The organism is Aquamicrobium terrae, assembly GCF_052978165.1.
Genome location: NZ_JBRKLZ010000001.1, coordinates 500,547 through 721,793, shown reverse-complemented (window position 1 = coordinate 721,793; position 221,247 = coordinate 500,547). Strand labels below are relative to the sequence as shown.

Genomic DNA, 221,247 nt, shown 5'->3' with positions numbered 1-221,247 from the left:
TCAGGGTCAGCAGCGGCACCAGATGCGGGCGGAACAGTTGCGGGCGGCGGCAATCATGGGCCAGCGTCACCAGCGCGTTGAGCGTCGGGAAATCGCCCTGCACGGCGCCGAAATCGGTTTCCAGCGCCCAGAAGGCGGTGATGACCGGCGCCGGCGCGCCGTATTCCTGCTCGGCCCGGTCGAAGACGGAGGCGTATTTGCGCATGTTGGCCGCGCCGTGCTTGAGGCGGTAGTCCGAGATCATGCGGCCGGAGAACTCGACGAAGGTCTGCGAGAACACGCCTTGCGAGCGGTCGCGGGCCAGAACGCGGGTGTCGATGTCGGCCCCCTGCAGCGCCCCCAGGCCGGCTTCGCCGACGCCGGCGGCGCGGGCTTCTTCGGCCACGCCCTGCTTCCAAGCCTCGAAATCGATGCCGCATTCCTGGGCGGCGGCAACTCCGGAAAATGCCGTCAGCAGCGTGGCGATGGCAAGAATAGGCGGTCGCATGGGTGTCCTTCCGGCTCGACGGTTTGGGGCAGTGCCTCTTTGGAGCATTTCCGCATTTCTCCGAATCGCAGAAACGCTCCAATCCTTTAATTTTGACGCAATTCCGAACGCAAAACCGCTTCGCACTTTTGCTGGAATTGCTCTCAAGGCGTGCTCTATGGCCGCCGCTTATGTCGAAAAGCGGGCATGGGCCATGGCCGGAACCATGAATGCGATTGGCTTTACGCTGTCAACGGGTGTTCTGCCGCAGCCATTTCTGCCAGGCGGCCTGGGTGCCGTTGAAGACGTTGATGTCGGCATTGCCCCTGATGCCTGGCACGATGCCGGTGCCCGTATATTGCCAGAAGGTGAAGGGGTGCGAGCCATAGCGCATGGAAGGGTGGCCGGCGACCGAACGCAGCCAGTAGGGATAGCCGTGGAAGGTCGAAAGCTTGTTGTCGTCGAAGAAGTCGATCGAGGTGTAGATGATAGGCTTCTTGCCGTAGTGCTTCTCGACGATGGACAGGAAGATGGACATTTCGCGGCGGACCGTTTCATGCGGCGGGCGCAGCCTGCAGGTCGGCGAATGCGGGTTCCACTCCATGTCGAGCACCGGCGGCAGCGCGGCGGGGTCCTTCGGCACATTGGCGATGAACCAGCGCGCCTGCTCGGCCGCCGGCCGGCAGAAATAGTAGAAATGATAGGCGCCGCGCGGCACGCCGGCCGCCTTGGCGTCGCGCCAGTGCTGCTTGAAATAGTCGTCCAGCCGGTCGCCGCCCTCCGTCGCCTTGATGAAGGCAAAGGAGATGCCGGCCGCCTTGGCCTGATTCCAGTCGACCGAGGTCTGGTATTTGGAGACGTCGGTTCCGTGCACGGCATAGTGCCAAGGTGCTGCGCCCTGCCAGTCGTGGGGGTCGCTGTCTCCGAAGCGGGGCGCCTTGCCGGCGGTGCCGGCCGGCGTCGATGCGGAGGGCGCGCCTGTCGGAGCCATGTCCTCCAGCGTGGCGGAACAGGCGCCGAGCAGAGCCAGTGCAAGAAGCGGTGCAAGTCGGCGCATCGTGTTCCCCAAACCCGTTGATGGCTGCGGTGGATGCCCGAGCCGCTTCGGAGCGCTTCCGTTTTCTGGAATTGCCCTGTCCCGGTGATTGCCGAACATGGTTGATATTCGGTTGATGGCCACCGGCAGAACCGCAAATATGAGGGGAAATGCGCGGCGAATCGAGGGGCGGGAAGCGATGCGGCTGATCTTCAGACTGTTGCGGACGCTGGTGCTGCTCCTTCTCGTCGCCATTGTCGGGCTGTTCGCGTGGCTTTATGCGGCGCCGCCGGAACTGATCCGCGTCGGTTCCGGCTATGCCGCCAAGATCGTCTGCTCCAATGTCTTCCTTGCCGGCCGCGACCCGCAACAGGTGCTGGAAGTGGATGTGCAGGCGCCGGGCCACCCGCTGCTGAAGCTGATGCGGGTTTCGGTGGACCGGGACGAAAAGGTCGTGCGCGCCGGGCTGCTCGGCTTTCTGGGCGAGAGCGTGGCTGTGGCGCGCGGCGGGCTCGGCTGCGCCAATGTGCCGGACGGCGACCTGGCGCGGGCCAGTGCTGCGCAATTGCCGGATATGCCGATGCCGTCGCCGCCGCCGGATGCGGCGTGGCCCGAGGGTGAACGGGTCGAGCCGGCCACGGCGGAGGTTGCCGCCGTTCTGGCCGACGACAACCTTGCGGGCGAGGGCCTGCGGGCCATCGTGGTGGTGCGTGACGGGCGCATCGCCGGCGAACGCTATGGCGAGGGTTTCTCAGCGGATACGCCCCTGCTCGGCTGGTCCATGTCCAAGACGGTGAATGCCGCGATCATCGGCACGCTGCTGCGCGACGGCAGGATGTCGCTAGAGAAGGGCCGCCTGCTTCCAGGCTGGGAGGCGGACGGGCGCGCGGCGATCACTCTTGCCGACCTGATGGCCATGTCGAGCGGCCTCGAGTTCAACGAGGATTATGGCGATGTCACCGATGTGACCCGCATGCTCTATCTGGAACCGGATATGGCGGGCTTCGCCGGCGCCAAGCCGCTGGCGGCGCCGGTGGGCGAGGTGTTTTCCTATTCGAGCGGAACCGCCGTGCTGCTTTCGCGGCTGTGGCAGGAGGCTCTGGGCGATGCCGGCGAGGCGCTGCAATGGCCGCGCCGGGCGCTGTTTTCGCCGCTCGGCATGGACAGCGCGGTGATCGAGGCAGATGAGAGCGGCACTTTCGTCGGTTCCTCCTACATTTATGCCACCGCCCGCGACTGGGCACGCCTTGGCCAGTTCCTGTTGCAGGGCGGCGTGTGGAGCGGCGAGCAGATATTGCCGCCGGGCTTCGTGTCCTGGATGCGCGAGCCGGCGCCGGCCTCGGATGGCGTCTATGGCCGGGGCCAGGTCTGGCTGGAGGTGCCGGGCGGCAATGGCAGCCGGATGGGCGTGCCGGCAGATACGTTCTGGCTGAAGGGCCATGACGGGCAGACGGTTGCCGTTATCCCTTCACAACGCATGGTGGTGGTGCGCATGGGGCTGACGCCGAAGAAGCTCGGCTACGGGCCGGAGCTTCTGGTGTCGGCCTTGGTGGCGGCGCTCAACCCGCCGGGCGGGCAAGAATAGAAGATCATTGCCGATAATAATGCAAAAGCAAAGGCTTGCGCCGTACTGCACAGATTTGGAGTCTGGAAGCTCATGCGATGATTCAAGGCAACTTCGAGGCGGATGAAATACGTTCCGTCGAATAGGCCGGAGTGGCCGCCGCAAGAAGCTGTTACAGGCCGAAACGCAACGTTATGAAACAGATAGCGTCTTTCGGCATTACATTTGCAACCGTCCATGAGGCGGGGGTGTGAATGTTTGTAAGGAGACATAAAATGAAGAAGCTCGTTCTTGCATCGGTTTCCGCTCTGGCACTGTTCGGCATCGCCGCGTGCAGCGACAGCGGTTCCGACGCCACTACGACGCAGAGCACCACGCCGCCGGCGGGCGAGCAGCCGATGACTCCCGATTCCACGGCTCCCGCCACGCCTCCGGCCACGGATGGCTCGACCACGCAGAGCATCACGCCGGCGCCGAGCGACGGCGGCTCGCAGCCCGATGCAACGCCTCAGCCTGCGGAATAAGCTCTGCTGCCATCCTCCCGAAGGGGCCGGCCTTGCCGGCCCTTTTTCATGCCGGCCTTTTTCGCGCCGGCTTTTTTTGTGGGAGTGATTCCCCTTTTCGATTCGATGCTCTAAACAGCCCCCATGTCCATCTGGAACCGCATTGGCGATTTCATCCAGCGTCTTTCCTCCTCTACGGCGGCCGGAGTGGCCGACATGGTGGAGGCGGTGCGCACCCTGTTTGCAGGCGACCCCGAACTGCGCCGGAAAGTGGCGTTTTCAGTCGCCATGATCGCGCTTTCCGCCAAGATGGCCAAGGCCGACGGCGTCGTCACGCAGGACGAGGTGCGGGCCTTCCAGGCGATTTTCGAGGTGCCGCCGCAGGAGGCGCACAATGTCGCCCGCCTCTATGACCTCGCCAAGCGCGATACGGCCGGTTTCGAAGCCTATGCGCGGCAGATGGCGGGGCTCTGCGGCAATGGCGGCCCTAATTGCATGATGCTGGAGGACATACTCGACGGGTTGTTCTACATCGCAACCGCCGACGGCGTCCTGCATGAACGCGAGGAAGGCTTCCTGCATCGGGTGGCCGAGATCTTCAGCATCGCGGAAGACCACTACCAGACGATACTTGCGCGCCATGTCCAGCTTGGCGTCGCCGATCCCTATGTCGTGCTCGGCATCGAACGCGGCCGGCCGCTGGCCGAAGTGAAGAAGCACTATCGCCGGCTGGTGGCGGAAAACCATCCTGACAAGCTGATGGGGCGCGGGCTGCCGCAGGAATTCATCGCCATCGCCACCACGCGGCTGGCGGCCATCAATGCCGCCTACGAGATCATCGAGCGGAGCCTGCAGGCGGCATGAGCGGCTTCGCCCCCGACCATCCAGGAGCGGAAGTCAGGGTTTCGCCCAATTTCGGGCCGAGGCGCGACGGGCAGCGCCCGGACATGATCATCCTGCACTACACCGGCATGGCGAGCGGCCATGCGGCCGAGGAGCGGCTGTGCGATCCCGAAAGCGAGGTCTCGTCGCACTACCTGGTGCATGAGGACGGGCGCATCGTGCAGATGGTGCGCGAGAGCGATCGCGCCTGGCATGCCGGCAAGAGCTCGTGGCGGGGCGTGAACGACATAAACTCCTGTTCGGTCGGCATCGAGATCGTCAATCCGGGCCATGAACTGGGCTATGCCCCTTTTCCGGAACGGCAGATCGAGGCCGTCATCGCGCTGTGCCGGGGCATCGTCGCGCGGCATCGGGTGCCGCCGGTGCAGGTGCTTGCCCATTCCGACGTCGCCCCGGGGCGCAAGGTCGACCCGGGCGAGAAGTTTCCCTGGCAGAGCCTGTTCGAGGCGGGTGTCGGCCATCTGGTCGAGCCGTCGCCGATCTCTTCGGGGCCGTGCCTTGGCGAGGGCGACAGCGGGCCGGACGTGGAAAAACTGCAGTCCATGCTGGCGCTCTACGGCTATGGAGTGGAGATCACCGGCGCCTACGATGCGCAGACGCGCATCGTCGTCGAGGCGTTCCAGCGCCATTTTCGGCCCCGCCTGGTGGATGGGATCGCCGACGGTTCCACATTTCGTACCCTCGAGCGACTTCTGGCTTCCGTCGCGCAAGATCTTGAATAAGCAGCACTATCGTTTTCGTTGTAATATAATTTAATTCAAATTGAACGGCGCTGCCATTTTTGGCCCGGCATCTCACTCCAGAGGAATGCCCGAGCCGGCCGGACATGCCCCAAGTAACTCCCGGTCGCGTCGAAGCCCCCGGCGCGCACTTTTCCTTGCGCGCCTGATACAGAACAGGACCAAATGAAGAAGTTGACCGTTTTTACGGCAGCTGTTGCTGCCGCTATGCTCACTGTTGCCTCAGGCTCTGCCATGGCAGACCGTTTCGACCCGCAACTCGGCGGGCGCGGCCTCGTCGTGAAGAAGGCGGCCGAAACCGAAAAGGCCGAGGCAAAGCCCGAGCAGGCAGTTGCGAAGAAGGCGGCACCCACGAAAAAGGCGGCATCCAGGAAGGTGGTTTCCAAAAAGGCGGTTTCCAAGAAGCCTGCGGTTTCCAAGAAGGCAGCGAAGTCGACGAAGGTCGTGAAGCGGTCTTCGCGCACGGCCAGCGTGGCAGTCGAAACCACCGGCACCACCTATTCCAAGATCATCGACCACTATGCCGTGGCCTATGGCGTTCCGGTTTCGCTCGCCCATGCCGTGGTCAAGGTGGAAAGCAATTATCGTCCGAACGTGGTCGGCAGTGCCGGCGAGATCGGCCTCATGCAGATCAAGCCGTCCACGGCCCGCATGATGGGCTACAGCGGTTCCGCGAAGGGCCTTTTCAACCCCGATACCAATATAAAGTACGGCATGAAGTACCTGGCGAAGGCTCACAATCTGGGCGGCGGCACGACCTGCGGCACGATTCTCAAATACAATGCCGGCCATGCCGCCAAACGGATGAACCCGGTTTCTTCCGCCTATTGCAGCAAGGTGAAGGTGCATATCGCCTCGCTCGCCCCTTCAAGCTGAGGGTGGCGGCAGCTTTTCTGTTGCCTTTTGGCTGCGGAATACCTTTATACGCATCTGCCAGCCGGCCGGGCGGCCGCACCCCATGATGCCGAAAGGCTGCGGGTGAGGAAAGTCCGGGCTCCATGGAAACACGGTGCCGGCTAACAGCCGGCGGGGGTAACCCTAGGGAAAGTGCCACAGAAAGCAAACCGCCGCGCATTTTGTGCGGCAAGGGTGAAAGGGTGGGGTAAGAGCCCACCGCGCGACCGGTAACGGAAGCGGCACGGTAAACCCCACCGGGAGCAAGACCGAATAGGGGCGGCGCGAGGGGCGACCCTCGGGGGCTGTTTCCAGCCCGCCGTCCGGGTAGGTTGCGTGAGGCGTCCGGCAACGGGCGCCCAAGATGAATGGCCGCCACGTTTCCGCGCCGCAAGGCGCGGAGGCCATACAGAACCCGGCTTACAGGCCGGCTGGCACCTTGTCTCCTTACCTGCGCATTGTGCATCGCTCCGGCCTTCGCGGCCGGGGCGCGCATGCGGGCGCGGCGGGAAAATCTAAACACTTCGTTAGGCTTAATGGAAGATAAAGGAGGATACCGCAGGTGTCCGCCGAGGTGGGGCCGGGCGGTGTGATCGTGCAAGTTGTTCCCGTTGACGCCCATAAACCCCCATGTTATCCCATTTGCAGTTTCAAGCTTTCGTTTCGTGTCAGGGTGAAGCGTATGCCGGATGGGCGGCCGCGGCGGCCGTTCGTGCGATGGCGCGCGCCTGCGCGACGGATGGCTGGAACGTGGACGAGGGACCGCACCGCGGCGGCGCGGGTGCGACGATGGAAAGGGGTGCGGCGGCAAAAGCGGCTGTAGCGCGTCATGGACCGTTTTCTGTCAAGCTCTGTGAACCGGATCGACGCCAAGGGACGGGTGTCGGTGCCGGCCCATTTCCGCGCCGTGGTGCTCAAGCGGGGCTATGCGGAACTCTATGCGCTGAGGTGCCTGGATCAGCCGGCCATGGATGTCGGCGGGCTCGACCTGCTCGACCGCTACGAGCAGCGCATCGCGCAGGAAGACCCTTTCCGGCAGGCGGCGGACGACATGTCCTTCTTCTGCCATGGCGACGGCGCCTTCCTGAAGCTGGATCAGGACGGGCGCATCACGGTGACGGACTTCATTCGCGAGCATACGGGTATCGGCCAGGAGGTGGCTTTCGTTGGGCGAGGCCGGTTCTTCCAGATCTGGGAGCCGGAGCGGCTGGCTGCGCATGGCGCGAAGGTGCGCGAGCGGCTTCTGAAACTCAGGCAGGCGGCAAGCGGAGGGCAGGCGTGATGACGACCGGTTCCGACGCCGAAGCGCCGCACCTTCCGGTCCTGCTCGACGAAGTCATCGCGGCGCTTGCGCCGAAGCCGGGCGAGGTGATCATCGACGGCACGTTCGGGGCCGGCGGCTACACGCGCGCCATCCTCGCCACCGGCGCATCCGTCGTCGCCATCGATCGCGATCCCGACGCCATCGCCGCGGGCAGGGCGCTGGAAGCCGGGCATGAGGGCCGGCTGCGGCTGGTGCAGGCGCCGTTCTCCTCGCTCGACGAACATGTGGAGCAGGTCGACGGCGTGGTGCTCGACATCGGCGTTTCGTCCATGCAACTCGATCAGGCCGAGCGCGGCTTTTCCTTCCGCGCCGACGGGCCGCTCGACATGCGCATGGCGCAGGCGGGGCCGACTGCCGCCGATATCGTCAACACCTACAAGGCTTCGGACCTCACCCGCATCTTCGGGCTGCTGGGCGAGGAGCGCCATGCCGGGCGCATCGCCCGCATGATCGAGGCGCGGCGGGAGAAGCGACCCTTCACCCGCACGCTGGAACTGGCCGACGCCATCGAGACGCTGGTCGGGCGCTCGCCCAAGGACAAGATCCATCCCGCCACGCGCGTGTTCCAGGCGCTGCGCATCTATGTCAACGACGAACTGGGCGAGCTGTCGCGCGCGCTGGTCGCGGCCGAAAGGGCGCTGAAGCCCGGCGGGCGGCTGGTGGTGGTGACCTTCCATTCGCTGGAGGACCGCATCGTCAAGCGCTTCCTTGCCGACCGCGACGAGACGGTCGCCGGCTCGCGCCATCTGCCGCAGGTCGTGGTGAAGGTGGCGACCTTCATGCGCAAGGGCGGCGGCATCGCGCCCGGCGAGGCGGAAGTCGAGCGCAATCCGCGCGCCCGCTCGGCAAGGCTGCGGGCGGCGGTGCGCACAGACGCATCGCCACGCGGCGACGATCCTTCGGTTTTCGGGCTTCCAAAGCTTCCCGCCATTTCGGGAGAGAGGTGAGATCATGTTCCGCACCAGCGATATCGTCCTGATAGGCGTCATGGTGGCCGCGGCAGCCATGACCTACACGATCAAGCGCGATGCCGGCGAGCAGCTTGCCACGGTGCGCAAGATTCAGGCGCAGATCCGCACCGAGGAAGAAACCATCGACTTGCTGAAGGCTGACTGGAGCCTGCTTACCCAGCCGGGGCGGCTGCAAAGGCTGGTCGAGCGCTATCAGGACCAGCTCGGGCTGGAACCGGCCACGCCGCATCAGTTCGCCCGCGTGGACAGCCTGCCGCAGCGGCCGCTGACCATCGAGGACATCACCGCCGCCGATGCCGCAGGCAAGCTTATCGATCCAACCCAGACCGGAGCCGTCGAATGATCGGCATGCTCAATCCCTTCCGGCGCACGCGCCAGCCGGCCGACGACACCTCCATCGTGATGGATTCGGCCCGCAAGTCGACCGGCGGGCGCACGCGCAACCGCGTGGTCATGACCATGGCGGTGTTCTTCGGCATCTATGCCATCATCGGCGGACGCCTCGTCTATCTCGGCTTCCAGGACCCGATGCCCTCCGGTGCGCCCGCAAGCCGGGTGACGGCGGCGCGCCCCGATATCGTCGATCGCAACGGCGAGGTGCTGGCGACCGACATCAAGACGTCTTCGCTATTCGCCGAGCCGCGCCACATCGTCGATGCCGACGAGGCGATCGAGAAGCTGTCCACGGTGCTGCCGGAGATCGACTACGAGCAGACCTACAACAAGCTGAAAAGCGGCGCCGGCTTCGTCTGGCTCCAGCGCCAGCTCACGCCGCGCCAGCAGAGCGAGATCATGCAGCTCGGCATTCCCGGCGTCGGTTTCCGCACAGAGACGCGGCGTTTCTACCCGGCCGGCCCGACCACCGCCTATATCGTCGGTCTCACCAATATCGACAACCAGGGCATTTCCGGCCTCGAGAAGTACATAGACGGGCAGGGGCTGGCCGACCTGCAGCAGAGCGGCCTTGCGCTGCCGAAGGACCTGGCCCCGGTGCGCCTGTCGATCGACCTGCGCGTGCAGCACATCGTGCATGACGAGATCACCGCCGCCATGGATCGCTACAAGGCGATCGCCGCCGGCGCCGTGGTGCTGAACGCCAAGACCGGCGAGGTCGTCGCCATGGCCTCGGTGCCGGATTTCGACCCCAACAATCCGATCCATGCGCAGGACAAGGACCGCCTCAACCGCATGTCGGCGGGCCTCTACGAGATGGGCTCGACGGTGAAGAGCTTCACCACCGCCATGGCGCTGGATTCCGGCAAGGCAACCCTGAACTCGACCTTCGACGCGACGCGGCCCATCACCATCGGCCGCCAGACCATCCGCGACTTCCACGGCAAGGGCCGGGTGCTGACGCTGCCGGAGGTGTTCATCTACTCCTCCAACATCGGCTCTGCCCGCGAGGCCGATATCGTCGGCATCGAGGGACACCGCGAATTCCTGCACCGCCTCGGAATCCTGGAGCGGATGCAGACCGAGCTGCCGGAAGTGGCGCGGCCGGTCGAGCCGAAGGTTTGGAAGAAGGTTCATTCGATAACCGCTTCTTTCGGCCATGGTTTTACCACCACGCCCTTGCAGACGGCGGTAGGCGCAGCGGCGCTGATGAACGGCGGCTACCTGATGAACCCGACCTTCCTGATGCGTAGCGCCGAGGAGGCGATGGCGAACGCCAAGCGCGTCATCAACGAGAAGACCAGCGCCGACATGCGCTATCTCTATCGCCTCAACGCCGAAAAGGGCTCCGGCAAGCGCGCCGAGGTGCCCGGCTACCGCGTCGGCGGCAAGACCGGCACGGCCGAGAAGGTGGTTAACGGACGCTATGTCAGCGGCAAGCGCTTCAACGCCTTCCTCGCCGCGTTCCCGATGGACGACCCGCAATATATCGTGCTGTCGGTCATCGACGAGCCGCAATCGGAGAAGCCGGGCATGGGCGCGACCGCCGGCCTCAACGCCGCTCCGATCGTCGCCAACATCATCCGCCGCTCGGCCGCGATGCTTGGCGTAGAGCCGGATTTCGGCCATGAAAATACGGCAACGCTTGCGTCCTATTAAGTGATTCTGCGGCGGATGCGCCGCTTTCAAGAGGTGACCAGAACCAGATGAAACTCGATGATCTGACCGGCATAGTGCCTCTCCACGAGGCGTTTCCCTCCGATACGGAGATTGCCGGCCTGTCGTCGGATTCGCGCACCGTCCAGCCGGGCATGCTGTTCTTCGCGCTCGCCGGCACCAAGGCGGACGGCGCCGACTATGCCGCCGATGCGGCTGCCCGGGGTGCGCTCGCGGTTGTTGCCGCGATGGGGCGCACGAACGGGGCGGTTTCCGTGCCGGTGATCGAGGTCGAGGACCCGCGCCGCGCGCTGGCGCTGGCCGCCGCCAAATTCTACGGCACCCAGCCCGATACGATGGTGGCGGTGACCGGCACCAGCGGCAAGACCTCGGTGGCCGCCTTCACCCGCCAGATCTGGGAACATGCCGGTTTTGCCGCCGCTTCCATCGGCACCACCGGCGTCGTCGCGCCGGGGCGCAATGAATATGGTTCGCTGACCACGCCCGATCCGGTCGCACTGCACAAGCTGCTGGCCGAACTGGCCGGGGCCGGCGTCACCCACGCCTCCATGGAAGCCTCCAGCCACGGGCTCGACCAGCACCGGCTGGACGGCGTGCGGCTCGCCGCCGGCGCCTTCACCAATCTCGGCCGCGACCACATGGATTATCATCCGACGGTCGAGGAATACCACGCCGCCAAGATGCGCCTGTTCCGCGATCTGCTGCCCAGGGGCATGCCGGCAATCGTCTTCGCCGACGATCCCTGGTCGCAGGCCACCATCGATGCGGCGAGCGTTGCCGGCATCGAGGTGCTGACCGTTGGCCGCAAGGGCACGTTCCTCAAGCTCAACCGCGTCGAGCACGAGCGAGCCAAGCAGCGCGCCGAAATCGTGCATGACGGGGAGATCTACGAGATCGACCTGCCGCTGGCCGGCGATTTCCAGATCGCCAATGCGCTGGTTTCCGCCGGCCTTGCCATCGCCACCGGCACTTCCGCCCCCACTGTCATGGCGGCGCTGGAGAAACTGAAAGGCGCGCCGGGGCGGCTCGATCTGGTCGGTGTCACGCCCGCCGGCGCGCCGGTCTATGTCGACTACGCCCACAAGCCCGATGCGCTGGAGAATGTGCTGGCCTCGGTCCGTCCATTCACCACAGGCCGCGTCGTGGTGGTGTTCGGCTGCGGCGGCGACCGCGACCGCGGCAAGCGTCCGATCATGGGTGAGATCGCCACGCGGCTCGCCGATGTCACCATCGTCACCGACGACAATCCGCGCACGGAAGTGCCGGCCGAAATCCGTGCCGCCATTCTTGCGGCGGCTCCGGGCGCCATCGAGATCGGCGACCGCCGCAAGGCGATCCACGAGGCGGTGGCCATGCTGCGCGCCGGCGACACGCTGATCGTGGCCGGCAAGGGCCATGAGGAAGGCCAGACCATCGGCGCCGAGACGTTCCCCTTCTCCGATCATGAGGAGGTGCGCGCGGCGCTGAAGGAGGTGGCCGGATGAGCTATCTCTGGACAATCGAGGCGCTGGTCGAGGCGATGGGCGGACGCCCGCTCGGCCAGATGCCGGACGGGGTGCACGGCATTTCCATCGATACCCGGACCCTTGAGCCGGGCGATGCCTTCTTCGCCATCAAGGGTGAGACCATGGACGGGCACGACTTCGCCACCGCTGCCGTCAAGGCGGGAGCGGCGGTGCTGGTTGTCGCCGAGGGCAAGCTGCCGGCGCTGGGGCGCCTGACGGCGCCGAAGATCGTCGTTCCGGACGTTCTGGCGGCCATGGAAAAGCTGGCCGTCGCCGCGCGGGCGCGGGCGAAGGGCCGGGTCATCGCGGTGACGGGCTCGGCCGGCAAGACGACCACCAAGGAGGCGCTGCGCCATGTCCTTGGCTCGGTCGGTTCCGTCCATGCTTCCGACAAGTCGTTCAACAACCACTGGGGCGTGCCGCTGACGCTTGCGCGCCTGCCGGAAGACACCGAATATGCCGTCTTCGAGATCGGCATGAACCATCCGGGCGAAATCCGCCCGCTGGTGAAGATGGTGCGCCCGCATGTCGCCATCGTCACGCTGGTGGCCGCCGCGCATCTCGGTTTCTTCCGCGACCTCGACGAGATCGCCGCCGCCAAGGCGGAGATTTTCGAGGGCATCGAGCCGGGCGGCACCGCGCTGCTCAACCGCGACGATCCGCGCGCCAACTTGTTGGGCAAGATGGCGCGGCAGGCGGGCGTCGAGCATGTGCTGGGCTTCGGCGAGCACCAGCGCTCGACCTACCGGCTGATCGATTGCGTGCTCAACGCCGATCATTCGACGATGACGGCCCGCATCGGCCGTCGCGAGCTGGTGGCGCGCATCGGCGCGCCCGGCCGCCACATGGTGCAGAATGCGCTGGCGGTCCTGGGCGCGGCCGATCTGGTCGGCGCCGACATCGACCGGGTGGCGATGGCGCTGGGCACCTTGCCCACACAGCAGGGGCGCGGCCGACGCCACGTGCTGTCCCATGCGGGCGGGCCTTTCACGCTGATCGACGAAAGCTACAACGCCAATCCGGCCTCGATGAAGGCGGCGCTCGACCTGCTCGACGCCACGCCCGTTGCCGGCGACGGCCGCCGCATCGCCGTGCTGGGCGACATGCTGGAGCTGGGCGAGCACTCCGAGAAGCTGCATGCGGACCTGTCCGAGCTGATCGTCGGCACGGGCATCAGCCATGTGCTGCTGGGCGGACCGCATATGAAGGCGCTGGCCGAGGTTCTGCCGAGCGATATCGCCGTCGTCCACCGCGATGCGGCCGACGATCTCAGCCGGCTGCTCCTCGATACGGTGCAGCCGGGCGACGTGATCATGGTGAAGTCATCGAAGGGGATCGGCTTTTCCGGGATCGTCGAGGCGCTGGTGAACAGGTTTCCGGCATACGCCGAGAGTTGATGAAGGGGCCAGGTCGGCCCAGGGGACGAAAAACGCATGCTGACGCTGCTCGTGGAATTCGCGGACCGGATCACGGTCTTCAACGTGTTCCGGTACATCACCTTCCGCACGGGCGGCGCGCTGATCACGGCGGCGCTGATCGTCTTCATCTTCGGCCCGGCCATCATCGATTCGCTGCGCCTGCGGCAGGGCAAGGGCCAGCCGATCCGCGCGGACGGCCCGCAGACCCACTTCAAGAAGGCCGGCACGCCGACCATGGGCGGGCTGATGATCATGACCGGCATCATCATCTCGTCGCTGCTGTGGGCCAATCTTTCCAGCGTCTACGTCTGGGTCGTGCTTCTGGTGACGCTGGGCTTCGGCGCCATCGGCTTCTACGACGATTATCTGAAGGTGACCAAGCAGTCGCATCTCGGCTTTTCCGGCAAGGCGCGGCTGGCCTTCGAGTTCCTGATTGCCGGCATCGCCGCCTGGGTCATCATGCATAACGGGCAGGAGCCGTTCTCCTCCTCGCTGACCTTCCCCTTCGCCAAGGAATTCATCATCAATCTCGGCTGGTTCTTCATCCCCTTCGCCGCCTTCGTGGTGGTGGGGGCGGGCAACGCCGTCAACATCACCGACGGGCTCGACGGGCTTGCCATCGTGCCAATCATGATCGCGGCCGCGTCCTTCGGCGTCATCGCCTATCTGTCTGGCAACGCCATCTTCGCCGACTACCTGCAAATCCACTTCGTGCCCGGCACGGGTGAACTGGCCGTCATCCTCGGCGCGGTGATCGGGGCGGGGCTCGGCTTCCTGTGGTTCAACGCGCCGCCGGCCGCCATCTTCATGGGCGACACCGGCTCGCTGGCGCTGGGCGGGCTGATCGGCACCATCGCGGTGGCCACCAAGCACGAGATCGTGCTGGCCATCATCGGCGGCCTGTTCGTGGTCGAAATCCTGTCGGTCATCATCCAGGTCGGCTATTTCAAGATGACCGGCAAGCGGGTCTTCCTGATGGCGCCGATCCATCACCATTTCGAGAAGCTCGGCTGGACCGAGAGCCAGGTGGTGATCCGCTTCTGGATCATCGCCGTCATCCTCGCCCTGATCGGGCTTTCCACCCTGAAGCTGCGGTAGGCGCCAGATGATCCCGGCAAGTTCCTTCGCAGGCAGGCAGGTGGCGCTCTTCGGGCTCGGCGGCTCGGGGCTGGCGACGGCGCATGCGCTGGTCGAAGGCGGTGCCGAGGTGCTGGCGTGGGACGACAATCCGCAAAGCGTGGAGAAGGCGGGTGCCGAGGGCATCGCCACCGGCGATTTGCGCGAGGCCGACTGGTCGCGCTTTGCCGCCTTCGTACTGTCCCCCGGCGTGCCGCTGACCCATCCCAAGCCGCACTGGACTGTGGAACTGGCGCGGGCCGCCGGCGTGGAGGTGATCGGCGATGTCGAACTGTTCGTTCGCGAGCGCAATGCCCGCGCTCCCGACGCCCCGTTCATCGCCATCACCGGCACCAACGGCAAGTCCACGACCACGGCGCTGATCGCGCATATCCTGCAAGCGGCGGGCCGCGACACGCAGATGGGCGGCAATATCGGCCGCGCGGTGATGACGCTCGATCCGCCTGCGCCGCAGCGCCACTATGTGGTGGAATGCTCGTCCTACCAGATCGACCTCGCCCCCTCGGTCAACCCGACGGCGGGCGTGCTGCTCAACCTTACGCCCGACCATCTCGACCGCCATGGCACCATGCAGCACTATGCCGAAATCAAGGAGCGGCTGGTGGCGGGCTCCGACACGGCCATCATCGGCGTGGACGACAGCTGGTGCGCGCAGATCGCCGAGCGGCTGGAGCGCGCCGGCCGCAAGGTGGTGCGCATCTCCAAGCGCCTGCCGCTCAAGGACGGCTATTTCGCCGAAGGAACCGATCTGGTCGAGGCGGTGGACGGCCGCCACACCCGCGTCGCCTCGCTGGACGGCATCGGCTCGCTGCGTGGCCAGCACAATGCCCAGAACGCGCTGGCCGCGCTTGCCGCCTGCCGCAGCGTGGGGCTGACGGTGGAGGAGATACAGGCCGGCCTCGAGAGCTTCCCCGGACTGGCGCACCGCATGGAGCAGGTGGGCCGCAAGGGGCATGTGCTGTTCGTCAACGATTCCAAGGCGACCAATGCCGATGCGGCCGCACCGGCCCTGTCGAGCTTCGAACGCATCTACTGGATCGCAGGGGGGCTGCCCAAGGAAGGCGGCATCGAGCCGCTGCGCGGGCTCTTCCCCCACATCGCCAAGGCCTATCTGATCGGCGAGGCGGCGCCCGCCTTTTCGGTGACGCTGGGCGAGGCGGTGCCTTACGAGATTTCCGGCACGCTGGCGGCCGCCGTGGAACATGCCGCCGCAGATGCCGGGCGCGAGGGCGGCAGCGAAGGCGTGGTGCTTCTGTCGCCGGCCTGCGCCAGCTTCGACCAGTTCAGGAATTTCGAGGTGCGCGGCGAAGCCTTCAGGCAAGCCGTCCATGCCATTGATGGGATCGAACCCATCGGAGGGACACGATAATGCAGAGCCGTCTCGACACCAGCCCCGTTTCCAATTGGTGGTGGACCATCGACCGATGGTTCCTGGCAGCGTTCCTGTCGCTGCTGGGCCTCGGCATCGTGCTGTCCTTCGCCGCGAGCCCGGCCGTGGCCGAGCGTATCGGGCTCGATTCCTTCCACTTCGCAACGAGGCAGATCATCTTCACCATTCCCGCGCTGTGCGTGATGCTGGCCGTGTCGTTCCTCAACACGCGCCAGATCCGGCGCCTGGCGCTCGGCATGCTGTGCGTGATGCTGGTGATGATGGTGGCCGTGCTCTATGTCGGCGTCGAGGTGAAGGGCGCGCGGCGGTGGCTGTCGCTGGCTGGGTTGTCGATCCAGCCTTCGGAATTCCTCAAGCCGGCCTTCGTCGTCATCTGCGCCTGGCTGTTCGCCGAGCACAAGCGGCAGCCCGAAATCCCGGGAAACCTCTTCGCCATGATCCTGCTCGGCCTCGTTCTTGCGCTGCTGCTGGCGCAGCCGGACATGGGCCAGACCCTTCTGGTGGTCGGCACCTGGGGCGTGATGTTCTTCATGGCCGGGCTGTCGTGGATATGGATCGTCGCGCTTGGCGGGCTGGGCGTCGTCGGGCTGTTCGCCGCCTATGAGATATTCCCGCACGTTGCCGGCCGCATCGACCGCTTCCTGACGGGCGAGGGCGACACCTTCCAGGTCGACATGGGCCATGAGGCGCTGGTCAATGGCGGCTGGTTCGGCCTGGGGCCGGGCGAGGGCAGCATCAAGCGCCTGATCCCCGACAGCCATGCCGACTTCGTGTTCGCCGTGGCCGGCGAGGAGTTCGGCCTGATCACCTGCATGGTCATCATGCTGATCTTTGCCTTCATCGTGCTGCGCGGCCTGTCCGTCTCGCTGAAGGAGCATGACGACTTCACCCGCTATGCCATCGGCGGGCTGGTCACCATCTTCGGCTTCCAGTCGGTCATCAACATGTGCGTGAACCTGCAACTCATGCCGGCCAAGGGCATGACGCTGCCGTTCATTTCCTATGGCGGCTCCTCGCAGATCGCCATCGCCATCTCCATGGGTATGGTGCTGGCGCTGACCCGCCGCAAGCCGCAGAAGCGCAAGCCGCTCGCCTACGGTTTTTCCAGTTCCATCCTTCCGGCGGAATAAATGGCGAAGGGCACCATTCTGTTGGCCGCCGGCGGTACCGGCGGCCATCTGTTTCCGGCCGAGGCGCTGGCGCATGAGCTGAAGGCGCGCGGCTGGAGCGTGCATCTGGCCACCGACGACCGGGCCGAGCGCTTTGCCGGGCAGTTTCCGGCCGATGCCATCCACCCGATCCCGTCCGCCACCATAGGCTCGAAGAACCCGCTGGCACTGGCGAGGACGTTCTGGAAACTGTGGAAGGGTGTGCGGCAGGCCTCGACGGTCATCGCGAGGATCAGGCCGGCGGCTGTCGTCGGCTTCGGCGGCTATCCGACCCTGCCGCCGCTCTATGCCGCGACGCGGCGTGGCCGCCCGACGCTGGTCCATGAGCAGAACGCGGTGATGGGCCGCGCCAACCGGGCGCTGGCGGCCCGGGTGACGGCGATCGCCGGCGGCTTCCTGCCGGAGGATGCGAGTGCCGCCGGGCGCAAGACGGTCACCACCGGCAATCCGGTGCGGCCGGCGGTGATCGAAGCCGCCGCGCAGCCTTATCAGGTTTCGCAGGAAGGCGAGCCCTTCCGGCTTCTGGTGTTCGGCGGCAGCCAGGGCGCGCAGTTCTTTTCCGATGCCGTGCCTGCGGCCGTGAGGCAGCTTCCCGACGCCTTGCGCAACCGGCTCGTCGTGACCCAGCAGGCGCGCAAGGAGGATGTGGACAGGGTGGCGGCCGCCTATGCGGAACTCGGGCTTCCCGCAGAAATATCGCCCTTCTTCACCGACATGGCGGAGCGCATGGCCAATGCCCAACTCGTCATTTCGCGCTCGGGCGCTTCGACCGTCTCCGAAATCGCGGTGATCGGCCGGCCGGCGCTGCTGGTTCCCTATCCGCATGCGCTGGATCACGACCAGGCTGCCAACGCCGCGGCGCTTGCTGCGGCCAGCGGGGCGGAGGTTCACGTTCAATCGTCGCTCGACGCGGCGAAGCTGGCTGGGCTGATCGGTGCGCTGATGGCCGCGCCCGAACGGTTGCGGACGATGGCCGGGGCGGCGCGCTCGGTCGGCCGTCCCAATGCCGCCGGCTTGCTCGCCGATCTGACAGAGGCTATTGCGTCGGGCCAATCGCTCGACCAGTTCAGGAAGGAACACAACGCATGAAGATGCCGCAGACGATAGGCCTCGTGCACTTCATCGGCATAGGCGGCATCGGCATGAGCGGCATTGCCGAGGCGCTGCACAATCTCGGCTACAAGGTGCAGGGTTCCGACCAGAACGACAGCGCCAATGTGCAGCGGCTGCGTGACAAGGGCATCGAATGCTTCGTCGGCCACCGGGCCGAAAACATCGGCGATTCCGAGGTGGTCGTGGTGTCGACCGCCATCCGCGGCAACAATCCCGAACTGGTGGCGGCGCGCGAGAAGCTGCTGCCGGTGGTGCGCCGGGCCGAGATGCTGGCCGAGCTGATGCGCTTCCGCAACGCCATCGCCATCGGCGGCACCCATGGCAAGACCACCACCACCTCGATGGTGGCGACGCTGCTGGAAGCGGGCGGGCTCGACCCGACCGTCATCAATGGCGGCATCATCAACGCCTATGGCACCAATGCGCGCATGGGCGACGGCGAATGGATGGTGGTCGAGGCGGACGAGAGCGACGGCACGTTCCTGAAGCTGCCGGCCGATATCGCCGTGGTCACCAATATCGACCCCGAGCATCTCGACCACTACGGCTCCTTCGACAAGGTGCGCGAGGCGTTCCGCCAATTCGTGGAGAACGTGCCGTTCTATGGCTTCGGCGTCATGTGCATCGACCATCCCGAGGTGCAGGCGCTGGTCAGCCGAATCGGCGACCGCCGCGTCATCACCTATGGCGAGAACGCGCAGGCCGACGTGCGCTTCGCCAACCATCGCATGGACGGCGCCGTCTCGGTGTTCGACGTGGTCATCCGCAACCGCAAGACCGGCGCGGAGAAATCGATCGCCGACCTGCGCCTGCCGATGCCGGGCCGCCACAACGTCTCCAACGCCACGGCGGCGATTGCCGTCGCCAGCGAGCTTGGCCTGACCGACGAGGCGATCCGCAAGGGCCTGTCCTCCTTCGGCGGCGTGAAGCGGCGCTTCACCCACACCGGCTCGTGGAACGGCGTCGAGATCTTCGACGACTACGGACACCACCCGGTCGAGATCAAGGCGGTGCTGAAGGCGGCGCGCGACGCCACCAAGGGCCGCGTCATCGCCGTTGCCCAGCCGCATCGCTTCACCCGGCTTCGCGACCTGTTCGACGACTTCGCCGTCTGCTTCAACGATGCCGACACGGTGATGGTGGCTCCGGTCTATGCGGCGGGCGAGGACCCCATCGACGGTATTTCCAGCGATACGCTGGTGGCGCGCATGCGTGCCGGCGGCCACCGCGATGCCCGCCATATCGCGGATGCGGCAGCCGTTGCGCCGCTGGTGCGCGAACTGGCGCAGCCGGGCGACTTCGTTGTGTTCCTGGGGGCCGGCAACATCACCCAATGGGCCTATGCCCTGCCGAAGGAACTGAACGGAGCGGTGAATTGACCCGGGGCCAGGCATTGCTCGACAGTCTGGGCGACAGGCTTTCCGGCCTGCGCGGCCGTGTCACGCCCGATGCGGAAATGGACAAGATCACCTGGTTCCGTGCCGGCGGCCTTGCCGCCGCGCTGTTCCAGCCGGCGGATGAGGACGACCTTTCGGCATTCCTCAAGGCGGTGCCGGAAGAAGTGCCGGTGATGGTCGTGGGCATCGGCTCCAACCTTCTGGTGCGCGACGGCGGCATTCCGGGCTTCGTGGTGCGGCTCTCGGCCAAGGGTTTCGGGGCGGTCGAGGCGATTTCGGAAACCCGGCTTCGCGCCGGAACGGCCGTGCCGGACAAGCGCGTGGCCGCCGCGGCGCTGGAGGCAGGCATCGGCGGCTTCCATTTCTATCACGGCATTCCCGGAGCCGTCGGCGGGGCGCTGCGCATGAATGCCGGCGCCAATGGCGTGGAGACCCGCGAGCGGGTCGTCGAGGTGAGGGCGCTCGACCGCAAGGGCGAACTGCATGTCCTCACCAATGCCGACATGGGCTATGCTTATCGCCATTGCTCGGCACCGAAAGACCTGATCTTCACGTCCGTTGTCATGGAAGGCTATGCCGAGGACAAGGATGTGATCCGCACGGCGATGGACGAGGTCCAGCACCATCGCGAGACGGTGCAGCCGATCAAGGAGAAGACCGGCGGCTCGACCTTCAAGAATCCCGAAGGCACGTCCGCCTGGAAGGAGATCGACAAGGCCGGCTGCCGTGGACTGATGATCGGCGGGGCGCAGATGTCGCCCATGCATTGCAACTTCATGATCAACACCGGCTCGGCCACCGGCTACGACCTTGAAACGCTGGGCGAGACGGTGCGCGCACGCGTGCTGGAGAATTCCGGCATCCGCCTGCATTGGGAGATCAGGCGCATCGGCGAATTCCGTCCCGGCCAGACGGTCCAGGAGTTCCTCGGACAGTTGCTTTGAGGACTCACGAAGCGCAAATTTTCATTCAAATTTGCAGAAAGTGAATCTCTCGGAATCCTAAGGGCTTGTCACGGAATCAACTCTCTGATTCTTTGGGTTCAAGCGTTTCCTGATTGAGTCGTTCGGCGCGTAGGTCGCGGTCCCCGACGGGGCTGTGGCCATGGACTCTGACTCGGGAAACTAGGATGAGTGCCCGCCAAGGGGATGACGGGATATGACCAAGAAGCACGTTGCTGTCCTGATGGGAGGGTTCTCGTCCGAAAGGCCGGTCTCCCTTTCCTCGGGCAATGCGTGCGCCGACACTCTCGAGGCCGAGGGTTTCAGGGTCACCCGCGTCGATGTGGATCGCAATGTCGGCGCCGTGCTTGCCGAGCTGAAGCCCGATGTGGCCTTCAATGCGCTGCACGGCCCGTTCGGCGAGGATGGCACTATCCAGGGCATCCTTGAGTATCTGGCCATCCCCTATACGCATTCGGGCGTGCTTTCTTCGGCGCTTGCCATGAACAAGGAGCAGGCCAAGAAGGTTGCGCGCGCGGCCGGCATTCCCGTGGCGGACTCGAAGATCGTCAACCGCTTTGCCGTCGAGGGCGAGCATCCGATGGCGCCGCCCTATGTGGTCAAGCCGATCGCCGAGGGGTCCAGTTTCGGCGTGGTCATCGTGAAGGAAGACCAGTCGCATCCGCCGCAGATCATCTCGTCGCCGGACTGGAGCTACGGCGAGCAGGTGATGGTGGAGCGCTACGTCCACGGGCGTGAGCTGACCTGCGCGGTGATGGGCGATGTGGCGCTTGGCGTGTGCGAGATCGTTCCGACCGGGCACGCCTTCTACGATTACGATTCGAAATATGTTCCGGGCGGCTCAAAACACGAAACCCCCGCGAAAGTTTCACCGAATATTTACCAAAAAATACAGACACTGGCGCTTAAGGCTCATCAAGCGATCGGCTGCCGGGGCGTGTCCCGGTCTGACTTCCGCTACGACGACCGCCATTCCGAAAATGGCGAGGTCGTGTGGCTGGAGGTCAATACCCAGCCGGGCATGACGCCGACGTCCCTGGTGCCTGAGATCGCCGCGCATGCAGGACATTCCTTCGGCGATCTGTTGAGTTGGATGGTGGAGGACGCTTCGTGTCTTCGTTGAGGTCGGGCCGAATGGGTGAAGGAGGGCTGGCAGGGCTGCTGCCTGCCATGCATCCTGTCATGCCGCGCTGGCTGCGCCGTCCCCTGCGCATGGTTTCCCGGCTGGGCGAGGGCGCCTATCGGGCGCCGCCCTTCGCTGCGACGATCCTGTCGGCTGCGCTCCTGTCTTCAAGCGCCACTTACGGCGCCTATCTCGGCGGTCAGCTCGAAGGCTTCGTGCAGGGCGTGACGGCGCGGACAGGCTTCGCCGTCGACCAGATCAAGGTGGTCGGCAACCAATACACGTCCGAGATCGATATTCTCGACAGGCTGGAGCTGAATGGATGGACTGCGCTGGTCGGCCTTGATGTGGGCGATGCGCGCGACCGGATCGCGTCGCTGCCCTGGGTCGAGCATGCGACGGTTCGCAAGATCTATCCCGACACGCTGGAAGTGCGCGTCGATGAGCGCGAGCCCTTTGCCATCTGGCAGCAGGGGCGGGTGCTGAGCGTCATCGAGAAATCGGGCCGGATCATTGCGCCGTACACTGGCGGCCGGCTGGCTTCCTTGCCGCTGATCGTGGGCAGTGGCGCGCCCGAAAACGCGCCCGTGCTGCTGGCCCGCATCGCGCAGGTTCCGGAACTGGCCGGGCGGGTCAAGGGCTATGTGCGCGTCGGCGACCGCCGCTGGGACCTGCATCTCGACAATGGCGTGACGGTCAAGCTTCCAGAGCATGGCATCGATGCCGCCCTCGAGCGGCTGGCCAGCATGGACCGCGAGCAGGATTTGCTGGGGCGCGACATCGTCGCGGTTGATCTGCGCATTCCGGACCGGGTGGCGGTGGCGTTGTCGCCGGATGCTTCCGAGGCACGAATGGCGGCGCTCAAGAAAGCAGCGCGCAAACCGGGGAGCCGCATATGAACTGGCTGCGTAGAAACGGCGACGCATCGGCCAGGCGCTCCGGCATCCTCACCGTGCTCGATGTCGGGTCGAGCAAGGTATGCTGCGTGGTTGCCAAGCTGAAGCCCTGCGAGGACGGCAATCTGCTGCGCGGGCGTACCCACCGCATCCAGGTGATCGGCATCGGCCACCAGAAGTCGCAGGGCATGAAGTCCGGCGTGGTCATCGACCTGGAGCGCGCCGAGCACGCGATCCGGCTGGCCGTGGACTCGGCCGAGCGCATGGCCGGGCTGACCGTCGATTCTCTGATCGTCAACATGACGGCGGGCCGCCTGAAGAGCGAGACCTTCTCCGCCACCGTCAACCTCGGCGGTCACGAGGTGGACGAAAGCGACATCAAGCGCGTCCTGGCGGCCGGCGCGCGGCAGGCGCTGAAGTCGGAGCGCGAGGTGATCCATTCGCTGCCCGTGGGCTTCTCGCTGGACGCCGAACGCGGGGTACGAGACCCGCGCGGCATGGTGGGCGACACGCTAGGCGTCGACATGCATGTGCTGACCGGCGATGCCGCGCCGCTGCGCAACATCGAACTGGCCATCAACCGTTCGCATCTGTCGGTCGAGCGCATGGTGGCCACCCCTTACGCCAGCGGTCTTGCGGCGCTGGTCGACGACGAGCTGGAGATGGGCGCGGCCTGCATCGACATGGGTGGCGGCACGACGACCATATCCATCTTCTCCGAAGGCAATTTCGTGCATGGCGACGCGATTCCGGTCGGCGGCAACCATGTGACGCTGGACCTCGCCAAGGGCCTGTCCACCACTATCGAGGCGGCGGAGAGGCTGAAGGTCATGCACGGTTCGGCGCTGCCCGGCAGCGCCGACGACCGCGACTTGGTCACCATCCATCCGATCGGCGACGACCATGGCGCGCCGATGCAGATTCCGCGTGCGGTGATGACGCGCATCATCCGCGCCCGCGTCGAGGAAACGCTGGAAATGCTGCGCGACCGGATCGGCAAATCAGGTTATGGCAGCGCGATCGGCAAGCGAATCGTGCTGACGGGCGGCGCCAGCCAGCTCGCCGGCCTTCCGGAAGCGGCGCGCCGCATTTTCGGACGTAACGTGCGCGCCGGGCGGCCGCTCGGCGTCGCAGGGCTGCCCGAGGCAGCCAAGGGGCCCGCGTTCTCGACGGTGGTCGGGCTCCTGATCTATCCGCAAGTGGCGAATTTCGAGAGTCGCCCTGCAAAAGGGGGTTCCGGGTTCAGGATGACCGGAACGGACGGGCGACTGTATCGCGTAAGTCAGTGGTTGAGAGACAGTTTCTAGAGTTAACGGGGACAGCCCCCAGGCGGCCGCTTTGGCGAAGCGGCGGGAAAGGCAAAGGACGAGGACAATGGCAATCAATCTGCAAAAGCCGGACATCACCGAGCTGAAGCCGCGCATCACCGTTTTCGGTGTCGGCGGCGGCGGCGGCAATGCCGTCAACAACATGATCACCGCCGGTCTGCGCGGCGTCGAGTTCGTGGTGGCGAACACCGACGCCCAGGCGCTGACCATGTCGAAGTCCGAGCGGCTCATCCAGCTCGGCGCGCACGTGACCGAGGGTCTGGGCGCCGGCTCGCAGCCTGAAGTCGGCCGCGCCGCCGCCGAGGAGTGCATCGACGAGATCAACGATCACCTGTCCAACACCCACATGTGCTTCGTCACCGCCGGCATGGGCGGCGGCACCGGCACGGGTGCTGCTCCGGTCGTCGCCCGCGCCGCCCGCGAGAAGGGCATCCTGACCGTCGGCGTCGTCACCAAGCCGTTCCACTTCGAGGGCCAGCGCCGCATGAAGACGGCGGACCTCGGCATCGAGGAACTGCAGAAGTGCGTCGATACGCTGATCGTCATTCCGAACCAGAACCTGTTCCGCCTGGCCAACGACAAGACGACCTTTGCCGACGCCTTCGCCATGGCCGATCAGGTGCTCTATTCGGGCGTTGCCTGCATCACCGACCTGATGGTCAAGGAAGGCCTCATCAACCTCGACTTCGCCGACGTGCGTTCGGTGATGCGGGAGATGGGCAAGGCCATGATGGGCACCGGCGAGGCTTCCGGCGAGGGCCGCGCGATGGCCGCCGCCGAGGCCGCGATCGCCAACCCGCTGCTCGACGAGACCTCGATGAAGGGGGCCAAGGGCCTGCTGATCTCGATCACCGGCGGCCGGGACCTCACCCTGTTCGAGGTGGACGAGGCGGCGACCCGCATTCGCGAGGAAGTCGACCAGGACGCCAACATCATCCTGGGCGCCACCTTCGACGAGGAACTGGAAGGCGTCATCCGCGTGTCGGTCGTAGCGACCGGTATCGACAAGTCGGCCGAGGACATCGCGGCCGCTCCGATCGCCATCCGTCCGGCCCAGACCAAGCCGGCCGTGCGCCCGGCGGCTCCCGCCGCCGAAGCCCGTCCGGTCCAGCCGGCGCCGCAGCCGGCCCCGGTGCAGGAGCCGCGCGCTGCCGATCCGGTTGCCGAAGCCTTCCAGATGGCAGAGCAGAACGCCGCCGCCATGGCCCATCGTCCGGCTCCCGCCGCAGACGGCTTCCACCCGCAGAGCAAGCTGTTCCAGCAGCCGCAGCCGCATCAGCCCGCCCAGCAGTTCCAGCAGCCGGTGGTGATGCAGCAGGCCGCCGTGCAGATGCAGCCGGCTCCGCAGCCCGCGCCGCAGCAGCGTGAAATGCACCAGCCGGCCGCGCCCCAGCGCATGCCGCGCGTGGAGGATTTCCCGCCAGTGGTGCGCGCCGAGGTCGAGGCCAAGAACAATCCAGCCAGCCACGAAGAGCGGGGCCCCATGGGCCTGCTCAAGCGCCTCACTAATGGCCTGACGCGCCGCGAGGAGGAGCCTGCCCGTCTCCAGCCGGCCCAGCCGCGCGAGCCGAAGCTTCGCCAGGCCGGTCCGGAAGTGCGCCGCATGCCGGCCCATGACTCGCAGCTCTACGCGCCGCGCCGCGGCCAGCTCGACGATCAGGGCCGTCTCGTCGCCCAGCCGCGCGCGACTCACGAGGACGACCAGCTCGAGATCCCGGCCTTCCTGCGCCGCCAGGCCAACTGATCGCCGCAGAAGCGTCACAAATCCGAAAAGGGCAGCCGGGAAACCGGCTGCCCTTTCTCGTTGAAAGCTTTGGAAAACAAGGATTTACCAGGCATTTTCCGGTGACGCGCGCAATTACATCGGGTAAGAAAGCGTGATTTGGAGGAAGTTGGGCGCGTCACTATCTTCGCCGGCAGCATTCTTGAAGCGGCCTGCAGGTTGGGGGAGATGCCTTCTTGCCGTAGCTGTACAAGCCGGGCGACCGGCGCGCATGAAGCCGACGGGCAGTCGGGCATATGGGCGGGCATACGGGGATCGTTTTGAACGATTATCAGACGACGATAAAATCGCGCGTGACGCTGGCCGGAACCGGCGTGCACAGCGGCAAGCCTGTGTCGGTTACCTTCGTCCCGTCCGACGTGGACACCGGCATCGTCTTTCATTTCATCGGCGGCAAGGAGCCGGGCAAGGAATTGCGCGCCCTTGTCTCGGAGGTTGGCGCGACCGACCTTTCGACGCTGCTGGGCGACCCGGCCGGCGTGCATGTCTCGACCGTCGAACATCTGATGGCGGCCGTTCTGGGCGTCGGCATCGACAATCTCGTCATCGAGATCGAGGGCAACGAAATCCCGATCCTGGACGGAAGCGCGGCCATGTTCGTCGAGGCGATCGACCAGGCCGGCCTCGACGTCCAGCCGCTCAAGCGCCGTTTCATCCGGGTTCTCAAGGACGTGCGCATCGAGAGCGGGGCTTCCTGGGCGGAGTTCCGTCCGTATTCCGGCACGAGGTTCGAGATCGAGATCGATTTCGAGAGCCGGGCCATCGGGCGCCAGCAATTCGCCATGGACCTGACCGGCGATTCGTTCCGCAACGAGGTGGCGCGGGCGCGCACCTTCGGCTTCCTCAAGGATGTGGAACGGTTGTGGGCGGCAGGCTACGCGCTGGGCTCGTCGCTGGAGAATTCCGTCGTCATCGGCCATGACAACCGCGTCATCAACATGGGTGGCCTGCGCTACCCGGATGAATTCGTGCGCCACAAGACGCTCGACGCCATGGGCGATCTGGCGCTGGCCGGCGCGCGCTTCATCGGCTGCTTCCGCTCCTATCGCGGCGGCCACCGGCTCAATGCGGCGGCCCTGCGCCGGCTGCTTTCGGACCGCAGCGCCTTCGAGATCGTCGAGACGACGCGCCGCGATCGTGGCCGGTCCGCCGAAATCAGCGCCGTGAGCGGGCCGGTGTTCGCGCCCTGGGCGATTTGAGCGCTTGATCTGCAAGGGTTTACAGTTTTTGCGGGGATGGATGCGCAAAGTCCACGCCTGCCACAAAAATGTGCGATTGCCGGACGATAGCGTTGCCGCGCGTGGCGGTTATGGTTTATGGCTGCACGCTGACCGAGGAAACGGTGCCGAAAGGGCGAATCCCAATCATGTTGTTCAAACGGGCTGATCGATCGATGGCACCAGTGAAGAGCCCGATGAGGGGCGTTGTCCTGGCCGTTTCGGTCGTCGCGGCGCCGCTGCTGCTGACAGGCTGCATGTCCTCGGAGAAGGACCTCGACCTGTCGACCTATGTCGACCAGACCGAGCCGGCCGACGTGCTCTACAACCAGGGCCTCGCCAACCTCAATGCCGGCCGCCTCGGCGAAGCGTCGAAGAAGTTCGCCGCCGTGGACCGCCAGCACCCCTATTCGGAATATGCCCGCAAGGCCATGGTGATGGGCGCCTTCACCAATTATCGGCAGGGCAATTACGAAGACGCCATCAGCATGTCCCAGCGCTATCTGAACCTCTATCCGTCTTCGGAAGACGCCGACTACGCGGTTTATATCGCCGGCCTCAGCTATTTCCGCCAGATCCGCGACGTGACGCAGGACCAGAAGGAAGCCCGCCAGACCATCCAGGCCATGCAGGAGCTGGTGAACCGCTGGCCGGACTCGCAATATGCCGAGGATGCGCGGACCAAGATCCGGTTCGCCAACGACCAGCTCGCCGGCAAGGAGATGCAGGTCGGCCGCTACTATCTGGAGCGGCGCGAATACCTGGCATCGATCAAGCGCTTCCGCACCGTGGTCGAGCAGTATTCCAACACCCGCCACATCGAGGAGGCGCTGGCGCGCCTGGTCGAAGCCTATTACGCGATGGGCCTGACCGACGAGGCGCAGACGGCTGCCGCGGTGCTGGGCCACAACTATCCCGACAGCCAGTGGTACAAGGATTCCTACAAGCTGCTGCAGAGCGGCGGGCTGACGCCGCGTGAGAATGCCGGCTCGTGGATATCGAAGGCCGGGAAGCTGATTACCGGCTGACGGCTGCCATGCTCGCCAGACTGTCGATCCGCGATATCGTACTGATCGAGAAGCTGGACATAGACTTTGCTCCGGGTCTCTCCGTGCTGACCGGCGAAACCGGGGCGGGCAAGTCGATCCTGCTCGATTCACTATCCCTTGCGCTCGGCGCGCGCGGCGATGCCTCGCTGGTGCGCCACGGCGCGGTCCAGGGGCAGGTGACGGCCGTGTTCGACGTGCCGCGCGGCCATCCGGCCCGGGATATCCTTGCCGAGAACGCCATAGACGACGATGGCGACATCATCCTGCGCCGCATCCAGACGGCGGACGGGCGCACGCGCGTCTTCGTCAACGACCAGCCGGCGAGCGTGGCCCTGATGCGCGCCATCGGCCATGCGCTGGTGGAGATCCACGGCCAGCACGACGAGCGGGCGCTTGTCGACGCCAGCGCCCATCGTGAAGTTCTGGATGCCTTCGGCGGCCATTCCGGCGCGGTGCGCGAGACGGCGGAGGCATGGCGGGGCTGGCGCACCGCCGAGCAGGAACTTTCCCGCCACAAGGCGCGGGTGGAAGCGGCGGCGCGCGAGGCCGATTATCTCAGGGCCGCGGTGGCCGAACTCGTGCAGCTCGATCCGCAGCCGGGCGAGGAAAGCGAGCTTGCCGAACTGCGCGCCACCATGATGCGCGCCGAAAAGATCGCCTCCGAGATCAGCGACGCGCAGGACGTGCTGTCCGGCCCGTCCTCGCCCCTGCCGCAACTGGCGAGCCTGCTCAGGCGCCTGCAACGCAAGGCGGCGGAAGTGCCCGGCCTGCTCGACGAGGTGGTTACATCGCTGGACGAGGCGATGCTGTCGCTCGATGCAGCGCAATCCGGCGTCGAGGCGGCCCTGCGCGCCACCGAATACGACCCACAGCGGCTGGAGCAGGCCGAGGAGCGGCTGTTTGCGCTGCGCGCCGCCGGCCGCAAGCACAATGTGCAGGTCGACGACCTTGCCCGTTTGCGCGACACCATGGCGGCCGACCTGGCCGATCTCGATGCCGGCGAGGAGCGGCTCGGAGTGCTGGAGCAACAGGCGCGGCAGGCGCGCGACCTCTACGACCAGCTTGCCGGGCATCTTTCCGCGCTGCGCCTGTCCGCTGCCCGGGGCCTGCGCGATGCGGTGATGGCCGAACTGCCGGAACTGAAGCTGGAACGCGCCGAATTCATCGTGGAAATGTCGAGCGAGCCCGACAGCCGCATGGAGGAGGGCATCGATCAGGTCGAGTTCTGGGTGCGCACCAATCCCGGCACCCGTCCCGGCCCGATGATGAAGGTGGCTTCCGGCGGCGAGCTGTCGCGTTTCCTGCTGGCGCTGAAAGTGGCGCTGGCCGATCGCGGCTCGGCCCCGACGCTGGTTTTCGACGAAATTGACACGGGCGTCGGCGGCGCGGTGGCGGACGCCATCGGCCAGCGGCTTGCCCGGCTGGCGCGGCGCGTGCAGGTGCTGTCCGTCACCCATGCGCCGCAGGTGGCGGCGCGCGCCTCGATGCATTTCCTGATCTCGAAATCCGGTGGTGCGGATCGCGTGGCCACCGGCATCGTGGCCATGGACAGCGATGCCCGCCAGGAAGAGATCGCCCGCATGCTGGCCGGCGCCACCATCACCGACGAGGCGCGGGCGGCGGCCGAACGGCTGCTGCGGGAAAACACCGTTCCGGCTTCCTGATCCCAAAAGTCCGCGACTTGCGGGACCATGCTCTATCCACAACTGACAAGATGATTCAGGAGCCGGGCATAGGCACGTGTTTCCCAATGGCTTTGCGCGCGCTACATACTTCTCTCCAGTTCCGGCCCGTGTGCCGAGGTGAGAGATTTCATCATGTCCGAGAAACCCGTTGACGCCCTGACCCAGAGCGAGGCCGCCGCAGAACTGGAGCGGCTGGCAAAGGAAATCGCGGACCATGACCGGCGCTACTATGCAGAAGATGCGCCGACCGTCTCGGATGCCGACTATGATGCGCTGCGCATCCGCAATGCCGAGATCGAGGCGCGCTTTCCCGAACTGGTGCGCGAGGATTCGCCGTCGCTGAAGGTGGGTACCGCGCCGTCCGGCGCCTTCGGCAAGGTGGTCCATGCCGTGCCGATGCTGTCGCTGGACAACACCTTCTCCGACGGGGACGTGCGCGATTTCGTGGCTAGCGTGCGGCGCTTCCTGGCCCTGCCGGCGGACCGGTCGCTGGTGTTCACCGCCGAGCCGAAGATCGACGGGCTTTCCATGTCGCTGCGCTACGAGAACCGGCGGCTGGTGACGGCGGCGACGCGTGGCGACGGCACCACCGGTGAGAACGTGACGGCCAATATCCGCACCATCGGCGAGATACCCGAGACCCTGCCAAAGGACGCGCCGGACGTGGTGGAGGTGCGCGGCGAGGTCTATATGCGCCGCGACGACTTCTTCGAGCTGAACCAGCGCATGGCCGAAACCGGCCGCGTCTTCGCCAATCCGCGCAATTCGGCGGCCGGCAGCCTGCGCCAGCTCGACCCGGAAGTGACGCGCCAGCGCCCGTTGCGCTTCTTCGCCTATGCATGGGGGGACACGTCCGCGCGGCTGGGCGAGACGCAATATGAGGTGGTGAGGCGGTTCGGCGACTGGGGGTTCCGGGTCAACGACCTCATGGCGCGCTGCGACACGGTTGAGGCGATGCTGGAGCATTATCACCGCATCGAGGCGGAACGTGCCGAAATTCCCTATGACATAGACGGCGTCGTCTACAAGGTGGACCGACTCGACCTTCAGGAGCGGCTGGGTTTCCGCTCGCGCAGCCCGCGCTGGGCGACGGCGCACAAATTCGCCGCCGAGAAGGCGATGACGGTGCTGAACGGCATCGACATCCAGGTCGGCCGCACCGGTGCGATGACGCCGGTGGCGCGGCTGGAGCCGGTGACGGTGGGCGGCGTGGTCGTCACCAACGCCACGTTGCATAATGAGGATTACATCAAGGGCATCGGCAACAGCGGCCAGCCGATCCGCGAGGGGCGCGATATCCGCATCGGCGATACGGTGGTTATCCAGCGCGCCGGCGACGTCATTCCGCAAATCCTCGATGTGGTGCTGGAGAAGCGCCCCGAACATGCCGTGCCTTACGAGTTCCCGCATACCTGTCCTGCCTGCGGCAGCCATGCCGTGCGCGAGGAGGGCGAGGCGGTGCGCCGCTGCACCGGCGGGCTGATCTGCCCGGCGCAGGCGGTGGAGCGGCTGCGCCATTTCGTGTCGCGCAATGCCTTCGACATCGAGGGGCTCGGCGAAAAGCAGATCGAATTCTTCTTCCAGTCGGACGATCGGGCCCTTCAGGTGCGCTCGCCGGCCGATATTTTCACGCTGAAGGAGCGCCAGCGCGATTCGCTGACCAAGCTGGAGAATGTCGAAGGGTTCGGCGCTGTCTCGGTGAAGAAGCTGTTTGCGGCCATCGACGAGCGCCGTGAGGTCGAATTCTCGCGCTTTCTGTTCGCGCTCGGCATCCGCCATGTCGGCGAAACCAACGCCAAGCGCTTCGCCCGCCATTTCCTGTCGTTCGAGGCGTTCCGCAAGGTGGCCGAAGAAGCGGATATGCCCGAGGGCAAGGGCGATCCCGGCAATGCCGCATGGCAGGAGCTGAACAACATCAACGGCATCGGCTCCATCGTCGCCGGCGCGGTGGTGGAGTTCTTCGAGGAGGATCACAACCGGCAGGTGCTCGACGCGCTGCTGGCGCAGGTGACGCCGCTCGACGAGGAGCCGGTCGGTGCCACCGATTCGCCGGTGGCCGGCAAGACGGTGGTGTTCACCGGGGCGCTGGAGAAGATGTCGCGCGACGAGGCCAAGGCCATGGCCGAGAAGCTGGGCGCCAAGGTTTCCGGTTCCGTGTCGAAGAAGACCGATCTGGTGGTGGCCGGGCCGGGCGCCGGCTCGAAGCTCAAGCAGGCGACGGAACTCGGCATCGAGGTGATCGACGAGGACGCCTGGTTCGCACGCGTGGGCAAGGGTTAGAGCATTTGTGCAACGCCAGACGGAATCGCCTGGCGTTGCACAAATGTGGCTGGAAGAAACAAGTTGAAGCAGCGAGGCCGTTCAGAACACCTGCTGCTCCCGCATCTCGCCGGCGCATAGATCACTAGTTCTGATCGCTTGGTTCAATCGATTTCGTATGACAGGCCGCAGCGCAATGCCTACATACGGGCGCTTGAAAGGGATTTCCGTGAGCGCACAGGCCATCACCGCATCGCCGACGAGGAGTGAATTCCTGGACGGGGTGCGCGTCAGCGTGCCCGTTTTCGTGGCTTCCGCTCCCTTCGCCATGCTGTTCGGGGCGCTGGCGGTCGACAACGGCTTTTCTGTCTTCGAAGCCGTGCTGATGAGCGCCATGGTGTTCGGCGGCGCCAGCCAGCTCGTCGGCATCGAGCTGTTCGGCCATCATGCGGCCGGCTGGCTGATCGTGCTGTCGATCTTCGCCGTCAACTTCCGCCACGTGCTCTATTCGGCCGCCGTCGGCAGGTATCTGGCGCCATGGACGAAGCCGCAGCAGGGGGTCGCCTATTTCCTGCTGACCGATCCACAATATGCGCTCACCGAGACGCGGGCCCTTCGCCACCAGCCGAGCTTCGCCTGGTATATGGGACTGGCCCTGCCGATGTATGCGCTGTGGGTGGTCAATACGGGGATCGGCGCGTGGTTCGGCACGCTCATTCCGGATATGACGGCGCTCGGCATCGACTTCCTGCTGCCGATCTATTTCCTCGGGCTGGTCATGGATTTCCGCCAGCGGCCGCTGTGGTTGCCCATCGTGGCGATCAGCGCCGTGGCGTCGGTGGTGGCCTACAGGACGGTGGGCTCGCCTTGGCATGTCACCATCGGCGGGCTGGCCGGAGTGGCGCTGGCCGTCATCATGCCGCCGCGCTTCAGCGGGGTCGGCGTGGCGGAGGCCAAGGCGTGAGCAGCACCGTCTGGATCATAATCGCGGCTGCCGTCGCGACCTATTTCACGCGCATCGGCGGCTATCTGGTGCTGTCGCGCTTCGACCGTATCCATCCCCGCGTCGAAGCGGGCCTCAATGCCGTACCGGCGGCGGTGCTGACCACCCTGGTGGCCCCCGCCGTCATGCAGGGCGGGCCGGCCGAATGGGCGGCCATCATCGTGGCCGGCGTCGTGGCCCTGCGCGGCGGGCTGATGTCGATGTTCCTGGCGGGCGCCGCCGTGCTCGTCATCGCCCGGCATTTCATGGCCTGACCCTTACGCCTCTTGCATAAGCGGTGCGCAGGCCTTTTCCAGCCATTTCAGCACTTCGCCGTCGACCATCGGGCCGATTTCGGCAAGAACGCGCGCGTGGTAGGCGTCGAGCCAGTCCCGTTCTTCGGGCGAGAGCAGCTCCGGCACGATCATGCGCCGGTCGAAAGGGGCCAGCGTCAGCGTCTCGAAGCCGTGCATGGCGATGTCGCCGCCGTCGATCGGCTCGGCAGGGGTGACGACGATGAGGTTCTCGACCCTGATGCCGTAGTGGCCTTCCTTGTAGTAGCCCGGCTCGTTGGAAAGGATCATGCCTTCGCGCAGCCGTTCCATGCCGGTCTTGGCGATGCGCTGGGGGCCCTCGTGCACGGCGAGATAGGAACCCACGCCGTGCCCGGTGCCGTGGGCATAGTCGAGCCCGTGCCGCCACAGGGCCACGCGGGCGAGGGCGTCGATGTCGCTGCCGCGCGTGCCGGCGGGGAAGCGCAGGATGGAGATGTCGATCAGGCCCTTGAGAACCAGCGTGTAGCGCTGGCGCATTTCCCCGCTCGGCTTGCCGATGGGGATGGTGCGGGTGATGTCGGTGGTGCCGTCCTGATACTGCGCGCCGGAATCGAGCAGGAACAGCTCGCCGTCGCCCAGCTTGCGGTTGGTAGCGCGCGAGACGCGATAATGGATGACGGCGCCATTCGGTCCCGATCCGGAAATGGTCTCGAAGGAGACGTCGCGCAGCGGCATCTGGGTCTCCTCGCCGGCGCGGCGGCGGAAATCCTCCAGGGCCTCGACCGCGCGGATCTCGTCGGTGCCGCCCGGCCGCTGCCGGTCGAGCCAGCACAGCATGGCGGCCACCGCGGCCCCGTCACGGCGATGCGCAGCGCGGCTGCCGTCAAGCTCGGCCTTGTTCTTGGCGGCGCGCGGGATGCGGGCGGGGTCGGGTGCGGAAACCACGGTGCCGCCATTGTCCTCGACCAGCATGCGCAGCTTTTCCGCCGCCAGGACAGGATCCAGCGCAATGCGCGCGCCTTTCCTGGCCAGTGCGGCCACTGCCGCCTCGAATTCATCCGGCTGATGCGGCTCGGCAAGCTGGGTGAGATAGGCCTCGACCTCGCGCGAGAACTTGGCCTTGTCCATGAACAGGAGGTGCGGGCCGTCGGCGGCGAGGATGGCGAAGCCGAGCGCCAGCGGCGTGTGCGGCACGTCGTTGCCGCGGATGTTGAAGGCCCAGGCGATGGAGGAGGGGTCGGTCAGCACCGCATGGGTGGCGCCGTCCGCCTCGATCGCCGCCGCCAGCCTGGCCAGCTTATCCCTGGCCAGTTCGCCGGCAAAGGCGAGGGGATGGAGTTCCACCGGGGTGACGGGCGGGGCGGGCTGGTCCTCCCAGACGGCATCCACCGGGTTCCTGTCCAGCGGCACAAGGTCGACACCGGCCTTCTTTGCGGCTTTCTTCAGCGTGTCGATCTCGCCTGTCGTGTGCAGCCATGGATCGAAGCCGAGGCGCGTGCCGGATTCGAGATTGTCGCCGATCCAGACCGACGGCGGGTTCTCGACAAGGTTGTCATAGGTGAAAATGGCGGGGTCGGTTTCCTGGCGCACCTGCAAGGTGTAGCGGCCATCGACGAAGATGACGGCACGGTCGGCCAATACCAGCGCCACGCCGGCCGAGCCGGAAAAGCCGGTCAGCCACTTCAGCCGGGCGGCGCGCGCCGGCACATATTCGCCCTGATGCTCGTCGGCGCGCGGCACGAAAAAGCCGTCGAGGCCGTTTGCGGCCAGCCACGCGCGCAGGGCAGCGATGCGCGGCGAGGCAAGCGAGGGATCGCTGGTCGAATCGAACGACTGGAACATGTCAGGATTTTCCCGGAATGAATCTCGCGGAAACCTAGCCTTCCGGCGCGGGCCTGACAATTGAATTACGGCCGGTGAATTGCGGCTGGAAGCCGGTTTCAGGCGGCCGGCTTGAAATGGATGGTGACCCAGCCTTCGCGGTGCAGCGTGGCGATGTGCGAGAAGCCCTGCGCGACATAGGCTTCCACCACGGCGTCGTGCTGGCGGTCCAGAATGCCGGACAGGACGAGCGACCCGCCGGGCCTGACATGTGCGGCCATCTGCGGCGCGATCTCGATCAGCGGCCCCGCCAATATGTTGGCGACGATCAGCGCGAAGGGGCCGCGCTCGGCAAAGACGGGATGGTCGAAGCCGGTGGCCGTGACGGCCTCGACATGGCCGGCGACGCCGTTCAACCGGACATTGCCGGCGGCGACTTCCGTGGCAACCGGGTCGATGTCGGTGGCCAGAACCGGGATGCCGGAAAGTTTCGCGAGCGCGATGGCGAGCACCGCGCTTCCCGTTCCGAGGTCGAGGGCGTTGGCCGGGTGCTCGGCCTCCACCACCTGCTCCAGCATTTCGAGGCAGCCGGCGGTGGTGCCGTGATGGCCGGTGCCGAAGGCCAGCCCCGCCTCGATCTCGATGGCGATGTCGCCGTCCCTGCGCTGGTCGCGGTCATGCGAGCCATGGACGAAGAAACGGCCGGCGCGCACCGGCTGCAATCCCTCCAGCGAGCGGGCAACCCAGTCGATGTCCGGCAGTTCTTCCCGCTCCACCGGGCGATCCACGGACAGGGAGCGCAGGACCTCGCGCAACCGGCCTTCCGCCTCGTCGATATCGCCGTCGGCGTAAAGCGAGACTTCGTGGATATCGCGATCCTCGTCGACTTCCAGCACGGCAATCGGCCAGCCGTCGTCCTCGAAGGCCGCTTCAAGGCCCGCGAAGATGCGCTCGGCCTCTTCCTTCGAGGTGATGAAGTGGAGGCGCGTCTGGGTCATGGGGTGAGAGCCTGTTGGTGTCAGCTTCCCGCAGCCAGCCGCTTCAGCTTGGCCTTGGCGGCATCGGGGCTCTCGCCATAGGCGATGGTGCCGAAAAAGTCACCTTGCGAATTGAGCAGCAGCACGGAGGCCGTGTGGTCGAGCGTGTAGTCGCCGTCGTCGGTCGGCACCTTTTTCCAGAAGATGCCGAAGGACTTGGCCATGGCGAAGACCTTTTCGGGGTCGCCGGTGATGCCGGTGATACGGTCGGAGAAATTGCTGATGTAGGTGTCCATGATCTCCGGCGTGTCGCGCTCGGGGTCCACCGAAACGAAATAGGCGCGGATATTCTTGCCTTCGTCGCCAAGCTCGTTCAGCCAGCCCGCCAGTTCGTAGAGCGTGGTCGGGCACACTTCCGGACAATGGGTGAAGCCGAAGAACACGGCGCTCGGCTGTCCGCGCAGGGCCTGTTCGGTGATCGGCTCGCCTTTCTGGTCGGTGAGCGCGAAGGCGGCGCCGAAGGGTTCGCCGCCATAGTGCTGGCCGTACCAGTTGTAGGTGAGCCAGCCGATGCCGGCCGCGATGAGGACGAGAATGCCGACGAGGATCTTACGCATGGCAGGACATTCCGGTTTTCAGGCGGCATCGGCCGCAAGGATGAACAGATGCGCCAGTTCTAGTGGCCCGGCGGGGGCAGGCAAAGAGGTCCCTTTGCCGCAATGCGGGTGCTTCACATTATTGTGCTTGCAATGCGCGCAGGCTCAACCCACTTGCTTGGCGACGAATGCAAAGCATGGAGATCCTCTTGCGCAAGACGATTGCCAGCCTGATGGCCGCTGCGGCCGTCGCCGGAACCCTCGCTCCGGCTCATGCGGAACAAGTGGGCAAGATCGGCGTCGACTGGTTCGGCAACGACATCAAGATCGAGGCCGTGACCGATCCCAAGGTGGAGGGCGTGACCTGCCATCTCGCCTATTTCGACCGCGGCGTCATCGACCGGCTCCAGAAAGGCAACTGGTTCGAGGACCCGTCCAATGCGGCGCTTTCCTGCCAGCAGACGGGGCCGATCAGGATCGGCGACATCGATCTCGGGCAGAGCGGCGAGGAGGTGTTCCGGCAGTCGATCAGCCTGATCTGGAAGAAGCAGGTGGTGCGGCGCATCTACGACAAGGCCAATGACACGCTGGTCTATGTCGCCCATTCGCAGCAGGTGCAGGACGGATCGGCCAAGATGGCGATCACCACCGTTCCGCTTTATGGCCAACAGGTGGAGTGGGCCAAGGGCAAGCCCCAATAGGCTTGGACCTCGCGAGGCTTGCCGAAGGGCAGGGCACGTCGTACAGCCGCCTGATGGACGAGCCGCAACAGCCAGAACCGCGCGAGCCACAACCGCGCATCCATCCGACGGCGGAGCTGAAGGGCTGCCGGCTGGAGCCTTACGTGGCGATCGGCGAGCGGGTTGTGCTGCGCGAGGTGGCGGTCGGCGCCTTCACCTATTTCGAGCGCCACGCCGAAGCCATCTACGCCACGCTCGGCAAGTTCTGCTCGGTGGCGGCCAATGTCCGCATCAATGCGCTGGAGCATCCCATCGAGCGCATCACGCAGCACAAGGTCAGCTACCGGGCGAACGAGTATTTCCGCTATCTCGGCGTCGATGCCGGCTTTCGCGAGCGCAGGCAGGCAAAGCGCGTGACCATCGGCCACGATGTCTGGATCGGCCACGGAGCCGTCGTGCTTCCGGGCGTAAGCGTGGGCAACGGTGCGGTGATCGGCGCCAATGCCGTGGTGACGCGCGACGTGGAACCCTATGCGATCGTGGCGGGATCCCCGGCGCGCCTGCTGCGCCGGCGCTTTGCGCCGGAAACAGCCGCGCGCATCGAGAAACTGGCCTGGTGGGACTGGCCGGTGGAGAAGATCGGCCGCGCCATCGGCGACATGCAGAACCTGTCCATCGAAGATTTCCTGGACCGGTGGGAAGTCGAGCGCGGCTGATTTCAGGTCAGCACTGCTAACCATATCCCTTAACGTAAAACATTAGCGTTAAAATTCTGTTTATGGGTTGAAGAACCAAAGTATAGCAATCTTTAGTTGCAACCAGATCGGGATTCCGTATCCTGACATCGGAGGCATTTATCTGAAGCGCAAGGACAAACGGAAGCAACAGAGGAGAGTGTCATGAACAAGTTCACCGTTATTCTTGCAGGCGCAGCTATTTCTTTTGCAACTTTCAGTGCACATGCCGGCGGTTGGGGCACCAATGGCAACAGCAACAATTCCAGTGGCGGCCTGCTCAATATTGCACCTGCCATAGCGCTGGGCGACGTCAAGCTGCTCAACGGCCTTTCGATCCTGAACAAGTCGCCGATCCTGAACAAGTCGCCGATCCTGTCCGGCAACAACACCGTGCTCGGCAACGGCATCCTGAGCGGCATCGGGCTCGGCGTTCTTGGCATCGGCAACGGTTCGGCCAAGTCGTCGGTGGGCATTGGCGGCGGCGGCAACAGCTACACCGACAACAGCGGCAACACCTACGACAGCGGGAACTCCTACTCGACCTATTCGGTCAAGTCCTACGCGGTGAAGAAGCGCCGCTAAGCCGATAAGTCGGATGTCCGGGTCCGGCTGCGGGCAGGAAGGTTCGCGTCCTTGCTGCCCGCACTCGTGAGCAGGTACAGTTCAAATCCGGGCGCGAAGGCCGATGAAGGCGTCGGTGGTGCGTTCCCGGATGTCGAGGATGGTCTTGAACGTCTTCGATACATCCACCCGGAATATTGCGCTGAGCGGTTTGCCGAAGGCATAGGTGGCCTGCGCATAGAAGCCCCGGCCACGCTCCTCGTTTTCCATAAGCAGGTTCTGCTTCACTTCGCGATAGACGCCGGCGGAAAAAGCGAGGCGTTCCGTCGCCTTCCAGCCCAGCTCGACCTCGGCCCGGTCGAGCCAGGAGGCCAGCGGATCGTCGCTGTCGGCGGTTTCAAAACGACCGAACCAGGCGCCGCGCAGTTCGAAATCGCGTGGCAGCGGCATGGATGCCTTCACATGCCAGGCGGGGCGGACCTCATCATAGATGCCATGCGCCCCGCGCAAGTTCTCCGCACCCAGCGCCATGCCGAAGGCGATGCCGGCGGCTGTGCGCAGCTCCAGTTCGCCCTGCGCGCCGTAGAGCGTATAGGAGAGGGCGACAGGCGGCGAGCCGAGCTTTTCCACCGTTGCGAACAGGGCGGAGAGCGATCCGCCGGCGGCGAGCGGGCCGAGGGTGCGCATGAGGCGCGCCGCGGCCCTGAACTTGTTCACATCGGGATCGAGCCGCACCGGATCGAGGAGGTCCTGCTCGAAATGCGTGCGCCCCGTCGTCTCGAAGGCATTCGACATATCGAGGACGAGGGCAGTGGCTCCGCCCAGCGCCAAGCCCATCTGCACCTGCGCGCTCGCCACCTGCTTGAGGGCGCGCGTGCCGATGACCAGCGGGCCGATTTCGAGGTGGTCGCCCTTGCTGATGGCGGAATAGGCGAGCGTTCCGCGCAGCTCCAGCACAGGCGACAGACGGCGGAAGGCGTGGGCCGAGACGGCAAGGCTGCGATCGTCCTCGATGGCGATGCGATCATGGCGGGCAAGCTGGAACTCGGCGTCGATGCCGGCATTGGCGTCGTCGTCACCCACCTGGTGGCGCATGCCGCCGCGCAGTAGCGTGTACCAGTCCGCCACGGCGATCTCGCTGTCCAACGCGTTGCTGGTCCAGTGACGCTCGATGGAAGCCGATAGCTGCGGTTCGGCAGCCCCGGCGGCAACAGGACCGATGAGGGGCGACAGGAGGGCAGGGGCTGCGAGAAGGAGCGCTCGGCCGGACGATGCATTGCCTGCTCGCCGCCGCTCCGGCTTTCGCGCCATGTCGTCTCCCTCCCGAGGCCGGTACCCCTTCCGCCGTGCGGGGGTGGCGAGGCGGAAGGGGCCGGAGGTTCCGCTGAAGCGGAAAGAACAGGCACCATCGCCTGCATGAAAACTGTGGCCGATCATCCATAAGATGCAGTATATGGGTTTTACAATTGAAAGTTGTATAAAGTTGTAGTCGTTTGGCGGGATGGAACCGGTTGCCATGCCTCGCTGTTCTGTATGGGTCCGAGGACAGTCCGATGCTCGAGAAGTCCTTCACCAAAGCTGCCAATGCCGTCGCCTATATCGCCGGCATGCCGTTCACCTTCATCGCCTGCGTGGCGGTGGTGGTGATATGGGCGGTGACGGGGCCGCTGTTCGGCTTCTCCGATACGTGGCAGCTCATAATCAACACCGGCACGACCATCGTTACCTTCCTGATGGTGTTCCTGATCCAGAACACGCAAAACCGCGACGGCGTGGCGATGCAGGCGAAACTGGACGAACTCATCCGCATCTCCAAGGCGAACAACCGTTTCATCGGCATCGAGCATCTGACCGAGACGGAGGTGGAGAACATCCGCAAGACCTGCGAGCGCGCGGTTCGGCGGCAGGCGCGCAACGCCGGGAAAAAGGAGCAGCCCACGACCGGAGATTGACCTTTGCGCCCAAGCGGTCATGGTTGCCGGAACAGAAACGAGGATGTCGTGGCGGATTGGGTCGAAATCCTGCGCAAGCAGACCGAGACGGGCGAGAAGATGGCGCGCGAGGTGCCCGCGATCCTTGAGAATCCGCATGTGACGGAGGAGCAGGTGCGGGCGCTGTTCGGGGAACTCGACCGTCAGGCCGAATTCGTCGAGGACCTGCGCGCCACGCTGGAGAAATTCGACCACGACTTTTCCGTCATCGAAGCGGCCGAGCGGCTGGAGGAACAATTCGGAGACCTTGCCGCCGCGGCCGCCGAAAAACTGAAAGCCATGCGCTCGGGCGGGTAAGCTAGTCTGTCAGGCCGCGGTCACGAAACTGTCCAGCACCTTTTTCTGGCCGGCGCGGTCGAAATCGATGGTCAGCTTGTTGCCATCGATGGCGGCGACATTGCCGTTGCCGAACTTCATATGGAACACCCGGTCGCCGACCTTGAAGGCCGACGGGGCATCCGCCACCGATTTCGCGACCAGTTCGCCCTCGATGGTGCGGCCCTTCACCGAGCCACGGCCGGCGCCATAGCCGGAATCGGCCTCGCCATAGCCGATGCGTTCGACGGCATGGCCGGACCGGGTGCCCCAGTTGCGGCTGGTCGCTTCGGTGCGGTTCTGGCGGGCTCGCTGCCAGCCGGGGGTGGCGTAGGTGTTGGAAAAGGCCTGGTCCCCTCTCTGGGCATAACCGCCCGACGGCGAGCCCAGATTGTCGAAGCGCGAGGCGCCATAGGGGTTGCCGTAGCCGCCATAGCTCGATCCGCTTTTGCTGACCTCCACATGCGCCTCGGGCAGTTCGTCGAGGAAGCGCGAGGGAATGGTGGATTGCCACAGGCCGTGGATGCGCCGGTTGGAGACGAACCAGATGTGCAGGTTCTTCTTGGCCCGCGTCAGCCCGACATAGGCGAGCCGGCGCTCTTCCTCGAGGCCCGAGCGGCCGCCTTCGTCCAGCGCGCGCTGGTGGGGGAACAGGCCTTCCTCCCAGCCGGGCAGGAACACCGTCTCGAACTCCAGCCCCTTGGCCGAATGCAGCGTCATCAGCGAAACGGCGTCGAGGTCCTCGTTCTGCTCCGCATCCATGACCAGCGCGACATGTTCGAGGAAGGCGCGCAGCGATTCGTACTCCTCCATGGAGCGGATCAGCTCCTTGAGGTTGTCGAGCCGGCCCGGGGCCTCGGCCGAGCGGTCGTTCTTCCACATGTCGGTGTAGCCGCTTTCCTCCAGGATCGTCTCGGCCAGCTCGGTATGCGGCGTCGATTCCAGAAGGTCCTGCCAGCGGGCGAAATTGGCGGCGACCTCGCGCAGGGCGGCGCGCGGCTTGGGCTTCAGTTCATCGCTCTCCGCCAGGTTGGCGGCAGCCTGAAGCATCGGCACGCCGAGCGCGCGGGCCGTGTCGTGGATCTGGCGGATGGTGGCCTCGCCGAGGCCGCGCTTCGGCACGTTGACGATGCGCTCGAAGGCGAGATCGTCGCCCGGATTGGCCACGACGCGCAGATAGGCCATGGCATCGCGGATTTCCTGCCGCTCGTAGAAGCGGGGGCCGCCGATGACGCGGTAGTTCAGGCCGATCTCGATGAAGCGGTCCTCGAAGGCGCGCATCTGGAACGAGGCCCGCACCAGAATGGCGATGTCGTTGAGCACATGCCTCCTGCGCTGCAACGCCTCGATCTCCTCGCCGACGGCGCGCGCTTCCTCGTCCGAATCCCAGGCGGCATGGACATTGACCTTGGGGTCTTCGGGGTCCGGCCTGTCGGTGAACAGGGTCTTGCCGAGCCGGCCTTCATTGTGGGCGATGAGATGCGCTGCGGCGCCGAGGATATGGGCGGTGGAGCGGTAGTTGCGCTCCAGCCGGATCACCGTCGCGCCCGGAAAATCCTTCTCGAAGCGCAGGATGTTGTCCACCTCCGCTCCACGCCAGCCATAGATCGACTGGTCGTCATCGCCGACGCAGCAGATATTGACTTTGTTTTCGCTCACGGGCCGCATCGCCGCCTGCGGCGGCTGGCCCTCCGCGGGGGCGGACGAAACGTCGCCCGGCGCGCCGTCGCGCGCTCGGCCTTCGGCCGTTTGGGGGGAGGTGGATGCCGAAGTTCGGGGGCGCTGGGCCAGAAGGCGCAGCCACATATATTGGGCGGTGTTGGTGTCCTGGTACTCGTCCACCAATATGTATCTGAAGCGCTTGTGATACTCGGCCAGAATATCGTGGTAGGCGCGGAAGATGCGAATCGGATGCAGCAGAAGATCGCCGAAGTCGCAGGCGTTCAGCGTGGTCAGCCGCTCCTGATAGGCGCGATAGAGCTCGCGGCCGCGACCGTTGCCGAAGGCACGTGCATCGCCTTCCGGAATCTCCTCGGGGCCGAGGCCCTTGTTCTTCCAGCCGTCGATCATCTGGGCGAAAGTACGCGGCGCCCAGCGCTTGTCGTCCAGACCTTCGGCCTGGATGAGTTGCTTGATGAGGCGGATGACGTCGTCGGTGTCGAGGATGCTGAAATCGGAGCGCAGGCCGGCCAGTTCGGCATGGCGGCGCAATATCTTGACGCCGATGGAGTGGAAGGTGCCGAGCCACGGCATGCCTTCGATCGCTTCGCCGACCAGCAGGCCGATGCGCTGCTTCATCTCGCGCGCGGCCTTGTTGGTGAAGGTCACCGCCAGGATCTGCGAGGGGTAGGCGCGGCCGGTGGCCAGGATATGGGCGATGCGGGTGGTGAGCACCCGCGTCTTGCCGGTGCCGGCGCCGGCCAGGACCAGTACAGGGCCTTCCGTGGTCTCGACGGCCTGCCGCTGCTCGGGATTGAGCCCCTTCAGATAGTCGGGCGGGCCGCTCTGCGCCTGACGCGCGGCCATGGCGCGTGCGGCGATGCCGGACGGCGCGTGAGCGTCGCCGGAGGCGGCCGGAGGCCTGGCGCCCGGTTCGTCAAAGAAGGGCATATCGTCGGAAAAGCCGGACATTGTTCCCGAATGTAGTGATTCGGTCCCGAAAGACCAGAAGTGTCGCCGTTTTGTTCCGGCAACCGCTCTCGATTACCCCGGCAGGCGGGCGGCTGGCAAGCAAAGCCTCCGGCGCGGGTGCTCATCGCCCCACTTCCGGCGCATGCCGCAATGGCCGACCGTCTCCTGAAATCCACACCGATCCGGCTTCCGGGGCGGTGAATACCAGTTTGGTCTTGCTCCCGCCGTCTGCTCGGTTAAGTCTGCTTCACCGGTCCGCCTCGGAATTCCCCCGGGGACAGCGGACCGGTTGCAAGGGATGAGGCATGGACGACAATTTCGACAAGGCCGGCATTGCGGTCATCATCGTGTTCGGGGCGCTGATCCTCGGCGGACTGATGGCGGCCAATCTGGTGGCGGGCGACCGCAACGGCTTCCTTCTGGCGCTGGGCTCGGCCTTCACGGCCTATGTCGCAGGCTATGCGGTGCTGTTCGACCTGCCGCGCCTCTATGCGATCCTGATCGGCGTGGCGCTTCTGCTGGGCGTGGCCTCGACCGCCGCCTATGCGTTCTGAGGCATGGAGCCCAAGGACGGTCGTAAACCTTTGACAGATAAGGGTTTTGTGGTGCGGACCGTCAGGCGTGCCCGCGCCGCGAGCGCGCCTGCTTGAGGATGGCGCGCCAGCGCACCATGTCGAAGGGAATGGGCTGGCCCCTGGCCGCGATCTCGAAGATGCAATTGTCGACATTGCGCAGCGTGCGCCAGAAATCGTAGTCCGTCACGCGCGGATCGGCGGCCAGCCGCTCGGCTTCCATTTTGACGCTGCGTATGGGGCCGGCCGTCGCGGACGAAGGCGGCAGGTTGTTCTGCGTAGCCATGCCAATGGATTGGCCGTTGCCGCGATTCGTTGCAACGGCATCGTCGGGCCTATCCCCCGTTTATCCTTTCTTAGGGTTAACGGGGCGCTTGGGCGCCCCTTTCAGGCCGTCGCCTTGCGGCGGATGCCGATGGCGCGTCCGGCCCGTTCGGGCATCGGCAGGCGGCTGTGCGCCGCGCGCATCGCCTCGATATTGGCCGCGACATCTTCGGGGAAGGCGGCAACCTTCGGGCCGGACATGTCGACATGCAAGGAGAGGCTTTCGGAGGTGGCCGCCAGCCAGCCATCGACATGGCGGATTTCCTGATAGGCGCGCAGGCGCTTCTCGTCGCTGTCCAGCAGATGGAAGCTCACCGCCACCTTGTCGTCCTGGTGCAATTCCTGCACGTAGCAGACATGCACCTCGGCCGTGTAGATGGTGAGATTGCGCTCCCTGGCATAGGCCGCGCCGATGCCGAGCAGGTTCAGCACCTCGTCGGCGCCGCGATCGAACAGCACATTGTAGTAGGCCATGTTCATATGGCCGTTGTAGTCGATCCAGTCCTTCTCGACCTCCATGACGCGCGAGACGAAGGGTGCGGAAACAGTCATGCAGGGTCCTTCCAAAGCTGGACAAAGCTGCCGGAAAGGCAGATCAGGAAACATAATCGCGGGCCGAGCTTAATCGCAAGCAGGAGGCCCGCCTGTCCTGTTGGCGGAGGAAGCATGGCTCTCAGCGACCTGATCGCGGTGGAACGCAACGAGGAAGGCATCGCGGCGGTTCTGCAAACGCTGCGCGATGCGTTCGGGGAGAGGTTCCAGACCGGCCATTCCATTCGCGAGCAGCATGGCCACACGACGACCTACCTGCCGAACCAGATGCCGGATGGCGTGGTCTTTCCCGAAAGCACCGAAGAGGTGCAGCAGGTGGTGCGGGCCTGTGCCGCGCATCGCGTGCCGCTGATCCCGTTCGGAACGGGAACCTCGCTCGAAGGCCATGTCAACGCGCCGGGTGGCGGCATTTCGCTCGACACTTCGCGCATGAACCGTATTCTCGCGGTCAATGCCGAGGATCTCGACTGCACGGTCGAGCCGGGAGTAACGCGCGAGGACCTCAACCGGCACCTGCGCGACACGGGCCTGTTCTTCCCGATCGACCCCGGCGCCAACGCCTCGCTCGGCGGCATGGCGGCGACGCGGGCATCGGGCACCAATGCGGTGCGCTACGGCACCATGCGCGAAAGCGTGATCGCGCTGACGGCGGTGATGGCCGATGGCGAGGTCGTGACGACCGCGAGCCGGGCGAAGAAGAGTGCCGCCGGCTACGACCTCACCCGCCTGCTGGTCGGATCGGAAGGCACGCTTGGCGTCATCACCAGCCTGACCCTGCGCCTGCACGGCATTCCGCAGGCGATTTCGGGCGGGGTGTGCCCGTTCCCGACCCTGGAGGCAGCCTGCCAAGCGGTCATCGCGACCATCCAGATGGGCATTCCGGTCGCCCGCATCGAACTCGTCAACGCCCTTCAGATGAAGGCCATCAACCTGCATTCGAAGCTCGACTATCCCGAGAGCCCATGCCTGTTCCTCGAGTTCCACGGCAGTGAGGCCGGCGTTGCCGAACAGGCCGATCTGTTCGGCATGATCGCCGAGGAGCAGGGCGGCGGGCCGTTCCTGTGGACGAGCGTGGCCGAGGAGCGCAGCAAGCTGTGGAAGGCGCGCCATGACGCCTATTGGGCTTCCTTCACGCTGCGGCCCGGCGCCAAGGGCCTTTCCACCGATGTGTGCGTGCCGATCTCGCGGCTGGCCGAATGCGTGGCCGAAACCGAGGTCGATATCGCCGAGAACGGTCTGGTCGCGCCGATCGTCGGCCATGCCGGCGACGGCAATTTCCACACGCTGGTGCTGATGGACCCAGACGATCCGGCCGAGATCGCCAGGGTGGAGGGGTTCGTCGCCCGGCTCAACATGCGCGCCATCGCCATGGGCGGCACCTGCACCGGCGAGCATGGCATAGGGCAGGGCAAGGCCGGTTTCCTGCGCCGCGAACTCGGCCATGGCGTCGATATCATGCGCGCGATCAAGCAGGCGCTTGACCCGCAGGGCATCCTCAACCCGGGCAAGACCATCACCGGCTAGAGCATTTTGCAGCGGGCAACCGGCATTGCCTCTTTATCGTCATCGATATCCGGATAGGATCGGGCTGCTTCCTGGGCAATTCCAGCAAAAGTGCGAAGCGGTTTTGCGATCGGAATTGCGTCAAACAAAGGGTTGGGGTGTTTTCGCAATTCACAGAAAGCGGAAATGCTCCAGGGCTCAAGTGAGGACATGCTCGCACGCCTGTTCGTGATCGTCGGCGGATTGCTGGTTCTGGTGCTGCTTGCGGCGCTGGCCGTGCCGCCGTTCATCGACTGGACCGGCTACCGCGCCGATTTCGAGCGTGAGGCGAGCGCCATCCTCGGCCGCAACGTCACGGTGCGCGGCGATGCCACGGCCCGGCTGTTGCCGTTTCCATCCGTCACCTTCACCGATGTCGTGGTGTCCGGCGGCGCCGAAGGCCAGCCGGCCATGACCGTCGATACATTCTCCATGGATGCCGAACTGGCGCCGTTCCTGCGCGGCGAGGTGCTGATCTTCGACATGCGGCTGGAGCGGCCGCGCGCCACCATCGCCATAGGCGAGGACGGCACGGTCGACTGGGCGATGCGGCCGTCCTCGCCCTTCGATCCGGCCCAGATCGCCGTCGAAAAGCTCACCATTTCCGATGGCGAGGTGGAAGTGCGGCACGGCGCGGGCGGGCGCGTTCACACGCTGTCGGGCGTCGATGCCACGGTTTCGGCGAGGTCGCTGCTGGGACCATGGCGGGTGGACGGCGCCATGCTGTTCGACGGGCTGCGCACCGAGATTTCCGCCTCCACCGGCCGGGTCGGCGACGACGGCCACATGCGGCTGAGGCTGCGGGCCCGGCCCCACGGCCTTGCCGCGACCATGGAAAGCGACGGCAATGCGCGTATTGAAAAGGGCGCGCTGTTCTATGCCGGCCAGTTCAGGCTGACGGAGGACGAGGCGAGCCCGGTGCAATTGCGCGGCAGCGACGGCGAGGCTGTGGCGGTCGCGCCGGTGAAGGCCGTGCCCGGCTATCGGGCCAGCGGCAAGTTCCAGCTCGATCACCGCAGGCTTTCCCTCGACGAATTCCGTTTCGAGACGGGGCCGCTCGACAATCCCTATGCCGCGGACGGCACCGCCTCGCTCGATCTGGGGCCGGAGCCGCGCTTCCGCATCGAGGCGTCGGGGGCGCAGGTGCAATTCGACGAAGCGGTCTCGGGCGAAGGCGGGCCGGCGCTCAGCGCCGAAGCGCGTATCGCCGCGCTGGAGACGGCATTGCGGCGGCTGCCGCGCCCGACGATCCCCGGCTCCGTCGATGTGCAACTGCCGGCCGTGGTGGCCGGCGACACCACCATTCGCGACGTGCACCTCTCGGCCGAACCGGCGGAAGCCGGCTGGATGGTGCATTCGCTGGGCGCGACCTTGCCCGGACGCACGACGCTGGATGCCGACGGCCTGCTGAGCACCGGCGAGTCCTTCGGCTTCAAGGGCAAGATGCTGCTTGCCGTGGCGCAGCCTTCCGGGTTCGCGGCATGGCTGGCGAGGGACGTCGACGAGGCGGTGCGCCGCCTGCCGGGCGCCGGTTTCAGCGCCGAGGTGGACCTGACGCGTTCGCGCCAGAAGTTCAGCAATCTGGAACTGATGCTGGGCGGCGCCAAGTTCGGCGGCCGTATCGAGGCCGTGCAGACCGGTGATGCGAGGCCGGCGGTGGCGCTGACGCTCGATGGCGGGGCGCTCGACCTGGAAGGGCTTTCCGCCTTTGCCTCGATCTTCGTCAGCACGGAGGGCGCCAACCGCTTCACCGGGCAGGATCTCGATTTCGATATCAAGGCCGGCCCGGTCGAGGCATGGGGTCTTTCCGCCGAGCGGGTGGATACGGCGCTGCGGCTGCGCGAGGGTGTGCTGGAAGTCGACCGGCTGGCGCTGACCGGACTGGCCGGCGCTGCCGTCAGCGCCACCGGGCGCATTTCCGGTTTTCCCGACAGTCCCGCCGGAAATCTCGATGCCTCGCTGGTCGCCGTCGATCTGGCGCCGCTGGTCGAGGCTCTGGATGGCCGACAAGGCGACAGCGGGCCGATCGTCGGGGCACTGGTTAAGGGGCTGGCGGCGCGTGCGCGCGCCTATCCCGGGTTGCTGGAGGATGCGCGTATCGATGCGGTGATGAGCGTGGCGGCCGAGGACGGCAGCGGCGGCAGCTTCGCCCTTTCGGCGCAAGGCAGCGCCGGCGGTTCCGCCTTTTCAGCCAGCCTTTCGGGCCAGCGCGATGCCGGCGATATGCTGGACACGCCCTTGTCCGTCACCCTGGGCATCCGCAACGACGATGCGACGACGCTGATGGCGCTGGCCGGCCTGCCGGCGCTGCCGCTCGGGCTGACGGGTCCCGGCGTGGCGGATATCTCCGCCAAGGGCAGCCTGCGCGACGGCATGGCCACCATGGCGGTGCTGACCGGCGACGATTTCAAGGCTTCGTTCGACGGCACGGTTTCGGCGGCCGGACAGGGCGCGGCGCTGAAGGGCAGGGCAAGCCTGGAGGCGGCCGATATCGAGCCTTGGCTGATGACGGCCGGCGTCGCCATCCCCGGCATGGGCACGGGAACCTCGATGTCTTTCAGCGCCGATGCCGATTATGGCAGCGGCCTGCTGATCCTCAACGGCCTCTCCGGCGCAGTGAATGAAAGCGCCTTTTCAGGCGACATCAATGCCGAGGTGAAGGACGGCAAGCCGCATCTTACCGGCGAGCTGGTCCTCGACGAACTCAACCTCGACCCGCTGGCGGCGATGCTGATGGGCGATGCCGCCTTTGCGTCCGTCACCGAGGGCTGGCCGACAGTGCCCTTCGCGGCCACCTCCACCGCACCGGTCAGCGCCGAGCTGGACGTTTCCACGGCCGCCCTTCTGGCCGGGCATTTCGCCACCGCATACGATGCCTCCCTGTCGCTGAAACTGGACGGCGAGGGGCTGCGGGTTTCCGATCTCACGGGCAGGCTGTTCGGCGGGGCGCTGTCCGGCCTGTTCGAGCTCAAGAATTCCGGCGGGACTGGCTTGCTGAGCGCACAGATGAGCGTGGGGGGCGCGGACCTTGCCGCGCTCCTGCCGGACAGCGGCCTGTCCGGAAAGACCGATCTCTCCGCCGCCCTGTCGACCAGCGGCAAGTCGGTCGACGGCATGGTGACCTCGCTGTCGGGCTCCGGTACGGCCTCGCTCAGGGGGCTGCAGGTCGCCAACCTCAACGCCGATGCGCTGCCTGCCTTCCTGGCGGCGGCCGATGCCGCGGGCCGCGACATCGATGCACGCCGGACGGCCGAGTTCGCGCCGGCGATTGCAACGAAAGGCAGCTTCGCCGTGCAGGACGCGGACATTGCCTTCACGCTCGCGAACGGGGTGCTGCGGGCGCCGCCGGTCAAGCTGTCTGGCAAGGCAGCGGATATTTCGGCCGATCTTGGCGCCGATCTGGCTGCCGGCACCGCGCAGGTCCAGGGCGCAGTTGCCTACCGTGCCGGAAACGAGGCGCTGGTCGGCTCGGAGCCGGTGCTCAACTTCTCGGTCGGCGGCCCCCTTGCTTCCATGACGGTCAGCCTCGACAGCGCGCCCTTGGCGCAATTCCTGACCCAGCGGGCGCTGGAGCGGGAGCAGCAGCGGGTGGAAGCCATGCAGGCGGCCCTGCTCGAAAAGCAGCGGCTGCGGCGCGAAGTGCGCTATTACGCGGCCTTGCAGGTGCAGCGCGAGCGCGCGGCCGAGGAGGAACGGCGCCGGCAGGAAGAGGCACGGCTGAAGGCCGAACAGGAAGCGCGGGCAAGGGCCGAGGCGGAACGCCTTGCGCGTGAAGAGCAGTTGCGGGCCGAGCAGGCTGCTCGCGCAACGGAAGCCGAGGAGCGTGCGCGCCGCGAGGCGGAGGCCGCCCGTTCGCCGGAACCGCCGGCGCTGGAGCGCGCGCCGCTGCCGCCGCCCGCCACTGACAACGGCACCGTGCCCCCGGCAACCGAACCGTTCACCTTGCAGAACCTGTTGCGGTCGCTCGAAGGCGGATGAATCGCGCTGCGGCCGTCACTCCCGAGGAGGAGGCGAAGTGATCGTGAGTTGGAAGCGATTCAGGAATCTTGAAGCGTTCCGGCATGGATTCCCGACACTCTCCATTCGCTTCGCTCATTGCGAGGCCGGGAATGACGGAAAAGTATAAGCACATCCGTCATTCCCGACCTTTAAGCGACCGCAGGGAGCGCAAAGTGTCGGGAATCCATGCCCGAACTTGGACAAGTTCTCGCGGGCTGCGGGTGCGGGGATGACGATGCGTAGGCCGGAGGGCATCAGCCCCGCTTGCCCTTGGCCCAGTCGAGCACATAGAGCCGCAGGGCTGACGACAGGTTGGACTCCCTCGGGCGGCTTGCGTCGATCTCGGCCACGAGCGCCGCAAGCGGCATGTCGCGGGTGACGGCGATGGCGACGAGATCGTCGTAGAACGGCTCTTCAAGGGAATAGCTGGTACGGTGGCCGCGAATGGTGACCGAACGTTTTTTCACCAGGCCCATGGCACTGTCCGCAGGCTCACTCAGGCATCGTCGGAAGAGGGCGGCGGCGAACGCCTGTGCCCATCGAGGAAGCTGACCGCCTTTTCATCGGCCTTGCGGTCGCGTTCCCGCTCGGCCTTCGACCGGCCGTGAAGGGCGCGGTTCCCGGCTGCCACGCGCTCCCGATCTTCCCGCGCCTTCCGCTTGTGGGCCTGGCGCAGGTTGACGATCTCGGCCACGGCGGTGCCCGCCCTATTTCTTGCGGAAGGCGTCGAGCGATACGACTTCGGCGCCCTTGCCGGCCGCCGGCTCGGCGGCGGCCGCTTCCTTCTTGGCTTCGGCCGGCTTCTTCTTGGTGGCGGGTTTCACCTCGGCCGGCGGCTGCGCGGCCGGTTCCTGCGGTTCCTGCAAGGCGGCCTCCGACGGTTCGGTCCTGACATCGAACTCCAGTTCGAAATTCACCGAAGGATCGTAGAAGCCGCGAACCGCCGAGAACGGAATCTCCAGCTTCTCGGGAATGTCGGAGAAGGAAAGGCCGACCTCGAACCCGGTATCGGAGACCTTCAGGTCCCAATACTGGAACTGGATGACGATGGTCATCTGCTCGGGATAGCGCTCGCGCAGGCGGCTGGAAATACGCACGCCCGGCGCGCCGGTCAGGAAGGTGATGAAGAAGTGATGGTTGCCGGGCAGGCCCGTGCGCGAAACCTCCGCCAGCACCTTGCGCATGACGCCGCGCAGGGCTTCCTGAGCCAGAATGTCGTATCTGATATGGTCGTCGGCCATGAACAGTTCCGTTAAATCGTCAGCCTAGCTGTAATCAAGCTTGGCGACGGCGTAAACCGCATATAGAGGGGCAACGCCCCCTCCAGGGCCCAGGCCGTGCAAATTTGATCGGCGACCCCTGCCAGAGGCTATGTTTGGGGCGGTTGGCCGACGGCCTCGGCCACGAAGCGGACACGCTCGTCGACCGGCGCAAGCGGCAGGTGCAGCAGCTCGTAGCCGAGTTCCTCATAGACCGTCCGCATGGCGTCGAAGGTGCGCTCCGCCTCGGCCGCCGTCTGCCGCCGCTCGGCGTCCTGCTCGAAGATTTCCGGCCAGAACGGCGCGATGAAAACCTGGCGGTTGTAGCGCATGGTTCTGGCGGCGCTCATCATATGGTCCGGCACCGCCAGGCCGGTGAGGCGCAGATAGCCGATGGTGTCGGGAATGCCGCGGTCGAAGAACAGCGGGCCTTCCAGCGGGCCTTCCATGTCCCGCGCGGCGGCATGGGAGCGCATTTCCCAGGACAGCATCAGTTCGGCAAACAGGGCCGGGCTTCGCCACGGCAGGGCGGGACCGTCGATCGCCTGCTGGGCGCGGATGATGCCGCGTCCCGCTTCGGGCATGGCCGAATGGCCTTTTGCACCCAGCGCCTCGATCAGCGTCGTCTTGCCGGAGCCGGGACCGCCGGTGATGACGAAGAAGCGTTCGGAACCCATCGGATACTCCTTGGAAATGTCAGGGTGGAAAACCGGCACGCCAACGCGCGCGGCGGCGCGTCGCAGCGGCCTTGGAGAGGAGGAGATGAAAGAGGAGGGGAGAAAGTGGAGGTTTCTGTTGCCAGGTACCTCCGAACCCCGCCTAGAGGTGCGAACCCCTAGGAGTTTATTTGAAGCTGTCGCACCGCATTACGCAGCGAGACGTGCTTCCGCATAGTTGTCGTTGGCAACTATAAGTTTAGCCCGATAACGGTGGTACAATGCCGGGCGAAAGTACGATCTTTACACCTTCGTCGATCCTGTTTCGCCCCCAGCAAAAGCCGCCCGTAACGGCGGTTTTTGGTGGAGGCGCCGGGTACCGCCCCCGGGTCCGAACGGTTTATTTCATCGCCCGTTTATCGCCATAGTCGGACGAGCCGACGATGCGAATATAGGCAGTCCCGGCGGCAAATGGAAGAGTGCGCAGGCAGGCAATTATCGGTGTCGGCACGGATTTCTTTGGCTTGACTTGGCCGCGCGATATCTTGCAGGCTCGCAATCGGTACGGGAATCCTGCCCGGCGACAGGTTGCAGCGGCGGATCACCGTGGAAGTGGGGATTTCTAACTCCGAGAGGGGATGTCGATGAGCGACTATCTGGCTGATGTGAAGAAATACGATGCCGGCGCGGATGCCGCGGTGGTGGACAAGATCGTGAAGCATCTGGGCATAGCCCTGCGCAATCGCGATTCCTCGCTTGTCGCCACCAGCGACCAGAAGGAACTGGACCGCGTGCGCGACAGCTGGTGCATCAAGAAGCTCGGCGCCGAGCCGCAGGCCGCCGAGGCTGCCATCGCCAAGGTCGCCAAGGCCATGGCCGGCGACAACACCAAGGAACGGGTGACGTTCTACTATCTGGTCGCCAAGGAACTCGGCGAGCTGGGCTCGCTCTAAGAGATCGTCAGGCGCCTGCCGCTGGCGGGGTTTCTGAAGATCCGGCATTTCTGAAGACAGGGCAGGCGGGTCGCATCGCCCGCCGGCTGTCATCCTCTGCAGTCCGGCCATGTCTCGTGACCGGCCGGCGCATGTCGTCTCGGCTGTGGAGCGACTGCGCCGACGGCTGTGCGGGAATGACCGCCGGGTCTATAGTGCGGACCGTGAAAACTCGTCGGAACGGAGCCGATGCGGCAATATCTCGATCTTCTGCGGCATGTCCTTGAAACCGGTGTCGATCGCGGCGACCGCACCGGTACCGGCACGCGCTCTGTGTTCGGCTATCAGATGCGGTTCGATCTGGCGGACGGCTTCCCCGTCACCACGACCAAGAAGCTGCATCTGAAGTCGATCATCCATGAACTGCTGTGGTTCCTGGCCGGCGACACCAACATCAAATATCTCAACGACAACGGCGTCACGATCTGGGACGAATGGGCCGACGGGAACGGCGATCTCGGCCCCGTCTACGGCCGCCAGTGGCGGTCTTGGCCGGCGCTGGGGTCCGATGGCGGCGAGATCGACCAGATCGCCAACCTGCTGATCGAGCTGCGCCGCAACCCGCAATCGCGGCGCCTCATCGTTTCCGCCTGGAACCCGGCGCAGGTGGACACCATGGCGCTGCCGCCCTGCCATTGCCTGTTCCAGTTCTATGTCGCGGAAGGGCGGCTTTCCTGCCAGCTTTACCAGCGCTCGGCCGATATTTTCCTCGGCGTGCCGTTCAACATCGCCTCCTATGCGCTGCTGACGATGATGATCGCGCAGGTGACCGGGCTGAAGCCCGGCGAGTTCATCCACACGCTGGGTGACGCCCATCTCTACGCCAACCATTTCGAGCAGGCGCGCGAGCAACTCGCGCGCACGCCGAAACCGCTGCCCACCATGTGGATCAATCCGGCGGTGGACGACCTGTTCGCCTTCCGATTCGAGGATTTCAGGCTGGAAAACTACGTTGCCGATCCCAGCATCAGGGCGCCGATCGCGGTTTGACGCCTGTCAGTCCACGGCCACCATCACGTCGGATGCCTTGATGACGGCATAGGCGTCGCCGCCTTCCTTCAGTCCCAGCTCGTCCATGGCCTCGTTGGTGATCGAGGCGGTGACGACGGCGCCGCCGATGTCGATTCGCACATGGGCGGTAGTGGCGCCCTTCGACACTTCCACGATCCGGCCCTTGATCTTGCGGGCGCTGATTTTCATGGTCTGATCCTTTCCAGATCCGGTTTTCAATGGAGTGACTGAAGCACGCTTGCGGCGCAAGCAAAAGGCTTCCCTTGTTATATCCATCCGTATATATCGACTATGAAGCCGCACGCCGCGGCGTTCGATCAAAAGTCATCTGACAGGGAGAAGCGCGATGGCCAGGGCCACGAGGACGGGTTTGAAGGCAATGATGGCGGCGGGAGCGCTTTCGGCGCTGCTGATGGCCCCCGTTTCGACGGCGCAGGCCGACGACAGCCAGGTCGTCGTTTTTGCCGCCGCCAGTCTGAAGAATGCGCTCGACGCCATCAACACCGCCTGCGAGGCCTATGTCGGCGAGGCCGCCAAGATTTCCTATGCCTCGTCCTCGGCGCTGGCCAAGCAGATCGAGGAAGGCGCGCCGGCCGACGTGTTCATCTCGGCCGATCTCGACTGGATGAAGTATCTTTCCGACAAGAACCTCATCAACGCCGCAACTGAAGAGCAACTGCTCGGCAACCGCATCGTGCTCGTCGCCCCCAAGGATTCGACCGCCGAAGCCAAGCTCGAGAAGGGTTTCGACCTCGCCGGCCTGATCGGCGAGGGCAGGCTCGCCATGGGCGACGTGCAGGCGGTTCCGGCCGGCAAATACGGCAAGGCGGCGCTTGAGGCGCTCGACATGTGGGGCTCGGTCGAAGGCAAGCTGGCGCAGGCGGAGAACGTGCGTGCGGCGCTGAAGCTGGTGGCCACCGGCGAGGCCGCGGCCGGCATCGTCTATGCCACGGATGCGGTGGCCGAGCCGGAGGTCAAGGTCATCGGCACCTTCCCGGAAGAGACGCATGCGCCGATCATCTATCCGGTGGCGCAGACGGCCGAGTCCAAGGATGCCGACACGCCGGCCTTCCTGAAGTGCCTGCACACGGAGAAGGCCCGTAAGCTGTTCGAGGAGCAGGGCTTCACCGTCCTGGCGCCGGTCTCCAACTAAGCCTGCCCGCCGTCCATGAACTGGTTGCTTGATCTCACGCCTGACGAGTGGACGGCCGTCAGGCTGTCGATCCGGGTGGCGACGGTGGCGATGCTCGCCTCCATCCCGCCCGGAATCCTGATCGCCTATGTGCTGGCGCGCGGCCGCTTCTGGGGCAAGACGCTGCTCAACGGCATCGTTCACCTGCCGCTGGTGCTGCCGCCGGTGGTGACGGGCTATCTGCTGCTGCTCGCCTTTGGCCGGCGCGGCCCGGCGGGCGCCTTTCTGGCCGAGCATTTCGGCATCGTCTTCTCGTTCCGCTGGACGGGCGCGGCGCTGGCCTGCGGGGTAATGGGCTTTCCGCTGATGGTGCGCGCGATCCGGCTGTCCATCGAATCGGTCGACCGCAAGCTGGAGGCGGCGGCCGGGACGCTGGGCGCCAGCCCGCTATGGGTGTTTTCCACGGTGACGCTGCCGCTCATCCTGCCCGGCATCATTGCCGGCGCCATCCTGTCCTTCGCCAAGGCGATGGGCGAGTTCGGCGCCACCATCACCTTCGTTTCCAACATACCGGGCGAGACTCAGACGCTGCCTTCGGCCATCTACACCTTCACGCAGGTGCCGGGCGGCGACGAGGGCGCGCTTCGGCTCACTCTCATCAGCATCGTCATTTCCATGCTGGCGCTGGTCGCCTCCGAAGTGCTGGCGCGCCGGCTGGGCAAGCGGATGGACGTGGAATGACGCTCTCCGTCGCTATCCGCCACCTCCAGGGCGACTTCCGGATCGAGGCGCAATTTGCCGGATCCGGCCGTCTGACGGCGCTGTTCGGACCCTCCGGTTCGGGCAAAAGCTCGCTCATCAACCTGATCGCCGGGCTGATCCGGCCGGACGAGGGGCGCATCGAAGTCGACGGCAAGGTGCTGGTCGACACCAAAGCCCGAATATTCGTGCCGCGTCACAAGCGCCGTATCGGCATGGTCTTTCAGGATGCGCGGCTGTTCCCGCATATGAGCGTGCGCTCCAACCTGCTCTATGGCCGCTGGTTCACGCCCGCTGCCGAGCGCTATCTGGAAATGGGTGCGATCGTCGACCTGCTCGGTATCGGCGCGCTGCTGGAGCGCAAGCCGGCAACGCTGTCGGGCGGCGAGAAACAGCGCGTGGCGATCGGGCGTGCGCTGCTGTCCAGTCCCCGGCTGTTGCTGATGGACGAGCCGCTGGCCTCGCTGGACGAGGCGCGCAAGGCCGAGATCCTGCCCTATATCGAGCGCCTGCGCGACCAGATGAAAATCCCCATCGTCTATGTCAGCCATTCCGTTGCCGAGGTGGCACGGCTGGCGAGCGACGTGGTGGTGCTGGCGCAGGGCAAGGTGACTGCCTCCGGCCCGGTGGCCGACATATTGCAGCGGCTCGACCTGCTGCCTGCGGGCGAGCGCGGCGAGGGCGGCGCGCTGGTCGAGACGGTGGTGGCGCGCCATGACGACGCCTTTTCCATGTCGGTGCTGCACTCGGCCGCCGGCGAGATCCGGGTGCCGCGCATCGGCATTCCCGTCGGCCAGCCGGTGCGGCTGCGCATCCGCGCCCGTGACGTGATGATCGCCACGGAACGGCCAACCGGCCTCAGCGCGCTCAACATCCTGCCGGGCAAGGTCGCGGCCATCGCCCATGGCACGGGCGCCGAGAGCGAGGTGCGCATCGACTGCAACGGCGTGCCCATCGTGTCGCGCATCACCGAACAGTCGCGCCAGGCCCTGGATCTGAAGCCCGGCCTGCCGGTGTTCGCGGTGGTCAAGACCGTCACCTTCGACGAAGCCAATACTGGTGCGGGAATACAGGAGGCGGATATGTGAAGCGTCGCACCATCGTTATTCTATTTTAGAATAGCGGTACGGCCTCAAAGGCGCTATGGGTGAAGGAGACCGGATTGCGGGAAGAGAAGATGCCGTCGCTGACCTTACGGATAAATCTCGATCCTGACGGGCGCATCGGGCCCGGTAAGATCGAGCTTCTGGAGCACATCGCCTCCTTTGGTTCCATATCGGCTGCCGCTCGCACCATGCAGATGTCCTACAAGCATGCCTGGGATCTGGTGGAGGACATGAACCGCGTCTTCGGCAAGCCGCTGGTAAGCGCCCAGACCGGCGGCAAACGCGGAGGCGGAGCTCAGCTCACCCCGGTCGGACTTGCCGTGGTCAGCCGTTACCGGGCCATCGAGCGCGCCGCCGCCTCGGCCGCCGAGACGCATATGATGGCGCTGCAGGCCGAGATCGACGCCGGATAGAATCACACGTGAGGGCACGCCCTGACGTGGAACCGGCGATGGGGTTATTCTTCCGCTTCGCCCGGCTTGCGCAGCAGGTAGGTGTCCATGATCCAGCCCTTGGCGGCGCGGGCCTCGGCGCGTGTCGCGACGATCCGATCCTCGACGTCGCCGAGGCGGCCGGCAATGACGATCTCGTCCGGCGTGCCCAGATAGGCGCCCCAATGGATGATGGCGTCCTTGTCCTTCACGGTGCGGAAGGCACAGTTGCCGTCCAGCATGACCACGACGGTGCCGGCATTGTCTGGCATGCCTTCGGCGGCCAGCCGGCGGCCGGTGGTGATGAGCACCGGGTCGCCGATGCGGTTGAGCGCGATGCGATGGCTGGCGCACAGCGACTGGATGGCCGTGATGCCGGGAATGACCTCGACCGCGAAATCGACATTGCCGCGTTGGCGTACTCTTTCGAGGATGCGCAGGGCGCTGTCATAGAGCATCGGGTCGCCCCAGATGAGGAGCGCGCCGCAACCGTTGTCGCCGAGTTCGTCGAGGATCAGCGCCTCATAGATACCGGCGATGTCCTCGTGCCAGTCGTCCACCGTGCTGCGATAGGAGGACGTCAGCTCGGCCCGCTTCGGCACGCCGAACCCGACGCGGCGCGTGGCCGCATTGGTGACGAAACGGTCGCAGATTTCATGCCGCAGCGCCGCAAGATCGCTCTTTTCGGAGCCCTTGTCGGGAATGAACAGCGCATCCGCCCGGTTCAGCGCCGCGATGGCCTGAACGGTCAGATGTTCGGGATTGCCGGCGCCGATGCCGATGACGAGAAGCGTGCGCATGGCGCAATTTCCTGCCCGATCCGCCTCGTCCTGTCCAGCGGAGCGCAGGGCGGAATCAAGGGGGCCTTTGACCGGTTCGGGGGCTTTCGACCTGGGAAGCCTGGCTGAAACTCTCTGGAGCCTTTCCGCTTTTCCCTAAATCGCGAAAACGCTCTAACCTTTTGTTTTGACGCAATTCCGGACGCAAAACCGCTTCGCACTTTTGCTGGAATTGCTCTAGTGTCGCGTCGTCGCCCGACGAGGAGGGAATCACCCATGCTGCGCCTGTGCCTGTCTTCGCTTGCGATGCTGGCTGCCCTGCCGGCTTTCGCCAACGATTCCGTGGCCGAACTGGGCACCGGCGGCCTCATCCTGTCGCGCAGCGACCTGATCGAGATGAAGAGCGAGGACCTGTTCATTTCGCGGAAGCAGGTGCGGGTCGACTATGTGTTCGCCAACCGCTCGGACGAGGATATTTCCACCATCGTCGCTTTCCCGATGCCGGATATCTCCGGCGGGCCGGACATGATGGTGGCCGTGCCGGACAATGCCTCCGACAATTTCCTCGACTTCCGTGTGACCAGCGACGGCACCGAGATCACGCCCCAACTGGAGCAGAAGGCGTTTGCCGTGGGGCTCGACGTCACCGGCGAACTGCAGGCCGCAGGCATTCCGCTCAATCCCTATGCCGAGGATGCCTATGCGAAACTGGCCGGGCTGCCCGACGATGTGGCGCGGGACTGGCAGGAGCGCGGCATCCTCATGCTCAACGAATATGATGACGGGTCCGGCTGGAAGACCGAGCGCACCCCGTTGTGGAGCTTGCGCTCGACCTATTGGTGGAAAGCGACGTTTGCCGCCGGCAAGGATGTGCGCGTCTCGCACAGCTATGTGCCGAGCGTCGGTGCGACGGCGGGCATCGGCTTCTTCTATGACGGCAAGTTCCAGGGCGATTATCAGGACTACAAGCACCGCTATTGCATGGATCCTGCCTTTGAAAATGCAGTGCGCAAGGCGGCGAGCCGAAACGCCAACGGCGTTCCGGCCCTCTCCGAGTATCGCATGTCCTATGTCCTGACCACTGGCTCGAACTGGGCGCTGGGCACCATCGGCGATTTCAGGCTGACCATCGACAAGGGCGATGCGGCGGCGCTGGTTTCCTTCTGCGGCACGGGCGTGAAGAAGACCGGCCCGACCACTTTCGAGATGCGGGCGAAGAATTTCTATCCCGAGCGCGACATCGACATATTGATCCTCGCTCCGGCCGGCGGCGAGGCGGAGTAAGGAAAAGGCATGAAAACTGCGATCTATGTGGCGATCGCCGAGAACGGCGTCATCGGGCGCGATGGCGGCCTGCCGTGGCGGCTTTCGACCGACCTGAAGCGCTTCAAGGCGGATACCATGGGCAAGCCGGTGATCATGGGGCGCAAGACCTATGAAAGCATCGGCCGGCTGCTTCCGGGCCGGCTCAACATCATCGTGACGCGGGACACCGGCTACAGGGTCGAGGGCGCCGAAATCGCGCATTCTCTCGATGAGGCGATCCACGTCGCCGAGCGCCATGTTGGGCAGGACGGGGAAGCCTGCATCATCGGCGGCGCGGATATCTATGCACAGGCCCTGCCGCTGGCCGACCGGCTGCACATTACCCATGTGCTGGGCGAGGTGGACGGCGATGCCCGCTTCCCCGCCATCGACCCCGAACTATGGCAGCCGGTATTGCAGCAGGAGGTGCCTGCCGGGGAAAAGGACAGCCACGCCACCCGTTATGTCGTTTATGAAAGGCGGGGTTGAGAGGCGCAACTTCGCCCGATGACATAAAGTTGCGTAATGCCGCAGGGGCAAAGGGCTTTTTAGGCGTCCTACGCGTTGAAAGCCGGCTTTGGCCTCCCTATAGAAGGTCAAGGCTTGTGCGCCATGGATGGCGTGTGAGGGACTGCGGACGAAAGGACATTTATGCCCTGGAACGACAAGAGTGGCGGCGGCCCGTGGGGTGGCGGCGGAGGCAACGGCGGCGGCCCGTGGGGCCAGGGACCGAGAGGGCCGAGCGGCCCGCAAGGCACGCCACCCGATCTGGAGGATATCATCCGGCTGGGGCAGGACAAGCTGCGCCGCGCCCTGCCGGGCGGAAACGGCGGCAACCGCGCCATGTTCGCGGTCCTTGCGCTGCTTTTGCTGGGCATGTGGGTGTTCAAGGCCGTCTACACCGTGCAGCCGGATGAAGTGGCCGTCGAACTGCGCTTCGGCAAGCCCAAGGAGGAACTCTCCGAGCCTGGCCTGCACTTCCACTGGTGGCCGATCGAAACGGTCGAGACCGCGAAGATTTCCGAACAGCTCGTCAACATCGGCGGCTCGGCACGCGCCAACGACACGTCCGGCCTGATGCTCTCGGGCGACCAGAACATCGTCAACGTTCAGTTCTCCGTCGCCTATCAGGTTTCCGATCCGCGCGCCTATCTGTTCGCAGTCTCCGATCCCGACGGCATGCTGACCCAGGTTGCCGAAAGCGCCATGCGCGAGGCCGTCGGCCGCCGTCCGGCGCAGGACATCTTCCGCGACGATCGTCAGGGCATCGCCGAATCCGTGCGACAGATCCTGCAAACCACGCTCGACGGCTATGATGCCGGCCTCAACGTCAATGCCATCTCGATCGAGGATGCCGCGCCGCCGCGCGAAGTGGCCGACGCGTTCGACGAGGTGCAGCGCGCCGAGCAGGACGAGGACAGGTTCGTCGAGCAGGCCAACCAGTATTCGAACCAGAAGCTCGGCCAGGCCCGCGGTCAGGCCGCACAGCTTCGCGAAGAAGCTGCCGCCTACAAGAACCGCGTCGTGCAGGAGGCGCAGGGTGAGGCGCAGCGCTTCATCTCGGTCCACGAGGAATACGCCAAGGCGCCGGACGTGACGCGCAAGCGTCTCTATCTCGAGACCATGGAGAAGGTCCTGAAGGATTCCAACAAGGTGGTCGTGGAGCAGGGCGGCGGCCCGGGCGTCGTGCCGTATCTGCCGCTGCCTGAACTGCAAAAAAGGTCGCCAGCGACCGGGGCGACCACGACGACCGGAGGAACGCAATAATGGCGAACCGTCTTCCAGCCATTGCCGTTGCCGGCATCGTCATCCTGTTCCTGATCTACTCGTCGATCTTCGTGGTCAACGCGCGCCAGCAGGCGATCGTGCTGCGCTTCGGCGAGATCGTCGAGGTCAAGAGCGAACCGGGCATCTACTTCAAGATGCCGTTTTCCTTCTTCTCCGCCGACAATGTGCAGATGATCGAGAACCGCGTGCTGCGTTTCGACCTCGACAACATCCGCGTGCAGGTTTCGGGCGGCAAGTTCTATGAGGTGGATGCCTTCATCGCCTACCGCATTTCGGACCCGCGCGTCTTCCGTTCGGCGGTTTCGGGCAGCATCGAACTGGCCGAGCAGCGGCTTCGGACCCGTCTCGATGCGGCACTGCGTCGTGTCTACGGTCTGCGCGGCTTCGAGGCGGCGCTTTCGGAAGAGCGTGCCGACATGATGCGCGAGGTGCGCGACCAGCTTCGTCCCGATGCGACGTCGCTGGGTCTCGAAATCGTGGACGTGCGCATCCGCCGTACCGATCTGACGCAGGAAGTGTCGCAGCAGACCTTTGAGCGCATGAAGGCCGAACGCCTGGCCGAAGCCGAAAGGCTGAGGGCCCGCGGTAACGAGGCGGCCCAGCGCATTCGCGCCCGTGCCGATCGTGAGGTGGTGGAAATCGTCGCCGAGGCGCAGAGGGAATCCGAGATCCTGCGCGGTGAGGGCGATGCCGAACGAAGCGCCATTTACGCCAACGCCTACCTGCGTGATCCCCAGTTCTTCGACTTCTACCGGTCGATGAGCGCCTATGGGATCGCCCTCAACGGCGATGGCACCACAATGGTCCTTTCGCCGGAATCGGAGTTCTTCCGCTTCTTCCGCGATCCGGCGCGGGGCGACGCGGCTGTGGCCGCTCCGTCTGCTCAGGCGCCTGCGCCGGCCGCCAACGGCCAGTAATCCGTGCAGGATTTCCTGGCGGCCCTGGGCCTGGTCCTCGTCATCGAGGGCCTGGTCTATGGGGGCTTTCCCCGGCTGGCACGGCGGTTGGCGGTGGAGGTTCAATCCATGCCAGAGGGTGCCCTGCGCATGGCGGGCCTGCTGGCCATAGCCTTCGGCGTCGGCATCGTATGGCTGGTGCGCGGCTGAATTCGAGAGGGGCGGAGCGGTATCGTTCCGCCCCTTTCCATTACGCAGGATTTACCTGACGATGGCACTTTGCGTCGCAAACGTGCCGTATTTCATGCCATCATGACACACGCAACTTCGAGATGCCCGGAGCCCGTTCCATGACACCCCAGTTTCTCCTGCGCGCAACGCGAACCACCTTGTTAGCGGCCAGCGCGCTGGCCGTGGCCGCAACGGGCACCCTATCGCCTGCGATGGCGCAGAGCCTGCCGGCTCCCGCCACTCCGGCCCCCGGTACCCCGGCCCCCGTTACTCCGGCTCCGGGCAATCCGGCTCCCGTCGGCCCGGAGGCAGGCCCTGCCTCGGTGGCGGACCTTGCCGAAGGGCTGCTCGGCGCGGTCGTCAACATTTCCACCTCGCAGACGGTGAAGGGCACCGAAGGCCCCGGCGCGGTGCCGATGCCGCAGCTTCCCGAAGGCTCGCCCTTCCAGGACTTCTTCGACGAGTTCTTCAAGGATCGCGGCGGGCAGCGCGGTGGCGGTTCGCAGAAGGTGCAGTCGCTGGGCTCCGGCTTCGTCATCGATGCCAAGGAAGGTTTTGTCGTCACCAACAACCACGTCATCGCCGATGCCGATGACATCGAGGTCAATTTCTCCGACGGGCTGACGCTGAAGGCCGAACTGGTCGGCACCGACACCAAGACCGATATCGCGATCCTGAAGGTCGATCCGGCCGGCCACAAGCTGACCGAGGTGAAGTTCGGCGATTCCGACAAGATGCGCATCGGCGACTGGGTGATGGCTATCGGCAATCCGTTCGGGCTCGGCGGCACGGTCACGGTCGGCATCATCTCGGCCCGCAACCGCGACATCAATGCCGGTCCGTATGACGACTTCATCCAGACGGACGCCGCCATCAACCGCGGCAATTCAGGCGGCCCGCTGTTCAACATGCATGGCGAGGTCATCGGCATCAACACGGCCATCATCTCGCCGACCGGCGGTTCGATCGGCATCGGCTTCTCCATCCCCACGCAACTGGCGAAAGGGGTCGTCGACCAGTTGCGCGAGTTCGGCGAGACGCGGCGCGGCTGGCTCGGCGTGCGCATCCAGCCGGTGACCGAGGACATTGCCGAAAGCCTCGGCATGAAGGACGCCAAGGGCGCGCTCATCGCCGGCATCATCAAGGGCGGGCCGGTGGATAACGGCTCGATCCAGGCGGGAGACGTCGTCACCAAGTTCGACGGCAAGGAGATCGACGAGATGCGGGACCTGCCGCGCATCGTCGCCGAAAGCCCGGTCGGCAAGGCAGTGGACGTGGTCGTGGTGCGCAAGGGCAAGGAGATGACCGTCAAGGTCACGCTCGGCCGTCTCGAGGATGGCGAGCAGATGGCCGAGGGCCAGGATGACGAAAGCGCCGAGCAGGGCGAGGAGGTGGCGACCGCCTCCGTGCTCGGCATGACCATCGGCGAACTCAACGACGCCACCCGTGAGAAGTTCGGCGTCGCCGCTGGCGTCAACGGCGTGGTCGTCACCGAGGTCGAGCCGGATTCGGCGGCGGCCGAGCGGGGTGTTCAGGCGGGCGAGGTCATCACCGAGATCGCGCAGGAATCGGTGTCGAGCCCCAAGGACGTGATGGACCGCATCGCGGCGCTGAAGGAACAGGGCCGCAAGAATGCGCTGCTGATGCTGGCTTCCAAGAGCGGCGAACTGCGCTTCGTGACGATCCGCATGGATTGAGAAATGAAAAAGGCGGTCAGGAGGCCGCCTTTTTCTTCGCCCATTCCTCGCTGGTGAGCCGATAGAAGCTGTGGCGCTTCAGGTGGGGGTGGCTGTCCGGAACGCCGGGGTGGTCGAAGTCGCGAGCCGGATCGGCGACCATGCCGATGTGCTCCATGACCGCCGTCGAGCGCCGGTTGGCGGTCACCGCGAAGGACACGATTTCGCCGAGCCCAAGCATCTCGAAGCCGTAGTCGAGCCAGGCCCGTGCGGCTTCCGAGACATAGCCCTTGCCCCAGAACTCGGGCGCGAGGCGCCAGCCGATCTCGACGGTGCCTTCGGGCATGAAGGGGGTGTCCTCGGTGCGGCTCAGGCCGACGAAGCCGATGCATTCGCCGGTCGCGGCGATTTCCGCTGCCGTCCAGCCGAAGCCTTGCCGGGCGATCGTCTCCCGAAACTCATCCATTTTGGCGTCGGCAGCCGCCCGGTCGCGCCGAAACGGAAAAAACTCCATCACCTGTTCGTCGCAGTTGATGCGGTGGAACAGGTCGCGGTCGCGCTCCTCCCAGTTGCGCAGGATAAGGCGTTCGGCGCGGAGCGGCGTCACAGGCTGAACTCCTCCTGCCGGTAGCCTTGCAGATAGAGCAGGGCGGTAAGGTCGCCGTGGTCGATGCGAACCCTCGCCTCGGCCGCGACCGAAGGCTTGGCGTGCAGGGCGACTCCGGTGCCGGAAAGGCGGATCATGTCGAGGTCATTGGCGCCGTCGCCGACGGCGATGGCATCGGCGGGCGTCAGCTTCAGGCGGGCGGAAATGTCATGCAGCGCCTCGGCCTTGGCGGCGCGGCCGAGGATCGGCTCGGCCACCTCGCCGGTCAGGCGCCCGTCGTGCTCGATGAGGCGGTTGGCGCGGTTTTCGTCGAAGCCAAGCATGGTGGCGATACGCGAGGTGAACACGTCGAAACCGCCCGATACCAGCGCCGTCCAGGCGCCTTTGGCGCGCATGGTGGCGACCAGGGCGGGGCCGCCGGAGGCAAGGGTGAGGCGGTTTTCGACGATCCGGTCCACGACGCCGATATCGAGATCGCGCAGCAACGCCACGCGCTCGCGCAGGGCCGGTTCGAAGGCGATCTCGCCGTTCATGGAACGCGCGGTGATTTCGGCGACATGCTCCTTCAAGCCGACCTCGTCGGCCAGTTCGTCGATGCATTCCTGGTCGATCATGGTGGAATCCATGTCGGCGATCAGGATTTTCTTGCGCCGGTGGCCGGCTTCCTGCACGGCAATGTCCACCGGTGCGCCGCCGATGGTTTCGCGCAGCAGGGCGGTCGCGGCCTGCGGCTCCAGCGCACCGGAAAGCGCGATGTCGCACGCCACCTCGTCGGCCAGCCAGTCCACGGCACTTGCGCCGACGGCCTTCGACGCCTTATGCGCTAGGTCTGCCGACAGGGAGCGGCTGGCTGGATTGGAAATGAGCGTGGCGATGAGCGGCATCGGGGCTTCCGGTGAAGGAGGAAAGGAAGGGCGCGTCAGGGACGCGATCCTGATAGCCGGGCCGACTGCCAGCGGCAAGTCGAAGCTCGCCCTCAAACTGGCCGAAAGGTTGGGCGGTGCCATCGTCAACACCGATTCCATGCAGGTCTATGGCGTGCTCGATGTGCTGACGGCGCGGCCGGAGGCTGACGATTTGCGCCGGGCGCCGCATCGTCTCTATGGCCATGTGCCGCCTTCGGTCGCCTATTCGACCGGGGCCTGGCTGCGCGATGTCACGCGGCTGGTGGATGAGGGCATGCCTGGAGGGCTGCGGCCGATCTTCGTGGGCGGCACCGGCCTCTATTTCCGGGCGCTGACCGAAGGCATGTCCGAAATGCCGGACATTCCGGCACATATCCGGGACCGCTGGCGCAGCGCCTTGCTGGAGGAGGGCGCCGAGGCCCTGCATCGAAGGCTGGCGCAGCAGGATGCGGCGGCGGCCGCCCGGCTGAAGCCGGCCGATGGCCAGCGCATCGTGCGCGCGCTGGAGGTTTGGGACGCTTCCGGCCGCTCGATCCTCGATTGGCAGGGCCAGCGAGGACAACCGCTGGTGGAACGGGCGAGCGCGCAATGCCTGGTGATCGAACCGGACCGGGACGAGCTTGGCGCGCGCATCGGCCTGCGTTTCGATGCCATGCTGGAACGTGGCGCCTTGGACGAGGTGCGTGAGCTTGCCCGGCTGGATCTCGATCCGGCCTTGCCTGCGATGAAGGCGATCGGCGTGCGGGAATTGCAGGCCGCGCTGGCTGGCGAGATGTCCTTTGCCCAAGCGATCGAGCGGGCCAAGACCGCCACCCGCCAATATGCCAAGCGTCAGTCGACATGGTTCCGCAACCAGCTCGGGCCGGAATGGAAGCGGGTCGGGCCTGGATATGGCGGGCTCGGAGATGCAGCCGGCCCGGCAATTTCATAACCATCGGTATGCAATTGTTTGGATGAAAATCCGCCGATATTCGCGTTCTGGTTGCCGAAATCAGCTTTTTATTAAGCGGGACCATGAGACAAGCAGGTGGGCATGTTTCAAGCGGGCAATGATGCGCTTCCACAAGGCGGAATCGGCATTCTTCGTCTTCATAACGGTGATCTTCGGCGCCGGTATGCTGATGCTGTTCGCCCATGGCGTCATGGAGAACATCATGGAGGTGACGCGCCCCGAGCGTGTCGCCAAGGTATCCTATCTGAAGGATTTGCTTTTCTTCACCAGCGTGCTTCTGACCACGGCGCTGTTTTTCGGCATGTTCTTCATCTATCCGCTGATCCGCCGGCAGGTGCGGGAGGAAAACAAGCTGCGCCAGATGACGGCCTCGCTCAGTGCCCGCTCCGAGACGCTGGAGGTGGCGGCGCTGACGGACGGGCTGACCGGCACGCAGAACCGCCGCTATTTCGACGACGCGCTGCGGGAATACATTCTGGAGTTCCGGCGGATCGACAAGCCGGTGGGCCTGATGATCCTCGATCTCGACCACTTCAAGCAGGTGAACGACAATCACGGCCACGATGTCGGGGACGACGTGCTGCGGTCGGTCGGCCGGTGCCTTCTGGACCTGACCCGTTATCACGATGTGGTGGCCCGCCTCGGAGGCGAGGAATTCGCCATCGTCGCGCCGAACATGAACCTCGAAGGGCTGGAGAAGCTCGCCGAACGCATTCGTGAGGCCATTGCCGCCCTGTCGATCCCGATCGCCCGTGGCAGGCTCAAGGTGACGACCAGCGTCGGGCTGGCCATATGGGACGGCAAGGAAACGGCGGAAGAGCTCTATCGCCGGGCCGACCGGCAACTCTACGAAGCCAAGCGACAGGGCCGCAACCGGGTCTGCGCGTAGACTTGGGGGCAGGGTGGTGAGGGACCCATTGCTTTCCCCACGCGTCATCCCGGCCGAGCGGAGCGAGACCCGGGATCCATGCCGGAACTTTGAAACATCACGGAATGGATCCCGGACAGCCGTCGCCTTGCTCCGGCTTCGGGGATGACGGAAGCATAAGGCTGTAAGATATCAGCCGGTCTCTCAGCCGTTATGCGGCCGCATGCCGAAGGTGGTCGGCTTCAGGCCATAGCGCTGCTCCGCCTCTTCCGTGACGGGGCGGCGCAACAATGAGGACGGCCTGCGATAGTCGGGATCGCCCGGCTGGCTGGCCGCATCGGCCGGATCGGCGAACACCAGCGAGGTTTCGGGTGAGAGCGTTTGCTGGGCGGAGCCGTTGCGCAGCCGGTTGACGATGGCCGCCAGGTCGACCTCGCGGCCGGAAGCGCCAGCGGTCGGATCGTCGCCCTTGTTCTGGCCGGGCAGCAGGCTTTTGTCCAGCTTCTCGAACTTCAGCCGCATGGTGGTGGCCACGCCTTCGCCGAAGGCGATGGCCTCGCGCTGGCCCATGGACGAGAGGAAGGACAGGGTGGAAGCCGACGAGTCGGAAATGGCGGAGCGGATGATCGCCTTGTCCTGCTCGTTGGCAAGCCGCATGGCGAAGACCGTCGAGCACTGCGACAGGATCGTGGGGTCGAGTTCGCCGGGGCGCTGGGTGACGATGCCGAGGAAGCAGCCATATTTGCGGCCTTCCTTGGCGATGCGGGCCAGCGCCTCGCGCGTCGGGGCAAAGCCGAGCCGCGAATCCGCAGGCATATAGCGATGCGCTTCCTCGCACATGACCAGGAGCTTCAGCCGCCCCTCGCTCCACAATGCGAGGTCGAAGGCGAGACGGGCCAGCACCGAGCACACGGCATTGACGACCTCCGAGGGCAGGCCGGCCATCTCGAAACAGGTGACCGGGCGCCCGTCATGCGGCACGCGGAAGATGTTGCCGATAGTCTGGTGGATCGTGTCCTCGATGAGGTGCGAGTTGAACATGAAGCGATAGCGCGGATCGGCCGCCGCCTGCTCGATGCGCACCCTCAGCGACCTCAGCACGGGGCGCTCGGCCTTGCCGTCCAGCAGGCCGATGCGTTCGTCGATCTGCTTGAGCAGGTCCGCGATGCGGTAGGGCACAGGCGTGTCGGCGGTCAGCGTGTCGGCGCCGCGCCGCGTATAGCTGCCGGCGCTGCCGCTGCGGTACATCTGCTTGGCGAGCGGGATGAGGTCGCGCAGCAGGTCGATTTCCTCGGGAATGGTTTCACGGCCGCGGAACAGGACCTCGGCGAATTCCTCCAGCCGGAACATCCAGAACGGCAGGTCAAGCGTCGAACTGTCGATGCGCACGGCGTGCTGAGGCAGGGAGGCGGCGAACTCGTTGTGCGGGTCGAGGATCAGGATGCGCAGGTCGGGACAGGCGGCGATGGCCTTGCGCATCAGCAGCGACACGGCCGTGGACTTGCCGACGCCGGTGGTGCCGACAACCGCGAAGTGCCGCGACAGCGTGTCCTCGATGGCGATGTTGGCGGCAATCTGCTCGTCCTGCGACAGATGGCCGATGGTGATGCCGCGCCGTCCGGCGAGATCGTAGACGGCCTCCAGGTCGCGCGCGCGGATGCGATGGGCGTGGGCGCCGACATGGGGATAGCGGGTAATGCCGCGGTCGAACACCGGCTTGCCGCCCGGCGCGGCGCTGTCCTGCACCTCGCCGACCAGTTCCACCTCCACCTCGATCGGGTTGAGTTCGCCCGGCCGCCACGCGTGATCGGGCTTGCCGACGCCGTAGACCAGCCCGACCGTGCGGGTCGAGCCGAGATTGATGGAGATCATCCGCCCCACGGTCCAGCGCTCCGCCGCATCGCCTGCCTCGTCGTCGGCGGCAAAAGCGCTGAGCACGGCGCGCGATCCATCGCACCGGACCACATGCCCCAAAATGCGATGCTCGGCCTGCTGTGTGTCGCGTCGTTCCTGCGACGTGGTTTCTCCGGGCGGATTTCCGCGCTCGACAAACATGCTAGAGACCCCCGTGCCCTGCCTGGCTTGTCATAGCAGGCTCCGGTTAAAGGGGGGTGAGGGGGCATGGTTGCGGCAGTCTTAACAATCCACTTTGCCGCAAAGGTATTTTCCGTCGCGATTGGGCGTTGACACGGCGCGAAAATCGCTTCTATTGTCGCGCCCCATGGAAAAGGCACTCATTCTCGTAGTAGGACGGCGCGTGGGCAAGGTGGTGTAACCACCGGGCGAAATCCTCCCATGCGCTACACACAGGCTCCCTCGGGGGCCTTTTTTATTATCCGAAATGGCACTAAACGACGGCAGATTGCCCCTGCGGAAGCAGAAACAGGACGGGACCAGATCGATGACCAACGGACAGAACGAGCGGCGCGAAATGACCGGCGCCGAGATGGTGGTGCAGGCGCTGAAGGACAACGGCGTCGAGCACATCTTCGGCTATCCGGGCGGCGCGGTGCTTCCGATCTATGACGAGCTTTTCCAGCAGGACGACATCGAGCACATTCTGGTGCGCCACGAGCAGGGTGCAGGACATGCCGCCGAAGGCTATGCCCGCTCCACCGGCAAGGCCGGTGTCATGCTGGTCACCTCCGGCCCCGGCGCCACCAATGCGGTGACGCCGTTGCAGGACGCGCTGATGGATTCCATCCCGCTCGTCTGCATCACCGGGCAGGTGCCGACCAGCCTGATCGGCTCCGACGCCTTCCAGGAGTGCGACACCGTCGGCATCACCCGGCCCTGCACCAAGCACAACTGGCTGGTGAAGGACGTCAACGAGCTGGCCGCCATCATCCATGAAGCCTTCCATGTCGCCACCACCGGCCGGCCGGGTCCGGTCGTCGTCGACATCCCGAAGGACGTCCAGTTCGCCAGGGGAACCTATGTTTCCCCGCAGACGGCGCCGCGCACCCGCTACACGCCGCGGCTGCAGGGCGATCTCAACCAGATCAAGGCGGCCGTCGAGCTGATGGCCAAGGCCAGGAAGCCGATCCTCTACACCGGCGGCGGGGTGGTGAATTCCGGGCCGGAAGCCAGCCATCTGCTGCGCGAACTGGTCGACCTCACCGGATTCCCGATCACCTCGACGCTGATGGGGCTGGGCTGCTATCCGGCTTCCGGCAAGAACTGGCTCGGCATGCTGGGCATGCACGGCACATACGAAGCCAATATGGCCATGCACGATTGCGACGTCATGGTGTGCATCGGCGCGCGCTTCGACGACCGCATCACCGGGCGGCTCGATGCCTTCTCGCCCAACTCCAAGAGAATACACATCGACGTCGATCCGTCCTCGATCAACAAGAACGTGCATGTCGACATCGGCATTCTCGGCGACGTCGCCACGGTGCTGGAGGACATGGTGCGCCTGTGGCGGGCGACCGGGAAGACCGACAAGAAGGCGCTGCATCCGTGGTGGGAGCAGATCGCCAAATGGCGCGCGCGCGACTCCCTGGCCTACAAGCCCAACGCTGACGTCATCATGCCGCAATATGCGATCTCGCGGCTCTACGAGCTGACCAAAGATCGTGACACCTACATCACCACCGAGGTCGGCCAGCACCAGATGTGGGCGGCGCAGCATTTCCACTTCGACAAGCCCAACCACTGGATGACGAGCGGCGGCCTCGGCACCATGGGCTACGGCCTGCCGGCCGCGCTCGGCGTGCAGATCGCGCATCGTGACGCGCTGGTCATCGACATTGCCGGCGACGCCTCGATCCAGATGTGCATTCAGGAGATGTCGTGCGCGGTACAGTATGAAGCGCCGATCAAGATCTTCATCCTGAACAACCAGTACATGGGCATGGTGCGCCAGTGGCAGCAGCTTCTGCACGGCAACCGGCTGTCGCACTCCTACACCGAGGCGATGCCGGACTTCGTCAAGCTGGCCGAGGCCTATGGCGCCCATGGCATACGCTGCGACAAGCCGGACGAGCTTGACGACGCGATCCGCGAGATGATCTCGGTGAACAAGCCGGTGATCTTCGATTGCCGTGTCGCAACGCTCGCCAATTGCTTCCCGATGATCCCCTCCGGCAAGGCGCATAACGAGATGCTGCTCCCCGACGAGGCCACGGACGAGGCCGTCGCCAACGCCATCGACGCCAAGGGCAGGGAACTGGTGTAAAGGCGGGCGCGTGGGTGAAAACTGCGCGAAAACAATGAATTGTTGCAGATTTTGAAGATCGGGATTCAACCATGAACGCACAGCTTCAGCCCACCGGCTCCGCCTATTTCATCGCCAGGGAGACGGAGAAGCCGGAAACGCACACGCTGTCGGTGCTGGTGGCGAACGAGCCGGGCGTGCTGGCGCGGGTGATCGGCCTGTTTTCCGGGCGCGGCTACAATATCGAGAGCCTGACCGTCTCGGAGACGGAGCACGAAACGCACCTGTCGCGCATCACCATCGTGACGCGCGGCACGCCGCATGTGCTCCAGCAGATCAAGCACCAGCTTGAGCGCATCGTGCCGGTGCACCGGGTGGTGGACCTGACCGTGCGCGCACTGGAGCTGGGGCAGGAGCGGCCGCTGGAGCGGGAACTGGCGCTGATCAAGGTGGCCGGCACGGGCACCGACCGGGTGGAGGCGCTGCGTCTGGCCGATGCCTTCCGCGCCCATGTGGTCGATGCCAATACCGAGCACTTCATCTTCCAGATCACCGGCAAGAGCACGAAGATCGACCAGTTCATCGCCATCATGCGCCCGCTTGGGCTGGTCGAGATCTGCCGCACCGGCGTGGCGGCCATGAATCGCGGCCAGCAGGGAATGTAGTCCCGTTGCCGCCGGCGTGAGGCATACGAAAAGCAATACCGCTTTACGTGGACGCGGTGTTCGGCCCGGCCGATGTGCGCCGGCGGGAAACGTTCGAACTGGCCCAAACGCCGGCCTGTGGCTGGAGCGCATCTCCAGCCGCTTTTTCTGATATGGGTCAGTATCACTGACGTAATGAGCAGCCCATGACCTCGGACGTCCTTCTTGCCCTGGTAGCCTACGCCTTCGTGACCTCGATCACGCCCGGCCCGAACAATTTCATGCTGTTGTCGTCCGGCGTGAACTTCGGCTTCGTGCGCAGCATCCCGCATATGCTGGGCATCGGCATCGGCTTCGTCGTGCTGCTGCTGGCCGTCGGTTTTGGACTGGGGGCGGTGCTGACAACGTTTCCGGTCCTGCACACGGTGCTCAAGATCGTCGGCGGCGCCTACTTGCTTTACCTGGCATGGAAGATCGCCATGTCGCGCTCGGTCGAGAGCGGAGGAGACGGCACCGCGCAGCCGATGACATTCCTGCAAGCTGCCGCCTTCCAGTGGGTCAATCCCAAGGCGTGGGTGATGGCCGTCACCGCCATGGCGGTGTTTTCGAGCCCGGCGAACCCGTTCCTGTCGGTCGTCCTGATCGCGGCGGTATTCGGCGTCATCAACCTGCCCTGTGTTTCGAGCTGGGCCGGATTCGGCATGGCGCTGCGCGGTTTCCTGTCCGATCCTGTGCGGCTGAAGTGGTTCAACATCGCCATGGGTGTGCTGCTCGCCGCCACGCTGTGGCCGATGGTGCGGTAGGGGCAGGGACAGTTCAGGCGTATCGAGCTTGCCCGGCAGGGCCGAATCGGGTCTGACCGTCTCATGCAATTCTCACCGCAGCAGGACGAGGCCCTTCAGGCCGTCGCCAAGTGGCTGAAGGCCGGCCGGCCGCAACTGTTTCGCCTGTTCGGCTATGCCGGCACCGGCAAGACGACGCTGGCGCGCTATTTCGCCGAGCATGTCGACGGGCAGGTTCAGTTCGCCGCCTTCACCGGCAAGGCCGCGCAGGTGCTGCGCTCCAAGGGCGCGACCAACGCCCGCACCATCCATTCGCTGATCTACCGTCCGCGCGGCGAGGAGGCGGTCGAGGACGAGACGACCGGCAAGACCTCCATGTCGCCGACCTTCTCGCTCAATCGCCAGAGCCCCATCGCCAGGGCGGCGCTTGTGGTGATCGACGAATGCTCGATGGTGGATGAGCAACTCGGCCGCGACCTGATGAGCTTCGGCACGCCGATCCTTGTGCTCGGCGATCCGGGCCAGTTGCCGCCCATTTCCGGTGGCGGGTTCTTCACCGAGCAGGAACCGGATTTCCTGCTCACCGAAATCCACCGGCAGGCGCGCGACAATCCCATCATCCGCATGGCGCTCGATGTGCGCGAGGGGCGGGATCTGGTGCGCGGCGACTATGGCACCGCGCGGGTGATCGGCAAGGAGGAGGTGACGCAGGATCTGGTTCTCGACGCCGATCAGGTGCTGGTCGGCACCAACCGTACGCGCCGCCGCTACAACCGCCGGCTGCGCGAGCTGAAGGGCTTCACAGCGGACTATCCGCAGGCCGGCGACAAGCTGGTGTGCCTGCGCAACGACCCGGCCAAGGGCCTGCTCAACGGTTCCTTGTGGAAGGTGATGACCGCCTCGCGCGAGACGGTGAAGCCGGGCATCAATTTGCTCGTCTCGCCCGAGGAAGACGACCCGGATCGCGGCGTGGCCAAGATCAAGCTGCTCAAGGCGGCTTTCGAGGATACGGAAGCCGAGATTCCGTGGCAGCAGAAGCGGCGTTTCGACGATTTCGACTATGGCTATGCGCTCACCGTTCACAAGGCGCAGGGCTCGCAGTGGAACGATGTGGTGCTGTTCGACGAAAGCTGGGCCTTCAAGGACACGCGCGAGCGCTGGCTCTATACGGCGATCACGCGCGCTGCCGAAAGGCTGACCATCGTCAGGTGAGTGGTTTCAGGCGGTGTCGCGCGGTTGCGCGCCGAGCCAATGCCAGGCCTCCGCTTCCTCGCCGGCAGGAAAGTGCCTTATCTCCGCGCCCTCGGGCAATTCCGAACCCAGCAGACCGGTCCAGTCCGGCCCACCGACGCTGGCGCAGCGTTTCACATGCCGCAGCGCCGTTTCTCGACCCTGTTCGAATGTCTGGGGTGAAATCTCCGCCCATTGGGCGCCCTCGAAGTCGGTCAGCCGGACCAGCACGTCGATATGCGGATGCAGCGCATAGGCGGCCTCGAGCAGGCCATAGAGGTTCTCGGCGTCGGCCGGGGTGACCTCGCCCACGATGTCGACGGCGAACAGGTCGTCCCTGTTCGTCTCGAGGCGGCGGATGGCCGGGACTTCTTCGAGGAAATTCATGTGCGCTCCTTCCGGAAAATCCATTTCCAGACTGGAACACACAAATCTCCTGTCTGTTCCCGACAAAGCGGCTATAGATGCCATCCCAAACGCATCGGGAGGTGAGGAAATGCCGGTCAAGCTGTCGGTCAATCTCAATGCCGTGGCCATGCTGCGCAACCGTCGCGACCTGCCCTGGCCGAGCGTGACCGGGTTGGGCCGCCTCGCGCTGGCGGCCGGCGCGCACGGGCTGACCGTGCATCCGCGCCCCGACCAGCGGCATACCCGCAATTCCGACCTGCCGGAGCTGCGCGCGCTGATCGATGACGAGTTTCCGCAGGCCGAGTTCAATATCGAGGGCTATCCGACCGAAGATTTCCTGCAGCTCGTCGAGAAGAACCAGCCTGAGCAGGTGACCTTGGTGCCCGACGATCCGGCACAGGCTACCTCCGACCATGGGTGGAACTTCGTGGAGCAGTCCGCGTTCCTCATTCCGATCGTGAAACGATTGAAGCAAGGGGGAGCAAGGGTATCCCTGTTTTCGAATCCAGAAACGGAAGGCCTGTCGGCCGCGCGCGATACCGGCGCCGACCGGGTCGAGTTCTACACGGGCCCTTATGCGAGTTGCTACGCCGATCCCGAACGCATGGCACGCGAACTGGAAAAGCTTGGTCAGGCAGCGGATGCGGCGCTGGAACTGGGCCTGGAGGTGAATGCCGGCCACGACCTGGTGGTGGCCAATCTGCCGGCGCTGGTGCAGCGGATTCCGCGGCTGGCGGAGGTCTCCATCGGTCACGGATTGACGGCCGATGCGCTGGAATTCGGCATGGCAACAACGGTCAAACGCTTCCTGAAAGCCTGCGGCTGGCCGTGACGCGCCGCGTGCAGTCGCGGTGCAAAGGGGAGAGAAGCACTTGATATTGCGCCGCGGCAAGAGTAGAGCACCGCGCGCTTAACGGAGTTCTTTCCATGGCCGTTGCCGATAGCGGTAGCGAGGTCGAGTCCGCCATCCAGGCCGGTCACCCCGAACACAAGCCCCACAGCACGCCCTACATGATGCTCGCCGCGCTGGGCGTGGTCTATGGCGATATCGGCACCAGTCCGATCTATGCTTTCCGTGTGGCGCTGGGCGCGGCTTCGGCCGCGGAAACCGCATCGCGCAACGACATCCTCGGCGTGCTTTCGCTTATCATCTGGGTGCTCACCATCGTCGTGGCGGTGAAGTACATGATGTTCGTGCTGCGCGCCGACAACAAGGGCGAGGGCGGCACGCTGTCGCTGATGGCGCTGGGCCGCTCCGCCTTCCCGACGCGCCCCGCGGTCATCCTCGGCATCGGCATGGTGGGTTCCGCGCTGTTCTATGGCGACGCGGTCATCACGCCCGCCATCTCCGTGCTTTCGGCGACGGAGGGGCTCACCATCATCGGCGATGGTTTCGGTCCCTATATCGTGCCGCTCACCGTCGTCATCCTGTTGATCCTGTTTTCGGTGCAGCGCTTCGGCAGCGGCGGCGTGGCCATCATCTTCGGACCGATCACGCTGATCTGGTTCCTCGCCATCGGTTTTGCCGGGCTTCGCCACATCATCCATGATCCCGAGATCCTGCTCGCGATCAATCCGCTCTACATGCTGCGCTTCCTCGGCCATGAGCCGGTGGTGTCGCTGGCGATCATCGGCGGCGTGTTCCTGGCCGTCACCGGCGCGGAGTCGGTCTATGCGGACCTTGGCCATTTCGGCCGCAAGCCGATCGTGCTTGCCTGGTTCTGGGTGGTGTTCCCTTGCCTGCTGCTGAACTACCTGGGGCAGGGAGCTTTCGTGCTGGCCCATGAAGGCCATGTCGGCCACCCATTCTTCCAGATGAACGACGGATGGCTGCTTTACGTGATGGTGGCCTTGGCGACGGCGGCGACCGTCATCGCCAGCCAGGCCGTCATTACCGGCGCATTCTCGCTGACGCGCCAGGCGGTGCAGCTCAACATGCTGCCGCGCATGGAAATCCGCCACACCTCGGAGCGCCAGTCGGGCCAGATCTACATGCCGCGGGTGAATTTCCTGATGGCCGTCGTGGTTCTTCTTCTGGTTCTGGGCTTCCGTGAATCGGAAGGCCTTGCGTCCGCCTACGGCATCGCGGTCACCGGCGTCATGCTGGTCACCACCACGCTGTTCTCCATCGTCATGATCCGCATCTGGAAATGGCCGCTTTGGGCCTCGCTCAGCCTGACGGCGCTGTTCGGCCTGATCGAATTCGGGTTCCTCGTCACCAATGCCATGAAGGTGAGGGACGGCGGCTGGGCTTCGCTGGTGGTGGCGTTCATGGTCGTCGTCGTCATGGTGACATGGGTGCGGGGATCGCGCCTTTTGTTCGAGAAGACACGCAAGAACGAGGTGCCGCTGGAATTCCTGGCCGGCAATCTGGCCAAGAAGCAGCCGCAACTGGTGCCCGGCACCGCCATCTTCCTGACCAGCGATCCGCTCAGCGCGCCCACCGCCCTCATGCACAGCCTCAAGCACTACAAGGTGCTGCACGAGCAGAACATCATCCTGTCGGTGGTGACCGCGCCGCAGCCGAAGGTGCCCGACAGCGAACGGGTGAAGCTGGAAGCGATCAACGACCTGTTCATGCGCATCACACTGACCTTCGGCTACATGGAGCAGCCGAACATTCCGCGCGCGCTGGCTTCCTGCCGCAAGCAGGGCTGGAAGTTCGACATTATGACCACGTCGTTCTTCCTGTCGCGGCGTTCGCTCAAGGCCGCTGCCGGTTCCGGCATGCCGATGTGGCAGGACAGGCTGTTCATCGGGCTGGCGCGCTCGGCGGCGGACGCGACGGAATATTTCCAGATTCCCACCGGCCGCGTGGTGGAAATCGGCACGCAGGTGGCGATCTAGGCCCGGGTAGCGGCCGTCAGTCGGTTACCGTCATCTTGAAGAAATCGCCCTGGATCTCGAATTCCTCGACACCGGTGGCCGTCGCCGTGAAGACGATGGCGCGGGCCGGGGTGAGACCCTGGCAGAACTTGCTGAAGCGGCGGGCCAGCCCGCCATCGGAGAAGGTGCCTGTACGCAGAACGGGCAGGTCCGATTCCACCAGCTCCCAGTCGCGGGGCAGTTTTCCGCAATCGCTGCGCTCGGCATAGATCGGCCGCGATTCGCCGAGCTTCATCGCCACCACCGGCCTGAACGGGATGATCGGCGCATCGTCGGCCGGACCGGCCCATGGCCGCCAGCCGGACGCGGTGACGAGCGAACCGGCCGTGGCGCCGATTGCCAGGAGGACAATGCCACCCAATGCGGCCTGCAGCGCCGAGAAGCGCTTGCGGCCGAACCGTTCGGAGCCGAGAAGCGCAGGCTGACGGAACGGGGCCGGCATGGGATGAACGATGGCCGGCAGCAATCCGCCACGCGGGGCAGGGTAAGGCGCGACCGGCGCCGGCAGGCCTGACCGGACCTTGTGGTCGATGTCGCCGGCTTCCCTGTAGAGCCTGTTCCAGAGGTCCTGGGTTGCGGGATCGTCGGCCACGTTGAGCAGCTTCGCCAGCACTCGCAGATTGCCGGGGCGTGGCAGATGGCGGCCGGAACGCCAGTTGTTGAGGTTGCGCATCGCCGTTTCGAACTGGCGCTGCCCCTTGCTGGCGGTCAGCGCGCAATAGGCGCTGGCAAGCGTGGCATCGTCATAATAGCCGGCGCGGTTGCACAACTCGTCGAACAGCAGGTGCCAATACGGAAATGCGGTGCCGTCGAGTTCCCCCATTCTTCCCCTCGCTCCTCATCTGCTCAGGCTGGCCGGATCGGTGACGAAGATCTTGACGAAATCGTCGAGCAGGCGAACCTCCTCGACGCCGGCCGTCTTGGCAGTGAAACGAACGGCCCGCACCGGCACCACGCCATTGCAGAAATTGCTCATCTTGCGGGCAAGGCCGCCGTCTGAAAAAGCGCCGAGGCTGCTGACCGGCACGCGCGGCATGGTGTAGGTCCAGTCCGGAACATTGCCGCCGTCGCAATCGCCACGGTCGCCATGGATGAGGCGGCTTTCGCCGACCAGCATCCGGACCCGCGCGTCGTAGCCGATGACCGGCAAGTCCCGGTAGGGATCGACCGACAGCCAGCGGAAGCCGGTGACGGCCACCACGGCCGTGGCTACCACCGCCCCGGTCCACAGCAGCCGGCGGCGGGTCGCGGGTGCCCTGTCCGGTTTTGCGTCGGCCGCGTTCTCCTGCTGGTCCGGCAGGGTGCGGCCACGGGCGGCGGCATAGAGAAGGTTCCATTGCCGCAGGAGCCCGGGATCGTCAGCCACCCGCAGCAGTTCGGCAAGGATCATGAAATTGCGGCGCAGCGGCAGATGCCGCCCGAGCCGCCAGTTGCGCAGGTTCTTCTCCGCCGCGTTGAAATCCTCCTGCGCGGCCTTGCCGGCGCGGCGGCAAAGCTGGCTCGCCAGCCTGGCGTTGTCGACATAACCACGGCTGTTGCACAACTCGTCGAGCAACATATGCCACTGGTTGTAAGTGCTCCATTCCTGGCGCTGCATGCCTTGTGCACCCCGCGCTGCCCATAAGGCGATTTAAGAAGCGATTCATGGAGATAGCAACCGAGATTGCTCTCGTTTTTCCGTATTTTCCGGCGATTGGCGGACTTTTCGTTTTGCTCGCGCAGATTGATTTGGCACGCCTGAAGGGCCACCGCCGATGTTTGCCTGGCTCCGGTGGACCAACTTCCAGGCGTAAAAGAGGGGCTTACCGAGATGCGAAACGCGATTGTTGTTGGAGCCATGCTGATCCTGTCGGGGTGCGTGACGCCGACCAATGCCGACAAGACCGTCGAGATGCGGGTGGGGGAAACCAGGCACCTGACCGCCTATCGCGGCAATTCCTGCGGCGCCGGAGCGCCCAGCTATGCGGAAATCGTGGGCCGCCTGCCGAAGTCCTCGATCGTCAGATATTCCGATGGGGGGCTTTCGAGCCGCGTCAGCCGGGATTGCGGCAAGCGCGTGCCGACGCGGGCGGTGAACGGCACCGCCATCGCGCCCGGGTCCGAAGGCCATCGCTATCAGTCCGGGACCGTCGCGATCGTCGTGAAATAGGCTTAGGCGCGCGGCGAAGGTGAAAAGGGGGAAGTGCGGGGGACGACCGGGCGGCGCGGCAATGCGCCGCCCGGTTTCGTTTCCGGTGCGGTTGTGGCGACGCAGGGCTTCGTTGTATCCCGCTTGCAACACGCATCCGAAGGACATGATCCGGCAACCGGCGGTGCGGAAGTGGCATCGCCGGGCAGGGCAGGTTTAACGTGCGGGCAGGATTGTCTATCGCCATTGCGGGGGCGGGGCCGGCGGGCCTTGCGGCCGCGCTCTACCTGCACCGGGCCGGACACAAGGTCACCCTGTTCGAGCGGTTCGAGAAGCCGGTCCCGGTCGGTTCCGGGCTGATCCTGCAGCCGACCGGGCTCACGATCCTGCACGACCTCGGATTGTTCGGAGAAATCGCCGCGCTGGGCAGCCGGATCGACCGGCTGCATGGCACGGACGCGCGCTCGGGCCGCACCGTGCTCGACGTGCGCTACCGGGCCTTGCCCGGCGGTCGCTTCGGGGTGGCGGTGCACCGCGCCGCGCTTTTCGGCGTGCTTTATCGCGCCGTGCTGCGCGAAGGCATCCCGATCGAGACGGGCATCGAGATCGAAACGCTCGATGTCGGCGAGGTTGCGGCGCTGGAGGACGACGGCGGGCGCCGGATCGGGTCGTTCGACCTGGTTGTGGATGCCAGCGGCACGCGCTCTAAATTGCGGCGTCATGCGGATGTGCCGGTCGAGCCGAAGCCGCTGGCCTATGGCGCCTTCTGGGCGTCGCTGGACTGGTGTGACGAGGGCTTCGACGCGCGTGCCCTGCTGCAACGCTACGACAGGGCGCGGGTGATGATCGGCGTGCTGCCGATCGGTCGGGCTGAGCCGGGCGGTGACAGGATGGCCGCCTTTTTCTGGAGCCTCAAGCCGGACGATGCCGAGCGTGTGCGCGCTGCCGGCCTCGAGGCGTGGAAGGCGCGGGTGATCGACCATTGGCCGGAATGCACGGCCTATGTCGACCAGATCGCCAGTTTCGACCAGCTTTCGCTGGCGCGCTACGGCCACCACACCCTGCCCATTCCGGCGGGGCGGCGGCTGGCCGTGATCGGCGACGCCGCCCATTCGACCAGCCCGCAACTGGGGCAGGGGGCCAACATGGCGCTGCTCGATGCGGCGGCACTTGCCCATGCCCTAAGGGAGAAAGCCTCCATCGAGGATGCGCTGGCCACCTATGCGCGGGCGCGGCGCTGGCACATACGCAGCTTCCAGATGCTGTCGCGGCTGTTCACACCGTTCTACCAGTCGGATTCGCGGCTGCTGCCGTTCATGCGCGACAGCGTGGTGGCGACGGCTGCGAGGATACCGCCGGCGCCGCGCATCCTCGCCGCGCTGGTGGCCGGCACGATTGTCGATCCGTTGCGCGGGATCGGGCTTGCCGAAGCGGACTGGAACCGGGTTGCGGAGGCACCGGCCGGACCTGTGACCGCCGTGGCGGACTGAACCGGTTGCAGGCTTATGAGCGGCTGTGGCGTTTCAAGCCCGGAAAGATCGATCCGCACGCCATCACCCTCTTGCCTTCCCGCCGGCGATGGGGCATAGCAGGAACCGTAACGTACGGTACTGGTCTGCATGCTGGCTGTGCGGGTCGGGAGAAGGGCATCGGCGGGATTCCCTGGGCACCGGCACCGAATGTGGAAAGAGGCGTGAAGCAAGTGGACGGGCAGGAAGAAGGGCAGAAGCTGACGGAGCGCCAGAAGGACGTTCTGGACACGGCTCTGCGCCTGCTGGTCGAGGACGGCGACAATCTCACCATGGCCGCCGTGGCGCGCCGGGCGAGATGCTCCAAGGAAAGCCTCTACAAATGGTTCGGCGACCGCGACGGGCTGCTGACGGCCACGGTGCGCTGGCAGGCTTCGAAGGTGCGGGTGGTGCCGGTGGACCAGGGCCGCCTGGATCTCATCTCGCTCACGGAAAGCCTGGAGGGCTATGCCCGCGACTGGCTCAAGGTGATCTCCAGCGACACCTCCATCGCGCTCAACCGGGTGGCGATCAGCCATGCCGGATCGGGGCGCGACAGCCTGGGCGAGATCGTGTTGCAGAACGGCCGCTTCGCGCTGGCGGCGCGGCTGAAGCCAATTCTCGATGCCGGCAAGCGGGCCGGCCTTCTTGTGTTCGAGGATGCCGAGACGGCGTTCAGGACGTTTTTCGGGCTGGTCGCGCGCGATGTGCAGATCCGGCTCCTGCTCGGCGACTGGCCGGGCATGACGGAAGCCGCGATCGGGGAAGACGCGGCGCGCGCCACCAAACAGTTTCTTGCCCTGCACGGGGCCGGGAAGGGTCAATAGGCCAAGCAACCCATCAACAGGCGAATCCATAAACGGGAAGGATTTCTACAATGCGTGTCTATTACGATCGCGACGCCGATCTGAACCTCATCAAGGGCAAGAAGGTTGCCATCGTCGGCTACGGCTCGCAGGGCCGCGCCCATGCGCTCAACCTCAAGGATTCCGGCGTCAAGGAAATCGCCATCGGCCTGAAGGCCGGCTCGGCGACCGCCAAGAAGGTCGAGGCCGACGGGCTCAAGGTGATGACGGTTGCCGATGTGGCCAAGTGGGCAGACCTGATCATGATGGCCGCGCCGGACGAGTTGCAGGCCGACATCTACAACGGCGAGATCGCCGCCAACATCCGCGATGGCGCTGCGATCGCCTTCGCCCACGGCCTCAACGTGCATTTCGGCCTCATCGAGCCGAAGTCGACGGTCGACGTGCTGATGGTCGCCCCGAAGGGCCCCGGCCACACCGTGCGCGGTGAATACCAGAAGGGCGGCGGCGTGCCGTGCCTGGTCGCGGTGCATCAGGATGCCTCCGGCAACGCGCTCGACCTTGGCCTGTCCTACGCCTGCGGCGTCGGCGGCGGCCGTTCGGGCATCATCGAGACCACGTTCAAGGAAGAGTGCGAGACCGACCTGTTCGGCGAGCAGGCGGTTCTGTGCGGCGGTCTGGTCGAACTGATCCGCGCCGGTTTCGAGACGCTGGTGGAAGGCGGCTACGCCCCCGAGATGGCCTATTTCGAGTGCCTGCACGAAGTGAAGCTGATCGTCGACCTGATCTACGAGGGCGGCATCGCCAACATGAACTACTCGATCTCCAACACCGCGGAGTGGGGCGAGTATGTGTCGGGCCCGCGCGTCATCACCGCCGAGACCAAGGCTGAGATGAAGCGCATCCTCAACGACATCCAGACCGGCCGCTTCACCTCGGAGTGGATGCAGGAGTACCGTTCGGGCGCTGCGCGCTTCAAGGGCATCCGTCGCATGAACGACGCCCACCAGATCGAGGAGGTCGGCGCCAAGCTGCGCGGCATGATGCCGTGGATCTCCAAGAACAAGCTGGTCGACAAGGCCAAGAACTAAGTCGTTCTGCTCCATAAAAAGCGAAGGCCGGCGATAACCATCGCCGGCCTTTTTCATGGGCGGACAGGGAAGGCTCAGCCGTAGGGCGACCTGCACTGGCGGCGCGGTCCGTAATAGGGCTGGAAGGTATTGTCCCAAGCCCGGTAGGAGCGGTAGCGGTTATAGCACCAGCGCACATGGGCATTGCCGGCCGGGCGATAGTAGCGGCGCGGCTCGACGTAACGGTAAGCCGGTACGCCAAGGCCGAGGCCCAGGTAGAAGCCCGAGCCGCGATAATGAGGCCGGTGATAGTAGGGTCGGTAGTGATGCCGGCGCCAGCGTCGGTTTTCACGATAATGGTGACGGCTCCAGTGACGCGGCGGTGCTCTGCGCCAGCGGTGGTCCCGCACCTGGATCAGGTCGTTGGCCACGCTGGCGGCAGGCACGGCAGGCGCGTTGACAGGCGCCGGGCCGGCAACGGCCGGAACCGACAGCATGCCGGCCAGGCACAGGGCGGCAAGGCCGGCCTTCAGGGGAGAGGAAAGAAGCGTTTTCATGTGCCACTCCAAATGATCGAGCAGCCCCCGCGCCGGATCGATCGGGATGGGCCGCAGGATGACGTTTGGTCAATGAACGCAGGATGAACGGCGACGGTTCCGCACCGGGCCTATTTCAGCCCTTGTGTTCCCCGCCGCTTGCGGGCAATTGTCGCTGCCATGTCGCTGCGCCTTGCCACCTTCAATGTCGAGAACCTGATGAACAGGTTCGATTTCTCCGGTTTCCGCAATCAGCTCAATCAGGATCGGACGCTGGCCTTGTTCGACATCAGGAGCGAGGCGGAATATCGCGCGCTGGAGCAGGCCCGCGCCATCGCCCATTCCGACGATACGCGCCAGCTTACGGCCCTGGCGATCGCGGCCGCGCGGGCCGACATCATATGCATGCAGGAAGTCGACAATGTCGAGGCGCTGAAGGCGTTCGAATACGGCTATCTGTTCAAGATGGTGGGGCAGGGCTACCGGCAGAAATACACCACGGCGGGCAACGATTCGCGCGGCATCGACGTGGCGCTGATGATGCGTGACGAGACCGCGCACGGCCAGCCGATCGAGTTCGTGCGCATGACCAGCCACGCGCATCTGACCTTCGGCGAACTCGGCCTCCATACGCCCGAACTGGCGGCCCTTGGCCAGGAGCCGCATGAGCGCATCTTCCGGCGCGATTGCCTGGAGATCGACCTCAAGATCGGCGGCAAGCCGTTCACCCTCTATCTCGTTCATTTCAAATCGATGGGCAGCCCGCGCAACGGGCTCGACGGCCGTCAGGCCACCATGCCGATCCGCTTTGCCGAGGCCCGCGCGGTGCGCCACATCATCGAGCAGCGCTTCGGCCGGGAGCACGCGCCGAACAGGCGCTGGGCAATCTGCGGCGACATGAACGACTACCGCCAAAGGATCGTGATCGATGGCGAGGGGCCGTCCGACTACCGCTTTGAAGTGCGCGACGAGCCCGTGTCCTGCCTCGACGTTCTGCTTCAGGACGGGTTCTGCGAGAATGTCGTCGAGCGGCGGCCGGAGATGGACCGCTGGACGCTCTACCACACCCGCGGCCCGCTGGAGCGGCACCTGTGCCAGCTCGACTACATCCTGGTGTCGCGGTCATTGGCCGAGGACAATGCCGGCGCGATACCCGACATCATCCGCAACGGCCAGCCATGGCGCACGCCCTTTCCGCCAGGGCAGGAGGTCGACCGCTTTCCGCGCGCCGGCTGGGACCGGCCCAAGGCCTCCGACCATTGCCCGGTCGCGGTGACGCTGGACATCGTGTGAGGCTTTGGCCGTGAGCTTCAACCTGCCGCCGAACGTGATCCTGCCGGTCGACGAGATCGACGTGCGGCTCGATCCGGCTCCGCATCCTTTCGAGCGCGACAATGCCGAGGCCATCGCCGCCGGCTGGGCGGAGCAGAGCGCTGGCAATCCGGCCCTTTTCGACGGCACGATGGTGCTGCTTTCGACGCTGACCTACGACAAGGGGCGGCTTTCCGGCATCTGCCATGCGGTGCGCTACTCCACTTTCCTGCATTGGCGGCGCCATAGCGATACGCATGGCGCCCACCATGCTTTCGCCCATGCCATGCCGGTGTCGGGCGACGGGGCGCTGGTGGCGATCCGCATGGCGCCGCATACGCTCAACGCCCATAGGGTCTACTTCGCGGCCGGATCGTTCGAGCCGGAGGATTTTGTCGGCGGCCAGGTCGACATGCACCGCAACATGGCGCGCGAGGTGGCGGAGGAAACCGGCCTTGACCTTGATGCGGCGCAGGCCGAGCGCCGCCACCATCTGATCTCGACCCAGGGCGGGGTGGTGATCTTTCGCCGCTACCGGTTCGCACAAACGGCGCAGGCGCTCGCCGCTCATATCCGGGGGCACATCGCGGCCGATCCCGATCCCGAGATCAGCGAGCCGATCGTCATTGCCGATTCGGCGGCGCGGCCTGCCGGGCTGATGCCCTATATGCCGGCCCTGATCGACTGGCATTTTTCGAACGTATAGGAACGGGCAGGTTCCGCCTCATTCGTGCCGGAGCGCGTCGATCGGATCGAGCCGCGCGCCGCGAAGCGCGGGGAAGAAGCCGAACACCATGCCGATCAGCGCCGAGAAGCCGACGGCGAGCAGGATCACGGCCGGGCTCGGTGCAAAGGGGATGACAAGGGCGAATGCCGCCGCTCCCGCCAGCGACAGGCCGAGCAGGATGCCAATGATGCCGCCGAGCAGCGACAGCACCGTCGCCTCGACGAGGAACTGGATCAGGATGTGCTTTTCCTGCGCGCCGATGGCGAGCCTTATGCCGATCTCGCGCGTGCGCTCGGTGACCGACACCAGCATGATGTTCATGATGCCGATGCCGCCGACCAGCAGGCTGACGCCGGCGACGGCGCCCAGCATGCCGGTCATGGTGGCCGTGGCGCTCGCCATGGTGTCGGCGATCTGGGTCATGTCGCGGATGCCGAAATCGTCCTCGCCGTCGGGCGGGATGCGGCGCACGTCGCGCAGGATGTTCTCCATGCGCGCTTGCAGTTCGGTAGTGGGCACCGCTTCATCGGCCGACACATAGATGTTGTCGACGTTGCGGTTGCCGGCGATGCGGCGCTGGTAGGTCAGGAGCGGCATCAGCACCACATTGTCCTGATCCTGCCCGAAGCCGGTGTAGCCCTTGGGTTCCAGAAGGCCGATCACCTTGCAGGTGCTGCGGTTGACGCGGATCAGCTCCCCGTCCGGGTCGCCGGCGCCGAAGAACTGCTGGCGCACCGTCTCGCCGATCAGGCACACGCCGGCGCCGCCGCGCGTTTCCTGCTCGGTGAAGGGGCGGCCCGAGGCCAGCGTCCAGTTGCGCGCCTCGAGGAAGGCACTGTCGGTCCCGGTCACCGAGGCGGTCAGGCTTTCGGTGCCGTAGATGACCCGCACCTGCTTCTGCGAGGCGGCCGAGATGGCGCGCGCGCCGGTGAGCCGCGTGGACAGCGCCTGGAACTCCTTGTCGCCGAGCCTGCGGCGCTGGCTCCAGTCCGCGCCGCCGGGCCCGCCCGGGCCGGCGGGGCGGCCGGGATGAACGACCAGCAGGTTCGAGCCGAGCTGGGCAATGTCCGACTTGACCTTCTCGGTGGTGCCGGAGCCGATGGTGAGCATGGCGATGACCGCCGCCACGCCGATGACGATGCCGAGCAGGGTGAGGAAGGAGCGCAGCGCGTTGCGGCGCACCGAACGCAGGGCGAGGCGGACGGTCTCCCAGATCATGACGCCATCCTCCGCGCCGCGTTGCGCAGGTCGGATTCCACCTTGCCGTCAAGGAAGTGAATGGTGCGCTGGGCATAGGCGGCGATGTCGGCCTCATGCGTGACCATGACGATGGTCAGCCCGTGCTCCTCGTTGAGGCGCGTCACCAGTTCCATGATCTCATGGCTGCGCGCGGTATCCAGGTTACCTGTCGGCTCGTCGGCCACCAGCAGGGTGGGGCGGGTGACGATGGCGCGGGCGATGGCGACGCGCTGCTGCTGCCCGCCGGACAGTTCGGCCGGCGTGTGATGTTCGCGGCCCTGCAAGCCGACTTCGGCCAGCGCCTGCATGGCGAGCGCGCGCCGCTCGCCGGCTGCAACGCCGCGATAGATCAGCGGCAGCTCGACATTCTCGGCCGCCGTGGTGCGCGCCAGCAGATTGTAGCCCTGGAAGACGAAGCCGATATAGAGGTTGCGCAAAAGGGCGCGCCGGTTGCGGTCCAGCCGGCCGGCATCGACGCCCATGAAGGAATAGGTTCCGGCAGTGGGCGTGTCGAGGCAGCCGATGATGTTCATCGAGGTGGATTTGCCCGACCCCGAGGGGCCCATGATCGAGACGAATTCGCCACGGTCGATGGCGAGGTCCACGCCGGCCAGGGCATGGACGCGCGCCTCGCCTTCGCCATAGGTCTTCCAGACCTTGTCGAAGCGGATGAGCGGTGAGGAGGACATGGCCTATCCCCGCTGCTGCTGGGCGGTGATGACCAGATCGCCTTCCGACAGTCCCGACAGGATTTCGGTCAGTTCGCCATTGGTGGAGCCCATGCGCACCCGAACCGGCTGCGGCTCGCCGCCCTTCAGCACATAGAGCATGCGGGTGCCGTCGGCCTCGCCCTGACGGCTCTGCTGGCTGCGGCGTTCGCGCGGCCCCATGCGGCCGGTGAACATGGAAAGCACGCTCCAGCCTCTTTCACGCTGCTCTGCCATGGGCCGGTAGCGGAAGGCGGCGGTGGGCACGGTGAGCGCATCCGTCGCGTGCTTGGTGACGACGGTCACCGTTGCGGTCATGCCGGGGCGCAGCAGGAGTTCGTCGTTCTCGACCTCCAGCCGCGCGTCGTAGGTCACGACGCCGTCGGTGGTGACCGAGGCATAGGAGATGTCGCGGATGGTCGCGTCGAAGCGGCGGTCGGGGAAGGCATCCACGGTGAAGCGCGCCTGCTGGCCGTCCTTGACGGTGCCGATGTCTGCCTCGTCGATGGCCGCCTTCAGCTCCATCTTCTTCAGGTCGGCGGCAAGCACGAACAGGACCGGGGCCTGGAGCGAGGAGGCGACGGTCTGGCCGGGGTCCACCGAACGGGTGAGCACGACGCCGTCGATGGGTGCGTAGATGGTGCTCTTGGCAAGGTCGGTCTGCTGGGCCTTCAGGTCGGCCTCGGCAATCGCCAGATTGGCCTCGGCGCTGTCGAGCGCGCTGCGGGCGCGGTCGCGCGTGGCGGTGGCGGCTTCCAGCGCCTGCGCGGTCGCCATGCCGCGCTTGGTCAGCGCGTCGGTGCGCACCAGCGCCTGCTCGTTTTCCTTGAGCGTCACCGCCGCGTCGTCCACCTTGGCCTCGGCGGCCTTGGCGGAAGCCTTGGCCCGCTCGATCTGCACCTCAAGCTTCGAGGTGTCGAGGGTCGCCAGCACGTCGCCCTGTTTCACTTCCTGGTTCTCGACCGCGGAAACCGAGCGCACGATGCCGGAAAGCTCGCTGGAAATGTCCACCTGGGTCAGCGGCTGCAAGGTGCCGGTGGCCGAGACTTCGATGACGAGGTCGGACCGGGTGGCGGGTTGCGTGACATATTCGATGCGGGCCGTGCCCGCGGAAAAATAAGAATAGCCGGCAAAAGCCGCCGCGGCCACCGCCAGCGCCAGCACCGCATAGACAAGCGGCCGCCGGCTGCGTTTCGTCACGCCCTTGCCGTCGAGCCCGAGGCTGGCCTCGATGGCGGTCTCCGATTCCGCTTTCGGCGGATTGACAAACTGGTCCACGCCGGACCCCTATATTAGCCGTGACGTCCCTTACAAAAACACACATCAGGTGTTGGGGACTGAAATTCAAATTAATTTTCGCTCATGTTCCGTCGGTGCGGCGGGTGGAAACTGACAATGCAGGGTCGAAAATACCTCATCTACGATGTGTTTGCCGATACGGCGCTGAGCGGCAACCCGCTGGCCATCGTGCTCGATGGCGAGGGGCTGGAAGCGCAGGCGATGCAACGGATCGCGCGCGAATTCAACCTTTCCGAAACGGTGTTCGTGCTGCCGGCAGAGCAGCCGCAGCACCGGGCGCGGCTGCGGATATTCACGCCCGACTACGAAATGCCGTTCGCCGGCCACCCGACGGTGGGGGCGGCGGTGGCGCTGGCTGAGCAGGCAGGCAACGGCGCCAGCATCCTGATGCTGGAGGAGAATATCGGGCCGGTGCGCTGCGCGGTGCCGTCAGGCGGCGGCTTTGCCGAGTTCGATCTGGCGAAGCTGCCGGAACGGCTGCAATTCTCGCTCGAATCGGAGGCCGTGGGCGCCGCCCTCGGGCTCGGGCCGCATGAGGTGGGTTTCGAAAATCATCGTGTTTCGTTCTGGTCGGCCGGCGTCGGCTATGTGCTGGTGCCGCTGGCGGACCTGCAGGCGGCGGCGAAGATCGAGTTCGACAACGCCGCCTGGCTGGATATCGCGCCGACCGACGAAAGCGGCCAGCCCGCCAGCCTCTATGCCTATTCGCGCGAGACGAAATACAGGGACAGCGCTTTCCACGCGCGCATGTTCGTGCCCGGCACGCCCTGCTGGGAGGACCCCGCCACCGGTTCGGCCGCGGCCGCCTTCGCCGGGGCGATCATGCATTTCGACAAGCCGGGCGAGGGCATGTCGCGGCTGTGGATCGAGCAGGGGCTGGAGATGGGGCGCCCGTCGCGAATCCGTCTCGAACTCGATGTCGAAAACGGCAGTCTCGCGGCCGCCCGCATCGGCGGCCATGCGGTGAAGGTTGCGGAAGGACATATTTTCGTCTGACGGGTCCCTGCGCCGGTGCGAGGAAGTAAAATCCCTTGTAGCCTATTGTTTTTGCACATTTCCATAGGCCAAATCCGATTTGAACCGGCCATGGAAGTAGGCTGGCGGCCTGTCCGTCCCCATCTTCCTTGAATGTTTTCTCAGCGAAATATCAGGACAGGGGTAGACAGGCTCCATGGCGACGGTTATATGCGCGCCAACGTTGGTTTTACCAACGCCCGTGGGTGATTAGCTCAGTCGGTAGAGCAGCTGACTCTTAATCAGCGGGTCGTAGGTTCGATCCCTACATCACCCACCATTTCAATCACTTAGAGCCAGAAGTTCCTGCTGCGGTTGGCCACGGCCGTCACGTCGCGCTCGTCAGCACCGGCGCGCTCTTTCCGCGATCAGCGTGTTTCCTTGCCCTTGCAGGCGCTCGATCTTTGTCGTCTGCCTGCCCTTGATCGCGTCCACGCCTCTTTCCACGCCCGGCACCCAGAATGGCGGCTTCCAGTTGGCCACCTTTCCGCGCCGGACAGCCGTTGCGGTTATGTCCTTGGAATTGGCGCCGATGGCGTCGTCCAGTTCGGGGCAGGACGCAGCCTGGTATTGTGCCGGGTCCACGGAACCTCGCGCACACCCGCTGACAAGGGCAATGGCAAGCAGCAAGGCAGGCAGGATCGGGCAGGGCGATTTCATGTATCTGGCCTCTCAACACTCATGAAAGCCCACAAAGGCGCGAAGGTTCCCTCTTGCGGCCTGTCGGGCAGCCCGCGTGCAAACAGCCTGAAGTCGAATTGTGGCGGCGAGACGGCCCTGAACCAGCCGGTGGCGACGCTCGGCTGCATCTGCCGGCCGGGCGTGGGGCACGGCGGCTTTTGGCGCAAGGCTTAAAACAGTTTCAACCCCCGCCATGGTTGTGCGGCCCCTGCGACAGCCTGTCTTATGGAAAGGCTTGATCGTGGCCCCCATGGGTCCCATGATGACCGGTATTCGCAGGCAGGTGAACATGGCCCAGAACGCAATCGCAGCAATCGTCGGTGCCGAAACCGCGGCGATCCAGGCCCTTCTGTTGAACGCGGTGGCGGGTTGGCGTGCCGCAGGCCTCAAGGTTTGCGGTCTCATCGAAGAGGCGGACGGTCCCGCCGAAAGCCGTTGCAGCGCCGGCACGCTGCGCAACCTCGTCACCGGCGACCGTTTCCCCATGTATCTCGACGAGCCGCCGGCCCACACATCCTGTCACCTCGACGAGATGGGCGTGACCAATGCCGGCGAGAGCGCCCTCGACCAGATCGCCGGCAGCGATGTCGTGGTGCTGAGCAAGTTCGGCAAGGTGGAAGCGGTGGGCGGCGGCCTGTTCTGCGCCTTCGAGGCGGCGGGTGCGCTCGGCAAGCCGGTGATCACCTCGGTCGCGCCCAAGCATCACTATGCCTGGCAGCGTTTCGCCCCGGAAGCCTCGATCATCAAGCCGCAGCAGGGCGAGATCGACAATTGGTGGCAAGCGAGCAGCGCGGCGGCCGTGGCCTTGCGCGGTGCCGCCTCCAACGGGCGGTAAGGCAGACCGTCCCTTTCACATCCGCTTCTGCCGCTCAGCCTCCCGAGACACCGGCTTCGGCAAAGCTTGCCATGCGGGCATGGCACTCCAGCGCCGATCGCACGATGTTCACGGCAAGGCAGGCGCCTGAGCCTTCGCCGAGCCGCATGCCGAGGTCGAGCAAGGGCTTCAGCTCCAGTGCCTCAAGCAGGCGGCGATGGCCGGCCTCGGCCGAGACATGGGCGGAAAACGCATGCGCGAGGCCCTGCGCATGGAGCCTGGCCAGCGGCGCTACAGCGGCGGTGCATACGAAACCATCGAGCAGCACCGGCACGCCGCGATGACGCGCGGCCAGCGTGGCGCCGAAGATGGCGGCGAGTTCGCGTCCGCCGAGGCTGGCCGCCACTTGCAGCGGGTCGGCGAGCGCGGCCGAATGGCGTTTCAGCCCGGCCTCGATGGCCGCGACCTTGCGCTTCAGCCCGGCATCGTCGACGCCGGTACCGCGCCCGGTCCAGCCCTGCACCTCGCCCCCGAACAGGGCGGCGGCGATGGCAGCGGCCGGCGTGGTGTTGCCTATGCCCATCTCGCCGAAGCAGACGAGATCGAGATTTTCCTCGACCGTATCATAGCCGGCCGAGACGGCGGCAAGGAAATCGGCCTCATCCATGGCCGGCTCCTGCGTGAAGTCGCCGGTCGGCCGGTCGAGGTCGAGCGGAATGACGTCAAGCTCCGCGCCGGCCGCGCGGGCGAACTGGTTGATGGCCGCGCCGCCATGGGCGAAATTCGCCACCATCTGCACGGTGACTTCCGCCGGGAAGGCGGAAACGCCTTGTGCGGTGACGCCATGATTGCCAGCGAAGACGATCACCTTCACCCGCTCCAGCTTCGGCATGTCTTGGCCCTGCCAGCGCGCCAGCCAGCCGGCAATCTCCTCCAGCCGGCCGAGGCTGCCCTGCGGCTTGGTCAGTGTGTCCTGACGGCGCGCGACGGCCGCCTGCGCCGCCTCGTTTCCGGCCGGCAGATCGAGGCAAGCGCTGCGCAGTTCTTCAAGCGATTTGAAGGGCATGGAAAGGGAAGCTCCGGAAATGAGTCAGATGAAGGCGGTTGAAGCGGCCAGCAGGATGGCGATCTCGCCCAGTTGCTGGAGGGCGCCGGCGGTGTCGCCGGTCTGGCCGCCGATCTGGCGGCGGCACAGTGCGGCGAAGCCGACAATCAGCAGGACAAGCAGGATAAGCGCAGCGAGCGCGGCGCCGAGCCCGAGGACCAGAAGCGACACGGCTCCGATACCAGCGCCGAGCAAGGCACTCTCCTGCGAAACCGTGCCGGCGCTGGCCGAAAGCCCATCCGCGCGGGCCGGCGGCAGGACATGCATCAGCGCGGCGGGCAGGGCGCGCGAGGCGCAATGGGCGGCGATGAGGGCGGCGAACACCTGCGCTGGGCCGGCGAGAGCAGCCAGTGCGCTCCAGCGCAGCAGCAGGGAGACGACCAGCGCGGCCGTGCCGTAGGAGCCGATGCGGCTATCGCGCATGATCTCCAGCTTGCGCTCGCGCGTCGAGCCGCCGCCGAAACCATCCGCCACGTCGGACAGACCGTCCTCATGCAGGCATCCGGTCATCAGCATGGCGACGGCCAGCGCGAGGGCGGCGGCCGGGCCCGAGGGCAGGCCGAGCCACCCGCCAAGCGCATAGGCGGCGGAAGCAAAGATAGCGACTGCCAGTCCGGCAATGGGGGCGGCCCAGATCGCATCCGCCAGCGTGCGGTCGCGGAAATCGAGGTGCGGCAGCGGCAGCCGCGTGAAGAAGGCGAGGCAAAGCGCGATATCGAGCGGGTTGAGCCGGTCCCTCATGCGCCCGCCCGCGCTATGGCATGGAAGAAGGTGCCGCTGACATGGCCGCGCCGACCGCCGGACGGGCCAAGCGGGTTGCCCTGGCCATCGGCAAGGTCGGCAATGGGGCTGTCGTTGCCGGGGTCGGTGACCCGCGCATAGTGGAATTCGTGGCCCCGGATGGGGTCGTCGGCGCGGCCCAGCGGACAGTCGGCCAGAAGGTGCGCCTGCCGGTAGCCGAGGTTCATCTTGCGTTTGGCGAAGCTGGTGGTGTGGCCGAGCAGGCCGAGCATCCTGTGGGTGACGCCATCCGCATCTTCCAGAGCCTCGCCCAGCACCATGTAGCCGCCGCACTCGCCATGCACGGGTTTTTCCGCCGCGAACACTGCCATTCCGGCGCGGAAATTTTCGGCCGAGGCCAGCGTTCCGGCGTGCAGTTCGGGATAGCCGCCGGGCAGCCAGCACACGTCGCAATCGGGTCCTGGCGACTCGTCGGCCAGCGGCGAGAAGGGCACGATCTCGGCGCCTTCATCGCGCCAATGGCGGGCGACGTGCGGGTAGAGGAAGGTGAAGGCGCGGTCCTGCGCCAGCGCGATGCGCTGTCCCGGCGGGGGCAGGGCGCAGGCGAAATCTCCATCTTGCGGGCTTAGCGGGGCGGCCAGTTCGATAACCGCGTCAAGGTCGATGGAGCGTTCGGCCATGTCGGCCATGCGGTCGATGAAGGCCATCAGGTCGTCATGCTCGCCCGCCTGCACCAGCCCCAGATGGCGTTCCGGCATGGTAAGCGTCGGGTCGCGCTCGATGGCGCCGACCACCGGCAGGCCGAGCGCTTCCACCGCCTCGGCGCACAGGCGGCGATGCCGTTCGCTGCCCAGCCGGTTCAGCACCACGCCGGCAATGCGCACCTCCGGCCGGTAGGTGGCGAACCCCTTGGCAACCGCCGCGACCGTGGTGGACTGGCCGGACACGTCGAGCACCAGCAGCGTGGGGATGCCGTATAGCGCGGCGAGATCGGAAGCAGCGCCGGAACGGCCGGGCGTGCCCGGAATGCCGTCGAACAGGCCCATGGCGCTTTCCAGAACGACGATGTCGGCATCTTCAGCGGCGCGCCGTGCCAGCCCATTGAGCAGCGAGGGGGCCATGGCCCAACTGTCGAGATTGACGCCGGCAAGGCCAGTGGCGGCCTCATGGAAGCCGGGATCGATATAATCGGGGCCGGATTTTGCGCCACGTACGCGCAGGCCGCGCCGGGCCAGCGCCCGCAGCAGGCCGATGGTGACGCTGGTCTTGCCCGCGCCCGAGCGCGGCGCGCCGATGATGATCGCACGCGCTGTCATGGCTTGCCCGCCAGTTTGTCGCGCAGCGCCACGATGCCGCCGACCACGATGAGAGCCGGCGAGACGATCTGCGCGCGTTCCGCTGCTTCAACCAGCGTGCCGAGGGTGGCCACCACTGTGCGCTCTTGCGCCAGAGTGGCGTTTTCGATGAGCGCGGCCGGCGTGTCGGGCGAAAGCCCGCCGGACAGCAGGTCGGCCACGGTCGCCACCATGTGGGTAAGGCCCATATAGATGACGATGGGCTGGCCGGTGCGGGCAAGGGCCGCCCAGTCCGGCCGGTCATCCGAAACGGCTGCGAAACCGGTGGCAAGGATCACGGCGCCGTTGACGCCGCGCATGGTGGCGGGAATGCCGGCCGAAGTGAGACCGCCGAAAGCGGAGGTGACGCCCGGCAGCACCCGATAGGGAATGCCGGCTTCGGACAGCGCGCGGGCTTCCTCGCCGCCGCGCCCGAACACATAGGGGTGGCCGCCCTTCAGCCGTACCACCTTGCGGCCTTCCCGGCCGAGCTTCACCAGCAGCGCATTGATCTCCTCCTGCGGGATGGAGAGCCGGCCGCCGCGCTTGCCGACATAGAATTTCTCCGCCTGCGCGGCGACGGCGACGATCTCGGGCGACACCAGCGCGTCATGGACGAGGGCGTCGGCCTGCGCCAGCGCGCCCAGCACGTCGAGGGTCAGCAGGCGCGGGTCTCCGGGGCCGGCTCCCGCCAGCCAGACATGGCCGGGTTCCAGTACGCGCGGCTCGAAATCGAGACGGGCAAGCGCTTCGGCAAGCGCCGCCTTTGGCGTGTCGACGCTCATGCGCCCTCCCGGCCGCGGAAGCGGCGCTGATAAGTGGCATCGTAGAGCGCGCTTTCGGAGAAATCCTCGGCGGCCAGCGAGCGGCCGACGAAGATGATGGCCGAACGCTCGATGGGATCCTTGCCAAGTTCCTGCTCGATGGTCGCCAGCGTGGCCCTGACCACGCGCTGTTCCGGCCAGGAGGCGCGGAACACGACGGCCACCGGGCAATCCGTGCCATAAAGCGGGGTCAGTTCCGCGACCACCTGTTCGATGGCGTGGATGGCGAGGTGGATGGCGAGGGTGGACCCCGTGCGGCCGAAGGCGGCGAGCGTTTCGCCGGGCGGCATCTTCGAGGCGCGGCCGGAAATGCGGGTCAGCACGAGGCTCTGCGCGACTTCCGGAATGGTGAGTTCACGCCCGAGCGCGGCGGCGGCGGCCGCGAAGGAAGGCACGCCGGGAGTGAGTGTGTAAGGAATGCCGGCGCGTTCCAGCCGGCGAATCTGCTCTGCCACCGCGCTCCACACCGAAAGGTCGCCCGAATGCAGCCGCGCCACGTCCTGCCCGGCCGCGTGGGCGGCGCGATACTCGGCCTCGATCTCGTCGAGCGACATCGGAGCGGTGTCGACCAGCTTCTTTCCCGGTCCGCAATGCCGAAGCAGTTCGGGCGAAACGATGGAACCGGCATAAAGGCACACCGGGCAGGAGGCGAGCAGGTTCGCGCCGCGCAGGGTGATGAGGTCGGCCGCACCGGGCCCGGCGCCGATGAAATGGACGGTCACGGCTCTTCTCCGTTGACGGCGATGGCGCAGGTCACCGATCCATGCACGGAGCGGGGGCCGAGCAGCCGCGATTTCTGGCCTGCGGCGGCAAGGGCCGCCGTTTCCGAGACGGACGGCGTGCCGGCCGCGGACAGCGATGCGGCCGAGCGGGTCAGGCCGCGCAGCGAAACCAGTTGCAGGGCGGGCCCGTCGACAAGGAAGACGGGAAGGCGCAGCTTGTTTCCGGCTTCGATGATCGCCTGTTCACCGGCTTTAAGCTTGGCCGTGGCGAGGCCCGACAGCGAATCGGGCGACAGGCCGTAGGGCTCGAGTGCAGATTCCACCGCCGCCAGAACCTCCTGAAGCGAGACGCCCTTGCGGCATCCTATGCCGGCGACGATCATGACTTTTCCCAGCTCCACTGCGTGATCGGCATGGCCGGCTTCCATCCGGCCATGGTGCCGACCGGGGCCGCGCGCGCGACGGAAATGCGGGTGAGCGTGCAGCCCAAGCCGGCATGGCGGGCGATCAGCAGCGCTTCCAGTTCGAGCGTGACGGCATTGGCGACGAGGCGCCCGCCGGGGCGCAGCGCCTGAATAGCCGCGTCGAGAACGCCGGGATCGCTGCCCCCGCCGCCGATGAAGATGGCATCCGGCGTGTGGAGACCGGCCAATGCCTCGGGGGCAGCGCCGTGGATGACCGTCAGGTCCGGCACGCCGCAGGCGGCGGCGTTGCGGCCGATGCGTGCGGCGCGGGCCGGGTCGGCCTCGATGGCGATGGCGCGCAACGAGGGGTGCGCCAGCATCCATTCTATAGCGACGGAGCCGGAGCCCGCGCCGATGTCCCACAACAATTCGCCGCGCCTCGGGGCGAGCGCCGAGAGCGTCAGTGCCCGCACCTCGCGCTTGGTGATCTGGCCGTCATGCTCGAACAGATCGTCGGCGATGCCGGGCGTCAGCGGCAGGATGCGCGCTTGGGATTCCGATTCAATTTCCAGCGCCAGCACATTGAGCGGGTTGATTTTTTCGAGCTTGAAGGCGTCGGCGCGGGCGCTGCGGATGCGTTCGTTCGGGCCACCCAGTGCCTCCAGCACGGTGATGCGCGAGGGGCCGAAGCCGAGTTCGGCAAGCAGCGCCGCGATTGCCGCCGGGGCTTCGCCGTCCGAGGTCAGCGCGAGGAGGCGCGCGCGCGGATGCAGCAGCGGGCGGATCAGGTCGATGGGGCGGCCGTGCAGCGAGACGGTTTCCACCTCCTGCAAGGCCCAGCCCATGCGGGCGGCGGCGAGCGAGGTGGTGGATGGCGCGGGGATGGCGCGCATCTCTTCCGCCGGTATTTTCCGCGCCAACGTGACGCCGACGCCGTGGAAGAACGGGTCGCCTGAAGCCAGCACGCAGACCTTGCGGCCGGCAAGCGCAGCCACCTCGGTCATGGCCGTATCGAACGGTTTTGGCCATTGGCGCGCTTCGCCCTTGATGAGAGGAGCGGCGAGTTCCAGATGCCGGGCGCCGCCGAACACGAATTCGGCGGCTTTGATCGCCTGCTTGGCCTCTTCGCCGAGACCGGATATGCCGTCCTCACCAATGCCGACGATGGTGAGCCACGGGCGGGAAGGAGCCTCAGCCGACATGCGCATCCTCATTCTGGGCGGAACGACGGAAGCGCGGCAGGCAGCGGAAAAGCTCGCGGCCCTGCCCGAACTCGATGTCGCGCTTTCGCTGGCCGGCCGTACCGAAAATCCCGTTCGCCAGCCGGTGCCGGTACGCGTCGGCGGCTTCGGCGGCGCGGAGGGGCTGGCGCGACATCTGGCGGAACAGCGGGTCGATCTGCTGATCGACGCCACGCACCCTTATGCCGCGCGCATTTCCGCCAATGCGGCCAAGGCCGCGCAACAGGCGGGTGTCGCGATACTGGCGCTGCGTCGTCCGGGCTGGGAGCAGCGGGAAGGTGATCGCTGGACGTTTGCGGAAGATGTGACGGATGCGGTGGGAGCGCTCGGACACGCGCCGCGCCGCGTGTTCCTGAGCATCGGCCGGCAGGAGGCAGGCGCCTTCGCGGCTGCCTCGCAGCATTTCTATCTCGTCCGCAGCGTCGATCCGGTCGAACCGCCGCTGGCGGCTCCCGATGTGCGCTACATTCTGGCGCGCGGGCCGTTCGCGGAGGAGGCCGAGCTCGCATTGCTGGGGGAAAACCGCATCGATGCCGTCGTCTCGAAGGACAGCGGCGGGGCGGCCAGCTATGGCAAGATCGCGGCGGCGCGGGCGCTCGGTATCGAGGTGATCATGATCCGCCGGCCGGTGCTGCCGCAGGTGCCTTCCGCTTCCACCGTCGCCGAACTTGTCGAGATGGCGGTGGCTCATTTCGGCCTCGTCGCGGCGCGCGGCGTGTAGACCAGAGCGGGCTTTTCACCACGTTTTATGATGCGCGTCTCGGTCGAGCCGACGATGATGCAGGTGGCCATGTCGGCCATTTCCGGCTTCGCATCGGCCAGCAGACAGACCTGCATGCGCTCGTCCGGACGGCCGGCGGCGCGACCGAACACTACCGGCACCGTGCCGGGCAGGATGGCAGACAGCGTCTCGAAAGCGCGGCCGAGCTGCCAGGGGCGCGACTTGCTGATCGGGTTGTAGAGCGCGACGACGAAGCCCGCGCCGGCTGCCGCCAGCAGTCGCAGCTCGATCAGGTCCCAAGGCTTCAGGTTGTCGGACAGCGAGATGGCGCAGAAATCGTGACCGAGGGGCGCGCCGATGCGCGCCGCCACCGCCAGCATGGCGGTGATGCCCGGCACGATCTCGATGTCGAGCGCCTTCCATTCTTCCGGACCGGATTCGATCGCTTCGCACACGGCCGCCGCCATGGCGAAGACACCCGGGTCGCCGCCGGACACGACGGCGACGCTGTGGCCCTTGACTGCCTTTTCCAGCGCCTCTTTCGCCCGCGCCAGCTCCTCGCGATTGTCGGAGGCGATGCGGGTCTGGCCGGGCCTAAGGTCGAGCCGGTCGACATAGGGCTTGTAGCCGTAGAAGAAGGCGGCTTGCTCGACGGCGCGGCTGGCTTCCGGCGTCACCTGCGCTTCATTGCCGGGGCCGAGCCCGATGATAGCGAGGCGGCCGCTCATACCACCACTCCCGAAGCGCGCTCGCCGGGCCGGTTTTCCCAGCCGGCGACGAGGATGATGCTGAAATAGGGGGCGGCATCGTCAAGCTTGTCGGCGAGGCGCATCGACGCGCCATTGGCCATGGTGCCGCGCTCGACATAGACGGCCTTTTCCAGCCGGTTCGAGGCGGTCAGCGCGCGCCTGATCTTGGGCAGGTTGCGGCCCACCTTCATGATGACGGCAGCGTCGGTATCGGCAAGGCGGCGCACAAGCTCGGCCTCGCCCATGGTGCCGGGCAGGACGGTCAGCACGTCGTCGCCCTGCACGATGGGCTGGCCGGTGGCCGACCAGCAGCCCGACATGGCGGTGACGCCGGGGATGACCTCGGTGGGGAAGCGATGGGCGAGGCGCACATGCAGGTGCATGTAGGAGCCGTAGAACAGCGGATCGCCCTCCGACAGCACGGCGACGGTGCGGCCGGCTGCAAGGTGCTCGGCCACTTTTGCCGCCGACTCCTCGTAGAAGGCGAGGATCTGCGCCTTGTAGTCGGCATGATCCTTGTCGATCTCGGTGGTGACCGGATAGTGCAGGGGCAGTTCCACGGCGCCCGGCCTGATATGGCCCTCCACGATGGCGCGCGCGTTGCCGTTGGAATTGCGCTTGGCGAAATGCGCCACGACATCGGCTTCACCCAGCGCGCGCACGGCCTTCAGCGTCAGCAGTTCGGGGTCGCCGGGGCCGGTGCCGACGCCGATCAGCCGGCCGGTGGTTGCTTGCGCGCTCACAGGCCGGGCCTCGCCAGTGCGTTGAGAGCGGCGGCGGTCATGGCGCTGCCGCCCAGCCTGCCGCGCACGATTGCATAAGGCACGCCCCAGGAATTTTCCGCCAGCGCCTCCTTGGATTCGGCCGCGCCGACGAAGCCGACCGGCATGCCGATGACGGCGGCCGGTTTCGGCGCGCCGTCGCGGAGTTTTTCCAGCAGGTAGAAAAGCGCGGTGGGCGCGTTGCCGATGGCGACGACCGCGCCCGCCATACGCTCGCCCCACAGGTCGAGCGCAGCGGCGGAGCGGGTGTTGCCGATAGATGCGGCGATTTCGGCTGTTTGCGGATCGCGCAGCGTGCAGATCACCTCGTTGTCCGCGGGCAGGCGGGCGCGGGTGACGCCGCGCGCCACCATCTCGGCATCGCAGAAGATGGGCGCTCCGGCCTGAAGTGCCGCGCGCGCCGCCTCCACGAAGCCGGGACCGAAGGCGAAATGCCTTACCGCTTCGACATCGCCGCAGGCATGGATCATGCGGATGGCGATCTCGGCTTCCTTTGGTGAAAAGCGCGACAGGTTCGCCTCGGCGCGGATGATGGCGAAGGAGCGCTCATAGATGGCGTTGCCGTCGCGTATGTAATCGTAGGCGGTCATTCTCATTCCTGCATGAAGGCGGTTGTCACGGTTGTAGCACCCAGCCGGGCGAGGCAGGCGGCGACGGTTTCGTCAGCATGGCGCATGTCCTGCACCAGCGAAGCGATGTGGGCGATGCCGGCTTGCGCGTCAGCGACAACATGCGCTTCGGCGGCTGGGGCCCGGGCGGTTGCGCCCAGCGTGATCCCCGTACCGTCGTCATTGCCGACAAGGGTGAGCGCCGCCGGGGCAGGGTGCGCGCAGCCCTTCGCGCAGCCTGAAACGTGGAGCGTGAAGGATCCGTCGAGCAAATCCGCATGGCGGGCGGCGATGCGTTCGGCCAGTGCCCGCGTCGCGATCCTGCCCGAAGCGCAGGCCGGAGCGCCGGGGCAGGCGGCAATGGACAGGCGCGGATCGGCGGGGTCGGTTACGAAGCCGAGGGAGGCCGCCGCTTGCCGCAAGGTCTCGCAGGCAGCGGCGCTCAAGCCGGGAAACAGCAGGGACCGCGCCAGCGCAGGGCGGATTTCGGTCACGCCCAGCGCAATCGCGCCTTGCGCCAGCGCGATGATGCTTTCGGCCGGCATCGAGCCGAAGGGCAGCGCGAGGCCGAGGGCGAGCGTGCCATCTGCCAGCGGGAACATGGAGACGGGAGTGCCTGTTGGCCCGGCTTGAAGATTACCCCTCTCTGGCCTGCCGGCCATCTCCCCCACAAGGGGGAAGAGCAGCAGTTTTGGCGTCAGTTCCGCATCTGCCACGACGGAGATTGGCGAAAGCGTTTCTCCCAATCCCTTCTCCCCTCTTGTGGGGGAGATGGCCGGCAGGCCAGAGAGGGGTATTTCCGCAACGATACGCTGCGCATCCAGATCGCGCGCCCTTGCCTCGCGGCCCAGGGCGGCAATGGCTTCGAGGATGGCGATGGTTGCGGCGCAGGCTTGTGCCTCTTCGACGAAGCCAAGTGGCCGGGCGCTCGCCGCAGTTCCGCCGATGGCGAGATGCCATGTTGCCGGGTTGCCGCAGGCGACAAGCCGTACATCGGCCAGCACGGCGTCCATGGGCAGGCGACCGCCGCCATCCACCACCACGGAAACTTTTGGGCCGAGCCGCGCGCCAAGGCCGGCCTTTTCGATGGCGGCCCGGATTTCATTTGCCAGCGGGCGCGGGTCGGCGATCTCCTGGGCGTCGATGCCGGCCAGCGGGCCGGTCTCGACCGGCACGCCGGTGCGCACGTCGATCTCCAGCACAGCGACCTCGCGGGCCAGTTCACGCGCAGACGACGGCGTGAGGCCGCGAATCTGGATCGAGCCGCGCGCCGTCACGTCGACGATGCCATTGCCGTGGCGCAACGCCGATTCGCAGAGTCCGATCAACGCCTTGGGCGGCAGACCTCCCGCAACAGTGTGGAGACGGGTGAGCAGGCCGTCACCGGTCTGCATCGGTGTGGAAAGGGCGGGGCAGGCGCCGCGTCTGGCGAAGGCGTTCATGCCGCCACCTGCCTTGCCTCGGCGATCAGCGCTGCGAGGTCGTCGTCCACGGAGTTGCGCAGCGGGTGCCACAGGCCGCGCCGGCGGGCAGACAGGAAGCGCTCGGCGATGAGCGCCGCCGCCTCGCGGTTCTCGCGCAGCAGGAAGGCGCGCACTTTCTCATCGCCGAGATAGGCGTCATGAACGGCCTCGATCAGCGCGCCCGGAATGGCGTGCGTGGTTTCGGCGAAGCCGACCAGCCGGTCCACGGTTTCGGCGAATTCGGAAGCGCCGCGCGGGCCGTGGCGCATCTGGCCGGCGATGAAGCGGGGGTTGACGGCGCGGGCGCGCACCACGCGAGAAACCGCTTCGGATACCGAGCGCGGTTTCGGCCTTGCCGGGTCGGTGGTGTCGAGCACGATGACGTCGGCGTTGCGGCCGAGCGTTGCGAGAGCGGCCGAAAACCCGCCGATGAAGGCGACATCGGCGGAGCCTTCGAGAATGTCGCGGCCGGGATCGTCGCCGGTATGGACGAGCAGATCGGCCTCCGACAGCCGGTCCGCGAAAGCGCCGGGCGCGGCGACGCCTTCGCCCTCCGCGCCGCCATAGGCATGGGAGGCGCTGTCCAGATAGGCGCGGCCGATCTCCTCGCGGCTTTCCCAGTCGCCGCTGGCAAGCAGGCTTTCGATGCCGGCGCCATAGGTGCCGGGCGAGGAGCCGAAGATGCGCGGGCCGATGCGGCCTTCGGCGCGGGCAAGGGCGGCCAGCGGGTTTTCGTCGTCGGCCTCGTCGCGTGCCGCGACCGCGCGCGCGGCGGCATCGATCAGCGCGATCTGGGTCGGGAACATGTCGCGGAACAGGCCGGAGATGCGCCAGGTGACATCGACGCGCGGGCGGCCGAGCACGGCCGGCGGCAGCACCTCGATGCCGGTGACGCGGCCGGTGGCGGCATCCCATTGCGGGCGGCAGCCCATCAGCGCCAGCCCCTGCGCGATTTCCTCGCCGCCGGTGCGCAGCGAGGCCGAGCCCCACAGGTCGATGACCAGCGCGCGCGGCCAGTCGCCATGGGTTTGCACATAGGCAGTTACCACCTCGCCGGCCGCCGCCTTGCCGAGGTCGAAGGCGGTCGGCGTCGGCATGGCTCGCGGATCGGCGGTGAACAGGTTGCGGCCGGTGGGCAGCACATCGGTGCGGCCGCGCGCCGGTGCGCCGGACGGGCCGGCGGTGACGTGGCGGCCATCGAGTGCGGCGAGAAGGGCGGATTTTTCCGCTTTCGCGCTTTGCAGGCGCAGAGGATCGTTTTCATCGGGCTGAGCGCGGCCATAGATGTGCAGCCCGTCCTTGACGGCGAAATCCTTGAGGTCGCACAGCCAGGCATCTATGCGGCGCAGCGCCTCGTCGGGCGCGTCGGTGGTGGTCACGCCGGCCTCGACAGCGAGGCCGGTCTCGGCGGCCGTCTCCACGATCAGCTTCGCCAGCCGGTCGCGGCGGCGGCGGTCGAGCCCGTCTGCCTGCGCATATTCATCCACCAGCCGTTCCAGCTTTTGCTGGTGCTCGTCCAGTTCGGCGCCGATCAGCGGCGGCGGCAGATGGCCGAGCGTGACGGCTGAAATGCGCCGCTTGGCCTGCGCCGCCTCGCCGGGATTGGAGACGATGAACGGATAGACGACCGGCAGCGGGCCGGCGACGATCTCGGGGAAGCAGGTTTCGCTCAGCGCCACCGTCTTGCCCGGCAGCCATTCCAGCGTGCCGTGCGCGCCGACATGGACGATGGCGTGGGCATCGAGCGCCTTGCGCAGCCACAGGCCGAAGGCGACCAGTTCATGGCGCGGGGGCAGGGTGGGATCGTGGTAGTCGGCGCGGCGGTCCTCGGAGCGACCGCGATCGGGCGCGAGCGCGACCGTGACGTTGCCGAAGGTGGCGGCGCGGAAGGTGAAGCGCGTCGTGGCGGGTTCACCCCTCTCTGGCCTGCCGGCCATCTCCCCCACAAGGGGGGAGGCCGGATTTGGAGAAACGCTTTCGCCAATCTTCGACGCCGCAAATGGGGAGCCGGCGCCAAAACTGCCTCTCTCCCCCTTTGTGGGGGAGATGGCCGGCAGGCCAGAGAGGGGTATCTCGCAAGGCCCCCAAGCCTGCGTCACGGCCTCGCGCGCCTCAACCGGCAGTTCAGCGAAGTAGGTCTTGTAGTCATCGATGCTGAAATCCTCGCCACCATGATCCAGCATGTCGAGCAGGGCGCGCGGCGATTGCGGAATCCGGTCAACCACATAGCCGGCATCTTTCAGGTCATGCAGCATGGCGAGCACGCTGTTCGGCACGTCGAGCCCCACGGCATAGCCGGTGCGGCCGGGCGCGCTCGGATAGTCGGGGATCATGACGACCACGCGCCGTTCGGCCGGCGGCGTGGCGCGCAGGCGCAGGAAGGCGGAAAGCCGCCTCGCCACCTGCGCGATACGGTCGGGTACCGGCTGGTTTATGTTGGCGCGCAGGCCAAGGGCCGGATCGGCCTCCGCCTCGGCCTTGAAGGAGATGGCGCCGGCCATGATGCGCCCGTCGAGTTCGGGCAGCACGGCGTGCATGGCGAGGTCGGCGGGCGCAAGGCCGCGCTGGCCGCTTGCCCATGCCTCGCGTTTCGTCGTGGCGACCACCACCTGAAACACCGGAATGCCGGTGCGGTCGAACAGCGTTTCCGCGCCCGGCTCCGCGCCCGAAGCGAAGGCCGTGGCGGTGACGATGGCCGCCGGTTGCAGAACTGCAATCGCCTTTTCGACGAAGCCGAGCGAGGCGACGTCTTTCAGGCTGGAGACGAAGACCGGCACCGCCGCGATGCCGGTGCGGCGCAGTTCCGCCGTCAGCGCATCGATGGGGGCGATGTCGTCCGCCGGCAGCATGGAACGGTAGAAGAGAATCGGCACGACGGAAGCAGATTTGTCGTCCGCCAGCAGCGGTGTTTCGACAACGCCTGTTCCGGGTTCGTAATAGCCGGCCCGCGGCACCGGCGTGGGAGCCGCAGCATCGGCCTCATGGCCGGCCAGCCTTGCCAGACGGCGCACCAGCGCCTGCATGTTGGCCGGGCCGCCCTCGCGGAAATAGCCCAGCAGCAGGGAAAGTTCCTCGCGGGGCAGGGTGGAAGCCTGCGCCAGCCGCTCGTCCTCGTCGCGGCATTCGCCGGGCATCAGCGCCAGCCTGATGCCTTTTGCGCGCGCCGTGGCGGCAAGCTGGTCGCAGCCGTAGCGCCACCAGTCGTAGCCGCCCAGAAGACGTACCAGAATGACCTTTGCATGCTGTGCGACGCTGTCCACCCACAGGTCGACCGACATGGGGTGACGCAGGTCGCGCAGCGCCGCCAGCCGCATGGAGGGCAGGCGGTCGGCTTCGGCCTTCCATGCCGAGGCCAGCGCCGCGAGATCGCTGTCCGTGAAGGACAGCGCCACCACCTCGCCCGGCGTCTGGCGCAGGTCGACCGGCTCGATGACATCATCGAGCGAGGCGGAGGTGGTGGTCAGGATATGCATCGTTCAATCCTGATGAGCGGCGCGCTTGCCTAGTTCAGCCCGCCAGAATCTTCTCGATGGCCGGGCGGTCGAGACCCTTGAGGCCGATCACCACCAGCCGCGAGCGGCGGTCGTCATTGGCCGTCCATGCGCGATCATAATAATGATTGACGCGCGGACCGACAGCCTGAACCAGCAGGCGCATCGGCTTGCCGGAAACCTCCACGAACCCCTTCACCCGCAGCACGTCCTCCTGCTCGGCGGCGGCGGCGATGCGGCGCGCCAGTTCCTCGGGGTCGGTGACGGACGGGACGTCGATGACGAAGGTGTCGAAGTCGTCGTGTTCATGGTCGCCGGCGCCGTCGTGATGCGACTTGCGGTTTTCGATGTCGTCCTCGACGGCGAGGCCGAGGCCGAGCAGGATCGACGGATCGACCTTGCCGTGCTCGGACGGGACCACCTTCACGGCCGGCGTGATATGGGCATCGACGATCTTGCGGGCGCGGATGGCAGCGGCCTTGTCCAGCAAATCGTTCTTAGAAAGGATGATGAGATCGGCGCAGGCCACCTGATCCTCGAACACCTCCTCGATCGGATCGTCATGGTCGAGTGACTCGTCTTCGGCGCGCTGGGCGGCGAGCGCATCCATGTCGGAAGCGACCTTGCCCTCGGCAAGCGCGGGACCATCGACCACGGCGACCACGCCATCGACGGTGACGCGGCTTTTCACCGTCGGCCACTGGAACGCCTGCACCAGCGGCTTCGGCAGGGCGAGGCCCGAAGTCTCGATCAGGATATGATCGACCCTGGGCGTGCGCGACAGGATCTGGTCCAGCGCCGGCACGAAATCGTCGGCCACGGTACAGCAGATGCAGCCATTGGCGAGCTCGACGATGTTCTCCTCCGGGCAGGCGTCGATGCCGCAGCCTTTCAATATCTCGCCGTCGACGCCGACGTCGCCGAACTCGTTGACGATGAGGGCGAGGCGCTTGCCTTTGCTGTTCTCCAGCAGGTTGCGGATCAGCGTGGTCTTGCCGGCGCCGAGGAAGCCGGTGACGACGGTGCAGGGCACGCGGGCGGCGGTTGCGGTCATGGTCGATCCTTCAGGATGGTAAGAGGAGGAATGCGCGCGACGAGGCCGCGCTTGAGCGAATCGGGGCGGCCGCGCCACGGCATCAGGCCGTCGTCGGCTCCAGAGAGCAGGCGGGCACCGGCGACCAGATCGGCGCCGCAATCTTCGGCGAGGTCGCCGAACACATAGCTCCAGGCGCCGTCGGAGAGGATGGAGGCGCTGAGCCGGCGCTTGCAGTTGCCGAGGCATTCTACGGTGCGTATCTCGACCGGCGCGCCGGCGGCGGCCCGGCGCGTGTCCTCCGCCAGCTTTTCGCCGGCGCGCGGATGTGCATCCGAGCCGCTGGCGTCGCGGCAGGACACGCACACGATGATCGTCGCGCGGGTTTCCCGGTCGCTGACGGGTGGCGTCGCCTGATGGGCTGGGCTTGAGTCCAAAATATGCTCCTTGCCCGGGACACCCGCCAGGCTTTCGGCTCGGTTTCGTCGACGGCAGGTCTCCTGGCTCGCGGGTTGTCGCCTTTTCGCCGCCTTCCCGGGCTTTTCGACCCAGTGGTGTTTGGCAAGGCTCGCCGCCTACAGTTGCGGGGACAGCCGCGGCGTTGGGATGAACATCCCGCACCGCATTCCCTCTTAGCTCCCCTCCTTTGGAAGTGGAGACCGTCTTGGCGGATTTAGGCTTTGGCGGGGCGCGCTGTCAACGCGCGGCTACGACGCGGCCATGTCTGCCAGCGCCGGGCCAAGATCGCCGGCGGGCGTGACCTCGATGCGGTCGAGTTCCAGCCAGCCGCGCATCTGTTCCAGTTCATCGAAAAGCGCCGCAGCGGTTTCGGCCGGGGCGTGCGGTTCGGCATAGGCGGCATGAACGCGTAGCACCTTGGCCGGCCGGTCTGCCCTGAGGTCGACGCGGGCGACGATCCTGTCGCCCAGCAGGAAGGGCAGGACATAATAGCCGTACTGCCGTTTCTCGGCCGGCGTGTAGATTTCGATGCGGTAGCGGAAGCCGAACAGGTTCTCCGTGCGGTCGCGCTCGAACACCAGCGGATCGAAGGGGGCAAGCAGGGCGCGGGCGTCGATCCTGCGCGGCAGGCGCGCGTCCCGATGCAGATAGGCCTGCCGCGACCAGCCCTTGATGCGCACGGGAATCAGTTCGCCTTCCTCGACCAGTTCGGCGATGCGCGGCACGGTTTCCGTTGCGGAAAGGCGGAAATAGTCGCGCAGGCAGGCGACGGTGGCGATGCCGTGGGCGCGGGCGGAAATACGCAACAGTTCGCGCTGGGCGTCCTGCGTCGCGGGAACGGGCAGGTCGAGGATGTTGCGCGGCAGAACCCGCCCGGGAAGATCGTAGACGCGCTCGAAGCCGCGGCGAAAGGCGGTGGTGATGCGGCCGGCCCAGAACAGCCATTCGAAGGCGGCCTTGGCGTCGCTCCAGCCCCACCAGCCGCCGGACCCCTTGTGGCCATCCATGTCGGATGCCGCGATCGGGCCGCGCGTCTCCACCTCGCGATAAATCTCCTCGATGAAGTCCGAACGCTCGCGGCCGAATTTCGCCAGCCCCCGATACATTTCCTCGCCGCGCGCCGCGCGCTCCATGCGCCAGCGCAGCAGGGGCCATGTCTCCAGAGGCAGGAACGAGGCCTCGTGCGCCCAGTATTCGAACAGCAGGCGCCGGCGCGGACGGGCGGCGTCATCGACCAGCGAAAGCGGGTAGGGCCCGAGGCGCGAATAGAGCGGCATGTAATGCGCCCGCACGACGGCGCTGACCGAGTCGATCTGCAAAAGGCCGGTGCGTGCGAGGAAACGCGAAAGGTGCCGCCGGTCGATGGCGCCGGGCGACGGACGCCGCGCGCCGAAGCCCTGGGCGGCCAGTGCGATGCGTCGTGCCAGGGTGGGCGAAATGGTTTCCGTCATGCGTTTGCAGCCTATCTGCCATGCGTTTGCAACCTAGCAGCGGACCGGCTTTGCGGCAGCCCGATTCCCGCAGGCTAGCAGGCAAAAGGCGGGAACGCTGTCAGGAGTAAAAGTGGAGTAAAAAGTGAAGGAAATCAAAGATGATCAGTTTTGTCGCAGATAGTGGAGGGTGCGGCGTTTCGGGCAAGGTTTGACTTGCTTCGTCCATCCGCCTGCGCTAACCCTCGCCGCGTTGCAGCATGGGGCCGAACGGGTTCCGGGGCAAATCTGTCACGCTTCCGTAACAGGGCCGGCTGCGCTAGTTTCAGGCGGATCCGCCGCCAACGGAAAGTTGCAGCATGAACGAATTGCTGAGTTCGTATCTGCCGATCGTCATTTTCATCGGCGTGGCACTGGTGATCGGGCTGGCGCTTATCGTGGCGCCGTTCCTGGTGGCCTATCGCGATCCCGATCCCGAAAAGCTGTCCGCCTATGAGTGCGGTTTCAATTCGTTCGACGACGCGCGCATGAAGTTCGACATCCGCTTCTACCTGGTGTCGATCCTGTTCATCATCTTCGATCTGGAAGTGGCCTTCCTGTTCCCCTGGGCGGTTTCCTTCGGAGACATGGGCATGCTCGGCTTCTGGTCGATGATGGTGTTCCTCGGCGTGCTGACGATCGGCTTCATCTATGAGTGGAAGAAAGGGGCGCTGGAATGGGATTGAGCAGCAATTCCGGCACGCTGATCGCGCCGCAGCCCAAGGGCATTCTCGATCCGCGCACCGGCAAGCCGGTCGGGTCGGACGATCCGTTCTTCATCGGCATCAATGACGAGCTGGCCGACAAGGGCTTCCTCGTCACCTCCGCCGACGCGCTCATCACCTGGGCGCGCACCGGCTCGCTGATGTACATGACGTTCGGGCTGGCGTGTTGCGCCGTGGAAATGATCCACTCGGCCATGCCGCGCTACGACAGCGAGCGCTTCGGAATCGCGCCGCGCGCCTCGCCGCGCCAGTCGGATGTCATGATCGTGGCGGGCACGCTGACCAACAAGATGGCGCCGGCGCTGCGCAAGGTCTACGACCAGATGCCGGAACCGCGCTACGTCATTTCCATGGGCTCGTGCGCCAATGGCGGCGGCTATTACCACTATTCCTATTCGGTGGTGCGCGGCTGCGACCGCATCGTGCCCGTCGATATCTATGTGCCCGGGTGTCCGCCAAGCGCCGAGGCGCTGATGTACGGCCTTCTCCTGTTGCAGAAGAAAATCCGCCGTACCGGCACCATCGAACGGTGACATGACATGAGTGAAGCACTCAGTGAACTGGCCGCCCATATCGAAGCGAAAGGCGGCGTCGAGATTCTGCGGAGCGAGCTTGCCTATGGCGAGCTGACGATCACCGTGGCGCCCGAGGACATCGTCACGATTTCCCGCTTCGTGCGCGACGACGAAAAGTGCGGCTTCGTTTCGATGATCGACGTGTCCGGTGCAGATTATCCGGCCCGTTTCGACCGCTTCGACGTCGTCTATCACCTGCTGTCGCCGAAGCGGAACCTGCGGCTGCGCCTCAAGGTCCAGGCGGGCGAGGAGACGGTGGTGCCGTCGGTCACGGGCGTGTGGCCGGGTGCGCTGTGGTACGAGCGCGAGACCTACGATCTCTACGGCGTGCTGTTCTCCGGCCATCCGGACCTGCGCCGCATCCTTACCGACTACGGCTTCGAGGGGCATCCGCTGCGCAAGGACTTCCCCCTGACCGGTTTCGTGGAGGTCCGCTACGACGACGAGGCCAAGCGCGTCGTCTACGAGCCCGTCGAGCTGAAGCAGGAATTCCGCAATTTCGACTTCCTCTCGCCGTGGGAAGGCACCGACTACGTGCTGCCCGGCGATGAAAAGGTGAAGCAGTAAATGGCTGAAACCTCCGTCCGCAATTTCAACATCAACTTCGGCCCGCAGCATCCGGCCGCGCACGGCGTTCTGCGCCTGGTTCTGGAGCTGGACGGCGAAGTGGTCGACCGCGTCGATCCGCATATCGGCCTGCTTCATCGCGGCACCGAGAAGCTGATGGAGCACAAGACCTATCTTCAGGCCGTGCCCTATCTCGACCGCCTCGACTATTGCGCGCCGATGAACCAGGAGCACGCCTTCGCGCTCGCCGCCGAGCGCCTGCTCGGCATCGAGGTGCCGAAGCGCGGCCAGCTCATCCGCGTGCTCTATTCCGAGATCGGCCGCATCATGTCGCACATCCTCAATGTGACGACGCAGGCCATGGACGTCGGCGCGCTCACCCCGCCGCTGTGGGGCTTCGTCGAGCGCGAAAAGCTGATGGTGTTCTACGAGCGGGCTTCCGGTTCGCGCATGCATGCGGCCTATTTCCGGCCGGGCGGCGTGCACCAGGACCTGCCGCAGAAGCTGATCGAGGACATCGGCAAGTGGATCGATCCGTTCCTCAAGACGATCGACGACCTCGATGACCTTCTGACCCCCAACCGCATCTTCAAGCAGCGCAACGTCGATATCGGCGTGGTGTCGCTGGAGGATGCCTGGGCATGGGGCTTCTCCGGCGTCATGGTGCGCGGCTCGGGCGCTCCGTGGGACCTGCGCAAGTCGCAGCCCTACGAGTGCTATGACGAGATGGAATTCGACATTCCGATCGGCAAGAACGGCGACTGCTTCGACCGCTACCTGATCCGCATGGAGGAGATGCGCCAGTCGGCGAAGATCATGCGCCAGTGCATCGATCTCCTGCTCGGCAAGGAGAGCACCGGGCCGGTCTCCAATCTCGACGGCAAGGTGGTGCCGCCGAAGCGTGGCGAGATGAAGCGCTCGATGGAAGCGCTGATCCACCACTTCAAGCTCTACACCGAGGGCTACAAGGTGCCGGCCGGCGAGGTCTATGCCGCCGTCGAGGCGCCGAAGGGCGAGTTCGGCGTCTATCTGGTGTCGGACGGGACCAACAAGCCCTATCGCTGCAAGCTTCGTGCGCCGGGCTTCGCCCATCTGCAGGCCATGGATTTCCTGTGCAAGGGGCACATGCTTGCCGACGTCGCCGCCATCCTCGGCTCCCTCGACATCGTGTTTGGTGAGGTCGACCGCTAATGAGTGTCCGCCGTCTCGCAGATGCCAGCATCCAGCCAGCAGCATTCGCCTTCAACAGGGAGAATGCGTCGGCTGCGAAGAAGTGGATCGCAAAATATCCGAAGGGTCGCCAACAGTCGGCTATCATCCCGCTGCTCATGCTGGCGCAGGAGCAGGATGGCTGGGTGACCAAGGCCGCGATCGAATCGATCTGCGACATGCTGGAAATGCCCTATATCCGTGGCCTTGAGGTCGCGACGTTCTACACCCAGTTCCAGCTCAAGCCGGTCGGCACGCGCGCCCATGTCCAGGTGTGCGGCACCACGCCCTGCATGCTGCGCGGCGCCGGCGAACTGATGGATGTGTGCCGGTCCAAGATCAACCACGAGCAGTTCCACACCAACGAGGACGGAACGCTGTCGTGGGAAGAGGTGGAGTGCCAGGGCACCTGCGTGAACGCGCCGATGGTCATGATCTTCAAGGACACCTATGAGGACCTGACGCCCGAGCGCCTGGCCGAGATCATCGACGAGTTCGAGGCGGGCAGGGGCGACAGCGTGCCCACCGGCCCGCAGATCGACCGCTTCCTCTCCGCTCCGGCCGGCGGCTTCACCAGCCTGACCGACGAGAAGGCGGTGCTGAAATCGACCCGCGACCGCGCGGCAAAGGCGGCCACGCCGGCCAAGGCCGAGGAGGCTGCACCGGTGCCGCCGTCCAACGCCGGCAAGCCGAAGACGGATGCGCCCGAAACCAGCCCCGCGCTGAAGACGCCCTCCACGGTCAAGGCCGCGCCGGAAGCCGAGAAGGCCGTCAGCGTCGCCGCGCCGAAGAAGGCAGCCCCGACCAAGGCGGCGAAGCCGTCGCTCGACGACAGGAACCGCCCGGCCGGCATCGCCCGTCCGGCGAGCGTCGACGATCTCAAGCTGATCTCGGGCGTCGGGCCGAAGAACGAGAAGATCCTGCACGAGCTTGGCATCTTCACCTATGCGCAGGTCGCTTCGTGGAAGAAGGCCGAGCGCGAATGGGTGGACGGCTATCTCAATTTCCATGGCCGTATCGAGCGCGAGGACTGGGTCAAGCAGGCCAAGGCGCTCGCCAAGGGTGGCGTGGACGAATATGTCCGCGTCTTCGGCAAGAAGCCGGTTTGAGGGAAGAACGATGCTTCAGGACAAGGATCGCATCTTTACCAACATCTACGGCCGCTTCGACAAGTCGCTGGCGGGCGCCATGTCGCGCGGTTGCTGGGATGGTACCAAGGGCATCATCGAGAAGGGCCGCGACTGGATCATCAACGAGATGAAGGCGTCGGGCCTGCGCGGCCGTGGCGGCGCCGGCTTCCCGACCGGTCTCAAATGGTCGTTCATGCCCAAGGTGAGCGACGGCCGCCCGAGCTATCTCGTGGTCAATGCCGACGAATCCGAGCCCGGCACCTGCAAGGACCGCGACATCCTGCGCAACGATCCGCACACGCTGGTCGAGGGCTGCCTGCTGGCCGGCTTCGCCATGGGCGCGGTCGCGGCCTACATCTATGTGCGCGGCGAGTTCATCCGCGAGCGCGAGGCGCTGCAACGGGCCATCGACGAGGCCTATGACGCGAGGCTGATCGGCAAGAACAACAAGAACGGCTACGACTTCGACATCTACGTCCATCACGGCGCCGGCGCCTATATCTGCGGCGAGGAAACCGCGCTGCTGGAAAGCCTCGAAGGCAAGAAGGGCCAGCCGCGCCTCAAGCCGCCGTTCCCGGCCAATATGGGCCTCTATGGCTGCCCGACCACGGTCAACAACGTCGAATCCATCGCCGTTGCGCCGACCATCCTGCGCCGGGGCGCGGCCTGGTTCTCGTCCTTCGGGCGCCCGAACAACGTCGGCACCAAGCTCTACATGCTGGTCGGCCACGTGAACACGCCCTGCACGGTCGAGGAAGAGATGGGCACCACCTTCCGCGAGTTGGTGGAGAAGCACGGCGGCGGCATCATCGGCGGCTGGGACAATCTGCTGGCGGTCATCCCCGGCGGCGCATCCTGTCCGGTCGTGAAAGCCGAGGACATCATCGACTGCCCGATGGACTTCGACGGCCTGCGCGAGCGCAAGTCGTCGTTCGGCACGGCCGCCATGATCATCATGGACAAGTCGACCGACATCGTGAAGGCGATCGCGCGGCTCTCCTACTTCTTCAAGCATGAGAGCTGCGGCCAGTGCACGCCGTGCCGTGAGGGCACGGGCTGGATGTGGCGCGTGATGGAGCGGCTGGTGCGCGGCGAGGCGCAGAAGCGCGAGATCGACATGCTGCTCGACGTCAGCAAGCAGATCGAGGGCCACACCATCTGCGCGCTGGGCGACGCCGCCGCGTGGCCGGTGCAGGGCCTGATCCGCAACTTCCGCCCGGAGATCGAGCGGCGCATCGACGAATTCACCCGCAACGCCCACCGGGTCGAGCCGGTTCTGGTCGCCGCCGAGTAGGCGTGGCCGGAACGGACCGACAGGCAGGATTGAAAGGAAACCGGAAAGCACCGAGACGGGAGATCGCAATGACGAAAACCTCCAGCAACGATCGTTTGCAGACCGGATTGAATGGCTTCGAGACCATGCAGAACCACGCCGCAGAAATGATGCCGAAGGAGATGGCCAGCGCCGTCAATCTGTTCGTGCATCCGGCCGCCGGAATGGTGGCTGCGTCGGCGCTTGGCTTCGGCCTGGCCAGCCAGGCGTTCGGCATGTGGCTGGGCGCGCTCAGCGGCATGGGCGAGGCTTCGCATCGCATGCTCCAGTCGCTGGACGACAAGCCGCCTCAGGAAGCGGGCTCGCCGCGTTCGGCGCCGGCGCTGCGTCTGGTGAGCACGGCGGCGGCAGGCGGCGCCACGAAGGGTCGCGGCCGGCCGCAGGGCATCGAAAAGCCGGCCGTGCCGGACGATCTCAAGGCTATAGCAGGCATCGGGCCAAAGCTTGAAGCGGTGCTCAATGGTTACGGCGTCTGGACGTATGGCCAGATCGCCGACTGGACGGACGCCGAGATCGCGTGGATGGACGACACGCTCGGTTTTCGCGGCCGCATCCGGCGCGATGACTGGGCCGGGCAGGCGGCGTCACTGCGGGACGGGCAACGGGTAAAGTGAAAATCAGGCCGGGCGCCGTTTCGATGGCGCCCGCAACGGAGATCGCGGCACGGCTGCGGGGTTGAGGCAAGATGGCAAAGCTCAAGGTCGACGGGAAAGAGATCGAGGTACCCGACCACTATACGCTGTTGCAGGCGGCGGAAGTGGCCGGCGCGGAAGTGCCGCGCTTCTGTTTCCATGAGCGGCTGTCGATCGCCGGCAACTGCCGCATGTGCCTGGTCGAGGTGAAGGGCGGCCCGCCCAAGCCGCAGGCATCCTGCGCCATGGGCGTGCGCGACCTGCGCCCCGGCCCGGAAGGCGAGCTGCCAGAAGTGTTCACCAACACGCCGATGGTCAAGAAGGCCCGCGAAGGCGTGATGGAGTTCCTGCTCATCAACCACCCGCTGGATTGCCCGATCTGCGACCAGGGCGGCGAATGCGACCTGCAGGACCAGGCCATGGCGTTCGGCATGGATTCCTCGCGCTTCCATGAGAACAAGCGCGCGGTCGAGGACAAGTATATCGGCCCGCTGGTCAAGACGATCATGACGCGCTGCATCCATTGCACGCGCTGCGTCCGCTTCACCACGGAAGTGGCCGGCATTTCCGAACTCGGCCTGATCGGCCGCGGCGAGGATGCCGAGATCACCACCTATCTCGAGCAGGCGATGACCTCCGAACTGCAGGGCAACGTCATCGACCTGTGCCCGGTCGGCGCGCTCACCGCGCGGCCCTACGCCTTCCAGGCGCGGCCGTGGGAACTGACCAAGACCGAATCCATCGACGTCATGGATGCCGTGGGCTCCGCGATCCGCGTCGACACGCGCGGCCGCGAGGTCATGCGCATCCTGCCGCGCAACAACGACGCGGTGAACGAGGAATGGATTTCCGACAAGACCCGCTTCATCTGGGACGGGCTGCGCACCCAGCGCCTCGACCGGCCCTATGTGCGCCGTGACGGCAAGCTGAAGCCGGCAAGCTGGGGCGAGGCCTTCGCCGCCATCCAGGACGCGATTGCCGCGGCCTCGCCGGAGCGGATCGGCGCCATCGCCGGCGATCTTTCCGCGGTCGAGGAAATGTATGCGCTGAAGCGCCTGATGGCTTCACTGGGCTCGGCCAATATCGACTGCCGCCAGGACGGAGCCGCGCTCGACCCAGCGCTGGGCCGCGCGAGCTACATCTTCAACCCGACCATCGAGGGCATCGAGGACGCCGATGCGATCCTTATTGTCGGTGCCAACCCGCGTTTCGAGGCGTCGGTGCTCAACGCCCGCATCCGCAAGCGCTTCCGCGCCGGGCCGCTGCCGATCGGCGTGATCGGCGACTTCGGCGACCTGCGCTACGATTATGAAGCTCTTGGCGCCGGTCCCGAGACGCTGAAGGACCTGGCCGACGGCAACGGCAAGTTCTTCCAGGCGCTGAAGAAGGCCGAGCGCCCGCTGATCATCGTGGGGCAGGGCGCTCTGGCGCGTGCCGACGGTGCGGCCGTGCTCGGCCAGGCGGCGAAGCTTGCCATGGCGGTCGGCGCCGTCGGGGCGGAGTGGAACGGCTTTGCCGTGCTGCACAATGCGGCGGCGCGTGTCGGCGGTCTCGACATCGGTTTCGCGCCGGGCGAGGGCGGCAAGGATGCCGCCGCCATGCTGGAAGGCACCGACGTGCTGTTCCTGCTCGGCGCCGACGAGATCGACATGAGCAGGGTCAAGAGCGGCTTCGTGGTCTATATCGGCACCCATGGCGATGCCGGCGCCCACCGCGCCGACGTCATCCTGCCGTCGGCCACCTACACCGAGAAATCCGGCACCTATGTCAACACGGAAGGCCGCGTGCAGCAGACCAGCCGCGCCGGCTTCGCGCCGGGCGATGCGCGCGAGGACTGGGCGATCCTTCGCGCCCTTTCCGATGTGCTCGGCCACAGGCTGCCCTTCGATTCGCTGGTGCAGCTTCGCGCTGCACTCTATGGCGAATATCCGCATCTTGCCCGCATCGACGAAATCGAGGCGGGATCGGCCGAGGAGGTTGCCGGCGTGGCCACGCTCGGCGGCAAGCTCGACAAGGCCGGCTTCGTGTCGCCGGTGCGCGACTTCTACCTGACCAACCCGATCGCCCGCGCCTCGGCCGTGATGGCCGAATGCTCGGCGCTGGCGCAGGGCGGCTTCCAGCAGGCGGCGGAATAGGACATGGACGACAGCTTCTTCTCCTTCTATGTGTTGCCGGCACTGATCATCCTGGTGAAATCCCTCGCACTGCTCGTGGTGCTGCTGATCTTCGTCGCCTACATCCTCTATGCCGACCGCAAGATCTGGGCGGCCGCGCAGATGCGTCGCGGCCCCAACGTGGTCGGGCCCTGGGGCCTGTTCCAGGCCTTCGCCGACCTGTTCAAGTTCGTGTTCAAGGAGCCGGTCATTCCCTCCGGCGCCAACAAGGGCGTGTTCCTGCTGGCCCCGCTGGTTTCGTCGGTGCTGGCGATGACGGCCTGGGCGGTTATTCCGGTCAATGAAGGCTGGGCCATCGCCAACATCAATGTCGGCATCCTCTTCGTGCTCGCCATCTCCTCGCTGGAGGTCTACGGCGTGATCATGGGCGGCTGGGCCTCGAACTCGAAATATCCGTTCCTAGGCGCGCTGCGCTCGGCGGCGCAGATGGTGTCCTACGAGGTGTCCATCGGCTTCGTCATCATCACCGTGCTCCTGTGCGTCGGTTCGCTGAACCTGACCGACATCGTGCTGGCGCAGAGGGACGGGCTCGGCACCATGTTCGGCATGCCCAACAGCTTCCTCGACTGGCACTGGCTCGGCCTGTTCCCGATGTTCATCATCTTCATGATCTCGGCGCTGGCCGAGACCAACAGGCCGCCCTTCGACCTCGTCGAGGCCGAGTCGGAGCTGGTCGCCGGCCACATGGTCGAATATTCGTCGACGGCGTTCCTGCTCTTCTTCCTCGGCGAATATGTCGCCATCGTGCTGATGTGCGCGTTGACGACCATCCTGTTCCTCGGCGGCTGGCTGCCGCCGCTCGATATCGCGCCGCTCACCTGGGTTCCGGGCATCATCTGGTTCGTGCTCAAGGTGTGCTTCGTGTTCTTCATCTTCTCGATGGCCAAGGCGGTGCTGCCGCGCTATCGCTACGACCAGCTCATGCGGCTGGGCTGGAAAGTGTTCCTGCCGATCTCGCTGTTCATGGTCGTGGGCACGGCAGCCTTCCTCAAGTTGACGGGGCTTGCCTGATGTCCGCATTTGCTCAAGCGGCGAAGTCGCTGATCCTGAAAGATATCGTTGCCGGCTACCTGCTCGGCATCAAGAAGATGGTCCAGCCCAAGGAAACCATCAACTATCCGCACGAGAAGGGGCCGATCAGCCCTCGTTTCCGCGGCGAGCATGCGCTGCGCCGCTACCCCAACGGGGAAGAGCGCTGCATCGCGTGCAAGCTGTGCGAGGCGATCTGCCCGGCGCAGGCCATCACCATCGAGGCCGGTCCGCGCCGCAACGACGGCACGCGCCGCACCGTGCGCTACGACATCGACATGGTGAAGTGCATCTATTGCGGCTTCTGCCAGGAAGCCTGCCCGGTTGACGCCATCGTCGAGGGACCGAATTTCGAATTCGCGACCGAGACGCGCGAGGAGCTTTACTACGACAAGGACAAGCTTCTGGCCAACGGCGACCGCTGGGAGCGCGAAATTGCGCGCAGCATGGCGATGGACGCACCGTATCGCTGAGCGCGGATGCCGGGCGCGCGGCCCGGACATCGGCATTTGAAACATGGACTGGCCGCAACGGCTCGTCTAAGGAACACGCGGTTTCGTGACCGGAGGCGGCACGGAATCAGGATTTGGAAACCCGGGGGATCCCCATGCTTGAAGGACTAGAGGCGGCTTTCTTCTACCTCTTCGCCCTTGTCGCGGTCGCGTCGGCCTTGATGGTCATCTCGTCGCGCAATCCCGTGCACTCGGTGCTGTTCCTGATCCTCGCCTTCTTCAACGCGGCGGGGCTGTTCCTGCTGGCGGGAGCCGAGTTCCTGGCGCTGATCCTGCTCATCGTCTATGTCGGCGCGGTCATGGTCCTGTTCCTGTTCGTGGTCATGATGCTCGACGTCGATTTCGCCGAGTTCAAGCAGGGAGCGCTGCACTATGCGCCCATCGGCGCGATTGTCGGGCTGATCCTGGCCGCCGAGCTGATCATCGTGACCGGCGGCTACGTACTGGCGCCCGAACTGAGCTCGTCGGTTGCGAGGCCGATCCCGGACCTGGCAGAGCGCACCAACACCGCCGCGCTCGGCGACATCCTCTACACGGATTACATCCATTTCTTCCAGATGGCCGGCATCGTGCTTCTGGTGGCCATGGTCGGCGCCATCGTGCTGACGCTGCGCCACAAGCAGGGCGTCAGGCGTCAGTCGATCTCCGAACAGGTCGGCCGCACGCCCGAGAGCGCCATCGAAGTGCGCAAGGTCGAGACGGGGAAGGGCATCTGACATGACCGTCGGCATCGGACATTATCTGACACTTTCGGCGATCCTGTTCACGATCGGCGTGTTCGGCATCTTCCTGAACCGCAAGAACGTCATCGTCATCATGATGTCGATCGAGCTTCTGCTTCTGGCGGCCAACATCAACCTGGTCGCCTTCTCCTCGGTGCTCAACGACCTTGTGGGGCAGGTCTTCGTGCTGTTCGTGCTGACGGTCGCGGCGGCCGAGGCGGCGATCGGCCTGTCCATCCTCGTGGTCTTCTTCCGCAACCGCGGCTCCATCGCGGTGGAAGACGTGAATATGATGAAGGGTTGAGGCGCAGCCATGTACCAAGCCATCGTCTTCCTGCCCCTCATCGGGTTCCTGATCGTCGGCCTGTTCGGCACCTCGCTCGGTGCCAAGGCATCCGAATACATCACCTCCGGCCTGGTGGTGGTTTCGGCCGCGCTGTCGTGGGTCGCCTTCTTCTCGGTCGGCTTCTCGGAAACCGAGACCTTCACCGTGCCGGTGCTGCGCTGGCTGCAATCGGGCGGGCTCGATGCCGCCTGGGCGCTGCGCATCGATACGCTGACCGTCGTCATGCTGGTTGTGGTCAATACCGTCTCGGCGCTGGTCCACATCTACTCGATCGGCTACATGCACCACGATCCGCACCGGCCGCGCTTCTTCGCCTATCTGTCGTTGTTCACCTTCGCCATGCTGATGCTGGTGACTGCCGACAACCTGTTGCAGATGTTCTTCGGCTGGGAAGGCGTCGGCCTCGCCTCCTATCTGCTGATCGGCTTCTGGTACAAGAAGCCCTCGGCAAGCGCGGCGGCCATGAAGGCCTTCATCGTCAACCGCGTCGGTGACTTCGGCTTCCTGCTCGGCCTGTTCGGCGTGTTCGTGCTGTTCGGCTCCATCAACCTGTCGACCATATTCGCCAGTGCCGCCACCTATCTGCCGGCCGAAGGTGCCGCGGAAGGCAGCGCGGTGCTGACCTTCCTCGGCTACTCGCTGGACAAGACGGCGGCGATCACCGTGGTGTGCCTGCTGCTGTTCATGGGCGCCATGGGCAAGTCGGCGCAGGTACCGCTGCACACCTGGCTGCCGGACGCCATGGAAGGCCCGACCCCGGTTTCGGCGCTGATCCATGCCGCCACAATGGTCACCGCCGGCGTGTTCATGCTGGCGCGCCTGTCGCCGCTTTTCGAGCTGTCGCACAGCGCGCTCACCGTGGTCACCTTCATCGGTGCCACCACCGCCTTCTTCGCGGCGACGGTCGGCCTGGTTCAGAACGACATCAAGCGCGTCATCGCCTATTCGACCTGCTCGCAGCTCGGCTACATGTTCGTGGCGCTGGGCGTCGGCGCCTATGGCGCGGCGATCTTCCACCTGTTCACGCACGCCTTCTTCAAGGCCCTGCTGTTCCTCGGCTCCGGCTCGGTCATCCATGCCATGTCCGACGAGCAGGACATGCGCAACATGGGCGGCATCCGCAAGCTGATCCCGGCCACCTACTGGATGATGATCATCGGCACCATCGCGCTGACCGGCGTCGGTATCCCGGCCACGGTCATCGGCACCGCCGGCTTCTTCTCCAAGGACGCCATCATCGAAAGCGCCTTCGTCGGCCACAATGCGGTGGCGGGCTTCGCCTTCACGCTGTTGGTGATCGCCGCCTGCTTCACCTCCTTCTATTCCTGGCGGCTGATCTTCATGACCTTCCACGGCAAGTCGCGCGCCAGCGAGGAGGTTCTGCACCACGTGCATGAATCGCCGCCGGTGATGCTGGTGCCGCTCTACATCCTCGCGGTCGGCGCGCTGTTCGCGGGCTTCCTGTTCCACGACCAGTTCATCGGCGACGCCTACGAGGTATTCTGGAAGACGGCGCTGTTCACCTCGGCCGACAACCACGTCCTGCACGAGATGCACGGCGTGCCGATGTGGGTGAAGCTGTCGCCGTTCGTGGCGATGGTGATCGGCTTCCTCGTTTCTTACCAGTTCTACATCCGCTCGCCGGAGACGCCGAAGCGGCTCGCAGCGCAGCATCGCGGGCTCTACGCCTTCCTGCTCAACAAGTGGTATTTCGACGAGCTTTACGACTTCCTGTTCGTGCGCTCCGCCAAGGCGCTCGGCCGCTTCCTGTGGAAGACCGGTGACGGGAAGATCATCGACGGGCTCGGGCCGGACGGCGTTTCGGCGCGCGTCATCGACGTCACCCAGCGTGTCGTCAAGCTGCAGTCCGGCTACCTCTATCACTACGCCTTCGCAATGCTGATCGGCGTTGCCGCACTTGCCACCTGGATGATGCTATGACCGACTGGCCCATTCTCTCTACGGTCACGTTCCTGCCGCTGGTCGGTGCCCTTCTGGTGCTGCTGATCAACGACGACAACGAGAACGGTCGCCGCAACATCCGCTCGATCACGCTGCTGACGACGGTGTTCACCTTCGTGGTGTCGCTGTTCGTGTGGATCGGCTTCGACAATTCGCAGGCCGGCTTCCAGATGGTGGAAAAGGCGGAGTGGCTGGACAGCGGCATCTCCTACCATATGGGCGTCGACGGCATTTCCATGCTGTTCGTCATCCTCACCACCTTCCTGATGCCGTTGTGCATCCTGGCGTCGTGGGAATCGGTGCAGAAGCGCGTGAAGGCGTATATGATCGCCTTCCTGCTGCTCGAGACGCTGATGATCGGCGTGTTCTGCGCGCTCGACATCGTGCTGTTCTACGTCTTCTTCGAGGCGGGCCTGATCCCGATGTTCATCATCATCGGCGTGTGGGGCGGCAAGCGGCGCGTCTATGCCTCGTTCAAGTTCTTCCTCTACACGTTGCTCGGCTCGGTGCTGATGCTGCTCGCCATCATGGCGATGTTCTGGCAGGCCGGCACCACGGATATCCCGACGCTGCTGGCGCATGATTTCCCGGCCAATATGCAGACATGGCTATGGCTCGCCTTCTTCGCCTCCTTCGCGGTGAAGATGCCGATGTGGCCGGTGCACACCTGGCTGCCGGACGCACACGTGGAGGCGCCGACGGCGGGCTCGGTCATCCTGGCCGGCATCCTGCTGAAGATGGGCGGCTACGGCTTCCTGCGCTTCTCTTTGCCGATGTTCCCGATCGCCTCGGAGATGTTCGCGCCCTTCGTCTTCACCCTGTCGGTCGTCGCCATCGTCTACACCTCGCTGGTGGCGCTGATGCAGGAGGACATGAAGAAGCTGATCGCCTATTCCTCGGTCGCCCACATGGGCTACGTGACCATGGGCATCTTCGCCATGAACGCCGAGGGCATCCAGGGCGCCATCTTCCAGATGCTGTCGCACGGTCTGGTGTCTTCGGCGCTGTTCCTGTGCGTCGGCGTCATCTACGACCGCATGCACACGCGTGAGATCGACGCCTATGGCGGCCTCGTCAACAACATGCCGAAATATGCGGTGGCCTTCCTGATCTTCACCATGGCCAATGTCGGCCTGCCCGGCACCAGCGGCTTCATCGGCGAGTTCCTGACGCTGCTCGGCGTGTTCCGGGTCAACACCTGGGTGGCGCTGTTCGCCACCACCGGCGTGATCCTGTCGGCCGGCTACGCGCTGTGGCTCTACCGCCGCGTCGTGTTCGGCGCGCTGACCAAGGACAGCCTCAAGGGCATGCTCGACCTTTCGGGCCGCGAGAAGGCGGTGCTCTATCCGCTGGTGGTGCTGACGATCTTCTTCGGCGTCTACCCGGCGCCGGTGCTGGACGTGACCGCCCAGTCGGTGAAGACGCTGGTGAGCAACGTCACCGCATCGATCAATGCCGCGCAGACCGCGGCCGCAAACTGACCGGAGACTTAGGGAACAATGACGCCGGAACTCTCCACCAGTCTCGCGCTCGTCACGCCCGAGCTCATCATGGCCGCAGGCGCCATGGTGCTCCTGATGATCGGCGTGTTCTCAAGCGGCCGTCCGAGCACGCTCGTCTCCACGCTTGCCGTTCTGGTCATGGCCGCGGCCGGCGCCTGGCTGATGTTCGCCACGGGCGAGGGCAGGGCGTTCGGGGATTCCTTCGTGCTCGATCCCTTCGCGCGCTTCATGAAGCTGCTCACCCTCGGCGGCTCGGCGGTCGCGCTCGTCATGTCGATCGGTTACAGCCGCGCCCAGAAGTTCGATTCCTTCGAATATCCGGTGCTGGTCATGCTCTCGACCGTCGGCATGCTGCTGATGGCCTCGGCCAACGACATGATCGCGCTCTACCTCAGCTTCGAGCTGCAATCGCTGGCGCTCTACATCGTCGCGGCCATCAACCGCGACAGCCTGCGCTCCAGCGAGGCGGGCCTGAAATATTTCGTGCTCGGCGCGCTCGGCACCGGCATGATGCTCTACGGCATCTCGCTGGTCTACGGCTACACCGGCTCCATCGACTTCGAGGTCATCGCCTCGACCCTGTCGGGCAAGGAGCGGCAGGTGGGCGTGCTGTTCGGCGTGGTCTTCATCCTCGCCGGCCTCGTCTTCAAGATTTCGGCGGCACCGTTCCACATGTGGACGCCCGACGTCTACGAAGGCGCGCCGACGCCGGTCACGGCCTTCTTCGCCGTGGCCCCGAAGGTCGCCACCATGGCGCTGATCCTGCGCCTGGTCATGGAGGCATTCCAGCCGTCGGCCGCCGACTGGCAGCAGATCATCGTGTTCGTCTCCATCGCCTCGATGGCGCTCGGCTCGTTCGCGGCCATCGGCCAGCGCAATTTCAAGCGCCTGATGGCCTACTCCTCCATCGGCCATATGGGCTTCGCGCTGGTCGGCCTCGCTGCCAACAGCGAGGCGGGCGTGCGCGGCGTCATCATCTACATGCTGATCTATGTCGCCATGACGCTCGGCATGTTCGCCTTCATCATCGCCATGCGGCGCAATGACGAGAATGTCGAGGAGATCGGCGATCTGGCCGGCCTGTCGCAGACCAATCCGGTGATGGCGACGCTGCTAACCATCCTGCTGTTCTCGCTGGCCGGCATTCCGTGGCTGGCCGGGTTCTGGGCGAAGTGGTACGTCTTCCTGGCGGCCATCGATGCCGGCCTCTACGCGCTGGCCATCATCGGCGTGCTGACCTCGGTCGTGGCCGCCTTCTACTACCTGCGCATCATCAAGATCATGTGGTTCGACGAGCCGGCCGGCGGCTTCCAGCCGATGGCCGCCGAGCTGCGGGTGATCCTCGGCCTGTCCGGCGCCTTCGTGGTGTTCTACGTGCTCATCGGCGGCCCGATCAGCACCATGGCGCAGGCCGCCGCCAAGACGTTCTTCTGATGGCGTTTGCGCTGGCGCCGACGGCGGCATCCGAAGGCTATCGCCTCGAGGCGCTCGACACGGTCGGCTCCACCAACGCGCAGGCGCTCGAGCACGCCCGTGCCGGCGATCCCGGCAAGCTGTGGGTGGTCTCGAAGAACCAGCAGAGCGGGCGCGGCCGTCGCGGCCGGGCCTGGCAGTCGCCGCCGGGGAATCTTGCGGCAACGCTGCTTGTCGTTGCCGACTACGAGCTGAAGCTTGCCTCGACGCTCGGCTTCGTCGCCGGGCTGGCGCTGGCCGATGCGCTGGATGCGGTGACGCCGAAGGGTAGCATCGCAGTCGGCATCGACGCCGGCAGCGGGGCGGGCGAAGGGGCGCGCAACCGTTTCGCGCTGAAATGGCCGAACGATGTGCTGGCCTCCGGCGCAAAGCTTGCCGGCATCCTGCTGGAATCGACCGTGCTGGGTGAAAACCGGTTCGCGGTCGCCGTGGGCATCGGCGTCAATGTCGTCGCCCATCCCGACGGCCTGCCTTATCCCGCTACGTCCCTGCACAAGCTCGGCGCGACCTGCGATGCCGAAACGCTGTTCCTGGCCTTGTCCGATGCCTGGGCCGACAATGCACGGCTGTGGAGCGAGGGGCGGGGCCTTTCGGCCATCCGCAAGCGCTGGCTGGAGCGCGCCGCCGGGATCGGCAGCGAGGTCGCGGTGCGGGTCGACAACAGGATCGTGCGCGGTATTTTCGAAACCATCGACGAGGATTGCCGCTTCGTGATCCGCGACCATGACGGCGGCGTGGTGACGATCGCGGCGGGCGACGTGCATTTCGGCGCGGTCGCCAGCGCCGGCGCCGTGTAGCGATTTCAGGACGGCGGGAGCCGGTTTGCAGCCGGAATCGCGCAGAACAGGAAGATTGGGCGTTTACTGAATTCCAGAAGAAGCCGAAATGCTCTACCTGGAATTGAACGCCGTATAGTTTGGAGACGGGAATGGCTGCGACGGAAAATGCCGAACTGGTTTTCGTGCCGCTTGGCGGCGTGGGCGAGATCGGCATGAACTTCGGCCTCTACGGCTATGGGCCGGCGAACGCGCGCGAATGGCTGATCGTCGATGTCGGGGTGACCTTTCCCGATCCGGCACATCCCGGCGTCGACCTCATCCTGCCGGACACGCGCTTCATCGAGGACAAGCTGGAGAAGGTGCGCGGCATCGTCATCACCCACGCGCATGAAGACCATTATGGCGCGCTGCACGACATCTGGCCGCGCCTGCAGGCGCCGGTGTGGATGACGCCGTTCGCCGCCGGTCTGCTCGAAGCCAAGCGGCAGTCGGAGCAGGGTGCGCCGAAGATCCCGGTCACCATCTATCGTGGCGGCGAGGAGTTCACCGTCGGGCCGTTCGAGATCGAGGCCATTCCGGTTGCCCATTCCATTCCCGAACCGATGTCGCTGGCCATCACCACGCCGGCCGGCACGGTGATCCACACCGGCGACTGGAAGATCGATCCCGCGCCGACGCTGGGGCCCAAGACCGACGAGGTACGCTTCCGGGCCTATGGCGACAAGGGCGTCCTGGCGCTGGTCTGCGATTCCACCAATGCGCTGCGCGATGGCGATTCGCCTTCGGAAGAGGAAGTCGGCGCCAGCCTCAAGGTGCTGATCGAGCAGGCGCAGGGCCGGGTGGCCATAACGACATTTTCATCCAATGTCGGGCGCATCCTTTCGATCGCCCGCGCCGCCCGCGATGCAGGCCGCAAATGCCTCGTGCTCGGCCGTTCGCTGAAGCGCGTCATCGAGGTGGCGGACGACCTCGGCTACATGGACGGCTTGCCGGAGTTCGTCCTGGAGGAGGACTACGGCTTCATCGACCGTCGCGAACTGGTCATCATCTGCACCGGCAGCCAGGGCGAGCCGCTTGCGGCGCTCGCCAAGCTGTCCCGCGACGAGATGAAGACGGTTTCGCTGACGGCCGGCGACACGGTGATCTTCTCCTCGCGCACCATTCCCGGCAACGAGAAGGCCATCCTGGAGATCAAGAACCGCCTGATCGACCTTGGCATGAAGATCATCGAGGACGGCGATGCGCTGGTGCATGTCTCCGGCCATCCGCGTCGCAGCGAGCTGAAGCGCATGTATGAATGGGTGCGCCCTCAGATCGGCGTGCCGGTGCACGGCGAGGCGGCGCATCTGGTCGCGCAGGGCTCGCTGATGGCCATGTCCGGCATCGGCCAGGTGGCGCAGGTGCGCGACGGCGACATGCTGCGCCTGTGGCCGGGTGCGGCCACCATCGTCGATCAGGTGCCGTTCGGCCGCCTCTACAAGGACGGCAAGCTGGTCGGCACGGACGAGGCGATGGGCATCCGTGACAGGCGCAAGCTGTCCTATGCCGGCCATGTCGCGGTCAATGTGGTGCTGGACGACCGTTATGAGCTGTCCGGCGATCCCGATGTCGTCGCCATCGGCGTGGCGGAAGCCGATGCCGGCGGCGAGCCGCTGGAAGAGCTGATGCTCGATGCGGCAATAGGCGCGGTGGACTCCATCCCGCGCCAGCGCCGAAAAGACCTCGATCTGGTGCAGGAATCCGTGCGCCGCGCGGTGCGCGCCGCCGCCAACGAGGCCTGGGGCAAGAAGCCACTGGTCACGGTGTTCGTGACGCGGTGACCGTAAGCCGTTTATCGGGCAGGCATTGAGGAGTGAGGCAATGAAGCTCGGACGTCTCAATCATGTCGCCATCGCGGTGCCCGACCTTGCGAAGGCGACCGAGACCTATCGCGACACCTTGGGCGGCGCGGTCACCGAGCCGCAGGCGCTGCCCGAGCACGGCGTGACGGTGGTGTTCGTCGATCTCGGCAACACCAAGGTCGAATTGCTGGAGCCGCTGGGCGAAGGTTCGCCGATCGCCGCCTTCCTCGAAAAGAACCCGGCCGGCGGCATGCATCATGTCTGCTACGAAGTCGACGACATCCTCGCCGCGCGCGACCGGCTCAAGACCGGGGGCGCGCGGGTGCTTGGCGATGGCGAGCCGAAGATCGGCGCGCACGGCAAGCCGGTCCTGTTCCTGCATCCGAAGGATTTCTGCGGAACGCTGGTCGAACTGGAACAGTCATGAGTTGGGTTTCTCTCGTCGCCATCTATTTCGTCATGTGGTGGCTGGTGCTGTTCGCCATCCTGCCGTTCGGCGTGACGACGCAGGACGAGGACGACAATGTCACGCTGGGCACCGTCTCCAGCGCGCCGCGCGGCCCGCATATGCTGCGCGCCGTGATCTGGACGACCATCATCACCACGCTCATCGTCGGCACTTACTTCGGCGTCACCTGGGGGCTGGGCTATAGCTTCGACGACATTCCGCGCATGGTGCCGGATTTCGACTGAGCATTTTGCAGCCAGACGGAATAGTCTGGCGTTGCACAAATGCGGCTATAAATCATTGCTGAGCAGCGGGTGGCGTTCATCAGAACGCCCGCTGTGCTAAGCATCACTTCCGGAATACGAGCCTGAAACAAAAGGATCGGAGGCTGTGTTGATCTTATGGATCAACTCGGTGACGGCCTTGTGCGGGCCGCAGTTGCTCAAATCTGAACAAAAAAAATGCAAGGCTGGAAGCCTTGCAAATTAAACGCGTCCGATCTGTTTCCGGTATTCGGCGGCTGCGAGTAACCGCGCCTAGATCGCATCCTCCCAAGACTTTAGACCGCGTAGGAGAACAGATTTCTCTCTGCTCTCTCGATTATGCAGGGAACACTAGACCAACAGAGCCGGCAAAGTCACTATAAATTTTGCGCAGAAGAGGACTTAAATGTGCTGCAATGCACAATAAGTCGGCATGAATTGCCCGCTCGGTAGTCACCTCCGCAATCCTCGACGATGAAGGCGCCTTGCGTCGATACGCCCGCGGCGGCTGCGGGTTTCCAACTTGCCATGAAATGGCTATGAAGCCGAAGCAAACAGGCCTCGGCGCGCCGATTCCGGTGGCGCCCTTTCTCTCACGGAACAGCTTATGCGTTTGTCGCGCTACTTTCTGCCCATTCTCAAGGAAAACCCGCGCGAGGCCGAAATCGTCTCGCACCGGCTGATGCTGCGTGCCGGCATGATCCGTCAGCAGGGGGCCGGCAGCTTTTCCTGGCTGCCGCTCGGAAAGCGCGTCCTGGACAAGGTCTGCCGGATCATTCGCGAGGAGCAGGATCGTTCCGGCGCGCTGGAGATTATGATGCCGACCATCCAGTCGGCCGACCTGTGGCGCGAGAGCGGCCGCTACGACGCCTATGGCAAGGAGATGCTGCGCATCAAGGACCGGCACGAGCGCGACATGCTCTACGGGCCGACCAATGAGGAAATGGTGACGGACATCTTCCGCGCCTATGTGAAGTCCTACAAGGATCTTCCGCTCAATCTCTACCACATCCAGTGGAAGTTCCGCGACGAGGTGCGGCCGCGCTTCGGCGTCATGCGCTCGCGCGAGTTCCTGATGAAGGACGCCTATTCCTTCGATCTCGACTACGAGGGCGCCAAGGCCGCCTACTACCGCATGTTCGTGGCCTATCTGCGCACCTTCACGCGCATGGGCCTGCAGGCGATCCCGATGCGCGCCGACACGGGTCCGATCGGCGGCGACCTCAGCCACGAATTCATCATCCTGGCCGACACCGGTGAAAGCCAGGTCTATTGCCACAAGGATTACCTGGGCTTCGAAGTGCCCGGCGAGGATGTCGACTTCGCCAATGACGGGGAAATCGCCGGCATCGTCGAGAAGTGGACGACGCCCTATGCCGCAACCGACGAGATGCACGACGAAACCGCATGGGCGGCGATTGCCGAGAGCGAGCAGGTTTCGGCCCGGGGCATCGAGGTGGGGCATATCTTCCATTTCGGCGAGAAATACTCCAAGCCGATGGACGCCAAGGTTACCGGGCCGGACGGCAAGGAGCATTTCGTCTCGATGGGCTCCTATGGCATCGGCCCCTCGCGGCTGATCGCGGCCATCATCGAGGCCAGCCACGATGAGAACGGCATCATCTGGCCCGAGAGTGTCGCCCCGTTCCACGTGGCGCTGATCAACATGAAGCCGGGCGATGCCGGCTGCGACGCGCTGTGCGAGCAGCTTCTCGCCGCCTATGAGAACGCCGGCAAAGAGGTTCTCTACGACGACACCGACCAGCGGCCGGGCGCCAAGTTCGCCACCGCCGATCTCATCGGCCTGCCGTGGCAGGTCATCGTCGGCCCGCGCGGCGTTGCCGAAGGGACCGTCGAGGTCAAGAACCGCAGGACTGGCGAGCGCGACGTGAAGAAGATCGAAGACCTCTTGGCCATGGTGGAGAAAGCCGCGTGAACCAGACCGCCGCCGTGACGCAGAAGGCCGGAACCCGGAAGGCTGCGGCCGGGCCGTTTTCCGGCTTCGAGCGCATGGTGGCGTGGCGCTACCTGCGTTCGCGCCGCAAGGAGACGGTGATTTCGGTCATCGCCTCGATTTCGTTCCTCGGCATCATGCTGGGGGTGGCGACGCTGATCGTGGTCATGGCGGTGATGAACGGCTTCCGGGCCGAATTGCTGACCCGGATCCTCGGCGTCAACGGCCATCTCATCGTCACGCCCACCGATCTGCCGCTGGAGGACTATGCCCAGGTGGCAGACCGCATCAACGGCGTGCCGGGCGTGAAATACGCCTTGCCGCTGATCGACGGGCAGGTGCTGGCACAAGGCAATATCGGTTCCGGTACCGGCGCGCTGGTACGCGGCATCAGGGGCGAGGACCTCGCCAAGGTCAACATCGTCTCCGACAACATCCGCTTCGGCTCGCTGGAGGATTTCGACACGTCGGAAGGCGTGGCCATCGGCTCGCGCATGGCGGACAATCTCGGGCTCGCGCTGGGCGACACCATCACGCTGGTTTCCCCCGATGGCGACGTGACGCCGCTCGGCACCATGCCGCGGCTGAAGGGCTACCACGTGTCCGCCATCTTCGAGGTCGGCATGTCGGAATATGACAGCTCGATCGTCTACATGCCGCTTGGCGAGGCGCAGCTCTATTTCAACATGGAGAACCTGGCGCAGAGCATCGAGGTCTATGTCGACAATCCTGACGCCGTCGATGCCCTGAAACCGAGGGTGGAGGAGGCGGCGCAGCGGCCGATCCTGATGAGCGACTGGCGCCAGCGCAACCAGACCTTCTTCTCCGCCCTCCAGGTGGAGCGCAACGTCATGTTCATGATCCTGACGCTGATCGTGCTGGTGGCGGCGCTCAACATCATTTCCGGCCTCGTCATGCTGGTGAAGGACAAGGGGCACGACATCGCCATCCTGCGCACCATGGGCGCGACGCGCGGGGCGATCCTGCGCATCTTCCTGATGACCGGGGCGGCCATCGGCGTGGTCGGCACGCTGGCCGGCTTCGTGCTGGGGGTTCTCATCTGCCTCAATGTGGAGCGCATCAGGCAGTTCTTCTCTTGGATTTCCGGCACGGTGCTGTTCAACCCGGAACTCTATTTCCTGAGCCAGCTTCCAGCCAAGATGGACTTCAGCGAGACCTTCTCGGTCATCCTGATGGCGCTGGTCCTGTCGTTCCTGGCGACGCTGTTTCCGGCATGGCGGGCCGCGCGGCTCGATCCGGTCGAAGCGCTGAGGTATGAGTGATGGTGCGCGCCGTTCTGCAACTGAAGGGCGTCGAGCGCCACTATGAGCAGGCGGAGCGCCGGCTCACCATCCTCAACGGTGCGGATTTTTCGCTGCATGCGGGCGAGATGGTGGCGCTGGTGGCGCCTTCCGGAACCGGCAAGTCCACGCTGCTGCACACCGCCGGCCTGCTGGAGCGGCCCGATGGCGGCGACGTGGTGCTGGCAGGGCGCGCCTGCGGGCGGCTGTCTGACGACAATCGCACCGCGATCCGCCGCAACGATATCGGCTTCGTCTATCAATTCCATCATCTGCTGCCCGAGTTCTCCGCGCTGGAGAACGTGATGATGCCGCAGCTCATCAAGGGGTTGTCGCGCGGCGAGGCGGCCGAACGGGCCGCGCAACTGCTCGACTATATGCAGATCGGCAAGCGCGCCACGCACCGGCCGTCCGAACTGTCGGGCGGCGAGCAGCAGCGCGTGGCAATCGCCCGCGCGGTGGCCAATGCGCCGCTGGTGCTTCTGGCCGACGAGCCGACCGGCAACCTCGACCCCGTCACCGCCTCCTATGTCTTCCAGGCGCTGGAGGCGCTGGTGCGGCAGTCGGGCTTGGCGGCGCTGATCGCCACCCACAACCACGAGCTTGCCTCGCGCATGGACCGGCGCGTGACGCTGGCCGAGGGCAGGGTGGTTCCGCTCTGAGGCTTTGTCCGCCGCCGGCCGTGCCGGGCGGTGGTTTCTGAGTCGTTGGCAGGGGGCAGGCATTGCCTGTTCGGTCGAGCACGACGCTCAGGCCAGGCCGCTGTATGTTTCCATTTCTGGAGCGAGGGCGCCTGAAAATCGGGCAGCCCTCTGTTTCGCGTAGTTGCGCCACGCCAAGTGTCGGCAACTGGCTGGTGAAAATAAACCGGGCTGACCGCTGCCCCGGACGGCCTTCTATCCAGCGCCTGAAAACCTTTCCTTAACCCTGAAAACCGGGCGCTGCCCGATTCGGGTGAGGGCCGCAATCCGTCGATTGACATTTGAACAAAATTAGAACAAATTAAGAACATATAAAAAACAGGAGCAAGCCATGACCGATCTCGTTCAGGATGTTGTCTCGATGGTGTGTATGGGCACCTTCCTCATTTCGATGGCGATGTGGATCGGCGCGCTCTGACCGACGCCGGTTCTTCTGGTGAAACATGGAGCAATCAGACGATATCCGCCGGTGATGCCCGCTTTCGGGGGCATGTTTCAGCGCTGATACCGGGGTGGCCCATCAGGGCGTAGTTGGCTGGCCGTTGGGCCTCAGCCGGCAAGTCTTTGGATTGCCGGCTCCAGGGACCGGGCCGACCCGGTGGTGGTCGCCGGTCCGAAGACATCCTCGAATGCCGCCTTCAGCGCCACGTCCAGATCCGGCATCGTCACCGGCAGGCCGAGATCGACCAGGCTGGTGACGCCATATTCCTGAATCCCGCAGGGCACGATGCCGCCAAAATGCGACAGGTCCGGCTCCACATTGATGGCGATGCCGTGGAAGCTGACCCATTTGCGCAGGCGAATACCGATGGCGGCAATCTTGTCCTCGGCCATCGAGCCGCTGGAGAGGGGCGGGCGGTCCGGCCGCTGCACCCATACGCCGACGCGATCCTCGCGACGTTCGCCCTTCACGTTGAAGGTGTCCAGCGTGCGGACGATCCATTCCTCGAGCGCTGTGACGAAGGCGCGAACGTCCTCGCGCCGGCGCTTGAGGTCGAGCATGACATAGGCCACGCGCTGGCCGGGGCCGTGATAGGTGTATTCGCCGCCGCGGCCGGCCGCGAACACCGGGAAGCGGTCGGGGTCGATGAGGTCCTCGGTGCGGGCGCTGGTGCCGGCCGTGTAGAGGGGCGGATGCTCGACCAGCCAGACCAGCTCCCCGGCCTCGCCGTTGCGAATCGATTCGGCCCGCGATTCCATGAATGCCAGCGCGTCCGGATAGGCGAGAAGGCCCGGCTCGATGCGCCATTCGACAGGCGCCGAACCCGGGGTGGCGAAAAACGACGTGGCGGTCTGGCTGCGTTCAGGCATGGCTTGTTCCGGATTTTCATCCAATCATATGGCGAGAAACAAGCCCAAGGTCCAGCCGCGAAGGCGCGGATGCGGGTATGTCGGCGCGGCTGTGATTTAAAGCGCGATTATTCCCACGCATCCACTTGTTTCGGGGTAAGCGATTTGCTACACGCCGCGTGCCGGATGCGTCCGGCTCCTACCACGGGCGGTCGTGGCGGAATTGGTAGACGCGCAGCGTTGAGGTCGCTGTGGGGCAACCCGTGGAAGTTCGAGTCTTCTCGACCGCACCATTCCCCCTTCCGGGGTCGATTGCATCTCCCTGTCCTTTATTCGGTCATGCGCGCACCCTGCGCCGCATGTGGGAGTCACAGGTCTGCATGTCCTGTCGCGAGAGGCGCAACGCTTACGGCAGGTCGTAGGTCGTGATGACCGGCAAAGCCCCGTATCTGGCCCGAAAACGGGCATGCTCGAGCGCCAGCCGCTTGGCGGATATGGAATGGGCCGAAGCAGCCTGACTGAAAGATTCCGACGCCAGGAAGCGACCGCAATCCGGGCAGTCGATCTGGTTGTGGTCTCCCGTCGGCGTTGCCGTCTGTTTCGCCGGCTTCTTGCAGACCGGGCATCGTGCAATCGACCTTGCCATGCGTTCCCTCCCTCTGTTGCACGCGTAAAAGGAACCACACCTGACGCGGGTCGACAAGTCGCCGGGGACGCATGGGCAGGCCGTTAGACGAGGGATGGCTGCTCAGGTCATGACGCGGGAACCCTGTATCGTTCCTGAAGCATCCGGCAGCCCGGCCAGTCCCGTTTTGAACCAGCCCAACTGCTTGCTTGCCTGATTGCCTGCCCATTTCGTTCCAATTCAATACGGAACCGCATGGCACGGGAAATGCATCGGATGAGATGTCGGCTGTGCCGGCGACCTGATGGAAGTCAGGCGGGCTGTCGGGGTGGGGTGGGGCTTGGGCGCCCCGACAGTCACGTTACCGGGCACATTACCGGGCGAGAGGCGAAATCGCCCTGCACCGGGCGAGGGGCGAAATCGCCCTGCGGCAATCATTTGTTAACCATAGCGCCCTAACCAATTCAGAGACATAAACTGAATTCGGGCGGGCACATGCCAATTTCGCGCAGAGGCTTCATCATTGGGCTGCCATTGGTTCTGGCAGGTTGCGCAACCTCCGAATATGCCAATTACGCGGCGATACCGGATGAGCGCTTTCCGCTTCCGGCGGTGCCGGCCTCCCAGATCAGGCCGGAGCTGCGGCGCACCGAGGTCGCATTCGGCACGGAGCACCCCGCCGGCACCATCGTGGTGAACACGCCCGAACGCCGTCTCTACTATGTTCTGGGTGACGGGCGAGCCATCCGCTACGGCATCGGCGTCGGCCGCGAGGGTCTGGTGTTGCGCGGCAACGCGGTGGTGGGCCGCAAGGCTCAGTGGCCGAGCTGGACGCCGACGGCGAACATGATGCGACGCGATCCGCGCAATCGGCGGTATGCGGGTGGCCTGCCCGGCGGGCCGAACAACCCGTTGGGTGCCCGGGCGCTGTATCTTTACCGGAACGGGCGCGACACCATGTTCCGCATCCATGGCACGAACCAGCCCAACTCGATTGGCAGGGCCGTTTCCAGCGGCTGCATCCGCATGCTCAACCATGACGTGATCGACCTCTACGAGAGGGCAACGCCGGGCAGCCGGGTAGTCGTGATCCAGGCCTGACCGGGGGGCAAGCCCTATCTCATCTGGCCGACCATTTTGGTCAGTTGCGAGAAGGGCGGCAGCTCCGCCTCCGGCTGGCACTGGTTCGCCAGTTGCAGCAGCCGGATAGGAAACGCAATCGCCTCCCGATAGGACGGCGGCAGTTCGTCGGACCTGTTTTCGCTGGCTTCCGCGGCTTGAAGGGCGGCGTCGATCTCCTGCATGGATACGACGCCTTTCTGAACAAGCAGATGATTGACGGCGGCAATCGCCATCAAAAGCCCTTCCAGTTGCAAGTTGGCTACGTTCATGGCCTTCGCTCCCTTTGGGGAAGCATACAATGAAATGCCAAGGCTGCCGATACCGGTTCCTTGCCTTGCGAGTGCGGGGTTTAGTTCCGGTCGGTGTCGTGGAACATCATCAGGTCGACGGTGTCTATCTGCACAGGTTCCACCGGATCGCCTTTCGGCTTCGCGAAGATGAACACGCCGATGCAGTAGACGATGAACAGGGCGACCCCGAGCCCGAACAGGGCGATCAGTACCAGCGGCCAGTCGATCAAGAAATTGAGCCTCGCGCGTGTTTGCGGGTGCGGCGGATCAATCGCCCATGGCCAGCCACACGGCAATGCCTATCGCCAGCAGGACGTAGACGATCATGCGCCCCTTTCGCGAGCGAGAGGCTTTATCGTCTGGCAATCTTCCGGGTTCGGTCATGCTGTATCTTAGCCGCCGCCCGCCACCTGGCAACGTGAAAAAAAACGGGCCGGCGCACCCGGTTAAGGGCGGGAGGACGCGCCGGCCCGCGGCCCCCTCAGAAGCCGCGAGAACACAATAGCGCGAATCCGCGCCAGCTTCTGTGAAGGAGCTCACACCGCCTGCCGGATAGAAGCGCGCGGTGGCTCTGCCCTTCTGCCGCGACTGCCCTATGTCATGACTGTCCGGAAATCTTCATCCACGCGGACGATAGTGCCGGCGTATTCGTCTCTCTTGTTAATTCCGCCGGAATTGCGCTACGGAGACCCAGTCCGCAAATCGAAGCAGCGCGAGGCAGTCTTGGAAGGTAAGAACGAACAAGCTGCCGATGATGCTCCGCCCAAGGTGGAGCACAGCGACATTTACGGCGAGGACGGCGCCATCCTCGCCTCGTTTCTTGCTCATATCGGTGCGGCGATAGCCGACCGCGATACGCTGACGCTCAAGCAGGACGTCGCCGCCCTTCACGAATCGGAGCTCGGCGACCTTCTGGAAGCCTTGCAGCCGGACCAGCGCCGCTCGCTGGTCGAATTGCTGGGCGCGGACTTCGACTTCTCGGCGCTGACCGAGGTGGACGAGGCCATCCGCCTCGACATCGTCGAAAACCTGCCCAACGCGCAGATCGCGCAGGCGGTGCAGGAACTCGATTCCGACGACGCGGTCTACATTCTCGAAGACCTCGACCAGGAGGACCAGGACGAGATTCTCGCCCAGCTCCCGTTCACCGAACGGATCAGGCTGAGGCGTTCGCTGGACTATCCGGAAGAGAGCGCCGGCCGTCGTATGCAGACGGAGTTCGTCGCCGTGCCCCCGTTCTGGACCGTCGGCCAGACCATCGACTACATGCGCGAGGACAAGGACCTTCCCGACAGCTTCAGCCAGATCTTCGTCATCGATCCGACCTTCAAGCTGCTCGGGGCCGTCCATCTCGACCAGATCCTGCGCACAAAGCGCGCGGTCAAGGTCGAGGACATCATGCACGAGACGCGCCACGCCATCCCGGCCACCATGGACCAGGAAGAGGCGGCGCGCGAATTCGAGCAATACGACCTTCTGTCGGCCGCCGTGGTCGACGAGAACGAGCGGCTGGTCGGCGTGCTGACCATCGACGACGTGGTCGACGTCATCCAGCAGGAGGCCGAGGAGGACCTGCTGCGAATGGGCGGCGTCGGCGACGAGGAGCTTTCCGACACCATCTTGGCGGCCTCGCGCTCGCGCGTGCCCTGGCTGCTGGTCAATCTGTTCACCGCCTTTCTCGCCGCCTCGGTCATCGGCCTGTTCGACCAGACGATCGAGCGGGTGGTGGCGCTGGCCGTGCTGATGCCGATCGTGGCCGGCATGGGCGGCAACGCGGCCTCGCAGACGATGACGGTGACGGTGCGCGCGCTCGCCACCAGGGACCTCGACATCTACAATGCCTGGCGCATCATTCGCCGCGAAATGGGCGTGGGCTTCATCAACGGCATCGTGTTCGCCCTGCTGATCGGGGTGGTGGCCGCGACGTGGTTTTCCGACCCCTATCTCGGCGGCATCATCGCGAGCGCCATGGTCATCAACATGTTCGTGGCGGCGGTGGCCGGCATCCTGATCCCGCTGCTGCTCGACCGCTACGGCGTCGATCCCGCGGTGGCCTCGGCGGTCTTCGTCACCGCAGTCACCGATGTGGTCGGCTTCTTTGCTTTCCTTGGCCTCGCATCCTTGTGGTTCGGCTTCGGCTAAACGGATTTAATTGACTTTTACGTAAGTGCTGTGCGAATCTCGTGGTCTTGCTCGACCGCAGCGATTCAGCGGTTCCGCGTCGGAAAAGGGTGTTCGAACAAGAATCTGGATCGCGAATGGTCGTCCCTCCGGGACCGGACGATCCGGTGCGGACGGGCGCCTTTCAATGCAGGATGACGATGCGGGAATATTACACCATCACCGAACTGACCCGTGAATTCGGCGTCTCCACCCGCACCCTGCGCTTCTACGAGGACGAGGGGCTGGTGCAGCCGGTCCGGCGCGGGCGGACGCGGCTGTTTCGGCCGTCCGACCGTCATCTCATCCGCCAGATATTGCGGGGCAAGCGGCTGGGCTTCTCGATCAACGAGATCCGTGAAATCATCAAGATGTACAAGGAGCCGCCGGGGGAGGTGGGCCAGCTTCAACTGATGATCAAGCGCATCGAGGAAAAGCGCGAGGAACTGCGCCAGAAGCGCCGCGACCTCGAAGACACGCTGGCCGAACTCGACCAGGCCGAGGAGGCCTGCGTGGAGCGCATGGCCGAACTGGGCGTCAACACCTGACGCTCCCTACGTAGAGGCTGCGGCGGCTAAAGCGTATCGCCCGGATGGGTTTTCGCAATCGCGGCGCGCTTCAGGCGATTTTCAGCGTTATGATGCCGCCGGCGATGAGAGCGACTCCCAGGAAGCGCAACAGGTTGGCGCTGTCGCCGAAGGCATAGACCCCGACCAGAAATGTGCCGATGGCGCCGATGCCGGTCCATACCGCATAGGCGGTGCCGATGGGGATCGTCCTTTGCGCCACGAGCAGCAGCGCGCCGCTGACCGTCATGCAGACGATGGCCAGGAGAATCCATCTCGGTTGCGCACCTGCACCGGTCCAGCCGAGCTTCAGGCCGATCGGCCAGCCGATCTCGAACAGGCCGGCGAGGATCAGGTAGAGCCATGCCATGGTTTTCTCCGGTGCTTGTTGGAACGAGATGCAGCCCCATGCCTCTCGCAAGGATAGGGCCGCAACCGTCGGTTTCAAGCAAGCATGGCCGGCCAGCAAAATGCCGTCAGATCCAGCGGCGCACTTTCTTTGCGTAGTCGCGATATTTGCGGCCGAATTTCTCGGCCAGAACCTTCTCCTCGAACTCGATGGCGATCTTCTGGGTGAGAATGGCGGCGACGATGCCCAGCAGGATGAACCACCAGTTTCCGGCAATGAAGCCGACGCCGAACAGCAGAAGCGTGTTGGCAAGGTAGATCGGGTTGCGGGTGATGGAGAAGGGACCGCCGGTGAGCAGATGGCTCGGCTCGCCCGAGGGATCGAGCGTGGTTCCGGCCCGTCTCATGGCCCGGAAGGATGTTGCCCACAAGGCGATCACGGCGATGATGACGAGCCAGCCGATGGCATAGAGCACGTTGCCGAACGGCCCGGTGATGCGGGGCAGCGGCACGAGCAGGCCCAGAACCACGCTGGCGGCGATGGCCGCAAGATAGATGAGCGGCGGCCAGGGAATCCTGCGCCACGCGGGAACTGCTTTCATTCTTCCTCTCTCCCCATCAGGCTCATGTCGGTCTCGACCGTGCAGGTGGAAGCGAGCCCGCTGACACGGCTGCTTAGCTCGGCAGTCTGCTCACCCCGCAGCACCTTGTCGAGGGCACCGTCCTTGTCCAGCGCGTCCAGCATGCAGGCGCAGTAGGCGGTGCAGAACGCCTGCTCGCGCACTTCGCGGCAGGAGGCCTCGCAGGCCGGCACGAAGGCGGCTTGCGGGCTCTGCGCGGGCGCCGGCCAGACCTGTGCGAACAGCCACACGCAGGCGATGAGCACCGGCTGGTGGATGAGGTAGAAGGCGAGGCTGTGCTGTCCGATCAGCACCAGCGGGCGGGCTGCGGCCTGCGGCAGATGTCCGCCAAGGCGCGCGAGCAGGCCGGATGCTTTGGCGAATTTGGCTGCGGCCATGCCAGCCAGAACCGCCGCGAACCATGGAAACAGCGGCACATAGTCGTTGGAGCGGGGATTTATCGTCGAGAGGCCAAGCCACCACAAGGAGGGATGGTCGAATGCCGGCAGGCGCAGGAACTGCGGCGCTGCCGCTACCAGCACGGCGGCGAGCACCAGCGCCCAGACCGGAAAGCGCAGGAAGGCGAGGCCAAGCACGCTGGCGAGGGCGATATGGTGCAATATGCCGAAAAAGATGAAGGAGCCGGGCGTGGCGAACCAGGTGGCGACCGTGATGGCCAGTGCCGCCGCGACGATCATCGCAAGCCGCTTGCCGAACCCGTTCCAGCGAATGCCGTTGCCATGGGCGAGCATCAGGCTGACGCCGACCAGGAACAGGAAGCTGGAGGCGATGCCGCGGGCATAAATCTTCCAGCCGCCGAAGGCCGTCAGGCCGCGCGTGACATAGCCGAAGAATTCCAGATCCCAGGTGAAATGGTAGCTGACCATGGCCAGAAGGGCGATGCCGCGCGCCGCGTCGATGGCCTCGATACGGCGTGCCGGGGCTGGAATGCTGCCCGTGAGCGTGGATGTCTGCATGGAAACTCCGGCGGGGGTAAGCCTGCGGTTTCTAACATGCCCGTGGCGGTTGCGGCAGCGCAAATTTAAGCGCTCCGGGTTGGTCCAGTCCGGGAAAGTCTTTGGACTATCTCGCGTTTCCGCCCCGGAAGGTCGGTTTCCCGCTACTGAAACCACCCGCAAAGGCTACACAATGCGGCCCGGCGAATCCGGCGGTGGGATTCGACGGGAGGACTTGATGGCAACGCATGTGCGGCATCCGATCTGGCTGCGGGAGGTTCGTCCAGCCGGAGCCCGCACCTTCGCCTCGCTCTATACGGTCGAGTCCTTCGCGCGTGCCACCATCTCGAGCGTGATCCCGATCCAGGCTTATGAAATCCTGCAAAGCGAGCAGTCGGTTTCCGTTCTCTATACGGTCGTTTCGCTGCTCGGGCTTTCGGTGACGCTGTTCATGCCCATGCTGATCAGGCGATTCGCCCGGCGCTGGGTCTACACCGCCGGGGCCTGCCTGCTGGCCATCGGCTCGCTGTTCTTCGTCACCGATACGCTTTTCGGCCAGGCGCTCGGCATGCTGTGCCGGGTGATGGGCGCCAGCGCGCTGTCGATCACGCTCAACCTCTACATCATGGACCATATCCGCAAGACGGAGTTCATCCGTTCCGAATCGCTGCGCATGGCATGGTCCACCTTCGCCTGGACCGGCGGGCCGACACTCGGCATCCTGCTCTACACCCGCTACGGCATCTATGCCGCCCACGGCGCGGTGGCGGTGTTCGCGCTCATCCTGCTGGCGCTGTTCTGGTATTACCGGCTGAGCGACAACCAGATGATCGCCGCCGGCAGGAGCCGGGCCCTCAACCCGATCAGCAATATCGGCCGCTTCATCGCCCAGCCGCGGCTGCGGCTGGCATGGCTGATCGCCTTCGGCCGCTCCTGCTACTGGACGACCTTCTTCGTCTATGGCCCGCTGTTCATGGTTATCGCCGGCGAGGGCGAGGTGGCGGGCGGACTGCTGATCTCGGCCGGCAACGCGTTGCTGTTCACCGCCATCTACTGGGGCAGGGCGGGAAAGCGCTTCGGCGCGCGGGCCACCATTGCCTTGGCCTTCGCCGCCATGGGCGTGATCCTGTTTGCCGCCGGCTGGGTGAGCACGACGGCGCCCCTCATCACCGGCGCGCTGCTTCTGTGCGGTGCGCTGTTCACCATCGCCATCGATGCGCTGGGCTCCACCGTATTCATGCGCTCCGTGCACCCTTACGAGCGCTCGCAGATGGCGGCGGTCTACCGCACCTATCTCGATTTCTCGGAATTGACGCCGCCCATGGTCTATTCGATCGTGCTGGCCTTCTTCGGCCTCGGCTCGGTGTTCGCCACGCTCGGCCTGCTGATGGTGGGTTGTGCGGTGGTAAGCTGGCGTTACGTGCCGAAGTCGATGTAAGAGTGCCGCCATGAACGGCCTGACATTCATCATCGGCGGCGCGCGCTCCGGCAAGAGCCGACATGCGGAGGAGCTGGTCACGGCGCTGCCGGGACCATGGACCTATATCGCGACGGCGCAAGCCTATGACGAGGAGATGCGCGAGCGGATCGCCGAGCATCGCGCCCGGCGCGGCGTGGGCTGGCACGCGGTCGACGCGCCGCTCGACCTTGCCGGAGCCCTGGCCGCGCAGCCGCAAGGCCAGCCGGTGCTGCTCGACTGCCTGACGCTGTGGCTCACCAACCATATGCTCGCCGGGCATGACCTGGAGGCGGAAGCTGTGCGCCTTGCCACAGTGCTTTCGTCACCACGCGGGCCTTGGTTCGTGGTTTCCAACGAGGTTGGGCAGGGCATCGTGCCGGACAATGCGCTGGCCCGCCGTTTCCGCGACGAGGCCGGGCGGCTGAACCAGAAGGTCGCTTCCATAGCCGGCACCGTGCTTTTCATGGTAGCCGGGCTGCCGCTGAAGGTGAGATGAGATGACGGACGAACGCACGATCGACGAGGCGGAAGCCGAACGCCACCGCGCCAAGATGGCCAAGCGCAAGGCGGTGCAGGATGCCGAGGTGGCGGGCAAGACGGTCGAGAAGGGCCTGCTGATCGTCAACACCGGGCCGGGCAAGGGCAAGAGCACCGCTGCTTTCGGGCTGGTCCTGCGCATGCTGGGCTATGGCAGGCGGGTGGGCGTGGTGCAGTTCATCAAGGGCGCATGGCATTCGGGCGAACAGGACGCGCTTGCCCGATTCGGCGATCTGGTTTCCTGGCACACGATGGGCGAGGGCTTTACGTGGGAAACGCAGGATCTCAAGCGTGATATCGCCGCGGCGCAAGCGGCATGGGCCAGGGCGCTGGAACTGATGGCCGATCCGGCCATCGGCCTCGTCGTACTGGACGAGCTCAACATCGCGCTGCGCTACGACTATCTCGACCTCGACAAGGTAGTGGCCGCGCTGAAGGCGCGGCGTGAAGACCTGCATGTCGTGGTCACCGGCCGCAACGCCAAGCCGGCACTGGTCGAGGCGGCCGATCTTGTTACTGAAATGGGGGCGACCAAGCATCATTTCGCCGCCGGGGTGAAGGCGCAGAAGGGAATAGAGTTCTAGTGCAAAATCGTTATGCGACGCTGGCCGCCTGGGTCTACGAGCTGGACAAGCCGGTGGGGCGGTCTTTTGGTGACGTCGAGTTCTATCTGGAGCGGCTGAAAGGCGTAAGCGGCCCGGTGCTCGAACCGGCTGTCGGCAACGGGCGCCTGTTCGTGCCGCTGCTGGAGGCAGGGCTGGACGTGAAAGGTTTCGACGCTTCCGACGAGATGCTGGCCTATTGCCGCGCGGCTTGCGAAAGCCGCTCCTTGCCCGCCAGCCTGAGCAGGCAGACTTTCGAGGCTTTCTCCTATGACGAGCGCTTCGAGGCCATCCTCGTACCGCTAGGCTCCATCCAGCTCATTACGGACTATGAAGCGGCGCTTGGCGTGCTGAAGCGCTTCCACGACCACCTCGCTCCGGGCGGGCGGCTGATCCTCGACCTCGATGCCATCGACGGCTTTCTCGATGCACCGCATTCGGTGCGGACATGGAAGGCAGGCGATGACCTGTTGACGCTGACCGCCGACCGGATCGACACGGATTATGTGGGGCAGACCACCACGACCAGCCTGCGCTATGAGCACTGGCGCGCCGGCAAGCTGGTGGACAGCGAGATCGACCTGTTCGGCCTGCGCTGGTGGGGTGTGGCGGAATTCGAGCTGGCGCTGCGCGCGGCTGGCTTCGTCGAGGTGACGGCCTGTGGCGATTACCAGCATGGCCGCAGACCGCATAAGGGCGCCGGCATCATCACTTTCGAGGCGCGGCGGGCCTAGTTCAGCCAGATCGCTGCCGCAACCAGGCCGAACAGGCCGATCAGCAGCGTGTCGGCCATGCGGTAGAGCTTTAGCGCGCGCCTGATGTCGGCGGCCTCGGCCTCGCGTCGGCCGCCTTCGCCCATGAAGGTGTCTTCGACCATGACGCCGCCATAGACGCGCGGGCCGGCAAGGGCCAGCCCGAGCGCGCCGGCCATGGCCGCTTCCGGCCAGCCGGCATTGGGCGAACGGTGCTTCTTCGCATCGCGCCAGATCGCGCGCCAACTGGCGTCGGGATCGGCTTCCTTCATCAGGAAGGCGGCCGCCACGAGCAACAGGCCGGTCAGCCGCGAGGCGGGCAGGTTGACGAGATCGTCGAAGCGCGCCGCGGCCCAGCCGAAGGCTTCATGGCGCGGGGTGCGGTGGCCGATCATGGAATCGGCGGTGTTGACGGCCTTGTAGGCGACACCTCCGGCCAGCCCTCCCACGCCGAGCCACAGGGCAGGGGCCACGATGCCGTCGGAGAAATTCTCGGCAAGGCTTTCGATGGCCGCGCGGGAGACGCCTGCCTCGTCAAGCCGTTCGGGATCGCGGCCGACGATCATCGACACCGCCTTGCGGCCGGCTTCAAGATCCCCGGTTTCCAGCGCATTCGCCACGGCCTCGACATGCTCGCCGAGGCTGCGCTGCGAAATCAGGGCCGATGCCAGTATCGCGGTGGCGATGAGGCCGAAAACGCTGCGGCCGAGCAGCGTCTCGACCGCAAAGGCGATGGCCACGGGCATCAGGACGATGACGAACAGCGCCAGCACGCCGCAAAGCCGCCTTGTGGTGTCGGCGTGGGAGGCGTGGTTGAGCATACGGTCGAGACAGGATATCAGCCTGCCGATCCAGGTGACGGGATGGCCCATGGCGCGAAAAAGCCAATCCGGGTATCCGACGATACGTTCGACAACCAGCGAAATGAAGGCGATCAGGACCGACATGGATATTCCGGGCGAGGTTTTGGCGGCGGTCGATCATGGCGGGAGCCTCGGCCGGGCCCGGACGCTGTTTCCGCAGGCACCGGAACCGTTCGTCGATCTCTCGACCGGGATCAACCCGCACTCCTATCCGCTTTTCGACCTGCCCGCCACCGCCTTGACCCGCCTGCCCGAGCAGGCGCGGGCGGACGAACTGGCGGCCATCGCGGCCGCCGCCTATGGCGCGCCGTCGCCGGCCAATGTGGCGAGCGCGCCGGGCACGCAGATATTGCTGCCGCGCGTTTATGCGCTGGCGAAGCCGGGCAGGGCCATGGTGCTGGCCCCCACCTATGCCGAGCACGCGCGCGCCGCCCGCATTGCCGGCCACCACGTGACGGAGGTTTCGGATTTCGGCGCCCTTGGCGATGCCGACCTTGCCATTGTCGTCAACCCGAATAATCCTGACGGCCGCGTGGCTTCCCGCCGCGACCTGCTGGAACTGGCAACGCGCCTGAAAGCCAAGGGCGGGCTGCTGGTGGTGGACGAGGCCTTCATGGATGCCGGTCCGCGCGAGGAGAGCCTTGCCGGCGATGTGGAGCAGGGCGGGCTGGCCGTGCTGCGCTCGTTCGGCAAGTTCTTCGGCCTTGCCGGCTTGCGGCTGGGCTTCGCCCTTGCCGACAGGGCGACGGTTGCACGGCTTGCCGGCGACTTCGGGCCGTGGGCCGTGTCCGGCCCGGCGCTGGAATACGGCATCAAGGCGCTTGCCGATGTCCGCTGGCAGCAGGAGATGCGGAAAAGGATCGGGGAAGAAGCGGCGCGGCTCGACGGGCTGCTCGCGCGCCATGGCGTGGAGGTGACGGGCGGCACGCCGCTTTATCGCCACATGGATTTCCCGGAAGCCGGCGTGCTGTTCCGCGCACTGGGCCGGCAGGGTATAGTGTTGCGCCATTTCGAGGACCGGCCGAACGCGCTGCGCGCCGGCCTGCCGGGCAGCGACGACGAATGGCGGCGGCTGGAGGCGGCGCTGGCCGGATGGAAGGATGTGCCATGATCCATGTCTGCCCGCTTTCGAAGCTGGAGCAGACCGTTTCGCGGACCGGGGCGGGACGGCTGGTGACGCTGCTGTCCGCCGACATGGACATGGTCCGGCCGGCCTCGATCGCGGTGCAGGATCATCTTTACCTGCGCATGAACGACATTGCCGAGTTACGCGACGGGCTGACCATGCCGGGCGAGGAGCATGTGCGCCGCCTGCTCGGCTTCGCCCGCGAATGGAATCGCGCCCGGCCGATGGTCATCCATTGCTTTGCCGGTGTCAGCCGTTCGACGGCCGCCGCCTATATCGCTGCCGCCGCCCTCAATCCCGCGCGGGACGAGGGGGAACTTGCCGCAATGCTGCGCTGGCTGTCGCCGTCGGCGACGCCCAATCCGCGCCTGATCGCCGTGGCCGATGCGCTGCTCGGCCGCGAGGGACGCATGGTGGCGGCGATCAAGGGGATAGGGCGCGGTGCGGATGCCTTCGAGGGCGAGCCGTTCGAGCTCGACCCGTTCGGTTAGACCTTCAGCGTTTAACGGAAACGGCTCCTCACCTTGCCTGTGAAGCTGCCCCTCACCCTTACCCTCTCCCCGCAGGCGGGGAGAGGGAGGACATCGACGTTGCGGACAGCATTCTTCTCCCGCCTGCGGGGAGAAGGTCCCGGCAGGGGGATGAGGGGCGATTCCACCTGAGCCGGAATGGCTCTAGCTCAGCCAGTCCGCCAGTTTCGCCTTGCGCAGGTCGTTCAGCAGGGTGACGAAGCCTTTGGCCTGCTGCTCGGCGGTGAGGCGGCCCTTTTCGGCCGTGGCGGCGGCGGCGTTGCCGACCACACCCTCAGGATTGAGGTCGCGGGCGATCCAGGCGAAGGCATGCGGGCTTTGCGCGTTGAGCAGGTCGAATGCCTTCTCGGCCTTGTCGGCGCTGGAGGCGAAATTCCGCGCCTTGTCCATGTCGACCAGACCGGGCCGGAAGTGCAGCATCAGCGAGGTTTCGACATCGCCGCCATGGACGCCGCGCCGCAGTTCATGAGGGGTGAACAGGGTGTCGGACCGCCCGAAACGCTCCCAGCTCGTGCGCACCGCCATCATGTTGAAGCGGACGCGCAGATTGCGGGTGACGATGCCCATCACCTCCTCATTGCCACCATGGGTGGTAACGATGATGAACTTGCGGATGCCGGTGCGCGCCACCGAAGCACCCAGTTCGCTCCATCCCTCGATCAGATTGGCGGCGGGCAAGGATAATGTGCCCGGCGCATAGACATGCTCGTCGGATTTCCCGACCGCCTGAACCGGGAGGATGCGCAGGTCGAGGTCATCGGGAATGAGCGAGGCGACAGTCGACAGCATGCCGTTCATGATGTCGGTATCGGTGGAGAGCGGCAGGTGTGGCCCGTGCTGCTCGACCGCCGCCACCGGCAGCACGGCGATGGTCTGCTCCGGGTCGATATGGGCGAAATCGGATGCCTTGAAATCCCCCCACCAGATTTTCCGCCCTTGCGCCACCATCGAGGCCCTTTCGTTCGCTCCCGGCCGGTTGTCTGGCCGGGTCCATCACTACCGTTTCCGAAGGATCGTGTCGACGCGGATGCGCCCGGCCAAGGTCAGGCGGCTTTCCTTCGGTAGTTCGAAATGAAGCGGAGCAGCCGTGACGCCGCCTCCTGCAAGACCGGTTCCGGCTTGCACAGGCTGATGCGGATGTGGCCGGCGGCCAATTCGCCGAAACTGGAGCCCGGCATGACGCTGACCTTCTCGCTTTCCAGAAATGCCCAGGCGAAGGCCTCGTCGTCCGGCTCGATGGCCGATATGTCGAGCATCACATACATGCCGCCTTCCGAGCCGCGCACCTGGATCTGGTTGGCGCCGCGTATGGCGTCGAGAAAGACGGTGCGCCGGCCGGCATAGCGGGCGGCGATTTCCGCCACGCCGTAATCGTTCTCCATGGCCTCGGCGGCGGCATGGGAAATGAAGTCCGGCAGGCCGTAGGTGGACACCAGGTTGAAGCCGGTCAGCAGGCCGACCAGTTGTTCCGGTGCGGTGAGCCAGCCGATGCGCCAGCCGGTCATGCCGTGGCTCTTCGACATGGAGTTGATGACGATGGTGCGTTCGGCCATGCTCGGCAGGGCGCGGGGCGACAGGTGCACGCAAGCGCCGAGCGTCCAGTAGACCTCGTCCGAAAGCAGCCACAGATCGTGGCGCCTGCACAGGTCCGCGATGCCCTCCAGCGCCGCCCGGGTGTAGACGGCGCCGGTCGGATTGTTGGGCGTGTTGATGAGGATGGCGCGGGTGTTTGGGCGCACGGCAGCCTCTATTGCGCCGGCATCGGGCTGGAAACCGTCGGCAGCGCGGGTTTCGACCACGGTGAACTCGGCCCCGGCGGCGCGGAAGGTGCCCGGATAGGTAGCGTAATAGGGCGCAACGACAACGGCATGGCTGCCGGCGTCGAGTGTCGCCTGAACGGCGGCATAGAGCGCCGCCTGGCCGCCCGGCGTGGCGATGACCTGCCCGGCCGGCGTCTCGATGCCCGAGCTGCGGGTGGACAGGCGTGCCATGGCCGCGCGCAGGCGGGGAATGCCGGCAAGGTTCGTGTAATGGTGGCGGCCCTCGCGGACGGCGCGGACGCAGGCTTCGACGGTTTCGGCAGGCGTGTGGAAGTCATGGTCGCCGACCGAGAGCACGACGATGTCTTCGCCGGCATTGCGGCGGGTCATGGCCGCCACGTGGACTTCCCAGCCATCCTTGCCGGACGGCGAGATGCTGGTGATTCGCGATGAAGGTATGGGCATTTCTACTCTGCGGTGATCCTGTCGGCTGCGCCGCGAGGGGCGGCCGGCCTGTTCGAATGATTGGGCCGCTTTTATCGCAAAGATGAAAATGCCGCCATTCCTGCGCTGCTTTTTACAAATAGGGCTGCGGCCGGCCAAGGGGCCCGGCAGGCTGGCAACTTGCCGGTCGTGCCGCTGGTCTTTATCAATGGCCCGACTGCGCCGGCTGCAAGGCAGGCGCTGCTGACACACCAACGGGATCCGGACCGGACATGCTCTTGCAGATTGCCCGCTCTCTTCTGGCGCTGTTTCTCGTGCTGTGTGCGGTTCCCAATTCTGCCGTCGCGCAGGACATGGCGGCGGCAGCCTCGGCCCAACTGGTCGCGGATCAGCAAGGAACGCTCAATGCGCTGACGACCACGCTCGACGGGCTGGAGAAGGACATCGCCGCGCATGGCGACGACGATGCCTATCTGGTGCGCATCCGGCTCCAGCTCGAAACGGCCTCGGCCGATGCGCTGCAGAGTGCCTTGGCCTTCAAGCCGCGGCTGGCCGAGATCAATGCGCGTCTGGAGCAGTTGGGAGCGCCGCCGGCGGACGGTCAGCCGCCGGAAGCGGAAACGGTAACGCAGGAGCGGCAGGCGCTGTCCGCCGAGAAGACCGAGATCAACGGCGTCATCGCCACCGCCCAGAACCTGTCGCTGCGTTCCAACAGGCTGATCGAGCAGATCGCGGTCATCCGCAGGGACCTGTTCCGGAACATGCTGACCCGGCGCTACACGCTCAACGAGACGCTGAGCGGCAAGACGCTTTCGGATACCGGCGCCGAATTCTCCAGGTTCAACAGCGCGATCGCCTCCTGGGTATCCTTCGCCATCAAGTACAAGTTCAACGCCATGGTCGCGGCCACCTTCATGGCCTTCATCGCGGCCGTGGTGCTTCTGGTCGGTGGCCGGCGCCTCGTGGGCGGTCTCTACAGAGCCGATCCGGCGGTCGAGGAGCCGCCTTATCTCACCCGCCTGTCGGTGGCGTTCTGGTCCACCTTGCTGCCCACCACCGCACTCGCCGTGTTCCTGGCCGCCACCTATTTCTTCTTCAATTCCTATCAGGTGCTGCGCGGCGACATCGGCCTCTATCTGCGGGCGGCGATACAGATGGTGGTGGGCATCTTCCTGGTGAACCGGCTCGCCAATGCCGCGCTCGCGCCGAAATTGCCGCATTGGCGGCTGGTGCCGGTGGAATCGCGGGCCGCCCGCTGGCTGGTGCGCCTCGGCACGGCCATGGCGATTGCGGTCGCCTTGAACAACTTCCTGTCGCAAGTGGCCGACCAGATGTCGTCGCCGCTGTCGCTGACCATCGCGCGCAGCTTCCTTGCCGCCCTTGTCGTCGGCGTCATCCTCGTCCTGATCGGGCTGGTCAAGCCGTTTCGGGCGGAAGACGGAGGCTGGAAGCCGTGGCCGGCGTGGCTGCGCTATTCCCTGTTCGCGATCGGAGGGGTGACAATCGCGGCGGCCTTGCTCGGCTATATCGGCTTTTCCATCTTCGTGTCGCTGCAGGTGGTGATGACCGGCACAATTCTGGTGACCGCCTATATCGGTTTCCTGTGCGCCAGCGCCATCGGCGAGGAGGGCGGGCTCGGCGGCTCCTGGCTGGGCCGCTGGATGATGAGCAAGGGCTATGTCGACGAGACCACTGTGGATCAGATCGGGCTCGGTCTAAGTGTTCTTCTCAACATATTGATCCTGCTTCTTTTCCTGCCCTTGACCCTGTTCATGTGGGGCTTCCAGCCCGGCGATATCCAGGCCTGGGCGCAGAAGCTGGCGACGGGCTTCAGCATCGGCTCGGTCACCATATCCCTCGTCGGCATCCTCAGCGGCGTGCTCGTCTTCGCCATCGGGTTTTTCCTCACCCGCTGGTTCCAGGGCTGGCTCGACGGCTCGGTCATGGCGCGCGGCAAGGTCGATGCCGGCGTGCGCAATTCGATCCGCCTTGCCGTCGGCTATGCGGGCATAGCGATCGCTGCGCTGGTCGGCATCTCCGCCGCCGGCATCGACCTTTCCAGCCTCGCACTGGTCGCCGGCGCCCTGTCGCTCGGCATCGGCTTCGGCTTGCAGAACGTGGTGTCGAACTTCGTCTCCGGCCTGATCTTGCTGGCCGAGCGGCCGTTCAAGGTGGGCGACTGGATCGTGGCCGGCGCCGTCAGCGGCACCGTCAAGAAGATCAGCGTGCGGGCCACCGAGATCGAAACCTTCCAGCGGCAATCGGTCATCATGCCGAATTCCGAGCTGATCAACAGCGCGGTCGGCAACTGGACCCATCGCAACAAGCTCGGGCGCGTCGAGATCAAGGTCGGCGTGGCTTATGGCAGCGATGCCAGGCGCGTGCAGGAAATCCTGCTCGAAATCGCGCGTGGGAATCCCGCCATCCTGAAGAACCCTGAACCCTTCGTGCAACTCACCAATTTCGGCCCGGCTGCACTCGAATTCGAGATACGGTTCTTCCTGGCCGACATCACCGCCAGCGGCAGCGTGCAGAACGACATCCGCTTCGCGATCCTCGACACCTTCGATCGTGAGGGGATTGAAATCCCGTCCACGCCACGGGCCGAATACAAGCCGCCGAAGCTGGACCCCTGGCCGCATGACGACGACAAGACGGAGGCGGAATTCGCCGAGCGCGAGCGGCTGAAGGCCGAGGAAGAGAAGGCGCAAAAAGGGCGCCGGCGGCCGCGCAAGCCCGATCCTGCGTGAGCTGAAGCACCCCGGTACACCCGATTGCGACATGAATGAGGCATTCAGTTGCGGTTCAGCTTCGTTCTCCTATAAGCTGCCTGCACTGGCGGGAATGCCTTGCAAATGGCAAACAGGGGCGGTGGTGACACCGGAAACGCAATGTGGAAATCGCTGATCGCCGTGCCGGTCCTTCTTTCCATGGCCGGCAGCGCGCTGGCCGCCAGCGCCGTCAACAAGGACTCGGAACCGCGCACGCTGGTTGTGACCGAAGGCAGCAGCAAGCGTGAGCTCACGCTTGGCGCCGGCGAAACGGTCGAATTCTGCGCCAGCGGTTGCTTCGTCACCCTGCCGAATGGCGATCTCGAAGCGCTGACCGGCTCCGAAACGGTCGAAATTTCGGGCGGCGTCGCCCGCGTCAAATAGGCCGAAGCGGCCTATCGCGACACACCTGCTGAGAAATGACAAGGCCGGGCCCGTCCCGGCCCTTTTGCGGTCCGGGCGTTGTTGCCTCTCGGCAGGCCGCCCGGCCGGCCGCAACGGGCGAGGGCGTCGTCGCGCTGTATGCGGGGCGTGTCGCAAACAGGCTGCGGCCGGTCCCTGTCTCGCCCTATAGTCCCGTCGCAACAGCACTTTGTGGAGTCGCGGGCAATGGCAGGTTTTCCGGAAAAGGCGAAGGTCGTCATCATCGGTCTTGGCGGTATCGTGGGTGCGTCTGTCGCCCATCACCTGATCGAGCGCGGATGGGACGATATCGTCGGCATCGACAAGTCCGGCATCCCGACCGACATCGGCTCGACCGCGCATGCGTCCGACTTCTGCTACACGACCAGCCACGACTTCCTGTCCTGCTGGACGACCCTCTATTCCATCGAATTTTTCGACAAGATGGGCCACTATGCGCGTGTCGGCGGCCTTGAGGTCGCCCGTGTCGGCGACGACGCCCGCATGGACGAGATCAGGCGCAAGGTGGCTTCGGGCAAGGCCTTCGGCACCCGCGCCCGCCTCATCGAGCCGGCCGAAATCAAGGAAAAATTTCCGCTCATCGAAGAGGATATGGTTCAGGGCGGCCTCTGGGACCCCGATGCCGGCCTTGTCATCCCGCGTTCGCAGACGGTCGCCGGCAAGCTGGTCGACCAGGGCGTCGCTGCCGGCAAGTTGCAGGCCTTCGCCAACACCTCGGCGCGTTCGCTGGTCATCGAGGGCGGGCGCATAAAGGGCGTGGTGACCGACCGCGGCACGATCATGGCCGACCATGTGGTGGTCTGCGCCGGCCTGTGGGGCAGGCTGATCGCCGAGATGGCAGGTGAGGACCTGCCCGTCATGCCGATCGATCATCCGCTGACCTTCTTCGGCCCCTACAACGAGTTCGCCGGCACCGGCAAGGAGATCGGCTGGCCGCTGCTGCGCGACCAGGGCAACTCGGCCTATATGCGCGACACGGGCGACCCGAAGACCGCAGAGGGCGGCCAGATCGAGTGGGGCTACTACGAGGAGACCAACCCGCGCCTCGTTCATCCGCGCGATCTGCTCGAGAAGGAGGAGGCGCGGCTTTCGCCCTCGCAGCGCGACCTCGACATGGACCAGATCCTGGCGCCGCTGGAGCGGGCCATGGAACTGACGCCGATCCTCGGCGAACTGGGCTACAACGAAAGCCATTCCTTCAACGGCCTGCTTCAGGTCACTACCGATGGCGGCCCATCCACGGGCGAGAGCCAGAAGGTGAGGGGGCTGTGGTATGCCGTCGGCATCTGGGTCAAGGACGGCCCCGGCATGGGCAAGCTGATCGCCGACTGGATGACGGACGGCCGCACGCCCATCGACCATAACCGCATCGATTACAGCCGATTCCAGCCCTTCCAGCTTGAAGAGGATTTCATCGCCGCGCGTTGCACCGAAACGGCGATGAAGGTCTACAATCCGGCCGTTCATCCGCGCGAGCCGTTCTCCGGTGGCCGCAATATCCGCCGCTCGCCCTTCTATGAGCGGGAGAAGGAACTGGGCGGCTATTTCATGGAGTTGGGCGGCTGGGAGCGCGCCCATGGCTATGCCGCCAACGAGCACCTGCTGGAGAAATATGGCGAGCGCGTTCCGGTGCGCGCCAACGAATGGGACAACCGCCATTTCTGGCGCGTCTCCAATGCCGAGCATCTGGCGTTGAGCGAGGATTGCGGCATCATCAACCTCTCGCACTTCGCCATGTACGATGTCGAAGGCCCCGATCACGTGGCGCTGATGGAATGGCTGTGCGCGGCCAAGATCGGCGGCGACGGCAATATCGGCAAGGGCATCTACACCCACTTCCTCGATGAGGAAGGAATGGTGCGCGCCGATCTGACGGTGTTCCGCATGGCTGATCGCTGCCGTGTCGTCAATGGCGCCGACGCCGGGCCGCGCGACTTCAACTACATCAAGCGGGTGGCGCAGGATAAGGGTTTCGACGTCACCGTCACCGACGTGACCGAGACATACATCACGCTGGGCATCTGGGGGCCGAATGCCCGCGTGACCCTGCAAAAGGTGGTCGAGGATCCGGATGGGCTCTCGCAGGAGAATTTCCCCTTCGCCGCCATCAAGCCGATCCGCATCGCCGGCAAGGACGTGACCGCCTTCCGCATCTCCTATGTCGGCGAGCAGGGCTGGGAACTCCACATGGCTTATGAGGACGGGCTGGCCGTATGGGATGCGCTGCGCTCGACCGGCGTCATCGCCGTGGGCGTCGAAACCTATGCCAACACGCGGCGCATGGAGAAGAGCCTGCGCCTGCAGAATGCCGACCTGCTGACCGAATACAACCTGCTGGAGGCCGATCTTGCCCGCCCGAAAGTCAAGGAAGCGGATTTCTGCGGCAAGGCGAAACATCTTGAATACAAGGCGCGCGACCATCAGCCGGCGATGCTGTGCACGCTGGTGATGAGCGACAATGTCGATGCCAGGGGTGTCGCGCGCTATCCGGTCGGCAATATGCCGGTGATCGACCCGGCGAGCGGAGAGACGCTTGTCGACGAACTCGGCCGCCGCTCCTTCACCACCTCGGTGGCCTATGGCCCCACTCTGGCGAAGAACATCGCGCTCGCCTACCTGCCGTGGAGCTACTGCCAGGAAGGCCGCAAGCTGGCGGTCGAATATTTCGGCGAAACCTATCCGGTCAAGGTCGCCGCGGTCGGCTACAAGCCGCTCTACGACCCGGAAAACCTCAAGCCGCGAAGCTGATCGAGCAAGGGGTGGGCTGACGCCGCAGTTCATCCCACTCGCAAAAATGTGATGGGAGATACCGGGCGCCGGCAAGGGCCTTGCTTTTACCCGGATGCAATCTGGCGTAGTTTCAGGCCATGTCTGCCTTGTGGAACAATGCACGACATGCCTTGGCAGCCGGCGCGGCGCTGGCGGTCGCGGCCTTTTATGGCGCGGGAGCGGCCCAGGCGGAACCGGTCGATATCGAGCTGGTGCTGGCCGTCGACGTATCGCTGTCGATGTCGCCGGCGGAGCTGGAAATCCAGCGGCGCGGCTATGCCGCCGCTCTTACCCATGACAGTGTCCTTCAGGCCATCGCCGATGGTGCGCATGGCCGCATCGCCGTCTCCTACATGGAGTGGGCGGGCGTCACCACCCAGCATGTCGTCGTGCCCTGGACGGTGATCGCCAACAGGCAGGATGCGGAGCGGGTGGCGGCGCAGCTTTCCGTGCATCCGCCCAACAGCGCGCGGCGCACCTCCATATCGGCGGCGCTGGAATTCGGGGGCGACCTGTTCGCCGAAAGCGGTTTCGAAGGGGTGAAGCGGGTCATCGATATTTCCGGCGACGGCCCCAACAACCAGGGCGGGCCGGTAACGGAGATCCGCGACCGGCTGGTCAAGCAGGGCATCACCATCAACGGCCTGCCGCTGATGACCAATGGCGGTTTCGATTCCGGCTACGACATCGCCAATCTCGACCGCTACTATTCCAATTGCGTGATCGGCGGGCCGGGCGCCTTCATGATCCCGGTCAACGACTGGACCCAGTTCCCCGAGGCGGTGCGGCGCAAGCTGGTGCTGGAACTGGCGGCAACGCCGCCCCTGACCGAGCATGCCGAACTGTCCGACCCGCCGGTGATCCTGGCGCAGGCGATGTCGGACAGCGATTGCCTTGCCGGTGAGAAGATGTGGCGCAACCGCTACTGGATGATGGACGCGCAATAGGCTCCAGCCGGGAAGCCGCAGCTTCAGGCCGCGACCAATTGCTTGCGGTCGACGCGCTCCTGCTGTGGCGAGCGTGCATAAAGCTCCCGGTAGCATTTGGAGAAATGTGAGGCCGAGACGAACCCGCAGGCGACGGCCACCTCCACCACGGGCATGGACGACTGGATCAGCAGATGGCGGGCGCGGTCGAGCCTGATCTCCAGATAGTACCGTGCCGGGGAACGGCCCATCTCGGAACGGAACAGACGCTCGATCTGCCGGCGCGAAAGGTCGACATGATCGGCGATCTCGATCAGCGACAGCGGCTCGGAGAGGTTGGCTTCCATCAGTTCGATGATGGTCAGCACCTTGGAGTTCTGTACGCCGAGACGGGCGCGCAGCGGCAGGCGCTGGCGATCCGTGGGGCTGCGCACGCGGTCGGTCAGCACCTGCTCGCAGACCCGGTTGACGACGTTCTCGTCGAAATCCTCGCCGATCAGCTTGAGCATCATGTCCAGCGCGGCGGTGCCGCCGGCGCAGGTGTAGACGTTCTGGTCGACCTCGAACAGGTCGGCGAACACGTTCACCTTGGGAAAGGCTTCGGAGAAGCCCGGCAGGTTCTCCCAATGGATGGCGCAGCGCTTGTTCGACAGCAGGCCGGCGGCCGCCAGTATGTGGGCGCCGGTGCACAGGCCGCCGATGGCCACGCCGCGATTGTATTCCTCGCGCAGCCAGGCAAAGACCGACTTGTTGTAATATTTCTCGACGTCTAGGCCGCTGCAGACGATGGCCATGGAGGGCCGGTCCGGCCCGGACATCTTCTTGCGCTCTTCCTCCAGCGAGGTGTCGACCGCGCATTCCACCCCGTTGGAGGCGCGCACCGGCTTGCCGTCGAGGCTGGCGAGGCGCCAGCTATAGGCTTCGTAGCCGAGCATGCGGTTGGCCGAACGCAGCGGGTCCAGCGCCGTCGCAAAGGCGATCATCGTGAAGTCGGGCACGAGAAAGAAGACGAAGGATCTTTTGATCGGCTGCTTTACGGCGTTCAAGGTACCCTCCCGGTGCCAAGGCGCGTGTGGAACGTCGCTTACAGCATAGCGTCATCAGGAAAATTATTTCCTGTCAATCGGGTAGGATGTCGGTAACAAGATATTTCGCCGGCTCGTCCCTGCTGGCGAGCCGGCGGAGGCCGCAAGTGCGGCAATAATGGCGTTCCAAGCATTTGGCGGCAGCCATTCAGCCGTGCCTGGCCAAGATGCCGAGGCTGTTGGCGGAAGCAACCTCCATCGTGGTGATCCTTGAATCGGCGGCTTCCGGCCAACCGATGTCCTTCTGGATTTCCAATGGCAGGGCCCGCAACAGGCGCTCTGTCTTGTGGCGGGCGCGCGCCGTGGTGAAATTGTGCACGGTGCGGGTGATGAAGGGCAGTGCGAGCATGTCTGTCTCCTTTCTTCGCGTTTGGCGGCCCGTCTGCGGGAGGTGGCGAACCGCCGGCCCTGTCTTGATGGAGTTGACTATGAGGTGTGTTTGATGTTCAATCAAACGAAATGGAATGATCTTTGTGTTCAGAAATACTGAAGGTTGGATCGATGAACGCTCCCCTCAATCATCCCCTGCCGCTGCTCGATCTTGATGTGCTGCGCACCTTCGTGGCCATAGCCGAGACGGGAAGCTTCACCACCGCTGCAGGTTCGGTCTATCGGACGCCCTCCGCCGTTTCCATGCAGATCAAGAAGCTGGAAGACGTGCTGGGCCGTTCGGTGTTCTCGCGCGATGCGCGCTCGGTGAAGCTGACCACCGATGGCGAGATGCTGCTCGGCTATGCAAGGCGCATGCTGGCGATCAATCGCGAGGCGGTGTCCAAGTTCATCATCCCCGACATCGTCGGGGTGGTGCGGCTGGGTTCGCCGGACGACTACGGTGAGCGGGTGTTGCCGCATGTGCTGAAGCGTTTCGCCCAGTCGCACCCGGCCATCGCCGTCGATGTGACCATCGACCAGAGCGTCAACCTGCGCCGGCGCATGGACGACCGGGCGCTCGACCTGACCCTGCTGACGAATTCCTGCAAGGCGAGCGCCGACAGCGCTGAAGTGTTGCTCACCGAACCGATCGTGTGGGCCGGCGCCAAGGGCGGCTGCGCCCATATGCGCGAGCCGCTGCCGGTGTCGATCTGGGAAGAGGGCTGTGTGTGGCGGGCCGGTGCGCTCGAGGCGCTCGGCAGGGAAGGGCGCGATTACCGCGTCGCCTATATGAGTGCGCACACGGCCGGCCAGCGGGCCGCGATCATGGCCGATCTTGCGGTGGCGCCGCTGCCCAAGTCTTTCCTGGGCGAAGACATGGTCGAGCTCGGGCCTGCCGACGGGTTGCCGGACATCGGCAATTATTCACTGGCCATGGTGGTGGCGCCGGAGGCCAGTGCGCCGGTCAAGGCGGTTGCCGACCATATCAGGGCAACCTTCGAGGTGCTGCGCCAGACCGGTAAGCTCTAACCTCTGCGGCGGGCGGCGCGTTCCTCGCGCGAGCGGCGGCGCGGCGCGGCGCCTGCGGACATGTCGCCGTCACCCTCGCTCGGTGTCTTCCTCGGCGGCAGCTTCACCGCTTCGGAAAGCTTCGGGAATGGATCGACCTTGTTGGGCAGCGCCATGGCGTTGATGAAGAGCTGCTGGAAATGCGGCTCCAGCGCGGTCTCGATCTTCTCGATCTTCTTTACCTCGTCCTCGATCTCGCGCCGGTGGTCGCGGTTGAGCAGCGCCATCAGCGCCCCGGTGCCCGAAGCGTTGCCCACCGCCTTGACGTCGGCAAGGTCGCAATCGGGGATCAGGCCGAGCACCATGGCGTATTTCGGATCGATGAAGGAGCCGAATGCGCCGGCGAAGCGGATCAGGTCGACATGATCGATGCCCTGCTTTTCCATCAGCAGCTTGACGCCGGCATAGAGCGCGGCCTTGGCGAGCTGGATGGCGCGCACATCGTTCTGTGTGACGGCGATGCGGGGCTCGCCGTCGCGCAGCAGATAGGAGAAGGTGCGGCCGTTCTGGAAGATGCGCGGCGAGCGCGCGGCCATGTCGCCGTCGATCACGCCGTCCTCGGAAATGATGCCGGACAGATACATTTCCGCCACCACCTCGATGATGGCCGAGCCGCAGATGCCGGTGACGCCGACCGCGCCGGCGGCTTCCTCGAAGCCTGCCTCGTCGGACCATTTGTCGACGCCGATGACGCGGAATTTCGGTTCCAGCGTATCGGGATCGATGCGCACCCGCTCGATGGCGCCGGGGGCGGCGCGCTGGCCGGATGAAATCTCCGCGCCCTCGAAGGCCGGGCCGGTGGGCGAGGAGGCGGCGACGACGCGCTCGCGGTTGCCGAGGATGATCTCGGCATTGGTGCCGACATCGACCAGCAGCATCATCTTGTCCTGGCGATAGGGGCCTTCCGACAGGGCCGCGCCCGCCGCGTCGGCCCCGACATGGCCGGCGATGCAGGGCAGGGTGTAAAGGCGCGCGCCACGGTTGATGTCGATGTCGAGTTCATGCGCCCAGTAGTGCATGGCACCTGAAACAGCGAGCGCGAAGGGCGCCTGGCCGAGCTCGGTCGGGTCGATGCCGAGGAACAGGTGGTGCATGATCGGGTTGGCCACGAACACGGCGTCGAGAATGTCGTGGCGGTCAACGCCGCCTTCCTCGCACACCTTGCCGATCAGGCTGTTGACGGCTTCGCGCACGGCCTTGGTCATGGCCTCGCGCCCGTCCGGATTCATCATCACATAGGAGACGCGGCTCATGAGGTCTTCGCCGAAGCGGATCTGCGGATTGGGCGCGCCGGAGGAGGCGACGATGCGGCCCGAAAGCAGCGACACCAGATGCATGGCGATGGTGGTCGAGCCGATGTCGCAGGCGATGCCGTAGGCCTCGTTCTTCAACCCCGGCCACATGGCGATGATGAAGGGACGCGAAATGTCCATGTCGCGGTGGATGGCGACGGTGACGCCCCAGTTCTCCTTGCGCAATATGCCCTGCACCTGCGGCACGATATGGGCGGCGATCAGCGGGTCCTTCCAGCCCCAGTCCTTCTCCAGCACCAGCTTCATCCGGTCGAGATCGCCCAGCGGCTTGTGCATGTCGGGCTCTTCCACCTCGACATAGCAGAGCTGGACCGCGGGGTTGCGGTCGATGTGCCGGTCGACGGCGGCCTTGCGCACAACCTGCGCGTTGATGACCGTGTCCTGCGGCACGTCCACCACCAGATCGCCCTGGATCGTGGCCGAGCAGGAGAGGCGCCTTCCTTCGGGCAGGCCGCGCACGCGCTCGTAGCGTTCTTCCTTGGGCCCCTTGGGCGATATGTGGTCGAGGGTCGAGACGATCTGGTGCTTGGCGAAATTGCCTTCCTGCACCTCGATCTGGCAGCGGCCGCAGGTGGCGCGACCGCCGCACACGCTTTCCACATAGACGCCGAGCTGGCGCGCGGCATCGAGGACTGGGGTTCCCACAGGAAAACGCCCGCGCTTGCCGGACGGCATGAACAGCACGAGTGGGTCGGTCTTGTTGAGCGGTGCGTTCAATTCCTGCCTGCCTGCTACCTGAATTGCTTCTCATCCGGACTTCTTGCGGACCGGTTCCGCGAGAGCCCGGACGAGCATTAAATTATTTCCTAGCCCGCGGCCCGGCGCGCGTCGCGCCCACCGCGCCGGCGTCCGCCATTGCCGGCCGATGCCGCGCCATCGGCCGACGGCGCGTTGACCGCCACAGGCGCGGGAGCGACGTGGACACCCGGCTTGTAGTCCTTGTAGGTCTTGATCCAGGTCATGCAATCCTTGTCCGTCCCGGCCAGCACGTTGGCGCCGCGCACGGCCTCCATTTCCTGCGGGCGGCAAGGGTTCATGATGGCCGAGGTCATGCCGGCGCCGATGACCATGGGGATGAAGGCGGCGTTGATGCCGTGGCGGTGCGGCAGGCCGAAGGAGATGTTGGAAAGACCGCAGGTGGTGTTGACCTTCAGTTCCTCGCGCAGACGGCGCAGCAGGGCGAACACCTGACGGCCGGCATCGCCCAGCGCGCCGATCGGCATCACCAGCGGATCGACCACCACGTCATGGGCGGGGATGCCGTGGTCGGCGCAGCGCTCGACGATCTTCTTCGCCACGGCGAAACGCACGTCGGGGTCCATGGAAATGCCGGTCTCGTCGTTGGAAATGGCGACCACCGGCACGTTGTATTTCTTCACCAGCGGCAGGATGGCTTCCAGCTTCTCCTCCTCGCCGGTTACGGAGTTGACCAGTGGCCGGCCCTTGGCGACCTTCAGCGCGGCCTCGATGGCCGCCGTCACGGAGGAATCGATGGACAGCGGCAGGTCGACGAGGTTCTGCACGATCTCCAGCGTCTGCACCAGAAGGGCGGGTTCCGTGGCGTTCGGATCGACGGCGGTGACGCCGGCATTGACGTCGAGCATCGTGGCGCCGGCGGCTGCCTGCTCCAGCGCATCCTTCTTCACGGTCTCGAAATTGCCCTCGATCATCTCGGCGGCGAGCTTCTTGCGCCCGGTCGGGTTGATGCGTTCGCCGATGACGCAGAAGGGCTGGTCGAAGCCGATGACGATTTCCCTGGTCGCCGAGGCGACGATCGTGCGGGTCATGCAAATATCTCCATTGAGAGTGTCTTGTTGAGCCTCGTAACGGCGGGCGCGCAAGCCGCCGGTTTCAGTGCGCGCTCTTGACCATGTCCACCTGCTTTTCGGTCACGTCTTCGCCGAGAATATGTTCCAGCCGCTCCGCGACAAGCGCATCGTCGGCGCGGGCCTCGCGCTTCCAGGGCCGGCGGCCCTTCAGCACGCCCGATTCATCGACGATCTCGGCGACATATTCCTCCTGCCGGTAGGCCATGACGTGCACGCCGGAAACGCCGGGGATTTCCTTCACCTCGTTGATGATGTCGATGCACAGGCGCTTGCCTTCCGCCTTCTGGTCCTGCGCGCCTTCCAGCCGCTTGATGACGGAGTCGGGAATGTGAATGCCGGGCACGTTGGAGCGGATCCACTTGGCCGTCTTGGCCGAGGCGAGGGGGCCGACGCCGCACAGGATGAACACCTTCTCGGTCAGGCCGAGGTCGCGGGCGCGCTGCATGAACTCCCTGAACATCGGCACGTCGAAGCAATACTGGCTCTGTACGAATTGCGCGCCGGCGGCGATCTTCTTGCCCAGATGTATCGGGCGGAAGTCGAAGGGCGGGGCGAAGGGGTTGACGGCGGCGCCGAGGAAGACCTGCGGCGGCGTGGTCAGCTTGCGGCCGGACAGGAACTTGCCGTTGTCGCGCATGACGCGGATCGTTTCCAGCAGCGACATGGAATCGAGGTCGAAGACCGGCTTGGCTCCCGGCTGGTCACCGGCCTGCACACCGTCGCCGGTGAGGCACAGGATGTTGGCCACGCCCATGGCGGCCGCACCCAGCACGTCGCCCTGGATGGCGATGCGGTTCTTGTCGCGGCAGGCGATCTGCATGATCGGCGCATAGCCCATGCGGGTCAGCAGGGCGCAGATGCCGACCGACGACATGTGGCAATTGGCGCCGGAGGCATCCACGGCGTTGATGCCGTCGACCCAGCCGTCGAAGATCTTTGCCCGGTTGTAGACGTCCTCCGGATCGGCACTGTCGGGCGGATTGAGTTCGGTCGTCACCGCGAATTCGCCGCGCCGCAGCACTCGCTCCAGCCTGCCGCGCGAGGAATGGCCGGTCTGTGGCTCCAGCGGCAGGTGGGCGCCGGCCGGGTTTTCGTCGGGATGGCGGGAGGGATCGCTCATGCCGTGGCTCCGGGAGGCGATGCGGAGCGGGCCTGCTCGCGGGCGGCGGCCGCCTGGGCGGTGACGCGCAGCCAGGCCGAGGTTTCGCGCAGCGACTGGTCGACCGGGTTCTGCACGTTGAGGATGGCGTCGCCCTTGACCATGTTGCGCGAGCCTTCCCACGCCTTGACCCAGACGCAGGGCATGTCCGGCTCGACTTCGCAATTGCCGTTGGCGCGCACGCCGCCGCAGGGCCCGTTCCGCAACTGCTTGGGGCAGTTCATCGGACACGACATGCCGGTCGAGGAGAGGATGCACTGGCCGCACATGCGGCAATCGAACATGAAGCCCTTCACCCGCTTCTCGACGAACTTGACCGGCGCCTCGACGCGGCCATAGCCGATCGCCTTCCACAGCGGATGCAGGGTCAGGAAGGTATCGGCGAAGCGGGCATAGACCCACTCCAGCAGGCGCGAATGGCGGATCGACCACAGCCGCACCGAATAGGAACGCTGCACGCGCCGTTGCGGCGACACGTCGGCCGGCTTGTAGTCGCTCTTCGGCGCGGTTTTCTTCACCATGGTCGCCTGTGTCGTCGTGCCTGTCGCCGTCGGCGGAATCACAGGCGGGGCATCGGTGGCGGGACCGGTCGCCGTGGTCGAGGCGGGCTGGATCGGGGTATCAGACATTTTCCCTGCCGCCGGCCTTGGCAAGAGCGACCAGCCGCTCCCGGTCATATTGCGCCTCGAGTTCCGCCGCCGCCTTGTCGGCCTCCGCATCCAGGTCGTCGCCGACCGGGACAGGGTCGGCCTTGCGCCATTCGGCGAGATAGTCGCCGCTCTCCGCCGCCCCGGACCGCATCGCGGCCATGTCGATCGCTTCGGTGAAGCGCAGCGACAGCTCGCGCTTGGCGTTCTGGCGCCCCTTGCGAACGATGACCTGGGCGGGGATATCGCGCCAGTAGAGGACGACCAGATCAGCCATGGGCAGCACTCTTGTGTTTCGGCACATGTCCTTGGCCCTGCATCGGGGAGACATGCTCTGGCTCCGAGCATTGCCGCAACCGGCATGATCCCGCTTCTCATGGGACGACGCGCGACCATTCAAAAACGACGCTGAATGCGACATCGCTGAGCGTGATGCCGCAAAAAGGAAAACGGCTTGCCGAACTGCACGATGTGGCCCCGAACGCACCGTGGTCATGCCCGGTACGAACGGCGGGCTCAGAAGCTCAGCGCCGCAGTTCGAGGATGTCGAGCAGGGATTCCCGCTGGGGCCGGGGGAATTCGATCCGCCACTGGTCGGCGCCGGTGCGGAACGCATAGCCGACCTGATCCATCTCGGGATCGGCGGCATAGTCCACGGCAGGATCGTCGTTATAGCGAAGCGAGCCGAGATAGATGGCGCGCTTTTCGCCATCGTCGTAGAGGCGGCCGCGTGTGCGCTGCGAGCCGCTGGTCTTGTCCAGCATCCAGCCGGAGCCGTCGTCGGTCACCCGGCAGCGGAACCAGCCATAGACGACCAGTGCGCCGAGGCCGCCCGCCTTGATGGTGCGGCACTGCCAGTCGCCGGTCAGTTCCTTGTCAGAGAAACTCACGGTCGGACGGGCAAGGAGTTCGTCCAGCACGGCGACATCGGTGGGGTTACCGCCGCGGGCCTCCTTCAGCGCCGCCTCGCGCGTGGTTTCATAATTTTCGAGCCGGGCCTTGTCGGCGGCGGTAATGAGCCTTTGCACCTCGCCATCGGCAAGGGCCGGGGTGGTGGCGAGCGCCGAAGCGAGCGTCAGAATGGCAAGTTTCATGGTTCGTCCTGTCCGGTGCGCCCATCCGCTACCGAAGAAGTAGCCTGCGCGAGGCCGGGGACAAGATCGCCATAGCCGGTGGAGCGCCGCTCATAGGCAAGGCCGAGCATTCTGGCGGCGTTCTCGGCCACCTTGTCGAGCGCCGGATCGTCTGTCTGGGCCAGATAGATCAGCTTCTCGTAGTTGCCGAAATAGTCGGCAACCAATTCCGGGTGGCGGTCGAGGCCCAGCGGCTTGATGAAGAACGCCTCGAACTGCCGGCACAGGAAGTCGGTCATGTAGAACGACATCATGTCCAGGTCCCCGACCTTCGCGTAGGCCTCCAGCCCCTGATAGAAGGCAAAGCAGTGCGGCCCCGCCATGCGCTCCACGCCATGTTTCTCGCAGATGCGGTCAAGCAGGCCGCCGGTGCCGCAATCGGCATAGCCGACGAAGATGTGCCGGTAGCCCTCGGACCTGGCCTGTTCGATGGCCTCGTCCATGGCCGGCGCGATGCGGTCGGGGTAGAAGTGGTATTCCGCCGGCAAACAGGTGAGATCGAGGTGGCCGAGGCCGAGCTGCTCCTTAACGGCCAGCACCTCGCGCGCGATCATGCCACAGGCGATGACGAGCACCCGCTCGGGGCGGGCCCCAGGCATTCTTTCCTGTTTTTGCGCGGTTGCCATGGAACCAGTACGACCGCTTTTCGTTGGATTCAGGCGAAACTACCGAACGAGGGAGACACCATTCATGTCACGTCTTGCGCCTGTTGCCGTCCTCATCTGCGCCCTTGCATTGGCCGCCTGCGCCAATACCGTTCGCGGAGTGGGACGGGACGTCCAGTCGACCGCCAATGCGGTCGAGGACACCGTCAACTGACCTTTTCCCTATCTGGGAACGGCAAGGCCGCGCCGCAAGGAGCGGCCTTTTCCGTATATGCGTCAGGCCGAAGCGCGCAGATTGTGCTTGCGGTTCATGAAGTCCTTGGCCGTCTCCACCGCCACGGCGGCATCGCGGCAATAGGCGTCGGCGCCCACGGCCTTGCCGAACTCCTCGTTCAGCGGCGCGCCGCCGACCAGGACCACGTAGTCGTCGCGGATGCCCTTTTCCTTCATCGTGTCGATGACCACCTTCATGTAGGGCATGGTGGTGGTGAGCAGGGCCGACATGCCGACGATATCGGGCTGATGCTCCTCGATCGCCTCAAGGTATTTCTCGACCGGATTGTTGATGCCGAGATCGATGACGTCGAAGCCGGCGCCTTCCATCATCATGCCGACGAGGTTCTTGCCGATGTCGTGGATGTCGCCCTTGACCGTGCCGATCACCAGCTTGCCCTGCTTGGGCGCGCCGGTGGCGGCCAGAAGCGGGCGCAGGATGGCCATGCCGGCCTTCATGGCATTGGCGGAGAGCAGCACTTCCGGCACGAACAGGATGCCGTCGCGGAAATCCTCGCCGACGATGCGCATGCCTTCCACCAGCGCCTCGGTCAGCACCTTGTAGGGCATCCAGCCGCGATCCAGGAGGATTTGGGTTCCTTCCTCGATCTCCTCCTTGAGTCCGTCATAAAGGTCGTCATGCATCTGCTGGACGAGTTCGTCGTCGGACAGTTCGGAAAGGATGATCTCGTCGTCGTCGGCCATAGTCCTACTCCAGGTTGCCGCGCCCCAGTTGCCGCCTTTGTCACGGGCAATGATCGCTTCCCAATACCTACAGCCGGCGTGGTTTCCGCCATGGCTGATTTGCGACTTCCGACAATGGGAAAGCGACCGGGAAATGGCCCGGGCTTGTGTCGATTTTGCGACAGTCCTTGGCGCTGTGTGGCCGTTTCGCGCACGGGCCATGACTACGATCCGGCAAGGAGCGGCGGCCTGCGCGGCCGGCGCAGCTTTCAAGGAACAGAACCATGAGCGATAGTGCGGCAGTCGATCAGGAAGCGGCAGGCGGGCGTCGGGGGCGTGGCGCCGGGCGTGGCGCCGGCCGCGGTGCCGGCGGCGGCGCGGCCGCCCGCCGGGCGGCGCGTTCAGGCGGAGGGCCGGGCACCCAGCTCACCTACATCACCCGCAAGATGGGCGTCTACGAGGTGCTGGACGAGGAAGGTCTGGCGCTGATCGAGAAAAATGCCGACACGGTGCTCGAGGAAACCGGCATCATCTTCCGCGACGATGCCGAGGCGCTGGAGATGTGGAAGCAAGCCGGCGCCGACGTGCGCGGCGAGCGCGTGCACTTCCCCAAGGGCCTGTGCCGGTCGCTGCTCAAGAGCGCGCCGTCCACCTATGTCCAGCATGCGCGCAACCCCGAGCGCTCGGTGCAGATCGGCGGCAAGGCCACCGTGTTCGCGCCGGTCTACGGCCCGCCCTTCGTGCGCGACCTCGACGGCAACCGCCGCTATGCGACGATCGAGGATTTCCGCAATTTCGTGAAGCTCGCCTATATGGCGCCGTCGATCCACCATTCGGGCGGCACGGTGTGCGAGCCGGTGGACGTGCCGGTCAACAAGCGCCATCTGGACATGGTCTATTCCCATATCCGCTACTCGGACAAGCCGTTCATGGGTTCCGTCACCGCGCCGGAACGGGCTGAGGACACGGTGGCCATGGCCAAGATCGTGTTCGGCGACGATTTCGTCGAGAACAACACGGTGCTCACCAGCCTCATCAACGCCAATTCGCCGATGGTGTTCGACGAGACCATGCTGGGCGCGGCCAAGGTCTATGCCCGCCACAACCAGGCCTGCATCGTCACGCCCTTCATCCTTGCCGGAGCGATGAGCCCGGTGACGGTTGCCGGTACGCTGACTCAAGTGCTCGCCGAAGTTCTGGCCGGCGCTTCCTTTACCCAGCTCGTGCGGCCCGGCGCGCCGGTGCTGTTCGGCACCTTCGCCTCGTCCATATCCATGCAGTCGGGTGCGCCGACCTTCGGTACGCCCGAACCGTCGCTGGTTTCCTATGGCGCGGCGCAACTCGCGCGGCGGCTCGGCCTGCCGTTCCGCACCGGCGGCTCGCTGTGCGCCTCCAAGGTTCCGGACGCGCAGGCGGCCTATGAAAGCGCCAATACGCTCAATTCCACGGTTCTGGCCGGCACCAACTTCGTGCTGCACGCGGCCGGCTGGCTGGAGGGCGGCCTGGCCTCCTGCTACGAGAAGTTCATGATGGATATCGACCAGCTCGGCATGCAGCAGAAGTTCTGCGAGGGCGTCGACCTGTCCGAGAACGGGCAGGCCATGGACGCGATCCGCCAGGTGGGGCCGGGCAGCCATTATCTCGGCTGTGACCACACGCAGGCCAATTTCCAGACCGCGTTCTACCGTTCGTCCATCGCCGACAACAATTCCTACGAGCAGTGGCTGGCGGAAGGCGAGAAGACCGCGCCGCAGCGCGCCAACCAGCTCGCACGGCACTGGCTGGAAAGCTACGAGGCGCCGTTCCTCGATCCGGGCATCGACGACGGCCTGAAGGACTTCATGGCCCGCAAGAAGGAGTCGATGCCGGACGCCTTCACTTGAAAGGAGCCCGAGACAGGCCGGGCTAAAGTGGCCAACATCATCCACAAGGAAGTCTGGCGGAGCGCTTTCTCCGATCCGGAACGGAAATAGCATGGGGCCGAAGGCGCGCCGGGCAGGGCTGAAATTCCTGCTTGCAGGCGCGCGCGCCCGGTGATTTCTTCTCGGGGTTTCCGAGCATCGGGATGTGGAGAAACCGGTGTCCGGTTCGATGTCCGATCAAAGTGGTGGATCGCCTTTGTGCCGTGTTGAACGCATGGCGATCCGGAGGGTTTCAGCATGCAGCCGACCGTTGTCCTAGTCAGTGTCTTCGCCATCTTCATCCCGGCCCTCATCCTGCCGGGGCCGGATTTCATCGGCGTGGTGCGCTCTTCGATGACGCGCGGTGCAAGGGCCGGCCTGCTCACCGCCGTCGGCGTGTCGATCGGGCTCGGCTTCTACGCCACGCTGGGCCTTGCCGGGCTTTCGGCGGTTCTGGTGCGTTTCGAATGGCTGGCATGGCTGATCCGCGTCGCCGGCGGTGCCTATCTCGTCTATCTCGGAATCAAGCTGCTGTTCGCCAAACCGGAAACCGTCGAGCTTGACGGGCAGGCGAGGGGCGGCAACCCGCTGCTGTTCGGCCTCGGCGTGACGCTGACCAACCCCAAGGCCATCGTGCTGTTCGCCTCCGTGTTCGCCACCTCGGTGACGGCGGCGACGCCCGGCTGGCTGATGGCGACGATGATCGCGCTGGTCATGGCAAGCTCGCTGATCTGGTATTCCATCGTCAGCCTGTTCATGTCGTCGGCGCCGGTCATGCGCAGCTTCGGCCGTGCCCGGCACTGGATCGAAAGGATGGCTGGCGCGTGCTTCATCCTGATCGGCGGCCGCATCCTCGCCGATAGCCGCAACCCGCTGACGCCGTGACCTATGACGGGCTGATCGCGGACGCACTTGCCGCGCATGGGCTGTTGCTGCGCGGCGGCTTCAATTTCAGTGTCGGGGAAGATGCACCGCCCGGCCCGGAGGGCAGGCCGGCGCGTGCGGTGCTTCTTGTCGGGCAGGCGGGCGCGGAACCCTGGCCGCATTTCCTGCGCTGGCGGCAGGCACGGCCCGAGATTCGTGAAAATCCGCTCGATAGCTGGTCGCGCGAGGTCATCGGCGACGTTGCCGGGCGGTTCGGCGCACGCGCGGTTTCGCCCAATGACCGGCCGTTCCTGCCGTTCCAGCAATGGGCGATGCGGGCCGAAGGGTTGAAGCCGTCGCCGCTCGGCATCCTCATGCATCCTGAATACGGGCTCTGGCACGCCTATCGCGGGGCCCTGCTGTTCGACCATGAAATTCCGATCCGGCAGGCTGAGAAGTTGATTCACCTTTGTGACTTATGTATCGGAAAACCTTGCCTGAAGGCCTGTCCGGCGAATGCCTATTCGCCAGCCGGTTTCGACTATGCCGCCTGCCTCGCGCATGTGCGCGGCGCGCAGGGCGAGCGCTGCATGACCGGCGGTTGCCTCGACCGCAATGCCTGTCCGCACGGGCTGGCCTATCGCTATCCCGCCGAGGTCCAGGCCTTTCATATGGCCGCTTTTGCCCCGCCGGCTTGAGCACCGAGGCGGCGCTGTTTTGCCGGCGGCTTGCCGGCACAGTTTTGACGATTGACACCGGTCTGCGTCGCCATTAGGGAAGTCATCTGATGATTTGATGATCTTATGAAACAGGCGATCCGAACCAATCTGGCCGACAGCGCGGCCGGCAATCTGCGTGCCGAGATTACGGGCGGCCGGTGGACTGTCGGCGAGCGCATCCCCAATGAAGCGACGCTCGTCGAGATGCTGGGCGTGAGCCGCGGAACCGTGCGCGAAGCCGTCCGGGCGCTGGTCTCGCAAGGCCTGCTCGAAACCCGGCAGGGTTCGGGCACCTATGTGCGGGCGACGGCCGACCCCGCCGCCGCGCTCGACCGCGTCCGCCAGACCTGCCTGCGCGACCAGTGGGAGGTCCGGGCCTTGCTGGATGTCGAGGCCGCCCGGCTGGCCGCGCTGCGGCATAAGCCCGAGGACATCGCGCGGCTGCGCAAGTTGCTGGCCGAGCGCCGGACGGTGGCGGAGGTCGGACGCGAGGTCTTCGTGCAGCGCGACATAGCCTTTCACCGTGCGGTGGTGCAGGCGTCCGGCAACGAGGCCATGGTGGAGATCTACGATTTCTTCACCGCCGCCATCACCGACGCCATAAAGTCCACGCTGCGCGGAGAAGTGCCTGAGCCCGATACGCAGGCCCATGCCGAGATCGTGGAGGCGATCGCCTCCGGCGACCCCGACCGTGCCGCCGCTTCTGTCCGCGTCTTCATGGCGCCCATCCTCCTCCAACTCGGGCGGCTTCTTTCTTCATGACCATAAGCACTTCGCTCCCCGGCGCGTCGGCCTCCCACGCAGCGGCCAACGCGCTCGACGAACAACTCGTCGATGCCGAAGCCGACAGCCTGCCGCCGCCGTCACCGCCGAAATTCGCCAGCCGCGCGGCCAAGCTGCTGTTCGCCGCCAGCCTCGTGCTGATCGCCTTCAACCTCAGGCCGCTGTTTTCGTCGCTTTCAGTGGTGCTGCCGGAAGTCATCCGCGACACCGGCCTGTCGACGGTCGGGGCCAGCCTGCTGACCACCTTGCCGGTGCTGTGCCTCGGGGTGTTCGCGCCCTTCGCGCCCCGGCTGGCACAACGCTTCGGTGCCGAGCGCACCCTTGCAGGGGCGCTGGTCCTGCTGGCGCTCGGCACGGGATTGCGCGGATTCGATTCGGTATCCCTGCTGTTCTTCGGCACCTTTGCCGCCGGTGCCGCGATCGCCGTCTCCAATGTGCTCCTGCCCGGCGTGGTCAAGCGCGACTTTCCCGAAAGCGCGGCCATCATGACGGGCCTCTACACCATGGCCTTGTGTGCCGGTTCCGCGGCCGCGGCCGGCCTTACCCTGCCGATGGAGCATGTGCTGGGCTCCTGGCAGGCTGCCCTGGCCGCCTGGGCGGTGCCGGCGATCCTGATGCTGGCCCTCTTCGTGCCGCAGGCGCTGCGGGTGAAGCCGCAGGCCGCCCATACCGGCTTTCGGGTCGAGGGCCTGTGGCGCGACCGGTTGGCCTGGCAGGTGACGCTGTTCACCGGCCTGCAATCGGCGCTGGCCTATTGCGTGTTCGGCTGGCTGGCGCCGATGCTGCGCGAACGCGGCTTCGAACCGACGGTTGCCGGCGGCATCGTCTCCCTGTCGGTCATGGTGCAGGTGGTGACCTGCCTCGGGGTGCCGTCCTTCGCGGTGCGGCGCAGGAACCAGCGCGGCGTCAACATTGCCCTGGTGGCTTGTGCCACCATCGGCCTGATCGGGCTGATGTTCGCGCCCGCATGGTCGGTGCTGTTCTGGGCCGTGCTGCAAGGCATCGGGCAGGGCGGGCTGATTGCGGCGGCGATGATCGTCATCGTGCTGCGGTCGTCGGATTCGCATGTCGCGGCGCATCTGTCGGGCATGGCGCAGGGCGTCGGCTATGTGCTGGCGGCGATAGGGCCGCTGTTCCTGGGGCTGATCAGGAGCTGGACCGGCAGTTTCGATGCGGCGGCCTTGCTCATCGTGGCGCTGGGGCTGGGCGCGGGGCTGGCCGGGGCCGGTGCGGGCCGGGCGCTGCATGTCGGGGCGCGGACGGTGAAGCTCGACGACCGCAAAACCTGATTTTCCGAAAAAATTTTCGCCGATACCCAAGGAATGGCCAAACGGCGTCGTCCAAGGCACGATGATGGCGATGATGCTGGATGATGGCGAGGCCTCCGACGCCGATCTGATCGGCCGGGCGAGGGACGGAGACAGGGCGGCTTTCGGCGCACTGGTCGAAAGGCACTATGACTTCGTGCACCGGCTTGCCTGGCGCTGGAGCGGCGACCGCACGAATGCCGAGGATATCGCGCAGGATGTCTGCGTGCGCATGGGTCGCTCGATCCGGGCCTATCGCGGCGACGGCAGCTTTACCACGTGGCTCTACGCGCTGACGCTCAACGCGGTGCGCGACATGGCCCGCAAGGCTGCCCGCGAGACGGTCAAGGCGCAGGCCTATGGCGTCGAGATGCTGGCCATGGCCGGGCCGGACAGCGCGGCGGACGAGCAGCTCGAAGCGCTGTGGCATGCCGTGCGCCGCCTGCCCGACAAGCAGCGCGACGCGGTTCTGCTCGTCTATGGCGAGGGGCTGGCCCATGGTGCCGCCGCCGAGATCATGGCGATTTCGGAAGCGACGGTCTCCTGGCACATCCATGAAGCGAAGAAGCGGCTGAAGGTGCTGGTGCGCCAGGCCGGAGAAGTGTGACCATGGTCGACGACAAGGAACTCCGAAGGCTGGGCGGGATGGACGCCCCCAAGGCGAGCCCGCAAGCCAGGGTGCAGGCCCTGCACGCGGCCATACAGGCTTTCGACGCGCAGGAAGAATTTTCGGCCGCCCCCCAAGGAATGGCCGCGAAGCATCGTCTCACCGACCGAGCACGCAAGCTCTGGAGAGACATGATGCAGAAGAAACTGATCGCCGCGCCGGCTATTGCCGGCCTCGTCGCCCTGCCGATCGCCGGCTACACCGCGCTTTATCTGTTGCAGAGCTCGCCCTTCACCTCCGCTAGGCATGACACGCTGCCGGCCGAAGCGCCGACGGGCGAGGCCGCCCGTCAGCGCACCGAGATGAAGACCGAAGCCCTGAAGAATGCCGCGCGCGAAGATGCGGCCGAGACCGAGATAGCTGCACCCTCGGCATCGGCCGACATGCCGGCGGCGCAGCCTGCGCCACGCCTGCAGCAGATGGGGCAGGAGGGCATTGTCTCGCTCCAGCAGCGCAGCACTATGGTCCATCCGGTGCCGGAACCCTTTGTGCCGGCGCAGCCCAACCGCGACAAGGTCGGCAGCTTCGACAGCAACCCCGTGCGCTCGGCGGCCGAGCAGCCGGTTTCGACCTTCTCCGTCGATGTCGATACGGCCTCCTATGCCTATGTGCGCCGTTCCCTGAACCAGGGCGTGCTGCCGCAGCCCGACACGGTGCGGGTCGAGGAGATGGTCAATTATTTCCCCTATGCCTGGAAGGGGCCCGAATCGGCGGAAACGCCGTTCAATGCCGATGTGACGGTGATGCCGGCGCCGTGGAACGGTGAGCACAGGCTGATGCATGTCGCCATCAAGGGCTATGACGTGCAGCCGGCGGAGAAGCCGAAGGCCAATCTGGTGTTCCTCGTCGATGTCTCGGGCTCGATGAACGAGCCGGACAAGCTGCCGCTGCTGCAATCGGCCTTCCGCATGCTGGTGAACCGGCTGGAGGGGGACGACACCGTCTCCATCGTCACCTATGCGGGCGAGGCAGGAACGGTGCTGGAGCCGACCAAGGCATCGGACAAGGCAAAGATCCTTGCCGCGATCGACGACTTGCAGGCAGGTGGATCGACGGCCGGGGAGGCCGGCATCCGCGAGGCCTACCGGCTGGCGAAGCAGTCCTTCGTGGAAGGCGGCGTGAACCGCGTCATGCTCGCCACCGACGGCGACTTCAATGTCGGCCAGACCGACGATGGCGATCTCAAGCGCCTGATCGAGGGCGAGCGCAAGGCCGGCATCTTCCTGTCGGTGCTGGGTTTCGGGCGCGGCAACCTCAACGACAGCATGATGCAGACCATCGCCCAGAACGGCAACGGCACTGCCGCCTATATCGACACGCTGGCGGAAGCCGAGAAGGTGCTGGTGCAGGAATCCGCCTCGGCGCTGTTTCCCATCGCCAAGGACGTGAAGATCCAGGTCGAGTTCAATCCGCAGAATGTATCGGAATATCGCCTGATCGGCTACGAGACGCGGGTCCTGGCGCGTGAGGATTTCAACAATGACCGCGTCGATGCCGGCGATATCGGCTCCGGCCATTCGGTTACCGCCATCTATGAGATCACGCCGAAGGGTGCGGCCCAGCAGATCGACCCGCTGCGCTATGGCGAAGCCTCCAGCGACAATGGCAGCGTCGCCAATGCGGATGAATACGCCTTCGTGAAGATCCGCTACAAGTTGCCGGATGAGGACACCTCGAAGCTCATCACCCGTCCGGTGACGGCGGCCGACGAGGTTGCCTCGTTCGCGGCAGCCGGCGAGGATCAGCGCTTTTCGGTGGCGGTCGCGGCTTTCGGCCAGAAACTGCGGGAGGAGGGGGAACTGGCCGGGTTCGGCTATGACCGCATCCAGCAGATGGCCTCGGAATCGCGAGGGGCCGATCCGTTCGGATATCGTGCGGAATTCCTGTCGCTGGTGCGGCTGGCGGAAGCCCTGTCCGGCCGCAACTGACGGCCTGCGGCGTCGAGAAAGCCGGCGGTCCGTCCGCCGGTTTTTTCTTGATCTCTAAAATGCGACCGATCCCGGCGACGGCATCGCAATGCCTCTCGTCCATGATGGAGACGGTTGAGATTGGGGGCCGGCGCGATGCGCGTTGACGGTAATGCGGGATTGGGCGCCTATGCGGCGCGCGAGGGGACTGCCGGGCCTCGGACAGCTTCCGGGGACGCGATGAGCGCGGTGCAGGCCGCGCGGCAGACGGCCCTGTCGGCGCTCAACAATCCGCGCTTCGGCGCCATGCTGGAGCGGATCTCCGATCCGCGGGCCAGCGAATCCGTGATGATGATGCAACGCGGGGAGAGCCCCGCGGCGGATCAGGCCTCGGTGCTTTCCAGCTACGCGGAGTTTTGATCAGGCGCGCGAACGGCGGCGTTCGCGCCGGCCTTCGCCGGTTCCGGCGCCGTTCGGGCTCGCGGCCTTGTTGCGCAGGGGGCCGATGCGCTCCACGATGGTTTCGAGGGTGGGGCGTGCAGCCTTGCTGTGGGCGTCCAGCGCCTGGCGCATGGCCGCCAGATGGGCGAAGGAGGTGCCGCAGCAGCCGCCGACGATCCGGGCGCCCGCGTCGACCGCCAGCCGCACATAGTCGGCCATCAGTTCCGGCGTGCCGGAATAGCGGATCTCCGAGCCGTGGAATTCGGGAATGCCGCAATTGCCCTTGACGATGACGGTGGCTTCCGGCTTCGCCTCGGTCATGTCGAGCAGCGATGCGAGGATGTCCGAAGCGCCGACGCCGCAATTGGCGCCGACGCCGAGCGGCGCCTGCGCCAACCCGTCGGCAACGGCATGGATGTCCTTCGGCAGCAGGCCCATCATGGTGCGGCCGGCAGTGTCGAAGGAGCCGGTATAGACATAGGGCAGGCCGACACGGATGGCGGCTTCGGCGGCGGCGCGGATTTCATCGGGCGCCGACATGGTCTCGATCCAGGCGACTTCGGCGCCGCCTGCCTTCAGCCCTTCCATCTGTTCGGCGAAGGCCTCGACCGCCTCCTCATAGGTGAGGGCGCCGAGCGGCACCAGCAGCTCGCCGGTCGGGCCGACCGAGCCCGCGACGATGACCTTGCGGCCGGCCTCGTCGGCCACGGCGCGGGCGATTTCGGCCGCGCGCCTGTTCAGCTCGTGCACGCGGTCCTGCGCATGGTGCAGCTTCAGCCGGTGGCGGGTGCCGCCGAAGGAATTGGTGAGGATGATGTCGGCGCCGGCCTCGACGAAGTTCCGGTGCAGCGCGGCGATGGTGTCGGGCGCCGTCTCGTTGAGCAGTTCGGGCGCTTCGCCGGCGGCCAGCCCCATGGCGAACAGATTGGTGCCCGTCGCGCCATCGGCAAGCAGCACGCCCTTTTCGGCAATCAGGGCCTCGATCGGATTCGTCATGATTGTGCCTTCGGGAAATGTTTCACAAGACATAAGGATTTCTTTATGTCTCGTCAATGCGCTTGGGGTGGCGGAATACAGGGCGAACTGGTGTTTCCAAAAACGCTTTGTTAGGATCGATGCATGTGCTCGGGTGCGATCCATCCTGCTAAAAGGTCCGTCGCGGTGACGCCGTCTCCGCGCACGCGCCATGCCGAGCTTCTGCGCCTGTGCGCCCGTATCGGCTATTCGCCGCCCATCCCGGCCTGAAATCCGCCCCGGCCTTGCTGCCGGACAGATTCAGGAAACAGGGGTAACATCATGACCTATCAGAACTATTCGCTGAAGCAGCTTCAGCAGATCGATGCTTCGCATCACCTCCATCCGTTCACCGACCACAGGGAGTTGCGGGAAGCGGGATCGCGCATCATCACGCGGGCCGAAGGGCCCTATATCTACGATTCCGAAGGCCACGAGATCCTCGACGGCATGGCTGGCCTGTGGTGCGTCAATGTCGGTTACGGGCGCGACGAGCTGGCCGAGGCCGCCTACAAGCAGATGAAGGAGCTGCCTTACTACAACTCCTTCTTCAAGTGCTCGACGCCGACGCCGGTGCTTCTGGCCAAGCGGCTGGCCGAACTGGCGCCGAAGGGCGTCAACCAGGTGTTTTTCGGTTCGTCTGGCTCGGAGGCCAACGACACGGCGCTGCGCCTCGTGCGCCACTACTGGGCGCTGGAAGGCAAGCCGGAGAAGAACCGCATCATCTCGCGCAAGAATGCCTATCACGGCTCGACCGTGGCCGGCACCTCGCTCGGCGGCATGGAGCCGATGCACAAGCAGCTTGGCGGCGCGGTGCCCAACATCGTCCATGTGATGATGCCTTACTCCTATGAGCTGGCGCTGCCCGGCGAAAGCGACCATGAGTTCGGCCTGCGCGCCGCCAAGGCGATCGAGGATGCCATTCTCGAGGCGGGACCGGAGAATGTCGCGGCCTTCATCGGCGAGCCGATCATGGGGGCCGGCGGCGTCAAGATCCCGCCGATGAGCTACTGGCCGGAAGTCCAGCGCATCTGCCGCAAATACGATGTGCTGCTGATGCTGGACGAGGTCATCACCGGCTATGGCCGCACCGGCGAATGGTTTGCGGCGCAATCCTTCGGCATCGAGCCCGACACCATCACCACCGCCAAGGCGCTGACCTCCGGCTACCAGCCGCTTTCTGCCCTGCTGGTCGGCGACCGCATCGCTTCGACACTGATCGAGAAGGGCGGCGAATTTTACCACGGCTATACCTATTCGGGGCACCCGGTGGCCTGCGCCGTGGCACTCGCCAATCTCGACATCATCGAGCGGGAAGGGCTGGTCGAGCGGGTGAAGACCGATACCGGTCCTTATTTCGCCCAGGCGCTGCGCGAGCGCATTGCCGATCACCGGCTGGTGGGCGAGGTGCGCTCCTTCGGCCTGATGGGCGCTATCGAGATCGTCAAGGACAAGGCGACCAGGGAGCGCTTCGAGGGCGACGGCCGCGCGGCCGTCGTGGTGCGCGACCATGCCATCGCCAACGGCCTGATGCTGCGCGCCACCGGCGACACCATGATCCTGTCGCCGCCGCTGATCTGGACGCGCGACACGATCGACCTTGCCTGCGAGCGGATCGTCAAGGCGCTCGATCTGGCCGAGAAGGACCTGTTCGGCTGAGCCATCACGGACCTGCCGCTCCTTGTGCGGCAGGTTCTCCGCCCGGTGCCGGAAAGCAAAGACCTATCCGGAAAGCAAAAACCGCGCTCCCTTCGGAACGCGGTCTTGCCGGATACGCAGGATGTTTCGCCACTCGAACGCTGCGAAACCAAACTCGTTCACTCAAACTTCGCGCTCCGGTACGCACAACCTGATCCGGAGCGTAGGGCGGTCGCCCGCCTTCGGGTTATGGTTTTACAGCGACATCGTTACCGGTCGGTTAGCGAGAGCTTAAGCAAACCTAAATTTGCGATATTTCTTGTGAGCTTAGCGCCTATCGTAAAGCGTGCATGAGGTTGGCCGGATTGCAACCTCGGGGTGAAACGGCAGGAGCAGTCGAGTGGGGGTGTTTCAGCCTTTTTGGCCGCGCAGGAACTCGATGATGCCGGAAAAATCGGTGCCCGCGCCACCCTGCGCGTTGAACAGGCCGTAGAGTTGCGCGGCTTCGGCACCCAGCGGGGTCGCCGCGCCGGCGCCTTGGGCGGCCTCCTGCGCAAGCTTCAGGTCCTTCAGCATCAGCGCCGCGGCGAAGCCCGGCTTGTAGCCGTTGTTGGCGGGAGAGGTGGGCACCGGCCCCGGCACCGGGCAATAGGTGGTCAGCGACCAGCACTGGCCCGACGAGGTGGAAGCCACGTCGAACAGGGCCTGATGCGACAGGCCGAGTTTTTCAGCCAGCACGAAGGCTTCGGCCACGCCGATCATCGAAATGCCGAGGATCATGTTGTTGCAGATCTTGGCCGCCTGGCCGGCGCCGGCACCGCCGCAATGGACGATGCGGCCGGCCATGGGCTGCAGGATCGGCTCGGCGCGGGCGAATGCGCCTTCGGCGCCGCCGCACATGAAAGTCAGCGTGCCGGCCGTGGCGCCCCCGGTGCCGCCGGAAACGGGAGCATCGACCGAAACATGGCCATGGTCGGCCGCCAGCGCATGCGCCTTGCGCGCCGACTCGACGTCGATGGTGGAGGAATCGATGAACAGCGTGCCGGGCTTCGCGGCCGGCGCGATGTCCCCATAGACCGCGATCACATGCTTGCCGGCCGGCAGCATGGTAACCACCACCTCCGCTTCCCTGACGGCGGCGGCCGCATCCGCCGCGATGGTCACGCCGTGCTCGCGCGCGGTGGCCAGATTTTCGGCGACGAGATCGAAGCCGATGACGGTGTGACCTGCCTTGACCAGATTGGCGGCCATGGGGTTGCCCATATTGCCGAGACCGATGAAGGCGATGGTGGTCATGGTGAACTCCTTCGGAGTTAGGGGAATAGGGGAGTAGGGCAGTAGGGCAGTAGGGGGAGGCAGCTTTGACATACTGCCCTACTGCCTTACTCCCCTATTGCCTTCCAATGATATGCCTCGCGACAATCACGCGCATGATCTCGTTGGTGCCTTCGAGGATCTGATGCACGCGCAGGTCGCGGACCAGCTTCTCGATGCCGTAGTCGTGCAGGTAGCCATAGCCGCCCAGAAGTTGCAGCGCGTCATTCGCCACCTTGAAGCCGGTGTCGGTGACGAAGCGCTTGGCCATGGCCGACCATTTCGAGGCGTCATGGGCCTTGGCGTCCAGCTTTGAAGCGGCGGCGTAGAGGAAGATGCGGGCGGCCTGGAGTTCCGTCTCCATGTCGGCAAGGCGGAATTGCAGCGCCTGGAACTGGTCGATGCTCCTGCCGAATGCCTTGCGCTCGGCCGTATAAGTGAGGGCCTTGTCGAGGGCCGATTGCGCGCCGCCCAGCGAGCAGGCGGCAATGTTGAGCCGGCCGCCGTCGAGGCCCGACATGGCGATGGAGAAGCCCTTGCCCTCCTGCGCCAGCCGGTTCTGGGCCGGAACCCGGCAATCCTCGAAGATGACCTGCCGGGTGGACTGCATGTGCCAGCCCATCTTGTGCTCGTTGGCGCCGAAGGAAAGGCCGGGCGTATCCTTCTCGACCACGAAGGTCGAAATGCCCTTGGCACCATCCTCGCCGGTGCGCGCCATCACCACATAGAGGTCGTTGTCGCCGGCGCCGGAAATGAACTGCTTGACCCCGTTCAGCACATAGTCGTCGCCGTCGCGCACGGCCCGGGTGCGCAAGGCGGCTGCGTCGGAGCCGGAACCGGGCTCGGTCAGGCAATAGCTTGCCAGCCATTCCATGGTGGTGAGCTTCGGCAGGAAGCGCTGGCGCTGCTCCTCGTCGCCGTAGCGGTCGATCATCGAGGCGGCCATGTTGTGGATCGAGATGAAGGACGAGAAGGCCGGGCAGGCGTGGGACAGCGCCTCGAACACCAGAACCGCGTCCAGGCGCGAAAGGTCCGAACCGCCGACATCGTCGCGCACATAGATGCCGCCGAGGCCGAGCGGGCCTGTCTCGCGGATCACATCGGCGGGGAAACGCTTTTCCCTGTCCCATTCCAGTGCGTTCGGCGCGACGCGGTCTTCCGCGAAAGCGCGCCCCATGTCCTGGATCGCACGCTGGTCTTCGGTGAGTTCGAACTGGTTGCCATGCGTTGAAACAGCACCGTCCATCGCGTCCTCCCGTCCGCTCGGCGGGCCGTCATTTTGCTCGCCGGCAATGCTTGGCTATGGATGGCGGACACTCTAGACCAATGATAAGGCCGCGCAACCCGACCATAAGCGGAGCGGCTGTGCAAAATTTGAAGATCGAGATAGCGCATGTCAGCACAAATACATGACCGGGCTTGCGGCGGAGGATGTTGCTGATGGCGCGGGCGGTTATGTTGCAGGGCACCGGCTCGGACGTCGGCAAGACCGTGCTGGTGGCCGGGCTGTGCCGCGCTGCGCACCGGCGCGGGCTGAAGGTGCGGCCGTTCAAGCCGCAGAACATGTCGAACAACGCGGCCGTGGCCGATATTCCGGGCGAGGCGGCCGGCGGCGAGATCGGACGCGGACAATGGCTGCAGGCGCTGGCCTGCGGCGCGCCGCCCAGCGTGCACATGAACCCGGTTCTGCTCAAGCCGCAGACCGATATCGGCTCGCAGGTCGTGGTGCAGGGCAAGGTTCTGGGCGAAGCCCGGGCCCGCGACTATCAGGTGCTCAAGGGGCAGTTGATGGAAGCCGTCATGGATTCCTGGGCGAAGGTGGGCGAGGGCGCCGATCTCGTCATCGTGGAAGGGGCCGGATCGCCGGCCGAGATCAACCTGCGCGCCCGCGACATCGCCAATATGGGCTTCGCCACCCGGGCCGGCGTGCCGGTGGTGATGGTGGGCGACATCGACCGTGGCGGCGTCATCGCCTCGCTGGCCGGCACCCATCTGATCCTGCCGGAGGAAGATCGGCGAATGGTGGCCGGCTACCTCATCAACAAGTTCCGGGGCGATGTCAGCCTTTTCAACGATGGCATTGAAGCGATTGGACAATTCACCGGCTGGCGGTGCTTCGGGGTGGTGCCGTGGCTGAAGGCTGCCGCAAGGCTCCCATCGGAGGATTCGGTGGTGCTGGAACGGCTCGCCGCCGGCGAGAGGCGGGCGCTCAAGGTGGCGGTGCCGATGCTGTCGCGCATCGCCAATTTCGACGATCTCGACCCGTTGCGCGCCGAGCCGCAGGTCGAGGTGGTGTTCGTGCCGCCCGGCCAGCACCTCCCGCAGGATGCCGGCCTGGTGGTCATCCCCGGCTCCAAGTCGACCATCGGCGACCTGTTGCAGTTTCGCGGGAACGGCTGGGACCGCGATCTGGAGGCGCACCGGAGGCGCGGCGGCCATGTCATCGGCATCTGCGGCGGCTACCAGATGCTCGGGCGCAAGGTGCGCGACCCCGACGGTATCGAGGGCGGGGTGAGGGAAGCGGACGGGCTCGGCCTGCTCGATGTCGAGACGGTGATGGAGCCTGAAAAGACCGTGCGCAATGTCGGCGCCCGCTCGGTTGCCTTCGACCTGCCGCTGTCGGGCTACGAAATCCATCTCGGACGCACGTCCGGTCCCGATTGCGGCTGTCCGGTCGCCATGATCGACGGTGTCGAGGATGGCGCGACCTCAGCGGACGGCAAGGTGTTCGGCACCTATCTGCACGGGCTGTTCGAAGCCGACGCGTTCCGGGCGCGGCTGCTTGAAAGCCTTGGGGTGAAGGGAGGCGGGCTCGACTACAGGGCGCAGGTGGAGCGGGCGCTGGACGACATTGCGGCTGAGCTGGAAACCTGCCTCGACTGCGACGCCATTTTCGCGCTGACCCGGTAGAATCTAAACCCCAAGGACCAGGCGCAGCGGGTTGGCCGGGTCGGCCAGCAGCTTCACCGCCAGCGCCAGGCATACCACCACCAGAAGCGGCTTGATGAGGCCGGCGCCGATGCGCATGGCCAGCGTGGCGCCGAGGCGCGCGCCGAGAAACTGGGCGACGCCCATCATCAGGCCGATCTTCCAGTGGATCACGCCGGCCATGGCGAAAACGGCGAAGGCGCCGATATTGGTGGCGAAGTTCAGCATCTTGGTGTGGGCCGTGGCCTTCAGCATGCCGTAGCCTGCCAGGGTGACGAAGGCCAGCATGTAGAACGAGCCGGTGCCCGGACCGAACAAGCCGTCATAGAAGCCGATCATCGGGACGATGGTGAGGCCGAACAGGAAGGGTGACAGGCGCTCGGCGCGGTCCACGTCGCCCATGTTGGGCTTGAGGGCGAAATAGAGCGCGATCGCCACCAGCAGGACCGGCAGCGCCGCCTGCATGATTTCGGCCGGAACGACCGTTGCCGCCAGCGCGCCGAGGGCGCTGCCGAGGAAGGCGAAGCCGGCCGCCGGCAATTGCTTGCGCACATCGACATGGCCCTTGCTGGCATAGGCGAGCGTGGCGGAACCGGAGCCGAACAGGCCTTGCAGCTTGTTGGTGCCCAGCGTTTCCACCGGCGGCATGCCGGCCAGCAGCAAGGCGGGAATGGTGACGAGCCCGCCACCGCCGGCGATGGAATCGATGATGCCGGCGAGAAAGGCGGCCAGCGCCAGCATGGCGACGGTATCGGCGGTAAATTCGATCATGAGGCTGAACCGGCGGGAGGAAAAGTTTCGAGGCTGCTTCCACCACATGCAGCGCCATTGCGCAATGGCCACACTTCGCCTTGCTTCGATACAAGACCGCGAAAGCCGGATTCCCCTTTTCCTTGCGATGCTTTAACTATGGCCGGATTGGCGCATGAGGGGAATTTCATGGCGTTCGCGTTTCTGGACCACATACGAAACCTGTTCGAGGGCGACCCCGGCGTGCGCAAGGTCGCCGACGATCCGGTGCTTTCGGCGGAACTCTTGATGCTGTTTCGCATGATCCTGGCCGATGGTTCGGTCAGCGACAGCGAGATGGAAACTTTCCGCCGCATCTGCCGCGACGCGTTCGGCATTCCGGAGGCCAGCATCGACGGGGTGGTCGAATATCTCAACGAGGCCGGCTACGAGACCACGGGCGCGCAGGCGGTGGCGCTGTTCCGTGACCTGCCGCTGGAGCGCAGGCGCACCCTTGCCGGGCACATGGCCGAGATCGCCAAGGCGGATGCCAGCCTGGCAGAGAACGAGATCAGGCTGCTCAAGCGCACGCTGGAAGTGCTCGATATCGACCCGGCCGATGTGGTGAGGGGCAGGGGATAGAACTATCCCTGTTCCCGCAGCCTGCCGGCCAGCGCCCGCTTGAGGTCGGGCGCGGCCGAGACCAGTTCCTGCGCGGCATCCGACTGCGGGTTGTCCAGCACTTCGTGCGTACGGCCGCGCTCGACGATCCGTCCCTCCTTCATCACCATCACCTCGTCGGTGATGGCCCGTGCCACCGTCAGGTCGTGGGTGATGAACAGGTAGGCGATGCCGAGCCTGGCGTTCAGTTCGGCGAACAGATCGAGGATCTGGGCGCGGATCGAGACATCGAGCGCCGACACCGGCTCATCCGCCACCACCAGTTGCGGCCTCGTGATGATGGCGCGCGCGATGGACAGGCGCTGGCGCTGGCCGCCGGAGAACTCGTGCGGATATTTGTCGAGTGCATCCGGCCCCAGCCCGACTTCGGCCAGCGCGGCAGCCGCCATCTCGCGGCGTTCGGCCCGTGTCGGGGCCTTTTCCAGCAGGTGGAGCGGTTCCGTCACCAGCTTCCCGACTTTCTGGCGGGGATTGAAGGAACCGTAGGGGTCCTGGAACACCACCTGCATGTCGCGCCTTGCCGGCTTCAGCTCGGCCTCGCGCCTGCCGGTGAGGGTTTCGCCCCGGAAGCGGATTTCGCCGGCGGTCGGCCGGTCCAGCGCCAGCACCATGCGCGCCAGCGTGGACTTGCCGCATCCGGAGCGGCCGACCAGCGCCACCGAGCGGCCGGGCGCGATGGAAAACGACACATCGTCCACCGCGCGGGTCGGCGTGGCGCGCCGAAACAGCGACAGGCGGCGGCCGGGATAGTCGCGGGTGAGGTTCCGTACGGAAAGGAGGGGGCTGTCGGGGTCCTCGGGCTTCCGCGTGTTGCGTGCAGCCGCGGCGGCGCGGATTTCCGGCACATGGGTGGAGGCTTGCGCCAGTTGCCGCGTGTAGGGATGCGTTTGCGCCGAAAGCACCTGCGCCGTCTCGCCGTCCTCCATCACCCTGCCATTGCGCAGGATAGTGATGCGGTCGGCCATGTCGGCCACGACGGCGAGGTCGTGCGAGATCAGAAGCAGGCCCATGCGGTTTTCCGCCACCAGATCGCGCAGCAGATCGAGTACCTGTGCCTGCAACACCACATCGAGCGCCGTGGTCGGTTCGTCGGCGATCAGCAGTCGGGGTTTCAGCGCGCAGGCGATGGCGATGACGACGCGCTGGCGCTGGCCGCCGGAGAGTTCGTGCGGATAGCGCGACAGCGGGAATTTCGCCTCTGGCAGGCCGACGCGGTCGAGTATCCGGCGGGTGCGGTCCTCCGCTTCGGCCCGGCTGGAGCGCGTGTGCCAGCGTATGCCTTCGGCAACCTGCTCGCCGATGGTCTTGAGCGGGTTGAGCGCGGTCATCGGCTCCTGGAACACCATGCCGATGTCGTCGCCGCGCAGCGTGCACATATGCTCCTCGCTGGCGGTGGCGAGATCGTTGCCGTCGAACAGCACGCGGCCGGACGTGCGGGCGGCATGGGGCAGAAGCTGCATGACGGTCAGCGCCGTCATCGACTTGCCGGAGCCGGATTCGCCGACCAGCGCCATGATCTCGCCCTGACGCACCGACAGGTCGATGCCGTTCAAAACCGGGACCGTGCCGATGGAGAGCGACAGGTTTTCGATCTCGAGCAGGCTCATCGGCGCCGCCTCGATTTCGGATCGAGCAGGTCGGCGATGCCGTCGCCCAGAAGGTTCAGCCCCAGCACGGTGATGACGATGGCCATGCCGGGAAACAGCGCCATCCAGGGGGCGATCGTCATGCGCGTCTGGGCGTCGAACAGCATGCGCCCCCAGCTCGGCATGGGCGGCTGCGCGCCGAGCCCGAGATAGGAAAGGCCGGCTTCCGCCAATATGCCGAGCGCGAACTGGATGGTGCCCTGCACCAGCAACTGATTGGCGATGTTCGGCAATATGTGCTCGACGGTGATCAGCGTCTGGCCCTTGCCTGCGGCGCGGGCGGCCAGAATGAACTCGCGCGGCCACACCGACAGCGCGCCGGCACGCGCCACGCGGGCGAAGACCGGCACGTTGAAGATGCCGATGGCGATGATGGCGTTGACCGCGCCGGGGCCGAAAATGGCGGTGATCATGATCGCCGACAGCAGCGCCGGAAAGGCGAAGACGAGGTCGTTCAACCGCATCAGCGCCTCGTCCAGCAGGCCGCCGCGCGCCGCCGCGAACAGGCCGAGCGGCACGCCGATGCCCATGCCGATGCCGACCGCCACCAGCGCCACCGCGATGGAATTGCGTGCGCCGACCATGATCATCGAGGCGATGTCACGGCCGAAATGATCGGTGCCGAACCAGTGGACGAGGGAGGGCGCCTGTGTTCGGTCCGCCACGACGAGCCTCGTCACGTCATAGGGCGTCCACAGGAAGGAGGCGAGCGCCATCAGGGCGATGAGCCCGGTGATCAGGCAACCGGCCAGCAGGGGGCGGTTGGCGAGCGCCCTCATGCCCGGCTCCTGAGCCGTGGATCGACCACCGCATAGGACAGGTCGACGATCAGATTGACGGCGATGACGGTGGCGACCAGCAGCATGACCACGCTTTCGACCACGATCAGGTCGCGCTGGGTGATCGCCTGGAAGATGAGGCGTCCGAGGCCCGGCAGGTAGAACACGTTCTCGATGATGATGGTGCCGGCCAGCAGGAAGGCGAATTGCAGGCCCATGATGGTTACGACCGGGATCAGCGCATTGCGCAGCGCATGACCCCACAGCACCTTGCGCCACGGCATGCCTTTGGCGCGGGCGGTGCGGATGTAGTCTTCCGACAGCACATCGACCAGCGCCGAGCGGGTGACGCGGGCGAGGATCGCGGCCTGCGGCAGGGCGAGCGCCAGCGCCGGCAATATCAGCGCCTTGAGGGCCGGCCAGATGCCGGCGCTCCAGCCCGGAAAACCGCCTGCGGGCAGCCAGCGCAGCCACACCGCGAACAGATAGACCAGCAGCAGCGCGAACCAGAAATTGGGCACCGCCACGCCAAGCTGCGCCGCGCCCATCGAGATCGCATCGCCGGCCTTGCCGCGCCGCGAGGCGGCGTAGAGCCCGACCGGAATGGCGATGGCGGTGGAGAGCGCCAGCGCGATCAGCGCCAGCGGCAGCGAGACGGCAAGCCGCTCCGCGATCAGGTCGATGACCGGCACCGAATAGGTGTAGGAGCGGCCGAAATCGAGCGACAGAAGGTTGCCCGCCCAGTGCAGGTAGCGCTGCACCGGCGAGCCATCGAGGCCCATCTGCTGGCGCAACTGCTCGACCTGCGCCTCGCTGGCGTTCATGCCAAGCATGACGCGCGCCGGATCGCCCGGCACGATCTCCAGCACCGAAAACACCACCACGGACGCCAGCGCCAGCGTGATGGCGGCGATGGCGAGGCGCTTCGCGAGATAGGCCGTCATGCGGCGGCGCTTTCGTTCCGGCGGGGCATTACCCCCACCCCTGACCCCTCCCCACAAGGGGAAGGTGGATGATTTCGCCGTTGTCGTTGCCAAAATCTTTGACATTGGATGGGGGATGCTGGCGTTGCAAAATTCTCCTCCCCCTTGTTGGGAGGGGTCAGGGGTGGCGGCAATGCCAGATGCGACCGGCTTCCCGTAAACGGCAAGAAGGATGCTGTCCTCAACGCTGACGTCTCCCTCTCCCCGCGGGCGGGGAGAGGGTAAGGGTGAGGGGCCGTTTCAGCCGGAATCCGAAATGATTCGATAGCAGCGCTCTTGGATATCCCACCAAAGACGATGGGGAGCAGGCCCGAGCGAGTCATCATATCCATTGGCCTGCTGCCGGATTACGGGCGAAGCATTCCCGCTACTCCGTCCACCGCACCCTGGTCACATCGTTGGCCTGAATGGGGGCGTCCTTCCAGAAGCCTTCGAGTTTCGCGTCCCATACGCCCACCTTCGGCAGTTCGTAGAGGAAGCCGACCACGGCGTCGTCGGCGAGGATCTTCTGCGCCTGCCCGAGCAGTTCGTTGCGCTTGGCCTCGTCGGAGGTGAGGTTCAGCTCCTCGATCACCTTGTCGAAGGCCGGATTGTCGTAGTTGAAGTAATAATCCTTGCGCGCATAGATATCGATGTCGTTCGGCTCGGTGTGCGAGACGATGGTGAGGTCGAAATCCTTGCGGGTGAAGACCTGATCGAGCCATTGCGCCCATTCCACCGGAATGATCTCGGCCTCGATGCCGATCTCGCGCAGCTGCGAGGCGATGATCTCGCCGCCAAGACGCGCATAGGAGGGCGGCGGCAGTTTCAGCGTGGTCTTGAAGCCGTTTTCGAGGCCTGCCTCCTTCAGCAGCTCCTTGGCCTTGGCGACGTCATGCGGATAGGTGCCGGTGAGGTCGACATAGGCCTTGGAGGCCGGCGACTGGTGCGAGCCGATGGGCGTTCCGAGCCCGGCCGAAGCGCCGTCGATGATCGCCTGCCGGTCGAGCGCATAGGAGATGGCCTGCCGCACCTGCAGCTTGTCGAAAGGCTCCTTCTTGTTGTTCATCGACAGCAGCGTCTCGCCTTCGGTGGCGCCCACCTCGATCTTGAAGCGCGGATCGCCCTCGATCTGGGAAACGCCGTCGGGCTGGAAGAAGGGGAAGGCCTGCACGTCGCCCGAGAGCAATGCCGGCACGGCGGCGGCGGCATCGGGCACGATGCGGAACTCGACCTTGTCGAGATAGGCCGGCTCGCCCCAGTAGCTGTCGGCCTTGGCGAGCCGGATGGAAGCGCCCTTGGCCCAGTTGTCGAAGCGGAAGGGGCCGGTGCCGACCGGCTTTTCCTTGTTGGTATCGGCCGATTCCGGCGCCACTATCACCGCGTCGCCCCAGCCCATATTGTAGAGGAAAGCGCCCTGCGGGCGCTTCAGCGTGATCTTCACCGTGGCCGGATCGACGGCTTCGACGCTGTCGATGGCCTCGAACAGGATCTTCTGGGCGTTGACCGAATCGTCGGCGCGGGCGCGGTCGAGCGAGAATTTCACGTCCCCAGCCTCGAAATCGCTGCCGTCATGGAATTTCACGCCGCTGCGCAGCTTGAAGGTATAGACCTTGCCGTCCCCGGAAATATCCCAGCTTTCGGCAAGCGCCGGCAGCACCTCTCCAGAGGGGCCGATGCGGGTGAGGCCCTCGAATACGTTGGCGTAGAGCACCTCGTCGATGGCCGCGGCGGCACCCGCCGTCGGGTCGAGATGCGGCGGCTCCAGCGGAATGCCGATGACGAGATCGGTGCGCGCCGCCAGGGCCGGCAGGCTGATCGCCGTGGCCATCGCTGCCGCCGCAAGGAAAGATGTCCAGGATTTCATCGGCCTGCTCCCTGTCTCCCGATCGAGGCGGATCAAAGCGCGGAATGCCTAAAGAGTAAATCGCCTTTGTCGTGCTTCTTGTGCATTGCGGGAGGGGGCGGTCACCGCGCCCCGCCGCGCAGCAGCACGTTGAGGCCGATGGCCATCACCTTGGCCGCGTCCACCATGTCGTCGATGCCGACCCATTCGTCCGGGCGGTGGGCGAGGTCGAGGATGCCGGGGCCATAGGCGATGCAATCGTAGAGATGGCCGAGGCGGGCGACATGTTTCTGGTCGTAGGTGCCGGGTGAGATCACGTAGTCCGGCTCGCGGTCGAAGATCTCCATGATGCCTTTGGCGACGGCCTTCACCACCGGCGCGTCGCGCTCGGTCATGGTCGGCTGCACCTCCATCAGGTCGCGGATCTCGTAGTCGAATTTCCTGCGGTCGCGTTTCAGCCGGTCGAGGATCGACACGACCTCGCCCTTGACCTCGTCGATCTTCTCCTCGAGCAGGAAGCGGCGGTCGATGGTCAGCCGGCAGCGGTCCGGCACGTTGGGCGAGGGCAGGCCGGGGCGGAAGTCATCGGTCTGGCCGCCATGGATGGAGTTGATGTTCATGGTCGAGCGCCGTGCGCCCTCCGGCACCACCGGCATTGCCGTGCGCTTGGCGTCCAGCGCCGGGAAAAGCTCGTCCTCGAAGGCCTGCAGCACCGCGCCCATGTGGCGCACGGCGCAGTCGCCGAGGAAAGGCATGGAGCCGTGCGCGATCTCGCCCTTCGTCTCGATCTCGGCCCACCACACGCCGCGATGGCCGAGGCAGATGCGCTCCTTGTTGAGCGGCTCGGGGATGATGACGTGATCGACCTTCGGCTTCGAGAAATAGCCGAGCCTTGCCAGATGGGCGACGCCTCCGAAGCCACCCGATTCCTCGTCCACCGTGCCCGAAATCTCGATGGCGCCGGGAAAATCCGGATAGACCTGCATGAAGGCGAGCGCGGCGATGATGGAGGAGGCGAGGCCGCCCTTCATGTCGCAGGCGCCGCGTCCGTAGACGCGGCCATCCTTCACGACACCGGCGAAGGGATCGAGCGTCCAGCCGTCGCCAGCCTCGACCACGTCGATATGCGAGTTGAAATGCACGGTGGGGCCGGCCACGCGCCCGTCGAAGCGCGCCACCACATTGGTACGGGGGTAGCGGTCGGTGTCGCCGGGCGCGCCTTCGCCCCGGATATATTCGACCTCGAAGCCGTGCCGCTTCAGGTAATCTCCGACGAATTCGGCGCACGGCGTGTAGGCCTCACCGGGTGGGTTGACGGTGGGAAAGCGGATCAGCTCCGCCGTCAGCGCGATCACTTCCTCGCGCCTGGCCTCCACGGCCTCCAGCAGGCGGTCGTTCAGGGGGAGTCGATTGTCCATGGCGCCAGTTGAGCAAGCTTCGGGCCTGCTTGGCAAGATGTATGTCGTGCCAGGCAGAAAGCATTAATGCCGCGTCTCTCGTCAGTAAAATGTCAATCAATAGCGTGGATCATTCATGATCTGCTTTGGCAAGCCAAGAAAATCCGGAGATTGCATTGGCATAGGGCTGCAAAGGGGTTTGGATCGATGAAGAAGACCATGCTCATGACGGCTGCGCTGGCGGCGATGATACTGGGTTCGCCGGTCCAGAGTTTTGCCAATGTGCTTGAGGCGCGGGTGAGCCTCTCCACCCAGACCATGACGGTCAGGAAGCATGGGCGCGTGCTCTATCGCTGGAAGGTTTCGACCGCGCGCAAGGGCTATGTCACGCCGCGCGGCTCATGGCGGCCCAAGCGTATGCACAGGATGTGGCATTCGCGCAAATACGACATGTCGCCCATGCCCTATTCGGTTTTCTACCACGGCGGCTATGCCATCCACGGCACCGGGGCGGTGAAGCAGCTCGGTCGCCCGGCCTCGCATGGCTGCGTGCGGCTGCAAACGGCCAATGCGGCGGCCTTCTATGCGCTGGTGCGCGAGGTCGGCATGGGCAACACCCGCATCGTCGTCACCAATTGAGATCGTGCAACCCGAACCGCCTTCGCTTCATTTTGCTTTTGATGAACGCCGGCCGGCATTCCCTTTCCGGCCGCGCCCGGCTACCACTGGTGGCGAGGAGCATTGCCGATGAAACCCAGAGAGCGTGTCGCGCTTTCAAGGCCGGTCGCAGACGAGGTGCGCAAGACCACCTGCTACATGTGCGCGTGCCGCTGCGGCATCAATGTCCACATCAAGGACGGCAAGATCCGCTACATCGAGGGCAATCGCGATCATCCGGTGAACAAGGGCGTGCTGTGCGCCAAGGGCTCGGCCGGCATCATGCAGCATTATGCGCCGGCAAGGCTGCGGGCGCCGCTGAAGCGGGTGGGGCCGCGCGGGTCCGGCCAGTTCCAGGAGATTTCGTGGGAGGAGGCGCTGTCGCTTGCGGTCGAGTGGCTGGGAACGGTGCGCGCGGATGACCCTAAGAAGCTCGCCTTCTTCACCGGGCGCGACCAGTCTCAGTCGCTGACCGGTTTCTGGGCGCAGCAGTTCGGCACGCCCAACTATGCCGCCCATGGCGGCTTCTGCTCTGTCAACATGGCGGCAGCCGGCATCATGACCATCGGCGGGGCGTTCTGGGAGTTCGGTGCTCCGGACTGGGAGCGTACCAAGCTGTTCATCATGTTCGGCGTGGCCGAGGACCATGATTCCAACCCGATCAAGATGGGCATCGCCAAGCTGAAGAAGCGGGGCGCGCGCTTCGTCTCGGTCAATCCGATCCGTACCGGCTATTCGGCGGTGGCCGACAACTGGATCGGCATCCGGCCGGGCACGGACGGGTTGCTGATCCTGTCGGTCGTGCATGAGTTGCTGAAGGCGCGCAGGATCGATGTCGACTACCTGGTGCGCTACACCAACGCCACCTGGCTGGTGATCGATGCGCCCGGAACGGCCGAGCACGGCCTGTTCGCGCGGGACGGCGAGGGCAAGCCGCTGGTGCATGAGACGGTGACGGAACAGATCGTGCCGCTCGGCACCAAGGGCGCGCGGGCGGCGCTGTCAGGCCGTGTGCAACTCGACGACGGGCGCTTCGCCGTGCCGTCGTTCCAGCTTCTGGCCGAAAAATACCTGGACGAAAAATATGCGCCGGAGGCGGTGGCGGCCGAAACCGGCGTGAAGGCCGAGACCATTCGTGGGCTGGCGGCCGAAATCGCCCGCGTGGCGTTCGAGGAGGAAATCTTCGTCGAGCAGCCGTGGACCGACATGAACGGCCAGCGCCATCAGGGTTATGTGGGGCGGCCGGTTTCCTTCCACGCCATGCGCGGCCTTTCGGCCCATTCCAACGGCTTCCAGACGACACGCGCCCTGCACATGCTTCAGGTGCTGATCGGCGCCATCGATTGCCCCGGCGGCTTCCGCTTCGAGCCGCCTTATCCGAAACCCCTGTCGGCGCACCCGACGCCGCACGGCAAGGCCGAGCATTTCGGCTCCAACACGCCGCTTTCTGGCCCGCATCTCGGCTTTCCGCGCGGTCCGGAGGATCTGCTGGTCGATTCCCAGGGCAGGCCGACCCGCATCGACAAGGCTTTCTCCTGGGATGCGCCGATCGCCGCGCACGGCATGATGCATATGGTGATCGCCAATGCCCATGCCGGCGATCCGTATCCGGTGGATGTGCTGTTCATGTACATGGCCAACATGGCGTGGAACTCGTCCATGAACACGGCCGGCACCATCAAAATGCTGGAGGAAAAGGACGAGGCCACCGGCGAATACCGCATTCCGAAGATCATCTATGCCGATGCCTATGCCTCGGAGATGGTCGCCTATGCCGACCTCGTGCTGCCCGATACCACCTATCTGGAACGCTACGACTGCATTTCGCTGCTCGACCGGCCGATTTCCGAGCCGGATGCGGTGCAGGACGCCATCCGCTGGCCGGTTCTGGAACCGGACCGCGACGTGCGGGCGTTCCAGACCGTGCTGCTCGATCTCGGCGCGCGGCTCAATCTGCCGGGCTTTTCCGATGGTCACGGCAGGGCGCTCTACAAGGACTATGCGGACTATATCGTGCGCCATGAGCGGCGGCCGGGCATCGGTCCGCTCGCCGGATTCAGGGGCCTCAACGGCGAAAGAGCGGGCAGGGGCGCGGCGAACCGCCGGCAAATGGAGCGCTATATCGAGAATGGCTCGTTCTTTTCGGCGCATATCCCCATGGAAGCGCAGTTCTTCAAGCACGCGAACCAGGCCTATCAGGATTTTGCCGTGCGCATGGGCTTCTTCGATACGCCGCAGCCGGTGACTTTCCAGCTCTATCAGGAAGCCTTGCAGAAGTTCCGCCTGTCGGCCGAAGGGCTGCGCGAGCCGGTCGCGCCCGAGACGCACCGCGAGCGGATCATGCAGGCCTTCGATCCGCTGCCGGTGTGGTATCGGCCGCTCGGCGAGGCGATGGTCGACCGCTCCGCATATCCCTATCACGCCGTCACCCAGCGGCCGGCGGCCATGTATCATTCATGGGGCTCGATGAATGCATGGCTGCGGCAGATCCATACGCGCAATCCGCTCTATGTGCCGGGTCCGATCTGCGACGAGCTTGGCCTGAAGGATGGCGACTGGGCGTGGGTGAGTTCGCATCACGGCCGCATCAAGGTCGAGGTGGCGCGCATGGAGGCGGTGAACGCGTCCACCCTGTGGACGTGGAACGCCATCGGCAAGCGGGCAGGGACATGGGCGCTGGACCGGAATGTGCCGGAAGCCAGAAAAGGCTTCCTGTTAAATCACTTGATCCATGAACTTCTGCCGCCGCGCGAGGACGGATTGCGGCTTTCCAATTCCGATCCCGTTACCGGGCAGGCGGCGTGGTACGACCTTCGGGTGCACATCGAGAAGGCGGAGGCCGGGCCGGTCAGCGAGCCGCACCTGCCGCCGGTCGCGCAACCCGAGCCGGAACCGCATCCGACGGAACTGCGCTACGGGCAGGAGTGGGCGCAATGAATTCACTTACTTGCCGGATGACATGTGGTCCTACCCCTCTCTGGCCTGCCGGCCATCTCCCCTACAAAGGGGGAGACCGGCAGCTTCAATCTCTCCGTTATTCCTGCGGCGCTGACGATTGGCGAAAGCCGGCGCGAAGGCTGCTCTCCCCCCTTGTAGGGGAGATGGCCGGCAGGCCAGAGAGGGGTAGATTGCGGGGGCAATCGAAATGACCAGCCTGCCCTCTCTCTCCACCCCGAAAAAGCTCGGCCTCGTCATCGATCTCGATACCTGCGTCGGCTGCCATGCCTGCGTGGTCAACTGCAAGGAGTGGAACACCGGCGGCTATGGTGCCGCGCTTTCCGACCAGGACCCTTATGGAGCCGACGTTTCGGGAGCCTGGCTCAACCGCGTCCATTCGTTCGAGGTGGTTCCGCAGGAAGGCGACGTGGTGGCCGAGGCGGGCGACGCGCGCATCGTGCATTTTCCCAAATCCTGCCTGCATTGCGAGAATGCGCCCTGCGTGACCGTGTGCCCCACCGGCGCCTCCTACAAGCGCGCCGATGACGGCATCGTCCTGGTGGACGAGGACATGTGCATCGGTTGCGGCCTGTGCGCCTGGGCCTGTCCCTATGGCGCGCGCGAAATGGACCTTGCCGCCGGCGTGATGAAGAAATGCACGCTGTGCATCGACCGCATCTACAACGAGGCGCTGGAGGAGCGGGACCGCACTCCGGCCTGCGTGCGCACCTGCCCGGCCAATGCCCGCCATTTCGGCGATCTCGGCGATCCGCATTCGGAGGTCTCGAAGCTGGTGGCGGCACGCGGCGGCATCGACCTGATGCCGGAACAGGGCACGCGACCGGGCAACAAGTACCTGCCGCCGCGCCGGCACACGCCGCTTTCGGCGAGCGCGGGCATGCTGGAAGAAGACACAAGCGACGCCACCGGCTTCTTCGGATGGCTGGACAAGATGCTGGACAGGATCTGAAATTTGCATCCGGCGCTGTCGATCATCCTGTTCACCACCTTCTCGGGCCTTGGCTACGGGCTGGCGGCGATGCTCGGCCTCGGCCTGCTCGATCCGGCCAATATCGCGACGAAGCTCGCCCATGTGCTTGCGCTGGCGCTCATTTCGGCCGGTTTGCTGTCGTCCACCGCGCACCTCGGCAATCCGCAGCGTGCCTGGCGGGCACTCAGCCAATGGCGAACGAGCTGGCTGTCGCGTGAGGGCGTGATGGCGCTCGCCACGTTCGTGCCGCTCACATGGTCGGCCTGGCTCGCCGTGATCGAAGGCCGCTATTACTGGCTGCCGGGGCTGCTCGGCACGGCGATGAGCTTCGTGACCGTATTCTGCACGGCGATGATCTATGCTTCGCTCAAATCGGTGCAGGCGTGGCACACGCGCCTGACGCCGGCCTGCTATGTGCTGTTCGCGGCTGCCGGCGGTCTGGTGGCGAGCGCGTTCTTCGCCGCCTGTTCGGCTGCGCTTTCGCCACTGTTGCCGCTTGCAGCCTTGGTCGTGCTGGCCGTGGCATGGTGGGTCAAGGCGCAATGGCGCGCACGCACGCGGGAACTTTCGCCCCTCTCGACACCGGAAAGCGCAACCGGCCTTGGTTATCTCGGTCGCGTCCGGCTGTTCGAGAAGCCACACATGACCGAAAACTATCTCACCCGCGAGATGGGCTTTCGGGTCGGCCGCAAACATGCGGCCAAGCTGTGGAAGATCGCGCTGGCCGCAGGGGCGGTCGTGCCGGCGGTGCTGATGCTGCTCTTGTCGGCAATGGGGCCGGGTGGCGCCGGTGATGTCGCTGTGGCGGCCGGCGCGCTTCTGGCCTTCGTGGCGGGAGTGCTGGCGGAGCGCTGGCTGTTCTTCGCGGAAGCCCGCCACGCGGTGATGAACTACTACGGTGGCGAATAGAGGCGATCAAAGGCCGGATCGTGCCTGTGTCGGCCTTGCCTGCCGATACATCGTCGGCAGGCCGTATCCGGACTTCAGGTCGCCGGTTGTTTTTCGCGCACGGGCTTGGGCTGGCGTGCCTTGCGTATCCTGAGCGCCAGCCGGCGCAGCGCGGCGAATTTCTCGCCAGGCTGGGTGATCTTCTGCTCGCCCCACGGCGTCCACAGCATCGGGGGGCGGTTCTTGTCGGTAACCGTTCTCATTCAAGCCTCCCTCACAAGCATCGTGCACGCAGTGTAACACACTGCCGAAGAAGGTGAAGTGACGTGACGGAATGTCACGGTCAGGTCAGTTGCGGCCGCGAATGGTGCGGCGGCGACCGCTGAGCTGCCAACGCTTGTGGAACCACATCCACTGGCCCGGGTCCTCGCGCACCCAGCGCTCGACGACATCGGTCACGAGCTGCGTGGTCGCCTTGACGTCCACATTGCCGCGCGGCCCGCGCGGCAGGTCGAGCTTTTCCTCGATTTCCAGACGGAAACGGTTGCCCGGCAGGCGCACGCAGCGCGCCGGGTAGACGTCGCAGTCATAGTGGCGGGCGAGCATGCCGAGCAGCGGGTTGGTCTGGCAGGTGCGGCCGAAGAAGGTCGTCTCCAGCCCGCTGATGAATTTCTGGTCGACCAGCACGCCGACATTGCCGCCCTGGTCGAGAATGGAGGCCAACGCAAAGGAGGCGCCGCTGAGCGACGGCAGCAGCCCGCCCATGTTCGACGAGCGCATCGACTGGATATATTCGGCGATGTAGGGGTTGTTGGGCGGGCGAAACAGCGCCGTCACCTTCATGCCGAAGGTCGCCGCCGCGACCGGCAGCAACTCGAAATTGCCGAGATGGCCGGTGAAGATGATGTGCGAGCGGTCATCGGCGGCGATGCGCTCGAACAGCGCGATGCTTTCCTTCGACACCTCGATGCGGCCGGGCTTGTCCGACCATGGATCGAGATCGAACAGCTTGTCGAGGAAGATGTATTCGGCGCCGAGCCGCGCCATGTTGCCCCACATGTCGAGGGCGATGGCCTCGATCTCGGCCTCGCTCTTGTCGGGATAGGCCTGGCGCAGATTGTCCAGCGTCAGCCGATGGCGGCCGGTCAGCGGGCCGATGCGGCGGGCGACGCGGTCGGCGAAGTTGAGCGCGCTGTCCGGCGGCAGCAGGCGCAGCACCGACATGACGCCGATGGCGAGCTTCGCCACCAGCCAATGACGCATCTTGCGAAAGCGCAGGGCGGTGCGGAACTTCAGCTCACGCCGCCAGTTGCCGGTCGAACCGGAGGCCAAGGCGAAAAATCCCTCAGCCGACGTTGAGGATGATCTTGCCGAACACGTCGCGGCCTTCCATGCGCTTCAGCGCCGCGTCGATGCCGTCGAAATCGACAGCCGTGTCGATGACCGGATGGACCAGCCCCGCCGCCATCTTCTGCATGGCATCGGCCATGTTCTCCATGCGGCAGCCGAAGGAGCCGAGCAGCTTCAACTGCTGCTGGAACAGCATCATCAGGTTCATTTCGGTCGACACGCCGGAGGTCGACCCGCAGGTGACGAGGCGGCCGCCGCGCTTCAGGCTCAACATGGAACCGGCCCAGGTGTCCTTGCCGACATGCTCGAACACCACGTCGACGCCCTTCTTCTTCGTCAGCTTGCGCACGACGCCCTCGAAGCGGTCCTCACGGTAGTTGATGACGTGATCGGCACCCAGCGCCTTGGCCTTCTCGATCTTGTCGTTCGAGCCGACCGTGGTGATGACCGTGCAGCCCATCTTCTTGGCAAGCTGGATGGCGGCCGAGCCGATGCCGGAGCCACCGGCATGGACGAGGATCGTCTCGCCGGGCTCGAGCTTCGCATTGTCGAACAGCATATGCTCGACCGTGCCGAAGGTGACGGGCGCGACGGCGGCACCTATGGCATCCACGCCGGGCGGGGCAGGGACCAGCAGACGGGCGGGCAGGTTGATCTTTTCCTGCGCGAAGCCGTCGAGATGGAAACCGTGCACGCCGGAGACGTGCTCGCACAGATTGTCGCGCTTTTCGCGGCAGGCGCGGCACAGGCCGCAGGTGCGCGCGCCATAGATGGAGACGAGCTGACCCGGAAGCAGGTTCGACACGCCGGGGCCGACCGCTTCCACTTCGCCGGAAGCCTCGGCGCCGACGGTGAGCGGCAGCTTGCGCTTGGCGAAGGCCATGCCGCGCCAGCCCCACACGTCGATATGGTTGAGAGCGACGGCCTTGATGCGCAGCGTCACCTCGCCCTGTGCGGGGGCGGGCGGCGGGGCGATGTCGACCGTCTCCAGACGGCGATCTTCGATGAGTTGCAGTGCGCGCATCGAACGACGCTCCATTTCAGCAAAGGCAACGGAACGGGCGGCGGCGCCGCTCCATTCGTGCATTCAGTTTCACTACAGGGGGATTAGACAGGTTCCCTTGCCATGACAAGGCAGGTGTTCTGGCCGCCGAAGCCGAAGGAATTGGACAGGACCGTGCCCACCCTGGCCTCGCGTTTCACGTTCGGCACCACGTCGAGCGCAATCGCCGGATCGGGATTGTCGTAGTTGATGGTCGGCGGGATGATACCCTCGCGCATGGTCATCAGCGAGAAGGCGGCCTCGATCGCGCCGGCGGCGGAGAGCGTGTGGCCGATCATCGACTTGTTGGACGAAATCGGGATGCGGCTCATATGCTCGCCGAACACGGTCGACAGCGACAGGTGTTCCATCTTGTCGTTTTCCGGCGTCGAGGTGCCGTGGGCGTTGATGTAGTCGATGCCGTCCTCGCCGAGGCCGGCATCGGCCAGGGCCGCGCGCACTGCCGCGATGGCGGGCGAGCCGTCCGGCTTGGAGCGGGTGCGGTGGAAATCATCGGCCTTCTCGCCGCAACCGCGGATGATGCCGAGCACCGTCGCGCCGCGGGCGGTGGCGGACTCCAGCGATTCCAGCACGAGCGCAGCCGACCCTTCCGCCAGCACGAAGCCGTCGCGGTCCTTCGAGAAGGGCTTTGAAGCCTTTTCCGGCACGTCGTTGCTGGTCGAAAGCGCCGACAGCAGCGAAAAGCGGATCAGCGCTTCGGCGGTGGCCGAACCGTCGGCGCCGATGGCCAGCGCGCGCTGCGCTTCGCTGCGCCGGATCGCCTCGACGCCGAGCTGGATGGCGGTGGCGCCGGAGGCACAGGCGGTCGACAGCGTGATCGGCAGGCCGGTCGCGCCGAAACGGTCGGCCAGACGGTCGGCGATGGAGGCGAATTGTGAGGAGTCGAACATCTCCAGCGAATTGAGGTTTCGCGCGACCTCCAGCAGGCGGTCGGAGGCCGGCTCGCGCTCGCCGCCCTTGTAGAGCGCAAGGCGATCGTGCCAGTCGAGCTCGACCGGCGGGGAGGCGAGGAACAGCGGCCCGCCGAAATCGTCGATCGCAAGGCCCGCTTCCGCAACGGCTTCCCCGGCGGCGGTCTCGGCCAGCTCATAGGTCAGGGCGCTGGCGCCCCTGGAGCTGGAGGCGAGGAAATCCACGGTGCCGGCGATGCGGGTGTTGAGCTGGTCGACGGGGAAGCGGGTGATCGGGTGGATGCCGGACTTGCCGGCGGTCAGCGCCTCCCAGTTGTCCTTCTTGCCGACGCCGAGCGAGGTCACCACGCCGATGCCGGTGACGGCGACGACGGGCCTGCCGAGATGATCCTTGAACTTCGTCATGTCACGGGCTCCGGGCTTCAATCTGCTGCGCTGACCAGCGCCGCGCCCTCGAAATGGTGATAGCCGATGGTGGTTGCCAGTACGGATTTCAACGATCCGTCAAAAGCCTTTTCGCCGGCCTCGAAGGGCGGATAGGGGGCCTTGTTGCTGACCGCCAGCGCTGCCAGCGCCACGGCGAACGGAAACTGCGCTTCCTTGAGGTGGCCGGTCAGCGTCGAGAAGGCGCGCGCGGCGATGTCGGTCCTGGCGTCCAGTACGGCCTTTTCGGCCGCGGTCGCCTTGTGAGCGCCCGACGCGCCGGAAATGGCAAGCAATCCGGTTTCGGTGGCGTCGACCGTATCGAGCAGCCTATTGATGCCGGCCGCCAGTTCGTCCCTGCCGCGGCGGGCACGGCCGGAGGCAACGGGGCCTAGGGTCGCATAAATGCGCTGGCCGCGCTTCTCGGCATGTTCGCGGCTTTCCAGGACGAGGAACGCGCCGCCGGAACCGGAGACGATGCCGCCGCCTTCCGCGCCCTGCCGCTGCCAGACCGGCTTCCATTCGCCGCGATGCAGGTAGCCGGCAAGCTCGTAGCCCAGCAGCATGTCGGGATGCTCGGTCTGGAAGGCGCCGCCGACCAGCATGTGCGTGGACTGGCCGGAGCGGATGCGCGCGGCCGCCGTCTCGATGGCCGAAACGCCGGCGCCTTCCTCGCCCATGAAGGTGCGCGAGGAACCGGTGACCTTGTGGACGATGGAGATGTTGCCGGCCAGCAGATTGGAAAGCTGGGCCAGGAACAGGGTGGGGCGCAGCTCCGTGGTCAGCTTCTCGTTGAGCAGCACGTCGAAATCGTCGCGCTGCGCGGAAGCGGCCAGAATGTCGGAATCGACCGCCACGTCGCGCTCGCCGCCGCCTGCCGCCACCACCATGTCCATGGTGGCGCACAGTTCCTCATTGTCCTTGATGCCGGCATCGGCCAGGGCGAGGCCGGCGACATAGGTGCCGAGGCGCTGCCAGGTTTCCATCTGGCGCTGGTCGCCGCGCTTGGCGATCTGCAGGCTCCAGTCGATTTCAGGCAACGGGTGGATGGTGTAGGGCGCGAAGCGCTCCGCATCGAGCACCGGCAGGGTGCCGGGCGTCGACAATTTCTGCCAGTGCGCATCGGTGCCCTCTCCCAGCGAGGAGACGAGACCGATGCCGGTGATGACGACGTCGCGGGCGCTCATGTGCTGTTGCCGATCCTTCGGGCCGCTCTCTGGGTTCAGGCGCCCTTGGCGGCGATCAGCCCGTCGATCTTGGCGCAGAGGTTCTTCATGACGAAATATTCGTCGGTGGAAGCCTTGCCGTCATTGACTTCCTGCGTCCACTTCTCCAGCGGAACCTTGATGCCGAATTCCTTGTCGATGGCGAACACGATGTCGAGGAAGTCGAGGCTGTCGATGCCGAGATCGTCGATGGTGTGGCTGTCGGGCGTGATCGTGGCAAGGTCGATCTCGCTGGTGTCGGCGATGATCTTGGCGACTTTATCGAACGTGGTGGACAAGGGATTTTCCTTCGATTCTGCGGCGAATGCTGGATTCAGACGTTTGGGCGCTGTCTAATCGGTTTTTGCCAGCAGGAAAAGGCCGAATGTGCCGCAAGCGCGGGCGGCGGCGCCCTGCCGACGTATATGCACCGCATTTCATGGTAGCCTCGCAGCGGCTCAAATGAAGGAGATTGCGATGCCCGATCCGGATATGAACGAAGCCAACGGCGCCTGCCATTGCGGGGCGGTTCGGTTCCATGTGCGCTTGCGTGACGGGCTGCGCTCGGCGCGGCGCTGCAGCTGCTCCTATTGCCGCATGCGCGGCGCGGTGGCGGTGACCGCCGAACTCGGCGACCTGCAAATTCTGGAGGGACAGGAGAAGCTGGCGCTCTACCAGTTCAACACCGGCACGGCGAAGCACTATTTCTGCTCGGTCTGTGGCATCTATACCCATCACCAGAGGCGCTCCAACCCGAATGAATATGGCGTCAACGCCGCTTGCCTCGAAGGCGTAAGTCCCTTCGACTTCGAGGAAGTCCTGGTGGCGGATGGCATCAACCATCCCTCGGACGGCAAGCGCAGCGGATCGGGCGTCGTTGGTGTGTTGAAATTCGTCGCCGTGGAGGCGTGAGGACAGCCCGCCAAATTCAGAACACCACGCGGCCCAGCACCCGCACGCCATCGCCTTGCGGGGCGACGATCACCGCCTCGCCCTCGCGGGGCGATACGCCGGTGAGGTCCTGTATGTTTTCCAGATGAGTGACGAGAACCAGCAGGTCCGAGCCGGAATAGGTACGGATTTCCTCGAGGATTTCCCCGCGCTGGCGGTCACGGTCGGCAGGATCGTCGCTCAGCGGGTCGAGGGCGGGAAACGGGTCCGGCTGATTGCCGAAGGCGAGGCGGGCCGTTTCCAGGCAACGGCAATAGCGGCTCGACTGGATGCGCTCGACGGGGGCGGCCCGCGCGCCGAACAGGGCACCGATCTTGCGCGCCTGCTGCCGGCCGCGATCCGACAGGTTGCGCTGCGTGTTGCATTTCTCGATGTCGAAAGTGGCCGGCTCGGTGGTGCCGCTGATCATGGCGTGCCGCAGGAGCACGACATGCCCGCCCTCGCGCAGCGCCGCCCAGCCCGCATCCGTGGCGTGGGCGGGCAGAACCAGCAGCAGGAGCAGCAAGGCGGCGAAGGACCGGAGCATGAGCGTTCCTATTTCGATTCGAGGCATATAGGGATGCCAAAGCCCTCTGAAAAACAAGCGGGCCGGTTTCGCCGGCGAATCAACTATTCGTTGACCGGCACCTTGCGGTTGCGGCAAGGGACCACTTTTGCATGATGCCACGCGCTGGTCCTGGAACTCCATGTCGTCCCTGATCGAAACCATCCTTTTCGTGTTCGGCCTCGTGGCGCTCGGCTATATCGCCGCGGTGAGCGGCTATCTGAAGGCCGGCGCCGGCGAAGTGCTCGGCCAGTTCGCGGTCGGCGTGGCCATGCCGGTGCTGCTGTTCCGCACGCTGTCAAAAGTCGATTTTCACGGGGCCGCGCCCTGGTCGCTGTGGGCCGCCTATTTCAGCGCCATTGCGCTGAGCTGGGTGGCCGGCCATTTGCTGGTCACGCGCTGGCTGGGCCGGGATGCACGTGCCGGCGTGGTGGGCGGCGTGTCGTCGTCCTTCTCGAACCTGGTGCTGCTCGGCATCCCGCTCCTGCTCGGCGTTTTCGGCCAGCCGGGCGTCGACGTGCTCTCTCTGCTGATCTCGGTGCATCTGCCGATCATGATGATGGCCTCGATCATCCTGTTCGAGAGCTTCGCCAGCACCGACGGCGAGGTGCACCCGGCGCGCATCCTGGTCAATTTCCTCGGCAAGGTGTTCGCCAATCCGCTGATCGTCGGCATTCTGGCGGGGCTGGTCTGGCGTGCCACCGGCCTGCAACTGCCCTCCGTCGCGGCAAGGCTGGTGGACGTGCTGGCCGATGTTGCCGGGCCGGTGGCGCTGTTTTCCATGGGAGCGGGGCTGGCCGCCTTCGGCATTTCCGGCAATGTGCGCCCGGCCATGGTGCTTTCCGCCGTCAAGCTGGTGCTGATGCCGGCCTTCGCGCTGCTGTTCGCCTGGGGGCTCGGCCTGCCGCCGCTGACCGCCAAGGTCGTGGTGGTGGCGGCGTCGCTGCCGGCCGGCGTCAATTCCTACCTCATCGCCACTCAGTTCGGCAACGGGCAGGGCCTGGCCTCCAACCAGATGACGCTTTCCACGCTGGCGGCGGTCGTCACCACGTCGCTGTGGCTGATCGTTGCCGGCGAGATCTTTGGCTGAGGCCCAATGCTCTGGACCAGCGTAAAGGTAGGCGGCGGCGGTTGATCGGTGTAGTTTGCCTGCGATAAGACCGGTGCGCATGCGCATCTCCCATGCGCAGGTTCCACGAATTTCCTGACAATGGCGCTTTGGAGAGCGCCCAGCGGAGGCAAAATCATGCTCCAGAAGACCAGCCACTTCATGAAGCAGGCCAATCTCATCAATGGCGAATGGGTGCAGGCCGATTCCGGCCAGACCGTCGACGTCATCAACCCGGCCACCAGCCTGAAGATCGGCACCGTGCCGAAGTCGGGCGCCGCCGAAACCCGCCGCGCCATCGAGGCGGCGGAAGAGGCGTTCCAGTCGTTCCGCAAGACCTCGGCGCTGGAGCGTTCCGCGCTGCTGCGCAAGCTGCACGACGCGATCATGGACAACCAGGACGCGCTTGCCGAACTGCTGACCATGGAGCAGGGCAAGTCGCTGACCGAGGCCAGGGGCGAGGTCGGTTCTTCCGCCGCCTATGTGCTGTGGTTCGCCGAGGAGGCGCGCCGCGCCTATGGCGACTTGGTGCCGTCTCCGTGGAGGGATCGCCGCGTGCTGGTGACCAAGGAGCCGGTCGGCGTCATCGCTGCCATCACGCCGTGGAACTTCCCGTCCTCGATGCTGTCGCGCAAGCTCGGGCCCGCTCTTGCGGCGGGCTGCACGGCCGTCGTCAAGCCGGCCTCGCAGACGCCCTATTCGGGCCTTGCCTGGGGCGCGCTGTGCGAGGAAGTGGGCTTCCCCAAGGGCGTGGTCAACATCGTGACCGGTTCGGCCGGCGCCATCGGCGACGAATTGTGCGCCAATCCTCTGGTCAAGAAGCTGACCTTCACCGGCTCGACCGAGGTCGGCAAGATGCTGATCGAGAAATGCGCCTCGACGGTGAAGAAGGTGTCGATGGAATTGGGCGGCAACGCGCCGTTCCTGGTGTTCGACGATGCCGACATCGACCGCGCCGTGCAGGGCGCCATCGCGGCCAAGTTCCGCAATTCCGGCCAGACCTGCGTGTGCACCAACCGCTTCTTCGTGCAGGCCGGCATCCACGATGCCTTCGTGGAGAAGCTGGCCGAGGCTTCCGCCAAGCTCAAGGTGGGGCCGGGACTGAACGAGGGCGTGCAGCAGGGCCCGCTGATCGACGTCAATGCTGTCGAGAAGGTCGAGGAATTCATCGAGGACGCCGTGACCAAGGGCGGCAAGGTCGTCACCGGCGGCAAGCGCCACGAACTGGGCGGCTCCTTCTTCGAGCCCACCGTCATCGCCGGCGCCACCGCGCAGATGAAGTTCATGAAGGAGGAAATCTTCGGGCCGCTGGCACCGGTGTTCAAGTTCGAGACCGAGGAAGAGGCCGTCGCGCTCGCCAACGACACCGAGTTCGGCCTGGCCTGCTACTTCTATACGGGTGATCTGGGCCGCGCCTTCCGTGTCATGGAAGGCCTGAAATACGGCATGGTCGGCGTCAACGAAGGCATCATCACCACGCCGGAAGCGCCGTTCGGCGGCGTCAAGGAATCGGGCCTTGGGCGCGAGGGCGGCCATCAGGGCATGGACGACTATCTCGACACCAAATATGTGTGCATCGGCGGCCTCGGCCTCTGATGCAGCCGATGGGTTGAGTTCACGGGCGCGCTTCGGCGCGCCCGTTTTGTTTCGGGCTGTAGATTTGGGCTTCTGGATCGAGACGGCCCGGCTATAGTCTTGGCATTGTGATCCGGCCATTTTGCCGGGCGGTCGGTTTGTTCTTCGGCCGGGGAGCGGGTTTGACATCCTTGGGGCGTTATTTTCTGGCCGCGACCGGCGTCGTGGCCGTGCTGATCGGCATCCTTGCCGCCGTCTACCTGTCGGGGCTGGGGCAGGATGAGGGCGGCCGGGAACTGGCGCGTGCCAAGCAGAGCGAAAACGGCCTGTTCAGCGTTTCCATGCAGCCCGAGAAGGGGGCGGTGCGGCGGGGCGAGACACAGTCCTGGCTGGTGACGATCAAGTCGACATCCGGAGAGCCGGTCGAAAACGCGGCGCTCCACATATCGGGCGGCATGCCCGAACAGGGCCATGGCCTGCCGACCAGCCCGCAGGCGACCGGCTATCTCGGAAACGGCCGCTACCGCATCGAGGGCGTGAAGTTCTCGGCATCCGGCTGGTGGCAGTTGCGCCTGTGGATCTTCGCGGCCTCGGGAACCGATACCGTGGTCTTCAACGTCGTCCTGTAACGGATTGAAAACTCAGGAATCTACCGGTCCTTGACCGTCTCCATGGCGACGAAGGTCGACGTCTGGGCGACGTGGGGCAGGGCCGAGATGCGCTCGCCGAGCACGCGGCGATAGCTGGCGATATCGCGGGTGCGGACCTTCAGGAGGTAATCGAAGCTCGCCGCCATCATGTGGCACTGCTCGATCTCCCGGACGCCCTGAACCGCCCGGTTGAACTCATCGAGCGCCGCCGAGCGCGTGTCCGACAGTTTCACCTGCACGAAGGCGACATGGCCTTCGCCCATGCGCTCGCGGTCGATGACGGCGCTGTAGCCGCGGATGAAGCCGTCGCGCTCCAGTTTCTTGACGCGCGCCTGCACCGGGGTTTTGGAAAGGCCGACCTTCGCCGCCAGTTCGGCCATGGAAAGCCGTCCGTCGCTGGCCAGCGCGGCGAGGATGTTGCGATCGATGCGGTCCGGATGGTCTTCCATAGTCTTTCATGCAGTTCGATTGGTCGGGGAATGAGCCATATCATAGCTTATCCGAACCATGTCGTCGAATTCTTTGGACCGGCCAAGCCGGAAGGCTCATGCTAGGTTTTTGTTCTCGGTCATGGCGGCCGCCGGACCGATGAGATTTGTCTTCGTTTCGACAGGATCGTCATGCCGACCCTTGCCTCCATCCGCCAGCAAATCCGCGCCAATTACCTGCCCGACGAGGATGCCGCCGTGAAGCGGCTGGTCGAAGCGGTTGCTCTTTCGCCCGAGGAGCGCGCCGCCATCACCCGCCGGGCGGTGGAACTGGTCAGGACGGTGCGCGGCTCGTCCGACCCGCGGCTGATGGAGGTCTTCCTCTCCGCCTATGGGCTCTCCACCAAGGAAGGCGTGGCGCTGATGTGCCTGGCCGAGGCGCTGCTGCGCGTGCCCGATGCCGAGACCATGGACGACCTGATCGCCGACAAGATCGCCCCGCAGGACTGGTCGGCCCATTCGGGCTCGTCGTCCTCCATCTTCGTCAACGCCTCGACCTGGGCGCTGATGCTGACCGGGCGCGTTCTGGACGGGGGCGAGGGCGGCATCGAGAAGACGCTGCGCTCCATGGTGCGGCGGCTGGGCGAGCCGGTCATCCGCAAGGCGGTGGCGGCGGCGATGCGCGAGATGGGCGAGCAGTTCGTGCTCGGCCGCACCATCGCCGAGGCGATGAAGCGCGGCAAGTCGATGACCGACAAGGGCTATCTCTATTCCTTCGACATGCTGGGCGAGGCGGCTCGCACCGAGGCCGATGCACTGCGCTATCTCAAGGCCTATGCCGACGCCATCGCCGCGCTCGACACGCCCGCCAACGGCCCCGACATCCGCAAGAACCACGGTATTTCGGTGAAGCTCTCGGCCATCCATCCGCGCTACGAGGTGGCGCAGAAGGAAAAGATGCTGCCGGTGATGGCCGAGCGCCTGCTGTCGCTGGCCCTAGCGGCGAAGAAGGCCAATATGGGCCTCAACATCGACGCCGAGGAAGCCGACCGGCTCGACCTGTCTCTCGACGTCATCGAACAGGTGCTGGCCGACGAGCGCCTCGCGGGCTGGAACGGTTTCGGCGTCGTGGTGCAGGCTTACGGACCACGCTGCGCCTTCGCCATCGACTGGCTCTACGCGCTGGCCAAGAAGCTCGACCGCAACATCATGGTGCGGCTGGTCAAGGGTGCCTATTGGGACACCGAGATCAAGCGGGCGCAGGTGATGGGCCTTTCCGGCTATCCGGTCTTCACCCGCAAGGCCAACACGGATGTGTCCTATCTGGCCTGCGCGAAGAAGCTGGTGTCGATGACCGACCGCATCTATCCGCAGTTCGCCACGCACAACGCCCATACGGTTGCAGCGATCCTGTCCATGGCGCCTGACCGTGATTGCTTCGAGTTCCAGCGCCTGCACGGCATGGGCGAGCAGTTGCATGAAACGGTCCGCAAGGCCGAGGGCACGCGCTGCCGCATCTATGCGCCGGTGGGGGCGCATTCGGACCTGCTCGCCTATCTGGTGCGGCGGCTGCTGGAGAACGGCGCCAATTCCTCCTTCGTCCACCAGTTGACCGACGAGGCGGTGTCGCCGGACGTGATTGCCCGCGATCCGCTGGAAATCGTCGAGACGCAGGGGCCGGCGGCCAATCCGAATATCGCCAAGCCGTCCGCGATCTTCGGCGCCGGCCGGCGCAATGCGAAAGGCTGGGACATTACCGACGCCGTGACGCTGGCGGAAATCGAGAAGGCAAGGGCGGCTTTCGCACCGCCTCACACATGGCAGGCCAGGCCGCTGACCAGTGCCAAGGGCAGGGGAAGCGCGCGCGATATCGTCAATCCCGCCCGTATCGATGAAGTGGTCGGCACGGTGGTCGAGGCCACCGAAGCGCAGGTGAAGGAGGCTACGGGCATTGGCGTCAAGGCACAGCCGGGCTGGGCTGGGCGTCCGGTCGGCGAGCGGGCCGACATGCTGCGCAAGGCCGCCGACCTTTACGAGGCCAACGCGGCCGAGTTCTTCGCGCTGGCCACGCGCGAGGCCGGCAAGACGCTGGCCGACGGCGTGGCCGAGGTGCGCGAGGCGGTGGATTTCCTGCGCTACTACGCGTCGGAGGCCGCCAATGCCGAGGCAGGCACGGAGGCGCGCGGGGTGATCGCCTGCATCTCGCCGTGGAATTTCCCGCTCGCCATCTTCACCGGCCAGATCGCGGCCGCACTCGTCACCGGCAACGCGGTCATCGCCAAGCCGGCCGAGCAGACGCCGCTGATCGCCTGCCACGCTGTAGGCTTGCTGCATAAGGCCGGCATACCGGAGGACGTGCTGCAACTCCTGCCCGGCGACGGGCCTTCGGTCGGCGCGCCGCTGACCGCCGATCCGCGCATCGCCGGCGTCTGCTTCACCGGCTCGACCGAGGTCGCGAAGCTCATCGAAAAGCAACTGGCCGAGACGGCCGCGCCCGATGCCATGCTGATCGCCGAGACCGGCGGCCTGAACGCCATGGTGGTCGATTCCACCGCGCTGCCGGAACAGGCGGTGCGCGACATTCTCGCCTCCGCCTTCCAGAGCGCCGGCCAGCGCTGCTCGGCGCTGCGCATCCTCTACGTCCAGAAGGACGTGGAAAAGAAGGTGCAGGAGATGCTCACCGGCGCCATGAAGGAGCTACAGCTCGGCAATCCGTGGTCGATCGCCACCGATGTCGGCCCGCTGATCGATGCCGAAGCGCAGGATGCCATCGGCGGCTATTGCCGCGAGATGGAAGCGCGCGGCAAGGTGGTGGCGAAGCTGGATGCGCCGGAGGGCGGCCGTTTCGTCGCGCCGCATGTCATTTCGGTGCGCGGCATGGAGGAGGTCGAACGCGAGGTCTTCGGCCCGGTGCTGCATGTCGCCACCTTCGCCGCCGACAAGATCGACGCGGTGATCGGCGCGATCAACGCGCGCGGCTACGGGCTGACCTTCGGTTTGCACACTCGCATCGAGGGCCGTGCCCAGCATTTTGTCGACGACATTCATGCCGGCAACATCTACGTCAACCGCAACCAGATCGGCGCCGTGGTCGGCTCGCAACCCTTCGGCGGCGAGGGGCTGTCGGGCACGGGCCCGAAGGCCGGCGGGCCGCATTATCTGCGCCGCTTCCGCAAGGGCGCCGAGGCCGGCACCGAACCGGTCGAGGCGCGCGCGGCCACGGCCAGGGAACTGAAGGACAATATGCCGGATCCGTCGCTCGGCGGCTGGGCGGCGCGGCCGGACCGCATCGCCATCCTGCGCAAGCACCTGCGCGGCAAGGGGGCGGCAGCGGTGGCCGCCGCGGCCGGGCTGGAGTTCGGGCAGGTCGATCTGCCGGGGCCGACCGGCGAGGCGAACACGCTGGCGCTGGTCCCGCGCGGCCGGGTGCTGGCCCTCGGCCCGGATGGCGAGACGCTGCTTGCACAGGCGATCCAGGCGCTGGCGGCGGGCAATGCCGTGCTGGCGGTCGCGCCCGATGCATCGGCGGCACTTTCGGCGCTGACCGGCAAGGGCCTGCCCCTGGCAGCGCTGGATGCGCGGCTCGATGTCGCGGAACTCGGCTCTCTGGGCCCCGATGTCGTGGCGTTTTCAGGCAGCGGGGAAGAAGCCCGGGCCATTCGCCGCGCGCTGGCGGCCCGTCCCGGGCAGGTGGTGCCGCTGGTCACGGAAGTGATCTATCCGGCGGCCTATGCGCATGAGCGCGCCGTGTGCGTCGACACCACCGCCGCCGGCGGCAACGCCAGCCTTCTGGCGAGCGCATGACGCAAAAAAAGCTCCGGGGAAGACCCGGAGCTTTTGTGTTGCCATGATAGGGCGGGTCAGGCGCCTTCGACCGGCGTGAAGCCTTCGAACTGGGGATGGCCCATGGTCGTCACCTTGCCGGTGCCGGCGTTCTTGTGGGAATCGCGGAAATTCTGCGACTTCGTCCAGGCGATGAAGTCGTCCTGCGTCTCCCAGACCGTGTGCGAGGCATAGAGCGTGTAGTTCTCGGCCTCGTTGGCCGGGCCGCGCAGCAGATGGAAGGTGCGGAAGCCCTGCATCTGGTCGAGCTTCGATTCGCGGTTCTTCCAGATGTTCTCGAAATCCGTCTCCATGCCCTTCTGGACCTTGAAGCGATTCATGGCGATGTACATGATTTTCCTTTCAAAAAAGCGGAATGCGATATGATGTCAGACGCCGAAGGCGATCTCGGCCTTGGTGCTGGGCTTGAGCGCCTTCATGCAGGCGGAGGGGTCGATGCCGTCGCCGGCGCAGTCATTGGCGCCATTGACGAGCACGCGTGAAATCTTGCTGCAATCGGTCCCGGCGAGGTCGAAGCGGGTGACCTTGGTCTTGCCGGCCGGCAATTCCTTGAAATCGAGGACGGTCATGCGGTCGACCACGCCCGAATCGTTGAACAGCGCGATCTCGTAGGCCGCCTTGCTCAGGTCCGAGCCCAGCCCGTTGTTGACCACGAAGGTCAGCCGGCAGCCCTTGTCCGAAGGCTGGGCCGCGTTGAGTTCGAGCGAAAGGGCCGGCGTTTCCTGCGAGGCTGCTTCCTTCGGGGCGGCTTCCTGCGACAAAGCCGGCGAGGCCATGACGCAGGCTGAGGCCAGGATCGCGATGGAGAAGAGGGCGGGGCGTTTCACGGTCATCGTCACCTTTCTTGCCATTCATGGCGCCATGCCGCGGCGGGATGGCCGCATGTCGTGAAGTTCCGGATATGGATTCAGAACTGGAACCGGATCGTCAAGTATTTAAGTCCTGCCCGGTTCGGATTCGATTGTCGAGAGCACAGGCATGCGGGCATATGGCGCAGGCCGGAACGGGCCCTGCCGGCGCCAATCGCATGTTCGCACTCCAAACACTCGCGAATGCCGGCAGATGGGGGCTGGCCGGGCATTTTTTGGTGTGATAGGGACCTTTAATGTTGACTAATTTGGTCCTGTATTGCAGTGATTATAAAACATGATCATTCAAGTCAAGAAATGAAGGATCGTGTTCGAGCAGCCTAAGCACCCAAGAGAGGGATCGAAATCGATGACTGCGCACACTCCCAACGATTTCCGCTATCGCTTCCGCCGCGCGGAACAGCCCGTTCCTGTCAGGGTCGAGCGTACGCCCTTTTCGGTCCGGACGCTGTCTTCCAACAGCCTGTTCCAGGGCGAGCACGAGATCGGCATCGAGCATCATGGTGCCCTCTACCGGCTGAAGATCACCCGGCAGGGCAAGCTGATCCTCAACAAGTAAGCGACTCCTGAACGGGATAGCCAAGGGACAGAGAATGGATCAGCGCGTGAAACCGAGCCCGCATGAGATCAGGCGGGCTCGAACCGAAAATTCCAAGATGCGTGAACGCGACCTGTCGGCCCAGCTCGGCATTTCGGAGGCCGAACTGCTGGCCGCGCATTGCGGCCACGGCGTCGTGCGGATCGAGGCGCAGGTCCGCACGGTCCTGGAAGGCCTGAGGGGTGTCGGCGAGGTCATGGCGCTGACCCGCAACGAAAGCGCCGTGCACGAGAAGGTCGGCGTCTACGACAAGATCTCGATCGGGGAACACAGCGGCGTGGTCCTCAATCGCGATATCGATCTGCGGATTTTCCCGAAGGTCTGGGCGCATGGTTTCGCCGTCGAGAAGCGCAACGGCGACGAGGTGCGCCACAGCCTGCAATTCTTCGACAGCGCGGGATATGCGGTCCACAAGGTCCATCTGCGCAACGCCTCGAACCTCTATGCCTATCACAAGCTGGTGGAGGAACTGCAGGCCGCCGACCAGGATCCGGCCATCGATATCGAGCCCGCCGCCGTGGCTGCCGCGGAACCGGCCGACGAGGCGTCGGTCGCCGTCGAGGATCTGCGCGAGCGCTGGGGCTCTCTTACCGACGTTCACCAGTTCTTCGGCATGTTGCGGTCATTGAAGATCGGCCGCCTGCAGGCCATGCGCATGGTCGGGCCCGACTATGCGTGGCGGGTCGACAACGATGCGGTCGCGGCGCTGATGCATCATGCGGCTGCCGAAACCTTGCCGATCATGTGCTTCGTCGGCAATCACGGCTGCATCCAGATCCATTCCGGGCCGATCAGCACGGTCAAGCCGATGGGGCCGTGGCTGAACGTCATGGACGAGACCTTCCACCTGCATCTGCGTTTGGACCAGATCGCGGAAGCATGGGGCGTGCGCAAGCCGACGCGCGACGGTTTTGTCACTTCCATCGAAGCCTACGATACCCAGGGCAGGATGATCATCCAGTTCTTCGGTGAGCGCCACGAGGGCGAAATGGAGCGCGACGACTGGCGCTTCCTTGCCGAGAATCTTCCCAAGGTGCCGGTTCCTGTTCCGGCGTGAAGGTGTTGCAATGACAGTTCTTTCCCGTTTCGCAGTGCGTGCGGCCATGCTGCTCGGCATGGCCGCATTCATTTCGTTTTCCGCTCAGGCCGGGGAGGCGGACGGGAGCTTTGACGATCCCTCGCGCATCGCCGCCATCGGCGGCTCGATCACCGAGATCGTCTTCGCGCTCGGCGAGCAGGATCGTCTGGTCGCGCGCGATTCCACGAGCGTCTTTCCGCCGGAAGCCATGGAGTTGCCGGATGTCGGCTATATGCGCCAGCTTTCACCGGAAGGCGTGCTGTCGGTCAATCCCGGCGGCATCCTGGCGCTCGAGGGCAGCGGCCCGAAGGAAACGATCGACGTCCTGAAGAAGGCCAGCGTGCCCTATATCGAGGTGCCCGAGACCTTCGACCATGAGGGCATCCTCACCAAGATCCGGGCCGTGGGCAAGGCGCTGGGCGTGGACGGGAAGGCCGAGGCGCTCGTGGCGGACGTGGACGCCAAGCTGGGCCAGGCCGAAGCGCGCACCGCCTCCGTCAAGGAGCGCAAGCGGGTGCTGTTCATCCTGTCGATGCAGGGCGGAAAGGTCATGGCCTCCGGCGCCGATACCGCGGCGAACGGCATCATCACCCTTGCCGGCGCGGTGAACGCGGTCGAGGGCTATTCCGGCTACAAGCAGCTTACCGAGGAGGCGATCGTCGAGGCGCGCCCCGACGTCATCCTGATGATGAGCCGTGCCGGTGACCATGCGGCGGCCGATGGCGAGATACTGGCCCACCCGGCCATCGCTTCCACGCCGGCCGGGCAGGCCGGCAAGATCGTGCGGATGGACGGCGCCTATATGCTGGGCTTCGGCCCCCGCACCGCCGATGCGATCCATGATGTCTCGGTCGCCCTTTACGGCGACGCGCTCGCCGATTGAGCGCCGCCCTGACATGGCCGATCATGCTGTTGCCGGTCTGTCCGGCGTGAAAAACTCCGTTGCCGCGGGCGACCGTTCGGCGCTTGCCCGCCTGGTCATCGTGCTTCTGTTCATCCTGCTGGGGCTGACCGTCCTGTTCAGCCTGGCCTCCGGCGCCTCCGATGCGTCGGCCATGGCTGTCGTGCGCGGATGGCTGTTCGGCGGCGCCGAGGACGCGCTGAGCGTGCGCGACCGCATCATCATCAACGACATACGCCTGCCGCGCGTCGTGCTGGGGGCGCTGGCCGGGGCCTCGCTGGCCGTATCCGGCGCGGTCATGCAGGGTCTGTTCCGCAATCCGCTGGCCGATCCCGGCCTGATCGGCGTTTCGGCCGGCGCCAGCCTCGGCGCGGTGCTGATCATCGTGCTGGGCGGCACCATGCTTGTGCCGTTCACCCAGGTGCTGGGCACATTCTCGCTGCCTATCGCCGCCTTTTTCGGCGGCCTCGTGACGACGATGGTGCTCTACAAGGTGGCGACGCGGCAGGGCCGGACCTCGGTGGCGACCATGCTTCTGGCCGGCATCGCGCTGGCCGCGCTCGCCGGCGCCATCACCGGCATTCTGATCTTCGTGGCCGACGACCGGCAGTTGCGCGACCTGACCTTCTGGCAATTGGGGTCGCTGGCCGGCGCCACCTGGCTCAAGATCGGCGCCGTCGCGCCAATCATGGTGGTGGCGATGGCGGCGACGCCCTTTCTGGCGCGCGGCCTCAACGCATTGGCGCTGGGCGAGGCCACGGCCACCCATCTCGGCATCCCGATCCAGCAGCTGAAATACGTCGCCATCGTCAGCGTGGCGGCTGCCGTCGGCTCCTCGGTGGCGGTCAGCGGCGGCATCGGCTTCGTCGGCATCGTCGTGCCGCATCTGCTGCGTCTGGCCATGGGGCCTGACAATCGCTACCTCCTGCCGGCCTCGGCGCTGCTCGGGGCCTCGCTGCTGTTGCTGGCGGATGCCGTGGCGCGCACCATCGTGGCGCCTGCGGAACTGCCGATCGGCATCGTTACCGCCGTTGCCGGCGCGCCCTTCTTCCTGTGGATACTGCTGCGCAAGCGCGGCGTGATCGATCTGTGAGGCCGGTATGATCGAAGCGCAGGACGTATCCGTTCATATCGGGACGAAACGCATCGTCCACGGCGTCGACCTCGACGCGCGGCCGGGCGAACTGGTCGTCATTGTCGGCCCCAACGGTTCGGGCAAGACGACCCTGCTCAAGGCGCTGTGCGGCGAACTCGCCTATCAGGGGCGGATCATGCTGAACGGCCGCGATCTGGCGAGGCTCAAGCCCGTCGAGGCGGCCGGCCTGCGCGCCGTGCTGCCGCAGGCGACGTCGCTGTCGTTTCCCTTCACGGTGCACGAGATCGTCAAGATGGGCCTGACCGGCGGCCGCTCCGGCGTGGCGGCGCAGGAGGCGCAGCACCTGCCGGAGCGGGCGCTGGCGCGCGTCGACCTGGAGGGGTTCGCCGGACATTTCTATCAGGAGCTGTCCGGCGGCGAGCAGCAGCGCGTGCAGCTTGCACGCGTGCTGTGCCAGGTGTGGATGCCGGTTCTGGACGGGCAGGCGCGTTATTTGTTCCTCGACGAGCCGGTGTCCAGCCTCGACATCCGGCATCAGCTCATCATCATGGATATCGCCCGCGATTTCGCCCGCAACGGGGGTGGGGTGGTGGCCATCCTGCACGACCTCAACCTTGCGGCCATGTATGCCGACCGCATCCATGTGATGCATCGCGGCAGGCTCGACACGGCAGGCGCGCCGCAGGATGTGCTGAGCGACTCGATGATCGAGCGGGTGTTCGGCTGCCGCTTGCGGGTGGGGGCCGTGCCGGCCGGCAACGCGCCTTTCGTCCTCCCGCAATCGGCCGTGTAAAAAAGAACGACCGGCCAAAGCCGGTCGCTGATAATCAGATTGTTCGCTGCAATTGCCGCGCCCTTCAGGCCGCGGGTGCGCGGTGCTCCGCTGCGGGCTTGCGGGCTTCCACTTTGCGCGGCTCCGACTTGCGCGGTTCCAGATGATCGATGCCGAGCGCCTCGCGCATGTTCGGGCGGGCGGCGATCAGGTCGGCAATGGTGTGGCGCTGCAAGACCGTGAAGAAGGCACCCAGCGCCTCGCGCAGGGCCGCGTTGAGCCCGCAGTTGTCGATCAGCGGGCAGTCTGCCGTGTCGCTGTCGAAGCACTCCGCCATCGAGAAATTGTCCTCGGTGACGCGTACCACATCGAACAGGCTGATCTCGTCGGCCGGCTTGCCGAGACGCACGCCGCCATTGCGGCCGCGCACGGTTTCAACCAGTCCGTTCTCGACCAGCGGCTGCAGGATCTTGAACAGGAAGAGTTCCGATACGGTGTAGGCCGAGGCGATTTCCGGAATGCGACTCAACTGGCCTTCGTTGGTCGCGCAATACATCAGGATGCGTATGGCGTAATTGGTCTGGCGCGTGAGTCGCATGATCCATCCTCGCAGGAAAGCTGTGCGGTATATATGGCGTATACCTTGGAATAATTCTAGACAAGCCCACAGAAAAAATTTTGAACCTTTTTCTCACCTTTAAACAAGCGCTTTTGTGGCGATGCGGTGGGGCATGCGCTTTTATTGCGGTATGGCCGGGAAAAACCCTCGGATCGAGCCATCCAAATTCGCATGGCAGCTTCCCGTTCTTGCTGGCCTGCAAGCCTCATCAAGCACTTGATATTTATGCTGCATTGCACAATATCAGGTATGTCGAAAGCGACTCAGGGAGGAACCCAGAGGAGTGCGACATGGAGCAGACCCTTTACAGCCCCGTTCGCCTGACGGGCACCATACGCCAGCTAAGACCCTCGGATCTGTCGAAATTCCGCGAGCATCTTCTCAGGCTCGATGCGGAAAGCCGGCGTGACCGCTTCAACGGATTTGCCGACGACCGTTTCATTTCCACCTATGTCTATCGGTCCTTTGCCGCCGGCACCACGGTGATCGGCTATGTCGAGGGCGACAAGGTGCTGGGCGCCGCCGAATTGCACGAGCGCCCCGAGGAAAGCCAGCCGACCGCCGAGATCGCCTTCAGCGTCGAACGCCATCTCCAGCATCAGGGGCTTGGCGGCAAGCTGTTCGAGCGCCTGATCGAGCAGGCGAGGGGCTTCGGCTACACCAAGCTTCTGGTCACCACCCATCCGCAAAACAGGGCCATGCGGGCTCTGGCCCGGCGCTACAATGCCAAACTGGTGTTCGAGGACGGCGAGACGGTGGGAACCATCCGTCTCGACCCGCTGATGCCGGTGGGCTTGCTGGCGGCTGGCGCCGTGCCGGAGCATGGCGCGCTCCAGCCGGCCTGAGGTCCGACCCGCCTGATCCAGAATCAAAAAGGCCGCATCGTCACCGATGCGGCCTTTTCGTTTTCGGTTTTCCTGCCCGATCAGTTCTCGTTCGCCTTGACCTGGACGGCAAGCGTCTTGGTCAGGTTGACCGGATTGGACATGGCGTCGGCCATGATCATGGCGAAGGGCACCGGCGAGGTCGGGCTGGCCATGATTTCCAGGCTGCGGGGATCGTCCAGATACTGGTTCACGGCGGCCGAAGCCTGCGTCGTCAGGTCCGGATTGTTGAGCTGGGCAAGGCCGAAGGGCACGATCGCCTTGGCCTGGTTGGCGACATCCTTGCCGGACATGCCCTGCTGCTTGCCGACATAGTCGAGCACCTTGTTGGTCAGCGAATCGTCGGCGAAGCGGATAGAGGCGCTGTTGAAGCTCAACTGCTGCATGAGCCCGAGCATGGCCATGCCCTGGGCCGAATTGTCGGCGCCTTCCGGTGCCTCCGCCATCTTCTTCTGCAGTTCCTGCATCGACTTGACGAGCTCGGCCGTGTAGCCGCCGAGGCTGAACGTCATGCCGAAGGTGCCGGCGCCGTCGACCGTGATGTCATATTTGGAAAAGTCCATGCGGCCGTCTTCGGGGTTCCACAGACCGGCCAGCGCGATGTTGCCGGAAATGTTCTGGTAGCCCAGCGCCTCGATGGCATCCTTGAACTTGGGGTCCTTGACCAGCGTGAGATCGCCGGTGAACTTCGGCGCGGTGCCGGTGAAGGTCATCGGCTGGCCGCTTGCCGGCTCCGTCACCTCGATGGCTATGTCGTCGACGGAGAAGGCGGTCTTGCCCTCGGACTTGATGACGAGGTTGGCCAGTTCGGCGGAGCGGTAGAACATCAGGCCGCCCAGCGCGGTGTTGCTGCCTTCCGCCGGCAGAACCACGCCGTGCATGATGAAGGGGCTCATCTCGATGCCCAGATCGCCCTCGTTGCGCGAATAGGCCTGCGTGGAGACGGTCTCGATCTTGTAGCCGCCGTCGGCCTCGGTGATGCCTTCCAGCTTCACCTCGCCCACGGTGAAGCCCTCCTTGGTGCCGGCCGGCTTCATGGAAACGCCTTGCAGGGACATGGAGGAGGCGTCGCCCGAAATGCCGGTCCATTCCAGATCGAAGCCCTGCTCGGCGAGCGTGGCCTTCAGTCTTGCCGCCACATCGCCCGTGTCCTGTGCCGAAGCGGGCGCGAGGGCCATGCCGAACAGAATGGTCGAGACGGCGAGCTTGTGCCAGGTTCTGCTGTGAAGGCTCATCATAGGCTCCAGGATTCATGAGGGAGGATGCCCGCATCTGCCCGCACTAGAAAGGCGGGAGCAAGGCCAATTTTGACCCATTGGTAGAAATTCACGTCAAAATAGCAAGAGCGGTTGCATTTTTCGGTGATCGGAATGGCACTTGACGGTCGACTTGCCCTTGCCGCGAATCGGCGCCTCGGTTAGTCAACCCCCATGGGAAAGAGCCTTCTGCCGCCCGGTGATGGCGGCGATCACATCGAACCGGTCGACCTCAAGCAGGCGCTCGAGGAGCGCTATCTCGCTTATGCGCTGTCGACCATCATGCATCGTGCCCTGCCGGATGTGCGCGACGGGCTGAAGCCGGTCCACCGCCGCATCATGCACGCCATGCGGCTGCTGCGGCTGAACCCCGACCAGGGCTTCGCCAAATGCGCGCGCATCGTCGGCGAGGTGATGGGCAAGTTCCACCCGCATGGCGACCAGTCCATCTACGATGCGCTGGTGCGTCTGGCGCAGAGCTTTTCGATGCGCTACCCGCTGGTCGACGGGCAGGGCAATTTCGGCAATATCGACGGCGATAACGCCGCCGCCATGCGTTACACCGAAGCGCGCATGACCGATGTGGCGACCGAACTGCTCGCCGGCATCACCGAGGATGCGGTCGACTATCGCCCCACCTACAACGAGGAGGACGAGGAGCCGGTCGTCCTGCCGGGCGCGTTCCCCAATCTGCTGGCCAACGGCTCCTCCGGCATCGCGGTCGGCATGGCGACCTCGATACCGCCCCACAACGCGGCCGAATTGTGCGATGCCGCGCTCTGCCTGATCGACGGCATCAAGTCCGGACAGGAGGTCTCCGGCGACCGCCTGATGGATTTCGTGCAGGGGCCGGATTTCCCGACCGGCGGCATCGTCATCGACAGCCGCGCTTCGATCGCCGAGGCGTACCGCACGGGCCGAGGCTCATTCCGCGTGCGCTCGCGCTGGCATCAGGAAGACCAGGGCCGCGGCACCTGGGTGATCGCGGTCACCGAAATTCCCTACGGCGTCCAGAAATCGCGGCTGATCGAGAAGATCGCCGAACTGCTGATCGCCCGCAAGCTGCCGCTTTTGGAAGACATTCGCGACGAAAGTGCGGAAGACATCCGCATCGTGCTGGTGCCCAAGAGCCGAACCGTCGATCCGGGCATATTGATGGAATCGCTGTTCAAGCTGACCGAGCTTGAAAGCCGCTTCTCGCTCAACATGAACGTGCTGTCGCGCGGCAAGGTGCCGAACGTGCTGTCGCTGAAAAGCGTGCTGCGCGAATGGCTGGACCATCGCCGCGAAGTGCTGTTGCGCCGTTCGCGTCACAGGCTGGCCGAGATCGAGCGGCGGCTGGAAATCCTCGCCGGCTATCTCATCGCCTATCTCAACATCGACGAGGTGATCCGCATCATCCGCGAGGAGGATGAGCCCAAGCCCGTCATGATGGCGCGGTGGGAGCTTACCGACACGCAGGCGGAAGCCATCCTCAACATGCGGCTGCGCTCGCTGCGCAAGCTGGAGGAGTTCGAGATCCGCAAGGAATTCGACGCCCTCACCGAGGAGAAGCAGCAGATCGAGGCCTTGCTCGGCGACGAGCAGAAGCAGTGGAACACCATCGCCTGGGAAATCCAGACCATCCGCCGCGATTTCGGGCCGGAGGAGAACAAGGAACTCGGGCCGCGCCGCACCACCTTCGCCGAGGCGCCGGAGCACGACCTCACCGACATCGCGCAGGCGATGATCGAGAAGGAGCCGATCACCGTGGTCGTCTCCGAAAAAGGCTGGCTGCGCGCCATGAAGGGGCATCTCGGCGACTATTCGCAGCTCTCCTTCAAGGAGGGTGACAGCCTGAAGCTGGCCTTCCACGCCCAGACGACCGACAAGATCCTGGTCTTTACCACGGGCGGCAAGTTCTACACGATCGGCGCCGACCGGCTGCCGGGCGGGCGCGGCCATGGCGAGCCGATCCGCATCATGGTGGACATGGAAACCGACCAGGACATCGTCACTGCCTTCGTGCATGAGCCGAAGCGCAAGCTTCTGCTCGCCTCGCATCAGGGCAACGGTTTCCTCGTCTCGGAGGACGAGGCGGTCGCCAACACCCGCAAGGGCAGGCAGGTGATGAACGTCAAGAACCCCGATGAAGCCCGTTTCTGCATTCCGACAACGGGCGATCATGTCGCCATCGTGGGCGAGAACCGCAAGCTGCTGGTGTTTGCCCTGTCGGAAATTCCGGAGATGACGCGCGGCAAGGGCGTGCGGCTGCAAAAATACAAGTCCGGCGGTGTGCTCGACCTCAAGACCTTCGCCATGGAAGCCGGCCTGACCTGGCAGGATTCCGCCGACCGCACCTTCACCCGCACGCAGGCGGAGCTTTCCGAATGGATCGGCTCGCGAGCCACGGCCGGGCGCATGGTGCCCAAGGGATTCCCGCGCACCGGTAAGTTCGGCTAACGCATTTCGCAGCCGGACGGAATCGTCTGGCGTTGCACAAATGCGGCCGGAAAAACCAGGCTGGAGCAGCGGGTGCGTTCGTCGGAACGCCCGCTGCTCCAGGTTTCAGAAGCGTCGTCTGGTTCCAATGGCCTGCAGGGCAATCCTGCAGTCCGGTATCATGATCGGTCGTGGCGTTCCGGCTTGGGGGAACGTGTCGTGAACATGCTTCCGCCAATATCTTTCTCCACTTTCGTGGTTATTGGATTGTCGTAATGATTGCTGCACTATGCTGGTGCAGACTGGGGCTCGGGCAAGCCGACTCGGCTGGAGGCACGACGTTTGAAAGAACAGGACAGTCAGAAGAACGGTCGCGAGTTGCGCCTCATGGGCCGCGCCGCACCGGTCAGGGCGGCGGTCATCCAGCCGCTGTCGGCGGCGCGCTGGCTGCTCATCCTTATTGTCGCGGCTGGCGTCTATTTCTTCCACGGCTTCCTGGTTCCGGTTCTGGCCGCCCTCATCATCGCCTTCGCCAGTTGGCCGCTCTACCGGCGCCTGCTGGCGGCCGTCGGCGGCAACCGTACCGTGGCGGCAACCTGCGCGCTGCTGCTCATCCTCACCTTCCTGATCGTGCCGGTGGTGTTTGCCGGCATGTATGCGTTCAACGAGATCCATGAATGGGTGGCATGGGCCGTCGAGGCCAACCGGCACGGCGCCCCGGCGCCCGAATGGATCGCGGCGCTGCCGGTCATCGGCGAATGGCTCGCCCAGCAATGGTCGACCACCATCGATCATCCGGGCGGCATCGGCGAACTGATCCAGCTCGTCAGCGGCGCCAATATCGGCAGCATCTACCGGGGCGTGGTGGCGGCCGGCGGCAGCGCCTTCAGCCTGTTGCTTGCCCTGCTGTTCATGCTGATCGCCCTGTTCTTCACCTATCGCGACGGCGAGGCCTTCGCGGCGCAGATCGACCGCATCGGCGAGCGCATCCTGCCGGCGCGGTGGGAACGCATATCGCGCGTCGTGCCGGCCACCATCAGCTCGACGGTCACCGGCATGACGCTGATCGCCATCGGCGAAGGCGTGGTGCTGGGCACGGCCTATTGGCTGGCCGGCGTGCCGTCTCCGGTGACGCTCGGTGCGCTGACCGGCCTGATGGCGCTCATCCCCGGCGGTGCGCCGCTCTCCTTCACGCTGGTATCGCTTTACCTAGTCGCCAGCGGTTCGCCCTTCGCCGGCGTGGCTCTGTTCTTGTGGGGGTCGGTCGAACTGTTCATCGTCGACAAGACGCTGCGGCCCAAGCTGGTCGGCGGGCCGATCAAGCTGCCTTTCCTGCCGACCTTCTTTGGCCTGGTCGGCGGGGTGAAGACGATGGGCTTTGTCGGTCTGTTCGTCGGTCCGGTGCTGATGGCGCTTCTGGTGGCCATCTGGCGCGAATGGCAGCACGAGGTCGACCTGACGGAGACGTCCGTGGTTCCGGTGGTGACGGCGGAGGCCGTTGTGGAGGAAGAGGAGCCTTCCGCCGCCCAGCGCTACCGGGCGGGCCGGTCGGCGGCCGTGGAGAGCTGATTTTCCCTGACGAGGCCAGCCAATTCAGGCCGGATGGCGGAGCGCCAGGGTGGCGCGGCGCCTGTGGCCTTCGTGCAACTGCCACAGAGAATGGGCGATGAGCGTGAGGACGAGGATCGCCCCGCCGAGCAGGCTACTGCGGGTGGGTGTTTCGGAAAAGATCATCCATACCCAGACCGGGGCCAGAACCGTTTCCAGCAGATAGAACATGGCGACTTCGGGACCGGAAATATATTTCGGACCGTTGGCAAGACAGAAGAACGAGATGGGCATGATCACCGCGCCGTTGAAGAGGATCCAGCCCGGCTCGGCGATGTAGAAGCCGTTTTTCCAGACCATCAAGCCGGCAACGAGGCAAGGCATGATTACCCCCACCAGTGCGGTGAAGCCCATGTCCTGCCCGCTGGAGCGCGAGATGGTGATGGCACTGGCGAGGCTGAAGGCCGCCCCCATGGCCAGGAGATTGCCGAAAATCTTGCCGCTGCCGAGGGAGGAACCCACGATAATGACGATGCCGGCGAACATCAGCGCCATGGCGAGCAGCGTTTGGGGCCGCGGCCGCTCCTTCAGGAACACCCATGACAACAGCGCCGCGAACATGGTGTTGAAGGCAAGGATGAAGACGAGATCGGCCGTCGAAGTGTTGAAGACGGCGGTGACGAAGAAAATTGTGCCGATGCCGTAGAGGCCAGCCACGATCAGGCCGGCGCGGCCGGGTACGAGCTTCGGCGCGTCGGCAGAGAAGAAGCGCCACACGGCCCACATGACGATGCCGGCGACGAAGGTCATGGCGCTGCGGACAAACAGGATCGACCATGTATCTCCGTCGGCCAGCCGGATCAGGGGAATGTCGACTGTCAGGGCCAGGCCGCCGAAAGCGGTGAGAAGCAGGCCTCTGGTGTGATGATCGATGTTTGTGGGCAAGGCAAAAACTCCGGCGGGCG

The 221,247-nt window shown here is 65.4% G+C and carries 213 protein-coding genes, 2 tRNA genes, 2 other RNA genes and 1 riboswitch (1 of these 218 cut by a window edge); of the genes, 132 read left to right on the top strand and 85 right to left on the bottom strand.

Annotated elements, in window-relative coordinates:
* Both ACVCNR_RS03710 and ACVCNR_RS03705 read right to left on the bottom strand, forming a co-directional pair.
* Nucleotides 1–487: the 5' end (the start) of a lytic murein transglycosylase gene (locus ACVCNR_RS03710; RefSeq protein WP_447073857.1), read on the bottom strand. It extends 689 nt beyond the left edge of the window; 487 of the gene's 1,176 nt are visible here — the first part of the coding sequence; it begins with the start codon at nucleotides 485–487; its stop codon lies beyond the left edge, outside the window.
* A 229-nt stretch (nucleotides 488–716) separates the two neighbouring features.
* A complete protein-coding gene (locus ACVCNR_RS03705; RefSeq protein ID WP_354191990.1) occupies nucleotides 717–1,523 on the bottom strand; it encodes a glycoside hydrolase family 25 protein in 807 nt (268 codons plus the stop codon).
* A 178-nt stretch (nucleotides 1,524–1,701) separates the two neighbouring features.
* Here ACVCNR_RS03705 and ACVCNR_RS03700 point away from each other — a divergent pair, with 178 nt between their 5' ends.
* From ACVCNR_RS03700 to ACVCNR_RS03565, 28 genes are all read left to right on the top strand, one after another.
* On the top strand, nucleotides 1,702–3,087 hold the full coding sequence (locus ACVCNR_RS03700) for a serine hydrolase domain-containing protein (RefSeq protein ID WP_447073856.1): 1,386 nt from the start codon (nucleotides 1,702–1,704) through the stop codon (nucleotides 3,085–3,087).
* A gap of 254 nt (nucleotides 3,088–3,341) precedes the next feature.
* Nucleotides 3,342–3,590: a hypothetical protein gene (locus ACVCNR_RS03695; RefSeq protein WP_354191993.1), complete on the top strand. Its 249-nt coding sequence runs from the start codon at nucleotides 3,342–3,344 to the stop codon at nucleotides 3,588–3,590.
* A 123-nt stretch (nucleotides 3,591–3,713) separates the two neighbouring features.
* The gene (locus tag ACVCNR_RS03690; RefSeq protein WP_354191994.1) at nucleotides 3,714–4,433 is read left to right on the top strand and encodes a TerB family tellurite resistance protein; all 720 of its coding nucleotides are present in this window, start codon (nucleotides 3,714–3,716) and stop codon (nucleotides 4,431–4,433) included.
* Nucleotides 4,430–5,194 carry an N-acetylmuramoyl-L-alanine amidase gene (locus ACVCNR_RS03685; RefSeq protein WP_447073855.1) on the top strand — a complete coding sequence of 255 codons (765 nt, stop codon included), beginning with the start codon at nucleotides 4,430–4,432 and terminating at the stop codon, nucleotides 5,192–5,194. The genes ACVCNR_RS03690 and ACVCNR_RS03685 overlap by 4 nt, the downstream gene beginning before the upstream one ends.
* Nucleotides 5,195–5,446: 252 nt before the next feature.
* Complete coding sequence (locus tag ACVCNR_RS03680) at nucleotides 5,447–6,088, top strand: lytic transglycosylase domain-containing protein (RefSeq protein ID WP_447073854.1); 642 nt, start codon at nucleotides 5,447–5,449, stop codon at nucleotides 6,086–6,088.
* A gap of 57 nt (nucleotides 6,089–6,145) precedes the next feature.
* Nucleotides 6,146–6,545, top strand: an RNA gene (gene rnpB / locus ACVCNR_RS03675) — RNase P RNA component class A.
* 390 nt (nucleotides 6,546–6,935) lie between these two features.
* A complete protein-coding gene (gene mraZ / locus ACVCNR_RS03670) occupies nucleotides 6,936–7,388 on the top strand; it encodes a division/cell wall cluster transcriptional repressor MraZ (protein WP_447073853.1) in 453 nt (150 codons plus the stop codon).
* Nucleotides 7,388–8,377, top strand: a complete 990-nt coding sequence (gene rsmH, locus ACVCNR_RS03665) for a 16S rRNA (cytosine(1402)-N(4))-methyltransferase RsmH (protein ID WP_447073852.1) — start codon at nucleotides 7,388–7,390, stop codon at nucleotides 8,375–8,377. The genes mraZ and rsmH overlap by 1 nt, the downstream gene beginning before the upstream one ends.
* Before the next feature lie 4 nt (nucleotides 8,378–8,381).
* Entirely contained in the window at nucleotides 8,382–8,744 is a 363-nt protein-coding gene (gene ftsL, locus ACVCNR_RS03660; RefSeq protein WP_354191999.1) for a cell division protein FtsL, read from the top strand.
* The gene (locus ACVCNR_RS03655) at nucleotides 8,741–10,453 is read left to right on the top strand and encodes a peptidoglycan D,D-transpeptidase FtsI family protein (protein ID WP_447073851.1); all 1,713 of its coding nucleotides are present in this window, start codon (nucleotides 8,741–8,743) and stop codon (nucleotides 10,451–10,453) included. Before ftsL ends, ACVCNR_RS03655 begins: the two co-directional genes overlap by 4 nt.
* 47 nt (nucleotides 10,454–10,500) lie before the next feature.
* Nucleotides 10,501–11,955 (top strand): UDP-N-acetylmuramoyl-L-alanyl-D-glutamate--2,6-diaminopimelate ligase, encoded by a 1,455-nt coding sequence (locus tag ACVCNR_RS03650; RefSeq protein ID WP_447073850.1) that lies wholly within the window; start codon nucleotides 10,501–10,503, stop codon nucleotides 11,953–11,955.
* Nucleotides 11,952–13,373 carry a UDP-N-acetylmuramoylalanyl-D-glutamyl-2,6-diaminopimelate--D-alanyl-D-alanine ligase gene (locus ACVCNR_RS03645; RefSeq protein ID WP_447073849.1) on the top strand — a complete coding sequence of 474 codons (1,422 nt, stop codon included), beginning with the start codon at nucleotides 11,952–11,954 and terminating at the stop codon, nucleotides 13,371–13,373. The genes ACVCNR_RS03650 and ACVCNR_RS03645 overlap by 4 nt, the downstream gene beginning before the upstream one ends.
* Before the next feature lie 36 nt (nucleotides 13,374–13,409).
* Nucleotides 13,410–14,492, top strand: coding sequence for a phospho-N-acetylmuramoyl-pentapeptide-transferase (gene mraY, locus ACVCNR_RS03640; RefSeq protein WP_354192004.1), 1,083 nt, complete (start codon nucleotides 13,410–13,412; stop codon nucleotides 14,490–14,492).
* 7 nt (nucleotides 14,493–14,499) lie between these two features.
* On the top strand, nucleotides 14,500–15,900 hold the full coding sequence (gene murD, locus ACVCNR_RS03635) for a UDP-N-acetylmuramoyl-L-alanine--D-glutamate ligase (protein ID WP_447073848.1): 1,401 nt from the start codon (nucleotides 14,500–14,502) through the stop codon (nucleotides 15,898–15,900).
* Complete coding sequence (ftsW, locus tag ACVCNR_RS03630; protein WP_354192006.1) at nucleotides 15,900–17,051, top strand: putative lipid II flippase FtsW; 1,152 nt, start codon at nucleotides 15,900–15,902, stop codon at nucleotides 17,049–17,051. The genes murD and ftsW overlap by 1 nt, the downstream gene beginning before the upstream one ends.
* Complete coding sequence (murG, locus tag ACVCNR_RS03625; RefSeq protein ID WP_447073847.1) at nucleotides 17,052–18,179, top strand: undecaprenyldiphospho-muramoylpentapeptide beta-N-acetylglucosaminyltransferase; 1,128 nt, start codon at nucleotides 17,052–17,054, stop codon at nucleotides 18,177–18,179. It abuts the gene before it with no gap.
* Nucleotides 18,176–19,582 (top strand): UDP-N-acetylmuramate--L-alanine ligase, encoded by a 1,407-nt coding sequence (gene murC, locus ACVCNR_RS03620; RefSeq protein ID WP_354192010.1) that lies wholly within the window; start codon nucleotides 18,176–18,178, stop codon nucleotides 19,580–19,582. Before murG ends, murC begins: the two co-directional genes overlap by 4 nt.
* A complete protein-coding gene (murB, locus tag ACVCNR_RS03615; protein ID WP_447073846.1) occupies nucleotides 19,579–20,544 on the top strand; it encodes a UDP-N-acetylmuramate dehydrogenase in 966 nt (321 codons plus the stop codon). Before murC ends, murB begins: the two co-directional genes overlap by 4 nt.
* Before the next feature lie 214 nt (nucleotides 20,545–20,758).
* A complete protein-coding gene (locus tag ACVCNR_RS03610; RefSeq protein WP_354192013.1) occupies nucleotides 20,759–21,685 on the top strand; it encodes a D-alanine--D-alanine ligase in 927 nt (308 codons plus the stop codon).
* Complete coding sequence (locus tag ACVCNR_RS03605; protein ID WP_435521514.1) at nucleotides 21,673–22,584, top strand: cell division protein FtsQ/DivIB; 912 nt, start codon at nucleotides 21,673–21,675, stop codon at nucleotides 22,582–22,584. The genes ACVCNR_RS03610 and ACVCNR_RS03605 overlap by 13 nt, the downstream gene beginning before the upstream one ends.
* Nucleotides 22,581–23,888 (top strand): cell division protein FtsA, encoded by a 1,308-nt coding sequence (gene ftsA / locus ACVCNR_RS03600; protein ID WP_447073845.1) that lies wholly within the window; start codon nucleotides 22,581–22,583, stop codon nucleotides 23,886–23,888. Before ACVCNR_RS03605 ends, ftsA begins: the two co-directional genes overlap by 4 nt.
* Nucleotides 23,889–23,955: 67 nt before the next feature.
* Nucleotides 23,956–25,653: a cell division protein FtsZ gene (ftsZ, locus tag ACVCNR_RS03595; protein WP_447073844.1), complete on the top strand. Its 1,698-nt coding sequence runs from the start codon at nucleotides 23,956–23,958 to the stop codon at nucleotides 25,651–25,653.
* A gap of 275 nt (nucleotides 25,654–25,928) precedes the next feature.
* Complete coding sequence (lpxC, locus tag ACVCNR_RS03590; RefSeq protein ID WP_354192018.1) at nucleotides 25,929–26,891, top strand: UDP-3-O-acyl-N-acetylglucosamine deacetylase; 963 nt, start codon at nucleotides 25,929–25,931, stop codon at nucleotides 26,889–26,891.
* A gap of 167 nt (nucleotides 26,892–27,058) precedes the next feature.
* A complete protein-coding gene (locus ACVCNR_RS03585) occupies nucleotides 27,059–27,937 on the top strand; it encodes an outer membrane protein assembly factor BamD (protein WP_354192019.1) in 879 nt (292 codons plus the stop codon).
* 8 nt (nucleotides 27,938–27,945) lie between these two features.
* Nucleotides 27,946–29,622 (top strand): DNA repair protein RecN, encoded by a 1,677-nt coding sequence (gene recN / locus ACVCNR_RS03580; protein WP_354192436.1) that lies wholly within the window; start codon nucleotides 27,946–27,948, stop codon nucleotides 29,620–29,622.
* 153 nt (nucleotides 29,623–29,775) lie between these two features.
* Nucleotides 29,776–31,923, top strand: a complete 2,148-nt coding sequence (gene ligA, locus ACVCNR_RS03575; RefSeq protein ID WP_354192021.1) for an NAD-dependent DNA ligase LigA — start codon at nucleotides 29,776–29,778, stop codon at nucleotides 31,921–31,923.
* Nucleotides 31,924–32,131: 208 nt separating this feature from the next.
* Entirely contained in the window at nucleotides 32,132–32,866 is a 735-nt protein-coding gene (locus ACVCNR_RS03570; RefSeq protein WP_354192022.1) for an AzlC family ABC transporter permease, read from the top strand.
* Nucleotides 32,863–33,159, top strand: coding sequence for a branched-chain amino acid transport AzlD family protein (locus tag ACVCNR_RS03565; RefSeq protein WP_447073843.1), 297 nt, complete (start codon nucleotides 32,863–32,865; stop codon nucleotides 33,157–33,159). Before ACVCNR_RS03570 ends, ACVCNR_RS03565 begins: the two co-directional genes overlap by 4 nt.
* Before the next feature lie 3 nt (nucleotides 33,160–33,162).
* On the opposite strand, the gene ACVCNR_RS03560 is transcribed toward ACVCNR_RS03565, so the two are convergent.
* From ACVCNR_RS03560 to ACVCNR_RS03550, 3 genes are all read right to left on the bottom strand, one after another.
* Complete coding sequence (locus ACVCNR_RS03560; protein ID WP_447073842.1) at nucleotides 33,163–35,001, bottom strand: aminopeptidase P family protein; 1,839 nt, start codon at nucleotides 34,999–35,001, stop codon at nucleotides 33,163–33,165.
* A 98-nt stretch (nucleotides 35,002–35,099) separates the two neighbouring features.
* Complete coding sequence (locus ACVCNR_RS03555) at nucleotides 35,100–35,978, bottom strand: 50S ribosomal protein L11 methyltransferase (protein ID WP_447073841.1); 879 nt, start codon at nucleotides 35,976–35,978, stop codon at nucleotides 35,100–35,102.
* A 20-nt stretch (nucleotides 35,979–35,998) separates the two neighbouring features.
* The gene (locus ACVCNR_RS03550) at nucleotides 35,999–36,574 is read right to left on the bottom strand and encodes an SCO family protein (protein WP_354192026.1); all 576 of its coding nucleotides are present in this window, start codon (nucleotides 36,572–36,574) and stop codon (nucleotides 35,999–36,001) included.
* 212 nt (nucleotides 36,575–36,786) lie between these two features.
* On the opposite strand from ACVCNR_RS03550, the gene ACVCNR_RS03545 reads away from it, so the two are divergent.
* The 3 genes from ACVCNR_RS03545 (at nucleotide 36,787) to ACVCNR_RS03535 (ending at nucleotide 38,552) form a co-directional block, all read left to right on the top strand.
* The gene (locus tag ACVCNR_RS03545; protein WP_354192437.1) at nucleotides 36,787–37,254 is read left to right on the top strand and encodes a CreA family protein; all 468 of its coding nucleotides are present in this window, start codon (nucleotides 36,787–36,789) and stop codon (nucleotides 37,252–37,254) included.
* A 53-nt stretch (nucleotides 37,255–37,307) separates the two neighbouring features.
* Complete coding sequence (locus tag ACVCNR_RS03540) at nucleotides 37,308–37,949, top strand: DapH/DapD/GlmU-related protein (RefSeq protein ID WP_447075630.1); 642 nt, start codon at nucleotides 37,308–37,310, stop codon at nucleotides 37,947–37,949.
* 183 nt (nucleotides 37,950–38,132) lie between these two features.
* Entirely contained in the window at nucleotides 38,133–38,552 is a 420-nt protein-coding gene (locus ACVCNR_RS03535; protein ID WP_447073840.1) for a hypothetical protein, read from the top strand.
* 81 nt (nucleotides 38,553–38,633) lie between these two features.
* Here ACVCNR_RS03535 and ACVCNR_RS03530 read toward each other — a convergent pair whose 3' ends face one another.
* Nucleotides 38,634–39,842 (bottom strand): hypothetical protein, encoded by a 1,209-nt coding sequence (locus tag ACVCNR_RS03530; protein WP_447073839.1) that lies wholly within the window; start codon nucleotides 39,840–39,842, stop codon nucleotides 38,634–38,636.
* A 242-nt stretch (nucleotides 39,843–40,084) separates the two neighbouring features.
* Here ACVCNR_RS03530 and ACVCNR_RS03525 point away from each other — a divergent pair, with 242 nt between their 5' ends.
* Entirely contained in the window at nucleotides 40,085–40,483 is a 399-nt protein-coding gene (locus tag ACVCNR_RS03525; protein ID WP_447073838.1) for a low affinity iron permease family protein, read from the top strand.
* Between the two features lie 48 nt (nucleotides 40,484–40,531).
* Nucleotides 40,532–40,819, top strand: coding sequence for a hypothetical protein (locus ACVCNR_RS03520; RefSeq protein WP_447073837.1), 288 nt, complete (start codon nucleotides 40,532–40,534; stop codon nucleotides 40,817–40,819).
* A 9-nt stretch (nucleotides 40,820–40,828) separates the two neighbouring features.
* Here the strand turns inward: ACVCNR_RS03520 and ACVCNR_RS03515 are convergent, their stop codons facing one another.
* Nucleotides 40,829–43,468 (bottom strand): ATP-dependent helicase, encoded by a 2,640-nt coding sequence (locus ACVCNR_RS03515; protein ID WP_447073836.1) that lies wholly within the window; start codon nucleotides 43,466–43,468, stop codon nucleotides 40,829–40,831.
* A gap of 305 nt (nucleotides 43,469–43,773) precedes the next feature.
* On the opposite strand from ACVCNR_RS03515, the gene ACVCNR_RS03510 reads away from it, so the two are divergent.
* Nucleotides 43,774–44,022, top strand: coding sequence for a hypothetical protein (locus ACVCNR_RS03510; protein ID WP_354192032.1), 249 nt, complete (start codon nucleotides 43,774–43,776; stop codon nucleotides 44,020–44,022).
* A gap of 61 nt (nucleotides 44,023–44,083) precedes the next feature.
* On the opposite strand, the gene ACVCNR_RS03505 is transcribed toward ACVCNR_RS03510, so the two are convergent.
* Nucleotides 44,084–44,326, bottom strand: a complete 243-nt coding sequence (locus tag ACVCNR_RS03505; protein WP_354192033.1) for a hypothetical protein — start codon at nucleotides 44,324–44,326, stop codon at nucleotides 44,084–44,086.
* 101 nt (nucleotides 44,327–44,427) lie between these two features.
* Nucleotides 44,428–44,916, bottom strand: coding sequence for a thioesterase family protein (locus tag ACVCNR_RS03500; RefSeq protein WP_447073835.1), 489 nt, complete (start codon nucleotides 44,914–44,916; stop codon nucleotides 44,428–44,430).
* Between the two features lie 114 nt (nucleotides 44,917–45,030).
* Between ACVCNR_RS03500 and ACVCNR_RS03495 the strand changes: the two genes are divergently transcribed.
* Nucleotides 45,031–46,440 carry an FAD-binding oxidoreductase gene (locus ACVCNR_RS03495; RefSeq protein WP_447073834.1) on the top strand — a complete coding sequence of 470 codons (1,410 nt, stop codon included), beginning with the start codon at nucleotides 45,031–45,033 and terminating at the stop codon, nucleotides 46,438–46,440.
* Here ACVCNR_RS03495 and ACVCNR_RS03490 read toward each other — a convergent pair.
* A complete protein-coding gene (locus tag ACVCNR_RS03490) occupies nucleotides 46,437–46,631 on the bottom strand; it encodes a hypothetical protein (RefSeq protein WP_447073833.1) in 195 nt (64 codons plus the stop codon). The genes ACVCNR_RS03495 and ACVCNR_RS03490 overlap by 4 nt on opposite strands.
* Between ACVCNR_RS03490 and ACVCNR_RS03485 the strand changes: the two genes are divergently transcribed.
* Complete coding sequence (locus ACVCNR_RS03485; RefSeq protein ID WP_354192439.1) at nucleotides 46,630–50,436, top strand: AsmA family protein; 3,807 nt, start codon at nucleotides 46,630–46,632, stop codon at nucleotides 50,434–50,436. The two genes, ACVCNR_RS03490 and ACVCNR_RS03485, sit on opposite strands and share 2 nt — an antisense overlap.
* Before the next feature lie 275 nt (nucleotides 50,437–50,711).
* On the opposite strand, the gene ACVCNR_RS03480 is transcribed toward ACVCNR_RS03485, so the two are convergent.
* The 5 genes from ACVCNR_RS03480 to ssrA all read right to left on the bottom strand — a co-directional run bounded on the left by ACVCNR_RS03480 (nucleotide 50,712) and on the right by ssrA (nucleotide 52,853).
* On the bottom strand, nucleotides 50,712–50,933 hold the full coding sequence (locus tag ACVCNR_RS03480) for a ribbon-helix-helix domain-containing protein (protein WP_354192037.1): 222 nt from the start codon (nucleotides 50,931–50,933) through the stop codon (nucleotides 50,712–50,714).
* A gap of 20 nt (nucleotides 50,934–50,953) precedes the next feature.
* Nucleotides 50,954–51,151: a DUF4169 family protein gene (locus ACVCNR_RS03475; RefSeq protein ID WP_447073832.1), complete on the bottom strand. Its 198-nt coding sequence runs from the start codon at nucleotides 51,149–51,151 to the stop codon at nucleotides 50,954–50,956.
* A gap of 13 nt (nucleotides 51,152–51,164) precedes the next feature.
* On the bottom strand, nucleotides 51,165–51,698 hold the full coding sequence (locus tag ACVCNR_RS03470; RefSeq protein ID WP_354192040.1) for an SspB family protein: 534 nt from the start codon (nucleotides 51,696–51,698) through the stop codon (nucleotides 51,165–51,167).
* Nucleotides 51,699–51,826: 128 nt separating this feature from the next.
* On the bottom strand, nucleotides 51,827–52,393 hold the full coding sequence (locus ACVCNR_RS03465) for an AAA family ATPase (RefSeq protein ID WP_447073831.1): 567 nt from the start codon (nucleotides 52,391–52,393) through the stop codon (nucleotides 51,827–51,829).
* 104 nt (nucleotides 52,394–52,497) lie between these two features.
* Nucleotides 52,498–52,853, bottom strand: a transfer-messenger RNA (tmRNA) gene (ssrA, locus tag ACVCNR_RS03460).
* A gap of 163 nt (nucleotides 52,854–53,016) precedes the next feature.
* On the opposite strand from ssrA, the gene ACVCNR_RS03455 reads away from it, so the two are divergent.
* Entirely contained in the window at nucleotides 53,017–53,325 is a 309-nt protein-coding gene (locus ACVCNR_RS03455; protein WP_354192043.1) for a DUF2853 family protein, read from the top strand.
* 228 nt (nucleotides 53,326–53,553) lie between these two features.
* Entirely contained in the window at nucleotides 53,554–54,354 is an 801-nt protein-coding gene (locus tag ACVCNR_RS03450) for a thymidylate synthase (protein WP_354192044.1), read from the top strand.
* 6 nt (nucleotides 54,355–54,360) lie between these two features.
* Here ACVCNR_RS03450 and ACVCNR_RS03445 read toward each other — a convergent pair whose 3' ends face one another.
* The gene (locus tag ACVCNR_RS03445) at nucleotides 54,361–54,564 is read right to left on the bottom strand and encodes a TOBE domain-containing protein (protein ID WP_447073830.1); all 204 of its coding nucleotides are present in this window, start codon (nucleotides 54,562–54,564) and stop codon (nucleotides 54,361–54,363) included.
* Between the two features lie 157 nt (nucleotides 54,565–54,721).
* Between ACVCNR_RS03445 and modA the strand changes: the two genes are divergently transcribed.
* The 4 genes from modA (at nucleotide 54,722) to ACVCNR_RS03425 (ending at nucleotide 57,785) form a co-directional block, all read left to right on the top strand.
* A complete protein-coding gene (gene modA, locus ACVCNR_RS03440; protein WP_447073829.1) occupies nucleotides 54,722–55,528 on the top strand; it encodes a molybdate ABC transporter substrate-binding protein in 807 nt (268 codons plus the stop codon).
* Between the two features lie 15 nt (nucleotides 55,529–55,543).
* Entirely contained in the window at nucleotides 55,544–56,248 is a 705-nt protein-coding gene (gene modB / locus ACVCNR_RS03435) for a molybdate ABC transporter permease subunit (RefSeq protein WP_447073828.1), read from the top strand.
* The gene (gene modC, locus ACVCNR_RS03430) at nucleotides 56,245–57,354 is read left to right on the top strand and encodes a molybdenum ABC transporter ATP-binding protein (protein ID WP_354192049.1); all 1,110 of its coding nucleotides are present in this window, start codon (nucleotides 56,245–56,247) and stop codon (nucleotides 57,352–57,354) included. The genes modB and modC overlap by 4 nt, the downstream gene beginning before the upstream one ends.
* Nucleotides 57,355–57,443: 89 nt before the next feature.
* Nucleotides 57,444–57,785: a winged helix-turn-helix domain-containing protein gene (locus tag ACVCNR_RS03425; protein WP_354192440.1), complete on the top strand. Its 342-nt coding sequence runs from the start codon at nucleotides 57,444–57,446 to the stop codon at nucleotides 57,783–57,785.
* A 44-nt stretch (nucleotides 57,786–57,829) separates the two neighbouring features.
* On the opposite strand, the gene cobF is transcribed toward ACVCNR_RS03425, so the two are convergent.
* Nucleotides 57,830–58,603: a precorrin-6A synthase (deacetylating) gene (gene cobF / locus ACVCNR_RS03420; protein ID WP_447073827.1), complete on the bottom strand. Its 774-nt coding sequence runs from the start codon at nucleotides 58,601–58,603 to the stop codon at nucleotides 57,830–57,832.
* Between the two features lie 255 nt (nucleotides 58,604–58,858).
* Between cobF and ACVCNR_RS03415 the strand changes: the two genes are divergently transcribed.
* The 6 genes from ACVCNR_RS03415 (at nucleotide 58,859) to ACVCNR_RS03390 (ending at nucleotide 64,499) form a co-directional block, all read left to right on the top strand.
* Nucleotides 58,859–59,866 (top strand): DUF4424 domain-containing protein, encoded by a 1,008-nt coding sequence (locus ACVCNR_RS03415; protein WP_447073826.1) that lies wholly within the window; start codon nucleotides 58,859–58,861, stop codon nucleotides 59,864–59,866.
* Nucleotides 59,867–59,875: 9 nt separating this feature from the next.
* Nucleotides 59,876–60,376: a dihydrofolate reductase gene (locus ACVCNR_RS03410; RefSeq protein ID WP_354192052.1), complete on the top strand. Its 501-nt coding sequence runs from the start codon at nucleotides 59,876–59,878 to the stop codon at nucleotides 60,374–60,376.
* 162 nt (nucleotides 60,377–60,538) lie between these two features.
* Entirely contained in the window at nucleotides 60,539–61,654 is a 1,116-nt protein-coding gene (hflK, locus tag ACVCNR_RS03405) for an FtsH protease activity modulator HflK (protein WP_447073825.1), read from the top strand.
* Nucleotides 61,654–62,592, top strand: a complete 939-nt coding sequence (gene hflC / locus ACVCNR_RS03400) for a protease modulator HflC (protein WP_354192054.1) — start codon at nucleotides 61,654–61,656, stop codon at nucleotides 62,590–62,592. Before hflK ends, hflC begins: the two co-directional genes overlap by 1 nt.
* 3 nt (nucleotides 62,593–62,595) lie before the next feature.
* A complete protein-coding gene (locus ACVCNR_RS03395) occupies nucleotides 62,596–62,781 on the top strand; it encodes a DUF2065 domain-containing protein (protein ID WP_354192055.1) in 186 nt (61 codons plus the stop codon).
* A 197-nt stretch (nucleotides 62,782–62,978) separates the two neighbouring features.
* Nucleotides 62,979–64,499: a DegQ family serine endoprotease gene (locus ACVCNR_RS03390; RefSeq protein WP_447075629.1), complete on the top strand. Its 1,521-nt coding sequence runs from the start codon at nucleotides 62,979–62,981 to the stop codon at nucleotides 64,497–64,499.
* Nucleotides 64,500–64,515: 16 nt separating this feature from the next.
* Here ACVCNR_RS03390 and ACVCNR_RS03385 read toward each other — a convergent pair whose 3' ends face one another.
* Both ACVCNR_RS03385 and serB read right to left on the bottom strand, forming a co-directional pair.
* Nucleotides 64,516–65,085, bottom strand: coding sequence for a GNAT family N-acetyltransferase (locus ACVCNR_RS03385; RefSeq protein WP_447073824.1), 570 nt, complete (start codon nucleotides 65,083–65,085; stop codon nucleotides 64,516–64,518).
* Nucleotides 65,082–65,969, bottom strand: a complete 888-nt coding sequence (serB, locus tag ACVCNR_RS03380) for a phosphoserine phosphatase SerB (RefSeq protein ID WP_447073823.1) — start codon at nucleotides 65,967–65,969, stop codon at nucleotides 65,082–65,084. Before serB ends, ACVCNR_RS03385 begins: the two co-directional genes overlap by 4 nt.
* Here serB and miaA point away from each other — a divergent pair.
* Nucleotides 65,959–66,921: a tRNA (adenosine(37)-N6)-dimethylallyltransferase MiaA gene (gene miaA, locus ACVCNR_RS03375; RefSeq protein ID WP_447075628.1), complete on the top strand. Its 963-nt coding sequence runs from the start codon at nucleotides 65,959–65,961 to the stop codon at nucleotides 66,919–66,921. The genes serB and miaA overlap by 11 nt on opposite strands.
* A gap of 121 nt (nucleotides 66,922–67,042) precedes the next feature.
* Nucleotides 67,043–67,831 (top strand): GGDEF domain-containing protein, encoded by a 789-nt coding sequence (locus ACVCNR_RS03370; protein ID WP_354192445.1) that lies wholly within the window; start codon nucleotides 67,043–67,045, stop codon nucleotides 67,829–67,831.
* A 183-nt stretch (nucleotides 67,832–68,014) separates the two neighbouring features.
* Here the strand turns inward: ACVCNR_RS03370 and ACVCNR_RS03365 are convergent, their stop codons facing one another.
* Complete coding sequence (locus tag ACVCNR_RS03365) at nucleotides 68,015–69,865, bottom strand: ATP-binding protein (RefSeq protein ID WP_447073822.1); 1,851 nt, start codon at nucleotides 69,863–69,865, stop codon at nucleotides 68,015–68,017.
* Between the two features lie 346 nt (nucleotides 69,866–70,211).
* On the opposite strand from ACVCNR_RS03365, the gene ACVCNR_RS03360 reads away from it, so the two are divergent.
* From ACVCNR_RS03360 to ACVCNR_RS03345, 4 genes are all read left to right on the top strand, one after another.
* Complete coding sequence (locus ACVCNR_RS03360) at nucleotides 70,212–71,993, top strand: acetolactate synthase 3 large subunit (RefSeq protein ID WP_447073821.1); 1,782 nt, start codon at nucleotides 70,212–70,214, stop codon at nucleotides 71,991–71,993.
* Between the two features lie 71 nt (nucleotides 71,994–72,064).
* On the top strand, nucleotides 72,065–72,637 hold the full coding sequence (ilvN, locus tag ACVCNR_RS03355) for an acetolactate synthase small subunit (protein WP_354192060.1): 573 nt from the start codon (nucleotides 72,065–72,067) through the stop codon (nucleotides 72,635–72,637).
* 185 nt (nucleotides 72,638–72,822) lie between these two features.
* Nucleotides 72,823–73,419 (top strand): LysE family translocator, encoded by a 597-nt coding sequence (locus ACVCNR_RS03350; protein WP_354192061.1) that lies wholly within the window; start codon nucleotides 72,823–72,825, stop codon nucleotides 73,417–73,419.
* 63 nt (nucleotides 73,420–73,482) lie between these two features.
* Complete coding sequence (locus ACVCNR_RS03345) at nucleotides 73,483–74,610, top strand: ATP-dependent DNA helicase (RefSeq protein ID WP_354192062.1); 1,128 nt, start codon at nucleotides 73,483–73,485, stop codon at nucleotides 74,608–74,610.
* 6 nt (nucleotides 74,611–74,616) lie between these two features.
* Here the strand turns inward: ACVCNR_RS03345 and ACVCNR_RS03340 are convergent, their stop codons facing one another.
* Complete coding sequence (locus ACVCNR_RS03340; protein ID WP_354192063.1) at nucleotides 74,617–75,015, bottom strand: SpoIIAA family protein; 399 nt, start codon at nucleotides 75,013–75,015, stop codon at nucleotides 74,617–74,619.
* Nucleotides 75,016–75,124: 109 nt separating this feature from the next.
* Here ACVCNR_RS03340 and ACVCNR_RS03335 point away from each other — a divergent pair, with 109 nt between their 5' ends.
* Nucleotides 75,125–75,868 (top strand): pyridoxine 5'-phosphate synthase, encoded by a 744-nt coding sequence (locus ACVCNR_RS03335; RefSeq protein WP_447073820.1) that lies wholly within the window; start codon nucleotides 75,125–75,127, stop codon nucleotides 75,866–75,868.
* Between the two features lie 95 nt (nucleotides 75,869–75,963).
* On the top strand, nucleotides 75,964–77,883 hold the full coding sequence (locus ACVCNR_RS03330) for a potassium transporter Kup (RefSeq protein WP_354192065.1): 1,920 nt from the start codon (nucleotides 75,964–75,966) through the stop codon (nucleotides 77,881–77,883).
* Nucleotides 77,884–77,899: 16 nt separating this feature from the next.
* On the opposite strand, the gene ACVCNR_RS03325 is transcribed toward ACVCNR_RS03330, so the two are convergent.
* Together ACVCNR_RS03325 and ACVCNR_RS03320 are read right to left on the bottom strand one after the other, a co-directional pair.
* Nucleotides 77,900–78,745: a hypothetical protein gene (locus tag ACVCNR_RS03325; RefSeq protein ID WP_447073819.1), complete on the bottom strand. Its 846-nt coding sequence runs from the start codon at nucleotides 78,743–78,745 to the stop codon at nucleotides 77,900–77,902.
* 15 nt (nucleotides 78,746–78,760) lie between these two features.
* On the bottom strand, nucleotides 78,761–79,519 hold the full coding sequence (locus ACVCNR_RS03320) for a hypothetical protein (protein WP_354192067.1): 759 nt from the start codon (nucleotides 79,517–79,519) through the stop codon (nucleotides 78,761–78,763).
* A 213-nt stretch (nucleotides 79,520–79,732) separates the two neighbouring features.
* On the opposite strand from ACVCNR_RS03320, the gene ACVCNR_RS03315 reads away from it, so the two are divergent.
* The 4 genes from ACVCNR_RS03315 to ilvC all read left to right on the top strand — a co-directional run bounded on the left by ACVCNR_RS03315 (nucleotide 79,733) and on the right by ilvC (nucleotide 83,455).
* Nucleotides 79,733–80,071, top strand: coding sequence for a hypothetical protein (locus ACVCNR_RS03315; RefSeq protein WP_354192068.1), 339 nt, complete (start codon nucleotides 79,733–79,735; stop codon nucleotides 80,069–80,071).
* A gap of 200 nt (nucleotides 80,072–80,271) precedes the next feature.
* Entirely contained in the window at nucleotides 80,272–81,540 is a 1,269-nt protein-coding gene (locus tag ACVCNR_RS03310; RefSeq protein WP_447073818.1) for an FAD-dependent oxidoreductase, read from the top strand.
* Between the two features lie 203 nt (nucleotides 81,541–81,743).
* Entirely contained in the window at nucleotides 81,744–82,385 is a 642-nt protein-coding gene (locus ACVCNR_RS03305) for a TetR/AcrR family transcriptional regulator (protein ID WP_354192070.1), read from the top strand.
* Between the two features lie 50 nt (nucleotides 82,386–82,435).
* Nucleotides 82,436–83,455: a ketol-acid reductoisomerase gene (ilvC, locus tag ACVCNR_RS03300; protein ID WP_354192071.1), complete on the top strand. Its 1,020-nt coding sequence runs from the start codon at nucleotides 82,436–82,438 to the stop codon at nucleotides 83,453–83,455.
* A gap of 74 nt (nucleotides 83,456–83,529) precedes the next feature.
* Here the strand turns inward: ilvC and ACVCNR_RS03295 are convergent, their stop codons facing one another.
* On the bottom strand, nucleotides 83,530–83,991 hold the full coding sequence (locus ACVCNR_RS03295) for a BA14K family protein (protein ID WP_354192073.1): 462 nt from the start codon (nucleotides 83,989–83,991) through the stop codon (nucleotides 83,530–83,532).
* A 159-nt stretch (nucleotides 83,992–84,150) separates the two neighbouring features.
* On the opposite strand from ACVCNR_RS03295, the gene ACVCNR_RS03290 reads away from it, so the two are divergent.
* Together ACVCNR_RS03290 and ACVCNR_RS03285 are read left to right on the top strand one after the other, a co-directional pair.
* A complete protein-coding gene (locus tag ACVCNR_RS03290) occupies nucleotides 84,151–85,263 on the top strand; it encodes an endonuclease/exonuclease/phosphatase family protein (RefSeq protein ID WP_354192074.1) in 1,113 nt (370 codons plus the stop codon).
* A gap of 10 nt (nucleotides 85,264–85,273) precedes the next feature.
* Entirely contained in the window at nucleotides 85,274–85,987 is a 714-nt protein-coding gene (locus ACVCNR_RS03285; RefSeq protein WP_447073817.1) for a hypothetical protein, read from the top strand.
* An 18-nt stretch (nucleotides 85,988–86,005) separates the two neighbouring features.
* Here ACVCNR_RS03285 and ACVCNR_RS03280 read toward each other — a convergent pair whose 3' ends face one another.
* From ACVCNR_RS03280 to ACVCNR_RS03270, 3 genes are read right to left on the bottom strand one after another with little or no spacing between them, the layout of a single operon-like run.
* Nucleotides 86,006–87,226: an ABC transporter permease gene (locus ACVCNR_RS03280; protein WP_354192076.1), complete on the bottom strand. Its 1,221-nt coding sequence runs from the start codon at nucleotides 87,224–87,226 to the stop codon at nucleotides 86,006–86,008.
* A complete protein-coding gene (locus ACVCNR_RS03275) occupies nucleotides 87,223–87,936 on the bottom strand; it encodes an ABC transporter ATP-binding protein (protein ID WP_354192077.1) in 714 nt (237 codons plus the stop codon). The genes ACVCNR_RS03280 and ACVCNR_RS03275 overlap by 4 nt, the downstream gene beginning before the upstream one ends.
* Before the next feature lie 3 nt (nucleotides 87,937–87,939).
* A complete protein-coding gene (locus tag ACVCNR_RS03270) occupies nucleotides 87,940–89,232 on the bottom strand; it encodes an efflux RND transporter periplasmic adaptor subunit (RefSeq protein ID WP_447073816.1) in 1,293 nt (430 codons plus the stop codon).
* A 117-nt stretch (nucleotides 89,233–89,349) separates the two neighbouring features.
* On the opposite strand from ACVCNR_RS03270, the gene ACVCNR_RS03265 reads away from it, so the two are divergent.
* Both ACVCNR_RS03265 and ACVCNR_RS03260 read left to right on the top strand, forming a co-directional pair.
* Complete coding sequence (locus ACVCNR_RS03265) at nucleotides 89,350–90,249, top strand: PhzF family protein (RefSeq protein WP_447073815.1); 900 nt, start codon at nucleotides 89,350–89,352, stop codon at nucleotides 90,247–90,249.
* A 222-nt stretch (nucleotides 90,250–90,471) separates the two neighbouring features.
* Nucleotides 90,472–90,547 (top strand) — tRNA-Lys (locus ACVCNR_RS03260).
* Between the two features lie 62 nt (nucleotides 90,548–90,609).
* Here ACVCNR_RS03260 and ACVCNR_RS03255 read toward each other — a convergent pair.
* Nucleotides 90,610–90,927: a hypothetical protein gene (locus ACVCNR_RS03255; RefSeq protein WP_354192080.1), complete on the bottom strand. Its 318-nt coding sequence runs from the start codon at nucleotides 90,925–90,927 to the stop codon at nucleotides 90,610–90,612.
* A 310-nt stretch (nucleotides 90,928–91,237) separates the two neighbouring features.
* Here ACVCNR_RS03255 and ACVCNR_RS03250 point away from each other — a divergent pair, with 310 nt between their 5' ends.
* Nucleotides 91,238–91,783, top strand: coding sequence for a DUF2478 domain-containing protein (locus tag ACVCNR_RS03250; protein WP_354192081.1), 546 nt, complete (start codon nucleotides 91,238–91,240; stop codon nucleotides 91,781–91,783).
* A gap of 34 nt (nucleotides 91,784–91,817) precedes the next feature.
* Here ACVCNR_RS03250 and cobT read toward each other — a convergent pair whose 3' ends face one another.
* The 7 genes from cobT to cbiE are packed head-to-tail and all read right to left on the bottom strand — an operon-like array spanning nucleotide 91,818 to nucleotide 98,094.
* On the bottom strand, nucleotides 91,818–92,828 hold the full coding sequence (cobT, locus tag ACVCNR_RS03245; RefSeq protein ID WP_447073814.1) for a nicotinate-nucleotide--dimethylbenzimidazole phosphoribosyltransferase: 1,011 nt from the start codon (nucleotides 92,826–92,828) through the stop codon (nucleotides 91,818–91,820).
* Nucleotides 92,829–92,852: 24 nt separating this feature from the next.
* Nucleotides 92,853–93,608, bottom strand: a complete 756-nt coding sequence (cobS, locus tag ACVCNR_RS03240) for an adenosylcobinamide-GDP ribazoletransferase (RefSeq protein ID WP_354192083.1) — start codon at nucleotides 93,606–93,608, stop codon at nucleotides 92,853–92,855.
* Entirely contained in the window at nucleotides 93,605–94,924 is a 1,320-nt protein-coding gene (locus tag ACVCNR_RS03235; RefSeq protein ID WP_354192084.1) for a cobyrinic acid a,c-diamide synthase CobB, read from the bottom strand. Before ACVCNR_RS03235 ends, cobS begins: the two co-directional genes overlap by 4 nt.
* Complete coding sequence (cobA, locus tag ACVCNR_RS03230; protein WP_354192085.1) at nucleotides 94,921–95,727, bottom strand: uroporphyrinogen-III C-methyltransferase; 807 nt, start codon at nucleotides 95,725–95,727, stop codon at nucleotides 94,921–94,923. The genes ACVCNR_RS03235 and cobA overlap by 4 nt, the downstream gene beginning before the upstream one ends.
* Nucleotides 95,724–96,488, bottom strand: coding sequence for a precorrin-4 C(11)-methyltransferase (gene cobM / locus ACVCNR_RS03225; RefSeq protein WP_447073813.1), 765 nt, complete (start codon nucleotides 96,486–96,488; stop codon nucleotides 95,724–95,726). The genes cobA and cobM overlap by 4 nt, the downstream gene beginning before the upstream one ends.
* The gene (locus ACVCNR_RS03220; protein WP_447073812.1) at nucleotides 96,485–96,871 is read right to left on the bottom strand and encodes a cobalamin biosynthesis protein; all 387 of its coding nucleotides are present in this window, start codon (nucleotides 96,869–96,871) and stop codon (nucleotides 96,485–96,487) included. Before ACVCNR_RS03220 ends, cobM begins: the two co-directional genes overlap by 4 nt.
* Nucleotides 96,868–98,094 carry a precorrin-6y C5,15-methyltransferase (decarboxylating) subunit CbiE gene (cbiE, locus tag ACVCNR_RS03215; RefSeq protein WP_447073811.1) on the bottom strand — a complete coding sequence of 409 codons (1,227 nt, stop codon included), beginning with the start codon at nucleotides 98,092–98,094 and terminating at the stop codon, nucleotides 96,868–96,870. Before cbiE ends, ACVCNR_RS03220 begins: the two co-directional genes overlap by 4 nt.
* Here cbiE and ACVCNR_RS03210 point away from each other — a divergent pair.
* Complete coding sequence (locus ACVCNR_RS03210; RefSeq protein ID WP_447073810.1) at nucleotides 98,093–98,854, top strand: cobalt-precorrin-6A reductase; 762 nt, start codon at nucleotides 98,093–98,095, stop codon at nucleotides 98,852–98,854. The two genes, cbiE and ACVCNR_RS03210, sit on opposite strands and share 2 nt — an antisense overlap.
* Here the strand turns inward: ACVCNR_RS03210 and ACVCNR_RS03205 are convergent.
* The 8 genes from ACVCNR_RS03205 to ACVCNR_RS03170 form a co-directional block, all read right to left on the bottom strand.
* Entirely contained in the window at nucleotides 98,821–99,582 is a 762-nt protein-coding gene (locus ACVCNR_RS03205; protein WP_447073809.1) for a precorrin-3B C(17)-methyltransferase, read from the bottom strand. The genes ACVCNR_RS03210 and ACVCNR_RS03205 overlap by 34 nt on opposite strands.
* Nucleotides 99,579–100,346 carry a precorrin-2 C(20)-methyltransferase gene (locus ACVCNR_RS03200; protein ID WP_447073808.1) on the bottom strand — a complete coding sequence of 256 codons (768 nt, stop codon included), beginning with the start codon at nucleotides 100,344–100,346 and terminating at the stop codon, nucleotides 99,579–99,581. The genes ACVCNR_RS03205 and ACVCNR_RS03200 overlap by 4 nt, the downstream gene beginning before the upstream one ends.
* On the bottom strand, nucleotides 100,343–100,975 hold the full coding sequence (locus ACVCNR_RS03195) for a precorrin-8X methylmutase (protein WP_447073807.1): 633 nt from the start codon (nucleotides 100,973–100,975) through the stop codon (nucleotides 100,343–100,345). The genes ACVCNR_RS03200 and ACVCNR_RS03195 overlap by 4 nt, the downstream gene beginning before the upstream one ends.
* A gap of 2 nt (nucleotides 100,976–100,977) precedes the next feature.
* Nucleotides 100,978–102,435 carry a precorrin-3B synthase gene (cobG, locus tag ACVCNR_RS03190; protein WP_447073806.1) on the bottom strand — a complete coding sequence of 486 codons (1,458 nt, stop codon included), beginning with the start codon at nucleotides 102,433–102,435 and terminating at the stop codon, nucleotides 100,978–100,980.
* Nucleotides 102,432–105,929: a cobaltochelatase subunit CobN gene (locus ACVCNR_RS03185; RefSeq protein WP_447073805.1), complete on the bottom strand. Its 3,498-nt coding sequence runs from the start codon at nucleotides 105,927–105,929 to the stop codon at nucleotides 102,432–102,434. Before ACVCNR_RS03185 ends, cobG begins: the two co-directional genes overlap by 4 nt.
* A gap of 34 nt (nucleotides 105,930–105,963) precedes the next feature.
* Entirely contained in the window at nucleotides 105,964–107,001 is a 1,038-nt protein-coding gene (gene cobW / locus ACVCNR_RS03180) for a cobalamin biosynthesis protein CobW (protein WP_447073804.1), read from the bottom strand.
* Entirely contained in the window at nucleotides 106,998–107,417 is a 420-nt protein-coding gene (locus ACVCNR_RS03175; protein ID WP_447073803.1) for a DUF1636 family protein, read from the bottom strand. The genes cobW and ACVCNR_RS03175 overlap by 4 nt, the downstream gene beginning before the upstream one ends.
* Nucleotides 107,418–107,453: 36 nt before the next feature.
* A riboswitch (cobalamin riboswitch) is annotated at nucleotides 107,454–107,659 on the bottom strand.
* Nucleotides 107,660–107,687: 28 nt separating this feature from the next.
* The gene (locus ACVCNR_RS03170) at nucleotides 107,688–108,890 is read right to left on the bottom strand and encodes a winged helix-turn-helix domain-containing protein (RefSeq protein WP_447073802.1); all 1,203 of its coding nucleotides are present in this window, start codon (nucleotides 108,888–108,890) and stop codon (nucleotides 107,688–107,690) included.
* A 338-nt stretch (nucleotides 108,891–109,228) separates the two neighbouring features.
* On the opposite strand from ACVCNR_RS03170, the gene ACVCNR_RS03165 reads away from it, so the two are divergent.
* From ACVCNR_RS03165 to ACVCNR_RS03060, 22 genes are all read left to right on the top strand, one after another.
* Entirely contained in the window at nucleotides 109,229–109,594 is a 366-nt protein-coding gene (locus ACVCNR_RS03165; protein ID WP_354192102.1) for an NADH-quinone oxidoreductase subunit A, read from the top strand.
* A complete protein-coding gene (locus tag ACVCNR_RS03160; RefSeq protein ID WP_354192103.1) occupies nucleotides 109,585–110,166 on the top strand; it encodes a NuoB/complex I 20 kDa subunit family protein in 582 nt (193 codons plus the stop codon). The genes ACVCNR_RS03165 and ACVCNR_RS03160 overlap by 10 nt, the downstream gene beginning before the upstream one ends.
* Before the next feature lie 6 nt (nucleotides 110,167–110,172).
* Nucleotides 110,173–110,775 carry an NADH-quinone oxidoreductase subunit C gene (locus ACVCNR_RS03155; protein ID WP_447073801.1) on the top strand — a complete coding sequence of 201 codons (603 nt, stop codon included), beginning with the start codon at nucleotides 110,173–110,175 and terminating at the stop codon, nucleotides 110,773–110,775.
* Nucleotides 110,776–111,966: an NADH-quinone oxidoreductase subunit D gene (locus tag ACVCNR_RS03150; protein ID WP_354192105.1), complete on the top strand. Its 1,191-nt coding sequence runs from the start codon at nucleotides 110,776–110,778 to the stop codon at nucleotides 111,964–111,966.
* Nucleotides 111,966–113,093 carry an NADH-quinone oxidoreductase subunit E gene (locus ACVCNR_RS03145; protein ID WP_447073800.1) on the top strand — a complete coding sequence of 376 codons (1,128 nt, stop codon included), beginning with the start codon at nucleotides 111,966–111,968 and terminating at the stop codon, nucleotides 113,091–113,093. Before ACVCNR_RS03150 ends, ACVCNR_RS03145 begins: the two co-directional genes overlap by 1 nt.
* 10 nt (nucleotides 113,094–113,103) lie before the next feature.
* Nucleotides 113,104–114,408 (top strand): NADH-quinone oxidoreductase subunit NuoF, encoded by a 1,305-nt coding sequence (gene nuoF, locus ACVCNR_RS03140; protein WP_447073799.1) that lies wholly within the window; start codon nucleotides 113,104–113,106, stop codon nucleotides 114,406–114,408.
* Nucleotides 114,409–114,476: 68 nt separating this feature from the next.
* Nucleotides 114,477–115,061 (top strand): helix-hairpin-helix domain-containing protein, encoded by a 585-nt coding sequence (locus tag ACVCNR_RS03135; RefSeq protein ID WP_447073798.1) that lies wholly within the window; start codon nucleotides 114,477–114,479, stop codon nucleotides 115,059–115,061.
* A 71-nt stretch (nucleotides 115,062–115,132) separates the two neighbouring features.
* On the top strand, nucleotides 115,133–117,214 hold the full coding sequence (gene nuoG, locus ACVCNR_RS03130) for an NADH-quinone oxidoreductase subunit NuoG (protein WP_354192110.1): 2,082 nt from the start codon (nucleotides 115,133–115,135) through the stop codon (nucleotides 117,212–117,214).
* A gap of 3 nt (nucleotides 117,215–117,217) precedes the next feature.
* On the top strand, nucleotides 117,218–118,264 hold the full coding sequence (gene nuoH / locus ACVCNR_RS03125) for an NADH-quinone oxidoreductase subunit NuoH (RefSeq protein WP_447073797.1): 1,047 nt from the start codon (nucleotides 117,218–117,220) through the stop codon (nucleotides 118,262–118,264).
* Nucleotides 118,264–118,755, top strand: coding sequence for an NADH-quinone oxidoreductase subunit NuoI (gene nuoI / locus ACVCNR_RS03120; protein WP_354192112.1), 492 nt, complete (start codon nucleotides 118,264–118,266; stop codon nucleotides 118,753–118,755). Before nuoH ends, nuoI begins: the two co-directional genes overlap by 1 nt.
* 134 nt (nucleotides 118,756–118,889) lie before the next feature.
* Nucleotides 118,890–119,510, top strand: coding sequence for an NADH-quinone oxidoreductase subunit J (locus ACVCNR_RS03115; RefSeq protein ID WP_354192113.1), 621 nt, complete (start codon nucleotides 118,890–118,892; stop codon nucleotides 119,508–119,510).
* Nucleotide 119,511: 1 nt separating this feature from the next.
* Nucleotides 119,512–119,820 (top strand): NADH-quinone oxidoreductase subunit NuoK, encoded by a 309-nt coding sequence (nuoK, locus tag ACVCNR_RS03110; RefSeq protein WP_035023851.1) that lies wholly within the window; start codon nucleotides 119,512–119,514, stop codon nucleotides 119,818–119,820.
* Nucleotides 119,821–119,829: 9 nt separating this feature from the next.
* Nucleotides 119,830–121,803: an NADH-quinone oxidoreductase subunit L gene (gene nuoL, locus ACVCNR_RS03105; RefSeq protein ID WP_447073796.1), complete on the top strand. Its 1,974-nt coding sequence runs from the start codon at nucleotides 119,830–119,832 to the stop codon at nucleotides 121,801–121,803.
* Nucleotides 121,800–123,305, top strand: coding sequence for an NADH-quinone oxidoreductase subunit M (locus ACVCNR_RS03100; RefSeq protein ID WP_354192116.1), 1,506 nt, complete (start codon nucleotides 121,800–121,802; stop codon nucleotides 123,303–123,305). Before nuoL ends, ACVCNR_RS03100 begins: the two co-directional genes overlap by 4 nt.
* Before the next feature lie 18 nt (nucleotides 123,306–123,323).
* Nucleotides 123,324–124,760, top strand: coding sequence for an NADH-quinone oxidoreductase subunit NuoN (gene nuoN / locus ACVCNR_RS03095; protein WP_354192117.1), 1,437 nt, complete (start codon nucleotides 123,324–123,326; stop codon nucleotides 124,758–124,760).
* Nucleotides 124,760–125,596, top strand: coding sequence for a biotin--[acetyl-CoA-carboxylase] ligase (locus tag ACVCNR_RS03090; protein ID WP_354192118.1), 837 nt, complete (start codon nucleotides 124,760–124,762; stop codon nucleotides 125,594–125,596). Before nuoN ends, ACVCNR_RS03090 begins: the two co-directional genes overlap by 1 nt.
* A 131-nt stretch (nucleotides 125,597–125,727) precedes the next feature.
* Entirely contained in the window at nucleotides 125,728–127,398 is a 1,671-nt protein-coding gene (locus tag ACVCNR_RS03085; protein ID WP_447073795.1) for a ribonuclease J, read from the top strand.
* Between the two features lie 40 nt (nucleotides 127,399–127,438).
* The gene (gene mce / locus ACVCNR_RS03080) at nucleotides 127,439–127,846 is read left to right on the top strand and encodes a methylmalonyl-CoA epimerase (RefSeq protein WP_354192120.1); all 408 of its coding nucleotides are present in this window, start codon (nucleotides 127,439–127,441) and stop codon (nucleotides 127,844–127,846) included.
* A complete protein-coding gene (locus ACVCNR_RS03075) occupies nucleotides 127,843–128,112 on the top strand; it encodes a DUF1467 family protein (RefSeq protein WP_447073794.1) in 270 nt (89 codons plus the stop codon). The genes mce and ACVCNR_RS03075 overlap by 4 nt, the downstream gene beginning before the upstream one ends.
* A 625-nt stretch (nucleotides 128,113–128,737) precedes the next feature.
* Complete coding sequence (gene proS / locus ACVCNR_RS03070; protein ID WP_354192123.1) at nucleotides 128,738–130,066, top strand: proline--tRNA ligase; 1,329 nt, start codon at nucleotides 128,738–128,740, stop codon at nucleotides 130,064–130,066.
* Between the two features lie 74 nt (nucleotides 130,067–130,140).
* Entirely contained in the window at nucleotides 130,141–131,367 is a 1,227-nt protein-coding gene (locus tag ACVCNR_RS03065; RefSeq protein ID WP_354192446.1) for a lipoprotein-releasing ABC transporter permease subunit, read from the top strand.
* Nucleotides 131,367–132,047 (top strand): ABC transporter ATP-binding protein, encoded by a 681-nt coding sequence (locus ACVCNR_RS03060; RefSeq protein WP_354192125.1) that lies wholly within the window; start codon nucleotides 131,367–131,369, stop codon nucleotides 132,045–132,047. The genes ACVCNR_RS03065 and ACVCNR_RS03060 overlap by 1 nt, the downstream gene beginning before the upstream one ends.
* A 588-nt stretch (nucleotides 132,048–132,635) precedes the next feature.
* Here the strand turns inward: ACVCNR_RS03060 and lipB are convergent.
* Nucleotides 132,636–133,397 (bottom strand): lipoyl(octanoyl) transferase LipB, encoded by a 762-nt coding sequence (gene lipB / locus ACVCNR_RS03055; RefSeq protein ID WP_354192126.1) that lies wholly within the window; start codon nucleotides 133,395–133,397, stop codon nucleotides 132,636–132,638.
* Nucleotides 133,398–133,584: 187 nt separating this feature from the next.
* On the opposite strand from lipB, the gene ACVCNR_RS03050 reads away from it, so the two are divergent.
* Nucleotides 133,585–133,669 (top strand) — tRNA-Leu (locus ACVCNR_RS03050).
* A 113-nt stretch (nucleotides 133,670–133,782) separates the two neighbouring features.
* On the opposite strand, the gene ACVCNR_RS03045 is transcribed toward ACVCNR_RS03050, so the two are convergent.
* Entirely contained in the window at nucleotides 133,783–134,022 is a 240-nt protein-coding gene (locus ACVCNR_RS03045; RefSeq protein WP_354192127.1) for a hypothetical protein, read from the bottom strand.
* Nucleotides 134,023–134,496: 474 nt separating this feature from the next.
* Between ACVCNR_RS03045 and ACVCNR_RS03040 the strand changes: the two genes are divergently transcribed.
* The gene (locus ACVCNR_RS03040; protein ID WP_354192129.1) at nucleotides 134,497–135,102 is read left to right on the top strand and encodes a L,D-transpeptidase; all 606 of its coding nucleotides are present in this window, start codon (nucleotides 134,497–134,499) and stop codon (nucleotides 135,100–135,102) included.
* Between the two features lie 14 nt (nucleotides 135,103–135,116).
* On the opposite strand, the gene ACVCNR_RS03035 is transcribed toward ACVCNR_RS03040, so the two are convergent.
* Together ACVCNR_RS03035 and ACVCNR_RS03030 are read right to left on the bottom strand one after the other, a co-directional pair.
* Entirely contained in the window at nucleotides 135,117–135,392 is a 276-nt protein-coding gene (locus tag ACVCNR_RS03035; RefSeq protein ID WP_354192130.1) for a hypothetical protein, read from the bottom strand.
* A gap of 80 nt (nucleotides 135,393–135,472) precedes the next feature.
* Nucleotides 135,473–135,643 carry a hypothetical protein gene (locus tag ACVCNR_RS03030; protein ID WP_354192131.1) on the bottom strand — a complete coding sequence of 57 codons (171 nt, stop codon included), beginning with the start codon at nucleotides 135,641–135,643 and terminating at the stop codon, nucleotides 135,473–135,475.
* A 493-nt stretch (nucleotides 135,644–136,136) separates the two neighbouring features.
* Here ACVCNR_RS03030 and mgtE point away from each other — a divergent pair, with 493 nt between their 5' ends.
* Complete coding sequence (gene mgtE / locus ACVCNR_RS03025; RefSeq protein ID WP_354192132.1) at nucleotides 136,137–137,555, top strand: magnesium transporter; 1,419 nt, start codon at nucleotides 136,137–136,139, stop codon at nucleotides 137,553–137,555.
* A gap of 179 nt (nucleotides 137,556–137,734) precedes the next feature.
* Nucleotides 137,735–138,121 (top strand): MerR family transcriptional regulator, encoded by a 387-nt coding sequence (locus ACVCNR_RS03020; protein ID WP_354192133.1) that lies wholly within the window; start codon nucleotides 137,735–137,737, stop codon nucleotides 138,119–138,121.
* A 70-nt stretch (nucleotides 138,122–138,191) separates the two neighbouring features.
* Here the strand turns inward: ACVCNR_RS03020 and ACVCNR_RS03015 are convergent, their stop codons facing one another.
* From ACVCNR_RS03015 to ACVCNR_RS03005, 3 genes are all read right to left on the bottom strand, one after another.
* A complete protein-coding gene (locus tag ACVCNR_RS03015) occupies nucleotides 138,192–138,509 on the bottom strand; it encodes a DMT family transporter (RefSeq protein WP_354192134.1) in 318 nt (105 codons plus the stop codon).
* Between the two features lie 106 nt (nucleotides 138,510–138,615).
* Nucleotides 138,616–139,089: a methyltransferase family protein gene (locus ACVCNR_RS03010; protein WP_447073793.1), complete on the bottom strand. Its 474-nt coding sequence runs from the start codon at nucleotides 139,087–139,089 to the stop codon at nucleotides 138,616–138,618.
* The gene (locus tag ACVCNR_RS03005) at nucleotides 139,086–140,084 is read right to left on the bottom strand and encodes a heparan-alpha-glucosaminide N-acetyltransferase (protein WP_447073792.1); all 999 of its coding nucleotides are present in this window, start codon (nucleotides 140,082–140,084) and stop codon (nucleotides 139,086–139,088) included. Before ACVCNR_RS03005 ends, ACVCNR_RS03010 begins: the two co-directional genes overlap by 4 nt.
* A 217-nt stretch (nucleotides 140,085–140,301) precedes the next feature.
* Here ACVCNR_RS03005 and ACVCNR_RS03000 point away from each other — a divergent pair, with 217 nt between their 5' ends.
* The 4 genes from ACVCNR_RS03000 to ACVCNR_RS02985 are packed head-to-tail and all read left to right on the top strand — an operon-like array spanning nucleotide 140,302 to nucleotide 143,395.
* A complete protein-coding gene (locus tag ACVCNR_RS03000) occupies nucleotides 140,302–141,501 on the top strand; it encodes an MFS transporter (protein ID WP_447073791.1) in 1,200 nt (399 codons plus the stop codon).
* 10 nt (nucleotides 141,502–141,511) lie between these two features.
* Nucleotides 141,512–142,018: a bifunctional adenosylcobinamide kinase/adenosylcobinamide-phosphate guanylyltransferase gene (gene cobU, locus ACVCNR_RS02995; RefSeq protein WP_447073790.1), complete on the top strand. Its 507-nt coding sequence runs from the start codon at nucleotides 141,512–141,514 to the stop codon at nucleotides 142,016–142,018.
* Between the two features lies 1 nt (nucleotide 142,019).
* Entirely contained in the window at nucleotides 142,020–142,643 is a 624-nt protein-coding gene (gene cobO, locus ACVCNR_RS02990; protein WP_447073789.1) for a cob(I)yrinic acid a,c-diamide adenosyltransferase, read from the top strand.
* Nucleotides 142,643–143,395, top strand: a complete 753-nt coding sequence (locus ACVCNR_RS02985) for a class I SAM-dependent methyltransferase (RefSeq protein ID WP_447073788.1) — start codon at nucleotides 142,643–142,645, stop codon at nucleotides 143,393–143,395. Before cobO ends, ACVCNR_RS02985 begins: the two co-directional genes overlap by 1 nt.
* Here the strand turns inward: ACVCNR_RS02985 and cbiB are convergent.
* Complete coding sequence (gene cbiB, locus ACVCNR_RS02980; RefSeq protein WP_447073787.1) at nucleotides 143,392–144,360, bottom strand: adenosylcobinamide-phosphate synthase CbiB; 969 nt, start codon at nucleotides 144,358–144,360, stop codon at nucleotides 143,392–143,394. The genes ACVCNR_RS02985 and cbiB overlap by 4 nt on opposite strands.
* Between cbiB and cobD the strand changes: the two genes are divergently transcribed.
* Both cobD and ACVCNR_RS02970 read left to right on the top strand, forming a co-directional pair.
* A complete protein-coding gene (cobD, locus tag ACVCNR_RS02975) occupies nucleotides 144,338–145,387 on the top strand; it encodes a threonine-phosphate decarboxylase CobD (RefSeq protein ID WP_447073786.1) in 1,050 nt (349 codons plus the stop codon). The two genes, cbiB and cobD, sit on opposite strands and share 23 nt — an antisense overlap.
* Nucleotides 145,384–145,893 carry a tyrosine phosphatase family protein gene (locus ACVCNR_RS02970; protein ID WP_447073785.1) on the top strand — a complete coding sequence of 170 codons (510 nt, stop codon included), beginning with the start codon at nucleotides 145,384–145,386 and terminating at the stop codon, nucleotides 145,891–145,893. Before cobD ends, ACVCNR_RS02970 begins: the two co-directional genes overlap by 4 nt.
* A gap of 183 nt (nucleotides 145,894–146,076) precedes the next feature.
* Here ACVCNR_RS02970 and ACVCNR_RS02965 read toward each other — a convergent pair whose 3' ends face one another.
* Together ACVCNR_RS02965 and ACVCNR_RS02960 are read right to left on the bottom strand one after the other, a co-directional pair.
* Nucleotides 146,077–146,880 carry a creatininase family protein gene (locus tag ACVCNR_RS02965; RefSeq protein WP_447073783.1) on the bottom strand — a complete coding sequence of 268 codons (804 nt, stop codon included), beginning with the start codon at nucleotides 146,878–146,880 and terminating at the stop codon, nucleotides 146,077–146,079.
* A gap of 95 nt (nucleotides 146,881–146,975) precedes the next feature.
* On the bottom strand, nucleotides 146,976–148,157 hold the full coding sequence (locus ACVCNR_RS02960) for a pyridoxal phosphate-dependent aminotransferase (protein WP_447073781.1): 1,182 nt from the start codon (nucleotides 148,155–148,157) through the stop codon (nucleotides 146,976–146,978).
* A 251-nt stretch (nucleotides 148,158–148,408) separates the two neighbouring features.
* Here ACVCNR_RS02960 and ACVCNR_RS02955 point away from each other — a divergent pair, with 251 nt between their 5' ends.
* The 4 genes from ACVCNR_RS02955 to ACVCNR_RS02940 all read left to right on the top strand — a co-directional run bounded on the left by ACVCNR_RS02955 (nucleotide 148,409) and on the right by ACVCNR_RS02940 (nucleotide 155,046).
* Nucleotides 148,409–150,886 carry a mechanosensitive ion channel family protein gene (locus ACVCNR_RS02955; protein ID WP_354192148.1) on the top strand — a complete coding sequence of 826 codons (2,478 nt, stop codon included), beginning with the start codon at nucleotides 148,409–148,411 and terminating at the stop codon, nucleotides 150,884–150,886.
* A 141-nt stretch (nucleotides 150,887–151,027) separates the two neighbouring features.
* Entirely contained in the window at nucleotides 151,028–151,291 is a 264-nt protein-coding gene (locus ACVCNR_RS02950) for a hypothetical protein (RefSeq protein ID WP_354192149.1), read from the top strand.
* Nucleotides 151,292–151,516: 225 nt separating this feature from the next.
* Entirely contained in the window at nucleotides 151,517–154,078 is a 2,562-nt protein-coding gene (locus ACVCNR_RS02945; RefSeq protein WP_447073780.1) for a GcvT family protein, read from the top strand.
* Between the two features lie 119 nt (nucleotides 154,079–154,197).
* Complete coding sequence (locus ACVCNR_RS02940; RefSeq protein WP_447073778.1) at nucleotides 154,198–155,046, top strand: DUF1194 domain-containing protein; 849 nt, start codon at nucleotides 154,198–154,200, stop codon at nucleotides 155,044–155,046.
* A gap of 23 nt (nucleotides 155,047–155,069) precedes the next feature.
* Here the strand turns inward: ACVCNR_RS02940 and ACVCNR_RS02935 are convergent, their stop codons facing one another.
* Nucleotides 155,070–156,008: a GlxA family transcriptional regulator gene (locus ACVCNR_RS02935; RefSeq protein WP_354192447.1), complete on the bottom strand. Its 939-nt coding sequence runs from the start codon at nucleotides 156,006–156,008 to the stop codon at nucleotides 155,070–155,072.
* Nucleotides 156,009–156,258: 250 nt separating this feature from the next.
* A complete protein-coding gene (locus tag ACVCNR_RS02930) occupies nucleotides 156,259–156,459 on the bottom strand; it encodes a hypothetical protein (protein WP_354192152.1) in 201 nt (66 codons plus the stop codon).
* A 152-nt stretch (nucleotides 156,460–156,611) separates the two neighbouring features.
* On the opposite strand from ACVCNR_RS02930, the gene ACVCNR_RS02925 reads away from it, so the two are divergent.
* A complete protein-coding gene (locus ACVCNR_RS02925; protein ID WP_354192153.1) occupies nucleotides 156,612–157,511 on the top strand; it encodes a LysR substrate-binding domain-containing protein in 900 nt (299 codons plus the stop codon).
* On the opposite strand, the gene ACVCNR_RS02920 is transcribed toward ACVCNR_RS02925, so the two are convergent.
* From ACVCNR_RS02920 to ACVCNR_RS02890, 7 genes are all read right to left on the bottom strand, one after another.
* Nucleotides 157,508–159,538 (bottom strand): ASKHA domain-containing protein, encoded by a 2,031-nt coding sequence (locus ACVCNR_RS02920; RefSeq protein WP_447075626.1) that lies wholly within the window; start codon nucleotides 159,536–159,538, stop codon nucleotides 157,508–157,510. The two genes, ACVCNR_RS02925 and ACVCNR_RS02920, sit on opposite strands and share 4 nt — an antisense overlap.
* 131 nt (nucleotides 159,539–159,669) lie before the next feature.
* Nucleotides 159,670–160,650, bottom strand: coding sequence for a methyltetrahydrofolate cobalamin methyltransferase (locus ACVCNR_RS02915; RefSeq protein ID WP_354192155.1), 981 nt, complete (start codon nucleotides 160,648–160,650; stop codon nucleotides 159,670–159,672).
* A gap of 64 nt (nucleotides 160,651–160,714) precedes the next feature.
* Nucleotides 160,715–161,812 (bottom strand): methylenetetrahydrofolate reductase, encoded by a 1,098-nt coding sequence (locus ACVCNR_RS02910; protein WP_354192156.1) that lies wholly within the window; start codon nucleotides 161,810–161,812, stop codon nucleotides 160,715–160,717.
* Nucleotides 161,809–162,372 carry a methylenetetrahydrofolate reductase C-terminal domain-containing protein gene (locus tag ACVCNR_RS02905; RefSeq protein ID WP_447075625.1) on the bottom strand — a complete coding sequence of 188 codons (564 nt, stop codon included), beginning with the start codon at nucleotides 162,370–162,372 and terminating at the stop codon, nucleotides 161,809–161,811. The genes ACVCNR_RS02910 and ACVCNR_RS02905 overlap by 4 nt, the downstream gene beginning before the upstream one ends.
* 100 nt (nucleotides 162,373–162,472) lie before the next feature.
* On the bottom strand, nucleotides 162,473–162,775 hold the full coding sequence (locus tag ACVCNR_RS02900) for a virulence factor (protein WP_354192157.1): 303 nt from the start codon (nucleotides 162,773–162,775) through the stop codon (nucleotides 162,473–162,475).
* Between the two features lie 247 nt (nucleotides 162,776–163,022).
* Nucleotides 163,023–163,592 carry a DUF4893 domain-containing protein gene (locus ACVCNR_RS02895; RefSeq protein ID WP_354192159.1) on the bottom strand — a complete coding sequence of 190 codons (570 nt, stop codon included), beginning with the start codon at nucleotides 163,590–163,592 and terminating at the stop codon, nucleotides 163,023–163,025.
* On the bottom strand, nucleotides 163,589–164,230 hold the full coding sequence (locus ACVCNR_RS02890) for a DUF1638 domain-containing protein (RefSeq protein WP_354192160.1): 642 nt from the start codon (nucleotides 164,228–164,230) through the stop codon (nucleotides 163,589–163,591). The genes ACVCNR_RS02895 and ACVCNR_RS02890 overlap by 4 nt, the downstream gene beginning before the upstream one ends.
* 91 nt (nucleotides 164,231–164,321) lie before the next feature.
* Here ACVCNR_RS02890 and ACVCNR_RS02885 point away from each other — a divergent pair, with 91 nt between their 5' ends.
* Nucleotides 164,322–164,450 (top strand): EncA/B family entericidin, encoded by a 129-nt coding sequence (locus ACVCNR_RS02885; RefSeq protein WP_354192161.1) that lies wholly within the window; start codon nucleotides 164,322–164,324, stop codon nucleotides 164,448–164,450.
* Nucleotides 164,451–164,512: 62 nt separating this feature from the next.
* Here the strand turns inward: ACVCNR_RS02885 and ACVCNR_RS02880 are convergent, their stop codons facing one another.
* Complete coding sequence (locus ACVCNR_RS02880) at nucleotides 164,513–165,214, bottom strand: cobalamin B12-binding domain-containing protein (protein WP_354192162.1); 702 nt, start codon at nucleotides 165,212–165,214, stop codon at nucleotides 164,513–164,515.
* A gap of 263 nt (nucleotides 165,215–165,477) precedes the next feature.
* On the opposite strand from ACVCNR_RS02880, the gene ACVCNR_RS02875 reads away from it, so the two are divergent.
* The 8 genes from ACVCNR_RS02875 (at nucleotide 165,478) to ACVCNR_RS02840 (ending at nucleotide 173,761) form a co-directional block, all read left to right on the top strand.
* Nucleotides 165,478–167,076, top strand: a complete 1,599-nt coding sequence (locus ACVCNR_RS02875; protein ID WP_447073776.1) for a trimethylamine methyltransferase family protein — start codon at nucleotides 165,478–165,480, stop codon at nucleotides 167,074–167,076.
* Between the two features lie 276 nt (nucleotides 167,077–167,352).
* Nucleotides 167,353–167,979, top strand: a complete 627-nt coding sequence (locus ACVCNR_RS02870) for a LysE family translocator (RefSeq protein ID WP_447073775.1) — start codon at nucleotides 167,353–167,355, stop codon at nucleotides 167,977–167,979.
* Complete coding sequence (locus ACVCNR_RS02865; RefSeq protein WP_447073773.1) at nucleotides 167,976–168,656, top strand: hypothetical protein; 681 nt, start codon at nucleotides 167,976–167,978, stop codon at nucleotides 168,654–168,656. Before ACVCNR_RS02870 ends, ACVCNR_RS02865 begins: the two co-directional genes overlap by 4 nt.
* Nucleotides 168,657–168,761: 105 nt before the next feature.
* Nucleotides 168,762–169,439, top strand: coding sequence for a FadR/GntR family transcriptional regulator (locus ACVCNR_RS02860; protein WP_354192168.1), 678 nt, complete (start codon nucleotides 168,762–168,764; stop codon nucleotides 169,437–169,439).
* Nucleotides 169,436–170,749 (top strand): CynX/NimT family MFS transporter, encoded by a 1,314-nt coding sequence (locus ACVCNR_RS02855; RefSeq protein WP_354192169.1) that lies wholly within the window; start codon nucleotides 169,436–169,438, stop codon nucleotides 170,747–170,749. Before ACVCNR_RS02860 ends, ACVCNR_RS02855 begins: the two co-directional genes overlap by 4 nt.
* Nucleotides 170,750–170,813: 64 nt before the next feature.
* Complete coding sequence (locus tag ACVCNR_RS02850) at nucleotides 170,814–171,374, top strand: RNA polymerase sigma factor (RefSeq protein WP_447073771.1); 561 nt, start codon at nucleotides 170,814–170,816, stop codon at nucleotides 171,372–171,374.
* A gap of 2 nt (nucleotides 171,375–171,376) precedes the next feature.
* Entirely contained in the window at nucleotides 171,377–173,362 is a 1,986-nt protein-coding gene (locus ACVCNR_RS02845; RefSeq protein ID WP_447073769.1) for a vWA domain-containing protein, read from the top strand.
* A gap of 219 nt (nucleotides 173,363–173,581) precedes the next feature.
* Entirely contained in the window at nucleotides 173,582–173,761 is a 180-nt protein-coding gene (locus tag ACVCNR_RS02840) for a hypothetical protein (RefSeq protein WP_354192174.1), read from the top strand.
* Here the strand turns inward: ACVCNR_RS02840 and bmt are convergent, their stop codons facing one another.
* Nucleotides 173,762–174,778, bottom strand: coding sequence for a betaine--homocysteine S-methyltransferase (gene bmt, locus ACVCNR_RS02835; protein ID WP_447073768.1), 1,017 nt, complete (start codon nucleotides 174,776–174,778; stop codon nucleotides 173,762–173,764).
* Between the two features lie 300 nt (nucleotides 174,779–175,078).
* Between bmt and ACVCNR_RS02830 the strand changes: the two genes are divergently transcribed.
* Nucleotides 175,079–176,455 (top strand): aspartate aminotransferase family protein, encoded by a 1,377-nt coding sequence (locus ACVCNR_RS02830; protein ID WP_354192176.1) that lies wholly within the window; start codon nucleotides 175,079–175,081, stop codon nucleotides 176,453–176,455.
* A gap of 390 nt (nucleotides 176,456–176,845) precedes the next feature.
* Here ACVCNR_RS02830 and mmsB read toward each other — a convergent pair whose 3' ends face one another.
* Together mmsB and ACVCNR_RS02820 are read right to left on the bottom strand one after the other, a co-directional pair.
* Complete coding sequence (gene mmsB / locus ACVCNR_RS02825; RefSeq protein WP_354192177.1) at nucleotides 176,846–177,730, bottom strand: 3-hydroxyisobutyrate dehydrogenase; 885 nt, start codon at nucleotides 177,728–177,730, stop codon at nucleotides 176,846–176,848.
* Between the two features lie 94 nt (nucleotides 177,731–177,824).
* A complete protein-coding gene (locus ACVCNR_RS02820; protein ID WP_354192179.1) occupies nucleotides 177,825–178,994 on the bottom strand; it encodes an isobutyryl-CoA dehydrogenase in 1,170 nt (389 codons plus the stop codon).
* 194 nt (nucleotides 178,995–179,188) lie between these two features.
* Here ACVCNR_RS02820 and ACVCNR_RS02815 point away from each other — a divergent pair, with 194 nt between their 5' ends.
* Nucleotides 179,189–180,658 (top strand): cobyric acid synthase, encoded by a 1,470-nt coding sequence (locus tag ACVCNR_RS02815; protein ID WP_447073766.1) that lies wholly within the window; start codon nucleotides 179,189–179,191, stop codon nucleotides 180,656–180,658.
* Between the two features lie 3 nt (nucleotides 180,659–180,661).
* Here ACVCNR_RS02815 and ACVCNR_RS02810 read toward each other — a convergent pair whose 3' ends face one another.
* A complete protein-coding gene (locus ACVCNR_RS02810; RefSeq protein ID WP_447073765.1) occupies nucleotides 180,662–181,447 on the bottom strand; it encodes a TSUP family transporter in 786 nt (261 codons plus the stop codon).
* Nucleotides 181,448–181,615: 168 nt separating this feature from the next.
* Here ACVCNR_RS02810 and ACVCNR_RS02805 point away from each other — a divergent pair, with 168 nt between their 5' ends.
* Nucleotides 181,616–182,047 carry a tellurite resistance TerB family protein gene (locus ACVCNR_RS02805; RefSeq protein ID WP_354192182.1) on the top strand — a complete coding sequence of 144 codons (432 nt, stop codon included), beginning with the start codon at nucleotides 181,616–181,618 and terminating at the stop codon, nucleotides 182,045–182,047.
* Between the two features lie 2 nt (nucleotides 182,048–182,049).
* On the opposite strand, the gene ACVCNR_RS02800 is transcribed toward ACVCNR_RS02805, so the two are convergent.
* The 5 genes from ACVCNR_RS02800 to ACVCNR_RS02780 form a co-directional block, all read right to left on the bottom strand.
* Nucleotides 182,050–183,693, bottom strand: coding sequence for an ABC transporter ATP-binding protein (locus ACVCNR_RS02800; RefSeq protein ID WP_447073763.1), 1,644 nt, complete (start codon nucleotides 183,691–183,693; stop codon nucleotides 182,050–182,052).
* Nucleotides 183,690–184,511 carry an ABC transporter permease gene (locus ACVCNR_RS02795; RefSeq protein WP_447073762.1) on the bottom strand — a complete coding sequence of 274 codons (822 nt, stop codon included), beginning with the start codon at nucleotides 184,509–184,511 and terminating at the stop codon, nucleotides 183,690–183,692. Before ACVCNR_RS02795 ends, ACVCNR_RS02800 begins: the two co-directional genes overlap by 4 nt.
* Nucleotides 184,508–185,455, bottom strand: coding sequence for an ABC transporter permease (locus ACVCNR_RS02790; protein WP_447073761.1), 948 nt, complete (start codon nucleotides 185,453–185,455; stop codon nucleotides 184,508–184,510). The genes ACVCNR_RS02795 and ACVCNR_RS02790 overlap by 4 nt, the downstream gene beginning before the upstream one ends.
* Nucleotides 185,456–185,861: 406 nt before the next feature.
* Nucleotides 185,862–187,340, bottom strand: coding sequence for an ABC transporter substrate-binding protein (locus ACVCNR_RS02785; RefSeq protein WP_447073760.1), 1,479 nt, complete (start codon nucleotides 187,338–187,340; stop codon nucleotides 185,862–185,864).
* A 101-nt stretch (nucleotides 187,341–187,441) separates the two neighbouring features.
* A complete protein-coding gene (locus tag ACVCNR_RS02780; protein WP_447075624.1) occupies nucleotides 187,442–188,719 on the bottom strand; it encodes an acetylornithine deacetylase/succinyl-diaminopimelate desuccinylase family protein in 1,278 nt (425 codons plus the stop codon).
* A gap of 204 nt (nucleotides 188,720–188,923) precedes the next feature.
* Between ACVCNR_RS02780 and ACVCNR_RS02775 the strand changes: the two genes are divergently transcribed.
* The 4 genes from ACVCNR_RS02775 to ACVCNR_RS02760 all read left to right on the top strand — a co-directional run bounded on the left by ACVCNR_RS02775 (nucleotide 188,924) and on the right by ACVCNR_RS02760 (nucleotide 194,210).
* Nucleotides 188,924–189,355 (top strand): L,D-transpeptidase, encoded by a 432-nt coding sequence (locus ACVCNR_RS02775; protein WP_447073759.1) that lies wholly within the window; start codon nucleotides 188,924–188,926, stop codon nucleotides 189,353–189,355.
* 108 nt (nucleotides 189,356–189,463) lie between these two features.
* On the top strand, nucleotides 189,464–192,310 hold the full coding sequence (locus tag ACVCNR_RS02770; protein ID WP_447073758.1) for a molybdopterin oxidoreductase family protein: 2,847 nt from the start codon (nucleotides 189,464–189,466) through the stop codon (nucleotides 192,308–192,310).
* A gap of 208 nt (nucleotides 192,311–192,518) precedes the next feature.
* Complete coding sequence (locus ACVCNR_RS02765) at nucleotides 192,519–193,280, top strand: 4Fe-4S dicluster domain-containing protein (RefSeq protein WP_447073757.1); 762 nt, start codon at nucleotides 192,519–192,521, stop codon at nucleotides 193,278–193,280.
* A 3-nt stretch (nucleotides 193,281–193,283) separates the two neighbouring features.
* On the top strand, nucleotides 193,284–194,210 hold the full coding sequence (locus ACVCNR_RS02760; RefSeq protein ID WP_447073756.1) for a dimethyl sulfoxide reductase anchor subunit family protein: 927 nt from the start codon (nucleotides 193,284–193,286) through the stop codon (nucleotides 194,208–194,210).
* Between the two features lie 74 nt (nucleotides 194,211–194,284).
* Here ACVCNR_RS02760 and ACVCNR_RS02755 read toward each other — a convergent pair whose 3' ends face one another.
* The 6 genes from ACVCNR_RS02755 to ACVCNR_RS02730 all read right to left on the bottom strand — a co-directional run bounded on the left by ACVCNR_RS02755 (nucleotide 194,285) and on the right by ACVCNR_RS02730 (nucleotide 199,440).
* Nucleotides 194,285–194,452, bottom strand: a complete 168-nt coding sequence (locus tag ACVCNR_RS02755) for a hypothetical protein (RefSeq protein WP_447073755.1) — start codon at nucleotides 194,450–194,452, stop codon at nucleotides 194,285–194,287.
* A gap of 85 nt (nucleotides 194,453–194,537) precedes the next feature.
* Nucleotides 194,538–195,521, bottom strand: coding sequence for a lipid A biosynthesis lauroyl acyltransferase (locus ACVCNR_RS02750; protein WP_447073754.1), 984 nt, complete (start codon nucleotides 195,519–195,521; stop codon nucleotides 194,538–194,540).
* A gap of 13 nt (nucleotides 195,522–195,534) precedes the next feature.
* Complete coding sequence (locus ACVCNR_RS02745; RefSeq protein WP_354192195.1) at nucleotides 195,535–196,563, bottom strand: zinc-binding dehydrogenase; 1,029 nt, start codon at nucleotides 196,561–196,563, stop codon at nucleotides 195,535–195,537.
* An 83-nt stretch (nucleotides 196,564–196,646) separates the two neighbouring features.
* Entirely contained in the window at nucleotides 196,647–197,918 is a 1,272-nt protein-coding gene (locus ACVCNR_RS02740) for a beta-ketoacyl-ACP synthase (protein ID WP_447073753.1), read from the bottom strand.
* A 17-nt stretch (nucleotides 197,919–197,935) separates the two neighbouring features.
* Complete coding sequence (locus ACVCNR_RS02735; protein WP_447073752.1) at nucleotides 197,936–199,123, bottom strand: beta-ketoacyl-ACP synthase; 1,188 nt, start codon at nucleotides 199,121–199,123, stop codon at nucleotides 197,936–197,938.
* Nucleotides 199,124–199,158: 35 nt separating this feature from the next.
* A complete protein-coding gene (locus ACVCNR_RS02730; protein WP_035023736.1) occupies nucleotides 199,159–199,440 on the bottom strand; it encodes an acyl carrier protein in 282 nt (93 codons plus the stop codon).
* A gap of 178 nt (nucleotides 199,441–199,618) precedes the next feature.
* On the opposite strand from ACVCNR_RS02730, the gene ACVCNR_RS02725 reads away from it, so the two are divergent.
* Nucleotides 199,619–200,053, top strand: a complete 435-nt coding sequence (locus ACVCNR_RS02725) for a GFA family protein (protein WP_447073750.1) — start codon at nucleotides 199,619–199,621, stop codon at nucleotides 200,051–200,053.
* 16 nt (nucleotides 200,054–200,069) lie between these two features.
* Here the strand turns inward: ACVCNR_RS02725 and ACVCNR_RS02720 are convergent, their stop codons facing one another.
* Nucleotides 200,070–200,618, bottom strand: coding sequence for a histidine phosphatase family protein (locus ACVCNR_RS02720; RefSeq protein ID WP_354192200.1), 549 nt, complete (start codon nucleotides 200,616–200,618; stop codon nucleotides 200,070–200,072).
* 160 nt (nucleotides 200,619–200,778) lie between these two features.
* Between ACVCNR_RS02720 and ACVCNR_RS02715 the strand changes: the two genes are divergently transcribed.
* From ACVCNR_RS02715 to ACVCNR_RS02705, 3 genes are all read left to right on the top strand, one after another.
* Nucleotides 200,779–201,726 carry an AEC family transporter gene (locus ACVCNR_RS02715; RefSeq protein ID WP_447073749.1) on the top strand — a complete coding sequence of 316 codons (948 nt, stop codon included), beginning with the start codon at nucleotides 200,779–200,781 and terminating at the stop codon, nucleotides 201,724–201,726.
* Between the two features lie 156 nt (nucleotides 201,727–201,882).
* The gene (locus ACVCNR_RS02710; protein WP_447073747.1) at nucleotides 201,883–203,340 is read left to right on the top strand and encodes an NAD-dependent succinate-semialdehyde dehydrogenase; all 1,458 of its coding nucleotides are present in this window, start codon (nucleotides 201,883–201,885) and stop codon (nucleotides 203,338–203,340) included.
* Between the two features lie 170 nt (nucleotides 203,341–203,510).
* Nucleotides 203,511–203,948, top strand: a complete 438-nt coding sequence (locus ACVCNR_RS02705) for a FixH family protein (protein ID WP_354192203.1) — start codon at nucleotides 203,511–203,513, stop codon at nucleotides 203,946–203,948.
* Between the two features lie 20 nt (nucleotides 203,949–203,968).
* Here ACVCNR_RS02705 and ACVCNR_RS02700 read toward each other — a convergent pair whose 3' ends face one another.
* On the bottom strand, nucleotides 203,969–204,418 hold the full coding sequence (locus tag ACVCNR_RS02700; protein WP_354192204.1) for an Lrp/AsnC family transcriptional regulator: 450 nt from the start codon (nucleotides 204,416–204,418) through the stop codon (nucleotides 203,969–203,971).
* Between the two features lie 171 nt (nucleotides 204,419–204,589).
* Between ACVCNR_RS02700 and putA the strand changes: the two genes are divergently transcribed.
* Entirely contained in the window at nucleotides 204,590–208,201 is a 3,612-nt protein-coding gene (gene putA / locus ACVCNR_RS02695) for a bifunctional proline dehydrogenase/L-glutamate gamma-semialdehyde dehydrogenase PutA (RefSeq protein WP_447073746.1), read from the top strand.
* Nucleotides 208,202–208,257: 56 nt separating this feature from the next.
* Here putA and hmuQ read toward each other — a convergent pair whose 3' ends face one another.
* Both hmuQ and ACVCNR_RS02685 read right to left on the bottom strand, forming a co-directional pair.
* Complete coding sequence (gene hmuQ / locus ACVCNR_RS02690; protein ID WP_447073744.1) at nucleotides 208,258–208,572, bottom strand: heme-degrading protein HmuQ; 315 nt, start codon at nucleotides 208,570–208,572, stop codon at nucleotides 208,258–208,260.
* 36 nt (nucleotides 208,573–208,608) lie between these two features.
* A complete protein-coding gene (locus ACVCNR_RS02685; RefSeq protein WP_447073742.1) occupies nucleotides 208,609–209,073 on the bottom strand; it encodes a hypothetical protein in 465 nt (154 codons plus the stop codon).
* Nucleotides 209,074–209,458: 385 nt separating this feature from the next.
* On the opposite strand from ACVCNR_RS02685, the gene hemP reads away from it, so the two are divergent.
* From hemP to ACVCNR_RS02660, 5 genes are read left to right on the top strand one after another with little or no spacing between them, the layout of a single operon-like run.
* Nucleotides 209,459–209,668 carry a hemin uptake protein HemP gene (hemP, locus tag ACVCNR_RS02680; protein WP_354192208.1) on the top strand — a complete coding sequence of 70 codons (210 nt, stop codon included), beginning with the start codon at nucleotides 209,459–209,461 and terminating at the stop codon, nucleotides 209,666–209,668.
* A gap of 34 nt (nucleotides 209,669–209,702) precedes the next feature.
* Nucleotides 209,703–210,764: a hemin-degrading factor gene (locus ACVCNR_RS02675; RefSeq protein ID WP_447073741.1), complete on the top strand. Its 1,062-nt coding sequence runs from the start codon at nucleotides 209,703–209,705 to the stop codon at nucleotides 210,762–210,764.
* A gap of 10 nt (nucleotides 210,765–210,774) precedes the next feature.
* Nucleotides 210,775–211,668: a heme/hemin ABC transporter substrate-binding protein gene (locus tag ACVCNR_RS02670; RefSeq protein WP_447073739.1), complete on the top strand. Its 894-nt coding sequence runs from the start codon at nucleotides 210,775–210,777 to the stop codon at nucleotides 211,666–211,668.
* Between the two features lie 13 nt (nucleotides 211,669–211,681).
* Nucleotides 211,682–212,779 (top strand): FecCD family ABC transporter permease, encoded by a 1,098-nt coding sequence (locus ACVCNR_RS02665; RefSeq protein ID WP_447073737.1) that lies wholly within the window; start codon nucleotides 211,682–211,684, stop codon nucleotides 212,777–212,779.
* Nucleotides 212,780–212,786: 7 nt separating this feature from the next.
* A complete protein-coding gene (locus tag ACVCNR_RS02660; protein ID WP_447073735.1) occupies nucleotides 212,787–213,575 on the top strand; it encodes a heme ABC transporter ATP-binding protein in 789 nt (262 codons plus the stop codon).
* 64 nt (nucleotides 213,576–213,639) lie between these two features.
* On the opposite strand, the gene rirA is transcribed toward ACVCNR_RS02660, so the two are convergent.
* Nucleotides 213,640–214,152 carry an iron-responsive transcriptional regulator RirA gene (gene rirA, locus ACVCNR_RS02655; protein WP_447073733.1) on the bottom strand — a complete coding sequence of 171 codons (513 nt, stop codon included), beginning with the start codon at nucleotides 214,150–214,152 and terminating at the stop codon, nucleotides 213,640–213,642.
* Nucleotides 214,153–214,463: 311 nt separating this feature from the next.
* On the opposite strand from rirA, the gene ACVCNR_RS02650 reads away from it, so the two are divergent.
* On the top strand, nucleotides 214,464–215,018 hold the full coding sequence (locus ACVCNR_RS02650; RefSeq protein WP_447073731.1) for a GNAT family N-acetyltransferase: 555 nt from the start codon (nucleotides 214,464–214,466) through the stop codon (nucleotides 215,016–215,018).
* An 80-nt stretch (nucleotides 215,019–215,098) separates the two neighbouring features.
* Here the strand turns inward: ACVCNR_RS02650 and ACVCNR_RS02645 are convergent, their stop codons facing one another.
* Nucleotides 215,099–216,292: an aq_1923 C-terminal domain gene (locus ACVCNR_RS02645; protein WP_435521517.1), complete on the bottom strand. Its 1,194-nt coding sequence runs from the start codon at nucleotides 216,290–216,292 to the stop codon at nucleotides 215,099–215,101.
* A gap of 195 nt (nucleotides 216,293–216,487) precedes the next feature.
* On the opposite strand from ACVCNR_RS02645, the gene parC reads away from it, so the two are divergent.
* Together parC and ACVCNR_RS02635 are read left to right on the top strand one after the other, a co-directional pair.
* On the top strand, nucleotides 216,488–218,755 hold the full coding sequence (gene parC, locus ACVCNR_RS02640; RefSeq protein WP_354192217.1) for a DNA topoisomerase IV subunit A: 2,268 nt from the start codon (nucleotides 216,488–216,490) through the stop codon (nucleotides 218,753–218,755).
* Between the two features lie 366 nt (nucleotides 218,756–219,121).
* Entirely contained in the window at nucleotides 219,122–220,303 is a 1,182-nt protein-coding gene (locus ACVCNR_RS02635) for an AI-2E family transporter (RefSeq protein WP_447075623.1), read from the top strand.
* A 24-nt stretch (nucleotides 220,304–220,327) separates the two neighbouring features.
* Here the strand turns inward: ACVCNR_RS02635 and ACVCNR_RS02630 are convergent, their stop codons facing one another.
* The gene (locus tag ACVCNR_RS02630; protein ID WP_447073729.1) at nucleotides 220,328–221,227 is read right to left on the bottom strand and encodes a DMT family transporter; all 900 of its coding nucleotides are present in this window, start codon (nucleotides 221,225–221,227) and stop codon (nucleotides 220,328–220,330) included.
* Nucleotides 221,228–221,247 lie beyond the last annotated feature (20 nt).

What these genes read in the sequence shown, in the direction of transcription:
- cobA (WP_354192085.1), bottom strand. Translation starts at nt 95,727, where the DNA reads ATGAGCGTCGACACGCCAAAGGCGGCGCTTGCCGAAGCGCTTGCCCGT.
- serB (WP_447073823.1), bottom strand. Translation starts at nt 65,969, where the DNA reads ATGCCGCTCATCGCCACGCTCATTTCCAATCCAGCCAGCCGCTCCCTG.
- ACVCNR_RS03415 (WP_447073826.1), top strand. Translation starts at nt 58,859, where the DNA reads ATGCTGCGCCTGTGCCTGTCTTCGCTTGCGATGCTGGCTGCCCTGCCG.
- ACVCNR_RS03170 (WP_447073802.1), bottom strand. Translation starts at nt 108,890, where the DNA reads ATGACGGAAACCATTTCGCCCACCCTGGCACGACGCATCGCACTGGCC.
- ACVCNR_RS03535 (WP_447073840.1), top strand. Translation starts at nt 38,133, where the DNA reads ATGAACAAGTTCACCGTTATTCTTGCAGGCGCAGCTATTTCTTTTGCA.
- ACVCNR_RS02920 (WP_447075626.1), bottom strand. Translation starts at nt 159,538, where the DNA reads ATGCCGTCCGGCAAGCGCGGGCGTTTTCCTGTGGGAACCCCAGTCCTC.
- ACVCNR_RS03100 (WP_354192116.1), top strand. Translation starts at nt 121,800, where the DNA reads ATGACCGACTGGCCCATTCTCTCTACGGTCACGTTCCTGCCGCTGGTC.
- ACVCNR_RS02675 (WP_447073741.1), top strand. Translation starts at nt 209,703, where the DNA reads ATGGATCAGCGCGTGAAACCGAGCCCGCATGAGATCAGGCGGGCTCGA.
- ACVCNR_RS03555 (WP_447073841.1), bottom strand. Translation starts at nt 35,978, where the DNA reads ATGACCCAGACGCGCCTCCACTTCATCACCTCGAAGGAAGAGGCCGAG.
- ACVCNR_RS03220 (WP_447073812.1), bottom strand. Translation starts at nt 96,871, where the DNA reads ATGATCGTCGCCGGCATAGGATGCCGCAAGGGCGTCTCGCTTCAGGAG.
- nuoH (WP_447073797.1), top strand. Translation starts at nt 117,218, where the DNA reads ATGGACGACAGCTTCTTCTCCTTCTATGTGTTGCCGGCACTGATCATC.
- ACVCNR_RS03000 (WP_447073791.1), top strand. Translation starts at nt 140,302, where the DNA reads ATGGCAACGCATGTGCGGCATCCGATCTGGCTGCGGGAGGTTCGTCCA.
- nuoL (WP_447073796.1), top strand. Translation starts at nt 119,830, where the DNA reads ATGTACCAAGCCATCGTCTTCCTGCCCCTCATCGGGTTCCTGATCGTC.
- ACVCNR_RS03150 (WP_354192105.1), top strand. Translation starts at nt 110,776, where the DNA reads ATGGCTGAAACCTCCGTCCGCAATTTCAACATCAACTTCGGCCCGCAG.
- ACVCNR_RS03540 (WP_447075630.1), top strand. Translation starts at nt 37,308, where the DNA reads ATGGACGAGCCGCAACAGCCAGAACCGCGCGAGCCACAACCGCGCATC.
- modC (WP_354192049.1), top strand. Translation starts at nt 56,245, where the DNA reads ATGACGCTCTCCGTCGCTATCCGCCACCTCCAGGGCGACTTCCGGATC.
- ACVCNR_RS02910 (WP_354192156.1), bottom strand. Translation starts at nt 161,812, where the DNA reads ATGAGCGATCCCTCCCGCCATCCCGACGAAAACCCGGCCGGCGCCCAC.
- modA (WP_447073829.1), top strand. Translation starts at nt 54,722, where the DNA reads ATGGCCAGGGCCACGAGGACGGGTTTGAAGGCAATGATGGCGGCGGGA.
- mce (WP_354192120.1), top strand. Translation starts at nt 127,439, where the DNA reads ATGAAGCTCGGACGTCTCAATCATGTCGCCATCGCGGTGCCCGACCTT.
- ACVCNR_RS03015 (WP_354192134.1), bottom strand. Translation starts at nt 138,509, where the DNA reads ATGGCATGGCTCTACCTGATCCTCGCCGGCCTGTTCGAGATCGGCTGG.
- ACVCNR_RS03690 (WP_354191994.1), top strand. Translation starts at nt 3,714, where the DNA reads ATGTCCATCTGGAACCGCATTGGCGATTTCATCCAGCGTCTTTCCTCC.
- ACVCNR_RS02840 (WP_354192174.1), top strand. Translation starts at nt 173,582, where the DNA reads ATGAGCGCGGTGCAGGCCGCGCGGCAGACGGCCCTGTCGGCGCTCAAC.
- lpxC (WP_354192018.1), top strand. Translation starts at nt 25,929, where the DNA reads ATGGGCGGGCATACGGGGATCGTTTTGAACGATTATCAGACGACGATA.
- ACVCNR_RS02930 (WP_354192152.1), bottom strand. Translation starts at nt 156,459, where the DNA reads ATGCTCGCACTGCCCTTCATCACCCGCACCGTGCACAATTTCACCACG.
- ACVCNR_RS02815 (WP_447073766.1), top strand. Translation starts at nt 179,189, where the DNA reads ATGGCGCGGGCGGTTATGTTGCAGGGCACCGGCTCGGACGTCGGCAAG.
- cobU (WP_447073790.1), top strand. Translation starts at nt 141,512, where the DNA reads ATGAACGGCCTGACATTCATCATCGGCGGCGCGCGCTCCGGCAAGAGC.
- cobW (WP_447073804.1), bottom strand. Translation starts at nt 107,001, where the DNA reads ATGACCGCAACCGCCGCCCGCGTGCCCTGCACCGTCGTCACCGGCTTC.
- ACVCNR_RS02950 (WP_354192149.1), top strand. Translation starts at nt 151,028, where the DNA reads ATGTGGAAATCGCTGATCGCCGTGCCGGTCCTTCTTTCCATGGCCGGC.
- ACVCNR_RS03085 (WP_447073795.1), top strand. Translation starts at nt 125,728, where the DNA reads ATGGCTGCGACGGAAAATGCCGAACTGGTTTTCGTGCCGCTTGGCGGC.
- ACVCNR_RS03490 (WP_447073833.1), bottom strand. Translation starts at nt 46,631, where the DNA reads ATGTCCTCACTTGAGCCCTGGAGCATTTCCGCTTTCTGTGAATTGCGA.
- rsmH (WP_447073852.1), top strand. Translation starts at nt 7,388, where the DNA reads ATGACGACCGGTTCCGACGCCGAAGCGCCGCACCTTCCGGTCCTGCTC.
- ACVCNR_RS03425 (WP_354192440.1), top strand. Translation starts at nt 57,444, where the DNA reads ATGCCGTCGCTGACCTTACGGATAAATCTCGATCCTGACGGGCGCATC.
- ACVCNR_RS03585 (WP_354192019.1), top strand. Translation starts at nt 27,059, where the DNA reads ATGTTGTTCAAACGGGCTGATCGATCGATGGCACCAGTGAAGAGCCCG.
- ACVCNR_RS03550 (WP_354192026.1), bottom strand. Translation starts at nt 36,574, where the DNA reads ATGCGTAAGATCCTCGTCGGCATTCTCGTCCTCATCGCGGCCGGCATC.
- ACVCNR_RS03075 (WP_447073794.1), top strand. Translation starts at nt 127,843, where the DNA reads ATGAGTTGGGTTTCTCTCGTCGCCATCTATTTCGTCATGTGGTGGCTG.
- ACVCNR_RS02845 (WP_447073769.1), top strand. Translation starts at nt 171,377, where the DNA reads ATGGTCGACGACAAGGAACTCCGAAGGCTGGGCGGGATGGACGCCCCC.
- cbiE (WP_447073811.1), bottom strand. Translation starts at nt 98,094, where the DNA reads ATGTCGGCTGAGGCTCCTTCCCGCCCGTGGCTCACCATCGTCGGCATT.
- ACVCNR_RS02820 (WP_354192179.1), bottom strand. Translation starts at nt 178,994, where the DNA reads ATGGACGGTGCTGTTTCAACGCATGGCAACCAGTTCGAACTCACCGAA.
- ACVCNR_RS03330 (WP_354192065.1), top strand. Translation starts at nt 75,964, where the DNA reads ATGGCCGTTGCCGATAGCGGTAGCGAGGTCGAGTCCGCCATCCAGGCC.
- ACVCNR_RS03470 (WP_354192040.1), bottom strand. Translation starts at nt 51,698, where the DNA reads ATGGCCGACGACCATATCAGATACGACATTCTGGCTCAGGAAGCCCTG.
- ACVCNR_RS03065 (WP_354192446.1), top strand. Translation starts at nt 130,141, where the DNA reads ATGGTGGCGTGGCGCTACCTGCGTTCGCGCCGCAAGGAGACGGTGATT.
- ACVCNR_RS03295 (WP_354192073.1), bottom strand. Translation starts at nt 83,991, where the DNA reads ATGAAAACGCTTCTTTCCTCTCCCCTGAAGGCCGGCCTTGCCGCCCTG.
- ACVCNR_RS02720 (WP_354192200.1), bottom strand. Translation starts at nt 200,618, where the DNA reads ATGCTCCGGTCCTTCGCCGCCTTGCTGCTCCTGCTGCTGGTTCTGCCC.
- ACVCNR_RS03235 (WP_354192084.1), bottom strand. Translation starts at nt 94,924, where the DNA reads ATGACAGCGCGTGCGATCATCATCGGCGCGCCGCGCTCGGGCGCGGGC.
- ACVCNR_RS02965 (WP_447073783.1), bottom strand. Translation starts at nt 146,880, where the DNA reads ATGGTGGCGCAAGGGCGGAAAATCTGGTGGGGGGATTTCAAGGCATCC.
- ACVCNR_RS03205 (WP_447073809.1), bottom strand. Translation starts at nt 99,582, where the DNA reads ATGAGCGGCCGCCTCGCTATCATCGGGCTCGGCCCCGGCAATGAAGCG.
- ACVCNR_RS03705 (WP_354191990.1), bottom strand. Translation starts at nt 1,523, where the DNA reads ATGCGCCGACTTGCACCGCTTCTTGCACTGGCTCTGCTCGGCGCCTGT.
- ACVCNR_RS03505 (WP_354192033.1), bottom strand. Translation starts at nt 44,326, where the DNA reads ATGGCTACGCAGAACAACCTGCCGCCTTCGTCCGCGACGGCCGGCCCC.
- nuoI (WP_354192112.1), top strand. Translation starts at nt 118,264, where the DNA reads ATGTCCGCATTTGCTCAAGCGGCGAAGTCGCTGATCCTGAAAGATATC.
- ACVCNR_RS02940 (WP_447073778.1), top strand. Translation starts at nt 154,198, where the DNA reads ATGTCTGCCTTGTGGAACAATGCACGACATGCCTTGGCAGCCGGCGCG.
- ACVCNR_RS02945 (WP_447073780.1), top strand. Translation starts at nt 151,517, where the DNA reads ATGGCAGGTTTTCCGGAAAAGGCGAAGGTCGTCATCATCGGTCTTGGC.
- cobT (WP_447073814.1), bottom strand. Translation starts at nt 92,828, where the DNA reads ATGCCCTTCAAATCGCTTGAAGAACTGCGCAGCGCTTGCCTCGATCTG.
- ACVCNR_RS02685 (WP_447073742.1), bottom strand. Translation starts at nt 209,073, where the DNA reads ATGACCGTGAAACGCCCCGCCCTCTTCTCCATCGCGATCCTGGCCTCA.
- ACVCNR_RS02955 (WP_354192148.1), top strand. Translation starts at nt 148,409, where the DNA reads ATGCTCTTGCAGATTGCCCGCTCTCTTCTGGCGCTGTTTCTCGTGCTG.
- ACVCNR_RS03210 (WP_447073810.1), top strand. Translation starts at nt 98,093, where the DNA reads ATGCGCATCCTCATTCTGGGCGGAACGACGGAAGCGCGGCAGGCAGCG.
- ACVCNR_RS03350 (WP_354192061.1), top strand. Translation starts at nt 72,823, where the DNA reads ATGACCTCGGACGTCCTTCTTGCCCTGGTAGCCTACGCCTTCGTGACC.
- nuoG (WP_354192110.1), top strand. Translation starts at nt 115,133, where the DNA reads ATGGCAAAGCTCAAGGTCGACGGGAAAGAGATCGAGGTACCCGACCAC.
- ACVCNR_RS02890 (WP_354192160.1), bottom strand. Translation starts at nt 164,230, where the DNA reads ATGCCTGGGGCCCGCCCCGAGCGGGTGCTCGTCATCGCCTGTGGCATG.
- ACVCNR_RS03155 (WP_447073801.1), top strand. Translation starts at nt 110,173, where the DNA reads ATGAGTGAAGCACTCAGTGAACTGGCCGCCCATATCGAAGCGAAAGGC.
- ACVCNR_RS02880 (WP_354192162.1), bottom strand. Translation starts at nt 165,214, where the DNA reads ATGGCCGACGACGACGAGATCATCCTTTCCGAACTGTCCGACGACGAA.
- putA (WP_447073746.1), top strand. Translation starts at nt 204,590, where the DNA reads ATGCCGACCCTTGCCTCCATCCGCCAGCAAATCCGCGCCAATTACCTG.
- mraY (WP_354192004.1), top strand. Translation starts at nt 13,410, where the DNA reads ATGCTGACGCTGCTCGTGGAATTCGCGGACCGGATCACGGTCTTCAAC.
- ACVCNR_RS02905 (WP_447075625.1), bottom strand. Translation starts at nt 162,372, where the DNA reads ATGGTGAAGAAAACCGCGCCGAAGAGCGACTACAAGCCGGCCGACGTG.
- ACVCNR_RS03465 (WP_447073831.1), bottom strand. Translation starts at nt 52,393, where the DNA reads ATGGGTTCCGAACGCTTCTTCGTCATCACCGGCGGTCCCGGCTCCGGC.
- recN (WP_354192436.1), top strand. Translation starts at nt 27,946, where the DNA reads ATGCTCGCCAGACTGTCGATCCGCGATATCGTACTGATCGAGAAGCTG.
- nuoF (WP_447073799.1), top strand. Translation starts at nt 113,104, where the DNA reads ATGCTTCAGGACAAGGATCGCATCTTTACCAACATCTACGGCCGCTTC.
- ACVCNR_RS03500 (WP_447073835.1), bottom strand. Translation starts at nt 44,916, where the DNA reads ATGACTGTTTCCGCACCCTTCGTCTCGCGCGTCATGGAGGTCGAGAAG.
- ACVCNR_RS02850 (WP_447073771.1), top strand. Translation starts at nt 170,814, where the DNA reads ATGGCGATGATGCTGGATGATGGCGAGGCCTCCGACGCCGATCTGATC.
- ftsA (WP_447073845.1), top strand. Translation starts at nt 22,581, where the DNA reads ATGAACTGGCTGCGTAGAAACGGCGACGCATCGGCCAGGCGCTCCGGC.
- ACVCNR_RS02885 (WP_354192161.1), top strand. Translation starts at nt 164,322, where the DNA reads ATGTCACGTCTTGCGCCTGTTGCCGTCCTCATCTGCGCCCTTGCATTG.
- ACVCNR_RS02710 (WP_447073747.1), top strand. Translation starts at nt 201,883, where the DNA reads ATGCTCCAGAAGACCAGCCACTTCATGAAGCAGGCCAATCTCATCAAT.
- ACVCNR_RS03695 (WP_354191993.1), top strand. Translation starts at nt 3,342, where the DNA reads ATGAAGAAGCTCGTTCTTGCATCGGTTTCCGCTCTGGCACTGTTCGGC.
- ACVCNR_RS02775 (WP_447073759.1), top strand. Translation starts at nt 188,924, where the DNA reads ATGAAGAAGACCATGCTCATGACGGCTGCGCTGGCGGCGATGATACTG.
- ACVCNR_RS03655 (WP_447073851.1), top strand. Translation starts at nt 8,741, where the DNA reads ATGATCGGCATGCTCAATCCCTTCCGGCGCACGCGCCAGCCGGCCGAC.
- cobF (WP_447073827.1), bottom strand. Translation starts at nt 58,603, where the DNA reads ATGCGCACGCTTCTCGTCATCGGCATCGGCGCCGGCAATCCCGAACAT.
- parC (WP_354192217.1), top strand. Translation starts at nt 216,488, where the DNA reads ATGGGAAAGAGCCTTCTGCCGCCCGGTGATGGCGGCGATCACATCGAA.
- ACVCNR_RS03335 (WP_447073820.1), top strand. Translation starts at nt 75,125, where the DNA reads ATGCCGGTCAAGCTGTCGGTCAATCTCAATGCCGTGGCCATGCTGCGC.
- ACVCNR_RS02790 (WP_447073761.1), bottom strand. Translation starts at nt 185,455, where the DNA reads ATGACGGCCTATCTCGCGAAGCGCCTCGCCATCGCCGCCATCACGCTG.
- ACVCNR_RS03195 (WP_447073807.1), bottom strand. Translation starts at nt 100,975, where the DNA reads ATGACCGCCTACGATTACATACGCGACGGCAACGCCATCTATGAGCGC.
- ACVCNR_RS03370 (WP_354192445.1), top strand. Translation starts at nt 67,043, where the DNA reads ATGCGCTTCCACAAGGCGGAATCGGCATTCTTCGTCTTCATAACGGTG.
- ACVCNR_RS03365 (WP_447073822.1), bottom strand. Translation starts at nt 69,865, where the DNA reads ATGTTTGTCGAGCGCGGAAATCCGCCCGGAGAAACCACGTCGCAGGAA.
- murD (WP_447073848.1), top strand. Translation starts at nt 14,500, where the DNA reads ATGATCCCGGCAAGTTCCTTCGCAGGCAGGCAGGTGGCGCTCTTCGGG.
- ACVCNR_RS03005 (WP_447073792.1), bottom strand. Translation starts at nt 140,084, where the DNA reads ATGCAGACATCCACGCTCACGGGCAGCATTCCAGCCCCGGCACGCCGT.
- cobD (WP_447073786.1), top strand. Translation starts at nt 144,338, where the DNA reads ATGAAGGCGATCAGGACCGACATGGATATTCCGGGCGAGGTTTTGGCG.
- ACVCNR_RS03135 (WP_447073798.1), top strand. Translation starts at nt 114,477, where the DNA reads ATGACGAAAACCTCCAGCAACGATCGTTTGCAGACCGGATTGAATGGC.
- ACVCNR_RS03480 (WP_354192037.1), bottom strand. Translation starts at nt 50,933, where the DNA reads ATGGGCCTGGTGAAAAAACGTTCGGTCACCATTCGCGGCCACCGTACC.
- ligA (WP_354192021.1), top strand. Translation starts at nt 29,776, where the DNA reads ATGTCCGAGAAACCCGTTGACGCCCTGACCCAGAGCGAGGCCGCCGCA.
- proS (WP_354192123.1), top strand. Translation starts at nt 128,738, where the DNA reads ATGCGTTTGTCGCGCTACTTTCTGCCCATTCTCAAGGAAAACCCGCGC.
- cobO (WP_447073789.1), top strand. Translation starts at nt 142,020, where the DNA reads ATGACGGACGAACGCACGATCGACGAGGCGGAAGCCGAACGCCACCGC.
- cbiB (WP_447073787.1), bottom strand. Translation starts at nt 144,360, where the DNA reads ATGTCGGTCCTGATCGCCTTCATTTCGCTGGTTGTCGAACGTATCGTC.
- ACVCNR_RS03035 (WP_354192130.1), bottom strand. Translation starts at nt 135,392, where the DNA reads ATGAACGTAGCCAACTTGCAACTGGAAGGGCTTTTGATGGCGATTGCC.
- nuoK (WP_035023851.1), top strand. Translation starts at nt 119,512, where the DNA reads ATGACCGTCGGCATCGGACATTATCTGACACTTTCGGCGATCCTGTTC.
- ACVCNR_RS03610 (WP_354192013.1), top strand. Translation starts at nt 20,759, where the DNA reads ATGACCAAGAAGCACGTTGCTGTCCTGATGGGAGGGTTCTCGTCCGAA.
- ACVCNR_RS02915 (WP_354192155.1), bottom strand. Translation starts at nt 160,650, where the DNA reads ATGACCCGCACGATCGTCGCCTCGGCGACCAGGGAAATCGTCATCGGC.
- ACVCNR_RS03515 (WP_447073836.1), bottom strand. Translation starts at nt 43,468, where the DNA reads ATGTCCGGCTTTTCCGACGATATGCCCTTCTTTGACGAACCGGGCGCC.
- ftsZ (WP_447073844.1), top strand. Translation starts at nt 23,956, where the DNA reads ATGGCAATCAATCTGCAAAAGCCGGACATCACCGAGCTGAAGCCGCGC.
- bmt (WP_447073768.1), bottom strand. Translation starts at nt 174,778, where the DNA reads ATGACGAATCCGATCGAGGCCCTGATTGCCGAAAAGGGCGTGCTGCTT.
- ACVCNR_RS03060 (WP_354192125.1), top strand. Translation starts at nt 131,367, where the DNA reads ATGGTGCGCGCCGTTCTGCAACTGAAGGGCGTCGAGCGCCACTATGAG.
- ACVCNR_RS02650 (WP_447073731.1), top strand. Translation starts at nt 214,464, where the DNA reads ATGGAGCAGACCCTTTACAGCCCCGTTCGCCTGACGGGCACCATACGC.
- ACVCNR_RS02900 (WP_354192157.1), bottom strand. Translation starts at nt 162,775, where the DNA reads ATGGCTGATCTGGTCGTCCTCTACTGGCGCGATATCCCCGCCCAGGTC.
- ACVCNR_RS03165 (WP_354192102.1), top strand. Translation starts at nt 109,229, where the DNA reads ATGAACGAATTGCTGAGTTCGTATCTGCCGATCGTCATTTTCATCGGC.
- ACVCNR_RS03280 (WP_354192076.1), bottom strand. Translation starts at nt 87,226, where the DNA reads ATGATCTGGGAGACCGTCCGCCTCGCCCTGCGTTCGGTGCGCCGCAAC.
- ACVCNR_RS02800 (WP_447073763.1), bottom strand. Translation starts at nt 183,693, where the DNA reads ATGAGCCTGCTCGAGATCGAAAACCTGTCGCTCTCCATCGGCACGGTC.
- ACVCNR_RS02725 (WP_447073750.1), top strand. Translation starts at nt 199,619, where the DNA reads ATGCCCGATCCGGATATGAACGAAGCCAACGGCGCCTGCCATTGCGGG.
- ACVCNR_RS02855 (WP_354192169.1), top strand. Translation starts at nt 169,436, where the DNA reads ATGACCATAAGCACTTCGCTCCCCGGCGCGTCGGCCTCCCACGCAGCG.
- ACVCNR_RS02870 (WP_447073775.1), top strand. Translation starts at nt 167,353, where the DNA reads ATGCAGCCGACCGTTGTCCTAGTCAGTGTCTTCGCCATCTTCATCCCG.
- miaA (WP_447075628.1), top strand. Translation starts at nt 65,959, where the DNA reads ATGAGCGGCATCGGGGCTTCCGGTGAAGGAGGAAAGGAAGGGCGCGTC.
- ACVCNR_RS02635 (WP_447075623.1), top strand. Translation starts at nt 219,122, where the DNA reads ATGGGCCGCGCCGCACCGGTCAGGGCGGCGGTCATCCAGCCGCTGTCG.
- ACVCNR_RS02895 (WP_354192159.1), bottom strand. Translation starts at nt 163,592, where the DNA reads ATGAAACTTGCCATTCTGACGCTCGCTTCGGCGCTCGCCACCACCCCG.
- hmuQ (WP_447073744.1), bottom strand. Translation starts at nt 208,572, where the DNA reads ATGTACATCGCCATGAATCGCTTCAAGGTCCAGAAGGGCATGGAGACG.
- ACVCNR_RS02735 (WP_447073752.1), bottom strand. Translation starts at nt 199,123, where the DNA reads ATGAGCGCCCGCGACGTCGTCATCACCGGCATCGGTCTCGTCTCCTCG.
- ACVCNR_RS03510 (WP_354192032.1), top strand. Translation starts at nt 43,774, where the DNA reads ATGGACGACAATTTCGACAAGGCCGGCATTGCGGTCATCATCGTGTTC.
- hemP (WP_354192208.1), top strand. Translation starts at nt 209,459, where the DNA reads ATGACTGCGCACACTCCCAACGATTTCCGCTATCGCTTCCGCCGCGCG.
- ACVCNR_RS02740 (WP_447073753.1), bottom strand. Translation starts at nt 197,918, where the DNA reads ATGACGAAGTTCAAGGATCATCTCGGCAGGCCCGTCGTCGCCGTCACC.
- ACVCNR_RS03010 (WP_447073793.1), bottom strand. Translation starts at nt 139,089, where the DNA reads ATGAAAGCAGTTCCCGCGTGGCGCAGGATTCCCTGGCCGCCGCTCATC.
- ACVCNR_RS02785 (WP_447073760.1), bottom strand. Translation starts at nt 187,340, where the DNA reads ATGAAATCCTGGACATCTTTCCTTGCGGCGGCAGCGATGGCCACGGCG.
- ACVCNR_RS02715 (WP_447073749.1), top strand. Translation starts at nt 200,779, where the DNA reads ATGTCGTCCCTGATCGAAACCATCCTTTTCGTGTTCGGCCTCGTGGCG.
- ACVCNR_RS03250 (WP_354192081.1), top strand. Translation starts at nt 91,238, where the DNA reads ATGGCCCAGAACGCAATCGCAGCAATCGTCGGTGCCGAAACCGCGGCG.
- ACVCNR_RS03045 (WP_354192127.1), bottom strand. Translation starts at nt 134,022, where the DNA reads ATGGCAAGGTCGATTGCACGATGCCCGGTCTGCAAGAAGCCGGCGAAA.
- ACVCNR_RS03410 (WP_354192052.1), top strand. Translation starts at nt 59,876, where the DNA reads ATGAAAACTGCGATCTATGTGGCGATCGCCGAGAACGGCGTCATCGGG.
- ACVCNR_RS03445 (WP_447073830.1), bottom strand. Translation starts at nt 54,564, where the DNA reads ATGAAAATCAGCGCCCGCAAGATCAAGGGCCGGATCGTGGAAGTGTCG.
- mmsB (WP_354192177.1), bottom strand. Translation starts at nt 177,730, where the DNA reads ATGACCACCATCGCCTTCATCGGTCTCGGCAATATGGGCAACCCCATG.
- ACVCNR_RS03645 (WP_447073849.1), top strand. Translation starts at nt 11,952, where the DNA reads ATGAGCTATCTCTGGACAATCGAGGCGCTGGTCGAGGCGATGGGCGGA.
- ACVCNR_RS02860 (WP_354192168.1), top strand. Translation starts at nt 168,762, where the DNA reads ATGAAACAGGCGATCCGAACCAATCTGGCCGACAGCGCGGCCGGCAAT.
- ACVCNR_RS02970 (WP_447073785.1), top strand. Translation starts at nt 145,384, where the DNA reads ATGATCCATGTCTGCCCGCTTTCGAAGCTGGAGCAGACCGTTTCGCGG.
- lipB (WP_354192126.1), bottom strand. Translation starts at nt 133,397, where the DNA reads ATGCCTGAACGCAGCCAGACCGCCACGTCGTTTTTCGCCACCCCGGGT.
- ilvC (WP_354192071.1), top strand. Translation starts at nt 82,436, where the DNA reads ATGCGTGTCTATTACGATCGCGACGCCGATCTGAACCTCATCAAGGGC.
- ACVCNR_RS03650 (WP_447073850.1), top strand. Translation starts at nt 10,501, where the DNA reads ATGAAACTCGATGATCTGACCGGCATAGTGCCTCTCCACGAGGCGTTT.
- ACVCNR_RS02755 (WP_447073755.1), bottom strand. Translation starts at nt 194,452, where the DNA reads ATGAGAACGGTTACCGACAAGAACCGCCCCCCGATGCTGTGGACGCCG.
- ACVCNR_RS02810 (WP_447073765.1), bottom strand. Translation starts at nt 181,447, where the DNA reads ATGATCGAATTTACCGCCGATACCGTCGCCATGCTGGCGCTGGCCGCC.
- murG (WP_447073847.1), top strand. Translation starts at nt 17,052, where the DNA reads ATGGCGAAGGGCACCATTCTGTTGGCCGCCGGCGGTACCGGCGGCCAT.
- ACVCNR_RS03495 (WP_447073834.1), top strand. Translation starts at nt 45,031, where the DNA reads ATGGCTCTCAGCGACCTGATCGCGGTGGAACGCAACGAGGAAGGCATC.
- ftsW (WP_354192006.1), top strand. Translation starts at nt 15,900, where the DNA reads ATGCAGAGCCGTCTCGACACCAGCCCCGTTTCCAATTGGTGGTGGACC.
- ACVCNR_RS03275 (WP_354192077.1), bottom strand. Translation starts at nt 87,936, where the DNA reads ATGTCCTCCTCACCGCTCATCCGCTTCGACAAGGTCTGGAAGACCTAT.
- ACVCNR_RS03450 (WP_354192044.1), top strand. Translation starts at nt 53,554, where the DNA reads ATGCGGCAATATCTCGATCTTCTGCGGCATGTCCTTGAAACCGGTGTC.
- hflC (WP_354192054.1), top strand. Translation starts at nt 61,654, where the DNA reads ATGGCGAACCGTCTTCCAGCCATTGCCGTTGCCGGCATCGTCATCCTG.
- ACVCNR_RS03185 (WP_447073805.1), bottom strand. Translation starts at nt 105,929, where the DNA reads ATGCATATCCTGACCACCACCTCCGCCTCGCTCGATGATGTCATCGAG.
- ACVCNR_RS03090 (WP_354192118.1), top strand. Translation starts at nt 124,760, where the DNA reads ATGGCGTTTGCGCTGGCGCCGACGGCGGCATCCGAAGGCTATCGCCTC.
- ACVCNR_RS03315 (WP_354192068.1), top strand. Translation starts at nt 79,733, where the DNA reads ATGCGAAACGCGATTGTTGTTGGAGCCATGCTGATCCTGTCGGGGTGC.
- ACVCNR_RS02960 (WP_447073781.1), bottom strand. Translation starts at nt 148,157, where the DNA reads ATGCCCATACCTTCATCGCGAATCACCAGCATCTCGCCGTCCGGCAAG.
- ACVCNR_RS02670 (WP_447073739.1), top strand. Translation starts at nt 210,775, where the DNA reads ATGACAGTTCTTTCCCGTTTCGCAGTGCGTGCGGCCATGCTGCTCGGC.
- murC (WP_354192010.1), top strand. Translation starts at nt 18,176, where the DNA reads ATGAAGATGCCGCAGACGATAGGCCTCGTGCACTTCATCGGCATAGGC.
- ACVCNR_RS03560 (WP_447073842.1), bottom strand. Translation starts at nt 35,001, where the DNA reads ATGTTCCAGTCGTTCGATTCGACCAGCGATCCCTCGCTTGCCTCGCCG.
- ACVCNR_RS02795 (WP_447073762.1), bottom strand. Translation starts at nt 184,511, where the DNA reads ATGAGGGCGCTCGCCAACCGCCCCCTGCTGGCCGGTTGCCTGATCACC.
- ftsL (WP_354191999.1), top strand. Translation starts at nt 8,382, where the DNA reads ATGTTCCGCACCAGCGATATCGTCCTGATAGGCGTCATGGTGGCCGCG.
- ACVCNR_RS03360 (WP_447073821.1), top strand. Translation starts at nt 70,212, where the DNA reads ATGACCAACGGACAGAACGAGCGGCGCGAAATGACCGGCGCCGAGATG.
- ACVCNR_RS02830 (WP_354192176.1), top strand. Translation starts at nt 175,079, where the DNA reads ATGACCTATCAGAACTATTCGCTGAAGCAGCTTCAGCAGATCGATGCT.
- nuoN (WP_354192117.1), top strand. Translation starts at nt 123,324, where the DNA reads ATGACGCCGGAACTCTCCACCAGTCTCGCGCTCGTCACGCCCGAGCTC.
- ACVCNR_RS03265 (WP_447073815.1), top strand. Translation starts at nt 89,350, where the DNA reads ATGCAGGGTCGAAAATACCTCATCTACGATGTGTTTGCCGATACGGCG.
- ACVCNR_RS03525 (WP_447073838.1), top strand. Translation starts at nt 40,085, where the DNA reads ATGCTCGAGAAGTCCTTCACCAAAGCTGCCAATGCCGTCGCCTATATC.
- ACVCNR_RS02665 (WP_447073737.1), top strand. Translation starts at nt 211,682, where the DNA reads ATGGCCGATCATGCTGTTGCCGGTCTGTCCGGCGTGAAAAACTCCGTT.
- ACVCNR_RS02645 (WP_435521517.1), bottom strand. Translation starts at nt 216,292, where the DNA reads ATGAGCCTTCACAGCAGAACCTGGCACAAGCTCGCCGTCTCGACCATT.
- ACVCNR_RS03530 (WP_447073839.1), bottom strand. Translation starts at nt 39,842, where the DNA reads ATGGCGCGAAAGCCGGAGCGGCGGCGAGCAGGCAATGCATCGTCCGGC.
- mraZ (WP_447073853.1), top strand. Translation starts at nt 6,936, where the DNA reads ATGGACCGTTTTCTGTCAAGCTCTGTGAACCGGATCGACGCCAAGGGA.
- ACVCNR_RS03545 (WP_354192437.1), top strand. Translation starts at nt 36,787, where the DNA reads ATGGCCGCTGCGGCCGTCGCCGGAACCCTCGCTCCGGCTCATGCGGAA.
- ACVCNR_RS03160 (WP_354192103.1), top strand. Translation starts at nt 109,585, where the DNA reads ATGGGATTGAGCAGCAATTCCGGCACGCTGATCGCGCCGCAGCCCAAG.
- hflK (WP_447073825.1), top strand. Translation starts at nt 60,539, where the DNA reads ATGCCCTGGAACGACAAGAGTGGCGGCGGCCCGTGGGGTGGCGGCGGA.
- ACVCNR_RS03290 (WP_354192074.1), top strand. Translation starts at nt 84,151, where the DNA reads ATGTCGCTGCGCCTTGCCACCTTCAATGTCGAGAACCTGATGAACAGG.
- ACVCNR_RS03485 (WP_354192439.1), top strand. Translation starts at nt 46,630, where the DNA reads ATGCTCGCACGCCTGTTCGTGATCGTCGGCGGATTGCTGGTTCTGGTG.
- ACVCNR_RS03320 (WP_354192067.1), bottom strand. Translation starts at nt 79,519, where the DNA reads ATGCAGCGCCAGGAATGGAGCACTTACAACCAGTGGCATATGTTGCTC.
- rirA (WP_447073733.1), bottom strand. Translation starts at nt 214,152, where the DNA reads ATGCGACTCACGCGCCAGACCAATTACGCCATACGCATCCTGATGTAT.
- ACVCNR_RS02700 (WP_354192204.1), bottom strand. Translation starts at nt 204,418, where the DNA reads ATGGAAGACCATCCGGACCGCATCGATCGCAACATCCTCGCCGCGCTG.
- cobG (WP_447073806.1), bottom strand. Translation starts at nt 102,435, where the DNA reads ATGAACGCCTTCGCCAGACGCGGCGCCTGCCCCGCCCTTTCCACACCG.
- ACVCNR_RS02925 (WP_354192153.1), top strand. Translation starts at nt 156,612, where the DNA reads ATGAACGCTCCCCTCAATCATCCCCTGCCGCTGCTCGATCTTGATGTG.
- ilvN (WP_354192060.1), top strand. Translation starts at nt 72,065, where the DNA reads ATGAACGCACAGCTTCAGCCCACCGGCTCCGCCTATTTCATCGCCAGG.
- ACVCNR_RS03040 (WP_354192129.1), top strand. Translation starts at nt 134,497, where the DNA reads ATGCCAATTTCGCGCAGAGGCTTCATCATTGGGCTGCCATTGGTTCTG.
- ACVCNR_RS02770 (WP_447073758.1), top strand. Translation starts at nt 189,464, where the DNA reads ATGAAACCCAGAGAGCGTGTCGCGCTTTCAAGGCCGGTCGCAGACGAG.
- ACVCNR_RS03340 (WP_354192063.1), bottom strand. Translation starts at nt 75,015, where the DNA reads ATGAATTTCCTCGAAGAAGTCCCGGCCATCCGCCGCCTCGAGACGAAC.
- ACVCNR_RS02875 (WP_447073776.1), top strand. Translation starts at nt 165,478, where the DNA reads ATGAGCGATAGTGCGGCAGTCGATCAGGAAGCGGCAGGCGGGCGTCGG.
- ACVCNR_RS03255 (WP_354192080.1), bottom strand. Translation starts at nt 90,927, where the DNA reads ATGAAATCGCCCTGCCCGATCCTGCCTGCCTTGCTGCTTGCCATTGCC.
- cobS (WP_354192083.1), bottom strand. Translation starts at nt 93,608, where the DNA reads ATGAGGGACCGGCTCAACCCGCTCGATATCGCGCTTTGCCTCGCCTTC.
- ACVCNR_RS03700 (WP_447073856.1), top strand. Translation starts at nt 1,702, where the DNA reads ATGCGGCTGATCTTCAGACTGTTGCGGACGCTGGTGCTGCTCCTTCTC.
- ACVCNR_RS02935 (WP_354192447.1), bottom strand. Translation starts at nt 156,008, where the DNA reads ATGATCGCCTTTGCGACGGCGCTGGACCCGCTGCGTTCGGCCAACCGC.
- modB (WP_447073828.1), top strand. Translation starts at nt 55,544, where the DNA reads ATGAACTGGTTGCTTGATCTCACGCCTGACGAGTGGACGGCCGTCAGG.
- ACVCNR_RS02805 (WP_354192182.1), top strand. Translation starts at nt 181,616, where the DNA reads ATGGCGTTCGCGTTTCTGGACCACATACGAAACCTGTTCGAGGGCGAC.
- ACVCNR_RS03145 (WP_447073800.1), top strand. Translation starts at nt 111,966, where the DNA reads ATGAGTGTCCGCCGTCTCGCAGATGCCAGCATCCAGCCAGCAGCATTC.
- ACVCNR_RS02745 (WP_354192195.1), bottom strand. Translation starts at nt 196,563, where the DNA reads ATGCGCGCACTGCAACTCATCGAAGATCGCCGTCTGGAGACGGTCGAC.
- ACVCNR_RS02765 (WP_447073757.1), top strand. Translation starts at nt 192,519, where the DNA reads ATGACCAGCCTGCCCTCTCTCTCCACCCCGAAAAAGCTCGGCCTCGTC.
- ACVCNR_RS03345 (WP_354192062.1), top strand. Translation starts at nt 73,483, where the DNA reads ATGCAATTCTCACCGCAGCAGGACGAGGCCCTTCAGGCCGTCGCCAAG.
- ACVCNR_RS03455 (WP_354192043.1), top strand. Translation starts at nt 53,017, where the DNA reads ATGAGCGACTATCTGGCTGATGTGAAGAAATACGATGCCGGCGCGGAT.
- ACVCNR_RS03020 (WP_354192133.1), top strand. Translation starts at nt 137,735, where the DNA reads ATGCGGGAATATTACACCATCACCGAACTGACCCGTGAATTCGGCGTC.
- ACVCNR_RS03680 (WP_447073854.1), top strand. Translation starts at nt 5,447, where the DNA reads ATGGCAGACCGTTTCGACCCGCAACTCGGCGGGCGCGGCCTCGTCGTG.
- ACVCNR_RS03115 (WP_354192113.1), top strand. Translation starts at nt 118,890, where the DNA reads ATGCTTGAAGGACTAGAGGCGGCTTTCTTCTACCTCTTCGCCCTTGTC.
- ACVCNR_RS03325 (WP_447073819.1), bottom strand. Translation starts at nt 78,745, where the DNA reads ATGGGGGAACTCGACGGCACCGCATTTCCGTATTGGCACCTGCTGTTC.
- ACVCNR_RS03685 (WP_447073855.1), top strand. Translation starts at nt 4,430, where the DNA reads ATGAGCGGCTTCGCCCCCGACCATCCAGGAGCGGAAGTCAGGGTTTCG.
- ACVCNR_RS02660 (WP_447073735.1), top strand. Translation starts at nt 212,787, where the DNA reads ATGATCGAAGCGCAGGACGTATCCGTTCATATCGGGACGAAACGCATC.